Raw genomic sequence first — 226010 nt, forward strand, 5'->3', positions numbered from 1 at the left:
CCCTCGGTGCGGACCATTGACGGTGAAGCGCGCCGGTACAAGACGTTGCGGCTCGCTCACGGAAGCGGACATCCGCTCGACGCACAGCGCCTTCGTGATCTCTTGGATCCTCCACGGCCGTCCGCGAACCCACGCGATGCAGCCACAGATATGGCGCCCGCTGATCTCACGCGATTGGCGAGTTGGGTATCCCGCCTCCAAGAGGGCGAGCGGAACCACGGCGTCTTCTGGGCAGCCTGCAAAATGGCGGAGAAAGACATCCCCACAGGAGCGGCGCTCGACGCTCTCACGGCCGCGGGTGCGACAGCTGGGCTCAGCGAGCGCGAAGTGACGACGACCGTCCGCTCGGCCTATCGAGCCGTGCAGGGCCGGTCAACTCAACGATTACCAACGGGCGCCCCCATGACGCTGCCTTACCGACCGCGACCCGTCACAGATTCTCGGGCCCTGGCATGAGAACCATTCGGGCGCGCCGATCCGCGATCATCACCGCCGTCGTGGGCACAGTCTTCATCGCTGCAGGCGCGTTCTGGCTGTCGTTTACCTCCCTGGCGGATCTCGCTGCCCGCTCGGGCATCGGCGCGGGTCAAGCCTGGGCATGGCCGCTCATCGTCGACGGCGTCATCGTCGTTTCGACCGTTGCTGTCGTTGCCCTCGCCGGATCACGCTCCGCCTGGTATCCATGGACGCTGCTTGCGGGAGCCGCAGCCGTCTCGGTGACCGCAAACTCGATCCACGCCGTGGTCGCCGCCGATGCCGACGTTCCAAGCCTGCTCGCCGCGGCTGTCGCTGCCGTTCCGCCAGTCGTATTACTGGCAATCACGCACTTGACCGTGCTGCTCATGCGCACGCCGGAGGCCGCCGAAGAGCACACCGATTACGCGCTCCTCTCGCCCCAGGAACAGGCGACCGCCTTGCGTGACGAGGGCTGGTCGAACAAGCGCATTGCCCGCGAGTTGGACGTGCATCCTTCGACCGTCGGGCGCTGGTTCGCGAGCGCACCTACCGAACATGAACGGGCTCGTTCCGCACCCGACGACACAGAGGACACAACATGAACGAGAACACGGCCGACGTCGGTAAACGCCCCATCGATGCGGAAGCTATAGACGTCACGACGAGGCACGAAGCGGTCGAGTTGGCGAGGCTCCGCGATCAGCGCAGGGGCTCGATGCGCGATCCTGCGACATACCGTGGACGCGGTGTCGAATGGGTACGCCCGACCGACCTGGTGGCTCGCAGCAGCGCACGCGTGGCCGGTGCGGGGATCAACTTCCAGTCCGAGCTGCATCGGCGCACGCGCTCAGCGGCACAGGACGGCACCCGGCGCATCGCCGAACGTGCACGTCACCTTCCTCCCCTATCAGCGTTTGGGCGTGGCGCCACGCGACCGGACGCGGGGCGCAGCCCGATCGGCGCCGCCTGATCGTAAAGAGTGGACATCGTCATGGGCACCTCATCAGCATCCAACCTCCCCAGTGGGGAGCGGGTGCGCACCTGCGTAGCAGGAGGTGCTCTTGTCATGACCACTCACTATTCGCCCTCGCACCCTCGCGAGGACTTCACCACAAGCGAAGGATTGCGCGCCCTGCTGCACCGTCTACACCAGTCGGGAGCCCGCGCCTGGAAACACGACCGCGTAGCCGCTGAACTCGCCACGTTCGCTGCCGAGAAATACGCCGCGCTCGCTCGCAAACACGGCCTCGACCCGTGGGAGGCCGCGTCCGCAGCCTTCGACGTGATGCGAACTCGTTCGGCGCGCGAGGCTGACGACCCCTGGGCCGTCGTCACTCGCGGCGTGCAGATCACGTGCATCGCCGAAGAGCGCGGGCAGGGGCTGCTGTGCGCGACGCACCAAGCTCGCCGCCCGCACGTCTCCGCCTTCCATGACCCTGAACGATTCGCCGACCGCGAGAATCCACTGGCCGACTACCATCCCGCGTTCCATGTGGTCGACAAGTACCTCGAAACTGAGGCTGACGCCGTCGACAAGAATGACGAGGTAGGCACCGCGGAACAGGCGATCGAGGTCTCAATCGCGTTGTTCGCGACGTTGGGTTGGCCGGAGAGCACAACCCGCGCAGCGGTCGAGCACGTGTGTGGCGCGATCGCACGGGCAGGGTCTCGGCAGAGCGCCTACGAAGTGTTGCGCCGCGACAAGCATGCTCGCGCTCTGCTCGATCTGCCCGGCGATGCGTGGTCGGCCCTGCTGCACGCACTTCTCGGACACCCAAACCCCGCGTATCGCGCAACGAGCACCGGCCGCGGCATCCTCCTTCGCATCCTTGTCGGCGAGACTCTTCCTGACCTGCTGCTCGATGACGACCTCGTGTCGATCATCGTGACGTCTGCGCCCAAACACGGGAGCGGACGATGAGTACGCACGACGGGCACATTGAGCTGGAGCGAGCTGTCGACTCAATCCACGTTGGCCATCGTCACCGCAGAGATCTCGGGGAACTCGCTCTCCTCGCCGCGTCGATCGAACGGGATGGATTGCTGCAACCGATCACTGTGACGCCGGAGGGCAATCTCGTGTGCGGTGCCCGTCGTCTGGCCGCGATCAAGCGACTGGGGTGGATGCACGTCAAAGTCTGGGTGCGCTCGGGGATCTCGGGAGAACTCGCACACCTGCTTGCTGAGCAAGACGACAATGCGCTGCACAAGTCGCTCACCCAACTGGAGAACGCCGCGCTGTACCGGGAGATCAAGACGTTGATGGCTGAGGACGCCGCCCGCCGCCAAGAAGCATCACGCTTCAGCACCGAGAATCAGCCGGGAAGAGACGGTGCCGCAAAATTTGCGGCACCGTCAGACTCTGTCGGAGACGCGCGCGAGCAGGCTGCCGCCATGATCCCAGAGGGCGCCTCTCACACGACGCTGGAGAAGATCAACTACCTGCAGCAGATGGCGGAAGACGAAAGTCAGCCCGACTCCGTGCGAGAAGGCGTCGCGGCGGAGCTGGAACTCATCGGCTCAGGCGCTCCCGTGCACCCGGGCTTCCAGCGTGCTCGGCAGCTCGTGGCCTCAGCCCAGTCCGATGGTGACGTTGTGGATGTGGCGAAGCTGGCTGAGGAAGCACTTGCGCGCATCAAGAACGCTCCGAAGCCCAAACGGCGACCTTCACCGACCGCGCTGACCTCGCGCGTCGACGGCGACGAGCCGTGGCCGATTCGCGCATTCGTTGTCACGTGGACGGAACTGGACGGCTGGTGGCGGCACTTCGACGTCGATGAACTGGCTCGCCAACTGAGTGACGCCGAGATCGAGATGTTCCTGCACGTTGTTGAAGCCACCGTTCAGGTTGCGGAGCGACTCCGTGCCGCGCGAGACATTGATCGGGCGGACGCCGAGTCCCCGACCCAGGTGGGGAACCTTCGCGCCCTCTGATCCGAGACTAATGCGGCGCACCTGTCCCGCATGAAGCTTCCTACCGCTCCCCGCGCACGCCGCACTCTGATCGTCCTCATCGCGGCTCTGTCGCTGGCGATCCTTGTCGCCGGAATCGGCGTCTACGGACTCGTCATCGGATCCGAGCAACCCACCGAGTCAACTGATCCTCCATTGTCGAGTGCTGCTCCGAGCGCAGAACCCTCTCGTGAGCCGACCTCACCACCTCGGATCCCGTCGATCCCACCGACCACCGACGCCGAGGCGTTCGCGCGCAGCGTCGCCGCGGCACTGTTCACCTGGGACACCGGCAGTGGGTTCCTGCCGCTCGACTACACCGCAGTCATGCTCGACGTCGCCGACCCGACCGGCTTCGAACAGTCGGGACTCGCAGCCGACATCGCCACTTACCTGCCCACGTCGAGCGCGTGGGCGCAGCTGCGACCGTACGCAACGACGCAGCGGTTGGAGATCACCTCAGTGTTCGTGCCGGATGCCTGGGCTGATGCGCTCGCGCAGGCTCGCCCGGGGCAGCTCCCCGACGGCGCCGCGGCATACACGATCGAGGGCATCCGCCAGCGATCCGGCGTGTGGAACGGCGACCCGGTCGCCGCAGAGCATCCGGTCGCGTTCACGATCTTCATCGCGTGCCCAGCCGAGGACCCTTGCTACGTCCTGCGGCTCTCGCAATTGAACAATCCGCTGCGTTAGGACGACTGGCTCATGATGAAGAAACTCGCCATCGCAGTGGTCGCCTTGATGTTGCTCGCACCGACCCTCGGACTCGTCACTGTCGGACTGGTGGTGAACCCCACCGCCGTCGCGTGCCTTGCCTCGTCGGGACTCACCGTCGGAAACGTGCCGGACTCTCTCGTGGTCACGACCGCAAACGGTGAGACATTCACCCTGAACAAGCAACAGCTCACGCACGCTGCGACGATCATCACCGTCGGATCGAGCATCGACGGTGTGACGAGGGACGCCATCCAGATTGCACTGATGGCAGCGCTGACCGAGTCAACGCTTCGACAGCTCGCGAACACCGGCACCTACCCCGAGTCCGGCAGCTATCCGAACGATGGGAACGGCTCCGATCACGACTCACTCGGCCTGTTCCAGATGCGACCACAATCGGGCTGGGGCTCGGTCGCCGAGCTGATGGATCCCGAATACCAAGCCAAAGCATTTTTCGGCGGCCCGACCGGCCCCAACTACCCCTCGCCCCGTGGTCTTCTGGACATCCCCGGCTGGCAGAGCATGGGCAAGGGCGAAGTCGCGCAAGCCGTCGAAGTGTCGGCGTATCCCGACCGATACAACAACTACGAGCCCGTCGCCGCGACGATCCTCGCGACGCTCACTCGCGGCACATCGGCCGCAACAGCACCGACGACGACCCCTGCATCGCCTGTCGTCGACGTTGCGGAGGCCTCGCGCGTCGTGTTCCCGTTGCCGGAGGGAACCTGGGTGCACACCAGTGACTTCGGCCCACGAACCGATCCCCTCACCGGCGAGAGCGCCTTCCACAGCGGCACAGACTTCGCAGCGCCGGATGGGACGCCGATCCTCGCCGCGGCTGACGGTGTCGTGACGGTTGCCGAGTTCTCTGGAGGCTACGGCGGCCTCATCGTAATCGAGCACCGCCTCGGTGGCGTGACGGTCGCGACCGGCTATGCGCACATGTGGCAGCACGGCATCCACGTCATCGTCGGCGAGCGCGTTGTCGCCGGGCAACACATCGGCGATGTGGGGTCATCCGGGCGCTCAACGGGCCCACATCTGCACTTCGAGGTTCGACCAGGTGGAACGAACGGCGAAGCAGTGGATGCTGCGAAATGGCTCAATGATCACAATGCAGCAGATCTCCCCGAAGCCACGGCAGCAGCCGGATGTTCCGCGCTTGGAGGCGGTCTCTGATGAACGTGTTTCCTGACTTCGGCAGCCTCAGCGGTATCGGTGACCTCAGAGTCGTGATCGGCGCGATGCTCACCATCATCCTAATCGTCGCGGTACTCATGATCATCATCAGCGCGATCACCTGGGCCATCGCCACGTCGACGGGCAACCCTGGTGTCGCCGCGAAGGCGCGCGCCGGGGTCTTCGTCGCACTCGGCGCCGCGATCCTCGCCGGTGGTGGCGTTACCTGGGTGAACTGGCTCATCGACGTCGGTGGGCAGCTGTAGCAGTGCTGCTGGCCTTGACCATGACATGGTGTTGTCGCGATCTTTTCGCTTTGGCCGTTTGCGTTTGAGTTGTTGATGCGAAGTCCATCAAGACGTTTTGGCAGCCGAGACCAGCGTCAAGTTACCGGGTACGCTGAAGTACATCAGATGATGTATAGTCATTGGATGCTGACTCTTACGGATCGAATCGACGTGATGAACCGGCTCGGTCGGGCGATGGCCGACCCGACCCGCTCTCGCATCCTCCTGACCCTCCTGGCTGGCCCGAGCTACCCGGCGGTGCTGTCTCGCGATTTGGGGCTTTCACGCTCGAACGTGTCAAACCACCTGACGTGTCTGCGCGGGTGCGGGATCGTGGTGGCCGAGCCCGAGGGTCGGCAGACCCGCTACGAGGTCGCAGACCCGCACCTCGCCCGTGCGCTGACAGCGCTGGTGGACGTGACGCTTGCGGTCGACGAGAGCGTGCCGTGCATGGACCCCGACTGCGGAGTCGAGGGCTGCGTGGCGGGGGAGGCTCGGGCGTGAGCGCCTTCACGGGTTCGCAGGTCGAGCACGTCGACCTCGACGACGATGATGACGATGATCGGCCGTGGTATCGGAGCCCCAGCGTTCTGATCCCGATCGCTTCGGGTGTCGCGTTCGCCGCCGGTCTGGTGTGCGAGTGGACCGGCGCCGAGACCGCGGGTCTGGTGCTGTTTTGGATTGGCTTGCTGCTGGGCGCGTCCACGTTTGTACCGGGTGCGCTGCGCAAGCTGTTCACGAAGGGCAAGCTCGGCATCGGGCTGCTGATGACGATCAGCGCCACCGGTGCGGTGATCCTCGGCTACGTCGAGGAGGCCGCCGCGCTGGCGTTCTTGTACTCCATCGCGGAGGCGCTGGAAGACAAGGCGATGGACCGTGCCCGCGCCGGGTTGCGGGCACTGTTGAAGCTCGTGCCCGACACCGCACTCGTCAAACGCGGCGACGCCACGGCCGAGGTCGAGGCGAAGGAGCTGCGCGTCGGGGATTTCCTCGTGGTCCGGCCGGGCGAACGGATCGCCACCGACGGCACCGTGCGCGCCGGGCGGAGCAGCCTGGACACGTCCGCGATCACGGGCGAGTCGATCCCGGTCGAGGTCGAACCGGGCACCGACGTGTCGGCCGGGTCGATCAACACCACCGGCGTTCTCGAGGTCGAGGCTACCGCCGCAGGCACCGACAACTCGCTCACCACCATCGTGGAGCTGGTCGAACAGGCGCAGGCTGAGAAGGGCGACCGTGCCCGCCTGGCCGACCGGATCGCCCGACCGCTGGTGCCCGGCGTGATGATCCTCGCCGTGCTAGTCGGCGTGCTCGGGTCGCTGCTGACCGGCGACTGGGAGCTGTGGATCACCCGCGCCCTGGTGGTGCTGGTCGCCGCGTCGCCGTGCGCGTTGGCGATCGCCGTCCCGGTTACGGTCGTCTCTGCGATCGGCGCTGCTTCGAAGTTCGGGGTGGTCGTGAAGTCCGGGGCTGCGTTCGAACGGTTCGGCGGCATACGTCACCTTGCCGTCGACAAGACTGGCACCCTGACCCGCAACGAGCCCACCGTGACTCGCGTCGTGACCGCCGCGGGCGTGACCGAAGAAGACGCGCTAGCTTGGGCGGCGAGCCTGGAAGGCAACAGTACGCATCCGCTGGCCGCCGCAATCACGAATGCCGTATTCGATGCCCCGATCGCTGAAGGCGTCACCGAGACCGCCGGACATGGCATCACCGGCACCCTCGACGGTGCCCGTCTCGCCGTGGGGAGCCCCCGCTGGCTCGACGCGGGCACGCTGACCGACCAGGCGCAAGCGATGGAATCCGAGGGGATGACCGTCGTCATCGTCCACCGCAACGATCAGCCAGCCGGGGCGATCGGGGTGCGGGACGAGCTACGCCCCGAGGTTCCCGAGGTCATCGCCACGCTGAACCGCCGCGGGATCGGGGTGACGATGCTCACCGGCGATAACGCGCGGACCGCCGCTGCCTTGGCCGACCAGTCCGGCATCAAGGACGTGCGCGCCGAGCTGCGCCCCGAGGACAAGGCCACGGCCGTGGCGGAGTTGTCGAAGTCTCAGCCCACGGCCATGATCGGCGACGGCATCAACGATGCTCCCGCTCTCGCGGCCGCGGATGTTGGGATCGCGATGGGGGCCAAGGGCGCGGATGCCGCGATCGAGTCGGCCGACGTCGCATTTACCGGCCACGACCTGCGCCTCATCCCGCAGGCCCTTGCCCACGCCCGCCGCGGCCGCAACATCATCAACCAGAACGTCGTGCTGTCGATCGCGATCATCGTCGTCCTTCTGCCGTTGGCAATCACTGGAGTCCTCGGACTTGCCGCGGTGGTGCTCGTGCACGAGGTCGCGGAAGTCGTCGTCATCCTCAACGGGCTCCGTGCTGCGCGGCGCACGAAGGCATGACCGATCCCCTTGACGGCTCCGCTCCCTCCCCGGGATCAGCGGACGCCGTGGAAGCGAGTTCTGCCCGCACGGTGGCGCGCGTCCGGTTCCGCTGGTTCCTGCTCGCGTGCGCCGTCGCCGCCGGCGCAGTGCTGATCGACCAAGGCAGCAAGGCACTCGCCCTCGCACAGCTCAGTGAGGATGACCGCATCCCGCTGTTGGGAGACTGGCTCGGCTTGCAGCTCGCCTTCAACCCCGGCACCGTCATGTCCTTAGGGTCCGATTCAACGTGGCTGCTCACCGTCATCGCGACCGCGGCATCCATCGCCCTACTCATCGCGGCCGCGCGCACTCGATCGGCCGGGTGGGCGGTCGCGATCGGCCTAGTGTGGGGCGGCGCAGTCGGCAACCTCCTGGACCGGCTGTTCGCCCCACCCGGGTTCGGCCGCGGTCACGTCACCGACTTCCTCGCTTACGGCAACCTGTTCATCGGAAACCTTGCCGACGTCATCCTCGGCGTCGGCGTCGCCCTCGGCCTCCTGCTCTACCTCCGAGGCCCACACCACACCAGGAACGAACAATGATGGTCGCAGAGCATCAACGGCACGCGGCTGCCGGAAGCGCTGGGTCGCCAGGCTACTGGAACGCGGCGGTGGGCGCATGATCCTGTCCTCCGTCCTGCAGGCGATCGGCCTATTCATCGCCACGAACATCGATGACATCATCGTGCTCTCACTGTTCTTCGCCCGAGGCGCGGGCCAGCGCGGGACCACCGCCCGAATCCTGGTCGGACAGTACCTCGGGTTCATCGGCATCCTGGGCGCCTCCGTGCTGGTGACGCTCGGGGCAGGGGCGTTCCTGCCGCCAGAGGTCATCCCCTACTTCGGACTCATTCCGCTGGGGCTGGGACTTTGGGCTGCGTGGCAAGCCTGGCGCAACCGCGGTGCGGACGATGACGATGAGGCAAAGGTCGAGGGTAAAAAGGTTGGGGTGTGGACGGTGGCCGGGGTGACCTTCGCCAACGGCGGGGACAACATCGGCGTTTACGTCCCGGTCTTCCTCAGCGTGGGCCCAGCGGCCGTGGTGGCGTACTGCATCGTGTTCCTCGCCCTGGTCGCCGCCCTCGTCGGCCTGGGTAAGTTCGTCGCCACCCGCCGACCGATCGCCGAACTCCTGGAACGCTGGGAACACATCCTGTTCCCGATCGTGCTCATCGGCCTGGGCATCTTCATCCTCGTGAGCGGCGGTGCCTTCGGCCTCTGACCTCGTAGCCGACTACGTACATGGCAGCGTGCTGTGATTGCTACCTGGCGGCTGAGTGTCCTGGTGTGCTCCGCGTGTCAGCGGCCCAGACGACGCGCTCGGCGCCGCTGCCTCAACTGAGCCCACGCTGACCGCGTAGGCATCGATCACGCGGTCGGTGCCGGTGCTGAAGGCGTCGCGGATACCACTTGGACCACCACATCGCTGAGCCCGGCTCTTGTGTCAGGCGCAGCAGGAGGTGGGGAGTTCGTTGCGGAAGAGGTTCGCTGTGAGGCGAATGCCTTCTGCCATGGTGAGGTACGGAGCCCACGTGTCGGCGAGTTGCGTGACGGTGAATCCGGCTTTGATCGCGTAGGTCGCGGCGAGCATCATCTCCCCAGCGGTGTCGGCGAGGGCGTGGACGCCGAGAACTTTGCCGGTGTCAGCATCGGCGACAATCTTGATGCCACCGCGGGTGTCATGGTTGGCGATCGCTCGGGGCACATCGGACAGTCGCAGGTAGCGGCAAGCGCACCGGTATCCGGCGGCGATGGCGTCTGCTTCGGTGATCCCGGCGGAAGCAAGCTGAGGCGAGGTGAACAGCACGGAGGGGAGCCCGGTGTAGTCAACATGCTCAGCGCTACCGAGTGCGTTCCGCGCAGCGATCTTTCCTGCCATCGCGGCGACGTACACGTACTGGGGTGCATCGGTGACGTCACCGGCGGCGAACACGGCCGGGTTGGTTGTCCGCTGCAGTTCGTCGACGATGACGAAACCGCGCGCGTCGGTCGCAATGCCCGCCGCGGCAAGGTCGAGTCTCTCGGTGCGCGGCGTGCGGCCGGTGGCTACGAGTACCCGTTCACCCACAGCCACAGTCCCCGGGCCGTCGTCACGTGCGCCAAACCGTCGATACGTGCGATGCTCGCGGCACGGTCACCAATGACAGTAATTCCGTCATCCAGGAAGGCCTTGCGGAGTTCCGAGGAAAGTTCGGGTTCGGTGTGCGAGGCGAGCCGTCCGATGACGGTGACGTCGACCCCGAGCCGGGCGAAGAGTTGCGCTTGTTCCAGACCAACGAAACCCCCGCCGATCACGACCAGCGAATCGGGCAGCTCAGTCAGTTCCATCGCTGTGGTCGACGTCAGGTACTCGATTTGTTCGATACCGGGGATAGCCGGGATGAGTGGTTCTGCACCGGTAGCAATGAGATACGACTTGGCACGCACCGGTTGGCCATCTACGAGCAGCGTGGATGGACTGGCGAACGTGGCTGTGCCGGGAAGGATCTCGAATCCGTACGCGGTGGCGATGTCTGCGTACTTGGTTTGGCGGAGCATGCCGACCAGCTCGTCTTTTTGTTGCATGAGCGCGGCGAGGTCAACGTTGCCAGCAATCGTGGAGACGCTCGGGAACGGATTCGAGATCGCGGCGTGGCGTATGTGAGCGGCCGCGAGGAGCGTCTTCGAAGGCACACAGCCCACGTTCACGCAGGTACCGCCGAGGGTGCCGGACTCGATGGCGACGACGCTCGCACCCTCCAATCGGGCGTGGATTGCTGCGGACATTGCCGCGCCGCCAGTGCCGATCACCGCAAGGTCGAACTCGCTGTGTTGCGTCATGGTACTTCCCCCTATCGAACCGGGCCGTACGTTCGACCACTCGTAATAGGATGAACCTTCAAGTACGGTTGAAGGTCAAGCTGACTCCGGAGGTGTCACGATGCGGATCGGGGAACTCGCCGAAAAGGCAAGGACTACTACGTCGACCCTCCGGTACTACGAAGAGCGCGGGCTACTGCCGCAGCCAGAACGAACCCCGACTGGGTACCGCAGCTATGGGGACGAGTCAATTCAGAGGCTTGAATTCATTGACCGGGCACGTGCCGCCGGGCTCACCCTGGCACAAACCGCAGAGATTCTGGATGTTCGTGACTCGGGCCATTCGCCCTGCGATCACGTGCGAGGCCTCCTTGACCGTCAGCTCGTAGACATCGACGCGCAGATCGATAAGTTGCAGGCCTTGCGCTCCAACATCGTCGAGCTTCGCGCAAACGCCACGGCAACCGCATCCGAACCCTGCGCTCCAGAGTCCATCTGCCGCTACCTCTGAAGGACGTTCGCGACACATCGTCGCTGACGGCATGAGGTTCAGGTAGTACGACCGAGTGCCCGCGTTCGTGGCTCGGAGAGTGGACTTGGCGGATCGGGCTATGCCCCGCGGGAGATGACCTGCGCACCTGGCTCTCGACCCTGTTCCGTCACCGCCGCGGGCGGTGTTCACGCCAAGGAGCCACCGTGTTCGAACTCATCACGACCCTCACCGCAGTCCTGCCGATGAATATCGACGTGACTCCCAACGACTCGGGGTTGCCCGGAATCGGTCAGTTGCGCGTCATCGTTGGCGCCGTCATGACGATCGGGCTAATCCTGTCCGTGCTCGCACTGATCGTGTCGGCGATCGTGTGGGGATTCGGGGCCAACTCATCCAATCCCCACCTCGCCTCCCGCGGCAAGCTCGGCGTACTCGTCTCCTGTGGCGCCGCCATCATCTGCGGTGCTTCCGTGACGCTGATCAACTTCTTCTGGAACGTCGGGCAGCAGGTGTGAGCTTCGCGAATCCACCGACTTCGAGAGCAACGCCATGAGTGTCTGCGATATCCCCGTCATCTCCAGTGTGTGCGATGCGGTCGGTGAGGGCGCCGCAACGCTGGTGTCTGCCCCATTCGACTGGCTGGCTGCGACGATGGGGCAAGCCGCCGGATGGCTCATCGAAGCCATGTGGACCGTCTTCGACAGCACCACCCTCGTCGACGTCCAGTCGCAGGGCTACCTCGACGTCTACAACCTGCTCTTCGGTATCGGTGTCTTCATCGTGCTGCTCTTCTTCTGCTTCCAACTCATTCTGGGACTGATCCGGCGCGAACCTGCTGCGCTCTCGCGCGCAGCGCTCGGTGCGGCCAAGGCTGTGCTCGGTTCGTTTGTGGTCATCACGCTGACGGCAACGGCGTTGGAGATCGTCGACCAGCTCTCCATCGGCATCGTCCAGGCTGCGGGAGAGACCACCGAGACGATGGGCGACAAGATCGCGCTGCTTACCGCTGGCCTCACCACGATCAATATTGCTGCGCCCGGCGTCGGAGCGATCATCACGATCTTCCTCGCCGGGCTCATGATCTGCGCGGTCGCGATTGTCTGGTTCTCACTCCTCATTCGCAAAGCTCTGCTGCTCGTGGCGATTGGGCTTGCGCCGATCGCCTTCGCCGGTGCTGCCTGGGACGTCACTCGCGGATGGATCGGCAAATGGGTGGCGTTCGTCGTCGCACTGATCGTGTCCAAACTCGTGCTCGTCGTCGTGTTCCTGATCGCCATCACCCAGGTCTCAACGCCGATCGAAGCTGACCTCGCCTCCGTCACTGAACCGATCTCGGGCATTGTGCTGCTATTCATCGCCGCGTTCGCGCCTTACATGGTCTACCGATTCATCTCGTTCCTCGGCTTCGACCTCTACCAGGCGATGGGAAGCGAGCAGGAAGCGAAGAACGCCGTCAACCGCCCCGTTCCTGTTCCGTCGAAGCCGCAAGGAGACGGCGTGAAGAAAGTCCTCGATGGCGGCTCCGGCGGTTGTTCCGGCGCAACTCCCACATCGAGCGGTGCGCGAGGCACATCGACCCCAGCGGGGGCGAGTACCAGCGGAGCAGCAGCCGGAGCCAAAGCGGGACCTGGCGCGAGCGGAGGCGCTGGAGCCAGTGCTGGTGCCGGAGCGGGCGCTGGTGCTGGAGCTGCCGCGGCGGCCGGGCCTGCAGCAGCCGTGATCATCGGAGCCGAAGTCGTCAAGGGCGCAGCGACAGCGGGACCGAAGCTCGGGCAGGCGATCGGCGGCACCGCCGAAACAGCGATGACCGGCGCAGGTGAAATCGGGGCTGCCCCGTCTGCGACGCCTCCTGCCACCGCGACTCCCTCTGTGCCACAGCCGCCAGCACCAAGATCAGATCCCGCACCGCCGAGCACCCCGCGGCCCCGGCCAAACGGAAAGGAGTGACCAATCATGCCGAAGAATCACGACGTGCAACGAGCCGGTGACCTCGTCCCGGTGAAGTTCTCCCGGCTTACCCGCCGAGGTATCCTGCTCGGGCTGTCGCTGTCGCAACTGGTTGCTCTCGGTCTCGGGGTCGGCACGCTCGTGTGGGCGTTCTACGCTGGCGGCGGCATTCTCATCGCGTTCTCCGCACCCGTGTGGCTTGCTGCGGCGGCCGTGGTGTGGATCCGGATCGCTGGACGCGCGATCGTCGAATGGCTCCCCGTGGTCGTGTGGTGGGTGTGGAAGACCACCGGCGCGCAACTTCTCTACCGTCGACGAGTTGTGAAACCTCGGCCCGCCGGGACTCTTGCGCTCCCTGGCGATATGGCGCGGCTCCGCGAGTACGACGACCCCACCACGGGCGCAGGGATGGTGCATGATCCGACCGCGGAAACACTCACGGCGATCGTTGCCGTCTCGCATCCCGCTTTCGTGCTCCTCGACCCCGGCGAACAGGAACGCCGCGTCAGCTCTTGGGGCCGCGTGCTCGCAACCGCCTGCCGATCAGGACGCATCTCGATGCTCCAGGTGTTGGAACGGACGCTGCCCGACTCTGGGACAGGGCTTGCCGAATGGTGGGCGTCGCACGGCAACGCCGACGCATCCTGGGCCTCGACCACGTACGCCGAGCTGATCGAACGCGCCGGGCCCGCCGGAGAACGTCACGCGACCACGCTGTCCCTCTCCCTCGACATGCGTGCGGCATCGCGACAGATTCGCACGGCTGGCGGAGGCATTCGTGGCGCGGCGGCTGTGCTCCGTCAAGAGATGTCTACACTCGTGGCTGCATTGCGGTCAGCCGATCTCTCACCGTCGTCCTGGTTGACGTGTGGCGAGATCGCGGTGATTCTGAGGTCAGCTTATGATCCTGCGGTGGCTGCGACCCTTGAACGCCACGGTGAGCTGGGTCAGTCGCTCGCGACGGCCGGGCCGGTGGCCGTCAATGAATCGTGGTCGAGGCTGCGCACCGACTCGGCCTTCCACGCAGTGCTGTGGATCTCGGAGTGGCCGCGGTCGATGGTCTACCCCGGGTTCCTCGCGCCGCTGCTGCTCTCGACAGGGATTCAGCGGTCGTTCTCGCTTCTGTGCACCCCGATGCGCTCTGATCAGGCGGCGCGCGACATCCGCAAGAAGAAGACCGAGTACATCTCGGATGCTGCCCAGCGTCAGCGGATCGGTCAGATCGAGGATGCATCGCAGACGGCGGAATTTCACGACGTGTTGCAGCAAGAGGCCGACCTCACTGCCGGGCACGGAGTACTCCGCTACACGGGTCTCGTCTCAGTCTCAGCACGTACCGCAGACGACCTCGACGCCGCAGTCGCCGCCATCGAGCAAGCGGCGATCCAGGCCTCCTGCGAGACACGTCTCCTCGTCGGCCAGCAGGCGCAGGCGTTCACCGCGGCTGCGCTGCCGCTGTGCCGCCAAGTCTGAGTACGAGTTACCGCACCGCAGTCCCGCCTCATCAAGGCATGAGCAACGCAGTCGGTAGTATCTAGATGGATGACAAGTATTCAGGAGGGCCATGGGATTCATCGAGCTTGCTCTGAAAGGTGCCCCTAAGATCCTCAAAGCAGGCCCGAAGGTCCTGGTACCTCTCGGTATCGGTGCGGCCACAGCAATTGCCGCCGCTGGCAAGGGAGTCGTCGACCTGTCTCAAGGTCGGACGATGCGAAAGGAAGCCGCCGCACGGCTTGAAATCGCACTTTCTGACTGTGAAGTGGTTCGTTTGGACACTGAGATTGCTGCCCGCAGTTACGGCGAGTTCCAGATCACGGTCCACCGCGAGAACATTGGCCGTTTCGCTGACTGGTTGGAACGGAATGAGGCGCTTGTCAAGCGGCTCAATTTCAAGAAGGTCGATGGCGTACGTATCCGCGTTCCCAATATTCCCAAGTATGTGGCTGGGACGCAGAACATAACCGCAGGCGTGTCCGGCGTAGTGAGCGCAGTTGGCGCTGGCGCGGCCGCTCCAGCGGCTGCGATCTGGGGCGTTTCTACATTCGCCTCCGCGGGCACTGGTACGGCAATTGCGTCTCTTAGTGGCGTTGCCGCCCAGAACGCAACTTTGGCTGCCATCGGCGGTGGCACAATAGCGGCTGGTGGTGGAGGGATGGCCGCCGGGGCAGCAGTTCTCAGCCTCACCGCTGCGGTCCCAGCGCTCCTGGTCGGTGGATTCACCATGGGCATTGTTGGCGCTAAGTCGAAGACTAAGTCTAAGAACTACGTGGCATCAGTGTCACTAGAGATTGAACGCATTGCGCTTGCACAAGAAATGCTTGGAGCAGTTGAACGACGCATTCAGGAGCTTCGCAATCTGCTCGCACGATTAGCAGAACGCGCTAGCTCGGCGATCGATGCACTGGAACGGGTGGAGTTTGACCCTGAACAGCATGCCAGCGAATTCTTACGTGCTCTCCAACTAGTTACAGCTGTGAAGGAAATCCTGAACACACCTGTCCTCGACCCCAAATCAGGGGAACTAACTGAGGCGTCAATCGAAATACTGAGGAAGTACGCATGAGCGCATCTAGCTCCGTGGCAGCAATGTTGCCCAAGCCTGGCCCCGCAATGGTTGTTGACACATTCAACCTCGTCATTGCTTCAGCAAACAAGTGGGTCCAGGTTGTCGCCGAAGAGAAGACTCGCCGGGAGGAGATTCGCGTTTGGGAACGGAGCCAGATCGAGATCATCCATGTGCAACGTGACTTCCTCCTCACCGCCCTCGATCGGACATTCGATGAGCGGCGCGAGAACTTCCGACGATTGTTCGACAACCTTGACTCTGCTCTGGTCTCGGATCAGGAAGATGCAGGCGCGCGAGTCTCCGAGCTACTTTCCGCTATCACGGAACTGGCCCAGACAAGCCCCTTCAAGGACCTAAAGAGCCCGGCGCTCGTTGTTCAAGAGTTTCTCCAGAGCGGAAAGGTCATAGAACTCTAAACCGAGCCATGCGGTGGCGATTCCTGAACGGAAAAGCGCTCATTCGCCGCTTCCATTCCTGCTGGGCTCGTCCCGGCAGTGTTCGACGCGCTGGCGACAGATCTCCAATGTTGAGGACGGTTCCGAGCACCTCCTGTGTGTCAGGTACTGACTCAGGAGGTCGCAATGCCCACGTTCTACGATCCCGGCGCTGATGCCGGTGAAGCATCCGAGGCGCTGCGCGGGCTCGCGCATGCGTCGCGCAACTTTGAGAACCCCCAGGAACTCTATGGCGTGCTCGGCGACCTGCTGTCGGGAGTCCGTTCGCTGAGGCAGGTGCTCGATCAGCTCGCTACTGCCCACATCAGCAATCGTGCCCGTGCGTTCGACGATCACGGCGACCATGCCATTGGGTCGACGGATGCGCTCGCTGCCGCCGATGAGCTGCACCAGGCGGCGACATTCATCGACCAGGCCGAAGAGCGACTGAACGCCGCAGCATCCGCAGCGAGTCGTGTCGCCTGGCACGAGGCTCCCGCGACAGACATCACCCCGGCAGATCGGTGGGTCAACGTCGTCTTCATGCAAGGTGAAGAAGCCGACGAAGTGCTCGACATGATCGACGCTGACGGCCCTGCTGCCGGGCTCGACCACCTGAAGAGCTGGGATTACGGGGACGAGACCACGAGCGCGGCGATGGAGAACGGGTACGTCTACGATGAGCCGCCAAGCGGGCCATTGGAGCACGAGCTGCGCGAGGGTGATTACCATCTCGCCTATAGCCACAGTTTCGACCACGTTGCCCTTTATCGACTCCACGCCGTCGAAGCCCAGGACGGACTTCCGAACGAGTCGCGCGGCCTCGATGCGCGCCCAGTGGCGCCGCGCCACCAGCGGGCATCCTGGTTCGAGCCTGCGAACATCACGGCACTCAAGCACCAGCGAGGGCTGGGGTTATGAACCGGGATGACGCCGAGCGGCTCCATACGGCGGTGCTCGTTGCTCCAGCATCCGAGAAGCGTCGAGTGCGCAAGCAGCGTCAAAAAGCGGCCGCAAAGCTACAGATCGAGCAGCAGCACTCTGAACGCGAAGAAACCCGCGCGAAGTATTCGGCAGAGTTGGCTGCGCGTCGGGGCACATCGTATCTTCCCTCCGCTGGGGAGCCTGGCCCGGCTCAGCTGCGTTCAACAGGCAGGTTCCGTCTACCCCGGCATCAAGACACCTCGGCCACCCTCGCAGGGGCGTACCCGTTCCTCGCGGAGGGCGGGCTCGGTTCCGATGGCGTCTTCGTCGGCCAGGATCTGTACTCCGGTGGTTCCTTCGTCTACGACCCGTGGGTGCTGTACGCCCGTGGCATCATCACTGCTCCGAACCTCGTGCTCGCGGGCATCGTAGGCTCTGGGAAGTCCAGCTTGGCGAAGAGCCTCTACACACGGTCCCTCCCATTCGGGCGCCGCGTTTACGTGCCAGGAGATCCGAAGGGCGAGCACACGGCCGTCGCCGAAGCTGTGGGCGGACGAGCGATCGTACTCGGGCACGGGCTCACCACGCGACTCAATCCGCTCGACGAGGGCTACCGCCCCTCAGGTATGAGTGATGAGAGCTGGGCGTCCACCGTTGCCTCGCGGCGCCGCGACCTGATCGGTGCACTCGCTGAGACGGTGCTCAATCGTCCCCTGACACCGCTGGAGCACACGGCGATCGATACCGCACTGACCGAAGTCGTGCGCAGCAATGACGTACCGATCCTTCCGATGGTCGTTGAGCACATCCTTGCGCCAACCGCTCGCGCAGACCCCGACGGCAGACTTGCCGAAGACGGGCGACTCGTCGGGCACGCGCTCCGACGGCTCGTTGCCGGGGACCTCGCCGGGCTCTTCGACGGCCCGTCAACGGTGGCCTTCGATCCCACGTTGCCGATGATTTCTTTGGACCTGTCACGGGTGACGGAGAACTCGACACTGATCTCGGTGCTCATGACCTGCTCTTCAGCGTGGATGGAGTCCGCGCTGCTCGATCCAAACGGCGGTCAGCGCTGGTGCATCTACGACGAGGCGTGGCGGCTGATGTCCCACCCGGCACTGTTGCGTCGGATGGACGCTCACTGGCGACTCGCGCGCCACTATGGAATCGCGAACATGCTGATTTTCCACAAGCTCACTGACCTGGAGAACGTCGGTGATCAAGGGTCCGCAATGCGCGCTCTGGCGAACAGTCTGCTGGCCAACGCTGAAACGAGAATTATCTATCGGCAAGAGTCCGACCAGCTCGGCGTCACCGCGGGAGCACTCGGGCTCACTGGCACCGAGCAGAAGCTGTTGCCTGGGCTCGGCGTTGGCCAGGGCCTCTGGTGCATCAAGGACCGTTCATTCGTCTGCCAGCACCAGCTGCACCCAGGCGAGTTGGAACTCTTCGACACGACCGGCCGCATGATGAATAGCGGCAACGCCTAGAAGCTTCGCGACGGAATCGCAGATAGTGATCGCTCTCGCTAATCGGCCCCAGGCCGCCCAAGAACCGCGATCGAACAGTCATCCTTAGTTGCGTTGCGCACCCTGATGTCCACGAACTTCCGCCACTGCTTCTTGTGTCTTGAGTTCTGACTCAGTCTTGTGGGCGCAGCCCCGACGGCCATAATCATCTTTGCACAGGCCGTTGCCAGCTGACCTGTGCGCGCGTCGAAGAGACTATCCCCAGCACCATCGCTCATGAGGATAAAGCCCGTCACTCCTTGCAACGACCCCCGAAAGAGCCGCATCGACCCAACGGCACCCTGAGAAGTCACGAATGTCGTCTGATTAGCGAACTCGCTGTTCTCTGGAGCGGATATGACGTGCATCTCCCCATCCTTGAGGTATCCGATCACGCCGTCACCGACATGCGCGCCAAGGAACTTGTCGCCGGACACGGCAACGCCGAGAAAGGTTGAAGCAAAATCGTGAACGTCACGATCGTGTCGCTCGGCGAGCATGTCGACTTTGGCGAGAAGTCTCTTCAGGAGGTCGATCTTGATCTGGCCCCCGTCAACACTTGCGATCAGACTCTCAAACTGCTCAACCAGCGCGGCACACCCTTCGTCTACCACCATCTGCGCGCCAAGCTCGGAATGCGAAGCTGACCCCGCGCCGTCAGCTAAACAGATCGCCTGGACACCTCCGCGCGAAAGGTATTGTGTCCGGTCCTGCCCTCGGGTTCCGTCGAGTTCATGTCCTCGGCCACGCACCTGATGATGGAACTCATTGAACACTTACAACTCCGCCCAACCAGCCAAGCCCTCAAGATCAAGCTTGACAGTGTCCCCAGGTGTGGACCGGGACACGCGGGAAACAGACTTCGACAGCCACTCAAAGAACTCCTTGAAACTCAGTCCTTGGAGCCGAAGCGGAGGACGGTTCGGGCTGAATCGTGCAAGCACGTTCATGTCAGCGTCGGCGCCAATCCCGATCGGGAAGACGGTGAGTTTCTTCTTCGCCACCAGTTCCGTCACACGGAGAACTGCACGTTCGAGTTCCTCGGGACGCCCATTCGGCTGTCCGTCGGTCATCAGAACGAGCCACGGCTGGTAGTAGAGAACACCTGCGTTCGAGTAGGTGGACTTGCGCTTTTCGAGCGTATCGAGCGCGAGATTCACTCCCTCGCCGAGGGCGGTGCCACCTGTCGCATCGATCGCATCGATTCGATGCAGTCGCTCAACACTCGCAAAATCCTGGATCAGGCTTTCAGACGAATTGAACTCAACGATGCTCACCTCGGCGGCGTCATGAGCGTCGTCATCTTCGTCGATCGCGTCGTAGAAGAGGTTGACACCTCTGACAAGCTCTCGGATCTTCTCCCCCATCATTGATCCGCTCGTGTCGAGGCAGAGGGCAACAGGGACGCGCGGGGTTGGGTTCTCGACGAGGTCGTCGACTCCGATGTTAAGTGCCATGGGATTACCTTTCAGTTGTTGTGGTCAATTAGTGCTGAGTCAGGAGGTCAGCCAGGAGGCGAGTCTCTGCCAGAAGCTCTTCTTAGACGGAGCTGCTGGCTTAGCCGAGGAGTTCGCTCGACTCGGGACCGGGCGCGGTGGGCGCGAAGCAGTCGACCGCGGTGGACATGGCTTCTTTGTCGCGGCCTGATGGGACTTCGGGATATCGAGCCCCTTGGCTAGGAACCACCGCTCATGATCGAAGGTAATGAAGGGCTGGCGGCACTCAATGCAGAGTCTTGCTGGATTGAGCTCGGCTGCCTTCTTGACGCATGCCTCGCAGCGCCCGTAGGTCAGTTCGGTCTTCACCGTGGGCGTCTTACAGTCCTTGCACGGAACCGGTTGACAGTTCGAGCACCGGCCACCGACCAAGTAGGTCTTGGCGACTTCTCTGTTGCAGCTCTCGCACGTCGCGTAGTTGCGTTTCCGGTTGCAGTCCCAGCAACGACCGTCCTTCAATGCATCAACAGGTCGCGGCTTGCCGCAGTCGGCGCACCTCGACTTGTTCTGATTGCAGTCGTAGCAAAGGCCGGGCTCGTAGTAAGTCTGGCTCTCCTCATCCCATCTGCCGACGATAGCGTTCGGCCGCTTGCACTGCGGACAGTCGCGGATAGGCGTATCCGGACGGAAAGCACGGAATCGAAATGGGTAGACGTCGTTCGACATTGGGTCGAAGTCGTCGTCACCACCGAAGAAGTCTCGGTACGCACGGAACACCGAGAGCCATTCGTTCGCTGTCGGGCGCCGATCGTAACGTGAACCACCTTGACGCTGAAACGTATGCCAGAAGAGACGCTTGACCTGAAAAGGGAGGTGGCTCCACATGAACTTCCAGTTGCCCTCGGGCTGGTCCTGGTCTGACGCTCCCTGGAACTGAAATGCGAACTTTCCTTCCTTGATCAGGGCCGCAAAGTCGCCACCATCTGCACCGGCACGCGCGTAGGGGAACTGACCAGTGATGAGAATCATGAAGAGCATCGTTGCGATAGCGAAGCGTTCTTCTTCGACAGTGCGCAGCGCATCAGCGTAATCGCCGGTGATCGTGGACGCGGTGAACATCGCCGTTCCCACAGGGCAGGGGTACCCCTCCACTTGCCACGAGTCAGCGTCGATGATCCAAACGTTCTTATGCTCGTCGACCATGAGGTTCTTCGGATTGATGTCTCCGAGGAGGATGTTCAGCGAATGAAGGTAGGCGACCTTCTCGAGGAACGAAATACAAACATCGACGAGGTCCGCTTTCGTCCAGGTCGGATACGTCCGTTTGAAGCGAGCAGGACGCATAATCGTCGCTTGGAGTTCCTTCCCAGTAGCCCGCGGCATGGCGTAGCCGACAAACTCATCGTCACCATTCGTGATGATGTGTGTGGGAAAGCCGATTCCTTGCGCTTCAAGCTCATGCGACAGAAGGAGTTCGAGCTTTGCCTTGCGATGCTCGGTTCGATGGTCCTTATCGAAGATTTTGACAACCTGGCTGGGGACACCCTGCACGGCATAAACCGACCCCTCGCCGCCCTCGCCGACCAAGTCACCCAAGACGATTGCACGCCGCGAGTGTGATGACGCAGCGATCACGTTGTCACCAGACTTCGGGATGACGGTGGCTGCGAGCAACTGATCTGTTGGCTTGAGCGTCGTCACACGTTTGAACGCACCGTCCGTCTGTTTCGGAGCAGGCTTCATTGCAGCCCTGGGCTCGCGTCTGCCTCCGGGCCTCGCGTCGACGTCTGCGACGTCGAACGAGCGCTTGAAGTCGTCCAGCAGAGGGACCAGCATCTCCACCTCTGCGTGGTCTTTGGCCTTGGCAAGCCCATCTTCGACATGCCTCATGATCCGCGCGAGCTTTCTCGCGCCGCGTTCGAACAATTCCTGATCGCTGTCGACCGCAATCCGGCCATCCGCCTGTACTGTGCCTGCCACTAGTCGATGCTTCACCTCGACCGAGAGCAGTCTGATTCGTAGCCGCAACGTAATGTCGTTGGTCAAGAGGCACATGTCGTACTGGTCGCCGAAGTGCGTGAAGAGATCGACGAACAGGTCGTCCGCATAGGGGTTTGACCCGTCACCGAGGTCCTTGCGGACGAGTCCGTGAGCTGCCGCAGAGCCCAACACCGTCAGCCACTGGCCAGCACGTCGGACAGCGGCCGCCCGCTCCTCAGTGAACAGTGAGACATCCAGGCTGCTTTGCTTGGCGAGTTCATCGATGACCTTTGACGGGACGACGATGCCGTTGCCGTTTCGGATAGCGAGATCCTTGCAGCGCTCGAACAGCATCTTCAGACCGGCTGAGCGAAGGGTGTCGGTATCCATAAAGACGTTGGTATCGAGGAAGAGTCGACGACCAGTCTTGACGAAGTCCTCAGGCGAAATGACGGCTGCGGCACGGGTCTCTGCAGTATGTCCAGCCGAACCTTCATCGATCGGGGGTCGCGATGTTGGCATTGGACCTGTCTGCGGCGCCGGTGGCCGTGGAATCGCCATCTCACTCCTCCCCTTCAGCGCTTGCACGGAATGTGACATTGCTTTGGAAACGTGCGGCCGAACGGGACGAGAATTCGGTGAGCAGTTCTGCCGCCCTTTCCTGGCTTACCTGGCGCGCACGCTGAAACGCCACTAGTTCGTCGGCAGGGATGCGATGATGCGTCCCAACTTTGACGGCCTCGATACTGCCCGAATCGATGAGCTTCATTAGCGTTGGACGCGAGACGCCAAGCAAGGACGAAGCCTCTGTGGTCGTGTACAACTCCTTAACAGGGACGACCACGGCCCCCGTTCCGTTTTCTGATTCAAGAAGCCGCAGCACGTTCTCTGCGGTCGCGCGCGACAACGTGAGCGTTACCTGCAACGAGTCGCTGGCACCTTGGAGTGCTCGGCGTAGCGCGTTGATCGAGTCTTCGTCTTGCTCGGCCACACTTACCTCCAGTGCTCAACTGTCGCGATCTGTCTCTAACTGCCGCAACTGTAACACAAATGTACTATCTGTAGATAGAGAAAAGTGCGAACGCTGCGAAGCACCGCGCACCTTTCCGGCATGAGCAACCGCAGCAGCAGAGACACCCACTCCGAACAGCCGGTCAATCTTCCGATCGCCAGAGTCCACGTCGATGAACGCGGCGCGATGCAGGTCACACTAGATAGCCAAGAATTCCCACCTCCTGGCTTGGCGTCGAAATGGAATAGGAGTCGGTTCGGCGAACTGCTCGATGCACTCTCCGAGCACCGCACCCGTACTGTGCGTGTCGAGGTGCACGAGCACGACGGCGCGGTGTTCACCGACATTGTTCACGCCACTCGTAGCGAACACGTTGCAAATGGGGCGCCCCCGCCCAGTTCCTCGCGGCGAGCGCGCCTCCGAACAGCGCCTCAACTGATCGAGTTGCGTGGCTCCGGGTTCATCCCTGGCGAGGATGTGGCAGCTGCTCTCACGTTGTCGAACGCGGAAGGTTCTGCCGACGGCACAGCTCGTGCGGTTATCGATCTCAGTCAGATCTCGGACCAGAACGCAGAGATTCTTCTCATCGGCCGCGTCTCGGGAGTCATTGTCGTCGAGCAGTTGCCGTCATGACCAGCCCCCAAGCTCACAGCCGAGGTCTTGGGGATGAGCTGACCAACGTGCTCATGATCGGCCTCTTCGCTTTGTTCGGTATCGCAGCCGTGCTTCGCGGTGCCGGATCAATCGCGGCGTTTCTGACCGGTGTGGAGCAACCAACGGTCGGCTTCGCAGGTGGTGTCAGCGTACTCTTTGACCCTGTTCATCCTGCAGCGGCCCTTGGGGTGCCACGCCTCCACACAGTGCTCTACTGGGTCGTCGCGGCGTTCCTGCTCGGCTTGCTCGCCACCGTGGTTGTTGGGATCTGGATCTGGCTTCGGCGCCACTCGCGCGCAGTCTCTGCCGACCCCCGCAAGCTCGAAGGGACCGCGAGCGGGCACGATGTCGCATCCCGCGCTTCTTCGAAGGCACTCCTTCGTCGTGCAGCCACACTCCGGCCATCGCTTGCGCGTCCACAGGCTGCCGACGTGGGCTACTTGCTTGGACGCTCGCACGGCAAACAAGTCTGGGCCAGTGTCGAAGACTCGATTCTGCTGATCGGTCCGCCGCGCTCAGGCAAGGGTCTGCATGTCGTGATTCCGGCCATCCTCGATGCGCCAGGGGCAGTCGTCACGACCTCGACGAGGCCCGACAATCTCACTGTCACGCTGAAGGCGCGAGAGCGCCTCGGCCCGGTCGCTGTCTTTGACCCACAGCACCTGGCCGAAGGGATTCCTGCCGGGCTGCGTTGGTCACCCATCAGAGGCTGCGAAGATCCGCTTACCGCCATGATCCGTGCGACCGGCCTCGCAGCAGCCACCGAGCTTTCCTCTGGCGGTGTCGAAGGTGGTGGCTTCTGGGAAGGCAAGACTCGGGTTGCGTTACAGGCACTCCTCCATGCTGCAGCCCTGGATCACAGGACCCCTGCGCAACTCTTCCGGTGGACACTGGACCCTGCAGCCGCGGCCGAGGCCGTCGCGATCCTGACCGGCTCACCTCTCGCGGCAACAGGGTGGGCGGAATCCTTGGAAGCGATGCTCGACTCCGACCCGCGCACTCGCGACAGCATCTGGCAAGGAGTCTCGCTCGCTCTGGCAGCACTCGCCGACCCGCGAGTATTGGATTCCGTGAGCCCGTCGGAGGGCGAGCACTTCGATCCGGAGCAGTTCATCCGCGACCGCGGCACACTGTACCTACTCGCGACGGGGGCCGGTGCCGGTAACAGCGCGGCGTTGGTCGCTGCCTTCGTCGAAGACCTCGTTGAGACTGCGCGCCGCATGGCCGCACGCTCCCCCGGCGCACGACTTGATCCGCCGTTGCTGCTCGCACTCGATGAGATCGGAAACCTCGCGCCACTCCCGTCGCTTCCCACGCTCATGGCCGAAGGCGGCGGCACCGGCATCACGACGATGCCCGTGCTGCAGTCCCTCGCGCAAGCGCGAGACAAGTGGTCAGAGAACCAGGCAGCAGCGATCTGGGATGCGAGCATCGCAAAGATCGTTCTCGGTGGGGCATCCAACTCCCGTGACCTTCAAGATCTTTCGACACTCATAGGAGAACGTGATGAGTTCACGAACTCGGTCACGCTCGGCGACTATGGCTCGCGTTCCAATCAACGCTCCATCCGGAGAGTGCCGATTCTGCCTCCCGATCGAATTCGGACACTCCCGTTCGGAACTGGCGTGATCCTCTTGCGCTCCGCACCACCCATCATCACGGATCTGCATCCTTGGCCCCGCCGATCGGACGGGGCCGCGCTCCACCGTAATCGCACTGTCGTCGAGGCACTCCTACGGAGACCTTCACAGTAACGATTCTGGGGACACAAGTGCACCTGCCTACCACAGCGACCGAACGAGGTTGTTCGTCCCATCAATCAGGAAGAACATCATGTCAATCCACACACAAGAATCCGTTTCAGGTTTCATCACGTCAGATCCGCAACTGACAGTCGCAGCCAATGGGAATCCGCGGCTCTACCTCCGCTTTGGGCAAGAGCACTTCCGCCGCGAGGAAGACGGCACCTTCACCCAGCTGGAGTCGAGCTATCACCATCTGGTGATGTTCGGGCGCTCGGCTGAACGCGCTGCAGAGCGCTTCTCGAAAGGCGACAACTTCATCGCTGAGGGCTACCAGCGCCCGGTGAGTTACGAACGCGACGGTCAAAACGTGGAAAGCGAAGAGTTCGTAGCAAAGCGCATCGGCCACGACGCGGCCCGCACAAGGTACGAAGTCGACCGTTCACCTCGACAACCAGCCCGTCGCATGAGCGTGAACCCGGAGCGGGGTCAGGCATTCGCTCCCCAAAGGACAAGTGCCGCGGCCGATGCGCCCACGCTCGGCCGCTGAACCGGATGAGTGAGCTTATGAACGAGTACGATCCCACCGCCGGCACTCCTCGGAACGGAGAGGCTGGTCAGTTCGAACCTGACCTCATCGCAGAGCCACCGCACCCGATCAATTGGAACCTCCTCACTTCCCATGACCTGGAGCAGGAACTTCTCGAACTCAACCTTTGGGTCAATTGGCTTCGCACCGAGTACGGTCTGCCTGCGTCGGTCGTCCCTCCGCTTTGGCATCGCCACCCTGAACTGCTCTGGGAACTCTCTGCACTGCACCTGCACTGGCTCTGCGCATACGACTCAAACCAGGACGGATCGGCCCCCTTGGGTTGGCACCGAGATTTTCAGGATGCGCGCCAACGTCTCCGTGACTGGGTCGCAACAAGCGGAACGCGCCTCGACCGAGATCGCCCGACTCGACATACCGTTTGGCCCGGAGAGGAACCCGCTGCCGACAGCGTGGAACAATCGATCACAGATCGAGACGCCGACTTCGTGCAGTTCGTGCTCGAGCAGGTCGAAGCACGTCGAGCGGCCGAGGATGCGTTCTACGCGAGTCTCGACGAGCACACGGGTGAGATACCAACCTGACCAAGGTCAACGCCAGGTACAGTTTGCCCGGTTGAGTCACTCGTCGGCCACGTCTAATGGATGCTTCTCCTCCATGTAACGCATGCGCCCTACCAGCAATGCGATCAACGCGAGAGCTAGCGGGATGACTCCCGCAATCACAAAGATGACAGGGATGGGAATCAGCAGCGAAAGCGGACCTGCGATGGCGATCGAGACTGGCATGAACGCGATCGAAACGAAGAAGTCGAGACTGGCGACTCGGCCGATCATGTCGAGCGGCACCAACCGCTGCAACAATGTGCCCCACACGACAACGCCCGCCCCGGTTAGTGCGCCGACGGCAAAAAGCGCGGAGAGCATGAGGATCAAATTGTCGGCAACGCCAATGACCACAAGCGGAAGAGTTCCTCCGCCCCAGCACAGGATCATAAACGTCAAGTATCGACGCGGAAGCTTCAACGACGACACGATCAGCGAACCGACAGCCCCTCCTATCCCATACGCGGCAAGTAGGAACCCGAACGCAGCTTCGGCATCCTCGAATCGGTCGCGTGTGAGGAACGGGAGGAGAACTTCGATCGGCCCCTGAACAATGAGCGCAAGCGACGACCCGAAGATCAGCGTCCAAAGCAACCAGCGTGTGCGAGCCACGTAGGCCACGCCCGCACGTAGGTCACTCCAGACGCTCGTGCGTTCTTCGGCAGGAGTGGGCTCAGCGTTCTCGTCACGACGGCTGAGGAACAAGGTGATGACAAAAGCAATTGCGTACGAGGCCGCGACGATAACCGCTCCGATTGCGGGGAAGAACATACCGACGATGACTCCACCGAGGGCTGGGCCGAGCCCTTGCCCCATCGATGGACGGAGCGCCCCTTCGAGCCCATTCGCGGCCAGGAGCTGTTCGGCAGGAAGGACCACGGGCAGGTAGGCGCTGTATGCCGGGTAGAAGAACGCGCTCCCGGCTCCCATCGCGAACGAGGCTGCTGCGACGTGCCATAGTTCGATGTTCTCGGTGAGCGACAGGACCGCCACGGCGGTCATGATCGCGGCCGTTGAGCCCTGCACGGTGATCAGGATCCGGCGTTTGGAGAACCGGTCTGCGACGACCCCGCCGAGAACGGAGAAGGCGAACAGGCCAAGACTCATTCCGGTTGCGACCGCGGAGAGCGCAAGTGGACTGTCGTCGAGTGCGAGCACTTGGAAGACCATGACGATCGTCCACATACCGGTCCCGAATACCTCGATGCCGACGGCGGCAAACAGGAGACGGTAATCACGTGATGCCAATGGGCGGAGTGCGCGCAGCTTGATGGTGTTGCTCATACCAGTGCCTCGCCTTCAGCCATCGCCATCAGATGAATATGAGGCCATTGGGCGACATCCCGCAGAAGTTGCCGGTCGTGGGTCGACAGTACGACGGCCGCTTGGGTAGCCCCGAGTGCCTCGGTGAGTTCGTCAACGAGCGCGATGGAGAGGTGGTTCGTAGGTTCGTCTAGCAGTAGCACGTGCGGGCGTGCCGCGAGGACGAGCGCCAGGTCGAGGCGTCGTTGTTGACCCATCGACAGTTCACCCACTCGTTTGCCTGCCTCGCGCGATCGCAGCAGTCCAAGTTGACCGAGGCCGACCGCCTCAGATGATTGCAGCGTTCCTTGACCGACGAGTTCGTCGAGGCGCCGGGCGTATACCTCGTTCGCCCGGCGATCAGGCGGCAGCATCGTCTCCTGACGAAGAAAACCCAAACGCGTGCCACGGGATGTCCGCACTGTTCCGGTGTCTGGCAGTAGTTCGCCCGCCGCGATACTCAGGAGCGTCGACTTTCCGGCCCCGTTCGAGCCGGTGACCACGAGCCTGCCGCGGTGCGAGAGTTCGAACGACACCTGCTGCACCAACCGCCCGGCAAGGCCCACGTTGTCGACGTTCAGCAGCACCGCCCCTTTTCGTGTGGGCAGGTCAGGGAACTGGAACAGCTGCGGTGGTTCTGGCACCGTCACCGCGTGTGCTTCGAGCGCTTCCTGGCGTCGGTGCACGCTCTGCACAAGCCCGCCCGCGCGCGTCGCGCGGCCGTGCTTCGGTGACCCCTTCTCCGGTCGCCACCCCGACACCAGTCGATTCTGCGCAGCGCTGAGACTGTCCTGCAGCCGCGCTTGCTCCTGCTGCTGGCGCTCGTACTCCTGCTCCCAGCGTCCCCGCTCGGCCAGGCGCCCTTCTCGGTATCCCTCATACCCGTTGCCGTAGATGCGGGGGCGATCATCAGGTGTCGGATCGAGGTCAACAACCGTCTCCGCAATGTCAGAGAGCAGCGCGCGATCGTGGCTAACGATGACGACACCACCCTTGCGCGCGCGGAGTTGCGCGGTCAAGAAATCAAGCCCGCTGCGGTCGAGGTGATTGGTGGGCTCGTCCAGCAATAGGAAATCATCCTCTGCCCCCAGCAGGCAGGCCAAGCGCACTCGATACCGTTGCCCCACAGACAGATCAGCGAGCAATCGTGTCATGTCGGTTTCTGCGTCGAGTGCTTCGAGCGCGACATGTACGCGGCGCTCGGCATCCCACGCGTCGAGCGCTTCAGCACCTTCCAATGCCGCGGCATACTGCTCTGCGGCCTCGCTGCTCCCATCCGCGAGAGCGGCAGCAGCGGCGTCGAGCGTGGCCAGCGCTGCGAGCGGTTCAGCGATTGCCTCCGCGACGGCCTGCCCAACGGTGCGGTTGTCGGTGGAGTTCATCTCTTGTTCAGCGAGCCCGAGCGTGCCGATGCGCTGGATCATTCCACTATCAGGAACCAGCGTGCCCGCGAGCGCGTGCAGAAGTGTGGTCTTTCCGCGACCGTTCTCTCCGACAATCGCCACACGAGACGCGGGAGTGACGACGAGATCGACATGGTTGAGCACCGGGGTTACGCCTCGCATTACGGAGACGTCGGAAGCGGTGAGTTGCGCGCGATGGCGCGCCGGATGACGGTGAGTAGGGGTAAGCATTCAAATCCTTCAGCAAGGCGCACCACGACAAGCCGAACAGCAAGCGGGTACGCGAATGACGGCAGACCCTCCATGGGGCCAGAACAAGCGGCCGCCGCAAGCTCGGAGTTACTCAACGAGCACGGTAGGCCTACTCAACCATCACAGGAAATACAAATGCATACCGTCAATTCTACCCCACACTCACACGGCACCAACGAATCGGGTGCCGACAGCGGCTCCGGAGGCTTGATCGGTCTGATTCGGCCGCACTATCGGCGCCGCTGTCGCGGTCGGTCGGAATCAGTTCAGTGCCAGCTCGGACACTTTCTCGCCGTCACGCCGTTCATCGAGTTCCTTTGCACGCACGCGACACAAGATGATCAGGCTAATGGGTCCAAATGCGATGAATTTCATCGCGTTCCACAGGCTGAGGAGGACGAGGAGATTCAGCCATGCTGGTCCGCCGCCAGCGGCCGAAGATGAGCACCAAAGCGCAAGGCCAAGGTATGGCAGGGCGAGGAGCATGGCAGGAACTCCCCACTTCAACCCACGCCGACTCCGGACCCACCGGAGCACGATGTTGCTCGGTGCGTAGCGCTGCAGGAGCGAATAGATGAAGCTCGTAATCGCCAAGACTGGACGAATCATGATGGGCCTCTCGTCACACGTCGTTCTCCGTCGAGGAAGCAGTGTGTGATCGAACGCCCAGAAGGGCCGCCCCGGAGGGCCCGCAGAGTTGAGAACCTGCTTCAACCTCCAGGGTACGCCGACATTCCGATCGATGAAAGGGCAGCTCGCGCGTACCTCCTGAGCGATGCACAGCGAAGGAGGCTTTCCATGCCAACGCTCACTGCCCTCGCCAAGGACGAAAGAACAGCTCGCCGGCTATTGGCCGTGATCAGTTCACCGGGTGACATCTCAACCGGTGCGCTTCTCTCCCGAGTTGGCGCGGTTGAGGCAATCGCTCTGATCGAGCGCGACATCGCCGTCCCAGGAATGGATGCGGTCGAATCGGCCGTCTGGCGCGATCGTATGCGTCCCCGAGCGGGTGTGGATCATCTTGCCGCACAGACGCTCAGCAGCGACGACTACCGGGTACTGATCCCGAGCGATCCAGATTGGCCGACTGGCATAGGCGACCTCGGCGATCGTGCCCCGTATGCGCTGTGGGCGCGCGGGCGTACGGATCTGCTCGGCAACACACTCTCACGATTCGTCACCGTCACCGGTGCGAGAGCAGCCACAGCGTATGGCACGCACATCACCGAGGGCCTCGCCGGTGAGCTGGCCCGAAACGGCAAGACGCTGGTCGCTGGCGCGGCGTACGGAATCGAAGGATCAGTACACCGTGCCGCGCTCGCCGAAGGGGGCAACACCATCGCAGTGCTCGCTTCCGGGATCGACCGCCCCTACCCCGCGGGGCACAGTGAACTGGTGGCCTCGGTCGCACGCGCTGGTCTGCTGCTTTCTGAGGCTCCGCCCAGCGTCGCACCAACCCGGCAGCGATTTCTGGATCGTTCTCGCATCCTCGCAGCAATATCCGGGGCCACGGTCGTTGTTGAGGCAGGGTTTCGGTCGGGTGCGCTTCACACTGCTCATGAGGCCAACGCACTCGGCCGAATCGTTGGTGCAGTGCCCGGCCCCATCACGAGCGCTGCCAGCTCCGGCACGAATCATCTGTTGCAAGACGGCGGAGCGGAAGTCATTGTCTGCGCGTCGGACGTGGTGCGCGCCCTGGACACTGAAGACGCTCCCGGTCGGAACTCGGTCCATCCGGGAGCGTCTCGATCAGTATCTCCAGCGAGCCGCGCGTTGTAGCGGTTACCTCACTGTGGGAATCTCCACGACCAGAGCCTTTCGCACTTCATCGAGGTCGACACGGATGAGCCGACCGACACGGTACCCGTGCACGGTTCCATCAGAGATTCGGCGTCGAAGAGTCTTGACCGAGACCCCCAGGTTCTCTGCTGCTACTGCCAGTGATACCAGCACAGAGTCCTGGGTTGCTTGCGGTTGTCGAGCGGTCATCATGCGGCCCTCCTGTGAGCTGACTACCTTTGCTTCACAGGTGTCCAGCACTGTCCGGCTACGTCGTCTGGCCCGCGCCAGGTGCCGCGGAGATCGTCACGCCAACACGTGCACTCATGCGATCCGCCAACTCCCGATCTCTACTCATCGTGGCGTGCTGGTATCGGAGCACGATATGGATGTCAGCGTGGCCGCCGCGTCGCATCAGTTCCGCGAGAGTTGCTCCTTCCTGTGCGAAGAGCGTCAAGCCGGTGTGCCGGAGGTCATGGAACCGGAAGCGATGCGGCAGGTTTGGAACGCGCTCACGTGCGTCAGCCCAGATGTACCCCCAGCGCGTGTTCGACAGCGGCATGCTGCCGCCGGGGCTCGCTGGGATCACGGGGGCTTTGGCCTCCGCAGCAACATAGTCGTTGAGGTGTTCCTTCAGGCGCTGGATCATGATTTTCGGAACACTCAACGAACGCTTACCCGCCTCGCTTTTCAGCTCCGTGTAGTCGCCGGTGTTGGCATTGAGCTGGCGACGCACGTGCAGTGTTGCGCTGCCATCATCATGCCATTCAATATCTCGGCGCTGCACGCCCAGGCACTCGCCCCGTCGGAGTTGGCACCACGCGGCAAGCTGCACCATGATCGCCCACTGGGTCGGCACTGCCTCATACAGTGCTTCGACCTGTACCGGCGTGATGACGTCTTCGCTTTCGTCGTGGTCGGCATCGTAACGGACGGACTCCTGACGCGGAATCGATACGTTCGGTGCCGCGGGGATGATGCCATCGCGAGCGGCTTGGCGCAGGATCATCATGAGCACGATCAGCACCGGTCTTGTGATTCCGTTGAACTTCGATCTCGGGTTCAGCGGAGCCGGGATTCTGTCGAGTCGGTCTGTCATCACGCGGATGCGGTCGATATCGATGTCCCTCATTGGAGTGTCTCCGAACTCAGGAACGAGATAGCCCAAGACCTTGCCCTGATAGGAGCGGACAGTGCCGACGGCACGTATCTTGCCGCTTCGGTTCGGCTCGGTCTTGATCATCTGCAACCAGCGCTTCGAGTACTCCTCGAAACCCATGGATCGCGACTGCTCAGCGGCAGTCTCGGCGCGGCGTCGCTCCGCAATGACTTCTGGCGGCTCCCACAGGCCGAGAGAGATCTTCGAGTGCATCGACGCGAGCCACTTTCGCGCATCGGTCTTCGTGACGAACGTCAGCGCCTTGTCGTCCTCGGTTCGCGCCGGGTACATCTCGCCATCTGGCGCGGGATAGCGGGCCTGCCAGCGACCCGACGGGAGCTTGCGCAAGCTGCCCCATGCCTCGCGTTTCGTCCCGCTCATGATGCACTCCCGTGTACTCGGATGGACGCGGTTGGACCCTCGTGCCACTCCGTGCCACTAGATCCGCGTGAACACCGAAACCCGCGTGTTTCCGCGGATCGTGGGGCATCACCCGAGCTTCCTATGGCACGAAGTGGCACGGCCTCGGCGGTGTGCCAACCCCAAATTTCGGGTGGCTGGCCTCCTCGCTTCCATGGGGAAGGTGTGCGCGTGCCATCCACGTGCCACTCCGAACGGACATTCCTGGTCATCTCTGTTCTCCTCTGTCGTCGAACAGAGGGCATAAAAACGGCCCGAACCCGCGAGATTTCGCGGATCCGGGCCGTTGACCAGGCTTTTCAGCCGAGGCTTCTCAGAAAACTTCTAGAAGTCCCAGTCGTCGTCTTCCGTGGCCTCGGCCTTGCCGATGACGTAGGAGGAGCCCGAGCCGGAGAAGAAGTCGTGGTTCTCGTCCGCGTTCGGGGAGAGCGCCGACAGGATCGCCGGGTTCACGTTGGTGACACTGGAGGGGAACATCGCCTCGTAGCCCAGGTTCATCAGGGCCTTGTTGGCGTTGTAGTGCAGGAACTTCTTGACGTCCTCGGTCAGCCCGACGCCGTCGTAGAGGTCCTGCGTGTACTGCACCTCGTTGTCGTAGAGCTCGTAGAGCAGCGAGAACGTGTAGTCCTTGAGCTCGTCCTTGCGCGCCTGGTCGGCCGTCTCGAGTCCGCGCTGGAACTTGTAGCCGATGTAGTACCCGTGCACGGCCTCGTCGCGGATGATGAGGCGGATGAGGTCGGCCGTGTTCGTCAGCTTCGCCTTCGAGGACCAGTAGATCGGCAGGTAGAAGCCCGAGTAGAACAGGAACGACTCCAGCAGCGTCGAGGCGACCTTGCGCTTGAGCGGGTCGTCTCCCTGGTAGTAGTCCATGATGATCTGCGCCTTCTTCTGAAGGTTCACATTCTCCGTGGACCAGCGGAACGCCTCGTCGATCTCCTTCGTCGACGCGAGCGTCGAGAAGATCGAGGAGTAGCTCTTCGCGTGCACCGACTCCATGAACGCGATGTTCGTGTAGACGGCCTCCTCGTGAGGCGTGATCGCGTCGGGGATCAGCGACACCGCGCCGACGGTGCCCTGGATCGTGTCGAGGAGCGTGAGCCCGGTGAACACCCGCATGGTGAGCAGCTGCTCGTCGGGGGTGAGCGTGTTCCACGACTGCACGTCGTTCGACAGCGGCACCTTCTCCGGCAGCCAGAAGTTGTTCACCAGACGGTTCCAGACCTCGAGGTCCTTGTCGTCCTGGATGCGGTTCCAGTTGATCGCCTGCACGCTGGAGACCAGCTTGAGCGGGGAGTGAGGAGTCATTCTTGTCCTAGTTCCTGGGTCACTGAGCCTGTCGAAGTGTCAGAGCATGCACGAGACGCACTCGGTCATGTCGGTGCCCTCGAGCGCCAGCTGACGCAGACGGATGTAGTAGATCGTCTTGATGCCCTTGCGCCATGCGTAGATCTGGGCCTTGTTGATGTCACGCGTGGTGGCGGTGTCCTTGAAGAACAGCGTCAGCGACAGGCCCTGGTCGACGTGCTGCGTGGCCGCGGCGTACGTGTCGATGACCTTCTCGTAGCCGATCTCGTACGCGTCCTGGTAGTACTCCAGGTTGTCGTTCGTCATGAACGCCGCCGGGTAGTAGACGCGACCGAGCTTGCCTTCCTTGCGGATCTCGATCTTCGAGGCGATCGGGTGGATCGAGGAGGTCGAGTTGTTGATGTAGGAGATCGAGCCCGTCGGCGGCACGGCCTGCAGGTTCTGGTTGTAGATGCCGTGCTCCTGGATCGACGCCTTGAGCTGGACCCAGTCCTCCTGCGTCGGGATGTGCTTGCCCGCGAAGAGCTCCTTGACCTTCTCGGTCTCCGGGACCCAGGCGCGGTCGATGTACTTGTCGAAGAACTCGCCGGACGCGTAGGTCGAGTCGGCGAATCCGTCGAACGCCGTGCCGCGCTCGATCGCGAGCTGGTTCGAGGCGCGCAGCGCGTGGAACAGCACGGTGTAGAAGTAGATGTTCGTGAAGTCGACACCCTCCTCCGAGCCGTAGAAGACGTGCTCGCGGGCGAGGTAGCCGTGCAGGTTCATCTGACCCAGGCCGATCGCGTGCGACCGGTCGTTGCCGTCCTCGATCGAGCGGACCGAGCGGATGTGGCTCTGGTCGCTGACCGCGGTGAGCGCGCGGATCGCGGTCTCGACCGTCTGGCCGAGGTCGTCGGCGTCCATCGACAGCGCGATGTTCATCGAGCCGAGGTTGCAGGAGATGTCCTTGCCGATCTCCTTGTACGACAGGTCGTCGTTGTAGGTGGTCGGCGTGTTCACCTGCAGGATCTCGCTGCAGAGGTTCGACATGTTGATGCGCCCCTTGATGGGGTTGGCCTTGTTGACCGTGTCCTCGAACATGACGTACGGGTAGCCGGACTCGAACTGGATTTCGGCGACGGTCTGGAAGAACTCGCGGGCGTTGATCTTCGTCTTCTTGATGCGCGGGTCGTCGACCATCTCGCGGTACTTCTCGGTGACCGAGATGTCGCCGAACGGGACGCCGTAGACCTTCTCCACGTCGTACGGCGAGAACAGGTACATGTCCTCGTCGTTCTTGGCGAGCTCGAACGTGATGTCCGGCACCACGACACCGAGCGACAGCGTCTTGATGCGGATCTTCTCGTCCGCGTTCTCGCGCTTCGTGTCGAGGAAGCGCATGATGTCGGGGTGGTGGGCGTTGAGGTACACCGCACCCGCACCCTGACGCGCGCCGAGCTGGTTGGCGTAGCTGAAGCTGTCTTCGAGGAGCTTCATGACCGGGATGATGCCCGAGGACTGGTTCTCGATCTGCTTGATCGGGGCGCCCGCCTCGCGGATGTTCGACAGCAGCAGGGCCACGCCGCCGCCGCGCTTCGAGAGCTGCAGGGCGGAGTTGATGCCGCGGGCGATCGACTCCATGTTGTCCTCGATGCGCAGCAGGAAGCAGCTGACGAGTTCGCCGCGCTGGGCCTTGCCCGCGTTGAGGAAGGTCGGGGTGGCCGGCTGGAAGCGACCGGAGATGATCTCCTCGACGAGGTTCACGGCGAGCTTCTCGTCGCCGTCGGCCAGGGCGAGCGCGGTCATCACGACGCGGTCCTCGAAGCGCTCGAGGTAGCGCTTGCCGTCGAACGTCTTCAGCGTGTAGCTCGTGTAGTACTTGAAGGCGCCCAGGAACGTCTCGAAGCGGAACTTCTTCGAGTAGGCGAGGTCGTTGAGCTTCTGCACGAAGTCGAACGAGTACTTCTCGATGACGGCGCCCTCGTAGTACTCCTTCTCCACGAGGTAGTCCAAGCGCTCCTTGAGCGAGTGGAAGAACACCGTGTTCTGGTTCACGTGCTGCAGGAAGTACTCCCGCGCGGCGCGCTTGTCGGCGTCGAACTGGATCTTCCCGTTCGCGTCGTACAGGTTCAGCATCGCGTTGAGCGCGTGGTAGTCCAGGCCCTCGTACGCGGGGTTCACCTTGAATGCCACTGTCTCGGTCACTGAAGATTCCACCGTCGTTCCAATCCGTCGCTCACGCGATCCACGTCGTCCTGTGTGCCGAAGATCTCGAGCCGATACAAGTGAGGCACGTGGCACTTGCGGCTGATGATGTCGCCGGCGAGGCAGAACGCGTCGCCGAAGTTGGTGTTGCCCGCGGAGATGACCCCGCGGATGTGGCGCCGGTTGCGCTCGTCGTTGAGGAACCGGATCACCTGCTTGGGCACGGCCCCCTTCTCGACCCCGCGCCCGACGCCCCCGCCGTAGGTGGGGGTGACCAGCACGAAGGGCTCGTCGGCGACGAGGTCCTCTTCGTTCCGGTGGAGGGGGATGCGTCGGGCGGGGAGCCCGAGCTTCTCGATGAAGCGCGCGGTGTTACCCGACACGCTCGAGAAGTAGACCAGGAGCGGCGCTGCGGTCGCGACGGCGCTCATAGCTCTCTCCTTGGGTTCCTGAGCCTGTCGAAGGGCCGGGTGGCGAGCCTGTCGGACTACGCCAGGCGGGACGCGAGCTCGTCGATCTTGTCGGGACGGAAGCCCGACCAGTGGTCCTCGTCCGTGACGACGACCGGCGCCTGCATGTAGCCGAGCGCCTTGACCTGCTCCAGGGCCGTCGGGTCCTCCGACAGGTCGTGGATCTCGTACTCGATGCCCTTGGCATCCAGGGCACGGTAGGTCGCGTTGCACTGGACGCAGGAAGGCTTGGTGTACACCGTGATCGACATCTGAACCCCTCAAATCTCTGGTTTCTCCGGCAGACCTCCGCCGGGATCTCAATACTACATATAGGGACGGACATTCGGTGCGACCACAAGGGGTAGTAGTTACATCCGTGTAGTTTTTCCACCGCTCTCTACAGATACAACACAGGTTGTCCACCGTTTCTTCCACAGGCGGACCCCCTCTCCCGGGGTCGTCGACCCGCGGGAAATCGCGGCTGGGAGGAGCCTGTGAGAGATCCATCCACAGGGGCACCCTACGAGGGGCTTCCGACATCCCCAGGCCTGTGGAATTCGCCCGTCGGCGTGTCCACGGCGTGTCGCGGCGTGTCGGTCGTCGGCCCGTCCCTCCGACGTCGCCGCCGCCCGGTACCGTTGTCGAGTGGCGGGCTATCGGGATCTTCTTCGCACGCCGGGAGTGGGCCGCATGATCGCCGCCCAGCTCACCGCGCGCTTCCCCAACGGGATGATGTCCTTGGCGATCCTGCTGCACGTCGAGCAGCAGACCGGATCGTACGGATCGGCGGGCCTCGTGCTCGCCGCGACCAGCGTCGGCCAGGCGGTCGCCGGCCCCATCACCAGCCGGTGGATGGGCGCCTGGGGCATGCGGCGGGTGCTGACCCTCACCCTGTCCGTCTGCGTGATCGCCGTGCTCGGTCTCGGGCTGCTGCCGCTCTCCGTCCCCGGCTACATGGCTCTCGGCATGATCGCCGGCCTGTCGACCCCGCCCGTGCAGGCGGCCGTCCGCACGATCTACCCCAAGCTCGTGAACGCCGGCCAGCTCACGCCGCTGTTCTCCCTCGACGCGTCCCTGCAGGAGATCATCTGGGTGCTGGCCCCGGTGGTCATCACCCTCGTCTCCACCCAGGTCGGCACCATGGAGGGTCTGCTCCTGGTGGCGATCGTCCTCGTCGCCGGCGGCGCGTGGTTCATCCTCTCCCCCGAGGTCGGCCGCGTGCGCATCCCCCGCAGCCGCAATGCGCTGGGCAAGGTCGTCCTCAAGCCGCCCGTGCTCCTCGCGACGGTCATCGGTTTCCTCCTCATCGGCGCCTGCTCGGCGGTCGAGGTCGGCGTGGTCGCGACGTTCGAGCACGGCAGCCTCGCGGCGGGCCTCATCCTCGCCGTCTTCTCCGCCGGCAGCCTGGCCGGCGGTCTCGCCTTCGGCCACATCCCGATCGTCCCGTGGGCCATGGCGCGCCGCCTGCTCATCGTCACCGTGGGCCTGGCCCTCACGATGGTGATGCTCAACGTCTTCTGGCTGGGCGGCACGCTCATCCTCGCCGGCATCGGCATCGCTCCCGCCCTCGCGGTGCTGTTCGCCATCACCACGGCCAGCGTGAAGTTCAGCGAGACCGCCGAGGCCTTCGGCTGGGCGGGCACCGGCCAGCTCATCGGCGCCGCAGCCGGATCGGCGGTCGCCGGCTTCCTCGTCGACGTCGGCGACTGGCGCGGCGCCTACCTGGCCGCCACCATCTTCGCGGGCGTCGGACTGCTCGTCTCGATCGTGTTCGTGCGCTCCTTCCCCGATCTGCGTCACCGCGACGCGAGCCCCCATCCCGATACCGAGCCCCTGGCGGTCACCCCCTCATGAGCCCCTCCGTCCCGTCCTCCTCCCCCGCGATCGTGTGCGTCGGCGAGTCGATGGCGCTGATCACTCCCACCGGCGCCGACCTCGCGTCCGCCGACACGGCGTCGATCACGCACGCGGGCGCGGAGGCGAACGTCGCGGTCGGCGTGGCGGCCGCGGGCCACCGCGCCGCCTGGGCCTCCCGCCTCGGCGACGATCCCCTCGGCCGACGTCTCACCGCCGAGCTGGAACGGCGTCGCGTCGAGTTGTGGACCGAACTCGACGCCGAGGCACCGACCGGTGTGATGTTCAAGGATCCCGGCGTGGAGTCGTCGGCCGTCTACTACTACCGCCGCGGCTCGGCCGCCTCGCGCATGGCACCGGGGTTCCTGTCCCCCGCGCAGCTCGCCGGCGTGCGCATCGTGCACACCACGGGCATCACCCCGGCGCTGTCCGCGACGTGCCTGGCGATGGTCGACCAGCTCTTCGCCGACGCGCGCACCGCCGGAGCCGTCGTCTCGTTCGACGTCAACGACCGCCGGGCGCTGTGGAGCCCGGAAGAGGCGGCCGCCACCCTGGCTCGTCTGGCCGACGCCGCCGACATCGCCTTCGTCGGCCGCGACGAGGCCGAGCGCATCTGGGGCACCGCCACAGCAGCGGAGATCCGCGCCCACCTCCCGCACTGCGGTCTCCTCGTCGTCAAGGACGGCGACGTCGGCGCGACGGCGTTCGCGGGCGACGCGGATCCGGTGTTCGTTCCCGCGCCGGTGGTCGACGTCGTCGAGCCCGTCGGTGCCGGCGACGCCTTCGCGTCCGGGTTCCTCGCCGCGACGCTCGACGGCGCCGACCTCGAGACCCGCCTGGCCGCCGGACACGAGGCCGCCGCGCGGGTGCTCCGCATCGCGGCCGACCTGCCGCCCCTGGAGCCCGCGCGCTGACGCCGCCCGCCACGCCCCGGCGCGGTCGTAGGCTGGTGCCATGCCCGCTCCCGTCACCCTCCCCCGCCTGAGCTGGGGCGATGTCGCTGCGCCGCGACGCGCCCTCCTCGTGCACGGTCTGGGATCGTCCGGCGCGCTCATGTGGCGGCTCGGCGACGCCCTCGCAGCGGCCGGCTGGCACGCGACGGCGGTGGACCTGCGCGGCCACGGAGACGCCCCGCGCACGCTCGACTACTCCGTCGCAGCGTACGCCGCGGACCTCGCCGCCACGCGCCCTCCCGGTGCGGGCGCCTGGGATGCCGTCGTCGGACACTCGCTCGGCGGCGCCGCCGGGACGGTGGCCGCCGCGGACGACGCGGACTGGACACGACGCCTCGTCCTCATCGATCCCGCGATCCATGTCGTCCAGCAGGACGCGGCCGACGTCCGCCGCAGCCAGGAACGCGCCTTCGCCGACAACCGCCTCGACGCGGTGCGGCAGGAGCACCCGCACTGGCACCCGCAGGACCAGGAGCTCAAGGTCGACGCCGTCCGGCGGGCGAGCGCGTGGGCGGTCGAACAGACCAGCGCACAGAACCAGCCGTGGGACGTCCGTGCGCACGCGGCCCGCCTGACCGTGCCCACGCACGTGATCGGGGCCGATCCCGCTGTCTCCAGCATCTTCACCGGGGCCCTCGCCGACGAGGTGCTCGCGAGCAACCCCCGCATCTCCCTGTCGGTCGTGGCCGGCGCCGGCCACTCGGTGCATCGCGACCGCCCGGAGGAATCCATCCGACAGCTCCTGGAGGCTCTGGCATGACCGACTTCGACCCGTCGGCGTATCTCCCCGACGACCTGCTCGACCGCATCCGCGAGCGCGCCCCCCTCCACGACAGGGAGAACACCTTCCCCCAGGCCGACCTCGACGAGCTCCGCGCGGCCGGCTACCTGTCGATCCTCGTGCCGCGGGAGCGCGGCGGCGCGGGACTCGGCCTCGAGCAGGCCGCCCTCCTCCAGCAGCGGCTCGCGGGCGCCGCGCCCGCAACCGCCCTGGCGATCAACATGCACCTCGTCTGGACCGGCGTCGCCAAGGTCTTCTCGGACCGCGGGGTCCCCGGTCTCGAGTTCGTGCAGGACGGCGCCGTGGCCGGCGAGGTCTTCGCGTTCGGCATCAGCGAGGGCGGCAACGACCTCGTGCTGTTCGGGAGCGACACGGCCGCGGTGCCGGACGGCGCCGGGGGTTACGCCTTCACCGGCACCAAGATCTTCACCTCGCTCGCCCCGGTGTGGACGAAGCTCGGCCTGCACGGGCTCGACACCACGAGCCCGGACGCGCCGAAGCTCGTGTTCGCCTTCGTCGACCGCACGTCCGCGGTCACCACCGCCGACGACTGGGACACCCTCGGCATGCGCGGCACCCAGAGCCGGACCACGCGCCTCGACGGGGCCGTCGCGGAGGCGGCGCACGTCGTGCGGCGGATCGACCCCGGCCCGAGCCCCGACCCGATCGTCTTCGGCATCTTCGCGGTCTTCGAGATCCTCCTCGCCTCCGTCTACACCGGAATCGCCCGGCGGGCCCTCGAGCTGGCCGTGGCGACGGCCCATCGGCGTCGCTCCAAGAAGAGCGGCGCCGCGTACAGCCAGGATCCGGACATCCGCTGGCGGATCGCCGACATGGCCCTCGCCTACGACGCCCTCCCTCCGCAGATCGCCGTACTCGCCCGCGATGTCGACGAGCGCGCGGACCGCGGCGCGGGCTGGTTCCCCGCGCTCTCGGGCGTCAAGCATCGCGCGGTGACGATGGCCAAGCACGTCGTCGACGAGGCCATGCTGGTGGCCGGCGGCGGCTCGTACTTCAGCGCCAACGAGCTCTCCCGGCTGTATCGCGACGTCCTCGCCGGCGCGTTCCATCCCTCCGACCCGGAGTCGGCGCACGCCACCGCGGCGAGCGCCTGGCTGGGCCCGATCGAGGCCTGAGCGGGCGCACGCACACCCCGTTGTCCACGACCGTCCGCGGTGCCAAGATCACACCATGGCACCGTCGAAGAAGGACCATACCCTCGACGCGATCTCCAAGACCATCGTCGAGATGCTGCAGGAGGACGGGCGGCGCTCGTACTCCGAGATCGGCCGGATCGTCGGCCTGAGCGAGGCCGCCGTCCGGCAGCGCGTGCAGCGGCTCACCGAGTCCGGAGTGATGCAGATCGTCGCGGTGACCGATCCCATGCAGCTCGGCTTCCACCGGCAGGCGATGGTCGGGGTCAAGGTCGCCGGGGACGCCCGAGGCGTGGCCGAGGCGATCGCCGACATCGACGAGGTCGACTACGTCGTGATCACGGTCGGATCGTTCGACGTGCTCGTCGAGGCGGTGTGCGAGGACGACGACCATCTGCTGGCCCTCGTCAACGATCGCATCCGGCCGATCCCGGGCGTGGTGTCGACCGAGACCTTCATCTACGCGAAGCTCCAGAAGCAGCAGTTCGCCTGGGGCACGCGCTGACGGTCGGTCTCAGCGCGGCCGCGTCTCCTCGCGACGGCGGGCGAGGAGGGCGAGGTGCAGGGCGGCGAGGGTCTCCCCGTCGTCCAGATCCGCGCCGAGCAGGTCGCCGATGAGCGCGAGGCGCTGATAGAACACCGAGCGCGAGAGATGGCTCGCGGCCGCCGCCGCGGAGCGGTTGCCGGGGTGCGCGACGAGGGCGGCGAGGACCGCGAGCAGGTCTCCGCGGCGATCCCGGTCGTGACGGACGAGCGGCTCCAGCATCTGCTCGCTGTGCGCCTGGAGCCGCCGGTCGTCGCGCAGAGCGGATACGAGGCGTTCGAGGGGCCGGTCGGCGACGCGGCGGACCGCCGGCACGTCGCCCCCGGACGGCCGTGCGGCGAGGTCGAGCGCGGCGCGGATCGAGGCCAGGAGGCCGCGGACGCCTTCGGCGCTCGGTCCGACGGTCACGGGCGCGCCGTCCGAGAGGTGCGCGAGGACGGCATCGGTCAGCGCGTCGGATCCGGCGGCCAGGAGCAGGACCAGGTCCGCTCCCCGCCGGGCCCCCACCGCGGACAGCCCCGCCGCACGCGCGCGGGCGACGAGCGTCCCCGCGTCCTCGTCCGTGCGGAAGACGAGGCCGGAGACGGTCCCGCCCGAGAGGTCGAGCCCGAGTCTCCGGAGCCGGACCTCGACGTCTTCCTCGCGGGCGAACCGCGCACCGAGAAGATCCTCGACGAGGCTGCGATGGGCGAGCACGGTCCACGCCCCCTCCCCATCGGCGAGGCAGCCGAAGGCGAGGGCCGTCGCTCCCAGCTCCAGGACCGTGGACCGACCGGCGGGGTGCGGCGGACCCTCCGCCGCGATGAGCCAGCCCCAGCGCACACCGCGCGCCTGCACGGGCACCCGATCGCCGCCCCGCTCCGCCTGGCGGAGGGCCTCGCCGACCGCGGCGCGGAGCGCTTCGACCGCCACGACCTCCCCCGCCGGATTCTCGAGGTGGACCGGGGCGTCGAGCGCGCGGGCGACCTCGGACACGATGAGGTCGGCCGGCGCGCCGCGGAGGCTGAGGGTGGTGAAGAGGTCGTGCAGGCGCTGACGCTCGCGGAGCGCCACGGTCTGGGCCTCGATCAGCGCGCGGTGCACGGCCTCGGTCACCGCGACGAACTTGACCTCCACCCCGAGCGCGATCAGGGCGAGGCCCGAGGCGGCACAGGCCTCGACGACCGCGACCGGGACGCGGGGCATCCGCGGGCCGAGTTCGACGACGATGCCGCACACCCCCACCGCCGCCAGCTCCGCCACGAGCACGCGCAGCGCTGCGGGGTTCGTCGGCCAGGCCGCGCCGGTCGTGAGCAGCAGCTCGCCGCCGTCGAGCAGGCGGGCGACGGCGGCGCTGTCCGAGGCGTGGACCCACCGCACCCCGGCGTCGAGCGCCGGGCCCCCGACGAGGACGGTCGGCGCCCCCGCCTGCACCGCGGGAAGCGCGAGCACGTCCCCGACACGCAGCACCGAAGGCGATCGATCCGGACGATCTGTCCGATCCACCGAGAAGTCCTGACGCTCTGCCACTCCGCACGCGCTCCGTTTCCTGTCAGCATGGGCCGAACCCCAGCGTAGCGACCCTCGGTCAGAGTGTGCGAGACGCGATCCCCTCTGCGAAGGAGCACCCGTGGACATCGTCCGTCACGTCATCAACGGCACCGAGACCGCCGAGGCGGCGCGCCGCGGCCCCGTCTTCGACCCGGCGACAGGTGCCGTCACGAAAGAGGTCGCACTGGCCTCGGCCACCGAGGTCGACGCCGCGGTGGCCGCCGCTGCTGCCGCCCTGCCGGCGTGGCGGGAGACGAGCCTCATCAAACGCGCCGACGTCTTCTTCCGGCTCCGTCAGCTCCTCAAGGAACGGACGGACGAGCTCGCCGCCATCGTCACGTCCGAGCACGGGAAGGTCCTGTCCGACGCGGCCGGCGAGGTGTCCCGGGGCATCGAGAACGTCGAGTTCGCCGCGGGGCTCGTGCACCTGCTCAAGGGCGAGCGCAGCGAGCAGGTCGCCCGCGGGGTCGACGTGCACTCCGTGAAGCAGCCGGTCGGCGTGGTCGCGGCCATCACCCCGTTCAACTTCCCGGTCATGGTGCCGCTGTGGATGGTCGCCTCCGCCATCGCGTGCGGCAACACCGTCGTCCTCAAGCCCAGCGAGAAGGATCCGTCCGCGGCGGTCTGGCTCGCACGGCTGTTCCGCGAGGCCGGTCTCCCGGACGGCGTCCTCAACGTCGTGCACGGCGACCGGGAGGCCGTCGACGCGCTCCTCGGCTCCCCGCAGGTGCAGGCGGTGAGCTTCGTCGGGTCGACCCCGATCGCCCGCTCGATCTACGGACGGGCGTCCGCCGCCGGGAAGCGGGTGCAGGCGCTCGGCGGCGCGAAGAACCACATGGTCGTAATGCCCGACGCCGACATCGACGCGGCCGCCGACGCCGCCGTCTCCGCGGCCTACGGCTCCGCGGGCGAACGCTGCATGGCGGTGTCCGTGCTCGTGGCGGTGGGCGACATCGCCGACGACCTCGTCGCCGCGGTCGCCCGCCGCATCGACGGCCTCTCGATCGGCCCCGGCACGGACCCGGCGAGCGAGATGGGGCCCCTCATCACTGCGGAGCACCGTGACCGGGTCGCCTCCTACGTCACGGAAGCTCCCGGCGAGGGCGCCACGGTCGTCGTCGACGGCACCACCAAGCCGTTCGACGGCGACGGCTTCTTCCTCGGGGTGAGCCTGATCGACGACGTCACACCCGGCATGCGCGTCTACGACGACGAGATCTTCGGCCCGGTCCTGTCCGTCGTGCGCGTGGGCTCCTACGCGGAGGCGGTCGCGCTCGTCAACGCGAACGCCTACGGCAACGGGACCGCGATCTTCACGCGCGACGGCGGGACGGCGCGGCAGTACGAGTTCGACATCGAGGTCGGCATGGTCGGCGTCAACGTCCCGATCCCGGTGCCCATCGGCGCATACTCGTTCGGCGGGTGGAAGGACTCGCTCTTCGGCGACGCGCACATCTACGGCCCGGAGTCGGTGCACTTCTACACGCGGTCAAAGGTCGTGACGACGCGGTGGCCCGACCACACCCCGTCGCAGATCGACCTCGGCTTCCCGAGCAACCACTGACGAGGAGCGATCACGATGACGACCTTCACCGACCGCCACGGACTCACCTTCCCGCTCCCCGCCTCGGACGCCGAGGCGCAGGTGCGCGCCGACGACCGCGCCCATGTCTTCCACTCCTGGAGCGCGCAGGCGCTGATCGACCCGCTGCCGGTCGCCACCGGTCGGGGCTCGACGTTCTGGGACTACGAGGGCACCGCCTACCTCGACTTCTCCAGCCAGCTGGTGAACCTCAACCTCGGCCACCAGCACCCGGACCTCGTCGCCGCGATCCAGCAGCAGGCCGGGCGGCTCGCGACCATCCAGCCGTCGATGGCCAACGATGTGCGCGGGGAGCTCGCCCGTCTCATCGCCGAGGTCGCTCCCGACGGGTTCGAGAAGGTGTTCTTCACGAATGGCGGCGCGGAGGCGAACGAGTACGCGGTGCGCATGGCCCGGCAGGCCACGGGCCGCCGGAAGGTGCTGTCGATGTACCGCAGCTACCACGGCTCGACCGCGACCGCGATCTCCCTCACCGGCGACCCGCGCCGCTGGGCGAACGACGTCACGGACACCGGGGCCGTGCGGTTCTTCGGACCGTACCTCTACCGCTCCCCGTTCCACAGCGAGACGACCGAGCAGGAGACGGAGCGCGCCCTCGCGCATCTGGAGCAGACCATCCAGCTCGAGGGACCGCAGACCATCGCCGCGATCATCGTCGAGACGGTCGTCGGCACCAACGGCGTGCTGCTTCCGCCGCCCGGCTATCTGCCCGGGGTACGCGCGCTCTGCGATCGCTACGGGATCGTCTTCATCGCGGACGAGGTGATGGTGGGATTCGGCCGGCTCGGCGAGTGGTTCGGGATCGATGCCTTCGAGGGCCGCCCCGACCTGATCACCTTCGCGAAGGGCGTGAACTCGGGCTACGTGCCCCTCGGCGGCGTCGTGATCTCCGACCGCATCGCGGCGGCCTTCGACACCGTCCCGTTCGCGGGCGGACTGACGTACTCCGGGCACCCTCTCGCCTGCGCGGCCGGTGTGGCCACGTTCGAGGTGTTCCGCCGCGACGGCATCCTGGAACGGGTGCGCGACCTCGGCGAGCGGGTCGTCGGTCCGACCCTGCGCTCGTGGGCGCAGTCGCATCCGAGCGTGGGCGAGGTGCGCGGTCGCGGGCTGTTCTGGGCGGTGGAGCTCGTGCGGGATCAGCAGACCAGGGAGCCGCTGGTGCCGTTCAACGCGAGCGGTGCCGACGCCGCCCCGATGACGGCGTTCGCCGCCGCCGCGAAGCGGGCAGGGGTCTGGCCTTTCACGCACTTCCACCGCGTGCACATCGCTCCGCCGCTGGTGATCGAGGAGGCGGAGCTGGTGCGGGGGTTGGCAGCGATCGAGGAGGCGCTGGCGGTCGCCGACGGGTACGCGGTCGGCTGAGAGGCGTCCCCCGCCGGCCGCTACTTGCGGTCGAAGTCGAACGCCTTGAGGAGCTCGCCGACGGCCTTGTCGCGCTCCTCGCCACCGTCCTCGAACATGTGGGTGACGTGCGTGCGCAGGTGGTTCTCCAGCAGCAGACGGTTGAGCGACTCGAGGGAGCGCTGGATCGCGCGGGACTGCGTGATGATGTCCATGCAGTACTCCTCGTTCTCGATCATCCGCGCGACGCCGCGCATCTGACCCTCGAGGATGCTGGTGCGGTGCAGGGCGCGCTTCTTGATGTCTTCGATCACGTATCGAGGCTACTCGCCCCGTGAAAGGATGACGTCATGCCGCGAACACCCACGACGCTGCTCTCCGTCGCCGACCAGGAGCGCCGGCGCGCGCTGCGGCGGATGAAGGCCGTCGCGCTCGGGGCGCTGATCTTCATGGCCCTCGCCTTCGTCGTCGCCTTCGCGTTCCAGGAGCGGGTCGGCGGGCTCGCGTACGTCCGCGCCGCGGCGGAGGGCGGCATGGTCGGCGCGCTGGCGGACTGGTTCGCGGTGACCGCGCTGTTCCGCCGTCCGCTCGGCCTGCCCATCCCGCACACCGCGATCATCCCGAACCGCAAGGACGAGATCGGCCGCACGCTGGGCGAGTTCGTGGAGACGAACTTCCTCGCCGCCGACGTCGTGCGCACCAAGCTGACCAGCACCGCGATCGCTCTCCGCGCCGGGGAGTGGCTCCGGGAGACCCCGCATGCCGAGCGCGTGGCGGCCGAGGGGGCGACGGTCGCGACGGCCGTGCTGAACGCCCTGAGCGACGACGACGTGCGCGATCTCCTCGCCGACCTCGCGCGCGAGCATCTCGTCGCGCCGGAGTGGGGGCCGCCCGCCGGAGCGTGGCTGGAGAAGATCGTGGAGGCGGAGGCGCACCACGGTGCCGTCGACCTCGCGGTGGACAGCATCGGGCGATGGCTCGACGCCAACGCGGCCTCCTTCACCGGACTCGTCTCCCGGCGCCTCCCCGGATGGATGCCGAAGATCGCGCACCGCCTCATCGACGACACGGTGTACAACGAGGCGGTCAAGTTCGTCCGCGCCGTGCAGGCCGACCCGCGGCATCCGGCCCGCCTCGCGATCGACGGGTACCTGTCCCGCCTCGCGGACGCCCTGCAGAACGATCCCGCGACGCGCGAGAAGCTGGAGAACGCCAAGGCCGCGCTCTTCGACAGCCCGCGCGTCGGCGCCCTCGCCGCAGAGGCGTGGAACACCGCCAAGAACGGACTCCTCACCTCCCTCGCCGACCCGGAGAGCGGGCTGCGCCGTCGCGCCGTGCAGGCGCTGCAGGAGGTCGGCGAGCGGCTCACGACCGACGCCGCCCTGCAGAGCCGCGTCGACACGTGGGTCTCCGATGCGGCTGTCTTCCTCGTCGACCGGTACCGGCACGACATCGCCTCGATCATCACCGACACCGTGGAGCGCTGGGATCCCGCCGAGACCACCGAGAAGATCGAGCTCATGGTCGGCCGCGACCTGCAGTACATCCGCCTCAACGGCACCGTCGTCGGCGCCCTCGCCGGCCTCGCGATCTTCACCGTCGCCCACGCCCTGATCCCGGGAGTCTGACATGGCGCTGTCCCACGATCCGCTCTGGCCGCGTGCCGGCGCCTGGCCCGCGTTCGAGGGCACAGCCGATGCGGTGCTCCTCGGCGTCCCGACCTGGCGCACCTCTCTGTCCCCGACCGGGGCGCACGCGACTCCGGCCGCGATCCGCGAGGCGCTCCCCCGCTACGGCACGACGGTCCTCGGCCCACCGACGATCGATCTGGACGAGGTGCTCCGCATCGCGGACGCCGGGGACGTGCCGGAGCCGGACGGCGACGCGGGAGAGGCGCGGACGATCGAGCGGGTCCGGGAGCTGGCGGACGCCTCAGACCTCGTCATCGCCCTCGGCGGCGACAACTCCCTCACCTACCCGGTCGCGCTCGGCGCCCGGGCGACGGGCCTGATCACGTTCGACGCCCACTTCGACCTGCGCGACGGCGTCTCCAACGGCACCCCGGTGCGGCGACTCGTCGAGGACGTCCCCGCCGCGGCAGGCGTCCCGACGGCCCGCGTCGACCCCACCCGCATCGTGCAGATCGGCCTCGCCGACTTCGCGAACTCCGCCGCCTACGCCCGGCGCGCGGCGGACTGGGGCATCCGGGTCATCACCCTCGACGACGTGCGCCGTCGCGGCATCGCCGATGTCGTGGCCGAGGCGGTCGAGGTCGCGGGCGCGGGCGACGGCGCCCGGGTACACCTCGACATCGACGTGGACGTCTGCGACCGCGCGGTCGCACCCGGCTGCCCGGCCAGCGTCCCCGGAGGCCTGGCGGCGTGGGAGCTGCGCGCCCTCACCCGGGCGGTCGCCGCTGATCCGCGGGTCGTGAGCGCCGACATCGCCGAGGTCGACGCGACCGCGGACGCGGAGGACGCCCGCACCGTGCGACTCGCTGCCCTCTGCGTGCTCGAGCTGCTCGCCGGCCTCGCGGCTCGCTAGCCCGAGCGGCCTCACACGACCGCGAGGCCATCCTTCCAGACGCGCTGCACCAGCGGCACACCCGGGCGATACGCCAGATGCACGCGGGAGGGGGCGTCGAGCAGCACGAGGTCGGCGCGCGCGCCGGGGGCGATCCGGCCGATGTCGTCGCGCCGGAGTGCCCGCGCCCCACCGGCGGTGGCGGCCCAGACCGCCTCCGCCGTGGTCATACCCATGTCCCGCACGGCGATGGCGATGCAGAAGGCCATGGACGATGTGAAGCTGGACCCCGGGTTCGTGTCGCACGCCAGCGCGACCGTCACGCCCGCGTCGAGGAGTCTGCGCGCATCCGGATAGGGCTGGCGCGTGGAGAACTCCACGCCGGGCAGCAGCGTGAGCACCGTGTCCGATGCGGCGAGCGCGGCGATGTCCGCGTCGGTGAGGTAGGTGCCGTGATCCACCGATGCCGCCCCCAGTTCGACCGCCATCCGCACACCGTCGCCCGGACCGAGCTGGCTCGCATGCACCCGAGGAGCGAGACCCCGGGTGATGCCCGCCTCCAGGATCCGCCGTGACTGCGCCACCGTGAAGGCGCCGGTCTCGCAGAAGACGTCGATCCACCGGGAGTGCGGGGCGCAGGCGTCGAGCATCGGCCCCACCACGAGGTCGACATAGGCATCGGGATCGTCGGCATACTCGACCGGGACCACGTGCGCACCGAGGAACGTGACCTCCGGCGTCACCTCGGCGGCGAGGCGCACGAGGCGCTCCTCCTCCGCGACGGCGAGACCGTAGCCGCTCTTGATCTCGACCGTGGTGGTGCCCTGCGTCCGCAGCTCCTCGACGAACCCGTGCAGTCGGGCGCGGAGCTCGTCGTCGGTCGCCGCCCGCGTCGCCTGCACCGTCGAGCGGATGCCGCCGGCGGCGTACGGCTGCCCCGCCATGCGCGCCTCGAACTCCGCCGCCCGATCGCCGCCGCAGACGAGGTGGCTGTGGCTGTCGACGAATCCGGGGATCACGGCCCGACCCCCGGCGTCGACGACCTCATCGGCCGCGGGAGCCGTGGCGGACGAGCCCACCCACGCGATCCGCGCGCCGTCGATCAGCACGGCCGCCTCGCGGAGCGTGCCGGTCGGGTCGCCCCCGGCGGCGACGTTGGTCGTCAGCTCCCCGATCCCGGAGATGAGCGTCGTCGTCACAGCATCGGCACCTTCAGTCCGCGGTCGCGGGCGACCTCCTTGGCGTGGTCGTACCCGGCGTCCACGTGTCGCATGACACCGGTGCCGGGGTCGTTCGTCAGCACCCGGGCGAGCTTCTCCGCCGCGAGGGCCGAACCGTCCGCCACCGTGACCTGCCCGGCGTGGATCGAGCGTCCGATCCCCACCCCGCCGCCGTGGTGCAGCGACACCCACGACGCCCCGGAGGCGGTGTTGAGGAGGGCGTTGAGCAGCGGCCAGTCGGCGATCGCGTCGGAACCGTCCTTCATCGCCTCGGTCTCGCGGTACGGCGACGCGACGGAACCGGAGTCGAGGTGGTCGCGGCCGATGACGATCGGCGCGGACAGTTCTCCCGAGGCGACCATCTCGTTGAACTTGAGTCCGGCGAGGTGCCGCTCCTGGTAGCCGAGCCAGCAGATACGCGCCGGCAGGCCCTCGAAGTGGACGGCCGACCCCGCCTTGTCGAGCCAGCGGTGCAGGGCGGTGTCCTCGGGGAAGAGCTCAGCGATCGCGCGGTCCGTCTTGAAGATGTCCTCCGGGTCTCCGGACAGCGCCACCCAGCGGAACGGTCCTCGCCCTTCCTCGAACTGCGGGCGGATGTAGGCGGGGACGAATCCGGGGAACGCGAACGCCCGGTCGAAGCCGCCGAGCTGCGCCTCCGCGCGGATCGAGTTGCCGTAGTCGAAGACCGCCGCCCCCGCGTCCTGGAAGCCGACCATCGCGGCGACGTGGGCGGCCATGGACTCCCTCGACCGCCGGGTGAACTCCTCGGGATCGCGCGCCGCCTCCTCCTTCCACCGGGCCACGTCGACACCGATCGGCAGGTACGCGAGGGGGTCGTGGGCGCTGGTCTGGTCGGTGACCACGTCGATCGGCACGCCCCGGCGCAGGAGCTCGGGGAAGATCTCCGCGGCATTGCCCACGACGCCGACCGAGAGGGCGTGACCGGCCTCCTTCGCCGCGACGACCCGGGCCACCGCCGCATCGAGGTCGGTGGTGTACTCGTCGAGGTACCGATGCTCCACACGGCGGGCCAGCCGCGTCTCGTCGACGTCCACGATCAGGACCGCGCCCTCGTTGAGGGTCACGGCGAGGGGCTGCGCCCCGCCCATCCCGCCCGCACCGGCCGTCAGTGTCAGCGTCCCCCGCAGAGAATCGCGCCCGAGCGAACGGGCGACCGCGGCGAACGTCTCGTACGTCCCCTGCAGGATGCCCTGCGTGCCGATGTAGATCCAGGAGCCCGCGGTCATCTGGCCGTACATGGTCAGTCCCAGCTCCTCCAGACGGCGGAACTCCGGCCAGGTCGCCCAGTCGCCGACGAGGTTCGAGTTGGCGATGAGCACGCGCGGCGCCCACTCGTGGGTGCGGAACACGCCCACCGGCTTGCCGGACTGGACGAGCAGCGTCTCATCCGGCTCCAGCTCGTCGAGCGTGCGGACGATCGCCTCGTACGCCGCCCAGCTGCGTGCCGCCTTGCCCGTCCCCCCGTAGACCACCAGGTCTTCGGGGTGCTCGGCGACCTCGGGATCGAGGTTGTTCATGAGCATGCGCTTGGCCGCCTCGGCGCCCCAGCTCTTGGCGGTGCGCTCGGCACCGCGGGCTGCGCGTACCGTGCGCGCTGCGTTCTCCTCAGTCATGCATGTGCTCCTTTGCGACACGGGCGATGGCACCCGACTGGACGAGGGCGGTCACGGCTTCCATCTCGGGCGAGAGGTGGCGGTCAGGGCCGGGGCCGGCGGCGACCGTGCGGATGAGATCGCGCACGGCGCCGGTCGCCGGGCCCGCCTCGAGCGGCGCGCGGAGATCCAGCGCGCGGGCGGCGGTGAGGATCTCGATCGCGAGGACGCGGGAGAGGCCGTCGATCGCCCGACGCAGCTTCCGCGCTGCGGCCCAGCCCATCGAGACGTGGTCCTCCTGCATCGCCGAGGAGGGGATGGAGTCGACCGAGGCGGGAACCGCGAGACGCTTGAGCTCCGAGACGATGCCGGCCGCCGCGTACTGCGCGATCATCAGCCCGGAATCGACCCCGACCTCCGCCGCGAGGAACGGCGGGAGCCCGTGACTGCGGGCCGGATCCAGCGCGCGGTCGGTGCGCCGCTCGGACACGGAGGCGACGTCGGCGATCGAGATCGCCAGGAAGTCGAGGACCGCCGCGACGGGCGCCCCGTGGAAGTTGCCGTTCGACTCGATGCGGCCGTCGAGGGTGATGATCGGGTTGTCGATGACGCTGGAGAGCTCGCGCTCCGCGATCATTTCGGCATACCCGAGCGTGTCGCGCGCGGCGCCGTGCACCTGCGGCGAGCAGCGCAGGGAGTACGCGTCCTGGACACGGCCGTCTTCCGGGCCCTTGTGGCTCGCGACCATCGGCGACCCGGCGAGCAGCGCCCGGAGGTGACCGGCGGATACCGCCTGCCCCGCCTGCGGACGCAGCGCCATGAGATCGGCGGCGAACACCGCATCGGTGCCGAGCTGCGACTCCACCGACATCGCCGCCGCCACATCCGCCGTCAGGAGCAGCGTCTCCAGGTCGTGGAGCGCGAGCACCAGCGTGCCGAGCATCCCGTCCGTGCCGTTGATGAGGGCGAGGCCCTCCTTCTCCACGAGCGTGAGCGGTGCGATGCCGGCGTCCGCGAGGGCGTCGGCCGCCGGGATGAGCCGGCCCGCGCTGTCACGCACATCGCCCTCGCCCATGGCCGCGAGGGCGATGTGGGCAAGGGGCGCGAGATCCCCGGAACACCCCAGCGAGCCGTACTCGCGGACCACCGGCACGATGCCCGCGTTGAGCAGCGCGGCGTACGTCTCGACCACGACGGGGCGAACCCCGGTGCGGCCGGACGCGAGCGTCTGCAGGCGCAGCAGCTGGAGCCCGCGTACGACCTCCCGCTCGACCTCGGCGCCGGTTCCCGCGGCGTGGGAGCGGATGAGACTCGCCTGCAACTGCAGTCGCCGTTCCGGAGCGATGAACGTCGTCGCCAACGCGCCGAAGCCCGTGGACACCCCGTAGTGCGGGTGCGGGTCCGCGGCGAGGCCGTCGATCACTCGCCGGGTCTCGGCGACCCTGGCCAGCGCCGTAGGGTCGACGACGACGGGCGCATCGTGACGGACGACGCGGACGACCTCCGCCGGGGAGAGAGGGGCGGCGCCGACGAGGACAGGGGCTGGATCGCTCATGTCTCGATTCCACACCCGCGGGGTCGACGTGCACACGGCTTCGTGGCAACCTGTGTCTGTGATCCCAGACATCTCCGAGACCGCTGACGCCAAGGTGCCTGCCGCGGCGCAGACCCTGCGCATCCTGAGCTACTTGGCGGGCCGGCCGGCGCCGGTGGCCGCGTCCGCGATCGCCCGCGAGCTGGCTCTTCCGCGATCGACGGTCTATCACCTGCTGCGCACGCTCGCTGCCCACGGCTTCGTGCTCCACCTCCGGGAGGAGCGCCGGTGGGGGCTCGGGACATCGGCGTTCGAGCTGGCGGGGGGCTATGCACGGCAGCAGCCGTTGGCGCGACTCGGCCGGCCGCTCATCGCCGCTCTCTCCGACCAGCTCGGGGAGAGCGCGCACCTGGCGGTCATGAGCGGCGGGGATGTGCTCTACATCGTCGAAGAGCGCGCGCCGCGGCGGCCCGCCCTGGTGACCGACGTCGGCGTGCGCCTCCCCGCGCACCTGACGGCGACCGGGCGGGCGATGCTCGCCGCTCTCCCCCGCGAACAGGTACGCGCGCTGTACCCGGCGGCGTCGGCATTCTCCGACCGCACCGGACGAGGTCCCCGCCACCCCGGGGAGCTGCGCGAACTCCTCCGGGACGTACGCTCTCGGGGGTATGCGACGGAGGACGGGGAGGTCGCGGAAGGTCTGCGTTCGGTGGGCGCCGTCGTGCGCGACGTCGCCGGCTGGCCGGTCGCCGCGGTCGCGGTCACCTGGGCCGACGCCGACGGTGCGGAGGTCGTATTGGCGAACGCGGTGCGCGAGACAGCGGCGACGCTCGAGGCGCGTCTGGCCCGCTGACGCGGCACCTGCGCGTTAACGCAAGAAGGCCACCCAGCATTGGGTGGCCTTCTTGACTAAAAGGAGTCCGGCGGTGTCCTACTCTCCCACAGGGTCCCCCCTGCAGTACCATCGGCGCTGTGAGGCTTAGCTTCCGGGTTCGGAATGTGACCGGGCGTTTCCCTCACGCTATGGCCGCCGAAACACTATTGATGTTTCAATCAAACCTAAAGCAATGATGAATCATTGTTGAAGGTAGTTCTCGACCGTACATCGAGAACCACTCAGTGGACGCAAGCACCAACAAACGGTGTGTTATCAAGTCATCGGCTTATTAGTACCAGTCAGCTGCACACGTTACCGTGCTTCCACATCTGGCCTATCAACCCAGTAGTCTGGCTGGGAGCCTCTCACCCGAAGGTATGGAAGTCTCATCTTGAGGCCGGCTTCCCGCTTAGATGCTTTCAGCGGTTATCCATCCCGAACGTAGCTAATCAGCGGTGCTCCTGGCGGAACAACTGACACACCAGAGGTTCGTCCAACCCGGTCCTCTCGTACTAGGGTCAGATCCTCTCAAACTTCCTACGCGCGCAGCGGATAGGGACCGAACTGTCTCACGACGTTCTAAACCCAGCTCGCGTACCGCTTTAATGGGCGAACAGCCCAACCCTTGGGACCTACTCCAGCCCCAGGATGCGACGAGCCGACATCGAGGTGCCAAACCATGCCGTCGATATGGACTCTTGGGCAAGATCAGCCTGTTATCCCCGAGGTACCTTTTATCCGTTGAGCGACAGCGCTTCCACAAGCCACTGCCGGATCACTAGTCCCGACTTTCGTCCCTGCTCGACCTGTCAGTCTCACAGTCAAGCTCCCTTGTGCACTTACACTCGCCACCTGATTGCCAACCAGGTTGAGGGAACCTTTGGGCGCCTCCGTTACTTTTTGGGAGGCAACCGCCCCAGTTAAACTACCCACCAGGCACTGTCCCTGAACCGGATTACGGTTCGAAGTTAGATATCCAGAGTGACCAGAGTGGTATTTCAACAATGACTCCACGGTAACTGGCGTCACCGCTTCAAAGTCTCCCACCTATCCTACACAAGCCACACCGAACACCAATACCAAGCTGTAGTAAAGGTCACGGGGTCTTTCCGTCCTGCTGCGCGTAACGAGCATCTTTACTCGTAATGCAATTTCGCCGAGTTCGCGGTTGAGACAGTTGGGAAGTCGTTACGCCATTCGTGCAGGTCGGAACTTACCCGACAAGGAATTTCGCTACCTTAGGATGGTTATAGTTACCACCGCCGTTTACTGGGGCTTAAATTCTCAGCTTCGCCTTGCGGCTAACCGGTCCTCTTAACCTTCCAGCACCGGGCAGGCGTCAGTCCGTATACATCGTCTTGCGACTTGGCACGGACCTGTGTTTTTAGTAAACAGTCGCTACCCACTAGTCTCTGCGGCCTCCAAACGCTTTCGGAGCAAGTCCTAATACGTCGAAGGCCCCCCTTCTCCCGAAGTTACGGGGGCATTTTGCCGAGTTCCTTAACCACGATTCTCTCGATCTCCTTGGTATTCTCTACCTGACCACCTGAGTCGGTTTGGGGTACGGGCGGCTAGAACCTCGCGTCGATGCTTTTCTCGGCAGCATAGGATCATCCACTTTTTATCCGCATCGTGTCTCAGCCTGTATGAGTCGCGGATTTGCCTACGACTCGGCCTACGCACTTGCACCAGGACAACCATCGCCTGGCTTGGACTACCTTCCTGCGTCACACCTGTTAATACGCTAACCGCACCAGCATGGGGTCACGTGCTCCCCTCCACGGTGTCACCCGAAGGCGACGATGTGAAGGCTCGGACGTTTAGCACCACTGGATTAGCTTGGGCGGTTCTTCGCCGGTACGGGAATATCAACCCGTTGTCCATCGACTACGCCTGTCGGCCTCGCCTTAGGTCCCGACTTACCCAGGGAAGATTAGCTTGACCCTGGAACCCTTGGTCTTTCGGAGGACGTGTTTCTCACACGTCATTCGCTACTCATGCCTGCATTCTCACTCGTGTAGCCTCCACGGCTGGTTTCCACCGCCGCTTCGCTGGCCACACGACGCTCTCCTACCCATCAACACGGCTGGACCACGAAGGCCTACCAATAATGTCAATGCCACAACTTCGGTGGCGTGCTTGAGCCCCGTTACATTGTCGGCGCGGAATCACTTGACCAGTGAGCTATTACGCACTCTTTCAAGGGTGGCTGCTTCTAAGCCAACCTCCTGGTTGTCAGAGCAACTCCACATCCTTTCCCACTTAGCACGCGCTTTGGGACCTTAGTTGGTGGTCTGGGTTGTTTCCCTCTCGACTATGAAGCTTATCCCCCACAGTCTCACTGCTGCGCTCTCACTTACCGGCATTCGGAGTTTGGCTGACGTCAGTAACCTTGTAGGGCCCATCGGCCATCCAGTAGCTCTACCTCCGGCAAGAAACACGCAACGCTGCACCTAAATGCATTTCGGAGAGAACCAGCTATCACGAAGTTTGATTGGCCTTTCACCCCTATCCACAGCTCATCCCCTCAGTTTTCAACCTAAGTGGGTTCGGTCCTCCACGACGTCTTACCGTCGCTTCAACCTGGCCATGGATAGATCACTTCGCTTCGGGTCTAGGACATGCGACTGAATCGCCCTATTCAGACTCGCTTTCGCTACGGCTACCCCACACGGGTTAACCTCGCCACATATCGCTAACTCGCAGGCTCATTCTTCAAAAGGCACGCTGTCACACCTACCAGGGGTGCTCCAACGGTTTGTAAGCAAACGGTTTCAGGTACTATTTCACTCCCCTCCCGGGGTACTTTTCACCTTTCCCTCACGGTACTTGTCCGCTATCGGTCATCTGGGAGTATTTAGGCTTATCAGGTGGTCCTGACAGATTCACACGGGATTTCACGGGCCCCGTGCTACTTGGGATACTCTCCACGCCAGAACACGCATTTCGACTACGGGGTTGGCACCCTCTATGACCGGCCTTTCAAGACCGTTCGTCTATACGCTTCTGTAACGTCGCCAGCTCGGCAGAACTGACTGGTGAGTCCCACAACCCCGAATATGCAACTCCTGCCGGATATCACACACACTCGGTTTAGCCTGATCCGGTTTCGCTCGCCACTACTAACGGAATCGCGGTTGCTTTCTCTTCCTGTGGGTACTGAGATGTTTCACTTCCCCACGTTCCCTCTACCCGCCCTATATATTCAGGCGGGAGTCACTAGGTCGGCACGCCGCCCAGCGGGGTTTCCCCATTCGGACACCCTCGGATCAAAACTTGCTTATCAGTTCCCCGAGGCTTATCGCAGATTGCTACGTCCTTCTTCGGCTCCAGATGCCAAGGCATCCACCGTTTGCTCTTAAAGACTTGAAATCACATGAGTTTGAATCAAAAACCCGACCAGTCCGAAGACTGAATCAGAAATTGACTAATGATCTTTAAGATCATCTTGCGCAACTGATCAAAGACCAGTTGCAAGATGCTCGCGTCCACTGTGTAGTTCTCAAAGTACGGGCGGTACCCCTCACCACCTCCCCAACCGGAGAGACAACAAGAGGCCCAGAGGTACAGACCAGATCCCGAAAGACCCGCATCCGGTCCCTCAGGACCCAACAGCGTGCAGGCACCGAAACCCATCCCCCCAACGTTCCTGCAGCAAGCTGCGTACTAATCAGAGAAACAATCTCGATGCCATGTCAAATGTTCCACCCATGAGCTCCCAGCGAAGAACGTGTGCCTTCGATCTGGGTTCTGGACGCCGAAGCGTCAGATGCTCCTTAGAAAGGAGGTGATCCAGCCGCACCTTCCGGTACGGCTACCTTGTTACGACTTAGTCCTAATTACCGATCCCACCTTCGACGGCTCCCTCCACAAGGGTTAGGCCACCGGCTTCAGGTGTTACCGACTTTCATGACTTGACGGGCGGTGTGTACAAGACCCGGGAACGTATTCACCGCAGCGTTGCTGATCTGCGATTACTAGCGACTCCGACTTCATGAGGTCGAGTTGCAGACCTCAATCCGAACTGGGACCGGCTTTTTGGGATTCGCTCCACCTCACGGTATTGCAGCCCTTTGTACCGGCCATTGTAGCATGCGTGAAGCCCAAGACATAAGGGGCATGATGATTTGACGTCATCCCCACCTTCCTCCGAGTTGACCCCGGCAGTATCCCATGAGTTCCCACCATTACGTGCTGGCAACATAGAACGAGGGTTGCGCTCGTTGCGGGACTTAACCCAACATCTCACGACACGAGCTGACGACAACCATGCACCACCTGTTTACGAGTGTCCAAAGAGTTGACCATTTCTGGCCCGTTCTCGTATATGTCAAGCCTTGGTAAGGTTCTTCGCGTTGCATCGAATTAATCCGCATGCTCCGCCGCTTGTGCGGGTCCCCGTCAATTCCTTTGAGTTTTAGCCTTGCGGCCGTACTCCCCAGGCGGGGAACTTAATGCGTTAGCTGCGTCACGGAATCCGTGGAATGGACCCCACAACTAGTTCCCAACGTTTACGGGGTGGACTACCAGGGTATCTAAGCCTGTTTGCTCCCCACCCTTTCGCTCCTCAGCGTCAGTTACGGCCCAGAGATCTGCCTTCGCCATCGGTGTTCCTCCTGATATCTGCGCATTCCACCGCTACACCAGGAATTCCAATCTCCCCTACCGCACTCTAGTCTGCCCGTACCCACTGCAGGCCCGAGGTTGAGCCTCGGGATTTCACAGCAGACGCGACAAACCGCCTACGAGCTCTTTACGCCCAATAATTCCGGATAACGCTTGCGCCCTACGTATTACCGCGGCTGCTGGCACGTAGTTAGCCGGCGCTTTTTCTGCAGGTACCGTCACTTTCGCTTCTTCCCTGCTAAAAGAGGTTTACAACCCGAAGGCCGTCATCCCTCACGCGGCGTTGCTGCATCAGGCTTTCGCCCATTGTGCAATATTCCCCACTGCTGCCTCCCGTAGGAGTCTGGGCCGTGTCTCAGTCCCAGTGTGGCCGGTCACCCTCTCAGGCCGGCTACCCGTCGACGCCTTGGTGAGCCATTACCTCACCAACAAGCTGATAGGCCGCGAGCCCATCCCCAACCGAAAAATCTTTCCAAACGCAGACCATGCGGTCACGTCACATATCCAGTATTAGACGCCGTTTCCAGCGCTTATCCCAGAGTCAGGGGCAGGTTGCTCACGTGTTACTCACCCGTTCGCCACTGATCCACAAGAGCAAGCTCCTGCTTCACCGTTCGACTTGCATGTGTTAAGCACGCCGCCAGCGTTCATCCTGAGCCAGGATCAAACTCTCCGTAAAAAAGAAATGCATACGAACCGGGGAAAAACCGGAACGCAGCGAGTTTGATGCTGACCAAAGAGACGAATTCATTGCTGACTTCATCCGTTGCCAACCCCACAAAGGAGGTTGGTCTTTGATCCAAAGGAATTCTCACCCAGCCGAAGCTAGACGAGGATAATTTGGCATTTGACAAGTGCACGCTGTTGAGTTCTCAAGGATCGGATGCTCCCACGACCCAGCCGTCACAGCCAGGCCCGCAGGGCAACTTCTCTATCTTACCGATCTCGTTTCCGTTGTCAAGTCCGAGTTTCTTCGGCCTGACCGTGGGAGCGGATCAGCATCCTTCATCCTGTTCACTCTGTGAGTGTGTGGGATTCGGGAGGTGTTCGATGCTTGACGGGAGCCGGTCCGAGGACCTCCGCTCAACCGTTTGGGGCGAACAGGTAATAACTTACGTGGGTTCCGGACATCGGGCAAATCACCGCTGATTCCCGGGCGTGTCGCCCGCCCCCTCAGTCCACGGCCCTTCCCGCCGGCGCGAACCGGGAGGAGTCGGAGTGGTCCTCGGGCTGCAGATCCCCGACGCGCTTCGGCGTCGCGACGACGGCCAGCAGCGACACCAGGCAGGCGCCGATGACGAACAGCACCACGAACCAGAGGCCTCCCCCGGCGGCCGCGACGAGCGCCGTGGCGATGAGCGGGGTGGGTCCGGCGACCAGGGCGCCGTTCAGCTCCCTGGCCGTCGCGACGCCGGTGAAGCGGTACCGCGTCGGGAAGAGGTTCGTGAGGAACGTCCCGGTGGAGGCCGCGGTCGCCCCCACCGCGATGACGCCGAGCGCCGTCATCCCGAGAGCCGCCCACACCGGGTCGCCCGACTGCAGCGAGAGGAAGACCGGGTAGGTGAGGACGATCCCGGCGACAGAGCCGAAGATCACAACGCGCTTGGCGCCGAAGCGATCCACCGCGATCCCGCCCAGGACGGGTGCGAAGGCGGTGAGGAGCGAGGCGACGAGCACGGCGACCAGTGCCTGGACCCGGGGCATCCCGACCGTCAGTGTGAGGTAGCTGAGGGCGAAGGCGCTCAGCACGTAGTTCGTCACGTTGTGGCCGCACACGCTGAAGAAGCCGACGACGAGCTCGCGGGGGCTGCGGCGGAACAGCTCCGCCAGAGGCACCTTCGTCGCGGCCTGCTCGGCGTTCGTCACCGCGGCCCGGTACTCGGGCGTCTCCTCGAGGCGACGACGGATCCACAGCGCGAGGACGAAGAGCACGGCGGAGACCAGGAACGGGATGCGCCAGGCCCCGCCCAGCAACACGTCGCCGGGCAGCATCGAGGCGAAGGTGAAGGCCAGCGTCGCGAGGAAGGCGCCCCCGGGAGCGCCCGAGGTGACCAGTCCGATGACCCGGCCGCGGCGGCGCTCGGGGGCGTACTCGGCGACGAGGGTGAGCGCGCCCGCGAGTTCCGCACCGGCACCGAAGCCCTGGACGAAGCGGAACAGGATCAGCAGGATCGGCGCCGCCACCCCGATCGCCTCGGCGGTCGGGAGGAGCCCGATCCCCACGGTCGCGATGCCCATGAGCACGATGGTCAGGATCATCGCCGGCTTCCGGCCGACCCGATCCCCGAGGTGGGAGATGATGAGGCCGCCGAGCGGCCGCACCACGAAGCCGACGGCGAAGGTCGCGAAGGCCAGCATCGAGGCGGATGCCGGGATGACGTCCGGGAAGAAGAGCGGGCCGATCACCAGGCCGGCGGCGGCGCCGTAGAGCGCGTAGTCATACCACTCGATGAGGGTGCCGAAGTAGGCGGCGGCGATCGCCCGCCTCGCCTGCGGGGTCATGGTGCGCTGCTGTTCGTGGGCCATGGGGTGTCCTTTCGTCATTGAAAAGTGCTGGCGTGGTCGTGGCTATCCGGTCGGCGCGAGGACGGCGGTCCCCCGGCCGCGCAGCTCGGCGGTCGTGCGCACGCCGAGAAGCTGCATCGTCGACAGGGTCTCGTGCGCCACCAGGTCGAGCGCCCTCTCGACCCCCACCCGGCCGCCCGCCATCAGGCCGTACATGTAGCCCCGGCCGAGGAAGACGAAGTCGGCTCCGCACGCGATCGCGGCCACCACGTCGAGGCCGCTGCGGATGCCGGAGTCGAGCAGGATCGGCACGTCGTCGCCGACGGCGGCGCGCACGGCGCCCACGATCTCGATGGGCGCGATCGCGCGGTCGAGCTGACGACCGCCGTGGTTGGAGACCCAGATGGCATCCGCGCCGGCGTCGATGAAGCGTTCGGCGTCGACGGCGGAGAGCACGCCCTTGACGACGATCGGCCCGCTCCAGTGTGTCCGTAGCCAGCGCACGTCGTCCAAGGACAGCGCGGGATCGAACATGCTGCCCACCACGTCGGTGACGCGTCCGGAACGCGGGCCGAAGTTCGCCATGGCCGGCGCGTCGTGGGCCAGCAGATCGATGGTCCAGGAGGGACGCAGTGCCGACTGCACGGCGGTGCGCAGCGTCAGACGCGGCGGCATCGAAAGTCGGTTGCGGTCGTCGCGATAGCGCTGCCCCGGGACCCGGGTGTCGACCGTCAGCACGAGCGTGTCGAACCCTGCCGCGGCGGCCCGCTCGACGAGCGCGAGGGACGCATCGCGATCGCGCCGCAGGTAGAGCTGGAACCAGCGCCGCGCGGCGGGTGCGGCGGCGGCGACGTGCTCGATGCTCCGCGTTCCCATCGTGGAGAGCACGAACGGCACGTCGCGGTTGGCGGCCGCACGGACCCCGTCGGTCTCGCCGGCCGCACGCATGAGGGCGGTGAGGCCGATCGGGGCGATGCCGATGGGCATCGCGTGCTCGCGTCCCAGCAGCCGGGTGGTGAGCGTCGCCCCCGCGGCACTCTCGGTGACCGTGGGCACGAACCTCCGGCGGGCGAAGGCCGCCTCGTTGTCTCGAGCGGCCTGCTCGGTCACCGCGGCACCCTCGACGTAGTCGAAGACGAATCCGGGCACCCGTCGCTTCGCGAGCCGTCGCAGATCGTCGAGACAGCGCGCCTCGGCGACGCGCTTCGCCTCGGTGGGAAGGGCGGGCGGAGCGAAGCTCAACAGCTCGGTGAAGGTGCGGATGCGACGTCGCAACAACCTGGATCCTCTCGGCAACTCCCATCGAGGCCGAAGAGCCGACCGCGGTGTCGGCACCACCATAGCCGTCGAATATCTTGGGCACAATAAGCATATTCCGGAGATATATCTGAAGTGCTCATGACGCCGCGAGGACGAGGCGCGGGTGGTTCAGGCCTCGAGGAAAGCTTGGAGGACGAACTCCCGCAGCTCGACGAGGTGCCGGCGCATGGCCTCCTCGGCCGCCCGCGGATCGCCGGTGCGGATCGCCTCGAGCACCTGCTGGTGACCGTTGTTCTCGACGTCCGAGTGGATGCGCGCATCGATCGCCGGGATCAGATGATGACTCCGCGTCGTCTCGTCGAACAGGCCGCTCATGAGCGTCTTCGCCCGAGCGTTGCGCGCCGCACCGAGGATGCACTCGTGGAACGCCCGGGCCGCATCGGTCAGCTCCGCCGTGCCGGAGCCGCTGCGCTGCGCGTCCAGGATCGAGCTGAGCTCCTCGATGAAGGCCTCGCTGCCGTAGCGCGTCGCACTCGCGGCCATCGGCGGTTCGATGATCAACCGCAGGTCGAGCACCTCGCGCACCTCGTTGATACCCAGCGGGCGGACGACGTATCCCCGTCGGGGAAGGGCGACGACGAGCCCCTCGACGACGAGGATCTGCAGAGCCTCCCGCACCGGCGTCTTCGACACCCCGAACCGCGCGGCCAGTTCGGGTTCGATGACGACCTCACCCGGGGCGAGCCGGGTGCGGACGATGTCGTCCCGGAGCGCCACGTACACCTTCTGCGTACGCGACAGCACCCGATTCCCCTCGCCGAGGGCCGCGGCACGGCGCTGGCTGTCGACGGCATGCGTGTGCATGGTCGAGCCGGATTCGCTGGGCGTCGCGTCCATGCCCTCAGCCTAGGGGCACCGAATCGGACCCCTGCCGCCGAGCGGTCCCGTCGCGGCGATCGGATCAGCCCCGTGCGCCAACGAAAGAACCTCGCCCGCGAGATGCGGGGCGAGGTTCTTTCGTTCTGTTCCTGTGGACCTAAGGGGATTCGAACCCCTGACCTCCTCGATGCGAACGAGGCGCGCTACCAACTGCGCCATAGGCCCGTGAACGACATCTACGTTATCACGCTCGGGATCCCGGACATGACGAAGGCCCCGCATCTCCGTGTTTCCAGGGAGTCGGGGCCTTCGTGGTGGCGGTGACGGTGGGATTTGAACCCACGGTAGGGGGTTACCCTACACAACTTTTCGAGAGTTGCACCTTCGGCCGCTCGGACACGTCACCGCGGATCAGTTTACGACACCGGGGCCGAGCGCGCGAATCGGCGGGTCACCAGGCGGTGGCGACCTCGGCGTGGGCGCGGAGGATGCCCTCCGTGGAGCCGGCGGGGGCGCGCCCGATGCCGCACTCCGTGGCGACGCCGAACTCCGGCGCGAACCGGACGGCGGCAGCGATCCGGCGACGCGCACCGTCCGCGCCGTCCTCCCGGTGCACGAGGCCGAGGTAGAGCTCCTCGACCGGGGTGAGCGCGGCAAGCGGGGCGAAGTAGGCCTCGTCATCGTGGCCGATCGGCACGGGAAGGTGCAGCCACGTGAGCGGACGGTGGGCCGCGGCGATGACGGCGTTGGCGTAGCGGACGAGGGAGCCGGCGTCGGTCGGCTCGAAGAAGTGCTTCTCCCCCGCGTCGCCGTAGCAGAGGTGCACGCCCACCTCGACGTCGTCCGGGACGGCGTCGACGAGGGCGGCCAGACGCGATACGAGTCCGTCGAACGGGTCGCCGGGCCACCACCCCTCCATGACGGCGCCGTAGCCGGAGGCGCCCTCGAGGATCCCCATCTCGCTCGCGACGTCCCACTGCACCGCGAGGTCCTCGTGGGGGATCGCGGCGAGGATCCCGTCGAGCTCGCGGAGCATCGCGGCGGTGTACACGGGCTCGATCGCGGCCCGGTCGTCGCCGTGGAAGAACGAGGAGATGACGGCGAGCGGGGTGGGCAGCGACACCTGGAACCGGGTGCCCGCCGCGACCACTCCCTCCTCCCGCAGCCGGGTGAAGAGCCCGTACGACTCGATCGCCGCGGAGGCGTACCCCAGCGGAGGCAGCGCGATGGTCGCCGGGTCCACGCCCTCGGCGATTCGGAGGCCCCGGGCGTCGATTCCGGCGGGGAACGGGATGGGCTCGTCGCCGATCCGCTCGATGCCGTCCGCCTGGCCGATGACGTCGGGCTGGAACATGATCCAGTGGAACCGTTTGCCCACCTCGCCGTCCGGGATGCGACGCAACCGGTCGCCGAGCAGCTCCGCAGCGGTGCGCATCGTCGTCTCGGCGTCGTCGAAGTTCACACTGCCCACGAGAAGGGCACCCTGGGGCTGCGTCATGGCCTCAGGATATCCCTCGCCGACCCACCCCTTTCCGGCCGAGCCACCCCTCTGCGTGCGGCCGGAAGGGGGTGGGACACACGCAAGGGGGTGGGTCGCCGAGGGGAGGTCGGGATTAGGATCGCCTAAGAACCCGCCGCCTCCGGGGGCAGAACGACGGGAAGGATGCAAGCAGCATGGGATTCATCACGTCTGCGGCGCTCGCCGAGACCGGATACGTGGTCCTCGACGACGAGACCACCCCGGTGGACCCGTCCGAGTGGCAGGACCTCGAGTACGTCGGCTGGCGCTCCTCCGGCATCACCCGCTTCGCACCCCTGACGAGCTACGCGGGCGAGATCGACTGCAACGGCTTCTGGAACCACACGCCGCCGCGCACCGACAAGGACGGCGTCTGGATTCCCTCACAGGTCGCGATCGCCCCGACCCTGCAGCGCCGTGCCCTGGCCCCTGGCGCCGGCGTCGGCCGCTGCCGGGTCATCGAGCTCCAGCCGAACGACTACGCCGACGCGATCTACAACCTGCACCAGGACGACAACAACCGCCTCAACGAGCCGGGCACGGGCTGGGTGGTCCGCGGGTACTACAACCTCACCGACGACACCGACTCGATGCTCATCCTCCGCTCCGACCGGTTCGACCCGGCCACCGAGGTCCGGCTGCCGCTGCGCGCCGGCTCCCGGATCATCGTCGACACGCAGCGCTTCTGGCATGCCGTGTGGCATCGCGGGACAGGGCCCCGGTATGCGCTCATCACCTCCTGGACCAGCGGCCCTGAGCTCGACGCATACATCGCCGCGCACCACGGCGACCCGCATCCGCCGACGGTCGACCTCGACCCGCGTGTGGTGGACGAGGCCCAGGTCGAGATGCACCGTCGGATCGAGGAGCGCCGTCGCGCGTTCGAGGCGCAGGGCATCGTGATGGAGCCGCCCGCCGACATGAACCTCGTCGGCTGAGGCTCAGACCGTCCGGCCGCCCTCGATCCGCACGACCCGGTCGACCGTCCCCGCGGGCGGCGCCACGTGCGAGATGAGCAGCACCGACTGCTCCCCCGTCGCCTGCAGCAGGTCGCGCAGGAGAGCGTCCGAGGCCTCGGGGTCGACGCCCGCCGTCGGCTCGTCCAGCACGAGCACCGGGAAGCCACGGAGCAGCGCGCGAGCCAGAGCGATCCGCTGCGCCTGGCCGCCGGACACCAGCGCACCGCGGTCGCCCACCCGCGCATCGAGCCCTCCGCGCTCGCGCACCCACGCCGCGAGTCCCACACGGTCGAGCACGGCGAGGAGTTCTTCGTCGGTGGCCGTGTCCCTGGCGAAGAGGAGGTTCTGCCGCACGTCCTCGTCGAAGAGCTGCGGCTGCTGCTCGCACAGACCGACGACGCGGCGCAGCGAGGGCCCGGACAGCGCCGCCGCGTCGAGATCGCCGATCCGGTATTCGCCGTCCACGCGGAGGAAGCCCACGAGCGCAGCCGCCAGCGAGCTCTTGCCCGCCCCGCTCGCCCCGGAGACGAGCACCCGCTCACCCGGCGCGAGGTCGAGGTCCACCCCGGTCAGCGCCGCCGCCCCTCCGGGCCAGTGCGCCGTGGCTCCCCGCAGCGTGAGCGCGGGGACGCCGTCGACCGCGACGTCCTCCCCCGCGTCGGTCCGCAGCTCCGGCGGCATCTGTTCGGGCAGCACGTCCACGATGCGCTCCGCGCTCGCGCGGACGCTCCGCCACGAGGCCGCCGCGATCGGCACGGCGCCGAACACCTCGAACACGACCATCGGCACGAGCACCGCGACCGCGAGCCACGGGGCGTCGATGGCTCCCGTGGCGAGGCCCGGGGCTGCCACCGCCAGCGCCCACACCGAGGCGGCGCCGGCCATCAGCGAGACCACTCCGGCCGCGACGGCCTGCGCCAGCGACGCCCGACCGACGACCCGACGCAGGGCGGCATCCGCGACACGGATCCGCTCTCGGGCCTGCGCCTCCGCGCCGAACGCGAGCAGCACGTCGAGGCTGCCGAAGTAGTCGACGAGGGCGGCGGACACCTCGGCCCGACGCGCCGACACCGCGGCCTCCGCACGGGAGCCGAAGATCCAGCCGAGCCCGACGGCGGCGAGCGCGGCGACGAGGAGGCAGACGGCGAGCGTGAGCGCGGCCGGCGGCGAGACGAAGGCGAGGAAGCCGACGGCGCCGAGGGCGACCACGCCCGAGACGGCGAGCGGCTGCACGACCCGGAGCGGGAGGTTCTGCAGGTTCTCCACGTCGTCGACGAGAGCCGCGAGCACCTGGCCCCGGTCCGTCGCGCCGAGCCCCGCCGGCGAGAGCGGGATGAGGCGGCGCACCATGTCGGACCGGGTCGTGGCGAGCTGTCGGAGGGCGGCGTCGTGACCGCTGAGCCGCTCGAGGTACCGCGTGACGGCTCGGGTCACGGCGAAGAACCGCACCCCGACGACCGCGATGGACAGCGGCACGAGGGAGTCGACGATCGACGCGCTCACGATCAGCCAGCCGCTCACCGCGAGGAGGCTCACGGCGGCGGCCGCCGACAGCACGCCCCAGATCAGCCCGGGGAGGAAGCGGCGGAACGGCGGCTGCGCGAGCCGGAGCACCTCCCGGACCCGGTCGCTGCGGGTCGTCTCGTTCATGCGCTCACCCCCAGCGCCACGATCCGGTCGGCGATGTCCCTGGCCGAGCGGCGGTGCGAGACGAGCAGGACGGTGGCGCCGGCATCCGCTCGCGCGCGCAGCGACCGCCACAGCCGCTCCTCGGTGTCGGCGTCGAGGGCGCTGGAGGGCTCATCGAGCGCGAGCATCCGCTCCGGCATTCCGTCGTGGCGGTACAGCGCCCTGGCCACCGCGACGCGCTGCGCCTGTCCTCCCGACAGCCCTGCGCCCTGCACACCCAGCACACGGTCGGCCTCGATGCCCTCGGCGCACGCGGCGTCAAGCGCCCGGCGTACACGGGCGAGGTCGGGACCGGCATCCCCGAGGGCGACGTTCTCCGCGACCGTGCCGCGCATCAGCCCCGGCGTCTGCCCGGCCCAGGCGAGCCAGTCGGACGGTGCGAGCTCGGCGACGTCCCGTCCGCCCCAGGTCGCCGTGCCCGTGGAGTCCACCGCCCCGCGGAGGGCGGCGAGCAGACTCGACTTCCCGGAGCCGCTCGGCCCCTCGATCAGGGTCACCGACCCGGGCTCCGCGACGAAGGACACCGGCGGGAGGTCCCGCACGCGGAGTCCGTCCACCACGAGTTCCCGCCCCGCCGGCACGACGTCGACCCGGCTGCCGGACGAGTCCACGGGGTTCGGTCGTGCATCCGTGCCGGGGTCGTGCGGGCGCATGCCGCCCCGGTCCCGGTCACGCGCCGCATCCAGCACGTCGAACACGTCTTCCGTGGCCGCGACGCCCTCGGCCGCCGCGTGGAACTGCACGCCCACCTGACGGATCGGGAGGAAGGCCTCCGGGGCGAGCAGCAGCACGAAGAGACCGACCTCCAGGCTCAGGTCGCCCGACAGCAGCCGGAACCCGACCGCGACCGCGATGAGCGCGACCGCGAGCGACGACAGCAGCTCCATCGCGAATCCGGAGAGGAAAGAGAACCGCAGCACCTTCATGGTCTCGCGGCGGTACTCGTCGGCGGTCACCTCGATGCGGTCGGCCGCCCGACGGTCCCGGCCGAACAGCCGCAGCGTCGACAGCCCCTGCACCGTGTCGGCGAAGCGGGCGGCGAGGTGCTGCAGCGTCTGCCACTGCTTCTTCTGCACCGTGCGCGTCGCGATGCCGATGAGGATGAGGAACAGCGGGATGAGCGGCAGGGTGATGACGGCGGTGAGCCCGCTCGGCCAGTCCTGCCACCACATGACCGCGACCAGCACCGGCGTCGCGATGACGGTGAGCACGAGCTGCGGGATGTACCGCGCGAAGTACGCGTCCAGGGCTTCCAGGCCGTGACCGGCGGTGACGGCGATCTGCGTCTGATTCCGCTGTGCGAGCCACCCGGGCCGAGGCGTCCGACGGCCGCGACGAGCGCCGCGCGCAGCTGCATCCCGGTCCGGGCGGCGGCCTGCGTGCCCGCGGCGTCGGAGGCGGCGATGAGCAGACCCCGCAGGAGGGCGGTCCCGAGCAGCCAGACCAGGGTCACGGTGACATCGCGCCCGGCGATGGCCCCGACGACCGCCTCGGTGAGGAGCCACGCGAAGGCGATCGTCACCGCGGTCTGCAGGACGCCGATCGCGGCCGACGCCAGGAGGAACCCCCGGGCGGCGGCCGCGTATCGGAGCAGCCTCGGATCGACGGGTTTCACGCGTGCGCCGGAGCCCCCTCGATCGACCGGCGGGTGACGCGCTTGCGGAACACCCAGTAGGTCCAGGTCTGGTACGCGATGACCAGCGGGAGGGCGATCAGCGCGGTCCAGCTCATGATCTGCAGCGTATACGGAGTGCTGGACGCGTTGGCGATCGTGAGACTGTACGCCGGATCGATGGTGGACGGCATCACGAACGGGAACAGGGCGGAGAACAGCATGACGACGGCGAACATGACCGTGAGCATGCCGGCGAAGAACGCCCACCCGTCGCGGCGGACGAGCGAGAAGCCGACCGCCGCGATCAGGCTGACCGCCGCGAGCGCACCGGCTCCGATGACGAGCCAGAGCAGCGGAGCCTCGCGGCCCATCGCGATCGCGACCGTCCAGATCACCGTCGCGGCCGCGACGAGGATCGTCGGGATGGCGGCCTTCTTCGCGAGCTTCTGCGCGTCCTCGTGCACCTGGCCGTCCGTCTTCAGCGCGACGAACAGCACGCCGTGCAGGAAGAAGAGCAGCAGGGTCGTCACGCCGACCAGCAGCGCGTACGGGTTGAGCAGCGAGAAGAAGCCGCCGACGTAGATGTGGTTCTCATCGATCGCCACCCCCTGCACGATGTTGCCGAAGGCGACGCCCCAGAGCAGTGCCGGGACGACCGAGCCGATGACGATCATCCGGTCGAAGCCCTGCTTCCACTTCCGGCTCTCCCGCTGATGGCGGTACTCGAACGAGACGCCGCGGAGGATGAGCGCGAGCAGGATGAGCAGCAGCGGCAGGTAGAACCCGCTGAACAGCGTGGCGTACCACTCGGGGAACGAGGCGAAGAGCGAGGCCCCGGCCACGATGACCCACGTCTCGTTGAGGTCCCACACGGGACCGATCGTGTTGATGACCTGTCGGCGCGACACGTCGTTCTTGCCGAGGAACGGCAGCGACATGCCGACACCGAAGTCGAACCCGTCGAGGACGAAGTAGCCGACGAACAGGAAGGCGACCACCCAGAACCAGATCGTTGCGAGATCCATGATGCTCGTTCCTCTCAGTACACGACCGACGGCAGCTGAGCCGTCTCCTCATGGGGCTGTTCGTCGGTGTCCGGCCCCTTCTGGGCGGCCTTGACGATCAGCCGGACCTCGACCACGGCCAGCGCGGCGTAGATCGCGGTGAAGGCGATCAGCGATATCAGGACCTCGAGTCCGCTCACGCCGGGCGAGACGCCGTCGCGGGTGGACATCAGACCGAACACGATCCAGGGCTGTCGACCCATCTCGGTGAACACCCAGCCCATGATGTTGGCGGCGAGCGCGAGCGGGAACGACCAGATCGCGACCTTCCACATCCACGGCGCGACCGGCTTGGTGGCCTTCTTGCGGGTGACCCAGAGGCCGGCGACGGCGACGAGGGCGGCGGCCATGCCGAGGCCGATCATCCAGCGGAACGACCAGTAGGTGATCCACAGAACAGGGGCGAAGTCGGTGAGACCGGTGCTCGCATAGGTCTGGGCGTACTCGGCGTTCAGGTCGTTGATGCCGTGCACACAGGCGTCGAGCGTGTGGGTCGACAGCAGCGACAGCAGGTACGGCACCCGGATCGAGAACAGCTCCGAGCTGCCGTCCGGCGTGCCCAGCGTGAAGATGCTGAAGGAGGCATCGGCGCCGCAGACTGTGTTGAACGTCGCCTCGGCGGCGGCCATCTTCATCGGCTGCGCGGCGTACATCGCCAGACCGAGCTGGTCGCCGGTGAGCACGACGCCCGCGGTGGAGAAGATCATCGCCCAGAGGCCGAACTTCAGCGAGACGCGCATGGTGTCGAAGTGCTGCCCGCGGGCCAGGTGCCAGGCGGACACCGAGATGACGACACCCGCGGCGAACATGAGCGCGCCGAAGATGGTGTGCGGGAACGCGGCGAGGGCGACGGGGTTCGTCAGCAGCGCCCAGAAGTCGGTGAGCTCGGCGCGGTTGGTCACCTCGTTGTACGTGTAGCCGACCGGGTTCTGCATGAACGCATTGGCGGCGATGATGAAGTACGCCGACAGGATGCTGCCGATCGAGACGCACCAGATGGTGGCCAGGTGGATCTTCTGCGGGAGCTTGTCCCAGCCGAAGATCCAGAGGCCGATGAAGGTCGCCTCGAAGAAGAACGCCAGCAGGCCCTCGAAGGCGAGCGGGGCGCCGAAGACGTCGCCGACGAAGCGGGAGTAGTCCGACCAGTTCATACCGAACTGGAACTCCTGCACGATGCCGGTGACGACCCCCATCGCGAAGTTGATGAGGAAGATCTTGCCGAAGAAGCGGGTGAGGTGCAGGTACTGCACCTTGCCGGTACGTACCCACGCCGTCTGGAAGATGGCGGCGACGAGCGCCATGCCGATCGTCAGCGGGACGAAGAGGTAGTGGTAGACGGTCGTCAGGCCGAACTGCCATCGGGCCAGGGCGAGCGGATCAAGCCATTCCATGAGCGACTCCCGTTCTGTTCGACGCCTGCGCGGCGGTGTCGCGCAGCTGCACGGTGCATTCGGAGGGCAGCGCGGCCTCGCGCACGCACTCGGCTTCGAGCGGACCCCCCGCTTCTGCAAGGATGCCCTGCATCAGCCCGAGATGCACCTGGCACAGCATCGGGCGGTCCTCCGGCCGGCCGGCCGCGTGCGGGCACGGACTCAGATCGACGGTCAGACCGCGGTCGTCCACGACCGGCTCGAAGCCGCTCTCCTCCAGGTGCTCGACGAGCGCGTCGAGCTGGTAGGTGGCGTCCTTCCCGAGGGCGGTCCCGGTGCCGGGGAGGACGCTCCGGAGCAGGTCGCCGCGACGGGCGGCGGCCTTGGCCTTGTTCCGTGCGACCGGGCTGGAGGCGTCCGGGGCCCCGGTGGCCGCGCGGTACAGCGTGCGCGGGCGCCCCCGGGTGGTGCGGTGCTCCACGGTCGGGATGACGTAGCCGCCCTCGATGAGCCGCTGCAGGTGCTCGCGCACCGTGTTCGGGTGCAGGCCGGTGGCCTCGCACAGGTCGCCGATCGCGAGTTCTCCGGAGGCACCGGAGTGCCCGGCCTCGAAGAGGAGGTGCAGGATGCGCACCCGGGAGTAGCTGGAGATCGGCCCGCAGACGGACCCGCCGTTGGACATGTCTCAATTATCGGCCGGGGCCGGCGGCCGGCGGGGGAACCGGGCCGTGAATAATCGCCTGGTCGATAGGGATGTCTGATCCCGCCGATAGCCTGGGGGCATGGCCACCCGGAAACCCGCTCCCCCCGCGTACGTCTGCACCGAGTGCGGGTGGACGACGGCCAAGTGGGTCGGTCGCTGCGGGGAGTGCCAGCAGTGGGGCACGGTCCAGGAGCAGGCCGCGCAGACCGGCATCCTCCGCCGTGTGAACGCGCTCGCACCGACCGCCGATCGCGCGGCGCGGCCGATCACGCAGATCACGACGCAGGACGCGCCGCGTCGCACGAGCGGGGTCGGCGAGTTCGACCGGGTGCTCGGCGGCGGCATCGTGCCGGGGGCCGCGATCCTCCTCAGCGGCGAGCCCGGCGTCGGCAAGTCCACCCTGCTGCTCGAGGTCGCCGCGCAGGCGGCGCGGAGCGGGCGCCGGGTGCTCTACGCCAGCGCCGAGGAGTCGCCGGCCCAGGTGCGCCTGCGGGCGGAGCGGACGGGCGCTCTGCACGACGAGCTCTACCTCGCGAGCGAGACCGACCTCGCCACCATCCTCGGCCACATCGACGAGGTGCAGCCGCAGCTCGTCATCGTCGACTCCGTGCAGACCGTATCGTCGTCGCTGACCGACGGCGCGGCCGGTCAGCCCAGCCAGGTGCGGGAGGTCGCCGCGACCCTGATCCGGGTGGCGAAGGAGCGCGATCTGCCGATCATCATCGTCGGCCATGTGACCAAGGACGGTCAGGTGGCGGGGCCCCGGGTGCTGGAGCACCTCGTCGACGTCGTGTGCAACTTCGAGGGCGACCGGCAGACCTCGCTGCGCTTCATCCGTGCCCTCAAGAACCGCTTCGGTCCCACCGACGAGGTCGGCTGCTTCGAGATGACCGGAGACGGCATCGCCGAGGTGCCCGATCCCTCCGGTCTGTTCCTGTCGCAGGGCGCCTCCGAGCCGGGGACCTGCGTGGCCATCTCCCTCGAGGGCCGTCGCGCCCTCCCCGTCGAGGTGCAGGCGCTCACCGTGCCGAGCAACGCCCCGAACCCCCGGCGCATCGTGCACGGCCTCGACTCCTCGCGGGTGGCCATGGTGCTGGCGATCCTCGAACGCCGGGCGGGCGTGCCCACCGGCAGCCTCGACGTCTACGTGTCCACGGTGGGCGGGGTGCGCTTCACGGAGCCCGCCGCCGATCTCGCCATCGCGATCGCCGTCGCCGGGTCCATCCAGATGATCTCGGTGCCGCGCACGGTCGCCGCCGTCGGCGAGCTCAGCCTCGCGGGCGAGGTGCGGCCGGTGACGCAGGCGGCGCAGCGGCGCTCCGAGGCCGCCCGGCTCGGCTACGAGCAGGTGGTGGACGACCGCTCGAAGACCCTGCGCGCGGCGCTGGGCGACGTCAGGGCGCGGAACAGCGCCCGTCGCCCCGACCGCGACATCCCGCCGTTCTGAGTCGGAGGGGCGCCCGGGTCAGGCGTCGAGCGCCTTGAGCAGCTCCACCGGGTCGGCCTGCATCGGGTGCGGTCCCGCGATGTCGAGGAACACGGTCGTGATCGGGTGGGCGGAGAGGAACGCGCGCAGCCAGGCGGCGTCGTAGATGCCGACCCCGGGCGGCAGGTTGGCGGGCTTGTTCTTCGCGTCGCTGAAGAGCAGCAGGGCGAGGTCACCCGAGTTCGGGTCCCGATAGGTCCACACCTCTCCGCTGTCGAGCGGATTGTCGCGCGCTCCCGGCTTGATGAGCGGGACGACGGTGGTGCCGTGCCGCAGCGCGAGGGCCACCGCGGCGACGTCCTGCTTCTCGAGGGCGAGCGCCAGAGCCTCGGACCGGAAGTCCTCGGGCGCCGGCTTCTTCTTCGCGCTCTTCCCGGACTTCGCCTTCTTCGCTGCCATGCCTCCAGCTTAGGCATCGGGGCGGCGGGGCGGCGCCGGGGAAAGATTGGGGCCCTCTCGAGTCCTCCATTGGGGACTGGGGTACTCGAGAGGGCCCTCGGACTCTCGAGCGGCGGTGTCGAAGCGCTGGGGACGCTGTAGTTCGACGCCACTGGGGATGGCATGTTGCCGCATAGCGGGAGAGTCACCTCTATGGTATCCCAAAGACCGGGCCCTGTCAGCACAAGTGCCCGTCGGGCGCTCAGAACAGGAGGATCTGGGTGGTCGTGGCGCTGGGGAACCCGCCGATCGAGACGCCCACGTGGTACGAGGCGCCACCGCCGGGAGCACGCTGACGGTTCTCCTGTGCGCAGGTCTCGACACTGGACCGGGTGCGGTCCCAGACGACCGGCTCCTTGCTCACCACGGTGGACCCAGCGGTGAGCGTGGCGATCATGCTGCTGGGGTTCTCCTGGCAGTCCGTCGAGCGCCACCACTCGTCCGAGCCGCTGGAGATCGTGAACACCTGCGTCGTGGAACCCACGTCGATCGTGCAGTCCTTCGTGCCCTTGTTGGTCAGGGAGATGGAGAGCTTCGGCAGAGCGCCGTCGGGATAGGACTCCGCATCCGTGACGGCTTTGACCTCGATGTCCTTCGCCTCGCAGGGGACGACGGCCGGAGTGGCATCCGCCGACGGCGAGGGGGCGGGCGAGGCCGATCCGGACGGCGTGGGCCCCGAGGAGGCGGAGGAGGTCGGTGCGGGTGCCGGCTCCTGCGCCCCCGTGGACGCCCACGGCCGGGCGATGAGGAGCCAGACGGACGCGCCGACGATCGCGAGGACGAGGATCAGCCCGAGCAGTACCGCCAGACGCCGACGACGGTACACGGCGGCGGAGTGACGGGGCATGCCTCCAGGTTAAGCGATCCCCGTCCGCGCCCCTGGGAGGCGCGAGGCGGTGGTCCGGGGCTCAGAGCACCTTGAGCATGCGCGTGTTGCCGAGCGTGTTCGGCTTCACATGCGCGAGGTCGAGGAACTCCTCGACGCCGGCGTCGCCGCTGCGCAGGAGCTGCGAGTACACGTCCGGATCGACGACCTGCTCCCCGATCGGGGTGAAGCCGCGACGCCCGAAGAAGTCGACCTCGAACGTGAGGCAGAACAGGCGGGTGAGCCCGAGCGACCGCGCGTTCTCCTCGAGCCGCTCGACGATCGCCCGACCGACGCCGTGGTGGAGCCAGTCGTCGCGGACGAGCAGGGTGCGCACCTCGCCGAGGTCTTCCCAGATCACGTGCAGAGCCCCGCAGCCGATCAGCTCCCCGTCCGCCTCGGCGACGACGAACTCCTGCACGGCGCCGTAGAGCACGGCGAGATCCTTGCCGAGCAGGATGCGCTGCTCCACCATCGGCTGGAGCAGGTTCCGGATGCTGACGATGTCGGCGCTGCGGGCCGGCCGGACGATGTACGCGCTCACCCGACCAGCCTAGGACCCGCCCCTCCCGTCGGCTCTCAGACGCGACACAGCTTCGGAGATCCCGGGCGACACCCCGGCGCCCCGGGGCGTCGCCCCGTGTGTCGCCTGTCGTCTCCGAAGTCGTGCCCGGGGCGAGGGCGAAGTGGGGACGACGAAGGGGCGGACGCTGTCGCATCCGCCCCTTCGGGTGATCGTGTCGAGGATCAGTCGTTGCCGGTGATCGCCAGGTCGGGCGTGCCGGAGATCGCGCCGCCGCCGGTGTTGACGCCGACCGCGACCTTCTCCCCGCGCGGGCCGTGCTCGAACAGGAACTCCCCGTCCTTCGCATCGACCTTCACGTGGTCGCCCGAGTCGAGCTCGCCGTGCAGGATCTTCTCCGACAGACGGTCCTCGATCTCGTGCTGCATCGCGCGACGCAGCGGACGGGCGCCCAGGGCCGGGTCGAAGCCGATCTCGATCAGGCGCTCCTTGGCGGACTGCGACAGCTCGATCGTCATGTCGCGGTCGAGCAGACGCTCGCCGAGGCGCTTCGTGAACAGGTCCACGATCTGCACCAGCTCGTCCTTGCTCAGCTGCGGGAAGACGATGATGTCGTCGACGCGGTTGAGGAACTCGGGCTTGAAGTGCCGCTTGAGCTCCTCGTTGACCTTGCCCTTCATCCGCTCGTAGCTCGTGGCGTTGTTGCCCTCGATCTGGAAGCCGACGGGGCCGCCGGCGATGTCGCGCGCACCGAGGTTCGTGGTCATGATGATGACCGTGTTCTTGAAGTCCACGATCCGACCCTGACCGTCGGTGAGGCGACCCTCTTCCAGGATCTGCAGCAGCGAGTTGAAGATGTCCGGGTGCGCCTTCTCGATCTCGTCGAAGAGGACCACGCTGAACGGCTTGCGCCGCACCTTCTCGGTGAGCTGGCCACCCTCTTCGAAGCCGACGAACCCGGGAGGGGCACCGAACAGCCGCGAGACGGTGTGCTTCTCGCCGAACTCGCTCATGTCGAGCGAGATGAGCGCGGCCTCGTCGTCGAAGAGGAACTCCGCGAGCGCCTTGGCGAGCTCGGTCTTTCCGACGCCCGTGGGGCCGGCGAAGATGAACGAGCCCGAGGGACGCTTCGGGTCCTTGAGGCCGGCACGCTGACGACGGATGGTCTTGGAGAGCGCCGCGATGGCCTCCTCCTGACCGATGACGCGCTGGTGCAGCGCCTTCTCCATGAAGACGAGTCGGCTGGACTCCTCCTCCGTCAGCTTGAACACGGGGATGCCGGTCGCCTGAGCGAGCACCTCGGCGATCAGGCCCTCGTCGACGACAGCCTGGGTCGCGACGTCACCCGCACGCCACTGCTTCTCGAGACGCAGCCGCTCGGCGAGGAGGCTCTTCTCCTCATCGCGCAGGGAGGCGGCCTTCTCGAAGTCCTGCTCCTCGGAGGCGATCTCCTTCTGCTCGCGCACGGCGGCGATCTTCTCGTCGAACTCGCGCAGCTCGGGCGGGCTGGACAGGATCGACAGACGCAGACGTGCGCCCGCCTCGTCGATCAAGTCGATGGCCTTGTCCGGGAGGAAGCGGTCGGAGACGTAGCGGTCGGCGAGGTTCGCCGCGGCCACGATCGCGCCGTCGGTGATCTGCACCTTGTGGTGCGCCTCGTAGCGGTCGCGCAGCCCCTTGAGGATGTTGATCGCGTGCGGCAGCGTCGGCTCGTTCACCTGCACCGGCTGGAAGCGGCGCTCGAGCGCGGCGTCCTTCTCGAAGTGCTTGCGGTACTCGTCGAGCGTGGTGGCACCGATGGTCTGGAGCTCACCGCGGGCGAGCAGCGGCTTGAGGATGCTGGCCGCGTCGATCGCGCCCTCGGCGGCACCCGCACCCACGAGGGTGTGGATCTCGTCGATGAAGACGATGATGTCGCCGCGCGTGCGGATCTCCTTGGTGACCTTCTTCAGACGCTCCTCGAAGTCGCCGCGGTAGCGGGAACCGGCGATGAGCGAGCCGAGGTCGAGCGAGTAGAGCTGCTTGTCCTTCAGCGTCTCGGGCACATCGCCCTTGACGATCGCCTGGGCGAGACCCTCGACGACGGCGGTCTTGCCGACGCCGGGCTCGCCGATCAGGACGGGGTTGTTCTTGGAACGGCGGGAGAGGATCTGCATGACCCGCTCCGCCTCCTTCTCGCGCCCGATCACCGGGTCGAGCTTGTTGTCGCGCGCGGCCTGCGTGAGGTTGCGACCGAACTGGTCGAGCACCTGCGAGCCGCCCTGCGCACCCGACGGGGTGTCGTTGGACTGCGCGCCGACGGACGCGGGCTCACGGCCCGGAGCGCCGGAGAGCAGCTGGATGACCTGCTGCCGCACCTTGTTGAGGTCGGCGCCCAGCTTGACGAGCACCTGAGCGGCCACGCCCTCACCCTCGCGGATGAGGCCGAGGAGGATGTGCTCGGTGCCGATGTAGTTGTGACCGAGCTGCAGGGCCTCGCGGAGGCTCAGCTCGAGCACCTTCTTGGCGCGCGGCGTGAACGGGATGTGGCCGGTCGGCTGCTGCTGACCCTGGCCGATGATGTCCTGCACCTGCTCGCGCACGGCGTCGAGGGAGATGCCGAGCGACTCCAGCGCCTTGGCTGCGACGCCCTCGCCCTCGTGGATGAGGCCGAGCAGGATGTGCTCGGTGCCGATGTAGTTGTGGTTGAGCATCTTCGCCTCTTCTTGGGCGAGGACGACCACTCGACGGGCTCGGTCCGTGAATCTCTCGAACATGTTGACTCCTTATTCGCACGGGGCGAAGACGCATGAAGCGCTTGTACATCGAGAGTAACGACCAGAAATGGCGGGTATGCCCGTGTTCGCCGTGGGCATAGCGAGGCCTTGACGGGTTTATCGACAGTCGTTATGTTAACGAAAGTCGATAAACCCTGACTCTCAGGAGGAGCTCATGCTCGCCACGGAAAGACGCCCTTCGCTCGCCGACGGCATCGCGCTCGGGCTCATCGCCACCGGTGCGGTCAGCGTCGGGATCGGCGCCATCGTCGCCGTCGCCCAGGCCGCCGGTGCCCTGTTCTCCCCCTCGCCCACGGTCGCGATGCCGGTGCACGACGTCGACCTCTCCGCCCTCGACGGCGTGGCCGGGATCGAGGGCGCCACCGTCGACTCCGCCCTCGTCACGCTCACCGCGCCGCCCACGAGCGCCCGCTGGCTGCTGCTGCTCGAGACGGCGCTCCCCGCGCTCGCCACCGTGGCGCTGTGCGCGGTGGTCTGGTGGCTCGGCGTCTCCCTCATCCGCTCCCGCCCGTTCCGCGCCTCCCTCGGGTGGATGTTCGCCGTCGCCGCCTGCCTGCTGATGGCGGGCACCCTGTTCGGGCAGCTCGCCGGCGGCATCGGGCGGGCCGAGATCGTGAGGGATCTCGCCGCGACCGACCCCGCGGTCGAGGACGTGCTGTGGACGCTGCTCATGGAGTTCGATCTCGCGCCCGTGGGGTGGGCGTTCGCCCTGGCTCTCGTGGCAGGCGTCTTCACCATCGGCCGCCGTCTGCAGCGCGACACGGAGGGACTGGTCTGATGGCCGCCGTCACCGCCACCCGCTCCGAGCGGGCCGATGCGATCACCGTCATCCTCTATGCGGCGGCGGCCCTCGTTACCGTCGGCCTCGCGACGACGCTCCGCGTGGGCAGCACCTTCCGGGACGCCGGGATCGCGTGGACGATCCCCATCGACGAACAGCCGATCTCGGCGACCATAGACTCCGGGCAGATCTCGATCGAGGGCATCGCGCAGAGGGCGATGATCTTCGCGACGGGAGTGAACGGCGTGTCGATCGCCGCCATCGTCGCCGCCATCGCGCTGTGGGCTCTCGCCGCCGTCGCCGTCATCGGCGCGGTCACGCTCGTCGCCTGGAACTTCCTCCGCGGCCGGTTCTTCGTGGCGGGCAATGCACGCGCCTTCGACGTGATCGGCTGGACACTGGTGCTCGCGCCGATGGCGATCGTGATGCTCGAGACGATGGGACGCAACGGCGTGACCGCGGCGCTCGGCATCGGCGACGGAGAACCCGTGCACCCGATCGAATTCTGGACGATCGCGCCGATCTTCGCCACCGGAGTCACCGTCGGCCTCATCGCCGTCGCCTTCCGTCGCGGCATCCGGTTGCAACAGGAGAAGGTCGTGCTGGAGAAGGAGACGGAGGGACTGGTCTGATGATCTCGTTCGGCTCGGAGGCCGTCTGGCCGTCTCTGCTCAACATCGGGATCGCGCTCGCGGTCTGTGCGGCCGTCGTCGCCCTCGTCGTCTGGAACAGCCGCCGCCGTGGCAGCCGCACGGTCGCCCTCGACGCGGCGCTCACGCTGTCCGGATGGTGGATCACGCTCTCCGCACTCGGCGCGGTGGTCATCGTCGTCAAGGCGTTCGCCGCCGACTGGGCGGAGCTGCACGGTGCGACGACGGTCTTCCTCGACTGGCCCTCGAGCCTCCCGTGCTCGGAGTACGGCGACAGCACGACGACGATGCTCAGCTGCGGCGGCACGGAGCTGTCGGACTTCACGGTGGGCCACGCGTCGCTCGGGCTGCGCCTCCTCGCCGCGGCCGCACAGCTCAGCACGCTCGCCCTCACGACGATCCCCGCGGTGGTCCTCGCGCTCATCTGCTTCCACACCCTTCGCGGCCGCGCGTTCTCCCGCACCGTGACCCGCGCCCTCGTCGGGGGTGCGATCGCGTTCGGGGTGCTGGGCGTGCTCTCTGATCTCCTGAGCGGCATCGCCGCCACCACCGGACTGCGGGAGGCCCTGCCCGCGGACAGCACCTGGTATCCGCAGACCTACTGGCTCACCGTCACCCCGCTGCCGTTCGCCGCGGCGCTCGGCCTCCTCGCCCTCGCCGCGGTGTTCCGTCAGGGCATGCGCGTCGAGCAGGAGCGGGCCGCCCTGGAGCGCGAGACGGAGGGCCTGGTGTGAGCCCGGCGGAGAGCGACGACGAGTTCACGGGCATCCACTGCCGTCTCGATGAGCTGCTGGCGGCCCGCGGGATGACGCTGACGGAGCTGAGCGCCGCCGTCGGCGTCAGCATCGTGAACCTGTCGGTGCTGAAGAACGACCGCGCCCGCGCGATCCGCTACTCCACGCTGCGGGCCATCTGTGACGCGCTCGACTGCGAGGTCGGCGACCTCCTCGTCCTCGCCGATCGCTGACCCCTGCCGACCCACCCCCTTCCGCGCACCCCGGCCCCTTGCGGACGCACGCAGGGGGCCGGGACGCACGAAGAGGGGTGGGTCGGCGGGAGGGCGAGCACGGTCACGCGCTGGATTGCAAGCCCCTTCTATGAGTCGGCTGTGAGTGGATAGCGTCGTCGCATGATCAGCACCCGCATCCCCTCGCGTCGCGGCCTCCGCCTCCTGGCGATCGTCCCGGCCGCTGCCCTCGCCTTCTCCCTCGCCGCCTGCGCGGGAGAGAGCCGCCCCTCGGTCGACGAGGTCGCCGACGGCATCCAGAAGGTCTTCGAGGGCACCCCGCAGGAGGAGGCCATGACCGACGACGCCGCCACCTGCCTGGCCGAAGCCCTGGTCGACTCCGACCTCAGCGACGAGACGCTCGGCTACATCGCCGACGGCGAGGACAAGCAGCGGGACGAGGCCGACAAGGCCCTCACGACCCAGATCATCCAGGACAACCTCCAGGACTGCGTCACGCCCTGAGGGCGGCACGCAGCGAAGGATGACGGCCTGGGAGGGCGGCCGTCATCCTTCGTCATATCCGCCCAGGGAATTCTCAGGCTCTCCTAGCGTTGAGCCTCATGGCGTGCACCCGGCGCGCCGCGATTCTGGAGTCCCCACCTCAATGAGCACCACCGCACGCGCCCAGAAGGCGCCAGACACCCGCGGGCCGGTCCGGAAGCTGCTGACCTCGTTCGGCTTCCAGATCATCGCCGCCCTCGTCCTCGGCATCGCCGCCGGTCTGATCGGCCGTCAGCTCGGCGCCACGCCCGAGAACCCGACCGCCCTGTCGGCGACCCTCGACACGATCGGCAGCTCGTACGTCACGCTGCTCCGCGCGGCTGTCGTCCCGCTGATCTTCACCGCGATCGTCGCGAGCATCTCGAACCTCCGTCGCGTGCAGAACGCCGCCCGCCTCGCCGGGCAGACGATCCTCTGGTTCGCGATCACCGCCTTCATCGCGGTCATCATCGGCATCGTCCTCGGCCTCGTGATCCAGCCGGGCAGCCGCGCCGGCGAGGGCCTGGAGCCGGGCGAGCCGTACACGGTCGGCACCTGGTGGAACTTCCTCCTCGGCCTCATCCCGCAGAACTTCCTCGGCCTGACCGTCAGCACCTCCCCCGGAGCCACCGAGGGCGCGTTCACCTCGAGCGTCGGCTTCAACATCCTCCAGGTGATCGTGGTCGCGGCCGTCGTCGGCATCGCGGCGCTCAAGGCCGGCAAGAAGGCGGAGCCGTTCCTCGTCTTCACCGAGTCCCTGCTCAAGGTCATCCAGCGCGTGCTGTGGTGGATCATCCGCATCGCTCCGCTCGGCACGTTCGGCCTCATCGGCTCCGCCGTCATCAAGTACGGCTGGGAGAAGCTCGCGTCGCTCGGCTGGTTCGCGGCCGCGGTCTACATCGGCCTCGCGCTCGTGCTGTTCGTCGTGTACCCCATCCTGGTGCGCACGCACGGCCTCTCCATCAAGCAGTACTTCTCGGGTGTGTGGCCGGCGGTGCAGCTCGCCTTCGTGAGCCGCTCCTCCATCGGCACGCTGCCCCTCACGGAGCGCGTGACCGAGCGCAACCTCGGTGTGCCCCGCTCCTACGCCTCGTTCGCCGTGCCGCTGGGCGCGACGACGAAGATGGACGGCTGCGCCGCGATCTACCCGGCCATCGCCGCGATCTTCGTCGCGCAGTTCTTCGGCATCGAGCTGAACTTCGTGCAGTACCTGCTGATCGTGATCGTCTCGGTCGTCGGTTCCGCCGCCACCGCCGGCACCACGGGCGCGGTCGTCATGCTCACGCTGACGCTGTCCACCCTGGGTCTGCCGCTCGAGGGCGTCGGCCTGCTGCTCGCGATCGACCCGATCCTCGACATGGGCCGCACGGCCGTGAACGTCGCCGGTCAGGCGCTCGTCCCCGCGATCGTCGCGAAGCGCGAGGGCATCCTCGACGAGGAGCTCTACAACGCGCCGCGCGAGGGCCTGCCCTTCGCCGACGACTCCGGCGACGACGCTCCCGAGGCCGACGCCGCCTCCACCCCGGAGCCCGCCGGCGCCCGCTGACCCGGTCTCCTCACGAGCGCCCCACCTTCCTCTCGAAGGTGGGGCGCTCTTTTTATCTCCCTTCCCCGCCGACCCACCCCTTTGCGTGCGCCCCGGCCCTTTACGCGCGGGCGGAAAGGGGTGGGTCGACCGGAAGGGGTGGGTCGGCGGAAAGGAGGGGTCAGTTGCGGCTCAGGGGGCGGGTCGCGCCGCGGGTGTCGAGCGCGAGCTCCTCGGCGTCCATCGCGGCCAGCAGCTCCCGCATGACCTCCTCGTCCAGCTCGCCGGCGTCCCGCTCCGCGACGAGGATCTCCCGCCGCACCTGCAGCCATCCCTTGGTCAGCGCGACGAGGTCGTCATAGGAGGGGCGGGCGACGGTGTCCTCGACCTGCTGTGCGTCGTCGGTGTCCTTCTCCACCCGGGTCATGCGCTTGGTGAAGGCATCGAACATGCCGAGGTCGACCTCGCCGTGCTTCTGCTCCCACTCCCGGCGCTTCTCAGCGAGGTACGCCTTGCCGGCCTCGCGGCTCTTGGCCTTGACCATCTCCAGCGCCGCGACGTCTTCCTCGTGCTCCTCGTCCCCCGCGATCTCGAGCCGCCGGATGAGCAGCGGCAGCGTGAGCCCCTGCAGCAGGAGCGTGCCGACGGTGACGATGAAGGCGACGACGACGATGGCGTGCGAGGCCTCGGTGTCGAGCCCGGCCAGATCGGCGGCGGCCACCGCGATCGCCAGGGTCACCACGCCGCGCATACCCGCCCACGAGATGACCGCATTGTCCTTCCAGGTGAGCCGCAGCCCGGCCATGCGCTCCCGGACGATCTGCGTCCGCAGCTCATCCGTGCTCTGATCGCGCCACCGCCGGGACCGCCGTCGCCGTTCGTCGAACTCCCCGGATGCGATGCCGCGATCCATGCGGGCGAGCCGGCGGCGGTCCTGGAAGTTCGACCACGCGCTGATCGGGTAGATGTAGAGCGGCCGCACGACGAGCACCACAAGCAGCACGGCGCCGGAGAGCAGGAGGATGTGCCCCACCGACTCGCTGCCGAGATCGCTGAGCACCCGCGGGAACTGGAGGCCGATGTAGGCGAACACGAAGCTCTCCAGCAGCAGGTCGGCCGAGAGCCACAACGGCGCCTCCTGCTGCCGGGTCGTGTAGTCGGTGCGCGGGGCGTTGAAGCCGACGAACAGTCCCATGGCCACGACCGCGAGGACGCCGGAGCCGAGCAGATGCTCCGCGATGTTGTACGCGCCGAACGGGGCGAGCAGACCGAAGGTGCCGATCACCACCGGGTCGCCGATGCGCATGCGGAGCTGATGCAGGACGATCCCGAAGATCAGCCCGATGCCCACCCCCACGCCGACCGCGAGGAGGAACTGCCAGATCCCATCCCAGACGGTCAGCGTCGCCCCGGCGAGGATGGCCGCGAACACCCGGTAGAGCGTGAGCGAGGTCGCGTCGTTGATGAGGCTCTCCCCGGACAGCACCGTCATGATGCGGCGAGGTAGACCGAGACGACGGCCGATCGCCGCCGCCGACACCGCGTCCGGCGGGGCGACGATGGCGCCCAGCAGCAGCGCGCCGGGCAGCGTGAGCGACGGCAGGATCCACCAGGCCACGAGTCCGACGGCGAACGCGGTGAGCAGCACGAGCCAGATCCCGAGGCGGCGGATCTGCGGCAGGCTGCGCTTGAACCCGACGAACGACACGTCGAGGGCGGCGGAATACAGCAGCGGCGGCAGGACGAGCCCGAGCAGCAGGTGCCCGTCGATCTCCAGCTCCGGCACGAACGGCAGGAACGAGGCGGCGAGCGCCACGACGGTCACGAGCAGCGGGGCCGGCCACCCCCGCGATCGCGCGACGGCCGCCACGGCGACAGCTCCGACGAGGACGTAGAAGATCCCGGCTTCCATGCGGAAAGCGTAGCGGCGTCGTCGGCACCCCCTGCCCGCCGGGCGTCAGTCGCGGGCGGAGCGCTCGCGTTCCGGCGCCTCCGCATCGAGAGCCTCCCGGAGGCCCGCGTTCTCATCCTGCAGGTCGAGGACCCGCGCGATCCCGGCGATGTTGATGCCGTCGCCGCGGAGCTCGGCCGCGCGACGCAGGCGGGTGATGTCATCGTCGCTGTACCGGCGCGTGCCGCCGTCGCTCCGGGCGGGCGCGAGGAGGCCCTTGCTCTCGAAGAGCCGGATCGTCGCCTCGGGCAGGTCGACGAGTTGCGCGGCCACGGCGATGCCGTAGAGCGGGGTGCGCGAGTCGCGTGCGGTCATGAATGTCCTCGTCTCCGGATCGGGGTTGCGAAGATTCCTGCGTGTGTTCTATAACAAATCTATACCTCAGGTGCAGATAATCTGCACGCCACCTCAGCCCTTGCAGGGCCGCACGAAAGGAGACACCTCATGGCACTGACCTTCGATCCCTTCAGCCAGCTCGACCGCTTCGCCGCGAGCGTCCTGGACTCCGTGCGCGCGCCCCGGTCGATGCCGGTGGACCTGTACCGCGACGGGGACCGCTACATCCTGCACGCCGACCTCCCCGGCGCCGACCCCGGCTCCATCGACGTCGACCTCGACGGCGGGCAGCTCACGATCCGCGCACAGCGCACGGCCGACACCCGCGAAGGCGTGCGCTGGCTCGCCCGCGAGCGCGGCGCCGGATCGTTCCTGCGCCAGTTCTCGCTCGGCGACGGAGTGGACCTCGACAACATCAGCGCCTCGTACGAGAGCGGTGTCCTGTCGGTCGTGATCCCCGTCAGCGAACGGGCGAAGCCACGCAAGATCGTCGTCGAATCCGGCGAACAGCGCCAGGCGATCGACGCCTGAGCACCCGGGGGCGGTGCTGCGGCACCGCCCCCCTCTCATCCTCTTCTCACGGAAAGGACGAAACATGGCACTCTCCCCGACCCTCGACCGCTTCCTCGCCGAGATGGAGTACCCCGCGACCCGCGACGACCTCCTGCGCGAAGCCGCGCGGGAGGGACTGCCGAACCACGACCGTGCGGCGCTGCACGACCTGCCGGAACAGAGCTTCAGCGCCGCCTGGCTCATCCGCTATCGCCTCGCCAGGAACGCGCTCGCCGACGCGCTCACCCCCGCCTCGCGCCTCGCCGCGTAGGGAATGCCGGAGCGGCCGCCGAGGTTGCATCCGGAGATGAACGACGTCGCCCTCTCCGTCCTCGACCTCGTGCCGGTCCGCTCCGGCCAGACCAGTGCCGAGGCCATCACCGCCTCCCTCTCCCTCGCCGCGACCGCCGACCGGCTCGGCTATCGCCGGTACTGGTTCGCGGAGCACCACAACATGCCCGCGGTCGCATCGACCACGCCGCCGGTCCTCATCGCGGCCGCGGCCACGCGCACCTCGCGCATCCGCCTCGGCTCCGGCGGCGTGATGCTGCCGAACCACGCGCCCCTGATCGTCGCCGAGCAGTTCGCCGCCCTCGAGGCCATCGCCCCCGGCCGCATCGACCTGGGCCTCGGCCGCGCGCCGGGCAGCGACCCCGTGATCACTCAGCTCCTCCGCGGGTCAGGGACCACCAGCGACGTGGAGCAGTTCCCCCGCCACGTGCAGGACATCGCGGCGCTCTTCACCGCCGACGGCGCCACGGTGCGCTTCACCTCCGGCGGGGAGTACACCGTGCGGGCGACTCCCGCCGCGACCGGGGTGCCCGAGGTGTGGCTGCTGGGGTCGAGCGACTACTCCGCGCAGCTCGCCGCCTCCCTCGGCCTGCCGTACGTGTTCGCGAACCACTTCTCCGGACAGGGCCTGGAACGCGCCCTCGACCTCTACCGCACGAACTACCGCCCGAGCGAGGAGCACCCGGAGCCGCGGACCTTCCTCACCGTGAACGCCGTCGCCGCCCCGACCGCAGAGGAGGCGGAGGCCCGTGCCCTGCCGCAGCTGCGGATGATGGCGCGACTCCGACTCAACCAGCCGCTCGTCGCGCTCGAGACCGTCGAGCAGGCCCTCGCCGCGGAGCACGACGCCGCGACCGATCAGGTGGTCGAGGCCGCGCGGTCGCGGTGGTTCGTCGGCACCGGGGAGTCCGTCGCCGCCGAGGTGCGCTCCTTCGCGTCGACCTACGGGGTGGACGAGGTCATGCTCTCCCCCGTCGCCGGCGCCTATGACGCGGAGCCGAAGGACTCGGCCGCGGGGCGCGCGCAGACGCTGGAGCTCGTCGCGGGGGCGTGAGTCGCGTCGCGGGGGTGTTCCGTCGCGGGATCACGAACGCTCCCCCACGCGGCCCGGGCGGCGCGTTTCTGATCCCGCGTCCGGTTGCTCCCGCGTCCGGTTGCTTCCGCCCCGCGGGATCGATATCGCTCCCCTGCGCACTTCCCGCAGCACCTTTCTGATCCCACGTCCGATCGGTCACTTGGTGCGGGATCGATAACGCTCCCTTGAGCGCTTCCCGCGGCACCTTTCTGATCCCGCGCGCCGGCCGTCGTCGCGCCACCCCGTGCGAGCGGGAATCGGGGCCCCGGCAGGTCCCGCAACGCGCTCTTTCGCTCCGTCCGGGAGCCTCTCGCTGTCTCGGCATGCGGGACGGGAAACGTGCCTTCAGCGGTCGCTGGAGGGACACTTCTGATCCGGCGCGAGGAAGAGACCTCCGCCACAATCGCAGGTTGATTCGAATTGTCCACAGGAGCCGGGCGGAGGATGATCGACCGTCCGGACGCCGACCCTGCACGGACAGCATGGACGCATGCGACACCGGATCCCTCTCCCGCCTGACCTCGGCCCTCATTTCGCCGTCCGTGACGCAGCGGCCATCGGGGTCGGGCGGAAGAGATACTCCAGCCGAGACCTCGCGCGGCCGTTCGCCGGAGTGCGGTCGGCGAACGAACCCGCCACGTTCGACGATCGAGTCGCCGCGTACCTTCCACGCCTCCGTGAAGGCCAGGCATTCGCCGGACGCACGGCCCTCCGGCTGTGGGGGCTTCCCGCGCCCGTCCGATGGTCGCCCGATGAGCCCCTCGACGTCGCCGTGCACACCGGGACCTCACCGCCAAGGACGGTCGGTGTCCGAGGGCGCCGCATCGCCCCGGGACGGGCGGACACATGGCACATCCACGGAGTTCCGACGGTCGATCCGGTCAGCGCACTGTTCCTCTGCGCGCGGGAGTTCGTGTTCACGCCGGTCGTCGTGGCGCTCGATGCGCTGGTCACATCGTCCGACGTCTATCCGGGGCTGCGGATGGGCCGGCCGGTCGCGACCATCGAGAGCATCGATCGACAGCTGACGCGATGGGGGCGGTTTCCCGGGTGCGGTCGCATACGCGATGGGCTGGCATTCGCACGACCGGGCGTCGAGTCGCCGAAGGAGACCGAGACCCGGCTGCTCCTCACGAGCTTCGCCCTCCCGGAGCCCGCGATCCAGCACATCGTCTCCGTGGACGGACGCTTCCTCGCCCGGGTCGACCTCGCCTACCCCGAATGCCGCATCGCCATCGAGTACGAAGGCGACGGCCATCGGACGGACCGTGATCAATGGCGGATCGACATCCGGCGTCAGCGCGACCTCGAGGACCACGGATGGCTCGTGATCCGCGTGACCGAGCTCGATCTGCGCGACGGTGGCGCTGCCCTCGCCGCCCGTGTGCGTCGCGCACTCACGGTTCGCCACGGCATCCCTGGATGAGACGTGCTCATGGCTGGGCTTTCGGTCCTCTCCGCGATGAGGGGGCTGGCTCCGGATGTCAGGGAGGCGTAGCCTCGGCGGCAGAGAGAGGGGTTCGACGATGAGCACCAAGACACTCGCACTCTGGGTCGCGTACGGGACGAACGGGGTGGTGGGGAGCATCCGCCACGATGAGAACGGCTATGTGGTGACCATGGCGGGAGCGGACGCGGCGGCCGGGACCTATCCCAGCCTCGCCTCCGCGAAGGGCGCGCTGCACGCCCGTATGCTGCCGGGCAGCGCCTGGCCGCGGTTCCAGGAACACTGACCCGCTCCTCGTCGTGCGGGATCGAAACAGCACCTCCCGAGCCGGTACGAGGTGCGATTCTGATCCCGCGATACCTGCGGCTGTGGGGGATCTCGGCGGCGGGGTGCGCCGGTTGGAAAACGGGCGCAGATCGTTCGGCGAACGTGTGTTATCGATCCCGCCAACCGGGGGCGCGGCATGCCGGATCGAAATCGGGCGCGGGCCGGTACGGGAACGTGCGTTATCGATCCCGAACGCAGGATGCACGCGCGGGCGGGCCGGGTCAGGACTCGGGTTCGCCGGAGAGGATGCCGCGGAGCCAGTCGCGGGCCTCGATGAAGATCTCGTCGGAGTAGCGGTCGGGATACTGCACGATCTGCCGGTCAGCACGCGGGTACGACCCGAGGAACACCACACGGGGGCTGAAGCGGCGGATCCCGAGCAGGGCGTCGGCCATCCGCTCGTGCTCGATGTGACCGTCCGCGTCGATCACGAACCGGTACCGGCCGAGCTCGTCGCCGATGGGCCGGGACTCGATGAGGGAGAGGTTGATGCCGCGCGTCGAGAACTGCTCCAGCATCTCGAGGAGAGAACCAGGGTGGTCATGCGGGAGCTCGACGATCAGCGAGGTCTTGTCGGCACCGGTCGGCGCGGGCGAACGCGTGGTGCGGGTGACGAGGACGAACCGGGTCACGGCCGCCGCGTTGTCGCCGATGCCCTCGGCGAGCACATCCACGTCATAGTGCTGCACGATGCCGGGAGCGGCGATCGCGGCCTGCGCGGGCGAGGTGCCGTCGAGGACGCCGATGGCCGAGGCCACGTTGCTCGCCGCCGGCACATGCGAGTGGGTCGGGAGGTGTTCGCCGAGCCAGCCGTGACACTGCGCGTAGGCGACGGGGTGCGCGGCGATGACCTCGACCTGGTCGAGAGTGGTGCCGCGCGGCGCGACGAGGACGAAGTTCACCCGCACGAGGTACTCGCCGATGATCCGGAGCCCCGGCAGAGTCGCCAGCGCGTCCTGCGTGGTCGAGACCCCGCCCTCGATGGAGTTCTCGATCGCGATCATGGCCGCGTCGCTCCGCCCTTCGAGGACGTCCGCGAGCGCCTCGCCCACGTTGTGCACCGGTCGCCAGTCCTGTCCCCTGGCCTCGGCCACCTGGTCGAGCGCTGCCTCCGTGAAGGTTCCGGCTGGTCCGAGATAGCTGTAGGTGCGGCGTGCAGTCACGGCGTTCAGCCTATCCCTCGGTGACTCATGGGGTTCCCGCGTGTCAAGGCGGATGCGCGTATCGGCTGCACGGGGCAGACTGAGAGCATGAGCAGCCGTGCCGGCCTCCCCGCGGAGGAAAGTGACCTGATCGACGTCGACGAGCTGATCGCCGCCTACTACGACCGCGTGCCGAATCCGGATGTCGCGAGCGAGCGGGTCGTGTTCGGCACCAGCGGGCACCGCGGCTCGTCGCTCACGAAGAGCTTCAACGAGAACCACATCCTCGCGACGACGCAGGCCATCGTCGACTATCGCGCCGCGCAGGGCATCACCGGTCCGCTCTTCCTGGGGCGCGACACCCACGCGCTGTCCCTCCCGGCGGAGCGCAGCGCCATCGAGGTCCTGCTCGCGAACGGCGTGGACGTGCGCGTCGACGCCCGGGACTCGTGGGTGCCGACCCCCGCGCTGAGCCACGCGATCCTCACGTACAACCGCGACCGCGCCGCCGATGACCCGGGCCGCGCGGACGGCATCGTCGTGACCCCCTCGCACAACCCGCCGCGCGACGGCGGCTTCAAGTACAACCCGCCCCACGGCGGTCCCGCCGACACCGATGCGACCGGCTGGATCGCCGACCGCGCCAATCAGCTCATCGCCGGCGGCCTGACCGAGGTCCGTCGCGAGCGCTTCGCCGACGTGGACTGGGACGCGATCACCGGGTACGACTTCCGCGACGCCTATGTGCGCGACCTCCCGTCGATCATCGACATCGAGGCGATCCGCCGCGCCGGCGTGCGCATCGGGGCGGACCCGCTGGGCGGCGCGTCGGTGGAGTACTGGTCGCTGATCGCCGAGATGCACGACATCGACCTCACGGTCGTCAATCCCGAGGTCGACCCCACGTGGCGCTTCATGACCCTCGACTGGGACGAGAAGATCCGGATGGACCCGTCGTCTCCGTCGGCCATGGCGTCGCTCGTGGCGAAGAAGGGCGACTACGACATCCTCACCGGGAACGACGCCGACGCGGACCGGCACGGCATCGTCACCCCTGACGCCGGGCTCATGAACCCGAACCACTTCCTCGCCGTCGCCATCGACTACCTCTTCTCCCACCGGGAGCACTGGCCGCGCGAGGCCGCCGTCGGAAAGACGCTCGTGTCGTCGATGATCATCGATCGCGTGGCCGAGTCGCTCGGGCGGCGTCTGCTGGAGGTTCCGGTGGGCTTCAAGTGGTTCGTGCCCGGACTGCTCGACGGCTCGGTGGCGTTCGGCGGCGAGGAGTCGGCAGGCGCCTCGTTCCTGCGCCACGACGGCTCCGTGTGGTCGACCGACAAGGACGGCATCCTCCTCTGCCTGCTCGCGGCCGAGATCCTTGCGGTGACCGGCAAGACTCCGTCCCAGCGCTACGCGGAGCTGGAGGACGCCTTCGGCGCTTCCGCCTACCAGCGCGTCGACGCCCCCGCGACCCCTGAGCAGAAGGCGACGCTCGGCAAGCTCGCCCCGGAGTCGGTGACCGCGACCACCCTCGCCGGCGAGGACATCATCGCGAAGCTCTCCCACGCCCCCGGCAACGGTGCGGCGATCGGCGGCCTCAAGGTGCAGACTCCGCACGCATGGTTCGCCGCGCGCCCGTCCGGAACCGAAGACGTCTACAAGCTCTACGCCGAGAGCCTGCGCGGTCCCGAGCACCTCGCGGAGGTGCAGGCCGAGGCCCGCGCCGTGGTTTCCGCCGCCCTCGGCGACTGATCCTCCCTCCCCCGGCGCCGCGTCCGCGCGTGCTCCGGGATCGAAACCGCTCCCCTCGGCCACCGCCGGGGGGAGTTTTCGATCCCGCCCGGCTTGGCGCCGGCGAGGGACCCTGGTGATCAAGTCCACCCGAGGCCGGGCGGACGAGCCCGCGGCGGGATCGGAAACGGGCCCGCCACGCCTCGGGGAGGGACGTTGTTGATCCCGTCACCCCCGGGCCGGGCGGGAGCCGAGGCGCAAAGCCGGTGGCGGGATCGGAAACGGGCCTGGCACGGACTGGAGAGGGACTTTCCTGATCCCGCTAGCCGGGGCGCGGCGGGAGCCGACGCGCAGAGCCCGGGCGGGATCGAAAGCGGGCGCGGCAGGCCTCGGGGAGGGACGTGATCGATCCAGCCGCACCCGGGCGACGGTTCCGCTCCCGGGACCTCCTGACAATGGGACGGTCGTACGGTGCACCACCCGGTGCGGGGTCAAGAACGATCCTCATCAGCGTTTCGCAGGAGCATTCTTCATCCCACGCCGGACCGTCGGCTTCCGTGCACGCTCGGGCGATGAGGCCCTCCTGTTGTAGCGGGGTCGGTCCGTCGGCGCCGATCCGTCCGCCCCTCCTCTTGCGGGATCGATAACGGACTCGTCGGGGGTCCCGGACGGGCCTTTTCGATCCCGCTCCGCCGACCGCCCCTGCTGCGGGATCGAAAACGGGCCCGGGGGACGCTGGGGAGGGGCCGTTTTGATCCCGCATGCGGGCGGGGGCGGGGGCGGAGGACGGGGGCGGGACGGGGGCGGACCGGGGGGTCAGTCGGCGTCGGTGGAGGAGCCGAGGAGCTCGCGGACGCGGCTGGAGACGCGGTGGAACTCCTCCCTCTCCAGAACATCGGCGTAGCCGCGGCGGGCCGGGAGGTCGACGCGGTGCTCCTCCAGGATCCGCCCGGGGCGCGGCCCCATCACGATGACGCGACTGGCGAGGTAGACGGCCTCCGCGACCGAGTGGGTCACGAGCAGCACGGTCGTGCCGGTGGCGCTCCAGATCCGGTTGAGCTCGACGTTCATACGCTCGCGCGTGAGGGCGTCGAGGGCGCCGAACGGCTCGTCCATGAGCAGCACCCGCGGCTCGTGCAGCAGGGCGCGGCACAGCGACACCCGCTGCTGCATGCCACCGGAGAGCTCGTGCGGCAGTGACTTCTCGAAGCCGGTGAGACCGGTCATCTCGATGAGCTCGTCGGCACGGGCCTGGGCCTTGCGCATGTCCATCCCGCGCATCTCGGCCTGCAGGAGGATGTTGCCGCGGACGCTGCGCCATTCCAGAAGCGCCGCCCGCTGGAACACGTAGCCGATATCCTGCCGCGGACCGCGGACCTCGTCGCCGCGCAGGCGGATGCTGCCGCGGCTCGGAGCGGTGAGTCCCGCCACGGCCTTCAGGAGCGTCGACTTGCCGCAGCCCGAAGGTCCGGCGATGGAGAGGAACTCCCCCTCCTCGACGCGCAGGTCGACGCCCTCGAGGGCCGTGACCTGGCGCCGCTTGGAGGCGAAGGTGATCGCGAGATCCGAGACCTCGAGCGCCGGAGCGGTGCTCGTGGCCGCGGGTCCGCGTTCCTGCTGAACGTGGGTATCCATGACGATCGGTCTCACTTCCCGGGGGTGAAGGCGTCGTCGAAGTAGGTCTCCACGTCGCCGTCGCCCGAGATGAGCCCGGCCTCGGACAGCACCTCCAGCGTGGACTCCCAGTCCTCGGTGGCGTTCGCGCCGGGAGCCTGGCCCTCGGTGGCGTCCGTGTGGAGCAGCTCGATGGTCTCCTCCCACTGGTGCAGCAGCACCTCCTGCGACGGCATCTGCGGGTCCTTGCCCTCCATCGCGGCCACCGCCGCCTCGGGGTCCTCCTGCGCGGCCTCGAAGGCCTCGGAGGTCGCCGCGACCAGCGCCTCGACGAGCTCCGGGTCGTTCTCGATGGTGTCGGTGGGCGCGATGAGGCCGTTGCTGAAGAAGTTCAGGCCGGCGTCGGAGTAGCGCAGGTACTCGACGTCCTTGCCGCTCTTGTCGGCGATGGTCGGGCCCTGGTCGTGCGCGAAGCCGATGAGGCCGTCGACCTTGCCCGAGAGCATGGCGGCGATCTTGCCCGCGGCGTCGAGGTTCTGCTGCGTCACATCGCCCTCCTCCAGGCCCACGGCCTCGAGGTACATCGGGAAGGTCGTGGTCGGGGCGTCGCCCGCGGAGACCGCGATGGTCTTGCCCTTGAGGTCTTCCGGGCTGGAGATGCCGGAGTCGGCGAAGACCTGCACGGCCGACGGCGTGGTCTGCAGGAAGACGCCGACGCTCTTGATGCCGACGCCCTTGTCGATGTTCGCGAGGACGGCCGGGGTGTCCGCCCAGCCGAAGTCGACCTGCCCCTGCCCGACGGCCTGCGCGGTCTTCGTCGAGCCCTGGCCGGCCTTGATCGTGAGGTCGATGCCGTGCTCCTCGAAGATGCCCTGGTCGACGCCGTAGTAGAACGCGGCGTGCTCGCCGTACGGGTACCAGTTGAGCATGAGGGTGACCGGCGTGAGCTCGCCGCCGTCACCGTCGCCGGAGCTCGCCGGGGCCGTCGACCCTCCGCAGCCGGAGAGGGCGAGCACCGCGGCGGACGCGAGGGCGATCGAGCTGAGGATGGTGCCTGACTTCTTCATCAGTGCCTTCTTTCGTGGGGGCGAGGGGGGTCAGAGTCGGACGGTGGCCGCGGCGACGTCGCGCTTGGAGGCGTGCCACGGGATGAGGAAGCGCTCGGCGATCTGGATGATGCCGAAGAGGATGACGCCGAGCAGCGACATGATGATGAGCGCGGCGAAGAGCATGGCGGTGTCGAGGTTGCCGTTGGCCTGGAGGATCACGTAGCCGAGGCCCTCGTTCGCGCCGACGAACTCGCCGACGACGGCACCGGTGACCGCGAGCGTCGCGGCGACCTTGAGGCCGGAGAGGAGCTCGGGCAGCGCCGCGGGGAGCCGCACCTTGAGGAAGGTCTTGAAGCGGCTGGCTCCCATGGTCGACGCGAGCTGGAGGATCTCCGGGTCGACGGTGCGCAGACCCGCGAGGCCCGAGATGACGACAGGGAAGAACGCCATGAGCACGGCCACGAGGATCTTCGGCTCCGCTCCGAACCCGAGCCAGACGACGAACAGCGGGGCGATGGCGATCTTCGGGATGACCTGAGCGAAGAGGATGACGGGATAGAGCGTCTGCTCCAGGCCTCGCGAGTAGACCATGAGCACCGCGACGAGGACGCCGACGACGACCGCGATGACGAACCCGATCACGGTCTCGTAGGTGGTGACCCAGGTGTTCTGCGCGAGGTAGGCGGCGTTGTCGGTGAAGGCGGCCCAGGTGTCGGCAGGCGACGGGATGATGAAGGCCGGCACCCACCCGAGGCTCGTGGAGACCCACCAGAGCGCGAGCACCGCGAGCACGAAGACGAGCGGGTGCCAGTGGCGGCTCCACCAGCGGACGATGCCCGGAGGCTCGGGACGATCGGCGGCCAGCGCCAGGGTCATGGTCGCGGAGGGGGCAGACGACATGGGGTCCTCGACATCTTCGTGAAGGATTCGGGAAAGCGCATTCCCGTTCGGTGTTGCGAGTCTATGCCGACGGTTCTGCCGTGTCAACGCATGGCCGTGTCCCCGCCGTCGTCGCCCCCACGGGCGGGGCGTCCGGGCCGGTCACCGCGTCCGCGCGAGAGCCGCGCCCGCGACCCGGAGCCAGCGTGCGGGATCGGTCAGGGCGGCGGTCGTCGACCCCGCCAGCGCGGTCAACGACACCGCCTCCGCGAACAGGCTCGTGTCCGCATCCTCCGAGATCCGTCCTGCGGCGAGCAGCGGTCGCGCCCCCGCCTCCGCCGCGAGCGCGGCGAGGAACGACGGCACCTTCCCGTCGCCCGACTGTCCGTCGTAGGATCCCTCGCCGGTGATCACGACGTCGGCACCACGGACGGCTCCGGCCAGATCGATGAGCGCGGCCACCTCGGCCGCCCCCGGAGTGAGGACCCCGCCCCAGCGCACGAGAGCGGCGCCCGTCCCGCCGGCGGCCCCCGTGCCCGGCAGCTCCGGATCGACGGACAGGAGGACGGCGAGATGGGCGAGCGCGTCGTCGACACGGGCGATGTCCTCCGGCGCCGTGAGGCCCTTCTGCGGGCCGAACACCGCTGCCGCGCCACGCGGGCCGGTGAGCGGATTCGTGACATCGGTCAGCACGCGGACATCCGGCGCCCCACGCAGGGCCCCGAGCTCCGCCGTGACGATGTCCGCCAGTCCGCGCGCGCCCCGCGCCACCGGTTCGCCGTCCGCGTCGAGGAAGCGTGCCCCGAGGGCGGTGAGCAGGCCCGTGCCCCCGTCGGTGGAGGCGCTGGAGCCGATGCCGAGGATCAGGCGCGAGACGCCGTGATCGAGGGCCGCGGCGATCGCCTGGCCGAAGCCGGTCGTGTCGGCGTCCCCGGGGCGCAGACCGTCGAGGAGCTCGATGCCCGAGGTCGAGGCGATGTCGACGACGCCGGTGCCGCCCGGGGCGTCGGTCGTGCTCGGCAGGAGCAGCCACGACGTCTCGACGGGAGCGCCCGCCGGACCGTCGACCGTGATGGGCATCCGTCGCGCGTCGGGCACCGCCGTGGCGAAGGCGGCGACGGTCCCCTCCCCGCCGTCGGCCATCGGACGGAGCACGATGTCCGCAGCCGGCTCGACCTCCCGCCAGCCGTCGGCGAGCGCCGCAGCGGCCTCCGCCGCCGTGATCGTGCCCTTGAAGCTGTCCGGCGCGATGACGACCCGGGTCATGCCCGGAGCCCCGGGGTGCTCGCGCGTACGACCACCTCGAGGGGGAGCGTCGGCTGCTGCCAGTCCTCGTCGACGATTGCGCGGAAGGCCTGGTACCCGGCATCGCTCAGCGGCACGCAGACCGTGGTGAGGGCCGGGGTGACGTCGCGACTCGAGGGCACGTCGTCGAAGCCGCAGACCGCGATGTCCGTGCCGACCTCACGGCCTGCTGCGCGGATGGCCGCCATCGCGCCGATCGCGACGACGTCGCTGATGCCGAACACGACGGTGCCCGCGGGGACACCGGTGGCGAGGGCCTCGGTCATCGCCGCCGCCCCGGACTCCCGACGGAAGTCACCGCGGACGGTCTGCGCGACCTCTCCGCCGCCCTCCGCGAATCCGGCCCGGAATCCCGCCAGCCGGTCGTCCGAGGTGCGCACGCCCTCCGCCGCCCCGACGAGTACCGCCGAGCGGTATCCGAGTTCTGCCATGCGACGGCCGAGCGCGGCGGCCCCGGCCCGGTTGTCGATCTCCACCCGGCGGTCGCCGTCGCCGTCCGCGCCGAACGCGACGACGCGGCCGCCGAGCCGGGTGAACTCGGCGAGCTCGCGAGCGGTCTCGGCCTGCCCCTCCTCCTGCGTCCGCGAGGCGGCGAGGATGAGGCCCTGCGGACGCTGTCCGCGCAGCGCCCGGACGATGCGCGCCTCCCGCGCCGGGTCGCGCTCGGTGATCGCCACGGTCACGACGAGCCCCTGCTCGTCGGCACCCCGGGCGACGCCCGAGGCGATGAGGCCGAAGTAGGGGTCGGCGATGTCCGCGACGAGGAGCGCGATCACCGGTGAGCGTCCGCGGGCGGTCGCCTGCGCGGAGACGTTGGCCGTGTAGCCGAGGGCTTCGGCGGCGGCCTCCACCCGCTCCCGGAAGGGCGCCGCGACCTTGCGTTCGGAACCGTTGAGCACGCGGGAGGCGGTCGCCAGGGACACTCCGGCCTCGAGTGCGACGTCGTGCAGCGTGGGTGCCGGTCCCCGGGCGTGACGGGGGCGACGCGCGGCCGGCGGCTCTGCCGGTGTGGCGGACGGGGTCATGCTCCGAGCCTACCGACGGGAACGGAACCGCTTCGAGGGGCGCTCACGGCTGCCGCCCGAGAAACCCGAGGAGGGCGGCGGCTTCCCCGGCGAGCAGCTCAGGGGCGTCGTCGGGCACGAACTCCAGCAGCGCGTCGCGCGGCGGGTGCGCGGAGGCGGCGGCGTCCGCGAAGAACCGGGTCCACAGTGCGGACCGCGAGCGGAGCGGGTGGCGCTCGGTGCGCGGCCACCAGGAGAAGACATGAGCGGCGGAGACACGGGGGACGAGCCGGCGGAACTCCTCGAGCGCCACGGGGACGGGGGCGCCGACCGTGGGCTGCCAGTAGGTCGACAGCATCGGGTGGTCGACCTCGTGCAGCAGCTCGAGGGTGGCCGGCGCGGTGTCGGCGAGCGTGCCGCCGTGGAACTCCAGGGCGAGCCCGATGCCCCGGGAGGCCGCCTCGACCGCCGCCGCGCGGAGCCGGGTCACGACGCGGGCACGCTCGGGCGCGGAGACCTCCGCCGAGCCGTGTTCACCGGCCCACACCCGTACCCGATCAGCACCCAGGGCCGCAGCACTGTCGAGGACCGCGGTGAGCGACTCCTCCGGACCGGCGCGGAAGTACGACCCGTAGGACGCGACGGCGAGCCCGGCATCCGTGGTCATCCGCGCGACCTCCGCCGCGCGGTCGACATCCCCCGGCGGCACATGCACGTCTCCGCCCCACTCGATCACGTCGAGACCCGCGGCGGCCGCGAGCGCGACGATCCTCTCCGGTGGCAGGGCACGGAACGTCACCGAGCACAGCCCCGCACGGATCCCCGTCATTCCGTCATCCTCTCAGTCCTCCCGTTCTCCTGGGTCGGACGTCCCGGCCCCTTCCGTCCCCCGTGTCGAGTCCCACGTGCACGACCTCGCCCCGCCTGCACGACGGAAACCCGTGTCTGACCCTGCAGACGGACCCGAGTCGTGCCAGTGTCCCCCGGTCGATCCGACATACGACGACCGAGACCGGGATCGGGACCGGGACCGGGACAGGGACGGGGACGGGGACGGACTCCCTCGTCGAGTCCCACCTGCACGACCTCGTCCCGTCTGCACGACCGGAACCCAGGTCTGACCCTGCAGACGGACCCGAGTCGTGCAGATGTCCCCGGTCGATCCGACGCACGACGACCGAGACCGGGACGGATGCGACCTGAGCACGACGGGACGATCGACACCCCGGAACGGGTCGTGCATCCGTGGCGGGGTCGTGCATCCGGAACCACGACCGGACCGGACCGGACCGGGACCGTGTCCGGAACCGATCCGGGACCGGGGGACGGGGACGGGGCCGGGACTCACAGGTGGGGGGCGACCGCCGTCGCGAAGGCCTCGGCCGTGCGGCGGACCACACGAGCCGGGTCGTCGGCCCAGACGTCGGCGTGGAAGATCTCCACCTCGATGTCGCGGTCGTAACCGGTGTCCTGCACGGCCCGGGTGAGGGGTGCGAAGTCGATCACACCGTCCCCCGGATAGTGCCGAGAGAGGAGGGGGTCTGCGGCGAGGGGGGTCTTCCAGTCGCACACCTGATACGTGGCGATGCGGCCCTCGCGTCCGGCCCTGGCGATCTGGTCGAGCACCTGAGGATCCCACCAGATGTGGAACGTGTCGACGGCGGCTCCGACCACGGCAGGGTCGAAGTCCGCGGCGATGTCGAGCGCCTGCCCGAGGGTGGAGACCACCGCGCGGTCCGAGGCGTACATCGGATGCAGCGGCTCGATCGCGAGGGTGACCCCGGCGGCTCGAGCGTCGTCCGCGAGGGCGCCGATGGCGTCGCGGACACGCTCGCGCGCCCCGATGAGGTCGCGCGACCCCTCGGGCAGACCCCCGGCGACGAGGACGAGCACCGCGGTCGAGCCCTCCGCACCGGCCGCCGCGAGGGTGGCCGCCTCCTCGATCGCCCGGCGGTTGTCGTCGAGCGCGGCTTCGCGCTCCGGACCGGCGGGCAGCGTGAAGAAGCCCCCGCGGCAGTGCGTCGTGAAGCGCAGGCCGGAGTCGGTCAGCATGCGGGCGGCGACATGGAGTCCCACCGCCTGCACGGGCTCCCGCCACAGGCCGATGGCCTCGACCCCCGCCGCCGCCGTGACACGCAGGGCCGTCGCGAGATCCGCGTGCTTCACGGTGGCCTGGTTGATCGAGAGCCGCGGGTGCGGCACGGTCCCGACGCCAGCCGCCCGGGATTCGCGCTCCGCCGCCAGGCTCCGCGAGGCGGTCATGCGTCCACCCCGTTCAGCCGGAGCAGGCCGTGCCAGCGCTCCCGCGCGAGCTCCGGCCGCTCCAGGGCGAGCGCCCCGTTGGCCAGCTCGACGATGCGGCTGAGGTGCGGCAGGCTCCGCGCGGAGTGGAGCCCCCCGACCATCTGGAACGCCGGCTGATGACCGTTGAGCCAGGACAGGAAGGCGACCCCGGTCTTGTAATAGAAGGTCGGCGCCGCGAACACCTGTCGACTCAGCTCCTCGGTCGGTCCGAGGAGGGCGAGGTACCGCTCGGGGTCGTCCGCGTCGAGCGCCTGGATCGCGGCGGAGGCCACCGGGGCGAGAGCGGCGAACGCGCCGAGCAGCGCATCCGAGTGGCCGCGTGACGCGGACCCCTCGGGCGCGGCAGCCCCGGTCAGGCTGTCCCCGCCGATGAGGCCGACGTAGTGGAAGTCGTCGCCGGTGAACATGCGCACGCCCTCCGGCAGCCGCTCGCGGACCCAGACCTCGGACTCCGCGTCGAGCAGACTCATCTTCACGCCGGCGACCGCGGCGCGGTTCTCGACGATGATGTCGAGCAGCACCTCGGCGGCCTCCTGCCACGCGGGACCGCCGCTCCCCCCGGAGGACGAGGGCGCGAAGTACCCCGCCAGCTCCGGATCGAACGCGGTGCCGAGCCAGTGCAGCACGACGGGGACCGATGCGCGGGAGAGCACCTCCCGGTACACGCGGCGGTAGTCGTCCGCGCTCTCCGCGACCCTGGCCAGGTGCCGCGAGGCCATGAGCACCGGCCCCGCCCCCTGCTCCTCGGCGAAGTGCAGCTGCTCGAGATAGGCGGCGATCACCTGATCGAGCGGGACACGCGCCTCCTCGATGTGGTCGGTGTTGACCCCGACCACGACTGAGCCGCCCTCCTCGCGGGCGACCTCCGCACTGCGGGCGATGAGCTCGCGCACCGCCGTCGCATCCAGCCCCATGTTCCGCTGCGCGGTGTCCATCGCGTCGGCCACGCCGAGTCCCCACGAGTACACGTTGCGGCGGAACGCGAGCGTCGCGTCCCAGTCGATGTCGGCCGGCTGCCCCGGGGTGTTGTCCGCGTACGCCTTCGGAACGACGTGCGCGGCGGCGTAGGCCACCCGGCTGCGGAGCGGGCCCTGCGGCCGCGTGACGGCGTCGGCCTCCCGGAGCTCCGTGTCGGCGGTGCGGCCGTCGGCGGCGAGCAGGCGGAGCGTGGTCATGCCCGGTCCAGGGTCAGCGGCTCGAGCATGATCTTGCGCCCCTCGGCACTGGACGCGAGTCCGGCCTCGGCGAACTGGACCCCGCGCGCGCCGGCGAGCAGGTCGAACGGATAGTCCGTGCCGAGGACGAAAGAGGTGAGGTACTCCTCCCACTGCTGCCGGAAGCCGTTCTGGAACACGTCGTTCGTCGGCACCTGCTGCCAGTCGGCGTCGTAGTCGTGGCTGTCCTCCAGGTCGGGGTTCCACACGGGCTTGGGCGTGGCGTTGCGCGGCTGGATCTTGGCGCCGAACAGCCCCACGACGGCGGAGCCGTGCGTGCCGTCGACCTGGAACTCCACGAGCTCGTCACGGTTCACCCGCACGGTCCACGAGGAGTTGATCTCGGCGATCGCCCCGCCGTCGAGTTCGAAGATGCCGTAGGCGGCATCCTCGGCCGTGGCCGTGTAGTGCTCGCCCTTCTCGTCCCAGCGGTCGGCGATGTGCACGGCGGCCTGGGCGTAGACGCTCTTGACCTCGCCGAAGAGGTTCTCCAGCACGTAGTTCCAGTGCGGGAACATGTCGGTGATGATGCCGCCGCCGTCCTCGGTGCGGTAGTTCCAACTCGGACGCTGCGCGGGCTGCCAGTCGCCCTCGAACACCCAGTAGCCGAACTCACCGCGGACGGAGAGGATGCGGCCGAAGAAGCCGGAGTCGATGAGGCGCTTGAGCTTCTGCAGCCCCGGGAGGTAGAGCTTGTCGTGGACGACGCCGGTCTTCACGCCCGCGTCGCGGGCAAGGCGGGCGAGCTCCAGGGCCTCGTCCAGCGACTCGGCGGTGGGCTTCTCGGTGTAGATCGCCTTGCCGGCGGCGATGGCCTTGCGGATCGCGGACGCCCGGGCCTTCGTGACGAGGAAGTCGGCGTAGATCTCCCACCGCGGGTCGGCGAGGGCGGCGTCGAGGTCGGTCGTCCAGTCCTCGATGCCGTGCTTCGCTGCCAGTTCGGCGAGTTTGGCCTCGCTGCGTCCGACGAGGATCGGCCGCACGGTCACGCGCGTGCCGTCCGGGCGCTCGATCCCGCCCTCGTCGCGGATCGCGAGGATCGACCGCACCAGGTGCTGCCGGTATCCCATGCGCCCGGAGACGCCGTTCATGATGATCCCGATCTCGCGGGTGGGGGCCTGTGCCATCTCGGTCCGTTCCTCTCGGTGGAAGCTGTCGGCGCTGACAGGAGAATCTTGGTAAGCGCTTTCCGAGATCATGGCATGAGACGCACGACCTCGCAACCGCCCCTAGCGCGGAGGGGCCGTGCTGGCGCGCACGTGCAGCGCCGGAGCCACCTCCACGCGCTCCGCGGGCCGGTTCGGGCCCTCGCGCAGGCGGTCGCGGATGAGCTCGACCGCACGGCGCCCGACATGCTGCTTGGGCGGCCGCAGCGCGGTGAGCGGCGGAGACCCGTGCTCGGCGACCTCATCGTCGTAGGCGATGAGCGAGAGGTCGTCGGGCAGCCGCCAGCCCGCGTCCTGCAGATGCTGCTGGAGCAGGAGCGCCTGCGGGTCGGAGTGCACGAGCAGCGCCGTCGCCCCCGTCTCACGGATCTCGGCGAGCAGCGCCGAGACCACCTCCGCCTGCGCCGATCCCTCCATCCGGTCCAGGGCCGTGTCGCGGTCCACCGACACCGTGAGCCCGAGCTCGGCGACGGCCCGCGACCAGCCCTGCCGCAGCCCGGCGGAGGTCGGTGACTGCGGAGAGGTGAGGATCCCGACCCGCCGGTGTCCGAGTGCGGCGAGGTGCCCGGCGGCGAGCGCGCCCCCGAACGCGTGGTCGGTCGCCACGGTCTGCATACGGGTGAGGGCGAGAGCGGGCGGGGTCCGGCGCTCCACGAGCACGACCGGCACCGGGAGCGTGTCCAGCCAGGAGAGCAGCGCGTGTCCGTCGGCACCCTGCGTTTCGGGGGCCACGATCAGCCCGTGCACCGTCCCGGACTCCAGGAGCGCCGCGATCTGGCGGCGTTGGTCCTGCGCGGCGTAGCTGGCCCCGCGGAGCACGAGCTGCACCCCCGCCTCCGCCCCGGCACTCCGGGCGCCGACGACGACCTGCGGCCAGTAGTAGCTCAGCGACGGCACCACCATCCCGATGCGGAACTGCGGCCCGGGGAGGGCGGCCCGCGCGACGGTCGTGTCCAGCGCGCTCCGCAGCACCGCTCCGCCGTGCACCCTGGTCAGCAGCCCGCGGTCCGCCAGCATCGTGATGTCGCGGCGGATGGTGAGCTCCGCCACCCCGAAGTCGCGGGCGAGATCGGCCACGCGCACCGCCCCCGTGCGGCGCAGCTCGTCCAGGATCCGTTCCCGGCGGGAGAGGCCGAAACGCGGGGTCGGGCGCTCCTCGCTCATGCCGCCCTCCCCTGCAGCTCCCAGCGCTCTGGACGGTCGAGCGGTGCGAAGAGGACGCGCGTGACCACCGGCCCCCACGAACGCTCGAGGAGCGCATCGTCCACGGCCCTGCTCTCGACGACGACGTCCGCCGGATCGTGGGCGATGCGCAGTCCCCGCTTCCCATCCGGACCCGGGAGGAGGACGCCGGCACCGTGCACCTCGGGCGTCCCCGCGCACACGAGCACGAGGCGGGTGGCCGGGTCGGCGAGGGCCGGACTCTCGTCACGCACGGTCACCGCGCCGCCGCGCAGCAGCACCGTCCGCAGCCACGGGTCGCCGCCGGAGAACGCCGCACCGAGGTCGAGGGTCCAGCCGTCGCTCCGCGCCTGCACCGCGGCCCGCCAGGCGCCGCCGGGCTGTTGCTCGCGCCCGCGGACTAGCGGCGTGGAGTGCCAGCCGCTGGTGACGTGCCACAGGCGGTAACGGGCATCCGAGAAGGTCGCCGCGGTGTACGTCGCCCGACCGACGTCGATCACGACCGGGACGCCGTCGACCGCGATCGCGATCGCGCCGAGGTCGTTGTGGTTGTGGTTCTCGTCGTTGCGACCGCCCTTGACGACGACCGCGAGCCCCCGCGGATCGCCGCTCCGCTCGCGGCGCAGACCCACGCCGAGGGAGGTGAACTCGACGCGTCCGGGCAGGGGCGCAGGCCCCGGACACGCCGCATGCCAGTCGGCGTCGAACAGCTCGGCCAGCGTCCGACCGAGGCCGGCGACGACATCGGCCTCGTCTCCGATGACGCGCCCCGGACGGCGGTGCCGCGCGGCGAACGCGGCCGTCGCCTCCAGACCGCACAGGACGGCGGCCCGGTGGAGCACGGACCACGGGAGGGCCTCCCCCGTGCGCGCCTCTGCATCCGAGAAGCTCGCCACCCACCCCTCCCCGAGCTGCACGCGCTCCGGGAAGAGGGCGAGCTCGCGCAGCCCGGCGAGGCGTCCGTGCTGGATCGCGGCGGCCACCGCACCGGCGGTGAGCGCGTCGAGGAGGCCGAGCGCATCGAACGCCCGCCCCGCTCCCTGCCACCAGTAGGCGAAGCCCTCGTCGATGCCGCCGTCGGCGGGAAGCTGGGCGAGATAGCGATCGAGGCCGTCGATGCTGAGGGCGAGCACCCGCGCACGCAGCCGCTCGTCCGCGAAGGCGAGCGCTGCCGGCAGCAGGTTGCCATGGATCCACGGCGCCCAGTTGTGCACGCGTTCCTCCGACCCCTCCCATGCCCACTCGCGGCGGTCGACGAACGGGCGCAGCACCCGCCGGACCGTCTCGTCCCGTACCCGTGCGACCAGACCGGGCGCGTGCGCGTCGAGAGCCTCGCCGAGCACCAGCACCGCCCACCCCGCCAGCGCCGCCGCCTCCCCCGCGCCGAGGTCGACGACGGGGCGCTCGATGTCGGGCACACGGCGCCCGCGGGCGAACGCGTCGTCGTGAGCAGGCCAGCACCAGGTCGACTGCTCGGCCAGGAGCCACAGGCCGTCCGCGACCTCGTCCAGCCGCTCGGCCACCGGGTCGACGGCAGCGGCCAGGACGGCGCGGCGGAGCCGGAGGTCGCGGCGGAAGACCGCCCCCTCCCAGCCGGCGCGGTCACCGGTGCGGGCGTAAGCGGCCCACTGCGAGAGGAGCGGCTGCGCCCACGCGGTGCCGCGCTCGCCGTCCGCCGCCGCCAGGATGGTCGCGCGGAGCTCGGGTGCCACGGACGTCCATGCCTCCCGGTCGGTGCTCGGCGGCACGACGGGCCGATCGACGGCGCCGTGCTCGCGCCACAGATCGCTCAGGGTGCCGCGGGGGATCAGCATCCGGTTCTCGCCTTCGTTGTTCGAGTGTGTTCGATCAGCAGGGTTTCGGTTCGATCGCGTTGCCTGCGCTCGAACGCACAGTCTTCACTGGAACCGCGCGCTTCGGCAAGCGCATACCCGAGATACCCGGAGACCCATGACCCCTCGACCAGTCGTCCTCGCCGCCCTCTCGACGGAGGCGTCGGACCTCGTGTTCGACGACGCGCGGCGCGCCCGCCTGCAGACCCTCGCCGCGCCCGGCGGTCCGCTGCACGCCCCCGCTCTCGACGCCCCGTCGCTGGACGACCGCCTCGCCGCCGTGGAGGTGCTGGTGACGGGCTGGGGCGCTCCGGTCCTGGACGCGCCCCTGCTCGATCGGCTCCCCCGGCTGCGCGCGGTGTTCCATGCGGCAGGGAGCGTGCGCGGCCTCGTGTCCGACGCGTTCTGGGAGCGCGACATCCTGCTCACCTCGGCCGCCGAGGCCAACGCGGCCCCCGTCGCGGAGTACACGCTCGCGATGATCCTGCTCTCCGGCAAGCGCGCCCTCCTCCCGCTCCGTACCGCCGACGCACAGCACGACCTGCGCGTCGGCCCCCGCGCCGGGGGCCGCATCGGCAACCTCGACCGCACGGTCGGCATCGTCGGGTTCTCCCGCATCGGGCGCCGCGTCGTCGACCTGCTGCGACCCTTCCCCGGGCTGCAGGTGCTCGTGGCCGACCCGTACGCGGACCCCGAGGAGGTGGCCGCGGCCGGCGCCCGGCTCGTCCCGCTCGACGCCCTGCTCCCCGCCGTCGATCTGCTCTCCCTGCACGCACCGGCCCTGCCCGCGACGCGGGGGATGATCGGCCGCGCGCAGCTCGCCGCCCTGCGTGACGGCGCCACCGTGCTCAACACCGCCCGCGGAGCCCTCCTCGACCACGACGCCCTGCGCGTGGAGTGCGCCTCCGGTCGCCTCGATGCGATCCTCGACGTCACCGACCCGGAGCCGCTTCCGCCCGACCACCCGCTGCTGCACCTGCCGAACGTCGCGGTCACCCCGCACCTCGCCGGCTCCCTCGGCACCGAAGCACACCGTCTGGCCGACGCCGCCCTCGACGAGCTGGAAGCGTGGGTGGCCGGCCGTCCGCCTCGACACCCCGTGCACCGCGCCGACCTCGCGCACAGCGCATGACACTCCTCGCGCTGCCTCCGGAGGACCGCGCGCTCTCCCCGCACACGGGATGGACGCGCGCACACCTGACGACGGTCGCCGATGCCATCCTCGACGGGGCGGCCCGTCACGCGAGCCCGGCGGGCGCGGGCATCCGCTACCCCGGCGCTCCTGGCGGCTTCGGCGCCGCGGTCGATGCGCTCGAGGGATTCAGCCGCACGTTCCTGTTGGCCGCGTTCCGCATCGCCGGCGACCCGCTCGGCACGGAGGCGCTGGCCGACCGCTACGCCCGAGGCCTCGCTGCGGGCGTCGACCCCGATGGTGCCGAACGGTGGCCGCGCCCCGATGAGGTCGACCAGGCGAAGGTCGAGGCCGCGGCGCTCGCGCTGGGCCTGCACTTCACGCGTGACACGGTGTGGGCGCGCCTCGACGACACGGCGCGGACCCACACCGTGGACTACCTCGCGACGTTCGTCGGCGGCAGCTACCCGCCGAACAACTGGGCGTGGTTCCGGGCGCTCGTCGAGCAGTTCCTGGAGAGCGTCGGTGGGCCGTACTCCGCCGCGGATCGCGCGACCGACCTCGCGCTCCTCGACGGCTTCGAACGCGAGGACGGTTGGAGCGCCGACGGCGCCGCCCGGTCGTTCGACCACTACGCCGGCTGGGCGCTGTCCTTCTATCCGCTGCTCTGGGCGGACATGGTCGGCGCGGAGCCGCGGCACACGGACCGAGTCGCCCGGTACCGCCGCCGGCTCGACGCGTTCCTCGACGACGCGCTGCACCTCGTCGGCGCCGACGGCGGACCGCTCATCCAGGGACGCAGCCTCACCTACCGCTTCGCGACGGCCGCCGCGGCCGGGGTCGCGGCGTTCTCCGGCACCTCGCGGCACGACCCCGGCCTCCTGCGCCGGGCGGTGAGCGGTCAGGTCCGGCACTTCACCGCCCGCGGTGCGCCGGATGCGACCGGAGTGCTGCCCCTCGGCTGGTACGGCGCCTGGCGCCCGCTCACCCAGGACTACTCCGGCCCCGGCTCCCCGTACTGGGCGGCGAAGGGTCTCCTGCCGCTCGCCCTCCCCGCCGCGCATCCGTTCTGGACCGCCGTCGAACAGCCCCTGCCGATCGATCGGGGCCCATTCACCCGCGTCCTCCTCGCCCCGGGGTGGCTGGCGACGGGCACCGCGGACGGCATCGTGCGCGTGGTCAACCACGGCACCGACCACCGCACCCCCGGTGCGTTCCAGCCCGATGCTCCCCTGTACGCGAAGCTCGGGTACAGCACCGCGACCGCCCCCGTTCTCGCCGGCCCGGCGGCACGCGACCCGCTCGACGGCACGGTCGCCGTGGTGCGCGGGGGCCGAGCGAGCCACCGCTCGGGCTTCCTGACGGGAATGCTGAGGGAGACGGACGGCACGGCGCTCGGCGGCTCCTGCGGCCCCGTGCACTGGCACGACGGCGTCCGCATGGAATTCGACGTCGGCGGAGGCGGCATGGCCGTCGAGACCACGGTCGGCCCGGTGGTCGATGTGGTGTCGGTGGTGCGCGGACCGTGGGAGGTGCGGCTCGTGCGGGTCCGGGCGGGCGCAGGGCCGGACGGAGCGATCCACGACGGCGACGTCCTCCGCATCGGCGGATGGGCCCTGTCCGCCGCCACCGTGGTCGGGACCGGCCCCGCCGCCGTCACCGCCGCCCTCACCCCCGGCGGGGAGACGCAGAGTCGGGTGGTCGGCCTCCACGGCCTCGACGACGCGACCGCGGGGGTCCGGCGGGAGCGGGACGTGACCCCGCTCGGCCCGGAGACCGTCACCCCGTGGCTCTCCGCGCCGGTGCGACCCGACACCTGGATCGCGGTGGGCGTGCTGCTCGGGGGCTCCGCCGTTCCACCGGAACTCGATCTGCAGGGAGGGGAGGCGACGGTGTCGTGGCCGGACGGCGCCGCGACGACCTTTCGTCCGGACGAGCAGCTGCCCCGCGGATGAGCGTCAGCGGTGTGCCGTGCTCGCCCGCTCCACGAGCCGGGTCGGCACCACCACGGGCGCGGCGCGGTCTGTCGCCGTCGCGTCGCCCTCGACGGCCGCGATCAGCGCCGTGACCGCTTGCTGCGCGAGCGCCGGGAAGTCCTGCCGGACGGTCGTGAGCGGCGGGAGGAAGTTCGCCGCCTCGGGGATGTCGTCGAAGCCGACCACGCTGACGTCCGACGGAACCGCCCGCCCGGACTCCGCCACCGCCCGCAGCAGCCCGAGCGCCATCTGGTCGTTGGCGCAGAACACCGCGGTCGCCGTGCCCAGAGCCGCGCCCGCGGCGAAGCCCGACTCCGCGCTCCAGTCGCCGCGCACGACCGGCGGTGGCACGACGCCGGCATCCGCCAGGGCCTCGCGCCAGCCCCGCTCGCGCTCGGCGGCGGCGAACGAGCCCGCCGGTCCCGCGAGGTGGTGGACGGTCTCGTGCCCGAGATCGAGCAGGTGGCGGGTGGCGGCCTGCGATCCCGCGGCATGATCGCTGTGCACCACGGCCGCTCCGGCGCCGGCGGGGGCATCCACGACGACGAGGTGCAGCTCCGGCGGCAGGGTCGCGGCGGGGACGAGCGCGGAGGCCTCGTTCAGCACGAGAGCCCCGTCCACGCCCTGATCGGCGAGCCGGGCGAACGCGGCCTCCACGCCGTCGGCAGCGGTGACGACGGTAAGCGCGTATCCGCGGACCGCCGCCGCTTCGGCCGTGGCCTGCAGCATCCGGGAGTTGCCGACCGTGGCCAGGGTCGTGACGACGAGGCCGAGGGTATGGCTGCGCCCGGTGCGCAGGGCCCGCGCCGCCCGATGCGGTCGGTAGCCGAGCTCGGCCATGGCGGCTTCGACCCGCGCCCGGGTCTGCGGGTCGACCCGGGGGCTGCCGTTGACGACGCGGGAGACCGTCTGTCCGGAGACGCCGGCGCGCGCCGCGACGGTGGCCATGGACACGCGCGCGGCGGTCGTGGGCTTCTCGGCCACGGGAACCTCCGTTCACAACTCCGTCGTGTTGACGTTAGCACGCGGCCGTGCCTACCATGTTGACGTGAACACGCCCGCATCCCCGGAGGTCCCCACGGAGCGTCTCGGCGCCGGTGTCGTCAAGCGCCCGACCACCCTCGCCGACGGCCGCGACCTCATCTACTACGACGACCCGGACACCACTCTCGGTGCCGAGCGGTCGGTCGACGCCCGCACCCTGGCCCCGCGGCCGGACACCGCGACCATGCGGCTCGACGTGCTCACGGGCGACTGGATCACCGTCGCCGCCAACCGCCAGAACCGCGTCATGATGCCGGGAGCCGACGCCGACCCGCTCGCGCCGCAGACGCCGGGGAATCCGTCCGAGGTGCCGTCCCGGTACGACGTGGCCGTGTTCGAGAACCGCTCCCCCGCGTTCGGCCCCGCCCTCGCCGAGCCGGTCGGCACCGCCCCCGGGGCGACGAACCCCCCGCGCGGCCTGGACGACCTCGCGGCCCTCGGACTCGGGCGCACCCGTACCGCCGTCGGCCGCTGCGAGGTCGTGTGCTTCAGCCCCGAGCACTCCGGCTCCTTCGGGACGCAGACCGTGACCCGCGCCCGCACCGTCATCGAGGCCTGGGCCGACCGCACCGCCGCCCTGTCCGCCCTCCCCGGCATCCAGCAGGTCTTCCCGTTCGAGAACCGCGGCGAGGCGATCGGCGTCACGCTCCCCCACCCGCACGGCCAGATCTACGCGTACCCCTACGTGACCCCGCGCACCGCCCGGGTGCTGGACGCGGTCGACCGCACCGCGCCCGACCTCTTCGCCCGCATCCTCGCCGAGGAGCAGGCGTCCGAGCGGGTGGTGTTCCGCGGCGAGCACTGGACGGCGTTCGTGCCCTTCGCGGCGCGGTGGCCGCTCGAGGTGCACCTCATGCCGCATCGGCACGTGCCGGACCTCGCCGAGACCACGGCGGAGGAGCGCGACGAGCTCGCCCCGCTCTACCTCCGCCTCCTCCGCGGTGTCGACGCGCTCTATGACAGCCCGACGCCGTACATCGCCGCCTGGCACCAGGCTCCGGTCCACGTCGGCCGCGACACCGTGCGCCTGCACCTGCAGCTCACGAGCCCGCGCCGCGCCGCCGACAAGCTCAAGTTCCTCGCAGGTTCCGAGGCCGCGATGTGGGCGTGGGCCGCCGAGGTCGCGCCCGAGCAGGGCGCCGCCCGACTCCGCGAAGCGATCGCCCGCACCGATCAGGAAGCCTCCGCATGACCTCCGCACACGACGCCGCCGCCGAGCTCTTCGCCGCCCTCGCCGGGCGCACCCCGGACGGCGTCTGGTCGGCGCCGGGACGCGTGAACCTCATCGGCGAGCACACCGACTACAACGACGGCTTCGTGCTCCCGTTCGCCATCCCGCAGCGGACGGTCGCCGCGGTCGGTCGTCGCGCCGACGGTCGGCTCCGCGTCGCCTCGACCTTCGCGGACGAGCCGGTGGAAGTGGCCCTCGACGAGCTGGACCGCCTCTTCCCCACCCCACCCGGGACGGAGCCCGCGGTGCCGGAGTGGGCCGCCTACCCGCTGGGCGTCGCCTGGGCGCTCCGTGCAGCGGCCGGCATGACCGCGGTCTCCGGCCTGGACATCGCGATCGCCTCCGACGTCCCGGTCGGTGCCGGTCTCTCGTCGTCCGCCGCGATCGAGGGCGCGACGGCCGCGGCACTGAACGAGCTCTGGGGCACCGATCTCGACGCCGTGGCCCTCGCCCGTGTCGGGCGGACGGCGGAGAACGAGGCCGTGGGCGCGCCCACCGGGATCATGGACCAGATGGCCTCGATGCTCGGCGAGCCCGACGCCGCGATCTTCCTCGACTGCCGCTCCCTCGCCGCCGAGGTCGTGCCGCTGGGCATGGCCGATGCCGGACTCGCGGTGCTCGTGATGGACACCCGTGTCACGCACGCGCACTCCACCGGCGGCTACCGGGAGCGCCGCGCTGCGTGCGAGCGCGGGGCCGCGATCCTCGGCGTGCCGGCGCTGCGCGACGTCGCGGTGGCCGACCTCACCCGTGCCGAGAGCCTGATGGACGACGTGACCTTCCGCCGCGTGCGGCACATCGTCACGGAGAATCAGCGCGTGCAGGACACCGTCGCGACCCTGCGCACCGCCGGCGCGCGCGGCATCGGCGACCTCCTCGTCGCCTCCCACGCGTCCATGCGCGACGACTTCGAGATCTCGACGCCCGAGCTCGACGCCGCCGTGGAGACCGCCCTCACGTCGGGCGCGGTGGGTGCACGCATGACCGGCGGCGGGTTCGGGGGCGCCGCGATCGCCCTCGTCGACCGCGACGCCGTGCCCCACCTCGCCGACGCGGTGCGGGGGCGGTTCGCCGCCGAGGGCTTCGTCGCCCCGCACCTGTTCGAGGTCAGCCCGTCCGCAGGTCCGCGCCGCGACGCCTGACACAATGAAGGGTCGAGCCGCCACCGCCGCGGCAGGAGAGGAACGCATGTCCTGGATCGTCACCGGCGGCGCCGGCTACATCGGTGCCCACGTCGTCCGCGCCGTCGCGGAGGCCGGCCTCTCCCCCGTCGTGCTGGACGACCTCTCCAGCGGTGTGGCCTCGTTCGTGCCGGAGGGCGTGCCGTTCGTGCAGGGCAGCATCCTCGACCGCGCCCTCGTCGAGGAGACGCTGCGCACGCACGAGGCGGAGGGCGTGATCCACGTGGCGGGCTACAAGTACGCCGGCGTCTCGGTCCAGCGCCCGTTGCACACCTACGCCCAGAACGTCGAGGGCACGCGGATCATCCTGGAGGCGATGGCGGCGGCGGGCGTCGCGAACATCGTCTTCTCCTCGTCGGCCGCCGTGTTCGGCACCCCGGACGTGTCGCTCGTCGTCGAGGACACCGCCAAGAAGCCCGCGAGCCCGTACGGCGAGTCCAAGCTCATCGGCGAATGGCTGCTCCGTGACCAGGCGATCGCCACCGCCGACTCCGACCGCCCGCTGCGCCACACCTCGCTGCGGTACTTCAACGTCGTGGGCTCGGCCGACCCGACGGTCTACGACGTCAGCCCGCACAACCTCTTCCCCATCGTCTTCGAGGCGCTGATCGAGGGCCGCACCCCCAAGATCTTCGGCGACGACTACGACACCCCTGACGGCACGAACGTCCGCGACTACGTGCATGTCGGCGACATCGCCGCCGCCCACGTCGCCGCAGCGCAGCGCCTGGCCTCGGGCGCTCCGATCGAGCCCGCGTACAACCTCGGCTCCGGCGACGGCCTCAGCGTGAAGCAGATCATGGATGCGGTCGCCCGCGTCACCGGCATCGACTTCACCCCGGAGATCGGCCCGCGCCGCCCCGGCGACCCGGATCGGATCGTGGCGACCGGCGAACTCGCGGCCCGCGACCTCGACTGGACAATGCGCTACACGGTCGACGAGATGGTGCGTACGGGCTGGGAGGCCCGCCGCGCCGCCGGCTGACCTCAGACGTCGCGCGTGCGCAGTGGGTAGAGCCAGAAGCACAGCCACCCGACGGCGGTGAACGCCAGCGGGATGACCGCCAGCATGAGCCGGATGCCGCCGTCGACGGCCTCCGGCTGCGCGTCGCCGAGCTCGGCGTCGAAGCCGGTCGCGGTCAACACGGCCGCGGCGACGATCGCCTGGAGGACGACGGAGCCGCGGACGACGAAGCCGTTCACGCCGAAGTAGGCGCCCTCGCGGCGGTGGCCCGTGCGATGCGCATCGTCGTCGATGATCTGGGCGAGCACGACCTCGAGGAGCTGCAGCAGCCCGCCGACGCCGACGCCGACCGCGATGCCGACGAGAGCCGCCGCCCCCACGGACGTCGGGATGAGGTAGCCGAGCACCGCGACCCCGAACACCCCGACGCTCCACAGCAGGGCCGTGCGCGGGGAGGTGCGCCGGACCACCGCGCTCCACAGCACGATCGACGGGATGGCCGTGACGAAGATGGCGCCGAGCAGGAGGCTCCCCTCGCCTTCGGCCGCCCCCAGCGAGTAGCGGACGTAGAACGGCACGGCGGCGAGGATCACGGCGATCGAGGTCTGCACGCAGAGCGAGCCCAGCACGTACGGCACGAAGGCGCGGTTGCGGAACGTGTAGATGAGCTGGTCCCGCCAGCGCATCGCCTCGGAGGCGGCCTCCGGTACCCGGCGCTCGATCATCCCGCCGAGGAACGACCAGGCGAGCAGCACGAGACAGACGCCGGACAGCACGAGCGCCATCCCCGGCCAGCCGATCGCGTCGTAGAGCGCTGGAGCGCCGGCCGTGCCGAGCACCATGCCGAGGATCGCGAAGATCTGCCGCGGCACGTTCCCGCGGGCGCGCTCCTCCGTGGTCCGGAAGATCTCCGGGAACAGCGCGGAGATGTTCAGCACCACCACGACGAAGGCGATGTCGTAGACCGCGACGACCACGAGGAACCAGACGATGAGCCCAGCCGCCGGGAGCGCGGGCGGCATCCAGACGAGGGCGAAGGCCACGACGAGCGGCACGATGCCGAGCCCGATCCACGGGATGCGGCGGCCCCACGGCGTGCGGATCCGGTCGGAGAGCGCCCCGACGACCGGGTTGAGCGCCGCGTTGAGGATGCCGTGCGCGATCATCGCCGCCGCCACCCACCCCGCGGGGACGGCGAGGTGCGAGACGTAGAAGTACACGACGAATGCCGAGAACGTCTGCGTCATCAGCTGCGTCGGGAACCCTGAGGCCCCGAAGGCGATGGTCTGGGCGCGGGACGGAGCGGCGTCGAGACGGCGGTCGCGCAGCCGTTCGCCGAGCGCCGTCACCGGGCGTCTCCCCGCTGCAGGTCCCGCAGCGCGCGCCAGCCGACGCGGACCAGGCCCTCCTCGGCGATCGTCTGCTGCACGAGCGGATCGTCGAGCAGCCGCAGCTCGTAGCCGCGCTTGGCCGCCGCGAAGTCCACCGCGGCGCGCAGCTCCTCGCCGTCGGCCATCGGATGCAGGTAGATCTCGGTGACCCCGGGCGGGACGGCGCGCAGCACCGCGAGGAAGCCGTCTCGGACCTGCTCGTACGACTCCTCGTCGGCGGTGCCCTCGCCGCGCAGCTCGAACGGGTGCGTCCACAGCCGGTCGACGATCTCGACGCCGAACGCATCGGCCACCGCCGCGGCCTCGGTGAGCTTCGCCTGCAGCATCGGATCGGCGTCCGCCCCCTCCATCTCGCGGGGCAGGCGGAAGGGGAGGCCGTGCCGGGCGGCGAGCTCGAAGACGGCGCGCAGGAAGTCACGGCCGGTCAGAAGCCCGTAGACGGATCCCATGTGGTTGTCGAGGTGGGTCACGTCGACGCCGGCGTCGAGCGCGGTCTGCAGCTGGGCGGCGATCTCGGCCGCGACATCCGCTTCGGAGGCGTGCTGCTCCACGGTCGCGACGTCGGCGGGGAAGAAGCCGGCGGCATCGACCAGGGTCGAGGCGCCGGTGAGCGGGCGCCATCGGTACCGGCGCCACTCGCTCGTGAGCACGAGGTGCACGCCCACGTCGAGGTCCGGGTGCGCGGCGGCGAAGGCGAGCGCTTCCGGGGACCACGCGCAGGGCACCATCACCGTCGCCGAGTCGATCCGGCCGCGCACGAGGAGACCGGAGATCGCGGCGTTGGCGGCATGGCACATCCCGAAGTCGTCGGCGTTGAGGATGACCGCCCTGGCACCGGACGGCAGTCCGAGTCGGTCGGCGAGGGCGGAGGAGGCGGTCATGGCGTGTCCTGTCGGGCGGGCGGTCAGCGGCCGGTGGCGGCTGCGCGGGCGGGGGTGAGGATCCGGGTGAAGACGTCGGCACGGAGCGCGGAGGCCGCCTCGCCCACGGCTCCGACGAGCGGCGCCTCCGGCCCGAACGCCGAGGCGAGGAAGCGGAGCGGCAGCTGCGCGGAGAACTCGTCCGCGACCCGCTCGATCGCGTCCAGGAGCGCCGGGTGCACCGCCTCCCCGCCGAGGATGAAGGCCTCGGGATCGAGCACGAGGGCGACGCTGCCCGCCGCGAGGAAGAGCCGCCGTCCGATCTCTGCGACGAGGGCCTGCGCCGCCTCGTCGCCGTGCCGCGCCGCCTCCAGGTGGGCGAGGAACGGCGCGTCGACATCCAGTCCGAGGCCGAGGGCGAGGTCGCGCACCACCGTGGCGCCCGCGACCGGGGCGCCGATGGGCACCGGCGTCTGCGGGAGGTACATGACCTCGCCCGCCACGCCGGAGAACCCGCGGTGCAGCGCCCCGTCGATCACGATGCCGGCGCCGAGGTCGTCGTCGAGCAGCAGGAGCGCGAAGCTCGCGAGGTCGATGCCGACGCCGGTGGTCGACTCGGCGAGGGCGGCGAGGTTGACGTCGTTCTCGACGCGGACCGGGCAGTCGAGGGCGGCCGCGAGAGCCGCGCGGAAGGCGCCGCCGTCCGGCCCCTGGTCGTCGCGGATCGCGCCGTCGGCGGCCACGATCCCGGGCACTCCGACGACGGCGAGGTGGAGCGCGCCCTTCACGGACCGGCGGCAGGCCGCGACGAGGGCGGCGATGTGCGCGACGCGGTCTTCGCCCGCGGGGAAGGCTCCGTGCCGCTCGGCTCTGACGGTGCCAGTCGCGTCGACGAGGACGACGTGGGCCGCGTGATGGTCCACGTGCACGGCGGCCGCGAAGCCGAGGGCGGGGTGCAGCGCGACGCGGCCGGCCGCCGGTCCGCGGGTGTCGCGGTCGACCCCGGCCGCGGTGACGGCTCCCGCGGTGTCGAGCATCCGCAGCACCTGGGTCACGGCCGTGCGGGAGAGGCCGGTCGCCGCCATGAGCTCGGCCCGAGTCTGCGGTCCGCTCCGGGCGAGGCGCTCCAGGATCGCGCGGCCGTTGAGTGTACGGAGCAGGGTCTGCGGTCCTGCGAGGGGTCGTGACATGCGGCGGAACCTCTGGGGGGTCGATTCTCGTGCGGAGTCGGTGCCCGCCAGCCTGCCACATCGCGTCGCACCCGTCGACCCGTCTCCTCCGGCGGCGTCGCCTGCACGACCCGGGCGCGGTTGCACGACGGAACCCGGGATTCGTCCCCACAGACGTACCCGGGTCGTGCAGGTGTGCCCGGGTGTCGGAGGAGGAAGGCACGGGAGGGGACCGAGTGACGTCGGGGGGTCCGCATAGGGTGGAGGGATGACGCCCCTGGTGATCCGAGACGCCGTCGCCGACGATGCCGAGGCCGTGGCCGGAGTGCACGTGCGCTCGTGGCAGGCGGCCTACGAGGGCCTCATCGACCAGGAGGTGCTGGACGGGTTGTCCGTCTCGGAGCGCGCCGACGGGTGGCGCCGCATCTTCGCCGACCCCCTCCCCACGAGCCTCGGGACCCTGGTGGCCGAGCGCGACGGCACGGTCGTCGGCTGGGCGTCGTTCGGCTCCGGCCGCGACCCCGACGGCCTGGACGATGCGGAGCTGTACGGCATCTACGCCGATCCCACCGCGTGGTCGACGGGGGCGGGGCATGCCCTCCTCGACGCGGCCGAGCAGCGCATGATCGACGCCGGCCACACCCGCGCCTACCTCTGGGTGCTCGACGGCAACGACCGCGCCGACGGCTTCTACGCCCGGCACGGGTGGGAGCTCGACGGGGCCACGAAGATCGATCAGCGTCCGCAGTTCACGCTCCGCGAGCACCGCCGCGTCAAGCACCTCGCCCCGCGCTGAGCCGTCCCGCCGTCAGTCCAGCGCGCTCATCACGTGCTTGATCCGGGTGTAGTCGTCGAAGCCGTACTGCGACAGGTCCTTCCCGTATCCGGAGTGCTTGAAACCACCGTGCGGCATGTCCGACACGAACGGGATGTGGGTGTTGATCCACACGCACCCGAAGTCGAGGTCGCGGGAGAGGCGCAGGGCGCGGGCATGATCCCGCGTCCACCCCGACGCGGCGAGCGCGTACGGCACGTCGTTCGCCATCGCGAGCGCCTCCTCCTCGGTGTCGAAGGGCTGCACGGTCAGCACCGGTCCGAAGATCTCCCCCTGCACGACCTCGTCGTCCTGCTGCACGCCGGTCACGACGGTCGCCTCCCAGAAGTAGCCACGGTCACCCTGCCGCGCCCCGCCGGTCGCGACCGTCGCATGCGCGGGAAGCCGGTCGACGAAGCCCTGCACCTGCGCGAGCTGGGCCGCGCTGCTCAGCGGCCCGTACAGCACGCCCTCTTCGTCCGGGGCCCCGGTCCGCGCGTGCGTGCGGGTCCGCTCCACCAGTGCGGCGACGAGCTCGTCGTGCACCGACGCGTGCACGAGCACCCGGGTCGCCGCGGTGCAGTCCTGCCCCGCGTTGAAGAAGGCCCCGGTGACGATGCCCTCGACCGCCTTCTCGATCGACGCGTCAGGGAAGACGATCGCGGGCGCCTTGCCGCCGAGCTCCAGGTGCACGCGCTTGACGTCGTCGGCCGCGGAGCGGGCCACGGCCATGCCCGCGCGCACCGAGCCGGTGATGGCCACCATCTGCGGCGCCGGATGCTCGACGAGGGCCGCTCCGGTCTCGCGGTCGCCGAGCACGACGTTGAGGGTGCCGGCGGGGGTGTGTCGCGCGACGATCTCCGCGAGCAGCAGCGTGGTGAGCGGCGTGGACTCCGCCGGCTTCAGCACGACGGTGTTCCCGGCGGCGAGGGCGGGAGCGCTCTTCCACACCGCCATGTTCAGGGGGTAGTTCCACGGCGTCACCTGCCCGATCACGCCGATCGGCTCCCGCCGCACGAAGGAGGTGTGCCCGGGGAGGTACTCCGCGGCAGCGCGACCCTCGAGGCTCCGCGCGGCGCCGGCGAAGAACCGCAGCTGGTCCACCGACTGCAGGATCTCGTCGGCGACGAGCGTCGCCCGCGGCTTGCCGGTGTCCTTCGACTCGAGGTCGGCGAACTCCTCGGCCCGCGCGGCCATCTCCTCGGCGATGCGGAACAGGGCGAGCTGGCGCGCGGACGGCGGCGTGTCCCGCCAGGTCGGGAACGCCTCCGCGGCCGCGGCGTACGCGGCATCCACGTCGGCACGGTCGGAGATCGGGATCTCGCCGTAGGCTTCCTCCGTCACCGGATCGATGAGCGGCAGGCGCCCGCTCCCCGCTGCGGTGACGGCGCGGCCGCCGATGAAGTTCTGCAGGGGCACGGTCATCGTCGACGGTGAGGACATAGCGCCATGGTAGCCATCCGAACGCGGAATCTGTAGCTTTTCGTCCACAGATCGACGGATTCAGTTGCGCAGCACCTATCGGAATGTCACGATCGGTACATGAGTCCGAAGACGCCTCCCCCCGCCCTCGACGACATCTCGAAGCGCATCGTCGAGCTGCTGCAGGAGGACGGTCGGCGCCCCTACGCGGAGATCGCCCGGGAGGTCGGGCTCAGCGAGGCCGCCGCCCGCCAGCGGGTGCAGCGACTGACCGAATCGGGCCTGATCCAGATCGTCGCCGTGACCGACCCGCTGCAGCTCGGCTTCCACCGCATGTCGATGATCGGGATCCGGGTGTCCGGCGACCCCCGCGCGATCGCGGAGGAGCTCACGGCGATCCCGGAGCTCGCGTACGTCGTGGTCACACTCGGGACTTTCGACATCCTCGTCGAGGCGGTGTGCGAGGACGACGACCATCTGCTCGACCTCATCGCCACCCGCATCCGCACCATTCCCGGCATCATCCAGACGGAGAGCCTGCTCTACGCCGGCCTCTACAAAGACCTCTACAACTGGGGAACGCGCTGAGGCGCTCCCCTCGCATCGGAGTGAACATGGGCACCACGGTCTTCGAACGCCGGCGTCCTCCGCAGTCCGTCATCGACGACGCCCTGCGCGACACGGCCCTGTCGGTCTTCTGGCTCGACGACGTCGAGCGTCCCGCGCACCCGCCGCTCCGCGGCACCGTGCACACGGACCTCGTGGTCGTCGGCGGCGGCTACACCGGACTCTGGACGGCCGTGCGCGCGAAGGAGCGGGATCCGGAGCGGAGGGTGGTCCTCCTCGAGGCGTCCCGCGTGGCCTGGGCGGCGTCCGGGCGCAACGGCGGCTTCTGCGAGTCCAGCCTCACGCACGGCCACGAGAACGGCGTGAACCGCTGGCCCGAGGAGATCGACCGCCTGGAGGAGCTGGGCCACGAGAACCTCGACGGCATCGCCGAGACCGTGCAGCGGTACGACATGGATGCCGAGTTCGAGCGGACGGGCCAGCTCGCGCTGGCCGTCGAGCCGCATCAGGTCGAGTGGCTGCGCGAGGAGGAGGGGTTCCTCGACCAGGAAGCGGTGCAGGCGGAGGTACACTCCCCCACGTTCCTCGCCGGCGCGTGGGACCGGGAGGGCAGTGCTCTCGTGCACCCGGCGAAGCTGGGTCTGGAGCTCGCGCGGGTGGCCGTCGAGCTCGGCGTGGAGATCCACGAGCACAGCCTCGTCCGGCGGATCGAGGGCGCGGACTCGGGTCCGGTCACCCTCGTCACGGAGCACGGCCGAGTGACCGCCGACGCGGTGGCGCTCGCGACGAACGTGTTCCCCTCGCTCCTCAAGCGCAACCGCCTCATGACGGTGCCCGTGTACGACTACGTGCTGATGACGGAGCCGCTGTCGGCCGAGCAGCTCGCCTCCATCGGCTGGCGGAACCGCCAGGGGCTCGCCGACAGCGCCAACCAGTTCCACTACTACCGGCTCACCGCGGACGACCGGATCCTGTTCGGCGGCTACGACGCGGTCTATCACTTCGGCGGCAAGGTGCGCCCCGCCTACGAGGATCGGATGGAGAGCCACCGGCGCCTGGCCTCGCACTTCTTCACCACCTTCCCGCAACTCGCCGGCCTCCGCTTCACGCACCGCTGGGCCGGGGCGATCGACTCGTCGAGCCGGTTCTGCGCATTCTTCGGCACCGCCCGCGGCGGCCGGGTCGCCTACGCCACGGGGTTCACCGGCCTCGGGGTCGGCGCCGCCCGGTTCGCCGCCGATGTCATGCTCGACAAACTCGCCGGCGAGGAGACCGAGCGCACGCAGCTCCGGATGGTGCGCGAGAAGCCGATCCCGTTCCCGCCGGAGCCGGCCGCGTCCGTCGGCATCAACCTCGTCCGCGCCGCGATGGACAGGGCGGATCACAACGAGGGGCGCCGGAACCTGTTCCTGAAGACGCTCGACGCCCTCGGCATGGGCTTCGACTCGTGACCGCGCTCCCCCCGGGGGCCGTCGTCGACGCCGGACGCCTCGCGCTGACGCACACCCTGCTGCCCGACGAGGACGTCCGCGACGGCGCGCCGACCACGGCATACACGGTGCTCGACGACGCAGGCGGGATCGAGATCGGCGTCTGGGAGATGACGCCGGGCACCGCGGTGGACGTCGAGGAGGACGAGGTGTTCGTCGTGCTCTCCGGTCGCGCGACCGTGACGTTCACCGCGCCCGGGCTCCCTCCGGTGGAGCTCGGCCCCGGATCCGTGATGCGGCTCACCACCGGCATGCGGACGGTCTGGACGGTGAGTGAGACCCTGCGGAAGGTCTCGATCGGGATCTGACGGCCGCTGCCGACCAGGCCCGCTCAGGCCCGGCGGACCTCCGCGTGCGGGATGCGCGCGGCCATGACCCGCACCGCCTCCGGGTTGTCGTCGACGAGCACCGCGTCCCGGCCGAGTGCGGAGGCCACGGCTCCGGTCGTGCCGCTGCCCGCGAAGAGGTCGAGCACCCGGTCGCCCGGCCGGCTCGACGCGGTCACGATGCGCCGGAGGACGCCCTCCGGCTTCTGCGTCGGATACCCCGTCTTCTCGCGCCCCGTGGTCGGGACGATCGTGTGCCACCACACGTCCGTCGGGAGCTTGCCGCGCGCGGCCTTCTCCGCGGTCACCAGTCCCGGCGCCATGTACGGCTCCCGGTCGACGTCGTCGGAGTTGAACACGTACGTCCGCGGGTTCTTCACGTACACGAGGATCGTGTCGTGCTTGGTGGGCCACCGCCGTCGGGACTTCGCGCCGTAGTCGTACGCCCAGATGAGCTCGTTGAGGAAGCAGTCCCGGCCGAACACCGCGTCGAGCATGACCTTCGCGTAGTGCGCCTCGCGGTAGTCCAGGTGCAGGTACAGGGTGCCGTCGTCGGCGAGCAGCCGCCAGGCCTCCTCCAGCCGCGGCATGAGGAAGGCGCCGTAGTCATCGAAGCTGTCGTCGTAGGCGCGCAGCATGCCGCGCACCCGCTCATACCGGTGCCCGTGGAAGCCGTGTCGCACCTCGGGCTCGCCGGGCGCCCGTTCAGGACTCCGGCCCTCCGCCGCAGGCTCCGCCGGCTCGACGCTGGCGCCGTCCGCATCCGTCGGCTCTTCCTGGGGTGGGAACGTGCGGCGGGCGGTGACCACCTGCCGCTCCCGCACCCGCCCGGTGTTGAACGGCGGGTCGAGGTAGACGAGCGTGAAGGATCCGGACGGCAGGGTCGCCGCGACCGCGAGGTTGTCCCCCTCGATCACCGACACCCGCCCCGGATCCTGGACCCCTGAGCCGCCCCCTTGGGCCCCTGAGCCTGTCGAAGGGCCCTGGGTCCCTGAGCCTGCCGAAGGGCCTGAGCCTGTCGCAGGGCCTGAGCCTGCCGAAGGGCTCACGGAACCCGGTGCAGCCACGCGTCGGTCGAGAACTTCGACTCCACCAGCGCCTGGGCATCGGCGTACTCGTCCGGCGTGATGCCGCCGTCCTCGGCGGAGGTGAGCGAGCGGAACGTGTCCTTGAAGCGCTCGATGATCTCGGCACGCTCCAGTCCGGTCTGGCTCCGCAGCGGGTCGACGCGCTTGGCTGCCGAGGTCGTCCCCTTGTCGCTGAGCTTCTCGCGGCCGATCCGCAGCACCTCGGTCATCATCTGGCCGTCGATGTCGTAGGAGAGGGTGGCGTGGTGCAGCACACCTCCGTTCGCGAGGCGCTTCTGCGCGGCGCCGCCGATCTTGCCGGTCGGGCTCGCGATGTCGTTGAGCGGCTGGTAGACGGCGTCGATGCCGAGCGACCGGAGCGCCTGCAGCACCCAGTCGTCGAGGAACGCGTAGGAGTCGGCGAAGGTCATGCCCGCCACGAGCGAGGCCGGCACGTACAGCGAGTAGGTGATGATCTGTCCCGCCGCCATGAGCATCGCCCCGCCGCCGGAGATGCGCCGGACGACGTCGAATCCGTGCTTCGCGGCGCCCTCAGGGTCGACCTCGTTGCGGTACGACTGGAAGGAGCCGATGACGACGGCCGACTCGTCCCATTCCCAGATGCGCAGGGTCGGGCGACGGCGCCCCTCGCCCACCCGGGAGGTGAGCACCTCGTCGAGCGCGAGGTTCATGCGCGGCGAGACCGCCTTCTCGTGGACGATCTCCCAGTCGAAGTCGCGCCACCCCGGTGCGGTGACCAGCGCGCGACGCACGGCGGTGCCCACGGCCTCGGGGCTGAAGCCGAGCAGCTGCGCCCCCTCGGGGAGGGCACCGCGGACGGCCGCGGCGATGGCCGTGGCGTCGGACTCAGCGGGGAGGCCCTCGACGGCGGCGTTGATGTCGTCGAGCGCGGAGTCCGGTTCGAGGAAGAAGTCCCCGGCGAGCCGGAACCGCGCGATCCGGTCGTTCTCGACCTCGAGGTCGACGACGACGAGCTTGCCCCCAGGAACCTTGTATTCACCGTGCACGGATCCAGCTTAAGGCGCACGCTGCCGCCGTGGTCAGCCGCCGAGCACGACCACGCGTTCCCCGGCCCTGATCGGCGTGGAGTAGCGGTTGCCTGGTGTGGGCAGGGGGCAGATGAACTGGTCGGAGAAGGCGCACGGCGGGAGGTACGCCCGGTTGAAGTCGATCACGGCGGACCCGTCAGCGGCGGGCTCGTCAACGGGGAGGAACCGGAACCGGTACGTCTCCAGCCCGTTCGTCCCATCGGCGAAGACCGCACTCAGCGCTCCGCTCCCGCTGCGGGTGACCGTGAGCTCGTGCGGGGCCCCGGCAAGCTCGAACCGCAGGCGTCCGGCGATCGGGGTCTCGCGCTCCTCGCCGTCGACCGCGGTGACGACGATCCGCTCGTCCGGCGCGGGCTCGAACGTGGCCGGGATCCGCCATCGCTCGTCGGGGGCGTAGGCGTCGATCGCGGTGAACCACTCCCGCTGCGGACGGGCGGGGTTCCAGACGCGGAGCGCCAGCAGTCCGTTGCGGTCGAACACACGCAGCTCGCGCCGCCCGAGGCGCAGGGTCTGGGTGCCGCGGAGGGTGACGACCGACCCCGACGGTCCCAGCTCACTGCCGCGGATGCCGCCGTCCCCGGTGAGGGCCCAGAGTCCGGGTACGCCGTCGACCGCGGCGGGTTCGGTGATGAGCCAGTTCGTGGACTCCAGCGCGGACGGCCCGTATTCCGACCCCGCGTAGCGCTCGCGCGCCGCATGCCACTCGTGCCAGTCCGTCAGGAAGCTCATCGCCGCGGGCCCTCCCCTCGCTCGTGCGGATGTGCCCCGAATCTAGGGCTGCCCCCGTCGCCCGTGATCCCCGTCCGTCACACGCCTTCACCCCGCGTCATCCCGCGTCACACTCCCCCTCCGTCCGTCCCTCCCTCCGGTGCGGGGTCACACCCGTCCCTCCCCACCCCCTCCCCCGCCCGTTCCTGATCCCGCCCCCGGCCGCCCCCACCGCCGGTCTCCCGCGCGGGATCAAAACAGTCCCCCGCCACCCCATCCCGCGCCCGTTTCTGACCCCGCCACCCGCCCGCCGCGACCGCCCCCTCCCGCGCAGGATCAAAACCGCCCCCTGGCACCGCGCTCCGCGCCCGTTCCTGATCCCGCACCCGGACACGCCCGCCACACACCTCCCTCGGGATCGAAACCGCACCCGCCATCCCGTCCTCCAGCTCATTTCTGATCCCGCCACCGCGCGGCCCTCGGCCACGCGTACGCTCCGAACTCACCACCACCGCCCCGATCAGCGGCGCGGCCACCGGCGTACGCGCTCACCGCGTGTGTTCGAAAACGCTCTCCCGCCGCCCACCCCAGGCCCGAAAGTGATCCCGCACAGGGCCAGAGGGAGGCACGAACGTTGTCCCGGAGTGGGGTGAGGCGCCCGTGATCCCGACGATGAGCCCGGGCGCCAACGCACCCACTCACCGCGTGTGTTCGAAAACGCCCTCCCGCAGCCCGTCGCAGGCCCGAAAGTGATCCCGCGGGATGGCCGGAGGCGTGAAAGTGATCCCGACACGTCGCCACGGACGCTGCCTCGTCGACGCGCGCCGAGGCCCCACACTCGTCGTGAGCGCAAGAGCGCGCCTCTGGGACGTGTTCCGGGCACCAAAGTGATCCGGCGTGGCGGACGGAAGGGGCGAAAGTGATCCCGGACGGAACGGGCCGGCCGGGGCGGCGGGGGGTCAGCGGGCGGGGATGTGGGCGTCGAGCCAGGCGAGGACGTCGGCGCGCACCTCGTCCTGCTGGAGCTCCTGGAAGATCTCGTGCCGGGCGTCGGGGTAGACGAGGGTCGTGACGTCGGTGAGCCCGGAGCGCCGGCGGTACGCGTCGGCGAGCTTGTGCACGCTGCGGGGACCGCCGACCGGATCGTCACGGCCGACCAGGAGCAGCACCGGAATGTCGCGCGCGAGGTGCTTCGCGGGACGCCCGTACAGCCGCGCCGCGTCGAGCAGGCCGAAGAGCTTGAGCAGCGGCACTCCCGTCGTGAGCGGATCCTCCTCGAAGGCCTTCCACACCGCGGGGTCCCGGCTCAGCCACTCGTATCCGGTCGCGTCGTCGGCGGCCCACGCGGCGTTCAGCGGCGCCGGGTTCAGGGAGCGGGGCGTGCGCAGCGCCGAGCCAGACAGGATGACCGCATCGAAGGCCTCCGCGTGCTCGTTCACCAGCATCTGCGCGAGGAACGACCCCCAGGAGTGTCCGAGGAGCACGAGCGGGAGGTCGGGGTTCTCGTCGCGGATGATGCCGGTCAGCTGCCAGACCGCGTCCTTGGCCGCCCGGAGACCCCCGGGACCGAGCCGTCCGAGCTGGGCGGGGTCGCCGTGCTGACGCATGCCGGTGCGCCCGTGCCCGCGGTGGTCGTCGGCGTAGACGGTGAACCCGGCTCCGGTGAGCGCGGCGGTCAGGGCCGGATACCGTCCCGCGTGCTCGCCCACCCCGTGCAGGAGCTGGACGACGCCGCGGGGCGTCCCCTCCGCCGGGTGGACGTCGTAGACGATGGCGATGCCGTGGCTGTCGGTGTACTCGCGGGTCTCGGTCATGATCCTGCCTTACCGGTCGGTCTCCGCGAGCGCGTCGCGGATGGCGTCCCGGATCGCGAAGGCGATGTCGCGATCCGTCACCTCGTAGCCGCCGACCCCGTCGAAGGCGGAGCCCATGCGCACGCCGCCGTCCTCGGTCACGGCCCGCTTCGCGGAGAAGTGGAGGGCGTCCACCCCGGCCCGGGCGAGCACCGGAGCGCTCGCGACGTCGACGCCGCTGCCGGCCATCACCTCGATCTGCCCCTCGGCGGCGGCGACGAGCGCGCGCAGGGTGTCGATGCCGTCGATCGCCGCGGACGCCCCTCCGGAGGTGAGCACGCGCCGGAGCCCGAGCTCCCTCGCGGCCCGCAGGGTCGCCACCGGGTCGGCGGTCACGTCGATCGCGCGGTGCAGGGTCGCCGGAGCTCCCCCGGCCGCATCCCGCAGCCGGGCCATGGCGTCGCGATCCAGTCGGCCTTCGCCGTCGAGCGCGCCGATCACCACTCCCGCGGCCCCCGCCGCGACCGCGTGCCGCACGTCGCGTTCGGCGACGGCCAGCTCGTCGGCGCTGTAGTGGAAGCCGCCGGCACGCGGACGGATGAGGACGTGCACCTCGGGGCCGTTCGCCCCCGCGGCTTCGAGCGCGAGCTCCAGGGTGGCCGGCGACGGGGTGAGCCCACCCAGCGCGAGGGCTGTGGCGAGCTCGACGCGAGCGGCGCCGACCTCGGCGGCGATGCGCACTCCGGCGGGATCCTGGACGGCGATTTCGAGAGCGATCGTTCGGGTCACCCCTCCATTGTGCCCGCTGACCTCGGCTCCCCCGGCCCCCGGGTCAGAAATATTAGATAGACTAACTAAGTATGTCTGCGTCCGATGATTCCCTGCACCTCACCGCCACAGACCTCCGCATGGCCACGTTCCGGCTCGCCCGCCGGCTCCGCTGCGCCCGTGCCGCCGACATGATGAGCGACACCCAGCTCGCCGTCCTCGCCGACCTCCGCATGAACGGTCGGCGCACGATCTCCACCCTCGCCGAGCGCGAGCGCGTGACCGCCCCCTCGATGACGAGCATCGTGAACGGCCTGGAGGAGCAGGGCTATGTCGCCCGCACCCCTGACGAGGACGACCGCCGCCGCGTGCAGGTGGACATCACCCCCGCCGGCGTCGAGATCGTCGTCGAGACCATCCGCCGCCGTGACGTGCTGCTGGCCGACATGCTCCGCGAGGTCGACTACACCGAGGAGGAGCTGGCGACGCTGCGAGAAGCGAGCGCCCTGATGCGGAGGGCGGTGGAGCGATGAACGCCATGTTCCGTTCCTTCGCGAACATCAACTACCGGATCTGGTTCGCCGGAGCCCTCGTGTCGAACGTCGGCGGGTGGATGCAGGCCACCGCGCAGGACTGGGTCGTGCTGACCGAGCTCACCGACAACGACGCGACCGCGATGGGCGTCACCATGGCGCTGCAGTTCGGCCCTCCCCTGGTGCTCGTGAGCCTGACCGGCTGGGTCGCGGATCGCTTCGACCGGCGGAAGATCCTCCTGACCACGCAGACCGCGCTCCTCGCCCTTGCGATCGCCGTGGGCTCGCTTCTGCTCGCCGGGGTGATGACCCTGCCGATGATGCTCACCTTCGCCCTCGGATTCGGCATCGTCAACGCCTTCGACGCCCCCGCGCGGCAGGCCTTCGTGTCGGACATGGTGTCTGCGACGGAGACCTCCAACGCCGTGGCGCTCAACTCCGCCTCCTTCAACCTCGCCCGCATGATCGGCCCCGCGGTCGGCGGTCTGCTCATCGTCGCGATCGGCTCCGGCTGGGTGTTCATCGTCAACGCCGCGACCTTCCTCGCCATGATCGTCGCGCTGCTGCTCATGCGCACGCACCTGCTCGCACCGCGGCCCAAGAACCGCAACCGCGGCGGCCTCGCCGAGGGATTCCGGTACGTCTGGGCGCGCAGCGACCTCAAGGTCGTGTTCGTGACGGTGTTCCTCATCGGCGCGTTCGGCATGAACTTCCCGATCTTCGCCTCGACCATGGCGCTGGAGTTCGGAGCCGGCGCCGACGGGTACGGGGTGCTGAGCTCGGTGCTCGCGATCGGGTCCCTGATCGGCGCCCTCCTCGCCGCGCGTCGGGACCGGGCGAGGGTGCGCGTGGTGATCCTCGCGGCGGGCGGCTTCGGGATCGCGGCCTTCGTCTCGGCCGCGATGCCCACCTACCTCTCCTATGCGGTCACGCTCACGTTCACCGGCTTCATGATCGTGACGCTGCTGACGACGGCCAACGGCTACGTGCAGATCACGACGGATCCGGCACTGCGCGGCCGCGTGCTCGCCCTCTACATGGCCGTCATCATGGGATCGACTCCGGTCGGGGCGCCGATCGCCGGCTGGGTCGCCGACGCGTTCGGCCCTCGTGCCGCCATCATGCTCGGCGGGACCGCCGGTTTCATCGCGTGCGCGATCGGGGTGACCTGGGTGCTCACGTCCGGGCGTCTGCGCCGTGAGGAGAGCAGCCGCTTCCGGCTGACGCTCGACGAGACCCGGCCGCTGCGGGTCGTGCAGGCGGTCGAGCCGGTCGACTACACGGAGAAGGCGGCGGCGACCACGCCCATCCGGCTGCCGCGCCGCGACGGCGAGTGAGCTGCGAAGGCGTTTGTCAACGCCTTCCTCATCTCGGGCCGACGGTCGTAGCGTCGGGTCATGGACGAGAACATGAGCACCCCGCACCCGCAGGATCCGGCCGAAGGCGCTCCCGGCGTCGACGTCCCTGACGAGAACTCCGGCCAGGGCGACGGCACCGGCGGCGCCATCCAGGGCGACAGCTCTCGCGGCGAGTCGACCGGCGGCGCCATCCAGGGCAGTTCCGGCCCGGGCCACGACGCTCCGCTGGGCGGAGACGAGAACACCGAGGACGAGCTCGCGGCCGACAACGCCGCCGAGGAGGACACCCTCCGCACGCTCGACCCCGACTCCCCGCCGGCCTGAGCCGTCGACCCACCCCTTTCGAGACGAGCCACCCCCTTGCGAACGTTCGCAAGGGGTGGCTCGTGCAGAAGGGGGTGGGTCGGCCGGGGTCAGGCGTCGAGTACCACCGTGAGCTGCTCGACGGCCCAGTCGAGCTCGGTGGCCCGGATGACGAGCGGCGGGGCGATGCGGATGGTCTGCCCGTGCGTGTCCTTCACGAGCACACCGCGGTCGAGCAGCTTCTCCGCGATCTCGCGGCCGGTGCCGATGGCGGGATCGATGTCGACGCCCGCCCACAGCCCGGCGATGCGCACACCCGTGACCCCGTGGCCGATCAGCGGCTGCAGCGCCTGCTCGAGGTGGGCACCGAGCGCCCGCGCACGCTCCTGGAACTCGCCCGTCTGCAGCATCTCCACCACGCGGAGGCCGACGGCCGTGGCGAGCGGGTTGCCGCCGAACGTGGAGCCGTGCTCACCAGGACGGATGACCCCCAGCACGTCCGTGTTCCCCACCACGGCCGAGACCGGCAGGATGCCGCCGCCGAGCGCCTTGCCCAGCAGGTACAGGTCCGGAACGACGCCTTCACGGTCGCACGCGAACGTCTCGCCGACCCGACCGAGCCCAGCCTGGATCTCGTCGGCGATGAACAGCACGTTCTTCTCGTCGCAGATCTCGCGGATGCGGCGGAGGTACCCCTCCGGCGGGATCACGACCCCGGCCTCGCCCTGGATCGGCTCCACGAGCACGCCCGCCGTGTCCTCCGTGATGGCCGCGGCGATCGCCTCCGCGTCGCCGAACGGCACACGGTCGAAGCCCGGCGTGTAGGGACCGAAGTCGTCATGCGCGGTCTCGTCGTCGCTGAAGCTCACGATCGTCGTCGTGCGGCCGTGGAAGTTGCCCTTCGCCACGACGATCCGCGCCTTCCCCTCGGGGATGCCCTTCACGCGGTAGCCCCAGGCCCTGGCGACCTTGATGCCGGTCTCCACGGCCTCGGCGCCCGTGTTCATCGGCAGGACGAGCTCCTTGCCGCAGAGCTCGGCGAGCGCCGCGGCGAAGGGCTCCAGGGTGTCGCTCTGGAACGCCCGGCTGACGAGCGTGACCCGACCGAGCTGCTCGGTCAGGGCCGCGACGAGAGCGGGGTGCCGGTGCCCGAAGTTGACCGCGGAGTACGCCGCGAGCAGGTCGAGGTACCGCTTGCCCTCGACATCGGTGACCCACGCCCCCTCGCCGCGCGCGATCATCACCGGCAGCGGGTGGTAGTTGTGCGCGACGTGCGGCTCCGCGTGGACGGAGCCCGCCCCCTGGGTCGCTGAGTCCGTCGAAGCGTCCGCCGTCTGCTCGATCGTCACTTCGCACCCCGCAGCTCGAGCGTGCAGCACTTGATGCCGCCGCCGCCGAGGAGGAGCTCGGAGAGGTCGACGGTGATCGGGTTGTAGCCGCGCTCGCGGAGCTGCTGCTCGAAGCCCTTCGCCCGCGGCGAGATGATGACGTTGTAGCCGTCGCTCGAGGAGTTCAGGCCGAACACCGCGCCGTCCTCGTCCGACACGAGGATCGCGTCCGGGAAGCGCCTCTCCAGCTCGGCACGGCTGGCGTCGTCGAAGGCCCCGGGGAGGTAGGCGATGTTCGCCCGCTCGGGGCCGCCGTTCTCCACGCCCTGCACGGGGTCGAGCACCGCGATCGCGGTGTCCAGGTGGTAGAAGCGCGGGTCGGTGAGGTTGAGCGACACGACCTCGCGACCGAAGACCTCGCCGACCTCGCGGTGGCTGTCACCGGTGGAGCGGAAGCCCGTGCCGGCGAGGATCACATCGCCGACGAGCAGGAAGTCGCCCTCGCCCTCGTTGACCTCCTTCGGCATCACCGTGTCATAGCCGGCGGCACGGAACCAGTCGGCGAAGGCCGGGGCCTCCCCCTGCCGCTCGACGAACCGGAACTCCGGCACATAGGCGCGCCCGTCGATGAGGAAGCCGCCGTTGGCCGTGTAGACCATGTCCGGGTAGCCGGGGAGCGGCTCGATGAGCTCGACCTCGTGGCCGAGCTCGACGTACAGGTCATAGAGCTTCTGCCACTGGGCGACCGCGTTGGCGGTGTCGGTCGGCCGCGACGGCTCCATCCACGGATTGATGGAGTAGTTCACCGTGAAGTGCTCGGGACGGCACATCAGGTAGTGGCGGCGGTGCGCGGTGCGCGTGGGGGCGGTGGTGACGGCGGTCTCCGGCGTCGACATGGATGCTCCTCGTGTGAACGGGCGCGGCGGACGCTGTCCAGGGGCCCGGCGGTCCTTCGACCCCCTGCTCGGACGAGGCGGAGGGGAAGATGCGACTCGGGCACGCCGGTGACCATTGTGCCACCGGACCCTGGGCGCCACCAGCATCCGTCCCGTGTCGCCCTCAGCCCTCGCGCTGCGTCACCACGACCTTGCCGACCGTGTGCCCGGCCTCGACGTGCGCGAGCGCGGACACCGCCTCGTCGAACGGATACGTGCGCTCGATCACCGGAACCAGATGCCCCTCCTCCACGAGCTCGAGCAGCTTCGTGAGGACCTCGGGGCGCGAGGTCGCCGTGAGCGACACCACCCGGGGTCCGCGGAGCGAGAGCACGGCGGCGCGGATCATCCGCGGCACCGGGCCGAACACGCGTCCGCCGTCGCCGGTCACGAGCACCACGCGGCCACCCGGGCGGACGAGGCGCTGCAGCTCGCGGATCGGCACACCTCCCGCGATGTCGATGACGGCGTCGAACCGGGAGGAGGGCAGATGCGTGAGCGGAGACGTGCGGTGGTCGAGCGTGCGCACGGCTCCGAGGCGTTCCAGCAGGAGGGCGTTGCGCGCGCCGCACGTCGCCCAGACCTCGGCCCCGCGGAGCGCCGCGAGCTGCACGGCGAAGGTCCCCACGCCGCCGGACGCTCCGATCACGAGGACCCGCTGCGCACGGTGGCGCAACCCCACCCCGGCGGCGTCGAGCGCCTGCCACGCGGTGCCTCCGGCGATCGGCAGGCACGCAGCCGCCTCGGGTGTCACGTCGGGCGGGACGGGCACGACGCGGTCAGCCGCGATGCGGGCGTGGGAGGCGAGGCCGCCGCCGCCCTGCAGCTCCCCGACGACGAGTTCGCCGAGCTCGGCGTTCACCACGTCCGCGCCGACCGCCACGACGGTGCCGGCGACGTCGAGCCCGCGCACCGGGTTCTTGGGGCGGGTGAGCCCGAAGAACGGCCGGACCAGCAGCGGGTCGCCGAGGAGCAGCCGCACGTCGCCGGCGTTGAGGGCGGTGGCCTGCACGCGCAGCACGACCTCGCCCCGATGCGGCTGGGGGACGGGCTGCCGGGTCCGTGCTGTCCCGGCGGCCGGGCCGTACGTCTCGCGAGTCCAGGCGGGCATCGTCTCGGTCATGCGGCACCTCCGGGGTCGGTCGGATACGCGAACAGGTCGTCGATCCCGGCGCCGAAGGCCCGCGCGATCTGGAACGCGAGCTCCAGCGTCGGCGAGTACTTCTGCTGTTCGATCGCGATGAGGGTCTGCCTGGTGACCCCGATCGTGCGGGCGAGCTCGGCCTGCGTGAGTCCGGCGCGCTCGCGATGGGCGCGGATGGTGTTGGAGACGAGGGTGGGCTTGACCATCAGCGGAGCCCTCGGCGGTAGGCGATGGCCCGGGCGACACCGCCGACGACGGCCGCCACGAGGAACCCGGCGAACATGGTGTTCGCGATCCAGAACACGTCGGCGCCGAGACCGCAGAGGACGATGACCCCGAGGCCGGCGATGGTGACGAAGGCCTGCTCCACGCGGGCTCCCATCCGGCCGATGTCCCGGTCGCGGATGTCGGAGCGGCCGACGCCGTCCGGATCGGACATCCCGGCGACGATGCCCCAGAAGACGCTCAGCACGATCGTCCCGACGATGCCCCCGCCGATCGTCCACAGCATCAGCGGGAACCAGTCCGTGGTGGTGAGCGGTCCGCCGCCGGCTTGCTGCAGCAGCAGCACGACGTAGACGACCGCGACGATCGGGCTGACGATGAGCCCGGCCCAGACGTTGCGCTCCTCGTAGACCATGCGAATCTCCTCGTGTCAAAAATTCTTGACACGAGACTACGTCCGCCCGTCCCCCATGTCAAGAATCTTTTACACCGCAACCCGTCCCCGCACCCCCGTCCCGTCTCCGCAGTCTCTCCCGGGATCACAATCGCACCCCCGCACCGCCTCTCCCGCCCGTTCCCGATCCCGCACGCCACCCACTCCCCCACACCCCGCGCCGCGGGATCAACAACGCACCTCCCCAGGCCCCCGACGGCACCTTTTCGATCCCGCCTCCCCGGAACCTCCCGTCCCCTCCCCGCAGCACCCCACACCGATCCCGCACACCCACCGCAGGCGGGATCGAGAACGCACCCCCGTCGCTCCGGAGCGGCGCCTTTTTGCACCCGCGGCTTGGAGACACGTACGCCCCGGAGGTGGGATCAGAATCGCACCCCGGATGGCGCGGAGCGGCACGTTTTCGCCTCCGCACCGAAACGAGCGGGGGTCAGATGACGGAGGCGCTCCAGGGGTCGGGGTTTCCGTAACGGTGGGCGGTGATCGAGACGGACTGCTCGTGCACGAACGGGAGGAGCTCGATGCGGGCCGCCGCCGTCACCTCCGCGTCGTACACCGCGAGGTCCGGGTCACCGCCGGTGGCCACCGCCAGCGCGGAGCGCAGCGCCGCCACCGACTCCCGTCCACCCACGAGCCGCACACGCCCATGCCGCGGAAGCACCGGAACACCCGCATCTCCCGCGGCCCCCGACTCCTCGGCCACCTGCATCCGCTGGAGCCACTCGTCCTCCGTCTCCAGGAACACCACGGCGTCGAGGTCACCCAGAGCATGCCGCACGCCCGCCGGAAGCCCGACCGGAGTGGACACGACGAAGCCCGCCCCCGCGCGCACTCCCGCGATCACGACCCGCAGCAGGTCGTGCAGGGCGGCGTCCTCGGTGGCGCGGATCTCCACGGGTACGGGCCGATACCGGAAGAGGTTGCGCTCGATCTCCAGCCGCGAGACGTCCCGCACCCGGCCGAACTCCCGGTCCCAGGCCAACGCGTCCGACAGAGCGGATCGCCGAAGCCACTCGAACGACTCGAACGGGAGGGAGGGCTGCGCCGCCTCGATGAGCCCCGTGATGCGGGAGTCGAGCCCCCGCAGATGGAGGGTGCTCGACGCCGGGGCCCCGTGCTGGGCGCGCCACGACCCGAGTCCGATGAGGTGGTTCGGCCCGCCCGGCTTGGCACCGGCGCCGACGGAGGATCGCTTCCACCCGCCGAACGGCTGCCGCTGCACGATCGCCCCCGTGGTGCCGCGGTTGACGTAGAGGTTCCCGGCCTGCACGCGGTCGAGCCAGAAGGAGAGGTCGTCCGGGTCCTGTGTGTGCAGACCCGCGGTGAGACCGTAGGCGACGGCGTTCTGCAGGTCGACGGCCTTGGCGAGGGTCGGCGCGTGCATGACCCCGAGGACCGGTCCGAAGAACTCCTCGGTGTGGAAGCGGGAGCCGGACTGCACGCCGACCCGCACGCCCGGGCGCCAGAGCCGGCCGCTGCCGTCGTCGGCGGAGTCGAGGGCGGGTTCGATGAGCCACCGCTCGTCGCCCTCCAGCTCGGAGAGGGCCCAGGCGAGCTTCCCTTCGGGCTTCTCGATGACCGGGCCCACCTCGGCGAGCGGATCCGAGGGCCACCCGACACGCAGCGAGCGGACAGCGTCGGCGAGCTGACGGGCGAAACGCTGCGAGCGCCCCACCGGCCCGACGAGGATCGCGAGCGACGCCGCGGAGCACTTCTGCCCCGCATGCCCGAACGCGCTCTTCACGAGGTCGGCCACGGCGAGGTCGAGGTCGGCCGAGGGCGTGATGATCATGGCGTTCTTGCCGCTGGTCTCGGCGAGCAGGGGCAGGTCGGGACGCCAGGAGCGGAACAGCGCCGCGGTCTCCCACGACCCGGTGAGGATCACCCGGTCCACCGCCTCGTCCGTGATGAGGGCACGGCCGAGGTCGCCTTCCTCGATGTCGACGAGAGCGAGGGCCTCACGGGGCACGCCACCGTCCCACAGCGCCTCCACGAGCACCGCCGCACACCGCCGCGCCTGCGGGGCGGGCTTCAGGACCACGCCGGAGCCCGCGGCGAGCGCCGCCAGCACGCCACCCGCGGGGATCGCGAGGGGGAAGTTCCACGGCGGCGCGACGACGGTCACGCGGGCGGGGACGAACACGGCGCCGGAGATCGCGTCGAGCTCACGGCAGGTCGCGGCGTAGTACCGGGCGAAGTCGACGGCCTCGCTCACCTCGACATCGGCTTCGGCGAAGACCTTGCCCGTCTCCGCCGCCGCGACCTCGATCAGCTCCGCACGCCGGGACTCGAGGGCCGCCGCCGCGCGCAGCAGCACCTCGGCCCGTTCGGCTGCAGGACGCGCACCCCAGGCCGCCGCCGCACCCTGCACACCCCGCACGATGCGGCCGAGGTCGTCGGCGTCGTCGACGCGGGCCGCGTCCAGGATCTCCGTCCCGACCGTCGAGTCCGCGAGCCGCGCGCGGATCCCCGCCGCCCACTCGCGGTTGGCGGGGAGGGCGAGATCCGTATCGGCCGTGTTCGCGAAGCCCGGGGCGCCCCCGGTGTCCTCCCCGCGCTCGCGCGCCGCGTACACGGCGGTCTCGAGGAAGGCGCCGGTGTCGGCCTCGTCCGAGCCGCGCACGATGCCGAGCACGGCCTTCGTGAGATCGGCCTCCGCGACCGGGCTGACCGGCGCCGGCCGCACGGACTCGTGCACCGGCGCGAGGCGGTCCTGCGTGCGCCGCGGCCCGAGGGCGAGCGCCGGGTCGGCCGCCCGGTCGAGCGCGTCGAGGAAGCGGTCGGCTTCCCGGGCGAAGAGCGTCTCGTCGTCGTGCAGATGGAACGCCGCGGAGAGGAAGTTCTCGGACGACGCGTTCTCTTCCAGCCGCCGCACGAGGTAGCTGATGGCCACGTCGAACTCGGCGGGCGCCACGACCGGCACGTACAGCAGCACCGGACCGACTTCGCGGGACACCGCCTGCACCTGCCCCTGAGCCATGCCGAGCAGCATCTCGAACTCGACCGCGTCGCGGACGCCCCGCTCCCCGGCCCGCAGCCACGCGTGGGCGATGCCGAAGAGGTTGTGGCCGGCCACGCCGATCCGCACGGCCGACGTGTGCTCGGGCCGCAGCGCCCAGTCGAGGCAGCGCAGGTAGTTGGCGTCGGTGTCGAGCTTCGTGTCGTAGGGCGCGGGCGTCCACCCGTGCAGCGTCGCCTCGACGTGCTCCATCGCGAGGTTCGCGCCCTTCACGAGGCGCAGCTTGATGCGGGCTCCCCCGTGGATCACGCGGTCCTGCGCCCAGGCGGTGAGCTCCTGGAGGGCCGGGAGCGCGTCGGGCAGATAGGCCTGCAGCACGATCCCGGCCTCGAGACCGGTGAGCCGCGGATCCTCCAGGAGCCGCGTGAAGACGGCGATCGTGAGGTCGAGGTCGCGGTACTCCTCCATGTCGAGGTTGATGAAGGTGCCGTCCGCCGCCGCCGTCACGTACAGCGGGAGCAGCCGCTCCACGACCCGGTCGACGACCTCGTCGAAGCCCCACATCGAGATGCGGCTGACGATGGCGGAGACCTTGACCGACACGTAGTCGACGTCCGGACGCCGGATGAGCTCATGGATGCCGTCGAGCCGCCGCTGCGCCTCCGCCTCGCCCAGCACCGCCTCCCCGAGGAGGTTGAGGTTCAGGCGCGAGCCCGACTCCCGCAGCTTCTCGATGGCGGGTCCGAGCTTCGCGGGCCGCGCGTCCACCACGAGGTGCCCCACCATCTCGCGCAGCGCCCGCCGCGCGAGGGGGACGACCGGGGTCGGCAGCACCGGGGCGACGCCGCCGCCGAGCCGCACGGCGGAGCGCAGGTACCACGGCAGGAACTCCGGCACGATGGGCGCGATCCGGCGCAGTCGGGCGGCCGCGGCGGTCAGGCTCTCCGGCCGCATCACACCGTCGACGAAACCGAGGGTGAACGGCAGACCGTTGGCGTCGCGCAGGACCCCGGCGAGGCGTTCCGCTGCGGGGTCGACGTCGGCCGCGGCCGCCTCGATCACCCAGCGGCGCGCGAGCTCGACCGCCTGATCGGCGAGGGATGCGGATGCCCCCGCCTCCGCGGAGGATGACGACGACTCTGCCATGTGACCACCCTAGGTCGCCGGTCGCGGAATCCCGGGGTGCCCGACCGGGCGGGCCGCAGTCGAGTCAGTTCCAGATGCTGGGGGCCGGCGTCCGCACGGGAGGCAGGGCGGACGCGGCCGCCCAGTCGTGCACCCAGGCGTCGATCTCCGGCACCCCGTCGGGCTTGCCCACCGCGGCGAAGAGCTCCTCGTTGCTGACCGTGCCGCCGGAGCGCCGCAGCACGCGGGCCCGCACGATGGCCCTGGCGTAGACCTCGCCGCCGACCACGGCGCGATGCTCCAGGAACAGGGCCTTCTCGTCGTGTCCGATGAACCGGGACTGCACCTCGAACCGCTGCCAGAGCTGGAGCGACTTGCGGAAGGTGATCGTCTCGCTCGACACGACCGCGTACCAGCCCTGCTCCTTCATCACGTCGAACAACCCTGTGCGGATCAGGTGGTCCCAGCGACCGAGGTCGAACAGCGACAGGTACCGGCCGTTGTTCATGTGGCGGAGGATGTCGAGGTCGGTGGGCAGGGTGGTCACCGTCACGGTGCCGACGGCGGTGGGGTCGAGGGTCTTCCCCTGCCGCACGCGGCGACGCGCACCGAGGATCACGAGGAGGGTCCGCCAGATCACGTTCACGAGGACTGATCGTAGCCATCCGCGCACGACGGTCGAACTTCGTTGTCCGATTCCTCCATGCCCCCGGTGGGCCTCTCGGGGGCCGTCGTCCCGATTTCCGATTTCCACGGACCCGCCGTAGAGTCACCGCATGAGCGCCGAAGCCCAGCCCGAAGTCATCGTCCGTCCGGTCCGTGATGTGGATGCGGAAGCCCTCGGTCGCGTGCATGCGCAGTGCTGGCACGAGACCTACGATCACCTCATCAGCAAGGCGGCTCTGGAGAAGGTCTCCCCCCGCCGGATGGCCGAGCTCTGGACGCACTGGGCGGCGCAGGGCCCCGACTTCAAGATGAACGCGGCGCTCGTCGACGGCGAGATCGTCGGCTTCGTCGGCTCGGGTCCGGCCCGCGACAAGGACGCCCCGGCGTTCCGCGAGCTGTACTTCATCTACCTGCTCGACGCGTACCACTCGACCGGCATCGGGCAGAAGCTGTTCGATGCGGCCGTCGAGAAGGACGAGCCGCTCTACCTCTGGGTAGCCGAGGACAACCCCCGCGCGCACCGCTTCTACACGCGCAACGGATTCCACCTCGACGGCGCCGCGCACACCGAGCCGTTCCTCGGCGAGACGCTCACCGAGGTCCGCTTCGTGCGCCCCTGACCCTCGTCTTCACCGAAAGGGCCGCCCCGCGGGGCGGCCCTTTCGTCTGCGCTCAGAGGCGTTCGATGATCGTGACGTTCGCGACGCCGCCGCCCTCGCACATCGTCTGCAGGCCGTACCGGCCGCCGGTGCGCTCCAGCTCGTTGAGCAGGGTCGCGAGGATGCGGGTGCCGGTCGCGCCGATCGGGTGGCCCAGCGCGATGCCGCCGCCGTTGACGTTGACCTTCTCGTGCGGCGCACCGGTCTCGCGCATCCAGGCGAGCACGACCGAGGCGAACGCCTCGTTGACCTCGAACAGGTCGATGTCCTCGATCCGGAGCCGGGTGCGCTCCAGCGCGTGCCGGGTCGCCGGGATCGGCGCGGTGAGCATGAGCACGGGGTCGTCGCCGCGGACGGAGACGTGGTGGATGCGGGCCCGCGGGGTGAGGCCGTGCTCCTGCACCGCCCGCGCACTGGCGATGAGCACGGCACTCGATGCATCGCTGATCTGCGACGCGACCGCGGCGGTGATCCGTCCCCCGGGCGCGAGCGGCGGCAGTCCGGCCATGCGTTCCAGAGTGGTGTCCCGGCGCACGCCCTCGTCGTGATCGAGCCCGGCGAGCGGCGCGATCTCCGCCGCGAACCGCCCCTCGTCCTGGGCCACGGCCGCCCGGCGGTGACTCTCCAGCGCGTACCGCTCCATCTCCTCCCGCGAGATGTCCCACCGCTCGGCGATGAGCTCCGCGCCCCGGAACTGCGAGATCTCCTGGTCGCCGTAGCGCTCCTGCCATCCGGGCGACTCGGCGTACGGCGTCGTGAAGCCGTACTCCCGGCCGACGGTCGCGGCGGCCGTGAGCGGGATCCGCGACATGTTCTGCAGCCCGCCGGCGATCACGAGGTCACTGGTGCCGCTGAGCACCGCCTGCGCGGCGAAGTGCACGGCCTGTTGACTGGATCCGCACTGGCGGTCGATCGTCACGCCGGGCACGTGCTCCGGGAAGCCGGCGACGAGCAGCGCGGTGCGCGCGACGTTCCCGGCCTGCCCCCCGATCGCATCGATGGCTCCGAGGATCACGTCGTCCACGGCGCCGGGGTCGATGCCGGTCCGGTCGACGAGGGCCCGCAGACTGTGCGCGCCGAGGTCGGCGGGGTGGATCTCCGCGAGAGCGCCGCCACGGCGTCCGACCGGCGAACGGACCGCGTCGACGATGTAGGCCTCTGCCATGATCTCCCTCTTCTCAGTCCTCCGTGCCGGCCGGCAGGAGCAGCCGGAAGCGTTCGCACAGCACCGGCATGTCGGGTTCATAGCCGCGCGGGTTCTCGGAGTGGGTGCGCCAGTAGCGCTCGTGCACCTCGCGCCAGTGCGCGAGCGTGCGATCCCCCTCCCCCTCGGCGAACGCGTGCGCCTCGTCGACCTCGTCGAACGGCACGATGTCGATCGCCGTGGTCTCGATCACGGCGCGCGGGGCGCCGGTTCCGTCGAGGATGATGCTGAGCTCGCCGACGGTCGGCAGCGGATCCCCCGTCTCCTCGTAGTCCCAGACGGAGGACGCGGTGCCCACCTTGATGCCGCGGAGCACGAGCTCCAGGAGCTCGTCGGCGTGCTCCGGCGTCGCGCCGAAACCCCACGCCTCGGGAAGCGCCTCGGGCAGGTGCGGCAGCGCGATGCGGGCCTCGCGCCAGTACTCCTCGATGGCGGTGCGGTCGCTCATGGATCAGCGCCCCGAGACCTTGCCGAACGCCTTCGCGATCGGCGCGAGCACGAGCGGCCGCGCCGCGACCCACGCGATCGCGATCACGACGAGCGAGGCGATGAACACCCAGAACCCCGTCCACGTCGCGGCATCCTGCGCGGCGAACATGTGGTTGAGGTTGCGCAGGAAGCCGGTCAGCATCACGAGCGCGACGTGCGCGATGATGAACGCCACGAAGTAGAGCATCACCGGGAAGTGCAGGGTGCGCGCCCATTCCACCGGATACGCCTTCGACAGGCGCTCCGCCTTCTTGGGCCAGAGCCCCGACATGCGGAGCCCGGTGACGGCGGCGAGCGGTGCCGCGAGGAAGACGGTGACGAAGTAGGCGAGCTGCTGCAGGCTGTTGTAGTTGTTCCAGCCGTTCTCGTGCGGCCAGTCGAACGAGATGTACTGCAGCGCCGCCGACAGCGCGTTCGGGAAGACCTCCCAGCTCGTCGGCACGATCCGCACCCAGTGCCCCGTGGCGAACAGCAGCACCACGAAGATCACGCCGTTCAGCAGCCACAGGATGTCGAGCGCCTGATGGAACCAGAGGTTCAGGCTGATCTTGCCCTTCGGGTTGTTCCGCGGCGTCCAGAACACGCTCGGACGCTTCTCGGTGCGCACCTGCAGCCCCGAGCGGATGATCAGCACGATCAGGAACATGTTGAAGAAGTGCGCCCAGTTGACCCACGGCGCGAAGCCGGGCTCGACCGGGATCGGCGGCTCGTACTCGCCCGGGAAGGCGGCCAGGAAGTCCTGCATGAAGGGGAGGCTCAGCAGCGTGCGGACGAGGGCCACGGCCGCGGCCGCGAGCACACCGAGGGCGGCGGCGCCGAACAGCGCCGCGATCGCCTGGGTCCAGGTCGGGCGCCGGCGAGCGGTCGGGGTGGTCGAGGCGGCGGCCGGGAGGTGTCGGGGGGCACGACCGTTCCAGACCGTGCGGGTCCAGGGCAGCGGCGTGCTGATGTCGGCGGCCGGGGCGAGCGCGGTGCCGGGGACCGCGGGTTCCGCCGTCGCGGGTGCCGCGGCCGGAGCCGGAGTCTCCGCGATCGCGGGGGCGTCCGCTGCTACGGCCGAGGAGGTGTCGGCGGTCGCCCGCGCAGGCACGGTCCCCGCAGGCGGCCAGGGCTCGCCGCCCGGGACACGGGGCAGTCCACGACGAACGCTCTCGCCTCCGGCGGGCGTCGCGGCGGCGGACGTCGCGGCGGCAACGGGCGCGGCGGCAGCCAGCTCGGCAACGGGCGCGGCAGCAGCCGGCTCGGCAGCGGGAGCGTCGGGCGCCGTGACCGCGGCACGTGACGTCTCGGCCGGCACCGCGGCGACGGCCGACACCGCCGGCGCGGCCTCGGCCGGCGGCCACGGCTCGCCGCCCGGGACGCGCGGGAGGCCGCGACGGAGAGTCGGGCGCGGGGCGGCGTCCTCCGGCAGAGAGGGGGTCGCGACAGCGGCCTCGACCTCGGCGGCCCCGCGCTCGACGCGCTCCGCCGGCGCCGACACCGGAGCCTCGACGGCGGCCACCTCGGCCACCTCGACCGCATCGACGGTCTCGACCGTCACCTCGGCGGGCGGCCACGGCTCGCCGCCCGGTACCCGCGGAAGCCCGCGGCGCAGCACCCGCGTCGCCATGGCTACTTCTTCCGCGCCTCGAGCGCGGCGATCACCTGCGGCACGATCGTGAACACATCGCCGACGATGCCGAAGTCGGCGACGTCGAAAATCGGCGCCTCCGGGTCCTTGTTGATCGCCACGATGTTCTTCGACGTCTGCATGCCGGCGCGGTGCTGGATCGCGCCGGAGATCCCGAGCGCGACGTAGAGCTGCGGCGACACCGAGACCCCGGTCTGCCCAACCTGGTGGGACTGCGGGATGTAGCCCGCGTCGACGGCGGCGCGCGAGGCGCCGACCGCGGCCCCGAGGGCATCGGCGAGCTCCTCGACGAGCACGAACTTCTCCTTCGAGGCGAGACCCCGGCCGCCCGACACGACGCGGGTCGCTCCGCGCAACTCGGGCCGGGACGAGGTGGCCTCGACCGTCTCGACGGGGCCCGCCGTCGCGGCGACCGCTCCGGACGGAGTGACCGCGAGCTGCTCGACCTGCGGGGAGGCGACCGCCTCGGCCCTGGCCTCCACCGCACCCTGGCGCAGCGTGACGATGAGCGTGCCGTACGTCGCGGCGGCGTCGACGAGATACGCCCCGCCATAGACCGAGTGGTGGGCGACGATGCCCTCGTCGTCGCGGGAGACCCCGACCGCGTCCACGGCGAGCGCGCTCTTCGTCCGCACCGCGAACCGGCCGGCGACATCGCGTCCGGAGATCGAGTTCGAGATGAGGACGGCCGCGGGATGCACCTGCGCGGCGGCGGCCTGCAGCGCGTCGACGATCGGGACCGTCAGCGCGGACGGGTCGCCGTCGGCCGTGAGCACGACCGCGGCTCCGGCCTCCGCGGCCGTGGCGACCGCCGCCTCGGAACCGCCGACGATCACCGCGACCGGTGTGCCGATGCCTGCCGCCGCGCCGAGGAGTCCGGCGGTGCTGCTGGTGAGTGCACCGGACGGGTCGACGTCGAGGAGCACGAGGATCGGGTTCTCGGGGTACGCCATGTCACACCAGCCTGTTCTGCACGAGGAACTCGACGAGCTTCTCGGCGGCATCGCCCTCGTCGGTGATCTTGACGCCGGCGGCCCGCGGGGGCTTCTCCGAGACCGCGGTCATGATGGTGCGCGGCGCCGCCGCCGGGTCGGCCGACAGGTCGAGGTCGGCGAGGGACAGCACCTCCAGCGGCTTCTTCTTCGCCGCCATGATGCCCTTGAAGTTCGGGAACCGGGCGTCCGGGAGCGCCTCGGTGATGGAGATCACGGCGGGCAGCGGCGCGGTCACCTGCTGGTTGCCCGCATCGGCACCCCGGGTACCGGAGACGCCCTCGGCGGTGATCTCGACCGCGGTGAGGGCGGTGGCCTGCGCCCAGCCGAGGTGTTCGGCGAGCATGGCGGGGAGGACGCCGCCGGCGCCGTCGGTGGACAGGTTGCCGGTGATGACGAGGTCGGGGGCGCCGCGGCGGATCGCGGCGGCGAGCACCTCGGCAGTGAGACCCAGGTCGGCGCCGACGAGCTGCTCGTCGACGATGTGGATCGCGGAGGCGGCACCGATCGCGAGGGCCCGGCGCACGGATGCCGTCGCACTCTCGGGCGCCATCGTGAGGGCCACGACCTCGGTGCCCTCGTTCTTGTCGGCGTGGGCCAGGGCGACCTCGAGGGCCCGCTCCGTGATCTCGTCGAGGACCACATCCCCGGCCCCGCGTTCGGCGAGTCCGGTCTCGAGATTCAACGTGCGATCGCCATAGGTGTCCGGTACCTCTTTGACCAGGACGAAGATCTTCATCGAATGCTCCTCACGACACGCTGAGTCTATCCGCACGCTCTTCTATGTAGCCAAAGGCGGAGGGACCCGCAGGTGGTACCCCCGATTTCGGCCGCCAATGTATACATAGTCGACAGTCGGGCCCCGCGGCTCGCCGCTGACAGCCGGGGGCGGACTCCCCCGGTACCGTAGAGACGTGGTCCGACCCCGCCCGCTTCCCGTCGACCCGCTCGCCGAGGCGAAGCGGCAGTGGATCGCGCACGGCTGGACCGAGGCCGCGGACGGCATGACGGTGGTCACCTCGGTGATGCGCGCCCAGCAGCTCCTCCTCGCCCGTGTCGACGCGGCCCTCAAGCCCTTCGCGCTGAGCTTCGCCCGCTACGAGGTCCTGCGGCTGCTCGCCTTCAGCCGGGCCGGACGCCTGCCGTTGTCGAGCGTGGTCGCACGGCTGCAGGTCCACGCCACCACCATCACCAGCACGGCCGAGCGCCTCGTGCGCGACGGCCTCGTCGTCCGCGAACCGCACCCGCACGACGGACGCGCGGCGATGCTCGCCCTCACCGACGACGGCCGCGATCTCGTCGAGCGCGCCACGACCGCCCTCAACGCCGACGTCTTCGCCGACCCCGGCATGAGCGAGGCCGACGCCGCCGAGCTCGTCGCCATCGTCGCCCGTCTGCGTCGTGACGCCGGCGACTTCATCGACCCGCGCCCCCTCCCCGAACCGCTCTGATGCCCCGGTTCGTGCTCGAGACCGTGATCGCGGCACCGCGCCCTGTCGTGTTCGCCGCAGCACTGGACCCGGAGCTGCATCTGCAGTCGATGGCGCGCTACGACGAGACGATGATCGAGGAGCCCGCAGGCGGCGCGTTCAGCGAGGGGTCCACGGTCACCTGGCGCGCGCGGCACTTCGGCATCCCGTTCCGCCTGCGCTCCGTGGTGTTCGACATCGACGCGCCGCATCGGTTCACCGACCGTCAGATCGACGGACCGTTCCGCGACCTCCGGCACGAGCACGTGTTCGAGGAGCATCCGCGCGGCACCCTCATGCGCGACACGATCGTGTTCCGGTCGCCCTTCGGGCTCCTCGGCCGCGTCGTCGACGCCTTCGTGCTCGGCCGCTACATGGAGCGCCTGATCGCCGAACGCAACACCGCTCTGGTCGCCGCGATCGAGGATGGCGGGCGTACTCTTCCTGCATGAGCGAACTGCGCGTGCACACCGTCCTCACCGGTCGCGGCCCCGCCGCGGCGATCCTCCTCACCGACGAGCAGGTGGCGTCCTTCGGCGCCGGCAAGGCCTTCCCGGTCGCGGTCACGATCGGCGGGCGCACCGCGCGCCTGCGCCTGGCCCGCATGGGCGGCGAGAACATGATCGGGCTCAGCAAGGCCGCCCGCGCGGACCTCGGTGTCGAGATCGATCAGGAGGTCGACGCCGTCATCCGGCTCGACACCGCGGAGCGGGTGGTCGAGGTGCCGCCAGCACTGGCCGCCGCCCTCGACGCCGATCCGGCCGTGCGCGCGGCGTTCGACGCCCTCTCCCCGTCGGCGCGCAAGGAGCACGCCAGGGCGGTCGCCGAGGCCAAGCAGGAGGCGACGCGCGAGCGCCGGATCGCGAAGATCGTGGAGTCCCTGCGCGGCTGACCCGTGCCCCGCGGTCAGCGGTTCTGGAAGTCCGGCGTGCGCTTCTCGCGGAAGGCCGCCATCCCCTCCTTCTGATCGTGCGTGTCGAACAGCGCCGCGAACGCCTGCTTCTCGTGGGCGAGGCCCTCGGACAGCGTCGTCTCCATGGCGGCATCGAGCGCGGCCTTGGCGGCGTAGACCGACGGCAGCGACTTCGACGCGATCGTCTCGGCCAGCGTCGTCGCCTCGGTGAGGAGATCCGCCGCGGGGACGACACGGGACACGAGTCCGGAGCGCTCGGCCTCCTCTGCCGCCATGAAGCGGCCGGACAGCACGAGCTCCGCCGCCTTGTAGTACCCCACCGCGCGGATGAGCCGCTGGGTGCCGCCCATGCCGGGGATCACTCCGAGGTTGATCTCGGGCTGTCCGAACTTCGCGGTGTCCGCGGCGAGGATGATGTCGCACATCATCGCCAACTCGCAGCCGCCGCCGAGCGCGAACCCGGAGACCGCCGCGATGACCGGGGTGCGCACGGCCGCGAAGTCGTGCCAGACGCCGAAGTGGTCGGTCTCGAGCATCTCCGCCGCGGACATGCCCTCCATCTCCTTGATGTCGGCGCCGGCCGCGAAGGCCTTCTCGGAGCCGGTCACGACGATGGCCCCGACGCCGTCATCCGCATCGAAGGCCTGCGCGGCCGCGGTGACCTCCTCGGCGAGCCGGCTGTTCAGCGCGTTGAGCGCCTCCGGTCGGTGGAGGGTGATCCAGCCCACCCGTCCGCGCTGCTCCACCAGGATCGTCTCGTACTCGGTCATCGCTCCCGCCTTCCTGTCGTCATCCACCCTCCCCTTCGAATCGCCCGATTTGCTGCATTTCGGCCGGATTCGCGACCATTCGGGCGATTCGAAAGCGGGAAGTCAGCCGCGGATCTCCGTGATGATGCCGGAGAAGTCACGGGCGGCGCCGTCGCCGGCGGCGTAGGCGGCATACAGCTCCTGCGCCAGACGACCCATCCGCGCGTCCGTCGAGGTCTGCTCGATGGCCTGCAGCGCGAGACCGAGGTCCTTCGCCATGAGGGCGCCCGCGAACCCCGGCTGGTAGTCCCGGTTCGCGGGGCTGGTGGGCACCGGACCGGGCACGGGGCAGTTCGTGGTGAGCGCCCAGCACTGCCCCGACGCCTGGGACACCACGTCGAACAGGGCCTGATGCTCGAGCCCCAACCGCTCGCCCAGCACGAACGCCTCGGCGACGGCGATCTGCGACACCGCGAGCACCATGTTGTTGCAGACCTTCGCCGCCTGTCCGAGTCCCGGTCCGCCGCAGTGCACGATGCGCTTCCCCATGATCTCCAGCAGCGGCAGCGCCGCCGCGAAGTCGTCGTCGGAGCCCCCGACCATGAACGCCAGGGTCCCGGCCTCCGCCCCGACCACACCTCCGGATACCGGAGCATCGATGTGCCGGTGGCCGGCGGCGAGCGCGAGCGCATGGGCGGCCCGCGCCTCGTCCACCGCGATGGTCGACGACTCGATGAACAGCGTCCCGGGGCGCGCGGCCGCCAGCAGCTCCGTGCGGTAGGCCTCGATGACGTGCTTCCCCGCCGGGAACATCGTCACCACGACCTCCGCGTCCGCCACCGCCTCCGCGCCGCTCGCCGCCACGGGGATCCCGGCCGCTCGCGCCGCCTCGATGGCCGCGGGCACGAGGTCGAAGCCGTGCACCTCGTGTCCGGCGGCGACGAGGTTCTTCGCCATCGGCAGCCCCATGTGCCCGAGCCCGAGGAAGGCGACGCGGGTCATGATGCGCTCCGCATCGACGTCGACCCCGCGGGTCGCAGCATCTCCCGGCCGACGATCAGGCGCATGATCTCGTTTGTCCCCTCGAGGATCTGGTGCACGCGGAGGTCGCGGACGATCTTCTCGATGCCGTAGTCCTGCAGGTAGCCGTAGCCGCCGTGCAGCTGGAGGGCGCGGTTGGCCACCTCGAAGCCGGCGTCGGTCGCGAAGCGCTTGGCCATCGCGCAGCGCATCGTCGCGTCCGGCGCCTTCTCGTCCACCGCCTGCGCGCCGTCGCGCACCATGAGCCGCGCGGCCTGCAGGTCGGTGCGCATGTCGGCGATCGCGAAGAGGATCGACTGCTTCTCCGCCAGCGGCTCCCCGAACGCGACGCGCTCGTGCACGTACTGCACGGCCTTGTCGAGCGCGGCCTGCGCGCCACCGAGAGAGCACGCCGCGATGTTGAGGCGGCCACCGTTGAGCGCCGACATCGCGATCGCGAAACCGCGTCCTTCGTCGCCGAGCATCGCGGACGCCGGCACCCGCACGCCGTCCATGATCACGGGCCGGGTGGGCTGCGCGTGCCACCCCATCTTCTTCTCCGGAGCACCGAAGCTCAGGTTCTCCGCGTCGCCGGGGACCAGGAAGGCGCTGATCCCGCGGGCTCCCGGCTCGCCGGTCCGCGCCATGACGACGTACACCGCGGCCTCACCGGCTCCGGAGATGAACTGCTTCACCCCGGTCAGCACGTACTCATCGCCCTCGCGGACGGCGCTGGTCGCGATGTTCGCCGCGTCGGATCCGGCCCCCGGCTCGGTGAGGCAGTAGCCGCCGAACTCCTGCATGGCGGTCAGCGACGGCAGCCAGCGCGACCGCTGCTCGTCGTCGCCGTAGGTGTCGATCATCCACACCACCATGTTGTGGATGGAGATGTAGGCGGCCACCGCGGGGTCGGCCTTGGCGAGCTCCTCGAAGATGGCGACGGTGTCGACGCGGGTGAGGCCCGTGCCGCCGAACTCCTCGCTCACGTAGATCCCGCCGAGGCCGAGCTCGCCGCCGCGCTGCAGCGACTCCCGCGGGAACAGGTGCTTCTCGTCGCGTTCCGCGGCGAACGGGGCGAGCTCCGCATCGGCGAACTCTCGCACGGCGTCGAGGATCGCCTCGCGCTCGTCATCGGTGGTGGTGACGGTGGTCATGGTCATCGCGTGTCCTTAGTGCATCGTGGGGATGACGAAGCTGGCGCCCTCGCGGATCCCCGACGGCCAGCGGCTCGTCACGGTCTTGGTCTTCGTGTAGAAGCGGAAGGCGTCGGCGCCGTGCTGGTTGAGGTCGCCGAAGCCGCTGCGCTTCCAGCCGCCGAACGTGTAATAGGCGATCGGCACCGGGATGGGCACGTTCACGCCCACCATCCCGACCTCCACGCGTGCGGCGAAGTCGCGGGCGGCGTCACCGTCGCGCGTGAAGATGGCGACGCCGTTGCCGTACTCGTGCTCGGAGGCCATGCGCAGCGCCTCTTCGTAGTCGGCGGCGCGGGCGATCACGAGCACCGGGCCGAAGATCTCCTCGCGGTAGATCGCCATGTCGGTCGTCACGTGATCGAACAGGGTCGGTCCGAGGTAGAAGCCCTCCTCGTGCCCGTCGACCGTGAAGCCGCGGCCGTCGGCGAGCAGCGTCGCGCCCTCGTCGATCCCCTGCTGGATGTAGCCCTCCACCCGCTCGACCGCTGCCCGCGTGACCAGGGGTCCGTAGTCGACGTCCGCCGCGAGGGAAGGGCCGACCCGCAGCTGAGCGACGCGTTCGGCGAGCTTGGCGGCGAGGGCGTCCGCGGTCTCCTCGCCGACCGGCACGGCGACCGAGATGGCCATGCACCGCTCCCCCGCGGAGCCGTAGCCGGCGCCGATGAGGGCGTCGACGGCCTGGTCGAGATCCGCGTCCGGCATCACGATCATGTGGTTCTTCGCGCCGCCGAAGCACTGCGCGCGCTTGCCGTGGGCGGCCGCGGTGGCGTAGATGTACTCGGCGATGGGCGTGGAGCCGACGAAACCGACCGCGCGGATCCGGTCGTCGGTGAGCAGCGTGTCGACCGCCTCCTTGTCGCCGTGCACCACGTTGAGGACGCCGGCCGGCAGCCCCGCTTCGAGGAAGAGCTCGGCGAGGCGCACCGGCACCGAGGGGTCGCGCTCGCTGGGCTTGAGCACCACGGCGTTGCCGGCGGCGAGCGCGGGCCCGGCCTTCCACAGGGGGATCATGGCGGGGAAGTTGAAGGGCGTGATCGCCGCGACGACCCCGAGCGGCTGCCGCATCGAGTACACGTCGATGCCCGCCCCGGCACCGGTGGAGTACTCGCCCTTGAGCAGGTGCGGGGCTCCGGCGGAGAACTCGATCACCTCGAGGCCTCGCTGGATGTCACCCTTGGCGTCGTCGACGGTCTTGCCGTGCTCGCTCGCGAGGAGTTCGGCGAGCGAGGTCATCTCCTGCTGCACGAGGTCGAGGAACCGCAGGAGGACGCGGGCGCGCTTCTGCGGGTTGGTCGCCGCCCACGCGGCCTGAGCCTGCTCCGCGTTCCCGATGACGCGGCGCACCTCCTCCGCGGACGCGAGCGGCACCCGGGCCTGCACGGCTCCGGTGCTCGGGTCGAAGACGTCGGCGAAGCGTCCGTCTTCCGGGGTGACATGCGTTCCGCCCACGAAGTGCGGGATAGTACGGGTCATTGTGCGACATCCCTCCGTGCCCTCTTTGGCACATCGGCGAGTTTACTCCGACTACCGTGAAAATACGAGGACGTCCTTGTATCTTGCGGCGCCCCGCGTTCGGATGCCGCCGTCGCCCGTTCTCCGGCCGTTCACCCGCCGGACATCCAGGCCGATTACAACTGCAGATGCACGGCACAGACTCAGACCGGATCGGGTAGTCGCGTCTCCCGTGCACACGGTGAGCACTCTCGCTCCCGAGACCCCCGCCGAATCGGGTCGGCGGGGGTCTTCTCTTCCTTCGAATCGCTTGCTTTGCTCCATTTCGGCCGGGGATCGAGCACAGTGCGCGATTCGAACCGGGGCTGTGGAAACCGACCCCGCCCCGACCGCCGGGGTGGGAGCGTGGGGGCATGGGACGACGACAGCAGCTTCCGGCCCGCTTCGAGGCGGACTTCGCGGTCCGGACGGCGCGACTGCACGGCCTGAGTCGCGGACGGCTGCGCGGATCCGACCTCGAGGCTCCGTTCCACGGGGTCCGCGTGTACCCCCGCCCGGCTCCCGGGCCCGATATCGCAGACCCGTACGAGCGGCAGCGGCACGCGCGGGTGGCACGAGCGCAGTCCTATGCCCCGATCCTGCACACGGGACACTTCTTCAGTCACGAGACCGCCGTGTCGATCTGGGGAGGCCCCCTGCCGCTCGCCTTCGACGATCACGGAGGCATCACGACGGAGGACGACCTCGCCCTCCACGTCAGCGCGTCCGGCGGGATCCCGTTCCCCCGCGCCCGCGGCGTGACCGGGCACCGCACGCTGTCCAGCCTCACCTCGATCCGCTATCGGGACGGCCTCCGGGTGACCTCCCCCGCCGCGACCTGGGTCTCCCTCGGCACGCTGCCGCTGGTGGACCTCGTGGCCCTCGGCGACTACTTCTGCCGGCGCTGGAGACCGGGTGTCGGGCGGCCGGACCTCGGGAGGCAGCCGTGGGCGACAATCGACGAACTGCGGGAGATGCTGGCGGCAGGGCGGAGGCGCGGGGCGGCACGGTTGCGGGAGGCGGTCGAGCTCGTGCGGGAAGACTCGTGGTCGCCGCGGGAGAGCCGGCTGCGGTGCCTCCTGGTCGCGGCCGGGATCCCGGAGCCTCAACTCAACGTGGACGTGTTCGACGACCGAGGTCGCTTCCTGGCCTGCGTCGACATGGTCTGGGAGGCCGAACGCGTCGCGGCGGAGTACCACGGCATGGTGCACGGCGCGCAGTGGGCACGGGATGTCGAGCGGGTCGCGGCGCTGCGGGCTGCCGGGTGGACGGTGATCGAGGTCACCGCACCCCTCCTCCACAGACCCGAGGAACTGATCCGCCGTATGGCGTCGGCGCTGGGGCGGTGACCCCGCGTTCGAATCGCGCGAATGGCGGCATCCGGCCCGGATTTACAGCCAATCGCGCGACTCGAACGGGAACTAGAATCGACCAGGCGCCGCGACCCTGGCGCCGCCACCCCGCGTCCGCACCCCGACGCCGCTCACCCCCGAGGACCGCACCATGTCCGCATCCGCGCCCGTCTCCGAACCCGTCACCGTCTCCATCCGCCGCGAGGTCGACCCGGAGCGCATCGCCGAGGCCACCGCGTGGGTGCAGACCGGGGTGAACCTCGCGACGAAGTACCCGGGATTCCTCGGCTCCGGCTGGGTCCGCGCCGGCGAGGACTCCCAGGTCTGGCACATGCTCTACCGCTTCGCGAGCGAGGACGCGCTCACCGCGTGGGAGCAGTCCGGGGAACGCGCGTGGTGGCTGTCGATGGGCCAGGGCTTCGTCCGCAGCGAGCGGTCCAAGCGCCGCTCCGGCATCGAGGGCTGGTTCGACGAGCCGTCCACGGGATCCATCCCCGTCGTCGACCCGGACGGCACGACCAGCACCGTGACCGTCGCCCCCGCGCCGCCGCGGTGGAAGCAGGCCGTCTCGATCTGGCTCGGCTTCTTCCCCGTGAACCTCGCGTTCACTTACGCCATGAGCCCGGTGCCGGGATGGGACGCCGTGCCGCTGTGGCTCCGCGTGCTCATCACCACCCTCGTGCTCACGCCGATCATGACGTACTGGGTGCTGCCGTTCGTCACGCGCTCCCTGCGGAACTGGCTCGCCCGCTAGCGCCGCCACTCAGGAGCCGGACTCCGCGCCCGGGGTGACACCCTTCTTCGCCGGTTCCACGAGCGAGAGCGGATCGGCGATGTCCTCCAGCGACTTCCCGGCGGCACTGACGCCGAAGACGCCGCACACGACACCGCCGAACATCATGATGGCCGCACCGAGCACGTAGCCCCAGAACAGCGGACCGCGGTCGCCGGACTCCGCGCTCGCACCGATCAGCGCGCCGTAGAGCACCGGGGCGACCGCGCCGACGAGCTGCCCGATCGAGAAGACGTAGGAGATCACCTGGCTGCGCAGTTCGAGCGGGAAGATCTCGCTCACCGTCAGATACGCGGCGGAGGCCCCGGCCGAGGCGAAGAAGAACGATGCACACCAGAACGCCGTGTGCGTGCCCGCATTCAGCACGCCCGCGTTGAAGAGGAAGGCGCTGACGAGCAGGATCAGTCCCGCGAGCACGTAGGTGCCGAACAGCATCCGCCGACGACCCCACGTGTCGAAGAAGTGGCCGAGGATGAGGGCGCCGGCGAGGTTGCCCACCGCGAAGACGATGAAGTACTGCGACGCGGATGCCGGCGGGGTGTCGTAGAAGTTCTCCAGCACGAGCGCGTACGTGAAGAAGATCGCGTTGTAGAGGAAGGACTGCGTGACCATCATCGTGATGCCGACGAGCGTGCGCCGCGGGTACTTCTTGAACAGCACCTTCGCGATCACGAGGAACGGGACGCTGCCGTACTCCTTGACCGTGATGGCCTTGCTCTCGTCGACGGGCTCGATCGTCTTGCCCTCCTTGCGGATGCGCTCCTCGATCCCGTCGACGTTGCGCTCCGCCTCCTCCTCCCGGCCGTGCGTCATCTGCCAGCGCGGGCTCTCCGGGATGTGCCGCCGCAGCCAGATGATGAGGAGGCCGAGGATCGGGCCGACGAAGAAGCTCAGCCGCCAGCCGATGTCGGCGGGGAGGATGTCGGTGTTGAGGAAGAACATGTTGGCGACGGCGCCGAGGGCCGCACCACCCCAGTAGGTGCCGTTGATGGCGATGTCGACCCGGCCGCGGTACTTCGCGGGGATGATCTCGTCGATGGCCGAGTTGATGGCCGCGTACTCGCCGCCGATGCCCGCCCCGGCGACGAAGCGCCAGATGTAGAAGAACCAGGGGGCGAACGCGAGGCCCGCGACGGCCGACCCGACGAGGTACACCCCGAGCGAGAGCAGGAAGAGGTTCTTGCGGCCGAGGCGATCGGCGAGACGGCCGAACACGAGGGCGCCGAACACCTGGCCCAGCAGGTAGCAGGTGCCGGCGAGGCCGACCTCGGCCGGGCCCATCCCCAGCGTCTGCGCGTAGCCGTTGGCCGCGACGATCTGCACCTCGAGGCCGTCGAGGATCCAGGAGAACCCGAGTCCGACGACGATCATCCAGTGGAAGCGCGACCAGGGGAGCCGGTCCATGCGCGCGGGGACGAGCGACCGCACCTCCTTGACGGTGACGTCGGACGCGGACATGGGGGCCTCCTTCTCGCGGGACACGCTGTCGTCCCGGATCCGGTTTACTCCTCCCGGAAATCCGCCGCATCCGCTTGACCCGGGGCCGTCCGCACGCTACCGCTTCGAATCGCGCGAATGGCTCCATCCCGGGCGAGAATGGAGCCAATCAGGCGATTCGAACGGAACGGGGTCAGCGGGCGACGTGCCGCTCGTCGGGGCCGTCGTAGTGCGACAGCGGGCGGATCAGGGCGTTCGCGCCGGCCTGCTCGATGACGTGGGCGGTCCACCCCGTCACCCGTGCCGCGACGAAGAGCGGCGTGAAGGTGAGGGTGTCGAAGCCGATGAGGCTGTATGCGGGACCGGACGGGTAGTCGAGGTTCGGGTGGATCCCCTTGCGCTCGACGAACTGCGACTCCAGCGCGTCGTACAGCGCGGCGACGTCCTCCCGACCGTAGTGCGCGACCAGGGTGTCCAGCGCGGCCTTCATCGTCGGCACGCGGGAGTCGCCGTTCTTGTAGACGCGGTGCCCGAAGCCCATGATCTTGCGCTTCTCCGCGAGGGCCTTGTCGAGCCAGGCCTCGACGGCGTCCGCCGAGCCGATCTCCTTGAAGATGTGCAGCACCGCCTCGTTCGCCCCGCCGTGCAGCGGGCCCTTGAGCGCGCCGATGGCGCCGACGACCGCCGAGTAGATGTCGCTGAGGGTCGAGGTGATGACCCGGGCGGTGAAGGTCGAGGCGTTGAAGGAGTGCTCGGCGTAGAGGATCATCGACCGGTTGAACGCGTCGACCACGACATCGTCGGCCTCCTCCCGAAGGTCATCCAGAGGAAGTTCGCCGAGTAGTCGAGGTCGTCGCGCGGAGCGATAAGCTCCTGGCCGCGACGGCGACGCTGGCCGTAGGCGACGATGGCCGGCAGCGCGGCGAACAGGCGGATGCTGCGCGCCAGGTTCTGCTCGGGGCTGCCACCGGCGTCGAGCACGGAACCGCCAGCCTCGGGGTCGGATGCGCCGATCAGGCTCACGGCGGTGCGCACCTCGTCCATCGGGTGCGCCTCGAGCGGCACGAGGTCGATGGCGGCCTTCACGTTGTCGGCCAGGGCGCGGTGCTTCCGCTCCTCCAGCCGGAACGCGGCGAGCTCGTCGCCCGTCGGCAGCTCGCCGTTCCACAGCAGGTACGCCACGGCCTCGAAGGACTGCGTGTCCGCGAGCTCCTGCACGGGATAGCCGCGGTAGAGCAGGCTGTTCGTCTCGGGGTTGACCTTCGAGATCGCCGTCGTGTCGACGACGACCCCCGCGAGGCCCTTCTTGATGTCCGGCTCGGTCATGGTCACTCCTTCGTGTACTTCGACTCGTCGCTGCGCTCCTCGCTCAGCAACCGCGTCGTGTGTCCGCTTCGCTGCGCTCAGCGACCGGTGTTGTCGAGTGTGAAGTTGAAGACGCCCGAGTCGAAGTGGTTGTACGACTCGTAGTCGATCAGCTCGTAGAGGTCGGCGCGGTGCTGCATCTCCCCGAGCTTCGAGGTCAGGTGCCCCTCGTCGTTCAGCGTATCGAGCGCGCGGCCCGCCGCCCCCATCGCGATCCGCAGCAGCGACACCGGCCAGATGACCATGCGCACCCCGGCATCGCGGAGAGCGTCGACGGAGAACAGCTCGCTCTTGCCGAACTCGGTCATGTTCGCGAGGATCGGCACGTCCAGCGCCGCGGCCATGGCCTCGAACTCGCCGATCGTGCGCATGGCCTCGGGGAAGATCGCGTCCGCCCCCGCATCGACGAGCGCCTTGGCCCGGTCGATCGCCGCCTCCAGCCCCTCGATCGCACGGATGTCGGTACGCGCCATGATCAGGAAGTTCTCGTCGCGGCGGGCGTCGGCGGCCGCGCGGATCCGCTTGATCGCGGTGTCCTCGTCCACCACGGCCTTGCCGTCGAGGTGTCCGCAGCGCTTCGGGTTGATCTGGTCCTCGATGTGGGTGCCGGCGAGGCCCGCGTCTTCGAGCTCCTGGATCGTGCGGGCGACGTTCATCGGCTCGCCGAAGCCGGTGTCGGCGTCGACGATCGCGGGCAGCTCGGTCATGCGGGCGATCTGCTTCGCGCGCCCGGCGACCTCGGTGAGCGTGGTGAGGCCGATGTCCGGCAGCCCGAGGTCCGCGGAGAGCACGGCGCCCGAGATGTAGACGCCCTCGAACCCCTTCTCCTCGATGAGCCGGGCGCTCAGCGGGTTGAACGCGCCGGGGAACCGCAGCAGCTCCCCCGAGGCGAGCCGCTCCCGGAACAGGCGCCGCTTCTCGGCGGGCGTCGTGGTGGAGTACAGCATCAGAACAGACCCGCCGGGGCGTCGGCGTCGTCGAGCAGACCCGGCTTCGCGACGATCGAGAGCTCGGCGACCTCGGCGGCCGTGAGCTCGGGCAGGCGCTGCACGAGCTCGAGGAACCGCTCGATCTCGGCGGGCTCGAGCACGGGCTCCGCGAGCAGGCGGAACTTGGCGATGTAGTTCTCCCGCGCGAACGGGCGCGCGCCGAGGGGGTGGGCGTCGGCGACGGCGATCTCGTCGACCACGGTCGAGCCGTCGGTGAGGCGGATCTCGACGCGACCGCCGAAGGCCTTCTCATCCGGGTCCTCCGAGTGGTAGCGGCGGGTCCATTCCGCGTCCTCGGCCGTGGTGATCTTGTGCCACAGCGCGACGGTGTCGGCCCGGCCGGCGCGCTCCGGCGTGTAGGAGTCGACGTGGTGCCAGCCGCCGTCCTGCAGCGCCACCGCGAAGATGTACGGGATGGAGTGGTCGAGCGTCTCGCGGGAGGCCGTCGGGTCGTACTTCTGCGGGTCGTTCGCGCCCGAGCCGATCACGTAGTGGGTGTGGTGGCTGGTGTGCAGCACGATCGACGCGATGTTCGCGGGGTCGCGGAGGGCCGGGTTCGCGGTGCCGAGCTTGCGGGCGAGGTCGATCCACGCCTGCGCCTGGTACTCCGCGGAGTGCTCCTTCGTGTACGAGTCGAGGATCGCGCGCTTGGCCTCGCCGGCGGCGGGCAGCGGCACTTCGTAGGCCGCGTCCTTCCCGTCGAGCATCCAGGCGATCACGCCGTCCTCGCCTTCGTAGATCGGCGCGGGGCTCGTCTGTCCGCGCATCGCCCGGTCGACCGCCTCGACGGCCATCTTCCCGGCGAAGGCCGGGGCGTGCGCCTTCCAGGTGGAGATCTCGCCCTTGCGGCTCTGACGCGTGGCGGTCGTGGTGTGCAGCGCCTGTCCGACCGCCTGGTAGATCGTCTCGACGTCGAGGCCGAGGAGCGTGCCGATACCGGCGGCGGCGGACGGGCCGAGGTGCGCGACGTGATCGATCTTGTGCTTGTGCAGGCAGATCGCGCGCACGAGGTCCATCTGGATCTCGTACCCGGTGGCGATGCCGCGCACGAGCGCGCGCCCGTCCTTGCCGGTGTGCTGCGCGACCGCGAGGATCGGCGGGATGTTGTCGCCCGGGTGCGAGTACTCGGCGGCGAGGAACGTGTCGTGGTAGTCGAGCTCGCGCACGGCCACGCCGTTCGCCCAGGCCGCCCACTCCGGGCTGGTGCGGCGGTCGAGCGGCGTTCCGAACAGGTTGGCGCCGGCCCCGCCCGTCGAGACGGGGTGGCTGAACGCCTGCGCGCGGGCGGCGATGATCGGCGCGCGGGTGAGAGAGGCGGCGGCGACGGCGGCGTTGTCGATGATGCGGTTGATGATCATGTCGACGACGGGCTGCTCGACCTCGACCTGGTCGACCGCGACCTCGGCGATCTTCCACGCGAGCTGATCCTCGCGGACGAGGTTCTCGGAGCTGGCGTGCACGCGGACGTGGTGGGTGACGGTCATGAGTGTCCTTCGCTGTCGGGGAGGGAGTCGAGGATGCCGGTGAGCGCGTTGTGCAGGTGCACGTGCGTGGCATGGGCGGCGAGGTCGCCGTCGCGGGCGGCGAGCGCCTCGGCGATCGTGCGGTGCTCGGCGGCGGAGGCGGCGAGCCGGGCGGGCTTGTCCCGCGCCATGCGCCGCACGCGGACGAGGTGGGTGCGGACCGTGCGCAGCGCCGCAGCGATGTAGTCGTTGGCGACGGCATCGTCGAGGGCCGCATCGAATCGCGCGATCAGGGCGTAGTAGGCATCGCGGCCCTCCGCCCTGGTGAGGTCCACGTGCGCGAACTCCGCGGCGAGCGCGGCGAACCGGTCGGCGTCACCCCGGACGGCGGCGAGCCGGGCGGAGGTCTCCTCCAGCGCGCGGCGGATCTCGAACAGGGACCGGATGTCGTCGGCGTCGAGGTCGGCGACGACGGTGACGCGGGGCGACTGCTGCACGACCAGACCGTCGGCGGCCAGGCGACGCAGAGCCTCCCGCAGCGGCGTCCGGCTCACACCCAGGCGCTCGGCCTGCTCCACCTCGCCGAGCACGTATCCGGCCGGCAGCTCCCCGGACTGGATGCCGTCGAGGAGCGCCGCATAGGCGCGATCGCCCATGGACGTGCGCTCGACAGGGAGGACCATTCCGCCAGTGTATACATAAACCGCCCGACGTGGTGCACTTCTTCGGCACGAGGGGTCCATTCGTATACATAGTCTCCGTCCGCCCGCCCCCATCCGGGCACAGCTTCGGAGATCGCCGGGGACACGCCGTACGGCGGGGCCCGGGGCCGGCGTGTCGGCTCCGATCTCCGAAGTTGTGCGCGCGAGTGGGCTCAGGGGGCGGGGCGGGGCTCGCCGAGCTTGACCACGACCACGCCGGCGAGCACGAGCACGCCCCCGAGGGCCTGCAGCGGGCCGGGGAGCTGCCCGAGCAGGAGCCAGCCGAAGAGCAGGGCCGCCACGACCTCGGCGAGCGCGACGAACGAGGCCAGCCGGGAGCCGAGCATCCGTGTCGAGACGATGCCGAGCACGTACGCGAGGGCCGTGGCGATCACGCCGATCGCGAGGACCGGCACGAACCACGGCACCGCGCCGAACCGGTAGTCGACGTCGGCCGTCGTCCACGCGAACGGCAGCACGCCGATGAGCGCGGCGAGGCTCAGACCCACGGCGCCGAGCAGCAGCCCACTGCCCGCGAGGGCGATCGGCGGGATCCCGGTGTCCGCCCGGGCGGACAGCACGAAGTAGCTCGCGGCCCCCACCATCGCCCCGAGCGCCCAGAGGACACCGATCACGTCCACCTGCGCCCCGGTGACGATGTCGAGCATGAGGACGAGCCCGACGAAGGCGATGCCCGCACCGAGGATGCTGCGCCGCGTGGGACGCTCGCCCCGGCGCAGCCACAGCCAGAGGAGCACCGCGACCGGGGCGGTGTACTCGATGAGCAGCGCGATCCCGACGTCCATCACCGCGACGGCCTGGAAGTAGCAGAGCTGGGTGGCCGCGACCGCGAGGAGGCCGTAGGCGGCGACCATCCCCGCGTTCTGCCGGAGAGCACGCCACCGCCCACGGAGCGCGAGGACCGTGGGGACGAGCAGCACGAGCGCCGCGACCCAGACCCGCACAGTGACGGCGGCCCCCGGTGTCCACCCCGCATCGATGAGTCCGCGCGCCCACGCCCCGGAGGAGCCGAACGCGAAGGCGGCGGCGACAGCGAGCGGCAGGCCGAGGCGCACCCCGGTCCGGGTGCGCGGAGTGTCATCAGCCACCGTGCTCATGAGGGATGACGCTACGCCGGCGGGAGTAAGCTGTCAACATGGTCTTCACCGATGACACAGAGGATGCGCTGCGCGCGGCGGTCTGGCTCGCGAACTCGGCGGAGGACCCGGACACCCTGGTCGACATCGACGACGAGAAGGCCTTCCTTCGGGTGTTCCCGTACACGGGACGGGTCGACGGGGACACGGTGGAGCTCGACGACCTCCGCGCTCTGCGGTCGCGCCTCCGCGCCATGCTGCTCGCTCCGCGCGACGAGATGGCCGCACACGTCAACGCCGCTCTCGCCGAGGTGCGCCTGACCCCGCGGCTCGTGCGCCACGACGAGCTGGACTGGCACCTGCACGGGCTCGCCGACGATCGCCCGCTCGCCGAACGGGTGCTCGTGGAGACCGCGATGGCCCTGATCGACGTCATCCGCACGGACGAGGGCTCTCGCCTCACCGTCTGCGAAGACGGGACATGCCAGGCGATCGCCCTCGACCTCTCCCGCAACCGCTCCAAGCGCTACTGCTCGACGAGCTGCGCCAATCGCAACGCCGTGGCGGCGTACCGCGCCCGCCGCGCCGCCGGCTGACCGCGCCGCGCGCCCCGCTCGGAGACCGCAGACCGGAATGCGGTCCGACCGGGTTCGATGCTGCCCGCTCTTCACAAACGATTATCGATTAGTGTAATGTCGCGAGCGGCCCTCCCTCATGCATCAGGAAAGGATCAACGATGATCAAGGCCCGAGTCCTCCCCCTCGCCGGCATCGCGGCGGTGTCCGCCCTCGCCATCGCCGGCTGCTCGACCACCGCCGGCGACGACGGCGGTGACGCCGGCGGCGACGTCACCGTGCGCATGCTCGTGAACGTCACCCCGAACCTGACCGAGGAGTTCTGGAACGACCTCGTCGCGCCGTTCGAGGACGCCAACCCGAACATCGACGTCGTCATCCAGAACCCGGGTGCGGAGGGCGTCGAAGCCGCCGTGCCGCGCCTGCTGGCCGCCGGTGACGCTCCCGACGTCGTGCAGTCCATCGCCCCCACCACCAAGCTCGCCCCCGAGCTCGTCGACCTCTCGCAGTACGAGTGGGCGTCGTCCGGTCCGCTCGCCGACCAGTACTCGATCGACGGCAAGAACTACATGGCCGGCATCGGCGTGCAGCTGCAGAGCCTCTTCTTCTACAACAAGACCGCGTTCGAGGAGGCGGGGATCACGGAGGTGCCGACCACGGTCGACGAGCTCACCGAGGCCCTCGGCAAGCTCAAGGACGCCGGGTGGACGCCCGTCCAGACCGGCGGCGACTGGATGACGAGCCACACCCTGCAGGCGCTCGGACTGCCGACCATCATCGCCGAGGACCCGGAGTGGTTCCAGGACATCTCGGCAGGCGACGTCACCTTCAGCGAGACCTACGGCGATGCGGTCGAGACCTACGCGGACTGGGTGTCCGAGGGCTACATCCCCGGCGACGCCCTGGGCATCAAGTACCCGGACGCCGAGCAGGCCTTCCTCTCGGGCAAGACGGCGGTGTACTCGATGGGCAGCTGGTTCGCCGGCACGCAGGCGAAGGCCGCCGACTCCGCGGACATCGGCGTCTTCCGCGCCCCCGCCATGAGCGCCGACGAGCAGCCCGCGATGGGCGCCAACATCGCCAGCCCGTACTCGATCCTCAAGGCGAGCAAGAACCAGGACGCGGCGGCGAAGCTCATCGAGTTCCTCACCACCGACCAGACCGCGGTGAGCGACCAGCTCGCGGTCGACGGCAACTTCCGCGACGGCTACGAGTACGACATGACGCCGCTCGGCGAGGAGCTGCTGCAGATCGTGGCCGACACCCCGGCCGAGGCCTACACGCCCACCGGCGGCGGCTACGGCGAGCGCACGCTCCCGGACGGCTACTCCGGCGAGATCAACACCCAGACCCAGGCCCTGCTCGGCGGCGCACCCGCCGACCAGGTGCTGCAGGCCATGGACGACTGGTTCGCCGCCAACGCCGGTTGACCCTCGCGGCGCCCGGGACGCGACATCCGTCCCGGGCGCCGTCCCGGCGCTGCCCCAGCGCCTCCCCCTGAACGCGCCACCGAGAACGAGAGTGCCGCCATGACTCCGCCCACCACGACCGCGCCGCCTCCGGCCGCCGCCGCCACCCCGACAGGACCATCGACGCCGATGAGCTCGCCCCCCGCCCCGCGCCGCCGCACGGCGCTGCAGCAGTGGCGGAACCGGATCCCCGGCATCCTCATGGGCGGCCCGGCCGTCGCGGTCTTCCTCGCGATGTTCGTCATCCCGATGATCCTCGCGGCGGTGCTCAGCTTCACCGACTGGAACGGGTACAGCCTCAACTTCAACTTCATCGGGTGGGACAACTACATCAAGGCGTTCCGCAGCCCGCGCTCGACGCAGGCCGCGATCTTCACGGGCATCATCGCGGTGGTGGGCACGATCCTCTGCAACGCCATCGGCCTCGCGATCGCCGCCCTCATCTCCGGGCCCGGCCGCTCGAACACGATCCTGCGCACGATCTTCTTCTACCCGTACGTGATCAGCGCCCTCATCATCGGCTTCCTCTGGTCGGCGATGCTCTCCCCCACCGGCGCCGTCAACGGTCTGCTCAGCACGCTCGGCCTCCCGGCGATGCCGTTCCTCACGGACCCGACCTTCGCCAAGGCGAGCGTGATCTTCACGATCGTGTGGTCGCACTTCGGCTTCAACATGATCCTGTTCCTCGCCGGCATCAAGTCCGTCCCCGCGGAGTACTACGAGGCGGCGACCGTGGACGGCGCCTCGCGGTGGCAGCAGTTCCGGTCCATCACGCTGCCTCTCATCGCGCCGGTCTTCACCGTGAACCTCGTGCTCACCCTCGTCGGGCTCCTCAAGGCGTACGACGTGGTGCTGTCGCTCACCGACGGCGGGCCTGCCGGCTCGACGCAGACCATCGTGTACCAGATCCTCAAGGACTCCTTCGCGAACTCGGCCCTCGGCTTCGGCGCCGCGCAGTCCATGATCCTCCTCATCGTCACCGCGGTCGTCGGCCTCGCCGTCACGCTGGTGCGACGCCGCGCCGAGCAGAAGGCGACCGACTGATGAAGCAGACCCGCAACCGCCCGGCCCTCGCCGTCAGCACGATCCGGTGGATCGTCCTCGGCGTCGTCGCGATCACGATGCTGATCCCGATGTACACGATGCTGATCAACGCGTTCAAACCGCAGGCCGACATCATCGAGAACCCGCTGCTGATCACGCCGCAGATGTTCACGTTCGACTACCTGTGGGCCGCGATCACGAGCAGCAAGTTCAACGTGATCGCCGCGTACGGCATCACGCTGCTGTTCGTCGTGCTCGTGAACCTGTGCTGCATCGCCCTCGCCGCGCCCGTCGCCTACGTCATCGCCCGCGGGCGGTCGAAGTGGCACCTGGGACTGCTGCTCCTCTTCGTCTCCGGGCTCTTCATCCCCGGTCAGGTGACGCTGATCCCCGTCGTCTTCGTGCTGCGGGTGCTCGGGCTCATCAACACGATCCCCGGGTTCATCCTCTTCGAGACGGCGGCGACCCTGCCGGTGACGATCTTCCTGTTCACGGCCTACCTCCGCAGCGTGCCGCGTGACATCGACGAGGCGGCGTCACTGGACGGCGCCGGGCCCATCCGCGCGTTCTGGGCGTGCATCTTCCCGATCATGAAGCCCGTCGTCGCGACTGTCGTGGTGCTCAACTCGATCGGCGTGTGGAACGACTTCGTGAGTCCGCAGATCATCCTCGGGCCGAGCTCGGGGATCTACACGGTCACCACCGGCGTCTACGCGGCGGTCGGACAGTTCTCGACCGACTACACGCAGGTGTTCCCGACCCTCCTGCTTGCCGTGCTGCCCGCGATGGTGTTCTTCATCGTGATGCAGCGCCACATCATCGGCGGCCTGGTCGCCGGAGCGACGAAGGGATGACCGTGCCGGAGACCCCGCTCACCCGTCCGCTGCGTGCGATCCCGGCCTGGGCCGTGCTGCAGCGCCGGCTCTTCGCCGAGGTCGAGGAGGCCCGCCGCCTCTTCCGCGACCGCTACACGCTGCCGGACGGCCGCCTCCGCGGCGTCGCGGAGTTCATCGACCGCGACGGCGTGGACGACCTGTACGAGCCCTTCTTCAACTGGCCCGCGTTCTACCTGCTCGGCGGCTCCGACGAGGTGCTCGCCGACGCCAAGCGGCACTGGGAGGGCGTGACCGTGCAGCTCGCCGAGGCGGGCATGCTCACCGAGGAGTACGACAACGGCTACGACTGGTTCCATCAGGGCGAGTCGCTGCTGTTCCTCGCCGGCATCTGCGCCGCCGACCCGGCCGACCCCGCGTTCGCCGCGCGCGCCGCCCGGTTCGCGGCCCTCTTCACCGACCCCGCACAGGGCAACTACGACGCCGAGCGCAACATGATCCGCTCGCCGCACAACGGCGCTCTGGGTGCGCGCGAGGGTCTCGACGAGAAGATCGTGCCGTACACCGCCGACCGGGACGAGATGCGCCCTTACGGTCTGCCGCTGCACGGCCTGGACGGCATCGCCTCCTGGGACGACCTCGCCGACCCCGCCCACGCCCAGCGGATGGCGGAGGAGATGCAGCGCCGCGCGGCGGGCGACATCGCCGTGAACCTCGCCGCGACCTCCCTCGCCGCGAACCGCTGGCTCTACGACGGTGACGAGGAGGCGGCCGCGTGGATTCGCCGGTACGTCGACGGCTGGCGTGCGCGCGCGGGCGGCGGGCTGCTCCCCGACAACGTCGGTCCTGACGGCACCGTCGGCTCCCTCCACGACGGCCGCTGGTGGGGCGGCCACTACGGCTGGGCCTGGCCGCACGGACTGCACTCCGTCGGCATGAGCGCCCTGATCGGTGCCCTCAACCACGCGCTCGTCACGGGCGACGACGGCGCCCTCGACCTCGTGCGCACCATGCTCGACACCGTGCTCGCCGAGGCGCGCACGGGCAGCGTCGCGGAGTCCACGTACAGCCTGCGCGGCGGGTGGATGGCCCGGCTCGGAGCGGCCGCCACCGAGCCCGCTCTGCTGGTCCCCTACCGCCACGGCGCGGACGGCTGGTTCGACTACGGTCCGCTGCAGCTCGACCTCCCCCTGTGGCTGTGGTGGTGGTCGCGGATGCCGTCCGACCGGGAGCGGCTGGAGACGGCGATCGCCGGCCTCCCCTCCTCCGCCGACCTCGTCGCGCCGTTCCGCGACAAGGAGGAGGCGGGTCACGAGGCCGGCTGGTTCGCGTATCTCTCGGGCGAACTGCCCGATTATCCGGTGCGGGCGCTGGAGATGGCGCTCGGCCAGGTGGCACGTCGTGCCGCGATGATGCTCGCCGACGACCGCGACCCCGACGCCGCGCACCTGCACTTCTGGCAGCGCGTGAACCCGGTGGTGACGGAGGTGCTGACCCAGCTCGTCGGCGGGGCGCCGCAGGTGCTCTACAACGGCGGGCTCGGTTTCACGGCGCTCCGCTACGAGGACGTCGACCGCGCGCGGCCCGGACTCCCGGAGGACGTCGCCGCGCTCGTGCACCGTCTCGACGACGACGGCATCGGCGTGCAGCTCGTGAACACCTCCGCCGTGCACACCCGCACCGTGCGGCTGCGCGGGGGGCGCTTCGGCCTGGACCGGATCGTGCGGGTCACGGCCTCCGGCGAGGAGCCCGGCCTCTGGCCCGGCGCCTCGGGCACGTACACCGCCCCGGACGCCCCGACCGTCACCACGACCTTCGACGTGGACGACGACCTCGTGGTGACCCTGCCCCCGGCGCACACCGCCGACCTCGACCTGACCATCGCGCGTGCGACCGGATCGCCGCGCCACCTGTTCCCTGAAGGAGACGCATGAGCGCCGATCTGATCCGACCCGACTTCGCCCTGCCCGTGCGGGGTGGGGCCTACCAGCGGCCCTCGCGCGAGGTGGTCGAGTCCTTCGACGCGATCTCCTCCGCCACCGCGTGCGCCAAGCTGCACGGACTCGGGATCCGCCGCAGCTACATCGACGGACCGGAGCCGCTGAGCCTCGGCCAGCGCGTCGTCGGTTCGGCGCTGACCCTGCAGTTCATGCCGCAGCGCGAGGACATGGCCTCGGGCGACGGCCAGGAGTACGCCGAGCGGCACACCGCCCTGTGGCACGTGCTCGAAGCCGTGCAGCCGGGCGACGTGCTGGTGATCCAGGCCTACGGCAGCCGGTTCTCCGGGTGCATCGGCGACATCCTGGCGCGCTACTTCGCACGCAAGGGGGGCGCGGGGATCGTCGTGGACGGCCGCATCCGCGACGCCGGCCGCATCCGCGAGCTCGGGATCCCGGTGTGGTCGACGGGCACGACCCCGCACTACGCCTCGCAGTCGGAGCTCGTGCCGTGGGCCTACGACGTGCCGGTCGCGGTGGGCGGTGCGCTGTGCATGCCCGGCGACCTCGTGGTGGCAGACGACGACGGCCCGGTCGTGGTGCCGCAGGCCATGGCGCCGCGGGTCGTGGACGACGCGCGCGATCATGAGGAGTGGGAGGTGTTCAGCCGCCGCCGTCTCGACGAGGGCGCGCGCCTGAGCGACTACTACCCGTTGACCCCCGACAGCCGCGAGGAGTACGAGGCATGGCGTTCCGTCCAGAGCTCCGTCCGCTGAATCCCGAGGTCGCCGCCCGCGACGACGTCGGACTCGGGTGCGCGCCGATCGGCAACCTCTTCGCCCCTGTGCCCGACGGCGACGCGGTGGCGACGGTGCAGGCGGCGCTCGCCCGCGACGTCCGTTTCTTCGACACCGCACCGCTGTACGGCTCGGGCGAGAGCGAGCGGAAGCTCGGCCTCGCCCTGCGCGGCGTGCCGCGGGACGACTACGTGATCGCGACGAAGGTCGGCCGGGTGCTGGTCGATGCGGACGGCCGCCCCGTCGCGGGCGCCGCGAGCGGACACGACTCCGTCGTCGACCTCAGCAGGGACGGCGTGCGGAGGAGCCTCGACGGCAGCCTCGCCCGGATGGGTGTCGATCGCGTGGACGTGCTGCACCTGCACGACCCCCTGGACGTGGAGGCGGCGTTCGCGACGGCGCTTCCGGCCCTCGTCGAACTGCGTGACGAAGGGGTCGTGCGCGCGATCAGCGTGGGCCTGGGACGGCTCGACCCCCTGGAGCGCTACGTCGCCGAGGCGCCGCTCGACGTGGTGATGGAGGCCGGTCGGCTCACGCTGCTCGACCGCACCGCCCTGGACCGGTTGCTGCCGACCGCGGCAGCCCGCGGCATCGGGGTGCTCGCGGCCGCGGTGTTCAACTCCGGCATCCTCGTCGACCCGGTCGGCTCCCCCTTCTTCGAGTACAAGCCGGCACCCCCGGAGCTCCGGGAGCGGGCACAGCGCCTGCAGGCGGTGTGCGCCGCGTACGGCGTGCGCCTCGCGGATGCCGCGGTGCAGTTCCCGCTACGGCAGGGTGCGGATGCGGTGGTCGTCGGGGCGCGCACCCCCGCCGAGGTGGACGCGTTCGTGGACGGCCTCGACGCCGTGCTGCCCGCCGCGCTGTGGGACGCCCTCGACGCGGAGGCTGCATGACCGCGCGGCACGGGAGCTGACGTGCGGATCGTCGACGCCCATGTGCACGTCTGGGATGCGGACGCCGTGCCGATCCCGTGGTTCCGCGACGACCTCGGGCTCCCCCGGCAGGCCGCGGCCGCTCGTCTCGGACGGGAGCTGACCGACGCCGGCGTCTCCTCCGCCATCGCCGTGCAGGCGGCGGACTCGGTGGCGGAGGCGGAGTGGCTGACCGCGACCGCCGCCCGCGACCCGTTCCTGCGGCGCGTGGTGCTGCAGTACACCCCCGCGCCGGGACGAGCCGCCGGCGCCACCGCAGTCGCGTTCTCTCCCGCCGTGGTCGGCGTGCGCGCCGCGGTGCCGCAGTTCGCCGCGGATCTCTCGGATGTGGACGGCCTCGACGCCCTCGCCGCCCACCTCGGCGCGACCGCCCGCACCCTCGAACTCCTCATCCGTCCGGACCAGCTGCCCGCCGCGGCCACCCTCTCCCGACGGCACCCCGACACCGCGATCGTCGTCTGCCACCTCGGCCTCGGCGCCCGGACGCCCGATGAGGCATGGCTCTCCGCCCTCGCCGAGGCCGCGTCGGCACCAGGGGTGTCGGCGAAGGTCTCCGGACTCGACTTCGCGGCGCGCGGGGCGGAGGAGTCGCGAGAGCTGCTGCGCTCCGCGTTCGCCCTCTTCGGCGCGGAACGGCTGATGTACGGCAGTGACTGGCCGATGTCCACGCGGACCACGACCTACGCGGAGGTGCTCGCCGCGACCCGGCAGGCTCTCCCTCCCCTCTCCCCGGCCGAGGCTCGAGCATTCTGGTCCGGCACCGCCGACCGCCTCTCGCCCTTCACCGCGTAACCCCGTCGCAGTTTCGCCCCCGCGTCGCAGGGATTCCGGGGATGGATGCGACCGCGTTCCGAATCTGCGACCTCGCGCCGGGACACCCCATCCCGGAAGCAGAGTCGCGTCCCGTCGCGGATTCGCACCGCGTCGCAGGGACTCCGAGGATGGATGCGACACCGGTGCGAAACTGCGACCTCGCGCCGGGACTCCCACCCCGGGGACACTCCCGCACCCCCGTCGCAGATCCTCACCGTGCCGCAGGGACTCCGGTCAGCCGTGCGACCTCGGTGCGAAACTCCGACCTCGCGCGGGGGTCAGTCGAGGAGGGTGCCGGCGGCGTGGGCGCGGAAGAGGGCGGACGCGGCCTCTTCGTCACCGGCGTCCAGGGTGTCGAGCAGGCCCTTGTGCCAGTCCGCGACCTCGTGCCAGTCCCCCGTGAAGGTCGGGTCGCCGAGCACGTGCATGACGCGCAGGCTCGGCTCCAGGAGGTCCCACATGCGCGGGAGGTACACGTTGCCGCTGGCCTCGATCACCGCTCGGTGGAAGGTGAAGTCGAGCTCGCGGAACCGGGCGAGGTCTTCCGCCTCAGCCGCCTCATGCATCTTCGCGATGAGGCCGACGAGCTCGGCGCGGCGAGCAGGGTCGAGCGCCCCGCAGGCCAGCCGTCCCGCCAGCCCCTCCAGCTCGACGCGGGCGACCTTGGCCTGCGCCGCCTCCTCCGCGGAGTAGCTCGCGACGAAGTTGCCCTGATGCCGCACATGCGACACGAGACCCTCGTGGGCGAGCCGCTTGAGGGCGTCGCGCACGGGCGCCTGGCTCACCTGCATCTGCCGGGCGAGCTGCGACTCCACGAGCTGCTCGCCGGGGGCCAGCGTCGAGTCCTTGATCATCGCCTTGATGAGCGCGTAGATCTGATCCGACAGCAGTCCGCGCTGCAGTCCGGCCGTGCCGAGAGCATCCGTCATGACCATCAGTCTACGTCCATTATCGACTATCGCTAATGGACGCGGCCGTGCGCCAGCTATCCGCGATGAGGGCGGATCCGCGGGGTGTCGGGTGCACCCCGTCCGGCGCGAGCTCGACGACCGGATACTGCTCCGCCGCCGCCGTGAACACCTCGTGCAGGGGCACGAACGCCGCCCCGTGCTCCACGGCGAGAGCCCGCACCGCCGCCCGCTTCCCGTCGAGGTCGTCAAGCCACGTGCGCTGCTCCTCCGTCACCGGGAGGAAGTACGGCTCCATCAGGATCAGCCGCGGGGCGTGCGCGGCCACCGCGCGGCCGAGGAGGTCGCCGAGCGTGGCGGCGAAGTCCTCGGCCGAGGTCGGGTCGTCGCTGTCGAACCGCCGCCACATGTCGTTCACGCCGACGTACACGGTCAGCAGCTCCGGCGCCGTGGGCAGCAGCTCCGCGTCCCACCGCGCGGCCAGGTCGCGGGCGCGGTCCCCCGCGATCCCGAGGTTGCGGACCGTGGCCCCCGCGGCCTGCAGCTCGGGGGCGAGGAGCGACACGTAGCCGTCCCCGAAGGACTCCGGGTCGAAGCGATCGCGCCCCGCGTCGGTGATCGAGTCTCCGATGAAGGTCACCCGCATCGTGGCACGTCCTGTTCGTCGTTCTTGAGCTTCGGTCGCACCGAGATCGGGAGCTCGACGCTCGCGCCAGCGTACGTCACGGTGAGCGTGTGGTGCGGGCGGACCTTGCTGCTGTCGAAGCCGCTGACCATGTCCGCCGTCACCTGCTGGGTGGTGCGGGATCCGTCGCTCCAGTCCACGCCCAGCAGCATGCCGGTCACGTCGAGCTCCTCGCCGCGCACGTAGCGGGTCTTCGGGTCGGCTTCAGGCGCCCAGCAGATGCCGGTCACGGTCGCGGGCGGCGGTGTCGGCCGCACGGCCAGGGTGTTCGTCTTGCCGTAGTGGTAGACGTTGAAGAAGCCGTCCGCACCGATGCGGAGGTTCTCCCTGGCGTCGACCATGTTCCACACCGTCACGTCGTCGACCCGGAGCACGATGCGGGTTCCGCCGTCCTCGGCAACGGCCCCGAACTCGATGCGGTGCGTGGAGCCCGGCTCGATGACCGTGTTGGGGATGCTGTCGAGCATGGTCTGGCCCGGGGTCCAGCTCTGGAACTCGATCACGTCCTCCTTGATCACCGCGAGGTATCCAGTGTTGGAGTTCTGCCAGGCCGGGAGGCCGGTCTGGTCGGAGCGCGCCTGGAAGCCATACCAGCCTCCGTCGAAGGCGCCGAACTCCGCCTCGAACTGCAGCAGGGTGTCGCCGAAGCGCTCGGCCTCGTAGCCGTGGACGCCCTGACCGCTGATCACGACACCCGTGTCGTCCACCGCGATGAGGTCGGACTCACTCCAGTTCGCCCCGTCCTTCAGCTGACCGTCCAGGCGGGTGGTCGGGTACTCGGCGTCGTCCACGGTCACGGTGACCGTGTCGCTGAGGCTCGGATCGGCGACCGAGGTCGCGGTGATCGTCGCCGTGCCCGCCGTCACTCCCGCGATCCGTCCCCCGGAGACCGTGGCGACCTCCGGAGCGTCGGTCGTCCAGGTGACCCGGGCGTCGCTGGCGTCCTCCGGGGCGACCGTGGCCGCGACGGACCGCCGCTCCCCCACGGTCAGCCCCACGGCGTCGGCGTCCAGGCTCACGCCCGTGACCGGCACGCCGGAGAGCGAGAACCCGATGTCGTCGAAGTCGAGCGAGGCGTAGTTCTCCACGTAGAACCCGACCCGACCGGCCTTGCCGGGGCCGGGGTCGGCGCCTTCCAGCGCGATCGCCCCGTTGACGGAGATCCGGATCTGCCCGTCCTGCACCGCGATACGGACGTGCGAGGTCTCGCCGGGGGTCAGGCCCTGTGCCGCCGGCACGACCTTCTCGGCGACGACCTTCCAGGCGTCGTCGAAGATCGTCCAGGTCGGCCCGGCCGCGGCCTGGCGGAAGCGGATGTAGCCGCCGCCCTTGCCGTTGCGGTCGTAGACGATGAGTCCCGCGTTGGCGGGGGTCGTGGCCGGCGCCGTGACGTCGAAGTCGAGCACGAACTCCGTGAAGTCCCGCGGCAGGATGCTGTTGGCGCCCTCGAGGATGCGGTACACCTTGTCGCCCGACGCATCCACCTGGATGCTGCGGTTGGGGTCGGTCGGCCAGCCGTTCGCCCCCGACTCGAAGTCGGTGAAGTGCAGCACGCCGTCGCCCTCCTCGACGATCACCTCGATGGTCGCGGTCTTGCTGGCATCGGCTTTCGCCGTCGCCGTCACCGTGGTCGTACCGGGGCCCATGCCGAGCACTACGCCCTTGTCGTTGACGGAGGCGACGGCGGGGTCGGCCGAGGCATAGGTCACCGCGGCGTCGTCGGCGTTCCAGGGCAGCGGCACGGCGCGCACGCGCACCTCGTCGCCCGCGTCGATCGTGAGCGTGTCGCTGTCGAACGCGATGTCCTCGAGCGGGATGGTCTGCGGCTGCTGCGTCTGCCCGATCGCGCCGTCGACGCCGATCTCGCCGAAGGCGATGGCCTCGAAGCCCGGGATCTGGTCGAACACGGCCGCATCGGCCTTCAGCGTGTAGTCGCCGTTCGCGGCGTCCACGAAGCCGGGGTCGGCGTCGGCCACCCAGTTGTCCTCGTAGTTCAGGAGGTTCTTCCCGTCCTTCGCGCCGTGCTCGTTGACGCCGGCCATCCGGGCGCGGTTCGGGTTCCACACGACGTTCTCCGCGAACGTGCTGTGGTTCGGGAAGTAGTGGTCGTCCTCGAAGAAGTGCGCGAGCTCGGGGTACTTCGTCAGATACGGCGTGCCGACGAAGTCGTTGTTGTCGGCGAACACCTTCTCCCAGGCCGGCATGTAGTCGCGGTCGACGACGTTGCCCTCCTGATTGCCCATCCACTGCTCGTAGTTGTCGTACGGGGCGTAGGCGTCGACGAAGACGTTGTTGCGCGCCTCGATGTAGTCGGCCGAGCCGCTCTTGATCGCACCGTTGCCCATGTTCACGAACACGTTCTTCTCGATCGTGAGGTCCCACGTGAAGTTGTCGGCGTAGATGCCCTCGACGCCCGCCATGCCGACGCCGATGTCGTGGAAGTAGTTCTCCCGGAACACGTGACCGCGCTGCTGCGGGGTCTTGCCGGAGTTCATGTAGATCGCACCGAGGTCGTGGAACTGCTTGCAGACGTCGTACACCTCGTTGCGTTCGAACAGGTGGTCGTTGCCGTGCACGATGATCCCGGGGTGCGGAGCGTCGTGGATCTCGTTGTCCCTGGCGATGTTGCCGACGCCGTCAAACATCACGCCGGGGTTGTAGGCCTTGTGGTAGTACGCGAAGTCGGCGATCTCGGAGTTCTCGACCCGGTTGCGGCCGGGTTCGAGCGTCGTCTTGTCACCGCCCTGGAGCACCACGCCGACGCCGCCAACGTGCGTGAGCCGGCTGTCGGTGACGGCGTGGTCACGGCCGCCGCGGTTCACCGGGATGCCGTCGTACGTGTAGCGCCCTGGCGAGTTGATGAGCACGCCGCCGTCGGTGAAGTTGCGGATGTCGCTGTGCGAGATCGTCACGTGCGAGCCGCCGAGGATGACCGCGGCCGTCGCGCGTCCGTACTCCATCACGAGGTCGTCGAAGTTCACGTACGAGGCCCCGTCGGCGCGCAGCATCGGCTCGTCGAGCGTCGTGACCGTCACGGCGCCTCGGCCGGACGTGAAGGCCGCGTTCGGGATGAGGTACAGCTTCCCGGCGTCGCGGTCGATGTAGTACTCGCCGGGGGCGTCGAGCTCCTCCAGCAGGTTCTGCGCGAAGTGGAAGTCGGGGAACCAGCTCTTCATGATCCCGGACATCTCGCCGTAGCGGAGGGTGATGGTCTTCGCCTCGGTGTCGATGCTCTCGATCTTGTTGTACGACCACTCCCAGCTGTAGCCGAAGATGCCGTCCAGCCACACGTCCTCGGCCTGGGTCCAGTGCTTCGGACGGTCGTAGCCGTAGCTGAACGTGCCGCCGCGCTCCTGCAGGTCGGCGTCGTTGCGGTCCGGCCCGGCGTCGATGATGTCACCCATCTGCACGGTCGGGGTGGCCGCGTCGGCGTTGGGCCAGCGCGCGAGGGTCATGCCCTGGCCGTCGATGAACAGCTCCATGGGCGGGGTGGTGCTGACGTCGTTGGCCTTCCAGTAGCCGTGGCGGCTGAGCTGGCCGTAGTCGGTGATGCCGAGGTCGGCGAGGTCGATCCCGACGACACGGTCGCGGGCAGCTGGGTCGATGATGCGGTCGGTCACCGCCGCGTCGTCGACCGCGGCGAACTGGTCGCGCGGCAGCTCGCGACCGCCGGTGAGGGTGGCGGTCTCCCCCGGGTACGAGCGGTAGGTGATGGGGGCGTCGGCAGTGCCCGAGTCCTGCGCGCCGATCTCGAACGACGCCGAGCGGGGGTACGTGCCCTCCCGGAGGTACACCGTGAGGCCGTCGTCCGGGAGCGCGGAATCCGCCTTCAGCGCGCGGATCCGGTCGCGGGCGCCTTCCAGCGTCGCGAGGGGGTCGTCGATCGTGCCGGCTGCCGCGTCGTCACCTCCCGGCGCGAGGTAGAGGGCGTCGTCGTCCGCGGCCGCAGCCGCCGACGGGACCGCCGCAGCGAGGGCGGATCCGAACACCGCCGCCAGGGTCAGGCTTGCCAGTACACGCTTCATCGCGTCTCCGAACTGTCGCTTCCCGCACGGCCGATGCGCGCGGCGCCGCGGGAGCGGCTGATCCGACCGTAGCCAATCGATAATCGACTAGCAAGGATCGATACTGATCGCTTTGGTTCTTCGAGGCGCCAGGGCGTCGCGGCTGATCGGGCTCGGCGCTGGTCGACGCCGCCTTCGGCATCCCGATCCCGATGGCCCTCGCGTACCGAGGCTCGCATCCGAGAAACCAGTTAACAAAACAACCACTTTCCACCACTTTCTGACTATTGCGCTCTCCAGTTGACGTCGCTGTAATCTGCCGGAAATACTGAGGAAGCCCGAGACCGCACCACGAGAGTGCGGACACATCACCCCAGGCCAAGGATGACCTAGATGACAGAACAGACCATTTCCTCACAGATAGGAACAGGTCGCCGGCCCCGTCGCCTCTCGGACGGGATGTTCGCGCTCCTCCTCACGGCTCCCGGCCTCGCGCTCCTCGCCGCCGTCGTCGTGTACCCGCTGATCACGGCCCTCATCACCGCGTTCTACAAGCAGAGCCTCGTCGAGCCCGGCCGCGAGTTCGTCGGCTTCCAGAACATCGTCGACGTGCTGACGGGCGAGTTCTTCCCGCTCCTCACGCAGACGCTCGTCTTCACCCTCGGCACGACCATCGCGCCGTTCGTGATCGGCTTCGGCCTCGCCCTCGCCCTGAACACGCGCATCCGCGGCGCCAAGGTACTCCGCGGCCTCATGCTCATCCCGTGGCTGATCCCCGGCGTGGTCGTGTCGTTCCTCTGGATGTGGATCTTCAACGCCAACTACGGCGTGCTCAACGCGGCCCTGGAGACCGTGGGCCTCATCGACTCCCCGCAGGCGTGGCTCGCGAACCCCACCACCGCCATGATCGCCGTGATCGTCGCGAAGACGTGGCAGTCGTTCCCCTGGATGATGGTCATGCTCCTCGCGGGCCTGCAGACCGTGCCGATCGAGCTGCACGAGGCCGCCGAGATCGACGGCGCCGGCACCATCCGCCGCTTCTTCTCCATCACGGTCCCGCAGATGAGCGGCATCATCGGCCTCGTAATCCTGCTGGAGTTCATCTGGAACTTCCAGCACTTCGACATCATCTACGTCCTCACCGGCGGCGGTCCCGCCGGCTCCACCCAGACGTTCGCGACCGCGGTGTACGAGACCGCGTTCGACGGCTTCGACCTCGGCCACGCCGGGGCGATCGGCCTGCTCTGGATGATCCTGCTGATGGCGCTCGTCGTCGTCTACGTCCGCCTGTCCGAGAAGGGAGAGAAGCGATGACCGCCGTGCTGACCGAAGAGACGGTGGCCGCCGTCTCCGCCCCACCCGCCGCGCCCCGCCGTCGGCGCCACCGCGCCGACCGCCGCGCCTCCACCGTGAGCGCCTGGATCGCCGTCGTCGTCTTCGGCGGGTTCGCCCTGTTGCCCGTGTACTGGCTGCTCGCGACGTCGCTCACCCCGCGCACCGAGGTGTTCAGCTACCCGCCGAAGCTGTTCCCCACCGAGATCACGTTCGAGGCCTACGCCGCGCTCGCGAACAACCCGGCCCTGTTCGGCTACCTCCGCAACAGCATCGTGGTCTCCGTCATCACCGCGATCCTCTCGGTGCTGGTGTCGGCGTACATGGGCTACGCGTTCTCGAAGTTCCGCTACCGCGGCCGCCGCAGCCTCATGTACTTCGTGCTGGCGTCGCAGATGTTCCCGCAGGCGCTGCTGCTCATCACCCTGTACGCGGTGTTCTCGGCCTACGGCCTGCTCAACACCTACACGGCGCTCGTGCTGTCGTTCACGACGTTCACGCTGCCGCTGTGCGTGTGGATGCTGAAGGGCTTCTTCGACACGATCCCGGACGAGCTCATCGAGGCCGCCCGCGTCGACGGCGCCTCCCGCCTGCGGATCATCCACTCGATCGTGCTGCCGCTGGCCGCGCCCGGCCTCATCGCCGCGGGACTGTTCGCGTTCGTCCGGGGCTGGAACGACTTCATCTTCGCCCTCACCCTCGCCGGTCCCGACAAGCAGACCCTGCCGCCCGGCCTCGTCAACACGTTCATCGGCGAGGCGTCCACCGCCTGGCCGGAGCTCATGGCGGCTTCGCTCGTGGTCTCGCTCCCCGTGGCCATCGCGTTCATCGCCCTGCAGCGCTTCCTCGTCGGCGGACTCACCGCCGGCGCGGTCAAGGGCTGACCCGCACCACCCCCTCATCCGCAGTCCCTCGAAGAAGAGAGAGCACCCTCATGTCCGAGAACACCACCGTCTCCCGTCGCCAGCTGCTGCAGTTCGCCGGGCTCGGCGCCGCCGGCCTCCTCCTCGCCGGTTGCATGCCGAGCGGCGGCGGCAGCGGCAGTCCGTCCTCCTCCCCCGGCGCCGGGCTCGGCGCGGGCGACTTCACCGCCACCGACTTCTCCTTCTCCAGCTGGTCCCTCACCGAGGAGGCCGCCGCCCCGGCCACCCGCGCGCTGCTCGACGGCTACAAGAAGACCAACGACGTCGGCATCACCGAGGTCTCCTTCCCCTACAACGAGTACTTCAAGCAGCTCATGCTGCAGGTACGCGGCGGGCAGTTCACCGGCGCCGCGCACGTCGACGTCGCCTGGCTCGCCTCGCTGGCCGCGCTCGGCAAGCTGGAGGACGTCTCGGCGCTCACGAAGGGGCGCGGCTACACGGCCTCGAGCCTGGAGGCCACGCAGCTCGACGGGAAGCAGTACGCCTTCCCGTGGACCATCGGCGCGATCGGCCTCATCACGAACTCCGAGCTGCTGACGAAGGCGGGGATCTCCACGTTCCCGACGACCGTCGACGACTTCGAGGCGGCGCTGAAGAAGCTCAAGGCCCTCGGCGGCGGCCTCATCCCCTACGCCGCCTCGACCAAGGCCGCCCAGCTCAAGGACGTTCTCATCTGGATGCAGACGTTCGGCAGCGACCTCGTCAAGGACGGGAAGGTCACGATCGGCGACGACGCCAGCATCGAGGCGGTCACCTGGTACAAGTCGCTGTACGACCAGGGGCTCATCGCCGCCGACGTCGACCGCTTCGATGCCCGCTCCCTTTTCTCCCAGGGCCGCGCCGCCATCTACGACGACGCCCCCGTGGGCCGCGCGTCCGTCACGCAGGACTCGCCGGATCCCGACCTCGCCTCCAAGCTCGTGCCCGAGTCCCGCCCGGTGCTGAAGAAGGGCGACACCCCGCGCGCTCTCGTCTGGGGCGGCGCCATCGCCATCGTCGGCGGCGGCTCCGGCGACAGCACCCGCACGGCCGCGGACTTCGGCCAGTGGGCCACGAGCGACCTGAAGGCTGTGCTCGGCGACTACGAGCTGCGCGGCCTGCCGCCCGTGACCGAGGAGGCGCAGGCCTCGAAGGAGGTGGCGTCCGACGCGTTCGGCTCGCGCTTCGCCGAGAAGATCACGGCGACCGCCACCACCAACCCGTTCTGGCAGTACCCGCAGTACGCCCAGATCGAGACGGTGATCGCCGACCGCGTGCAGGCCGTCCTCGTCGGTCAGCAGAGCGCCAAGGACGCGATGGCGCAGGCCGGCGACCAGGCGCAGAAGCTGCTGGGCTGAGGAGCATCGCCATGACCCTCCGCTCGAAGGTCGGCGCCACCGCTGCCGCCGCCCTCGCCGCACTCGTCCTCGCCGTGCCCGCTCCGGCCGCTGCCGCGACCCCCGACGTCGAGACCGTGCCCGTCACGGTCGACAGCTCCAACCAGTCCGGCTGGTGGAACCCGCTCGTCGTCGACGGCGACGAGACGTACTTCGCGTACAACGTGCCCGGCTCGGTGGCCGCGAAGCACCAGGTGAACCTCGCCGTCCGCGCCGCCGACGGCACGTGGACCTCGGGCTGCCTGCGGCTGGCGACCGGGGCCTGCGCGGAGTACCTCGACGACAACGGCCACAACCAGCCGTCGATCGCGATCGACGGCGACGGATACATCCACGCGTTCGTCTCGATGCATCACGAGCCGTGGAAGTACTTCCGCTCCACCGCGCCCTACGACGCGACCTCGCTCGTCGACGTGAGCGCCGAGATGCCCGACGCCGGGGCCGCGGTCTCCTACCCGGTCACGGCGCAGGGAGCCGACGGCGACATCTGGCTCATGGTGCGCATCGGCGCCGACCCGCAGGCTCGCCGCGACGGGGTGCTGTACCACTACGACCCCGTGGCCGGGACGTGGAGCCGCGAGACGACGATCGCCGCCGCCGTGAACCACTCCTTCTACCCGGACGACCTCGAGGTCGATGCCAGCGGCAAGGTGCACGTGCTGTGGGAGTGGGGCCCGTGGCCCGCTGATCCCTATCGCCACCTCGGCTCCTACGCGGTGTACGACCCTGCCGCAGGCGGCTTCCGCGACGTCGCCGGGCAGGCGCTGCCGACCCCGATCCGCCCGGACACCCCCGGCGCCGTCGTGTGGCGCGGCTACGAGCCCGGCGAGACCATCGGCGACGCCGTGCCCGCGGTGCAGACCGCGAAGATGGCCCTCGCCGACGGTGAGCTCGTGGGCGTGACCTACCGGTACGCGGACGAGACCGAGAACGCCTTCGACGTGCGGTGGACGACCTGGACCGGCTCCGCCTGGACGAGCGAGACCCTCGTGGACACGGACGCCCTCGGTGGCGGCGTGCAGACCATCGCGGCGCTCGACACCACCACCGCCGGCGGCGAGACCCGCGTCTACGCCGTGGTGTCGGTGCAGGACTGCGGCATCACCCGCAGTCAGACGGTGCTGCTGACCGCCGGGGCCTCCGGATGGACCGCCGACGCCGTGGGCGATCCGGTCGTGGGCCAGCAGCGCCTCCGCGCGGCGACCCGCACGGACGGCACCGACATCGTCTACCTCAGCGCCCCCGCCGTTCCCAGCGGCGGCACGCTGCGGCACGCCGAGATCCCGCGCGACGGGCAGCCGGGGGCGACCACCCTCCCCGCCATCGTCGCCTCCCTCCGGGGCGACGCCGGCGGCGAGAACCTGGCGCTCGGCAGCACTGCGACCGCCTCGTCCCAGCTCCGCGCCGACACCGGCCCGGAGAAGGCGATCGACGGCGGCTGCACGGATGCGAGCCGGTGGATCTCGGCGGCCTCCGACACCCAGCCGACCATCACGGTCGAGTGGGACGAGGCCGCGCCGCTCGACGTCGTCCGGGTCCGCAGCGGATACACGGTCGGCCCGCCGCAGACCTCCGTGCTGCGCGACTTCACCGTCGAGCTGCGCACCGCGAGCGGCTGGGTCACGGTCGGCACCGTCACCGGCAACACCCAGACGACGGTCGTGGTCGACGCCCAGGGGCGGACGGCCGATGCCGTGCGCCTGGTCATCACCGACCCGTCCGACTCCGCCACCGACGTCGCCCGCGTCTACGAGATCGAAGCGATCGCCGCGCGCTGAGCGGCATCATCCCCCTCCCGAAAGGAACCCATCCCCATGCGCACCCAGACCGTCGAAGCCGACATCATCGTCGTCGGCGGCGGCCTCGCCGGAGTGAGCGCCGCCGTCGCGGCCGCCCGCCTCGGCCGACGTACCGTGCTGATCAACAACCGGCCGGTGCTCGGCGGCAACTCCTCCTCGGAGGTGAGGGTCTGGGTGTGCGGAGCGACCGCCCACGGCAACCAGCGGTGGGCGCGGGAGACCGGGATCATCGGCGAGATGTACCGGGAGAACCAGTTCCGCAACCCCGAGGGCAACCCCGTGTACTGGGATGACGTGGTGCTCGACATCGTGCGCCGCGAGCCCAACCTCACGCTGTTCCTCAACACGGAGGTGCTCGAGGCCGAGGCCACCGGACCCGACGACGCCCGTCGGGTCCGGTCGGTCACCGGCTGGACGATGGGCTCGGAGATCCGCACCGTCTTCCGCGGGCCGCTCTTCCTCGACTGCACCGGAGACGGCCTGGTCGGACGGCTCGTCGGCGCCCGCCACCGACTGGGCAAGGAGAGCCGCAGCGAGTTCGGCGAGGACTGGGCGCCCGAGCAGCCCGTGCGCGAGTTCCTCGGCTCGACGCTCCTCTTCTATACGAAGGATCTCGGGCACCCGGTGAAGTACGTCGCGCCGGAGAGCGCGAAGGACATCTCGACCACCCCGATCCCCTCGTCGCGCATCATCCGCAGCGGCGACAGCGGCGCGCACTACTGGTGGATCGAGTGGGGCGGCACGCTCGACATCGTCGACGACAACGAGGCGATCCGCGACGAGCTGCGGTCGGTGATCCTCGGCATCTGGGACCACATCAAGAACTCCGGCGAGTTCGACGCCGACAACCTGACCCTGGAGTGGATCGGCAACATCCCCGGCAAGCGTGAGTACCGTCGCTTCATCGGCGACTACACGCTGCGCCAGCAGGACATCCTGGAGCAGACGTCGTTCGACGACGGCGTCGCGTTCGGTGGCTGGTCCATCGACCTCCATCCCGCCGAGGGGATGTACGCGACGGGGGCGGGCGCGGTGCAGCGCTTCTCGGACGGCGTCTTCGAGATCCCGTTCCGCACGCTCTACTCCGTCAACGTCGACAACCTGCTCATGGCGGGCCGCGACATCTCGGCCACGCACATCGCCTTCGGTGCCGCCAGAGTGATGGCCACGTGCGCCGCGATGGGCGAGGCCGCGGGCACCGCCGCCGCCCTCTGCTACGCGCACGACGCCACGCCCCGCGAGCTGTACGAGCACCATCGTGCGGAACTCCGGCAGACGCTGCTCCGCGCCGACGCCTCCCTCATCGGAGTCGCGAACGAGGATCCCTCCGACCTCGCCCGCACCGCCGCCGTCACCGCGTCCAGCACCCTGCGCACGATCGGCACCCCGGAGACCGCCGCGGCCGCGGCGGCCCCGCACACCCTGACGGACGACCTCGGCATCGTCGTCCCCGTGCACCCGCGCCTCGACACGACCGAGCTGCTGCTCGGCGCCGAGGCCGACACGCAGGTCACGGTGGAGGTCTGGTCCACGGGCCGCCCGCAGAACATCGTGCCCGCGGTTCTCGAGCACCGCACCGTGATCGACGTCCCCGCCGGTGGGCCGTCCTGGGTGCGGGCGGAGACGCCTTTCGCCCCGGAGGACCCGCAGAACGCGATCATCGTGCTCCGCGCGAACCCGCAGGTGCAGGTGCAGCTCGCCGACGAGCTCCCGCCCGGGGTGCTCACCCTCGTGCACCGGGTCGACAACGACGACCGGAACGTGCAGGTCGACCGCGACGGTCTCCTCGTGCAGTGGCCGACCAAGCCGCTGCGCGGGCGGGTGCCGGCGTTCCGCACGAGCCCGCACTCCGAGGCGGTCGCGCCGGAGCGCGCCGTCTCCGGGTACAACCGCCCGTTCGGCGGTCCGCACCTGTGGGCGTCCGCCCCGGAGGCCGAGGGCCCGCAGTGGCTGCGCCTGGACTGGGAGCAGCCCGTCACGGCCTCCGAGATCCGCCTCGTGTTCGACGACGACGTGGACCTCGAGCTCAACACCTTGCACCACCACCGCAGCCCCGACGAGGTGCTGCCCCAGCTCGTGCGCGACTACCGGGTCGAGGTGCAGCAGGCGGGTTCCGAGGAGTGGCGCACCGTGGCGGAGGAGCGCGACAACCGCCATCGTCTGCGGGTGCATCCCCTGCCGGACGACCTCGGCGCCCTCACGGCCGCCCGCCTCGTGGTGGAGCGGACGAACGGCGTCGCGGAGGCACGCGTGATCGCGTTCCGAGTGCAATCGTGACGGAGAGCGCTAACGTGAAGGGCATCCGTCGTCCCGGCGGAGACCGTCGTCCCTCCAGGAGGCCGCAGGTGACCACCTCGCCCGGCGGCCGCGTGCTCCCTGTCGCGCGGGCCACCCGCACGGGACTCATCGCGCTCGCGGTGCCGCATCTGGAGGAGCCGTACTTCGCGGAGCTCGGCTCGCGCATCGTCCGCGGCGCCGACGACCGGGGCCTGGCGGTGCTCATCGTGCAGACCGAGGGCGACCACAGCCGCGAGATCGATGTCGCCAACGGCGTCGGCCTGCCGCCCATCGACGGGCTCATCCACATCCCGCGCTCGCTCACGGTCGCCGACCTCACGCGCCGCACCTCCCCCGGGCCGCTCGTGCTGCTGGGCGAGCACATCCAGGTGAGCCCGTTCACGCACGTCACGATCGACAACCGCGCCGCCGCCTACACCGCCACCGAGCACCTGCTCGCGGTCGGCTGCCGCCGCATCGGCTTCGTCGGACGCCGCGACGCCCGCCCCTCGGACGCCGCCGACCGTCGGCACGCCGGGTACCTGGAGGCCCTGGCGGCCGCCGGGATCCCCGCCGACCCCGCCCTCACCGCGCAGGTCGACGCCTTCACGGCCGAGGAGGGCGAGCGCGTGGCGGGCGCCATGGCCGCCGCGATCCCCGATCTCGACGGCATCGTCTGCTCGAACGACTCGGTCGCCCTCGGTGCGCTGGCCGCTCTCCAGGCCCAGGGGCGGAGCGTGCCGGGAGACGTCGCCGTCGTCGGCATCGACGACATCCGGGCCGCACGCTTCGCCGTGCCCGCCCTCAGCACCATCGCCCCCGACCACGCCCGCCTGGTGGACGCGGCGTTCACGGAGCTCGAACGGCAGATCGCCGCGCCGCCGGGAGCCGATCTCCCGGTGCGGCACGTGACGGTCGGCGCCCGGCTGATCCCGCGGGCGAGCACGGCCCGATGACGGCGGCGGACTCAGTCCGCGAGGGCCGTCGCGAGCGCACGCTCGTCGCCGCCGTCGCGCGGCGCGACGTGCAGGGTGCCGACGTGGGCCGCGAGCAGCTCCCGTGCGCCGTCGTCGAGGCCGTCGTCGGTGACGAGGCGGTCGATGTCGCTGAGGTCGGCGACGGTCGTGAGTCCGACCACACCCCAGCGGGTGTGCTCGGCGAGGACGACGACCTCCCGGCCCGCAGCCATGAGCGCCCGGTTGGTCTCGGCCTCCAGCAGGTTCATGGTCGTGATGCCGGCCTGCTCGTCGAGGCCGTGGGCGTCGAGGAACACGAGATCGCAGTGCAGGTGCTCCAGGGCGCGGACCGCGACCGGCCCGACGAGGGCCTGCGAGGGCGTGCGCACGCCCCCGGTGAGCACGACCGTCTGCGTGTACGGAGCGTCGGCGCGATCCGGTGGCGAGAACAGGTCGGAGACCGGCAGGGCGTTCGTGACGATCGTGAGCTCGGGGACGCGCACGAGCTCCCGCGCGAGCGCCAGGGCCGTGGGTCCGCCGGAGATGCCGACCGCCATTCCGGGCTCCACGAGATCCGCGGCCGCCGCGACGATCGCGCGCCTTTCGGCCGAGGCTGCCGGAGCCGGAACCAGACGCTGGAGGCCCCGCGCCCGGACGCCGCCACGGATGCGCTCGACCGCGCCCTCCTCGGCCAGCTGATCGATGTCGCGCCGCACGGTCATCTCGCTGACCTGCAGCGTGGCCGCGAGCTCGCCGATGGAGGCGGTACCGCGATCGCGGGTCAGGGCGAGGATGCGCTCGCGTCGTTCCGTGACCAGCACGCGGTCTCCTTCCGATGGAGCCTCCAGTCTGCCACGCACCCCCGCCCGCCCCACTCCCGGAACAGGATCCCTCAGCCCGCATGACCTTCCCCGAGCCCTACGCCACCTGGTTCCCCGATGCCACGTTCGACGGCAGCTACGGCCGCACCGAAGCCGACCTCCGTGCCGTGCGCCCCGTGCCCGCGCCGCACGGGTTCGCCGACCGCTGGCGACGCTGGCGGCGGGAGGCCGCCGCGGTGGACGCCGCCCCCGTGGTCCTCTCCACCTCCGAGGAGCAGGGCCGTCGGGTGTCCGTCGTCGAGCATGCCGGCGTCGACGGTGTGCGGCTGCGGGCCTGGGTGGTCGAGCCCCTCGACGGCCCTCCCCGCGCGGGCGTCGTGCACGGCCACGGCTACGGGGGTCGCGACGCCGTCGATCTCGCCCGGGTGCCGGACGACGTCGCGGCGATCTATCCCGTGGCCCGCGGGCTCGGCGTGCTGAACGCGGGGATCGGAGCGCCCGAGCCGACCCCGGAGCACGTGCTCGCGGGCATCGACGATCCGGAGCGCTACGTGCTCGGCCTCTGCGCCCGTGACCTGTGGCTGGCGGCCGACGTCCTCGTCTCGGTCGTCGGCGCGCTTCCTCTCTACTACGTCGGGGAGAGCTTCGGCGGCGGCATCGGCGCGCTCGCCCTGCCGTGGGACGACCGGTTCGTGGGGGCCACCCTCATCGTGCCGAGCTTCGGCCAGTACGACGAACGGCTGGCGGTGCCATGCCTGGGGAGCGGGGAGACCGTGCGTCAGCACGTCCTGCGGCACCCCGAGGCCCGCGAGGTGCTGCGCTGGTTCGACTCCTCCACCGCGATCGGGTTCACGGAGGTGCCGGTCCGGGTGGAGGCGGCCCTGTGGGACCAGTACGTGCCGCCGCAAGGGCAGTTCGCGGTCGCCGCCGGGGCCCGCGACCTCGACCTGGCCGTCCTCCCCGCCGGTCACGCCGAGTACCCGGGGTCGGCGGAGGTGACGGCGGCCGCCATCCGCGGCGGGCGCGAGCACCTCGAGCGCGTACTCGCCGGCTGACGGCCGTCGGGCGCGCGTCCTCCTCCGCGCAGGAGAGCACTGGACGCAACCTGTCATAACAGGTACAGTGAGCTTGTCATTACAGGTTGCGCGACGACGCAGCACCCGTTTCGAGGAGCATGGATGCCCGAGTACCAGACCCCGCCGATCTCCCCGATGGCGATCGCCTTCGACGCCGAGAAGCTCACCCTCTCCCCTGAAGGCCCCACCCTGACCCGGCGGATGTCCGACCTCGAGGGCCTGTTCCGCGACCACGACGCCTGGGCGGCCGCCGCCGCGGGCGAGGACCCGATCGTCTACACGGTCGTCAGCTCGCCGGTCCCCGAGATCGAGCGGGAGCTGCCGCAGTCGATCACCACGATCATGCCCGGGGACACGGGCGGCGAGCTCTGGATGACGAAGGGCCACCAGCACCCCGACCACCAGGGCGAGATCTACCTCGCGCTGCACGGCCGCGGCGGACTGCTCATGTTCGACGGCGAGCGCACCGAGTGGCTCGACATGCTCCCCGGCACCATCGGCTACATCCCGCCGGGCTGGGCGCACCGCTCCGTGAACACCGGGGACGAGCCCTACTCCTTCCTCGCCGTGTACCCGGGAGGCGCCGGCCACGACTACGGCTGGGTGCTGGAGCACGGCATGGGCTCGCGGGCGTTCCGCGCGGAGTCCGGCGTCGACCTGCGCCCCTACGCGGAATAGGCTCCGGCCATGATCATCGCCCACGACCTCGGCACCACCGGGAACAAGGCGTCCCTGCACCACGACGACGGCCGTCTGATCGCCGCGGTCACCGTGCCGTACCCGGCCCACTTCGCGGCCGGCGGCGTCGCTGAGCAGGACCCGGCCGACTGGTGGCACGCGGTCGTCACGGCGACCCGCGACCTCCTCTCGCGCACCGGCACCGCCGCCGCCGAGGTCGCGGGCCTCGTGGTCAGCGGACAGATGATGGGCGCCGTGCTGCTCGACGCCGATGGCGAGCCCGCACGAGCCGCGATCATCTGGGCCGACACCCGCGCCGGCGCCCAGCAGCGCGAGCTCGAGGCGGCGGTCGGTGCCGAGCGCGCCTACGGGATCCTCGGCCACCGCCTGAACCCCACCTACTCCCTCGAGAAGATCATGTGGGTGCGCGACAACGAGCCCGAGGTGTGGCAGCGCGTGCGCCGGGTGTGCGTCGCCAAGGACTTCATCGTGCTGCGGCTGACCGGGCGGCTCGCCACGGACCGGTCGGACGCCTCGGGCACCAATGCGTACGACCAGGTCGCGGGCACGTGGTCGCCGGAGATCCTCGCGGCCGCGCGGCTCGACCCCGCCCTGTTCCCCGAGATCCTGGAGTCGACGCAGATCGCGGGCCCGCTCACGCCCGCCGCGGCCGAGGCGCTCGGGCTGCACATCGGCGTCCAGGTCGTGATGGGCGGGGGCGACGGACCGCTCGCCGCGGTCGGCTCCGGCGTCGTGGCCCCGGAGGACGGCGCCTACGTGTGCCTCGGCACCTCCTCGTGGATCTCCTTCGCGGCCGACGCCCCGCTGCACGACCCCGCGATGCGCACCTTCACGTTCGACAACGTCGTGCCCGCGTCGTTCGTGCCGACCGCGACCATGCAGGCCGGCGGCGCCTCGGTGCAGTGGATCGCCGAAGCCCTCTCCGTCGACCCCGCACACCCCGAGACGGGGCGCCTCGTCGCCGAAGCCGCGAGTGACATCGACACCGACGACCTCTACTTCCTCCCGTACCTGCTCGGCGAGCGCTCCCCGCTGTGGGACCCGGATGCGCGCGGGGCCTTCGTCGGTCTCGCCCGCCACCACGGGCGCGCCCACCTCGTGCGCGCGGTCCTCGAGGGGACGGCGTTCAACCTCCTCACCTGCATCCAGGCGTTCCGCGAGGCCGGCGCGACGATCGACCGCATCGACGCCGTCGGCGGCGGGGCGCAGAGCGACGTCTACCTCGCCGTCCTCGCCGACGTGTGGGGCGTGCCGGTGCGGCGCCGCACGATCGTGGAGGAGGCGAACAGCCTCGGTGCCGCGGTCACGGGAGCCGTCGGCCTCGGCCTCACCGACTTCTCCGCCGCCCGGGCGCTCAGCGAGGTCACCGCCGAGTTCACGCCCGACCCGTCCCGGCATGCGGTCTACGCCGAGCGCCACGCCCGCTTCACCGACGCGTACACGGCCCTCGCACCGTGGTTCGCGGGAAGGCCGCGCTGATGGGCGTCATCCTCGTCACGAGCCGCTCCTTCTCGGACGGCGACCTCGACCTGGTCGGGCGCGCCGCGCAGGCCGGACACCGCATCCTCCGCGGGCCGGCCCATCACGACCTCGACGAGCTGCGCGTGCTGCTGCACGGTGCCGACGCCTGGATCGCCGGCACCGGACCGGTCACCGACGCGCACCTCGCTGCCGGCCCGAAGCTCAAGGTCGTGGCGCGCTACGGGGTCGGCACCGAGGCGGTGGACCTCGCGGCGGCGCGCGACCGCGGCATCCCGGTCACGAACACCCCTGGGGCGAACGCGGATGCGGTCGCCGACCACGCGGTCGGCCTCATGCTCGCCGCCCTGCGCACCATCCCGGACGGCGACCGCCGCGTGCGGACCGGCGACTGGAGCGTGCGCCGCGGACGGGAGCTCGGCGCCGCGACCGTCGGCATCGTCGGCTTCGGGCGGATCGGCCAAGGGGTCGCGCGGCGACTGAGCGGGTTCGGCCCGCGGCTGCTCGCCTCCGACCCGTTCCTCCCCGCCGACCTCGTGCGGGACCACGGCGCCGACCCCCTCGGCCTCGACGACCTGTTCCGCACCGCCGACGTGATCACCCTGCACGCCCCCGGCGGTCAGCGCCTCGTCGACGCCGAGCGCCTCGCCGTGATGCGACCCGGCACCGTACTCGTCAACACGGCCCGCGGCGACCTCGTGGATGAGCAGGCCGTGGCGGACGCGCTGCGTGACGGCACCCTCGCCGGGTACGCCGCCGACACTCTCGACGGCGACACCGCCGCGCACGACAGTCCCCTGCTCGACCCTGCTCTCGCCGACCGCGTCATCGTCACCCCGCACCTCGGTGCCCAGACCACCCAGGCCGTCGACAACATGGGAGAGCTGTCGCTCGCGGATGTGCTCGCCGTCCTCCGCGGCGCCGACCCCGCCCACCCCGTGCCCCTGCCCGCGTCCGCTCCCGAGGAGAACCGATGACCACCGCCGCGACGTCCGCCGCACCGTCAGCCCCCGCCACCGCCGACTACATGGGCTTCGTCGGCGTCACCACCGCCTCGTCGTCGATCATGAAGGTGTTCCCGCTGTGGGCCGACATCCTCGGCCTCCCCACCCGGACCCTCGTCGGCCACGACCTGCCGATGGATGCCGACCCCGCGCAGTACCGCGCCATGGTCGAGCAGATCCGCGACGACCCGCACCACCGCGGCGCGCTGGTCACCACGCACAAGATGAACGTGTACGCGGCGGCGTCCGACCTGTTCGACGAGCTCGATCCGTTCGCCGTGTCCTGCGCCGAGATCTCCAGCATCGCCAAGCGCGGGTCCACGCTGTCCGGCCGCGCGAAGGACCCGATCACGGTCGACCTGGCGCTGCGCGACTTCCTCCCCGCCGACCACTTCGCGCGCACCGGGGCCGAGGTCGTCATCCTGGGTGCGGGCGGATCGGGCACCGCGCTGAGCTGGGCCCTCGCCGAGCGGGAGGATGCCCCGGCCCTCATCACCGTCACCGCGCGCACGCAGGACAAGCTCGACCACCTCCGCGAGGTGCACCGCCAGCACGGCACCCCCGAGGGACTGCTCCGCTACGTCGTCACCGAGACGCCGGAGGAGGCTGATGCCCTGGTCGCCGCCGCGCCCGCGGGATCGGTCATCGCGAACGCCACCGGGCTCGGCAAGGACCGCCCGGGCTCCCCGCTGACCGACGCCGTCGTGTTCCCCGAGGGCGCGTACGCGTGGGAGTTCAACTACCGTGGCTCCCTGGAGTTCCTGCACCAGGCCGAGGCACAGGAGGACGACCGCGGCCTGCACGTGGTCGACGGCTGGCGGTACTTCATCCACGGCTGGTCGCAGGTCGTGGCGGACGTGTTCGACCTCGACCTCACGCCGGAGACCGTCGAGCGCCTCGCGGAGGCCGCGGAGTCGGTGCGCTGATGCCCGCCGTGCGGACCGTCCTCGGCGACCTCGACCCGTCGCGGCTCGGGCGCGTGGACTACCACGAGCACCTCTTCCAGGTGTCGCCGCTGCTGGTCGGGGACGAGCTCGACGACGAGGCCGCGTCCGGCGAGGAGGCCGGTCTGCTGCGGGCGAGCGGCTTCGAGGCCATGGTCGACGCCACCCCGTTCGGCCTCGGTCGCGACCCGGCCGCCGTCGCCCGCATCAGCGCCGCGACCGGACTGCACGTGGTCGCCACGACGGGCCGGCACCGCGAGGCCCACTACGGCCCCGATCATCCGATGCAGGTGTGGGGCGCGGACGGCCTCGCCGCCCTGTTCGTGTCCGACCTCACGCGGGGGATGCCGGCGGACGACACCGCGGTGTTCGAGACGCCCGACGTGCCTCTCGCGGCGGGCCCCGACGGGCAGCCCGTCCGCGCCGGCATGCTCAAGGGCGGGGCCGACTACTGGCGCCTCAGTCCGTTCGAGCGCACGACCCTCGTCGCCGTGGCTCAGGCGCACCGGGAGACCGGAGCCCCCGTCATGGTGCATCTGGAGTTCGGCACCGCGGCCCACGAGGTCCTCGACCTGCTGGCGGCCGAGGGGGTGCCGGCGGATCGCGTCGTGCTGGCCCACGCCGACCGCGACCCCGATCCCGGTCTGCACGTCGCGTTGGCCGAGCGCGGCGCCCACCTCGGGTACGACGGCTTCGCACGCCCGCGCACCCGCTCCGACGCCGAGCTGCTGGCCCTCACGGTCGCCGTGGTGGAGCGGGGTGCCGGTGACCGGATCCTGCTCGGGGGCGACGTCGCCCGGCGCACCCGGTACATCGCGTACGGCGGCATGCCCGGTCTCGCCTACCTCGGCGACCGCTACCTTCCCCGGCTCCGCGAGGCCGTGGGTGACGACGCCGTGCACCGGATGCTCGTGACGACCCCCGCGCGCTTCCTGGCCCTCCACTCCTGACCACCCGAACCCGAGGAATCGTCATGCCCGAACCCACCGTCCTCCACGCCGTCTTCACCGCGCAGCCCGGAGCCGCCGACCGGGTCGCCGCGCTGCTGCGGGACTTCGCCGAGGTCGTCCGCGCCGAGGAGGGCAACATCGTCTTCGACGCCCACCGCCTCGTCGACGACCCCGACCGCTTCTTCGTCTACGAGGTCTACCGCGACGAGGACGCCTTCCAGGCCCACCTGCACGCACCCGCCGGTGTCCCCTTCAACGCCGCCCTGCAGGAGCTCATCGTCGAGCCCACCTCGATCCTCACGTTCCTCCGCCCCCTCTGACCCCCTCCTCCCCTCCGTCTCCCCGTTTCACCTGCACGACCTCGCGACGCCCGCACGCCCGTTCCGGCCTCCCCGTCGTGCCCTCGTCCCCCCGTCGTGCATCCGTCCCTCGCGTCGTGCCCCGTCCCCCGGGGACGGTCCCCTCGGGCTGACCGTCCCCGGCCCGAAAGACTCCACTCGGCCCTCCGGTTTCACCTGCACACCCCTGTCACGACTGCACGACCGAACCGCCCATCCGGCCACGCATCGGTCCCCGCGTCGTGCATTCGTCCCTCGTCGTGCCCCGTCCCAGACCCAAACCCAGACCCCAGACCCATCCCGGGCGCAGACCTGGACCCCAGACCCACCCGACTCCGGACCCGGTTCGTCTGCACGATCCCGATACGGGTGCACGAGGAAACCGGGGATCCGGTCGTGCAGTCGCCCCGGGATCGTGCAGCCGGACCACGGACCCACGGACCAACGGACCACGGACCAACGGATCACGGACCACGGACCCACGGTCCCGGGACCGAAGTTCCCCCGGACACGACGAAGCCCCCCGCCCGAAGGCGAGGGGCTCCGTCGTGCGGGTCACTCGTAGAGGACCGCGGCGATCTTGTCGTCCTCGATGTTGTTCTTGTCGTACCAGTAGGAACCGGTGTCGTAGAACTCCTCGACGTCGTCGCCGTTGGCCGCGTCGTAGGCCGCCTGCACGACCTGGGCGCCGATGCCGATCGGGTCCTGCGTGATGGCGCCGGCCATGGTGCCGTCCTTGATGGCATTGATCTGGGCCGCACCGGAGTCGAAGCCGACGATGGTGATCTTGCCCTTCTCGAGGCCGAGCTCGTTCACGGCGTTCACGACGCCGATGGCCGAGCCCTCGTTAGTCCCGTAGATGCCCTTGAGGTCGGGGTGGGCCGCGATGAGCGTCTTGGCGATGTCGGCCGACTTCAGGTGGTCGCCGTCACCGTACTGGATGTCGACGATCTCGATGTCGGGGTAGTCCGCCTCGATCTTCTCGACGAAGCCGTCGCGACGCTCGACACCGGTCGAGTTGATCTGCGAGTGGCCGACGATGGCGACCTCGCCCTCGCCGCCGATCAGCTCGGCCATGTGCTCGGCCGCCAGCGCGCCGGCGACCTTGCTGTCCGTCGCGGAGAGGCTGAGTCCGACGTCGCCGTTGCACGGGGCGTCGAAGTAGACGACGGGGATGTCCTTCGACTTCGCCTGCTCGAGCGGGGCGACGCACGCCTCGGGGTCGAGGGCGGCGTAGGCGATGGCGTCCGGGTTCTTGTCGATCGCAGCGGTCAGCATCTCGAGCTGCTGCGCGATCTCCGTCTCGGCGGCCGGGCCCTCGAAGGTGATCTTGACGCCCAGCTCCTGGGCCTTCTCCTCCGCGCCCTTCTTGACGGCCTGCCAGAACTGGTGCTGGAAGCCCTTCGAGACCATGGCGATGTACATCTCGCCGTCGCCGCTGCCGGTGTCGCCGCCCGAGCCCTCTTCGATCACGTCGCCGCCGCCGGCACAGCCGGCGAACACGAGCGCGGATGCGGCCACGAGTGCCGCGAATGCGGTCTTCTTGCCGAATTTCATGGAAACTCCGTTGTTCTGTGTGGGTGCCGGCCAGGACCGGCGGGTGGACATTCGTGGTGCCTGTGCGGAGGGTTCCGCGGGGTCCGGCCGGAGCCGGGGACGGCGGCGGGCACGGGTTTCGCCGCCGCCGTGTCTCAGGTCCGCTGGCGGTTGCGCAGCGAGTCGAGGAAGACGGCCAGCAGGACGACGACGCCGACGACGATGTTCTGCCACTCGGGCTGGATCGACATGATCCGGAGGCCGTTGACGAGGACGCTCATGATGAGCGCACCGATCACGGTGCCGAGGATCGAGCCGCGGCCGCCGAGCAGCGAGGTGCCGCCGATGATCACGGCCGCGATGGCCTGCAGCTCGTAGCCGGTGCCGATCTGCGGCTGGGCCGAGTCGAGGCGGGCGGCGATCACGATGCCCGCGATGCCGGTGAAGGCGCCGGCGAACATGTAGATGAGGATCGTCCAGCGGCGGGTGTTGACGCCGGAGAGGCGCGTGGCCTCCTCGTTCGATCCGATCGCGAAGGTGTACCGGCCGAGCAGCGTCTTCGACAGCACGAGCCAGGCGACGATCGCGAGGGCCGCGGTGATGAGCACCGCGTTCGGGATGCCGGGGATGAGCACGCCGAGCGCGATCTTCTTGAAGTCGGGAGCCGAGGTCGAGAAGTAGATCGGCGCGACGTTCGAGATCACGAGGGCGAGGCCGCCCGCGATCATCATCATGGCCAGGGTCGCGATGAACGGAGGCAGTCGCAGGAACGTGATGTTGACGCCGTTCACCAGCCCCATGAGCACACCGGTCGCGATGCCGCCGAGCACGCCCACCCACACCGGCAGGCCGAGGTTGGTGATGAGGACACCCGTCATCACCGCGCAGAGCGCCATGCCGGTGCCGATCGACAGGTCGATGCCGCCCGTGATGATGACGAACGTCGTGCCGAGGGCGAGGATGCCGATGACCGCGGTCGACAGCAGCACCGTGGCGATGTTGCTGAAGGTGAAGAAGTTCGGGCTGGCGATCGAGAAGAAGATGACCAGGACGATCAGGGTGCCGAACGCGAGCGACTGCTGGAACTGCCGCTTGAGGAACCCGGCGACGTCGCGCTTGTCGGTGTCCTCGTTGACGGCCGTCTGGATGATCGTCGTCGTCGACGATCCGGACTGCTGTGGGGTGCTCATCAGTCTTCCTCCCCGTGGGCTGCGAGTTGCATGATCTTCTCCTGGCTGGCTTCCTCGTTGCGGAGCGTCCCGGTGATGCGACCGTTCGCGAACACGGCGATGCGGTTCGCGACCCGGAGGATCTCGGGGAGCTCCGACGAGATGACGATGATGGACTTGCCCGCGTCGGCGAGCTGCTGCATGAGGCGGTAGATCTCCTCCTTCGCGCCGACGTCGATGCCTCGCGTCGGCTCGTCGAAGATGAGGATGTCGCAGTCGCGCATCAGCCACCGGGCGATGACGACCTTCTGCTGGTTCCCTCCGGAGAGGAGCTTGACGACCTGGTTGACCGAGGGGGTCTTCACCCGCAGCTGCTGGACGTACTCCTTGGTGCGGTTCTTGGCCTTGCTGTCGCCCATCCACCCGATGCCGTTGGCGTAGGAGCCGAGCGACGCGAGCACGGTGTTGAAGGTGACGTCCTGCTCCAGCATGAGGCCGAGCAGCTTGCGGTCCTCGGAGAGGTAGCCGACGCCGTGCTTGACCGCGTCCGCGGGCTGCGCGATGCGGACGGTGCGCCCGCCGATCGTGATCGTGCCGCCGTCGCGGTGGTCCGCGCCGATGACGGCACGGGCGGTCTCGGTGCGGCCGGCGCCCATGAGGCCGGCGAATCCGAGGATCTCGCCCTTGTGCAGCTGGAACGACACGTCCTTGAGGAGCTTCCGCGTGGAGAGCCCCTGCACGTCGAGCACGATCGGGTCGTTGAGGTGCTCCCGCGCCTGCGGGCGGGTGCCCTCGTCGATCACGCGGCCGACCATCATCTCGATGATCGTCGGAATCGTGATCTCGGACTTGTCGAGTGATCCGATGTATGTGCCGTCGCGGAGCACGGTCACCCGGTCCGCCAGGCGGCGCAGCTCGTCCATGCGGTGCGAGATGTACACGATGCCGGTACCGCGGGCCTTGAGCTGCTCGATGAGGACGAAGAGGGTCTCGACCTCGCTGTCGGTGAGGGCCGACGTCGGCTCGTCCATGATGAGGACCTTGGCGTTGAAGGACAGCGCCTTGGCGATCTCGACCATCTGCTGCTCGGCCACCGTCAGCTCGCCCACGCGCTGGCGGGGGTCGAGGTGGATGTCGAGGCGCTGCAGCAGCTCGGCCGTCTGCCGGTTGAGCTTCCGCTCCGACAGGAACGGACCCGTCGTGGGTTCGCGGCCGACGTAGATGTTCTGCGCGACCGTGAGGTCGGGCATCAGGTTGAGCTCCTGGTGGATGATCGTGATCCCCAGCTCCTGCGCCTGCAGCGGGCTGGTGAGCTCGACCTCCTGCCCCTCGAACGTGATCGTGCCCTCGTCCTTGGTGTAGATCCCGGAGAGGATCTTCATCAGGGTGGACTTGCCGGCACCGTTCTCACCCACGAGCACGAGCACCTCGCCGGCGCGCACCTCGAGATGCACGTCCTTCAGCGCCTGGACACCGGGGAATCCCTTGCTGATCCCCTCGACCCTCAGGATGGGTCCACTCATGCGCTCACCTGCTTCCTTGAAGGTTCTGTCGCGATTGCGGCGGACCGTTCCGCCGTAAACATCGGATCAATTCTGCGACCTGCACCCGGGTCAGTGCAAGTTGTATCTAAATGTATCTAACGATCGGCGGCGAGGGAAGACCTGTAATAACATCTTGATCTCGAACCGCCGCCCGGAGGTCAGTGGAGGCGGATCGAGTCCACCGCGACGAGCTTGTCGCGGATGTAGGCGTTCGCGTGCGCACCCAGCTCGTGGTTGTCGGTCCAGAGGTTGCGCCAGATGCCGAGCATGCGGCTGAGGTCGGGCGCCACCACCGCCGAGGAGAACGACTCGAACACGATGGGGCCGTCGTAGCCGATGCGCCCGAGCGCCTTGAAGAACGTGTCGAAGTCGACCGTCCCGGTGCCGAGATAGCCGCGGTGGCTCTCGCCGATGTGCACGTACCGCAGGGCGGGAGCCGCATCGAGCACCGGCGCGAACATATCCGACTCCTCGATGTTCATGTGGTACGTGTCCAGGTGGATCCCGAGGTTCGGGCGGTCGACCTCGCCGAGGTACGCCAGCGCCTGCCGTGCGGTGTTCAGCACGTTGGTCTCGTAGCGGTTGACGACCTCGAGCGAGACCGAGACCCCCCGCTCGGCGGCATGGTCGGCCACCCGGGCGATCGTGCGACGGCTCGATGCGAGACCCTCGGGCGTGACCGGATCCATGTACTTCTTCATCGCGCTGTAGATCACCCCGCAGAAGTGCGTACCGCCGAGCTCGGCGAGCACGTCGATCGCGCGGAGCAGGAGCGCCTCGCCCGCGGCGACCACGACAGGGTCACTGCTCGTGATGTCGGTCTCGTTGGAGAGCCCGAGCGAGGCGCTGACCGCGAGTCCGTGCTCCGCGAGGGCGGCCCGGGCGGCGGCGACGTCGAACGAGAACGGGTCCATCAGCGGGAACTCGATGAGGTCGAAGCCCGCCTGCTTAGTCTTCTCGACCGCGAGCCGGATGCCGTCCGCGTCGAAGGTCCCCGTCCAGACGAGTCCGTGGCAGCCGATGTTCATGAGCGCTCCTCCGGCGGGTGTCCGGCACCGTCGCCGCGCGGACTTGGCACGTTACAAGCCCCGTGTGCGAGTCACGCTACGTCGCCATCCGTCGGGGTGTCAAGAACTTTCTTGGCACGTTACAACTGGTCCGCTAGCCTGGGCCTCATCCGGCCGCGCCTGCGGTCCATCGCCGAAGGAGGCCCATGTCCGCGAGCGTGAAGGATGTCGCGGCTCTCGCGGGGGTCTCGGCATCGACCGTGTCGAACTACCTCAACCACCCGCACGTCCTCGGGGCCGCCAGCCGGGAGCGGGTGCGGGCGGCGATCGCCGAGCTCGGCTTCGTGCCGAACGAGTCGGCCCGCCAACTCCGCGCAGGATCGAGCAAGGCCCTCGCCCTCATCCTCCTCGACGCCTGGCTGCCCTACTTCAACGACCTGTCCCGCGGCGTCGACGACGTGGCCCGTGAGGGCGGCTGGTCGCTCTTCTTCAGCGACAGCGCCCGCGATGCCGCTCGCGAAGAGCAGAACATCGACATGTTCGAGGCCCACCGGGTGCAGGGCATCGTGATCTACCCACGCGGCGATGTCGTGCCACGGCTGGAACAGCTCGCTACCCGCGGGATCCGCTCGGTGGTCGTCGGCCCCATCCGGGATTCGCCTTCCGTCGCCGCGGTCACCTTCGACGACCGCGGCGGCGGACGCCTGGCCGGGGAGCACCTGCTCTCCCTCGGCCGTCGCCGCATCCTGTTCCTCGGAGCCCCGACGGTGAGCCAGTCGAACGATCGTCTCGCCGGGCTGCGCGACGCGGTGGCGGGGACCGACGCCCGCGTCTCCGTCCTCGACGTCGAGCATCTCACGACCGAAGACGGCCTCCGGGCCGGGGCGCACCTGGCGGAGCTTCCCGCGGAGGAGCGCCCGGACGCGGTCTTCGCCGCGAACGACGGGGTGGCCCTCGGTGTGCTGACGCAGCTGCTCCGCCACGGCATCCGGGTGCCGGAGGAGATCGCCCTCGTCGGGTTCGACGACGTGGCCGCCGCACACCAGGGCGTGGTGCCGCTGACGAGCGTCCGGCAGCCCGGCTACGAGATCGGTCGCGCCGCCGGGGCCGCGCTGCTGCAGCTCCTCGCCGATCCGACCGCCGCGCCTCCGGCGCCCACGCCGTTCCCCGCCGAGCTCATCGTGCGGGAGTCGACCGTCGGGCGCTGAACCCCGGGTCAGGCCGAGGGGTGGCCGACCACGCCCTTTCGGAGGAGCGCGTTGCCGTACTTCCGCGTCTCTCCCGTGCGCACCATCAGATACGCCTCCTTCGCCACCTCGTAGTACGCGAAGCGCTCGACGAAGCGCGTGGTGTCGAGTTCCGTGCCGGCGGCGGCCATGAGTTCGCGCTGCACGTCCAGCACCTCGCCGTCGGCAGAGGTCATCAGATCGATGCCCGGCGCGTCGTCGAGCGGCAGCACGCTGCGGATGGCCGCGACGACCTCGGGCGTGGTGGTGCCGGGAAGATCGACCACGCGCGCCCCGAGACCCCAGGCCGGGAAGTGCGCGTCGGCGACGACCACGGCGTCAGAGTGCCCCATCCGGTCGAGATGCAGCAGCAGCTCCCCGGTCAGCAGCGGGTGGATTCCTTCGAGCACGGCGGCTCCTCTCGGTGGATGGAGGTCAGACGGCGGGGATCAGGCCCTCGGCCGCGAGGTTCTCCCACAGGGCCGACGGGATCTCCCGGGCAGCGTACTCCGCGTTCTCCCGGAGCTGCGCCGGGCGACTGCCGCCGACCACCACGGAGCGCACCACGTCGGACTGGAGCGGGAACCGGATCGCCGCGGCCGGCAGGGGCACGTCGTGATCGGCGCACACCGCAGCGATGCGCACGAGGCGGTCCCACAGCTCGTCGGGGAGCTGTCCGTACTCGTACCGGCCGTCCCTCCGCGGCTCGTTCGCCGCGAGGAGTCCGGAGTTGAACACCGACGCCGCGACGATCCCCGTCCCGGTCTCGCGGCACGCGGGCAGCACGTCGACCGCGGCGGGCTGCTCCAGCAGCGTGTACCGACCGGCCACCATCACGAGGTCGAGGTCGGCGGAGCGCACGGATGCCGCGAGGGCGTCCGACACCATCGACCCGATGCCGATCGCGGTCACCTCGCCGTCCGCGCGCAGCTGCTCCAGGGCAGGAAGAGCCTCGGCGAGCGCGAGGTCGAGGTCGTGCCGCTCCGGGTCGTGCAGATAGAGAAGGTCGATGCGCTCGATGCCGAGCCGCTCGCGGGACTCGTCCAGGCTCGTCCGGATGCCGTCCGCCGAGAAATCCCACACGCGCTGGAGGTCGTCCGGCACGTGGAAGTCGTTCGCGGTGTCGAGGCCGCCGGCGTGGTCGGGGTTCGGGCGCAGCAGCCGGCCGACCTTGGTCGAGAGCACGTACTCGTCCCGCGGCTTGGTCTGCAGGAAGGCACCCAGACGACGCTCGGAGAGCCCGAGGCCGTAGTGCGGAGCGGTGTCGTAGAAGCGGATGCCGCTCTCCCACGCCGCGTCCAGCACCGCCCACGCGTCGTCGTCGGACAGCTCACGGAAGAGGTTGCCGACGTTCGCGGCACCGTAGCCGAGGGTCGGGACGGTCAGGCGGTCAGGCGTGGACATGCGCACCCGTCCAGGTGTACTCCGCGATGCTGTCGGCCCTCATCTCCATGCCCGTGCCCGGTGCGGTGGGAGCCATGTAGGAGCCGCCCTGGATGTCGGTCGGCACGACGAAGTGCTCGTGCAGGTGGTCGACGAACTCGATCAGGCGGCCCTCGCGGGTGCCGGAGACGGCGACGAAATCGAACATCGACAGGTGCTGCACGGCCTCGCACAGCCCGACGCCGCCGGCATGCGGGCACACCGGCACGTCAAACTTCGCCGCGAGCAGCAGGTTGGCGATGTTCTCGTTGACTCCCGCGACGCGGACGGCGTCGATCTGCATGACCGAGATCGCGTCGGCCTGCAGGAGCTGCTTGAAGATCATCCGGTTCTGCGCGTGCTCACCGGTGGCAACCCGGATGGGCGCGACGCCGCGGGCGATCTCGGCGTGGCCGAGGATGTCGTCGGGGCTCGTGGGCTCCTCGATCCAGGCGGGGTCGAACTCGGCGAGCGCGTTCACCCATTCGATCGCCTCGGACACCTCCCAGCGCTGGTTCGCGTCGATCGCGATGGGGAAGTCCGGGCCGCACACCTCGCGCGCCTTGCGGAAGCGGCGGATGTCGTCGTCGAGGTCGGCACCGACCTTGAGCTTGATCTGCGTGAAGCCGTCGGCCATGGCCTCGCGGGCGAGGCGCTCGAGCTTCTCGTCGGAGTAGCCGAGCCAGCCGGGGCTGGTCGTGTAGCCGGGGTAGCCGGTGGCGAGGAGCTGCTGCTCGCGCTCGGCCCGGCCGGGCTCCGCCGCGCGCAGGATCTCCAGCGCCTCCTCGCGGGTGAGGGCGTTGGTGAGGTAGCGGAAGTCGACGAGATCGACGAGCTCCTCCGGGGTCATCCGGGCGAGCAGCTGCCAGAGCGGCAGGCCCGCGCGCTTGGCCTTGATGTCCCACAGCGCGTTGACGACCGCGCCGATGGCCATGTGCATGACGCCCTTCTCCGGGCCCAGCCAGCGGAGCTGCGAGTCGCCGATGATCTCGCGGAACGTGCCGCCCATGTCGTCGAGCAGCGGCTCGATCTCACGCCCGACGAGGTGCCCGGCGAGCGCGTCGATGGCGGCGACCTGCACGTCGTTGCCGCGGCCGATCGTGAAGACGAAGGCGTGCCCCTCGATGCCGTCGCCGGCGTCCGTGCGGACGATGACGTACGCGGCGGAGTAGTCGGGGTCCGGGTTCATCGCGTCGGAGCCGTCCAGGCTCAGCGACGTGGGGAAGCGGATGTCGGTGGTGTCGAGGGCGACGATACGGCTCACGGGGTTCCTCTCCATGCGCGGGTCATTCTTCCGCGCGGATCTCTTGGAGTGTAAACATCCGATGTCTATACTGTCAACGAGACCGGCCGCTGAGCAGCGGCCTCCCGAACGATCAGGAGAATCATGAAGTTCGCGCGGCTCGGCACCCCGGGGGCGGAGATCCCCGTCCTCCTGGAGGGTGACCGCTACCTCGACCTCCGCCCGGTGACATCCGATGTCAACGGCGACTTCCTTGCGGGAGACTTCGTCGCCCGCGTCGCCGCCGCCCGCGACGCCGGGGAGCTCTCCGAGCTGCCGGACGCCGCGACGATGCGCATCGGCGCCCCGATCGCCCGCCCGAGCGCGGTGATCTGCATCGGGATGAACTACGCCGCCCACGCCGCGGAGTCGGGGTCGGAGCCGCCGACCATCCCCATCATCTTCCTCAAGACCCCCAACACCGTCGTCGGCCCGAACGACACCGTGACGATCCCGCGCGGGAGCGAGAAGACCGACTGGGAGGTCGAGCTCGGCATCGTCATCGGCACACGCACGGCCTACCTCGACTCCCCGGAGGAGTCGATGGCGCACGTCGCCGGCTTCGTCGCCGCGAACGACGTGTCGGAGCGCGACTTCCAGATGGCGGTCTCCGGCGGGCAGTGGTCGAAGGGCAAGATCGCCTTCGGCTTCAACCCCACAGGTCCGTGGCTGGTCACGCCGGACGAGGTCGACCACCAGGCGCTCGGCCTCCGCAGCTTCGTGAACGGCGAGCCGCGACAGGACTCGAACACGAGCGACATGATCTTCACGGTCGAGCAGATCGTGCACCACCTGTCGCAGTACGTGACGCTCGAGCCCGGTGATCTGATCCTCACCGGCACCCCGCAGGGCGTGGCCCTGTCCGGCAAGTACCCCTACCTGGCGGCGGGCGACGTGGTCGAGATCGAGATCGACGGCCTCGGCCGCCAGCGCCAGGACTTCATCGCATGGGAGGCAGAGAAGTGACCCTTCGACAGGCTCAGGGACCCGACGGCGGCACGGAAGGACTCGTGGCCATCGTCACCGGTGGCGCCTCCGGCATCGGCGCGGCGATCGCCGACCGTCTGCACGCGGACGGCGTCACCGTCGCGGTCCTCGACCGCGACACCACCCACGCCGACGAGCGCTTCGCCGCGTTCACCGCCGACGTCTCCGACCGCGCGAGCGTGGACGCCGCCGTCGCCGCCGTCGCCGAGCGCTTCGGCCGCATCGACATCGTCGTCAACAACGCCGGCATCGGCGCACAGGGCGACATCGCCGCGAACGACGACGACGAGTGGGCCCGCGTCCTCTCCATCAACGTCACCGGCATCGCACGGGTGACGTCGGCGGCACTGCCCTGGCTGCGGAAGTCCCCGGCCGCCGCGGTGTGCAACACGGCCTCGATCGCCTCGACCACCGGGCTCCCGCAGCGGGCCCTTTACTCCGCGTCGAAGGGCGCCGTGTCGGCTCTGACCCGCGCGATGGCCGCCGACCACCTGCGCGAGGGCATCCGCGTCAATGCGGTCAACCCCGGCACGGCGGACACGCCCTGGGTCGGACGACTGCTCGACTCCGCGGCCGACCCCGCCGCCGAGCGGGCCGCGTTGGAGACACGACAGCCCCACGGACGCCTGGTGAGCCCCGACGAGGTCGCCGCCGCGGTGGCCTACCTCGTGAGTCCCGCCGCGGGCTCCACCACGGGCACCTTCATCGAGGTCGACGGGGGGATGGCGCAGCTCCGCCTCCGCCCCGAGTGACCCGATCTCCCCGACGGCCCGGTGTCACCCCGCGAGACCCCGGGCCGTCCCCGTCCCGTCCCGCCGTTCCGCCCCCAGCCGGGATCAATTCCGCTCCCCCATCCCGTCCCGCACGCCCCTTTCTCATCCCGCACGCCGCCTCGCCGCGCCGGCGGGATCAGAATCGCTCCTCGATGCGGCTGCCGCGGGCCGCTTCCCATCCCGCACGCCCCGAGGCGCCCTGGAGGGACGACCGTGAGCGGCACGGCACCCATCCGGCCGGGATCAGAAACGGGCCCGGACGGGGCTCCGGAGGTGGCATATCGCACTCCCCCGCGTAAGGGGGCGGGGGGTTAGAGGGAGTAGACGGAGGTGGCGGTGGCGTGGAAGAGGGCGTCGTGATCGATGCCGCGGGAGGAGGCCCACGTCGCCACGGCGTCGGCCCAGCGGCTGCGGGCGGACGGCTGATACACCGGCGCACCGTCGGCGGGAGCGTGCGGGCCGTCATGCTCGACGGGGCCGACCGCCGACACGGGCCAGTCGCTCCCCCACATCAGGCGCTCGGGACCGAAGACGTCGGCCGCGGTGTCGAGGAAGGGTTCGAGCTGCGCGAGGCTCCAGTCCCCTCCGGCCTCCGCGGGCAGTCCGGACACCTTGCAGAACACCCCGGGGTGTCGCGCGAGCTCGGCGAGGTCCCGCTCCCACTCCACCGAGGGCGTGCGCGGAGCAGAAGCCGTCCCGACCTCCGGCTTGCCCAGGTGGTCGAGCACGATCCGCAGCTCGGGGATCGCGCCCGACAGTCGTGCGAGGTCCGGGAGCTGCGCGGCACGCACGCACGCGTCGAAGGTCCACCCGTGCGCCGCGACCTCCCGGGCTCCGGTGATGAAGGCCGACGAGAGCATCACGCCGTCCGGCTCCCCCTGCAGGAGGTGACGCACCCCGACCACCAGGGGCTCCGCGGTGAGACTCTCCAGGTGCACCGTGGTGTCGGTACCGCGATCGAGCCGAGCGCCGGCGACGATGCCGACCACCCCGAGCCGCTCCGCCTGCCCGGCCACCCACCGCACCTCCGCGAGGAAGTCATCCTCGATGGTCTCGGCCTGCACGAACACGGCCCGCTCGTCCGTGGCCCGCTCCACCCGCGCACGCTCGAGCTCGTCGGCGCCGAAGCGCCCCGCGAGCGGTCCTTCGAGCCACGTGTACCCGAGGGCTTCCGGGTCCCACAGGTGCAGGTGCGAGTCGAGGATGCGCATGTCCCCATCCTGCCGCAGACATCGGATGTTGTGCGAGGATGAGCGCCATGGCAGTCACGGACGAGGCGATCGAGAAGATCAAGGCGATGATCGTGTCGGGCGAACTGGCCCCCGGCGATCGCCTGCCCCCGGAGAAGGAGCTGTCCGAGCGCCTCGGCCTCTCCCGCAACTCCATGCGCGAGGCGGTCAAGGCACTGGAGGTCATCCGCGTGCTCGACGTACGCCGCGGCGACGGCACCTACGTCACGAGCCTGGAGCCGCACCTGCTGCTGGAGGCGATCGCCTTCGTCGTGGACATGCACGACGACGACTCGATGCTGGAGATGTTCGCCGTCCGCCGGATGCTCGAATCGCAGGCCACCGGTCTCGCGGCGACCCTCGGCACGGACGAGGCGATCGCGGCCCTGCAGGAGGAGGTAGAGGCCGTCGACGCGTCCGTCGGGATCGAGGAGCTCGTCGACCACGACATCCGCTTCCACCGCGAGATCGTGGGCATGGCGGGCAACGCCTACCTCGCGAGCCTCATCGAGCACCTGAGCAGCCAGACGGTCCGGGCGCGCGTGTGGCGGGGTCTCACGGAGGGCGGCGCCGTGGAGCGCACCCTGTCGGAGCACCGCGCCATCGCCGATGCCATCGCCCAGCGCGACTCGGCGCTGGCGACCTCCCTCGCCACGGCCCACATCGCGGGTGTCGAACGGTGGCTGCGGCAGGCCGCGTCGGCTTGAGCCGTCAGGCCCCGAGGCGCTGCATCGCGGCGTCGAACTCCGCTGCCGAGCTGTCGCTCACCTCGTGGAACAGCAGCTGGTCGAGCACGTCGGGCGCGGCGGTGAAGTAGGGCACCCCGGCTGCGCGCAGCCCCGTGATGTCGTCGGCGGAGCGCAGGGAGGCGGCGAGGACGTTGGAGCCGCTGCCCGCGCACATCTCCTGCATCCGGGCGATGAGCGCGTCGCCGTCCATGCCCGCGTCGCGCATGCGTCCGAGGTAGGGCGCGATGTACTGGGCGCCGATCGAGGCGCACGCGAGCGCCTGCGCGACGGAGTAGACCGCCGTGACGAGGACCGTGGCCCCGTCGCGGACGAGGGCCGAGGCCGCCGCGAAACCCGCTGCGGTCGCGGGCACCTTGACCGCCACCCGGTCGCCGAGCGCGCGGATGCCCTCCGCGTTCCGGAGGAAGGAGTCCGTGTCGCCGCCCCACGTCTGGAAGAAGACCTCCCGTGCTCCCTCGTCCACCCAGCGGGCATAGAGGTCGGGGATCTCCGCGGCCGTCCGCCCGCCGCGCTCGAGGATCGTGGGGTTCGTCGTGACGCCGTGCACCACCCCGGCGGAGAGCAGCCGCGAGACGCGGTCGGTGTCGGCGCTGTCGACGTACAGGCGGGGGGCGATCGCGGTCATCGGGGTCTCCTCGCGGGCAACCTGTCATTACAGGTGGGGCTTCGGCTAATGTAATGACAGCTCCCGAACCTTGTCAAAGACCGGGAGCCCCGCGCTGTCGAGGAGGATCAGGAGCGAGATGACACCCGCACACCCCGGCGACCGCTCCGGCGTCGTCATCGTCGGCAGCGTGACGGCCGACGTCACGACCTTCTCCCAGCGGCTCCCCGCCCGCGGCGAGACCATCCTCGGCGACGAGTTCACGCTGATGCTCGGCGGCAAGGGCGCGAACCAGGCCGTCGCGGCCGGGCGCTCCGGCGCCCGCACGAGCTTCGTCGGCTGCGTCGGCGACGACCTGTTCCACGACCTCGTGGTGGACGGGCTCACCGCGGCCGGCGTCGACCTCGCGCACCTGCGTACCGTGCCGGGCCCCACCGGCATCGCGCACATCCGCGTCGACGCCTCCGCGCAGAACGACATCGTCATGGTGCCGCTCGCCAACGCCGCCCTCAGCACGGCGCAGATCGACGAGGCCCTCGCGGCTCTCGCCCCGACGACCTCCGTCCTGCTCACCCAGCTCGAAACCCCGTCCGCGCTGACCGCGCACATCACCGCGCGCGGTCGCGAGCACGGGATGACCGTGATCCTCGATCCGGCACCGGCGGCGGATCTGGCACCGGAGATCTGGCGCAGCATCGACATCGTCACCCCGAACGAGACCGAGGCGTCGCTCATCAGCGGCATCGAGGTGACCGACGCCGCCTCCGCCGAGCGCGCCGGGCACTGGTTCCTGGAGCAGGGCGTGGGCGCCGCGGTCATCACCCTGGCCGGGCAGGGGTCGTGCGTCGTCACCACCGAAGGCGCCACCGTCGTCCCGCCGTTCCCCGTGGAGGCGGTCGACACCACCGCCGCGGGCGACGCCTACGCCGGCTACCTCGGTGCCGCGCTCGCGAGCGGAGCGGCCCTCACCGATGCGGTGCGGCTGGCGACCGCCGCGGGCGCCCTCACCGTCACGAAGCAGGGGGCGTCGCCGAGCCTCCCCCACCGCGCCGACGTCGAGGCCTTCCTCGCCGCGCGCACCGCGGCCCCCGTCGCGAACTGAACCAGGAGCACACGATGCGCAAGACCTCGACCACGATCAACCCCGCGCTCTCCCGCGTCATCAGCGAGACCGGGCACACCGATCTGATCGTCGTGACGGACGCCGGGCTGCCGATCCCGCCGGGCTCCGAGCGCATCGACCTCGCCTACCGTCCCGGCGCTCCCGCGTTCCTCGACGTGCTCGACACGGTGCTCGCGGAGCTCGTGGTCGAGGGGGCGACGGTGTCGGCCGAGGTCGCCGAGAAGAGCCCGGAGGTGCTCGACGCCCTGCGCGAGCGCTTCGCCGACGCAGGCTTCGAGATCGAGCTCGTCCCGCACGTCGAGTTCAAGGAGCGCACCCACGCCGCCCGCGCCTTCGTGCGCTCGGGGGAGTTCACCCCGTATGCGAACGTGATCCTGCACGCGGGGGTGGCGTACTGATGTCTCTCATCGAGGATGCGATCGACCGCCACAGCGCGGCGCCGATGTACGACCAGCTCCGGCAGCTCATCATCGACGGCATCGCCCGCGACGGTCTGCAGCCGGGCGATCCCCTCCCCGGCGAGCACCGGCTGTGCGAGCGCTACGGCATCTCCCGCACGGTCGTGCGCCAGGCGCTCGCCCAGCTCGAGCACGAGGGACTCGTCGAGCGCGTGAAGGGCAAGGGTACGTTCGTCTCCCGCCCGCGCACGAGCGAGAGTCTCGTGCACACGCTCGTCGGGCTGTACGACGACGTCGAGCGGCGCGGCGGCCACGTGCACAGCGACGTCCTCCGGCACGAGCAGACCGTCGCGGACGAGGAGGTCGCCCTCGCCCTCGAGGTGCCGGTCGGATCGCCGGTGATCGTGCTGGAGCGGCTGCGGCACGTCGACGGCGAGCCCTGGTCGCTCTCGACCACGTGGATGCCGGAGGCGGTGGGGGCGGTGACGCTCGGCGCCGACCTCACCGAGGCGTCGCTGTACCGGCTGCTCGCCGACCACGGCATCATCGCCACGCACGGCGTCCGCTCCGCGGAGGCGACGGTCGCCACGCACGAGCAGGCTCAGCATCTCGGTGTGAGCGCCGGCTCCGCCCTCCTCCGCCTGCGCAGCATCAGCCGCAGCGAGGACGGGCTGCCGATCGAGTACTTCATCGCGTACCACCGCGGCGACCGCTCGCGCTTCGAGTTCCAGCTCCAGCAGGAGCAGTCCCAGGCCTCGCTGATGCACGTGGACGGATCGGGCGGTGCCTCCCCCGCGGGCACGGTGGGCTGAGTCGTCTCGCCCGGGGCGGGCTGTTCTCCCATACCGAGATGACGGTGCCTGCCCCGGTACGCTCGAGGGCATGAGCGACTGGACCAGCACCGCGATCGCCCTGCTGGAAGCCGATGCCAACCGCAGCGCCGACACGCACCTGCACCTGTTCCCGCTGCCGCCGGAGTGGGGCATCGACCTCTACCTCAAGGACGAGTCGGTGCACCCGACCGGCTCGCTCAAGCACCGCCTCGCGCGCTCCCTCCTCCTGTACGGACTCGTCAACGGGCGCATCCGCGAGGACACGACCCTCGTGGAGTCGTCGAGCGGGTCGACGGCGGTGTCGGAGGCCTACTTCGCCCGGATGCTGGGGCTGAAGTTCATCACGGTCGTGCCCCGCTCGACGGTGCAGGAGAAGATCGACCTCATCGAGTTCTACGGCGGCACCTGCCATTTCGTGGATCGCGCGGAGGACATGTCCCCGAGGCGCAGCGCCTGGCGGCGGACTGCACCGGGCACTACCTCGACCAGTTCACCTACGCGGAGCGTGCGACCGACTGGCGCGGCAACAACAACATCGCCGACAGCGTGTTCGGCCAGCTCGCCCAGGAGCGGCATCCGATCCCCCGCTGGATCGTCACGGGTGCCGGCACCGGGGGCACCAGCGCCACGTTCGGCCGCTACGTGAAGTACCGCCGCCATGACACCGGGATCGCCGTCGTCGACCCCGAGGGTTCGGCCTTCTACGACGGCTGGGCGGGCACGGTCGACCCGCCGGCCGGACGGCCGAGCCGCATCGAGGGCATCGGGCGGCCACGGGTGGAGGCCTCCTTCGTACCGTCCGTGATCGACGAGATGATCCAGGTGCCGGACGCGGGCTCCATCGCCGCGATCCGCCTCCTCCGCGAGCGCACCCTGCACTGGGCGGGCGGCTCCACCGGCACGAACCTCTACGGCGCGTTCCAGCTCATCGCCCGGATGCGTGCCGCGGGCGAGACCGGCAGCGTCGTGACCCTGATCTGCGACAGCGGTGTGCGGTACGCCGGCACGTACTACTCGGACGAGTGGGTCGCGCAGCAGGGGTGGGACCTCGCCCCGCACCGTGCGCGGCTGGAGCGATTCCTGGAGACCGGGGTCTGGGCGGAGTGATCCTCGGGTTACGCTGACCCCATGACCACACTCATCCTCACTGTCGCGGGTGCCGATCGTCCGGGCCTCGTGGCCGCCGTCGCCGATGTCGTCGATGCCCATGGCGGCAACTGGGAGAACAGCTCCCTCGCCGAGCTCGCCGGCACGTTCGCGGGTGTCATCGAGGTGTCCGTGCCGACGGAGCGCACGGGGGAGCTCGAGACCGCGCTCCGAGGCATCCAGGGCCAGGGTCTGCTCACGCTCTCGGTGCTCACCGGCACGCCAGGGCCGTCCGAGGACGAGGAGCAGCTGCTCGTGATGCAGGTGCTCGGCAACGACCGCCCCGGCATCGTGCGCGAGGTGTCGGCGGTGCTGAACGCGCATGCCCTGAGCATCGAGGAGCTCACGACCGAGACCCGGGAGGCCGCGATGGCCGGCGGGCGGCTGTTCGAGGCGTCGGTGATCGCGAAGGTCCCGCCGACGGTCGACCTCGACGCCCTGCGTGCCGACCTCGAGCGCCTCGCGTCCGAGATCCAGGTCGACATCACGCTCGGTTGACCCCGTTCGCCGACCCACCCCCTTCGGTGCCGCCCACCCCCTTCCGGACGTCCGAATAGGGCCGGGGCGCACGAAAGAGGGTGGCTCGGCCGGGAAACCAGGAGTCAGAGGCCGGAGTACCGCCGCACCCAGTACTCGGTGTAGGCGACGTGGGCGGACGCGGCGGCCGAGGCGGCCACCGGATCCGCGGCGGCGAGGCCGCGCAGGATCGCGCGGTGGCCGGCGTCGGAGTGGATCTTGAGCTCCGCGGCATCCTCCGGGTCGGAGATCCGGTAGGCACGGGAGCGGGAGCGCAGCACGTCGATCAGGCTCGTCAGGGCCTCGTTGCCCGCGACCGACGAGATCGCCATGTGGAACTCGTGGTCGAGGCGGGACTGCGCCTCGAAGTCCGTCGTCGACTCGATCTCCGTGAGCACCGCGTCGAGCGCAGCCACCGTGTCGTCGTCGATGCGGGCCGCGGCGAGCGCCGCCGCGTGCGGCTCGAGCACCCGTCGGAGCTCCGTCAGCTCCAGCACCCCGGCCATCGGCAGCAGTCCGACCGTGAGGGAGAGACTGCCGATGAGGTCGGCGGCGCGGAGCTCGCTGACGTAGCTGCCGGAACCGTGCCGCGTCTCCAGCACGCCCAGTGCGGCGAGCGTGCGGATGGCTTCGCGCAGCGACCCGCGCGAGACACCGAGCCGTTCGCACAGCTCCCCCTCGCTCGGCAGCCGGTCGCCGGGGCGCAGGGCGCCGTCGGCGATGAGAGCCCGCAGCCCGTGCAGCGCCGTGTCGAGTGCGCTCATCGTCATCCTCTCTGCCACTCCCCCACCCCTCGTGAAGTCTGTCGGACGCCCCCGGCGTCGCAAACTCGTATGACAACTATGTTTCATCTTCGCGGTTTCGTAGCCAAAACCGAAGGCGTGTGGCAAAGTTGTGCAACAACTCGCCCCCACTCACCGATGAGGTCCGATGCCCGCTCCGCAGTTCCCCGCTCCGCTCACGCTGAACTCCGGCCTGCGAGCGCGCGATGCCTGGCCCCTCGACCCGACGGTGATCCACCTCAACCACGGGTCGTTCGGGGCGGTGCCGTCGGTGGTGGTCGCCCATCAGGACGCCCTGCGCCGCCGTGCCGATCTGAGCCCCGTGGAGTGGTTCCCGCGGATCGCGGAGCGGGTGCAGGAGGCGAGGCAGCGGACGGCTCCGTTCGTCGGCGCCCGCGCGGAGGACAGCGTGTTCGTGCCCAACGCCTCCGCCGCGGCCACGGTCGTCTACAACGCCCTCCAGCTCGACAGCGGCGACGAGATCCTCGTGACCGACCAGGGCTACGGGGCCATCACCATGGGCGCCGAGCGTCTCGCCCGCCGGTTCGGCGCCGCCGTCCGCACGGTCGCCCTGCCCCTGCTCGCGGATGACGACGAGATCGTGCAGCTCTTCGCCGACGCCCTCACCCCGCGCACGCGGCTGCTCGTGGTGGACCAGATCACCTCGCCCACCGCCCGCCTGCTGCCCACCCGCCGCATCGCCGACCTCGCGGCCGAGCGCGGCGTGCGCACCCTCGTCGACGGCGCCCACGCCCCCGGCCTCATCCCGGACGCGGCAGCCGTCGCCGGCGGCGACTGGTGGTTCGGGAATCTGCACAAGTGGCCCTGCGCCCCGCGCGGCTCCGCTCTCCTCGTCACCACCGCCCCCGACCGCGATGAGCTCTGGCCGCTGATCGACTCCTGGGCCGCGCGCGAGCCGTATCCCGAGCGCTTCGACACGCAGGGCACGATCGACGCGACGACCTACCTCGCCACCCCCACCGCGATCGAGTTCATCGAGGCGGAGTTCGGATGGGCGGCCGCCCGCGACGCCATGGCCGCGCGTGCCGACGCCGGTGCCGAGCTCATCGCGGAAGCCCTGCGCCCCTTCAGCGACGAGGACCCGCTGACCCCCCTCCCCTCCCCAGTGCCGTCCATGCGACTCATCCGGCTGCCGCTCGGCCTCGGCGCCACCCGCGAGGAGGCCGACGCGCTGCGCATGGACCTCCTCGACGAGGTCGGCGTGGAGACCGCGTTCACGAGCTTCCGGGGCGTCGGCTATTTCCGCCTGTCCGCGCACCTGTACACGGAGGCGTCCGACATCGAGGCGTTCGTCGAGCGCTGCGTCCCCGCGATCCTGCGCCGCGCCGGCATCCGCCCCGCCGACGCCCTCATCCTCCCCTGACCCGCACCACCTCCCGCACGACCCACCCGAACACCACCCACCCCCACCGAGAGGCACATCGTGAAGAACAAGATCTTGACGACCGCAGCCGGAGTCGGCACCGTCGCCGTCCTCGCACTCACCGGCTGCTCCGGAGGCTCCGGCTCATCCGGCGGCGACGGCAGCGTCACCCTCCAGATGGTCGAGAGCCTGACGAACCCGGCGCGTACCGAGCTGCTCCGCGGACTGCTCGACGAGTTCGAGAAGGACAACCCCGACATCACCGTCACCCTGGTCTCCCCGCCCACCGAGCAGGCCGACCAGAAGATCCAGCAGATGCTGCAGTCCGGCAAGGGCGTCGATGTGCTCGAGGTGCGCGACATCACCGTCGGGCCGTTCGCGAACAACGGCTGGCTCTACGACCTCGGTCCCGATCTGAAGAAGTGGGACGGCTGGGACGCCCTGACCGAGAACGCGCAGTCGGCCTCGGTCGCGGAGGACGGCAAGAGCTACTTCGTCCCCTACGGCTTCTACGGCCTGTCGCTGTTCTACCGCACCGACCTCGTCGAGCAGGCCGGCTTCGACGGCCCGCCGCACAGCTGGAAGGATCTGCTGGAGCAGGCGTCGGCGATCCAGGACCCGTCGAACAACATCTACGGGTACGCGTTCCGCGGCGGTCAGAACGCGAACAGCAACGTCGTCGCCGCGATCGAGGCCTACACGATCGATGGCCTCGACACGGAGGACGCGTTCCTCATGGAGGACGGCTCGACGATCTTCGCCGCCCCCGAGGCGCAGGAGGCGGTCGACGACTACTTCGATCTGTTCAAGGAGGCCTCGCCGCCCTCGGCCGTCTCGTGGGGCTACCCCGAGATGGTCGCCGGATTCACGAACGGCACCACGGCCTTCCTCCTGCAGGACCCGGAGGTCATCGCGACGGTGCAGGACTCCTCGCTGACAGAGGACCAGTGGGACACCGCGCCGCTGCTCGTCGGCCCGTCCGGCAAGGCCGCACAGCCCCTCGCCGTCGCCGGCTGGGGTGTCGCGGAGAACAGCGAGCACAAGGAGGCGGCGGTGAAGCTCGTCGAGTTCCTGTCGTCCGCCGAGCCCGCCACCGAGTTCGCGCAGGCGAACAGCCTCGTCCCGATCATCGCGGCCGCCGCGGACGACGAGTTCTACTCCACCGGCCCCTGGACCAGCTACGTCACCATGACCGAGGACCCGGAGACCTACGTCAACGTGCGTCAGCCGCGCGGGGTGAGCTGGTGGACCGAGTGGATCCAGAAGTCCGACCAGGACGTGCAGAGCGTGCTGCTGGGCAACATGTCCACGAAGGACCTCCTCGCCTCGTGGGACGCGTTCTGGACCGAGAAGTACGCCGCGGAGAAGGGTTGATCCGTGGCCCGCACCATCCGTGAAGGGGGCTCCGTCGGCACCGCCGGCGGGGCCTCCCCGGCATCGCGTCGACGCCCGTTCCGGGGGCGCACCGCGCTCACGCTGCTGGCCTTCCTCGCGCCGGCGATCGTCTTCGTCTGCTGGTTCACCTACTGGCCGATGCTGCAGGGCGCCCGCATGGCCTTCCACGACTGGAACCTGTGGGATCTCACGTCGACGCCGTTCGTGGGCTTCGACAACTTCCTCGCCGTCTTCCGCGACCCGGCGTTTCCGACCGTGGCCTGGAACTCCGTGCTCTGGGTGGTCGGCTCGCTCGTGCCGCAGCTTGTGATCGGGTTCCTCATCGCGCTCGCCCTGCGCAAGCGGTTCCGCTTCCGCGGCCTCTACCAGGCGCTGGTGTTCTTCCCGTGGGCGGTGTCCGGCTTCCTCATCGGCATGCTGTTCCGCTGGATGTTCAACGCCGAATTCGGCGTCGTCAACGACCTGCTCATGAAGGCCGGTCTGATCGACGCCCCGCTGCCGTGGCTGGCCGACCCGAAGCTCGCGATGTTCGCCGTGATCGTCGCGAACATCTGGTACGGCGTGACCTTCTTCGCGATCATGATCCTTGCCGCTCTCCAGTCGGTGCCGGACGAGATGCTGGAGGCGGCGAGCCTCGACGGCGCCGGCAAAGTGCGGCAGCTGTTCTCCATCATCATCCCGTACATCTCGATGACGCTGCTGCTGACGATCCTGCTGCGCGTGATCTGGATCTTCAACTTCCCCGACATCATCTACGCGATGACGAACGGCGGCCCGGCCAACCAGACCCACATCATCACGACGTGGATGATCAACTACACGCAGCAGGGCAACTACGGCATCGCGAGCGCCATCGGGCTCATCGTCGTGGCGTTCCTCATGGTGTTCTGCGCGTTCTACCTGATGGCGATGCGGAGAGTGCAGCGATGACCATCACCTCATCCGTCCGGACCGGCTCCTCGGTCACCGAGACCCGTCGCATCACGGTGCCCGACCCGAAGGCCGCCCCGCGCCCCAAGCCCCGCGTCACGGTGGGCGGCGTGGTGCGTCTCGTCGGCCTGGGCCTGTGGCTGCTCATCACGCTGTTCCCGCTGTACTGGATCACGCTCACCGCGTTCAAGTCGCCGGGGACCATCAACCGCTTCCCGATCGAGTACTGGCCGAGCGAGCCCTCGCTGGACAACTTCACGAGCCTGTTCGAGAAGAGCTCCTTCGGGACGTTCCTGGCGAACTCGGCCATCGTGGCGGTGTCGGCCGGCGCGGTGGCGACGCTCATCGCCCTGCTCAGCGCCTACGTGCTGGCGCGGTTCGAGTTCCGCGGCAAGGGCACGGTGCTCATCGCGTTCCTGCTGACGCAGATGATCCCGGCGTTCATCGCCCTCGGACCGCTGTACTCGATGATGACCGACCTGGGACTCGTCGACACCAAGCCCGGCCTCATCCTCGTCTACATCGCGATCTGCATCCCGTTCTCCACGGTCATGCTGCGGGGCTTCTTCGAGAACGTCCCCGATGCGCTCGAAGAGGCGGCGATGATCGACGGCTGCTCCCGCCTGGGCGCGCTGTTCCGGGTGCTCGTGCCGGTGATGACCCCCGGCATCATCGCGGCGTTCATCTTCAACTTCGTGAACTGCTGGAACGAGCTGTTCCTGTCGGTCGTGCTGATGAACACCGATGCGAACCGCACAGTCCCATCGGCGCTGAACGGCTTCATCTCCACGTTCAACATCGACTGGGGCTCCATGAGCGCCGCGGCCGTGCTGACGATCCTCCCGACGATGGTGATGTTCGCCCTCGCCAGCCGCTGGATCGTCCAGGGCCTCACGGCCGGGGCCGTCAAGGAGTAACCCGCCCGAATCGCGCAAATGGTCCCATTCCCGGACGGAATGGGACCATTTGCGCGATTCGAAGGCCTAGACGAGCCGGGACTTCGGCGACACCGAGTACGTGTGCTCGGCGTCGCGGTTGACCGTGTCGCCGAGGGCCTCGTCGATCGCGGTCATCGTGTCGGCGTCGAGCGTCACGCCGGAGGCCTTGACCGTGTCGGCGAGCTGCTCCGGACGGGAGGCGCCGACGAGGGCCGCCGCGACGTTCGGGTTCTGCAGCACCCACGCGATCGCGAGCTGCGGCATCGACAGCCCCGCCTGCTCCGCGATCGGCTTGAGGCGCTGCACCGCGGTGAGGATCTCGTCCTGCAGGAAGCTCTTGATGAAGCCCGCGCCCGAGTTCTGATCCGTGGCCCGCGACCCCTCCGGCACCGGCTGGCCAGGGAGGTACTTCCCGCTCAGCACGCCCTGCGCCATCGGCGACCAGACGATCTGCGAGATGCCGAGCTCCTCCGACGCGGGGACCACCTTGCCCTCGATGACCCGCCACAGCATGGAGTACTGGGGCTGGTTGGAGATGAGCTGGATGCCGAGCTGCTTCGCCAGCGCGTGTCCTTCGCGGAGCTGCTCCGCGGTCCACTCCGAGACGCCGATGTAGAGCGCCTTGCCCTGACGGACCACGTCGGCGAAGGCCTGGAACGTCTCCTCCAGCGGGGTCTCGTAGTCGAAGCGGTGTGCCTGGTAGAGATCGACGTAGTCGGTGCCGAGGCGCTGCAGCGAGCCGTTGATCGACTCCATGATGTGCTTCCGGCTCAGGCCGGTGTCGTTCGGACCCTTGGGGCCGGTCGGGAAGTAGACCTTCGTGAAGATCTCGAGGCTCTCGCGACGCTGGCCCTCCAGAGCCTTGCCGAGCACGACCTCGGCGGCCGTGTTGGCGTAGGTGTCCGCGGTGTCGAACGTGGTGATGCCGGCGTCCAGGGCGGCGTGCACGGTCTTGACCGCGGCGTCGTCCTCGACCTGCGAGGCGTGCGTGACCCAGTTGCCGTACGTGATCTCCGAGACCTTGAGACCGCTGTTACCGAGATAGCGATAGTTGACCATGGACCAACGCTAGTCCCGCCAGCGGACCGGCGGGCCGGATCGACGGTGATCGTCAGGCGGTGGCGGGCGCCGGTCCGCGGCGGCGGGACGTGAGCGCGGCCCCGACCAGCACCCCGACCGCGGCGAGCGCACTGACGGCGTACAGGGGCAGGGCCCACGGGGAGGCATCGGCGCCGCTGATGCCGAAGGTGTCGGCGAGCCCCATGCCCGGGCCGAACGACGCGACGAAGTAGGCCGGAGCCCCGCCCATGAGCAGCGCGAGGAAGGTCATGCCGGCCACCACCGCCGGAGCCCGTGTGAGGAGGCAGACGACGGCCGTCCCGATGGCCAGGCACACCCCCGCACCGAGGATGCCGAGCACGGTCGGCGGCATGAGGCTCTCCCCGGCGTTGGACATCGCGGCCCGGACCTCGTCGAGCGAGAGGTCGCCCGGAGCCGCGGCGAGCGGGTTCAGCACGAGGATCTGCACCGCGGCGAGGGCGGCGTACGCGGTGACGGCGAGCACGCCCGCGACGCAGATCCAGAGGGTGGGACGCGGCACCGGTGTCATGCGGTCACCCTAGGCAGGGCTGCTGAGAGTCTCCCGGTATTCGCGCCAGGCGTCGCCCAGGCGGCGCACCCCTTCGGTGAGCACGTCGTCCGGCGCGGTGAACGGCAGGCGCACGTGGTCGTCCGGAGCGGCGGCCGAGACCGCGAACGCGCCGGTGCCCGCGATCGAGACCCCGTGCGCCGCGGCGACGCGCGCGAGAGCCGATGCGGAGCCCCGAGGCAGCGCCGCCCACAGCGCGAGTCCGCCCCGAGGGGCATCGGAGGTCCAGTCGGGGAGGTGCGCGGCCATCAGCTCCTGCAGCAGGAGGAGCCGCTGCTGGTGCACGCGGCTGTTGGCGCGGCGGAGCTCCGTCGCGTGCGCGATGAGGTCGAGTGCGAGGAGCTGGCCGGGCACGCTCGTGGACTGGTCGGCGAGCTGCCGGGCGCCGCGGAGCCGCCGGACCAGCACCGGGTCGGCCCGCAGCCACCCGATCCGCAGCCCGGCCCAGGCCCACTTCGACACGGATTCGACGACGAGCACCGGGGCGTCCGGCCGCTCCGAGGCGAGCGTGGGCGGGACGACCCCGTCGAACGAGATGCCGGCGACGACGCGATCCTCGATCACGGGAACCCCGTACTGCGCGGCGAGCTCGGCCACGCGGTGGCGCGCCGCCGCGGGCAGCCGCGTCCCCGTCGGGTTCTGGTGGTGCGGGTTGAGCGCGACGAGCACGGGACGCAGCCGGGCCATCGCCTGCTCCAGCGCGTCGACGTCGAGGCCGTCCGCGCCCATCGGCACGCCGTGCACGGTGCCGCCGCGCAGCCCCACGGAGTCGGTCACGCCCGGCCAGGTGATCTCCTCCGCGAGCACGACGTCGCCGGGCTCCACGAGCGCGTTGACGACGAGGCTGATGGCCTGCTGCGCGCCGTGGGTCACGAGGATCTGCTCGGGCGTGGTCGGCGTCCCCTCGGCGCGGTACATGTCGGCGATGAGTTCGCGGAGGGCGGGGAGCCCCGCGGGGTCGGTCTCCGGGAGCAGGGCGAGGTCGAGCCGCGGCTGGTGGTCGCGGATGAGCTGCACACCGAGGTCCGGGATCTGCGGCACCGTGCGGAGCAGGTCGATCGCGTTGGGGAGAGCCGAGAACAGGGCCTCGCCGCGGCCGGGACGGCGGTCCGCCGCGGGGGTCGTCCTCGCCCCCGCGACCGTGGTCCCGCTCCCCTGCCGGCGCTCGACGAGGCCCTGCTCGGCGAGGGACGCATAGGCCGACACGACCGTGCCCCGCGAGACCGCGACCGCCGCGGAGAGGGCGCGTTCGGCAGGCAGGCGGTCGGCGGGACGCAGCTCACCCCCGCCGATCAGGGCGGCGATCGCCGCGGCGAGGCGGGTGGAGAGGGTGCCGTCGCCGTGGGCCCAGCGGCCGAGGCGTGCGGCGAGAGCGCCCGCAGCGACCTCACCGCCCTGCACGAGGGGACCGGGGGCCGATCCGTGGGCCACCGGCGTCGCATTGGCCCTGTCGAGGGTGTCCATGAGAGCCGATTCTGGACCAATGACAGCTTCCACGACCAGCTTCGGGCTCGATCTCGGTCCAATTCAGCAGGATTGGACCATCGGCGAGCTCCTCGCATGGCTCCAGGACGACGCCCGCACGCACGACCCGGCCCTCCGCGAACCGCTCGCCCGCATCGAGGCCGCCGTGACCGGCACCCCGTGGCCGAGCTCCCCGTCCACGGTGGCCTTGATCCGTTCTCTCGCGGCGGCGTCGCGGTCCGGAGGCCTCGCCCGTGTTCGAATCGCCCACTTTGCTCCGAATCCGGCCGGGATGGAGCACAGTGAGCGACTCGAAACGAGTCAGGTGGCCTGAGCCCCGGGAGTGGTGACGATGTCGGCGCGGTCACGGAAGCCCTCGGCCGTGACCCTGTCCAGCGCGACCTGCTTGCGGATGGCCAGCGCCTTCTCATAGAGGCTCGGGTCGCCGTAGCTCGTGAGCACCTTCACCAGCACCGGCAGCAGCTCGATCATGAAGAACAGCGCCGCGATGAGGATGTGCGCCCAGAGGATCGCGGGCTCCTTCTCACTCAGGCGGTTGAGGCCGCTGATCTGACTCAGCAACCCCACCGCCCCGGCGTTGCCCTGCGCCACGGAGTCCGCCCGGGCGTTGTAGGCCGCGAGCGCCTGCTCGTACGTGTCACGCGCGGCGGGGAGTTCATCCTTCGCCTGCTGACGGTTCTGCGACTCCGAGGCCGTGGTGTTCTCCTTGGCTGCGCTTCCGGCAGCGGCGAGTTCCTCGTTCGCGGTGCGGAGCTGGGCCGCGAGCGCGTCGTAGGTCTGCTGGGCCTCGGCGAGCTGGGCCTGGGCGGCCTGAGAGCTCGCGCCCTCGCCGTTCACGCCGGTGCAGCCGGGGACGGTGCCCGCACCCTCGCCCGTGAGCTCGCACTGGTACAGCGTCCGCGCCTGGTCGATCACGGCCTGCTGCTCCGTGAGCTTGGCCGTCAGGTCGTCGACCGTGGACTGGGCGGCGGATTCGGTCGCCGACGACGATTCGGTCCCCGCGACGATGCCCGTCGCCGCCTGGTTCTCGAGCGCCGCGACACGCTCGGACGCCGCATCCAGCGCCTTCTTCTCCGGACCGGTCTCGAGCGCCTCCTGGTCGGCCTGCGCCTGGACGATGTTGGTCGCGGCGACCTCCCGCGAGATGTCGTTGTGGAAGATCTGCAGAACGAGTGGCTCCGCGACGACGAAACCGATGATCGCGGCCATGATGACGCGGGGGATCGCGAGACCGATGAGCTTCCAGACGTTGCGGGTCGACGTCATGGTCGAGGTCAGGAAGCGGTCGAGGTTGAAGATGATGAGCGCCCACACGATCGCGAGCGGGATGGCGAGCCAGACCGCCGCGCGCACGCCCGTGGTGAGGGCGAAGAGCATGGAGATCGCGCTGACGAGGGCGGTCCCGGCGAGCACGAAGAACATCTGCACGAAGCGCGGGGTCTCGCCGGGGACGCGGTCGAGGATCTCGCCCTCGGCCCCGCCGAGGATCGCGAGAGCACGGAGGCGCTCGGCGGCGGTGCGACGACGACGCGGCTTCCGGACGCGCGGCGGACGCGCCTTCCGGTCGGCGACGGGCTCCGCGTCGACCGGGGCGTCGGGCGCCGTCACCGGCTCGGGCGTCGGGTCGTCGGACGCGACGTCGGACTGCGCGGGCGTGTCGCCGGTCGGCTCGTACTCGCGCAGGAAGTCGAGGTCATCCGTCTCGGCGTTCGGGTCGCCGTCGAGGATGATCCGACCCTGCGAGTCGAAGCGACCCGGGCGGTGGGCGGAATAGGGCATCCCGATAATCTACGAAACTCCGCCTGTGCATACCGTGGAAGATCCCTTGGACGGGCCTTCGAGTCGCGCGAATGGCTGCATCCAGGCCGGATGTGGAGCCAGGTAAGCGATTCGAACCGGGGTCAGGCCATCGCCGCGGCGGCAGCCTCGTCCTCGGTCGTCGCGACGAGCTGTCCGCAGGCGCCGTCGATCTCCTTGCCGCGGGTGTCGCGGAGGGTCGTCGGGATGCCGGCGTCGTTCAGCCGTCGCACGAACTCGTCCGTGACGTCCTTCTCCGACGAGGTCCAGATCGAGCCCGGCGTCGGGTTCAGCGGGATCGGGTTCACGTGCACCCACCCGCGACCGCGCTGGTTGAGCTTGTCCGCCAGCAGGTCGGCCCGCCAGGCGTGGTCGTTCATGTCCTTGATGAGGGCGTACTCGATGGACACGCGGCGCCCGGTCTTGGCGTAGTAGTCGTAGGCCGCGTCGAGCGCCTCGTCGACCTTCCACCGCGAGTTCACGGGGATGAGCTCGTCGCGCAGGTGGTCGTCGGGGGCGTGCAGCGATAGGGCGAACGTGACGGGGATGTTCTCGTCGGCCAGCTTCCTGATCGCGGGCACGAGCCCCACCGTCGACACCGTGATGCCGCGGGCGCTCATGCCGAGACCGTCGGGCTGCGGGGCGACCATGGTGCGCACCGCGTCCATGACGCGCTTGTAGTTGGCGAGCGGCTCCCCCATGCCCATGAAGACGATGTTCGAGACGCGCTCAATGCTGTGGTCGTCGCGCTTCTTGCCGCCCAGCTCGCCGTTCGCGATGGCCCGGTTGGCCCGGACGATCTGCTCGATGATCTCGGCCGTGGACATGTTGCGCGTCAGCCCCGCCTGGCCCGTGGCACAGAACGGGCAGTTCATGCCGCAGCCGGCCTGGCTCGACACGCACAGCGTGATGCGGCCGGGGTAGCGCATGAGGACCGACTCGACGAGCGCGCCGTCGTGCAGACGCCAGAGGAACTTGATGGTGTCGCCGCGGTCGGTCTCCAGCCGCCGCACCTCGGTCATGAGGGGCGGGAGCATGCCGGCGACGAGCTCGTCGCGGATACCGGCGGGGAGGTCCGTCATCTCCGCGGGGTCGGACGTGTAGTGGCGGAAGTAGTGCGTGGCGAGCTGCTTGGCGCGGAACCCGGGGAGTCCGAGCTCCTTCACCTTCTCGATGCGCTCGGCCGGGGTGAGGTCGGCGAGGTGGACCGGCGGCTTGCCGCGCTTCGGGCTCGCGAACTGCAGCAGGGGGCGCCCCTCGGCGTCCTTCTTCTGGGTCCAGCCCTCGGTCGCGGGGCGCACCTGCGGGGCGCGGGTCTCGCGGATCGCCCCCGAACGGGACGACGCGGGCGCAGTCGCGGGGCGCGTCTCGGGTGTGCGGGGGTTCTCGGCCATCCCTCCAGGGTACCGGGATGCGGGTGGGAGGCGGCTGGGCACGATCCCTGTCGCGCGGGCGCTTCACGGCTACTTGTAATGACAAGTTGCGGTGCGGAAGAATGGGCGCATCCCCCTCGATCAAGGAGCAGCATGTCCGACCGTCTCGCCCGCGCCCGCACCACCGGCATCCTCGCCGTCCTCCGCGCCCCGTCGCCGGAGCTGGCTCTGGAGGCGTCCGAGGCGATCATCCGCGGCGGAGTCTCCGGTATCGAGGTGACCTTCTCGACCCCCGACGCGCCGGCCGTGATCCGCGAGCTCATCGCCCGCCATGGAGACGCCGCGTACATCGGCGCCGGCACCGTCACGACGGCGGAGCAGGCGACCCAGGCCGCCGACGCGGGTGCCGCCTTCCTCGTCAGCCCGGGCACCCTCCCCGACCTCACGCGCGCCATGCTCGACACCGGCCGCGTCGTGATGACCGGCGCGATGACCCCGACGGAGGTCATGGGAGCCCTCGAACTCGGGGTCGACGTCGTGAAGATCTTCCCCGCCTCCCTCGGCGGCCCCTCCTACCTCGGTGCGCTGCGCGGGCCCTTCCCCGACGCCCCGCTCATGCCCACGGGCGGCGTGAAGCCCGACAACCTCGCCGACTGGTTCGCCGCCGGCGCGGTCGCCGTCGGGGCCGGTGGAGACCTCGCGAACGGCACCGCGATCGCGAACGCGGACTGGGCGGACATCGAGGAGCGCGCCGCGCGCTTCGCGGCCGCGCTCGCTGCCACACGGGGCTGAGCCGCCGACCCCCGGATCATTTGGTATACCGGATGCATGCGGATGCGACGGGTGGCGACGACCGTCGTGCTCGCGGGGGCACTGCTTCTCGCCCCAGCCTGCACCGCTGCACCCTCGTCGCCCCACACGGCACCGATCCCGGAGGTTCCCATGACCGACGCCACGTCCGACCTGCTCGCCGCGGCCGCCGCGGGGGACGCTGACGCCGTCCGCCGCGCGCTCGACGCGGGCGCCGACATCGAGGCCCGTGGCGACGGCGGCATGACCCCCCTGATCACGGCCACCAAGGCGAACCACGTCGACGCGGCACGGCTCCTGATCGAGGCCGGCGCCGACGTGAACGCGAAGGACGACATCCAGGACTCCGCCTACCTCTACGCCGGCGCCCGCGGGCATGACGGGATCCTGCGGATGACCCTGGCGCACGGAGCGGACCTCCGCAGCACGAACCGCTTCGGCGGCACCGCACTGATCCCCGCGTCCGAGCGCGGCCTGCTGCCGACGGTGGAGATCCTGCTGGAGGCGGGGGTCGATCCGGATCACATCAACAACCTCGGCTGGACCGCCCTGCACGAGGCGATCGTGCTCGGCGACGGCTCCGCCCGCTACGTCGAGGTGGTGCGCGCTCTCCTCGACGGCGGGGCCGACGCGACCATCCGCGACGGCGACGGGGTGCTGCCGGTCGACCTCGCGACCGACCGCGGGTACGACGCCATCGCCGCCGAGCTCCGGCGGTGACAGCGCTCGATCCCTGGGCCTGGGCGGCGCTCGGCGTGGCCGCGGTCGTCATCGGGATCTCGAAGACCGCTCTTCCGGGCGGCAGCATCCTCGCGATCGCCCTGTTCGCCGCCGTCCTCCCCGCACGCACCTCCACGGCCGCGACGCTCCTGCTGCTGATGGTGGGCGACGTGTTCGCGCTCCTCGCCTATCGACGGCACGCGCACTGGCCCACGCTGCTGCGCCTCGCACCCGCGGTCGTGGCGGGACTCCTCCTGGGCTTCGCCTTCCTCGCCCTGACCGGAGACGGAGTCGTGCGCCGCGCCATCGGCGTGATCCTGCTGCTCATGATCGCCGTGACGCTGTGGCGGCGATGGCGGCAGGCGCGGGCGGAGCAGGAGGCGGCGGCGCGGGGCGGCGCGCTGCTGGCCGGCGTCTACGGCACGCTCGGCGGTTTCACGACCATGGTGGCCAACGCGGGCGGGCCGGTCATGTCGATGTACTTCCTCGCCACGCGCACGCCCGTCCAGGTGTTCCTCGGCACCTCCGCCTGGTTCTTCGCGATCATCAACGTGATCAAGGTGCCGTTCCTCGCCGGCATCGGGCTGTTCACCGGGCCCGTGCTGCTCACCGATGCGATCCTCGCGCCGCTCGTGGTGCTCGGCGCGAGGCTCGGGCTGCGGGTGGCGCGGCGCCTGGACCAGCGGCTCTTCGACCGCATCGTGATCGTGCTGACGATCCTCGGCGCCGTGTATCTGCTGCTCTAGCCCTTCGACAGGCTCAGCCCCTTCGACAGGCTCAGGGACCCACCGTGGGTCGCTGAGCCTGTCGAAGCGCGTCAGTCCAGGAAGATGTCCGGGAACAGCGCGCTGTCCGGAGTCCCCGGCACCGCGGCGTAGCCCGAGAAGTCGGTGACGCCGTTCGCCTCGAGCACGTCCTCCACGATCAGCGACTGTCCCGTGTACGTGCGCGCCGGCTGGGTGAGCACGGCGTAGGCGGCGTCGGCGTAGATGTCAGCCGTCCGGCTCGCGGCCATCACCTTGTCGCCGCCGAGGAGGTTCTGCACCGCGGCGGTCGCGATCGTCGTGCGCGGCCACAGCGTGTTGGCGGCGATGCCGTCGGCCGCGAACTCCGCCGCGAGCCCGAGCGTGACCATCGTCATCCCGTACTTCGCGAGCGTGTACCCGGTGTGCGCGCCCAGCCACTTCGGGGTGGGATTCAGGGGCGGCGAGAGCGAGAGGATGTGCGGGTTCTCGGCGTCCTTGAGGATGGGCACCGCGGCCCGGGAGAGCATGAAGGTGCCGCGGACGTTCACATCCTGCATCAGGTCGTACTTCTTCGCGGAGAGGTCGAGCGATCGGGAGAGGTCGATGACGCTGGCGTTGTTGAGGACGATGTCGATCCCGCCGAACTCGCCCTGGGTCTTCATGACGGCCTCGGTGATGTGGTCGTCGTCCCGCACGTCGCCCACGATCGGCAGCGCCTGGCCGCCGGCGGCGCGGATCTGCTCGGCCGCGCTGTGCACGGTGCCCTCGAGCTTCGGGTGCGGGGAGTCGGTCTTGGCGAGCATCGCGATGTTCGCGCCGTCCGCGGCCGCGCGCAGGGCGATCGCGAGGCCGATCCCGCGGCTGCCGCCCGACATGAGGATGGTCTTTCCGGCGAGTGTGCTCATGGTTCTCGTTTCGAATCGCTTGATTGGCTGGATTTCCGGGTCGAATCGGGTCATTCAGGCGATTCGAAGCCGGGAGGGGTCACCGCGGGGCCATGCGGATGGCGCCGTCGAGGCGGATGGTCTCGCCGTTGAGGTAGCCGTTCTCGACGATCTGCTGCACGAGGGCGGCGTACTCGTCGGGGCGTCCGAGGCGAGCGGGGAACGGCACCTGCTGTCCGAGCGAGTCCTGCGCCTCCTGCGGCAGGCCCATGAGCATCGGGGTCTCCATGATGCCCGGGGCGATCGTGCACACGCGGATGGCGTGACGGGCGAGCTCGCGGGCGATCGGCAGGGTCATGGCGTGCACGCCGCCCTTGGACGCCGAGTACGCCGGCTGCCCGATCTGTCCGTCGAACGCGGCGACGCTCGCGGTGTTGACGATGACCCCCCGCTCCTCGTCGTGCAGCTCGTTCGCGGCGATGACGGCGGCGGCCTGGGAGATCACGTTGAATGTGCCGACGAGGTTGATGCGGACGATCCGCTCGAAGTCGGCGAGGACGGCGGGCGTGCCGTCCCGGTCGAGCACCTTGGCGGGCGGGGCGATGCCGGCGCAGTTCACGACCACCCGCAGCGGCGCGGCGGCCTGTGCCGCGGCGACGGCGGCCTTGACCTCGTCGACGCTCGTCACATCCGCGGGCACGAAGAGACCGCCGAGCTTTGCGGCGATCTCCTCCCCCTTCGACGAGGCGAGGTCGATGATCGTGACGTGCGCGCCTGCGGCCGTGAGCCGACGGGCGGTGGCCAGCCCGAGTCCGGAGGCGCCGCCGGTGACGAGGGCACCCTGTCCGCTGATCTGCATCTGATGTTCTCCTTCGAACGTCGTCGTGCGACATGCATGGAACGCAGTCCCAGCCTATGCGGTTCTTGGTGTCACCGCAGGCCCGCCGCGTCGACCCGAGCCTACGACACCGAGGTTCCGGCAGGATGGAGAGGTGAGCATCCCCGCCGCCTCCGTCGAGGTCCCCGCCCGGGTCCGCGAACTCGCCGCCGGGGCCGCGCTGACCCCCGCGTGGCGCAACGCGATCGGCGGCCTGACCTTCCGCACCGACGACGGCCGCTACATCAAATGGGGTCCCCACGATCCCGAGGCGAACATGCGCGACGAGGCCGAGCGGATGCGCTGGGCCCGCACCTGGACCACGGTGCCCGAGGTGCTCTCCCAGGGCGAGGACGAGGCACACGAGTGGCTCGTGACGGCGGCCCTGTCCGGCAGCAGTGCCGTGGATCCGCGGTGGGCCGCCTCTCCCGAGGCCGCCGTGCGCGCGGTCGGGCTCGGCCTGCGTCGCCTGCACGATGCGCTCCCCGTCGCGGAGTGCCCGTGGACCTGGAGCCCCGAGGAGCGCATCGCGAACGCCGCCGCCCGTGGCACGCTGGTGCCGACGGACCTGCAGGAGCCCCCGTCGATCGACCGGCTCGTGGTCTGCCACGGCGACGCGTGCCTCCCCAACACCCTGCTCGACGACGACGGCCGTCCGGTGGCCCACGTCGACCTCGCCGCGCTCGGCGTCGCCGACCGGTGGGCCGACATCGCCGTGGCCGCCATGAGCACGCTGTGGAACTTCGGTCCCGGGTGGGAGGACACGCTCATCGCGGCCTACGGCGTCGACCCCGATCCCCCGCGGCTGGAGTACTACCGACGGCTCTGGAACGAGACCTGAGCCGCGCTCACGCCTCGGGATGCGCGTCGCTGAGGAGACTCCCGTCGGGCGGCCGCCGATCCCACGACGGTTTGCGCAGCGCATAGAACAGCAGCGGCGGCACGCCGAGCACGACGATCACCAGACCGACGATCCACGGGTACGCGGCGGCCGGGAAGGCGGTGAACCCCTGGGGCGGGATGAAGGCGAGCACGAACGCGGCGAGGCAGGCGACGAAACCGACCCCGGCGACGAACGGCAGGGCCTTCACGCGATAGGCCCGGTGGACGTCGGGCGCCTTCCGCCGCAGCACCATCGCCGAGGCGAACATGAGCATGTACATGATGAGGTACAGCGCGGCGGCCATGTCGATGAGGGCGACGAAGGCCGCGCTGACGTTCGGCACGATGATGAAGATCGCCGCGAGGATCGTGACGATCGTGCCCTGGAGCATCAGGATGCCCGACTGGACCCCCGCCTTGTTGCGCTTCTGCAGCAGCGGCGGGAGCAGCCCGGTCTCCGCCGCCGCCAGCACGCCCTTGGACGGACCGGCGACCCACGTCACGACCGAGGCGAGGGCACCGGCGGCGATGAGCGCGGACACGACGGCCGTCGCCCACCCCATGTCCCAGTGGTCGAAGTACTCCCCGAACGCGAGCATGATGCCGTTCGTCAGTCCGAGCTCCTTCTCCGGCACCGCGACCGCGATCGCGATGGTGGGCAGGATGAAGACGAGCAGGATGAGGCCGGCGGCGAGGAACACCGAGCGCGGATAGCCCTTGCCGGGATCCTTCATCTGGTTCACGTGGACGGCATTCACCTCCATACCGGCGTAGGCGAGCACGTTCGACACGATCAGCACGATGGAGGCCAGCCCCGTGAACGGCGGGATCATCGCCGAGGCATCCAGCGGCACCTGGCTCTTCTCTCCGCTGAACACCCACACCGCACCGAACACGATGAGCAGCACCGCCGGGAACAGCGTGCCGATGATGCCACCCCAGGAGCCGAGCTTCGCGAAGAGGTCGCCGCCACGGAGGGTGACCAGGGTGGAGCCCCAGTAGAAGACGATGATGACGACCGCGGTGAAGAACCCGGAGCTGGACAGCGAGGGGTCGAGGAAGACGAAGGCGAGGGCGCCGGCCACGAACGCGAGCTGCGTCGGGAACCAGACCACGTTCTGGATCCACTGCAGCCACACCGCGGTGAACCCCCAGCGGTTGCCGAGGGCCTCGCGCACCCAGACGTACACGCCGCCCTTCCACCCCGTCGCGAGTTCGGCCGCAACGAGGGCCGTGGGGATGAGGAAGAGGATCGCCGGGATGATGTAGAGCGTGACGCTGCCCAGGCCGTAGATCGCCATCGCCGGCAGCGAGCGCAGGCTCGCCACGACCACGAGGGTGAGCAGGGCGAGCTGTCCGACACCGAGGACGGCGACGGCGGGACGGGAGACGCGTGGCGTGGAGGCGGCGCCGGCAGCACCGGACTGGGAGGCGGACATGTCGGCCCCTAGTGGTGGAACGCCGAGTCGGGGTGGTCGGACGGCATGGGAGCCGTGAGCGCGTCGAGGTGGGCCACCTCGGCGGTGATGGCGTCGAGCAGTTCGGCGGCCAGGTCCATGCTGAGCCCGTTGCGCACGACGATCCGCTGCACCGTGAGGTCTTCGAGGTCCGCGGGCATCGGATAGGCGGGCACGAGCCAGCCGCGCATCCGGAGGCGGTCCTGGAGGTGGTAGAGCGTCCACTTGTCGGTGTGCCCGTCCTTCAGGCGCCAGGCGAAGACGGGGATGTCGCTGCCGTCGTTCCACAGCTCGAACGCATCGAGCTTCGCGATGCCCGCGGAGAGGAACTTCGCCACGTCCTGCGAGGCCTGCTGCACGGCCCGGTAGCCCTCGAACCCGAGGCGGAGGAACAGGTAGTACTGCAGCAGCACCTGAGCGCCAGGGCGGGAGAAGTTCAGGGCGAAGGTCGGCATCTCCCCGCCGAGATAGCTCACCTTGAACACCAGGTCCTCCGGCAGCCAGTGCGCGTCGCGCCAGACCACCCACCCGAGACCCGGGTAGACGAGACCGTACTTGTGTCCCGAGGTGCTGATGGAATGCACGCGCTCCAGCCGGAAGTCCCAGACCAGGTCGGGCTGGAGGAACGGGGCGATCATCGCGCCCGAGGCGCCGTCCACGTGGATCGGGATGTCGAGACCCGTCTTCTCCTGGATCGCGTCGAGCGCCGCAGCGATCTCGGCCACCGGCTCGTACATGCCGGTGTAGGTGACGCCCATGATGGCGACCACCCCGATCGTGTTCTCGTCCACGTACTTCTCGAGGTCATGGCCGTCGAGCGTCTTGTGCTCCTCGCTGATGGGCACGTAGCGCGGTTCCACATCGAAGTAGTTGCAGAACTTCTCCCAGCACACCTGCACCGCGCTCGACATCACGAGGTTCGGCGTGGAGGCGTCCTTGCCGGCGGCACGGCGGGCCTGCTGCCAGCGACGCTTGAACGCGAGACCGCCGAGCATGCACGCCTCGGAGGAGCCGATGGTCGACGTGCCGATGCTGCGGGAGGCGTCCGGCGCCTTCCACAGGTTCGCGAGCATGTGCCAGCAGTTGTCCTCGATGGCGGCGGTCTGCGGATACTCGTCCTTGTCGATCATGTTCTTGTCGAAGGAGGCCATGTAGACCTGCTTCGCCTCGTCATCCATCCAGGTGCTGACGAAGGTGGCGAGGTTGAGGCGCGCGTTGCCGTCGAGGATGGTCTCGTCCTCGACGATCTGCTTCGCCGTCGCGGGAAGCGACTCGGAATCCGGGATGACGTGTCGCGGTGCGACGGTGGCCTCACCCGGCCGCGTGAAGAGCGGCTGGTCGTCGGCGGAGGAGATGCTCATGGGACGTCCCTTTCGGTCGGTGTCGATTGGCACTGTCTCCAGCGGACGCTAGACCGGCCGTCGAGTCACCTCCAGGGGCCCTCGTCCGAAAGGGGTGAGGGTCAGGACGGACCGAGGATGAAGTTCCACGCGCCGGTGGCGACCGCCGCGGCGATCGCGATCCCGGAGATCGCGGCCCCGACGGCCAGGAGGGCCCACTCGGGGGCGCCGAAGCGGGACTCGCGCGCCCAGGTGCGACGGCCGGGGGCACCGAAGCCCCGTGCCTCCATCGCGGTGGCGAGCTTCGCGCCGCGGCGGATCGACAGGACGAGCAGGGCGAAGGCCATCCCGAGGAAGCGCCGGATGCGGCCGCGGTCGGCCACGCCGCGGGCTCGACGCGCCAGTTCCAGAGCCCGCCAGTCGTCGAGGAACAGCCCCACCATGCGCAGTCCGGCGAGC

General features: G+C 69.6%; 206 protein-coding genes, 2 tRNA genes, 3 rRNA genes and 3 pseudogenes (2 of these 214 only partly in view). 106 read left to right on the forward strand and 108 right to left on the reverse strand.

The annotated features are described in order from the left end of the window. The 12 genes and pseudogenes from IZR02_RS14050 to IZR02_RS14105 all read left to right on the forward strand — a co-directional run. A protein-coding gene (locus IZR02_RS14050) for a bifunctional DNA primase/polymerase (RefSeq protein ID WP_240183545.1) crosses the window boundary here: on the forward strand, nucleotides 1-456 show its final stretch. The gene continues 462 nt to the left of window position 1, outside the view; 456 of the gene's 918 nt are visible here — the last part of the coding sequence; the start codon falls outside the window, past its left edge; it ends in the stop codon at nucleotides 454-456. Next, entirely contained in the window at nucleotides 453-1058 is a 606-nt protein-coding gene (locus tag IZR02_RS14055) for a DUF2637 domain-containing protein (protein ID WP_025102583.1), read from the forward strand. The genes IZR02_RS14050 and IZR02_RS14055 overlap by 4 nt, the downstream gene beginning before the upstream one ends. Next, nucleotides 1055-1426, forward strand: a complete 372-nt coding sequence (locus IZR02_RS14060) for a hypothetical protein (RefSeq protein WP_162817524.1) — start codon at nucleotides 1055-1057, stop codon at nucleotides 1424-1426. Before IZR02_RS14055 ends, IZR02_RS14060 begins: the two co-directional genes overlap by 4 nt. A 96-nt stretch (nucleotides 1427-1522) precedes the next feature. Then, nucleotides 1523-2377 (forward strand): hypothetical protein, encoded by an 855-nt coding sequence (locus IZR02_RS14065; RefSeq protein ID WP_025102584.1) that lies wholly within the window; start codon nucleotides 1523-1525, stop codon nucleotides 2375-2377. Next, nucleotides 2374-3390 carry a ParB N-terminal domain-containing protein gene (locus IZR02_RS14070; RefSeq protein WP_025102585.1) on the forward strand — a complete coding sequence of 339 codons (1017 nt, stop codon included), beginning with the start codon at nucleotides 2374-2376 and terminating at the stop codon, nucleotides 3388-3390. The genes IZR02_RS14065 and IZR02_RS14070 overlap by 4 nt, the downstream gene beginning before the upstream one ends. A gap of 30 nt (nucleotides 3391-3420) precedes the next feature. Then, nucleotides 3421-4101, forward strand: a complete 681-nt coding sequence (locus IZR02_RS14075; protein WP_025102586.1) for a hypothetical protein — start codon at nucleotides 3421-3423, stop codon at nucleotides 4099-4101. A gap of 12 nt (nucleotides 4102-4113) precedes the next feature. Next, nucleotides 4114-5280 (forward strand): annotated as a pseudogene (locus IZR02_RS14080) (M23 family metallopeptidase); the annotation flags it as partial. Nucleotides 5281-5303: 23 nt separating this feature from the next. Further along, on the forward strand, nucleotides 5304-5570 hold the full coding sequence (locus tag IZR02_RS14085; RefSeq protein WP_025102588.1) for a DUF6112 family protein: 267 nt from the start codon (nucleotides 5304-5306) through the stop codon (nucleotides 5568-5570). Nucleotides 5571-5735: 165 nt separating this feature from the next. Continuing rightward, nucleotides 5736-6095 (forward strand): Cd(II)/Pb(II)-sensing metalloregulatory transcriptional regulator CmtR, encoded by a 360-nt coding sequence (cmtR, locus tag IZR02_RS14090; protein ID WP_025102589.1) that lies wholly within the window; start codon nucleotides 5736-5738, stop codon nucleotides 6093-6095. Next, complete coding sequence (locus tag IZR02_RS14095) at nucleotides 6092-7996, forward strand: heavy metal translocating P-type ATPase (RefSeq protein ID WP_025102590.1); 1905 nt, start codon at nucleotides 6092-6094, stop codon at nucleotides 7994-7996. The genes cmtR and IZR02_RS14095 overlap by 4 nt, the downstream gene beginning before the upstream one ends. Continuing rightward, complete coding sequence (locus tag IZR02_RS14100) at nucleotides 7993-8559, forward strand: signal peptidase II (protein ID WP_051582160.1); 567 nt, start codon at nucleotides 7993-7995, stop codon at nucleotides 8557-8559. The genes IZR02_RS14095 and IZR02_RS14100 overlap by 4 nt, the downstream gene beginning before the upstream one ends. 76 nt (nucleotides 8560-8635) lie before the next feature. Continuing rightward, a complete protein-coding gene (locus IZR02_RS14105; RefSeq protein WP_025102592.1) occupies nucleotides 8636-9238 on the forward strand; it encodes a cadmium resistance transporter in 603 nt (200 codons plus the stop codon). A 222-nt stretch (nucleotides 9239-9460) separates the two neighbouring features. Here the strand turns inward: IZR02_RS14105 and IZR02_RS18130 are convergent, their stop codons facing one another. Both IZR02_RS18130 and IZR02_RS18135 read right to left on the reverse strand, forming a co-directional pair. Beyond that, on the reverse strand, nucleotides 9461-10084 hold the full coding sequence (locus tag IZR02_RS18130) for an FAD-dependent oxidoreductase (RefSeq protein WP_438803946.1): 624 nt from the start codon (nucleotides 10082-10084) through the stop codon (nucleotides 9461-9463). Beyond that, nucleotides 10063-10836: an FAD-dependent oxidoreductase gene (locus IZR02_RS18135; RefSeq protein WP_438803947.1), complete on the reverse strand. Its 774-nt coding sequence runs from the start codon at nucleotides 10834-10836 to the stop codon at nucleotides 10063-10065. The genes IZR02_RS18130 and IZR02_RS18135 overlap by 22 nt, the downstream gene beginning before the upstream one ends. Before the next feature lie 100 nt (nucleotides 10837-10936). On the opposite strand from IZR02_RS18135, the gene IZR02_RS14115 reads away from it, so the two are divergent. The 8 genes from IZR02_RS14115 (at nucleotide 10937) to IZR02_RS14150 (ending at nucleotide 18669) form a co-directional block, all read left to right on the forward strand. Beyond that, nucleotides 10937-11326: a heavy metal-responsive transcriptional regulator gene (locus IZR02_RS14115; protein ID WP_025102594.1), complete on the forward strand. Its 390-nt coding sequence runs from the start codon at nucleotides 10937-10939 to the stop codon at nucleotides 11324-11326. A 224-nt stretch (nucleotides 11327-11550) separates the two neighbouring features. Next, on the forward strand, nucleotides 11551-11823 hold the full coding sequence (locus tag IZR02_RS14120) for a DUF6112 family protein (RefSeq protein ID WP_223160667.1): 273 nt from the start codon (nucleotides 11551-11553) through the stop codon (nucleotides 11821-11823). 34 nt (nucleotides 11824-11857) lie between these two features. Next, complete coding sequence (locus IZR02_RS14125) at nucleotides 11858-13255, forward strand: conjugal transfer protein TrbL (RefSeq protein WP_025102596.1); 1398 nt, start codon at nucleotides 11858-11860, stop codon at nucleotides 13253-13255. Nucleotides 13256-13261: 6 nt separating this feature from the next. Further along, complete coding sequence (locus tag IZR02_RS14130; protein ID WP_025102597.1) at nucleotides 13262-14728, forward strand: SCO6880 family protein; 1467 nt, start codon at nucleotides 13262-13264, stop codon at nucleotides 14726-14728. Nucleotides 14729-14819: 91 nt separating this feature from the next. Continuing rightward, nucleotides 14820-15818: a hypothetical protein gene (locus IZR02_RS14135; RefSeq protein WP_162817525.1), complete on the forward strand. Its 999-nt coding sequence runs from the start codon at nucleotides 14820-14822 to the stop codon at nucleotides 15816-15818. Next, on the forward strand, nucleotides 15815-16237 hold the full coding sequence (locus IZR02_RS14140) for a hypothetical protein (protein ID WP_162817526.1): 423 nt from the start codon (nucleotides 15815-15817) through the stop codon (nucleotides 16235-16237). Before IZR02_RS14135 ends, IZR02_RS14140 begins: the two co-directional genes overlap by 4 nt. 165 nt (nucleotides 16238-16402) lie before the next feature. Next, nucleotides 16403-17176, forward strand: coding sequence for a hypothetical protein (locus IZR02_RS14145; RefSeq protein ID WP_025102599.1), 774 nt, complete (start codon nucleotides 16403-16405; stop codon nucleotides 17174-17176). Beyond that, a complete protein-coding gene (locus tag IZR02_RS14150; protein ID WP_025102600.1) occupies nucleotides 17173-18669 on the forward strand; it encodes an ATP-binding protein in 1497 nt (498 codons plus the stop codon). The genes IZR02_RS14145 and IZR02_RS14150 overlap by 4 nt, the downstream gene beginning before the upstream one ends. A 38-nt stretch (nucleotides 18670-18707) precedes the next feature. Here IZR02_RS14150 and IZR02_RS14155 read toward each other — a convergent pair whose 3' ends face one another. Genes IZR02_RS14155 through IZR02_RS14170 form a run of 4 tightly spaced genes read right to left on the reverse strand, consistent with a single transcriptional unit; the run spans nucleotide 18708 to nucleotide 23094 of the window. Then, nucleotides 18708-19463: a PP2C family serine/threonine-protein phosphatase gene (locus IZR02_RS14155; RefSeq protein WP_025102601.1), complete on the reverse strand. Its 756-nt coding sequence runs from the start codon at nucleotides 19461-19463 to the stop codon at nucleotides 18708-18710. After that, nucleotides 19464-20144, reverse strand: coding sequence for a vWA domain-containing protein (locus tag IZR02_RS14160; RefSeq protein WP_029989121.1), 681 nt, complete (start codon nucleotides 20142-20144; stop codon nucleotides 19464-19466). It abuts the gene before it with no gap. Nucleotides 20145-20183: 39 nt separating this feature from the next. Further along, the gene (locus IZR02_RS14165) at nucleotides 20184-22703 is read right to left on the reverse strand and encodes a protein kinase domain-containing protein (RefSeq protein WP_081811513.1); all 2520 of its coding nucleotides are present in this window, start codon (nucleotides 22701-22703) and stop codon (nucleotides 20184-20186) included. Next, on the reverse strand, nucleotides 22666-23094 hold the full coding sequence (locus tag IZR02_RS14170; protein ID WP_081811514.1) for a helix-turn-helix domain-containing protein: 429 nt from the start codon (nucleotides 23092-23094) through the stop codon (nucleotides 22666-22668). The genes IZR02_RS14165 and IZR02_RS14170 overlap by 38 nt, the downstream gene beginning before the upstream one ends. Before the next feature lie 120 nt (nucleotides 23095-23214). Between IZR02_RS14170 and IZR02_RS14175 the strand changes: the two genes are divergently transcribed. The 4 genes from IZR02_RS14175 (at nucleotide 23215) to IZR02_RS14190 (ending at nucleotide 26645) form a co-directional block, all read left to right on the forward strand. Beyond that, nucleotides 23215-23748 (forward strand): hypothetical protein, encoded by a 534-nt coding sequence (locus IZR02_RS14175; protein ID WP_217316526.1) that lies wholly within the window; start codon nucleotides 23215-23217, stop codon nucleotides 23746-23748. Further along, nucleotides 23745-25523 (forward strand): type IV secretory system conjugative DNA transfer family protein, encoded by a 1779-nt coding sequence (locus IZR02_RS14180; RefSeq protein WP_081811515.1) that lies wholly within the window; start codon nucleotides 23745-23747, stop codon nucleotides 25521-25523. The genes IZR02_RS14175 and IZR02_RS14180 overlap by 4 nt, the downstream gene beginning before the upstream one ends. A gap of 79 nt (nucleotides 25524-25602) precedes the next feature. Continuing rightward, entirely contained in the window at nucleotides 25603-26061 is a 459-nt protein-coding gene (locus tag IZR02_RS14185) for a single-stranded DNA-binding protein (protein WP_081811516.1), read from the forward strand. Nucleotides 26062-26078: 17 nt separating this feature from the next. Further along, nucleotides 26079-26645 (forward strand): hypothetical protein, encoded by a 567-nt coding sequence (locus IZR02_RS14190; RefSeq protein ID WP_115642535.1) that lies wholly within the window; start codon nucleotides 26079-26081, stop codon nucleotides 26643-26645. A gap of 36 nt (nucleotides 26646-26681) precedes the next feature. Here IZR02_RS14190 and IZR02_RS14195 read toward each other — a convergent pair whose 3' ends face one another. From IZR02_RS14195 to IZR02_RS17950, 3 genes are all read right to left on the reverse strand, one after another. Continuing rightward, nucleotides 26682-27950 carry an MFS transporter gene (locus IZR02_RS14195; RefSeq protein WP_029989123.1) on the reverse strand — a complete coding sequence of 423 codons (1269 nt, stop codon included), beginning with the start codon at nucleotides 27948-27950 and terminating at the stop codon, nucleotides 26682-26684. Continuing rightward, nucleotides 27947-29602, reverse strand: a complete 1656-nt coding sequence (locus IZR02_RS14200) for an ABC-F family ATP-binding cassette domain-containing protein (RefSeq protein WP_025102607.1) — start codon at nucleotides 29600-29602, stop codon at nucleotides 27947-27949. The genes IZR02_RS14195 and IZR02_RS14200 overlap by 4 nt, the downstream gene beginning before the upstream one ends. A 282-nt stretch (nucleotides 29603-29884) precedes the next feature. After that, a complete protein-coding gene (locus IZR02_RS17950; protein ID WP_240183546.1) occupies nucleotides 29885-30109 on the reverse strand; it encodes a hypothetical protein in 225 nt (74 codons plus the stop codon). A 312-nt stretch (nucleotides 30110-30421) separates the two neighbouring features. Between IZR02_RS17950 and IZR02_RS14210 the strand changes: the two genes are divergently transcribed. Continuing rightward, nucleotides 30422-31402, forward strand: coding sequence for a DNA-processing protein DprA (locus IZR02_RS14210; RefSeq protein ID WP_081811518.1), 981 nt, complete (start codon nucleotides 30422-30424; stop codon nucleotides 31400-31402). Nucleotides 31403-31405: 3 nt separating this feature from the next. Here IZR02_RS14210 and IZR02_RS18050 read toward each other — a convergent pair whose 3' ends face one another. From IZR02_RS18050 to nrdH, 6 genes are all read right to left on the reverse strand, one after another. Further along, entirely contained in the window at nucleotides 31406-31615 is a 210-nt protein-coding gene (locus IZR02_RS18050) for an excisionase family DNA-binding protein (RefSeq protein ID WP_345817870.1), read from the reverse strand. Between the two features lie 55 nt (nucleotides 31616-31670). Continuing rightward, on the reverse strand, nucleotides 31671-32942 hold the full coding sequence (locus IZR02_RS14220; protein WP_025102608.1) for a tyrosine-type recombinase/integrase: 1272 nt from the start codon (nucleotides 32940-32942) through the stop codon (nucleotides 31671-31673). A 363-nt stretch (nucleotides 32943-33305) separates the two neighbouring features. Beyond that, nucleotides 33306-34286 (reverse strand): class 1b ribonucleoside-diphosphate reductase subunit beta, encoded by a 981-nt coding sequence (gene nrdF / locus IZR02_RS14225; RefSeq protein WP_025102609.1) that lies wholly within the window; start codon nucleotides 34284-34286, stop codon nucleotides 33306-33308. 39 nt (nucleotides 34287-34325) lie between these two features. Next, entirely contained in the window at nucleotides 34326-36470 is a 2145-nt protein-coding gene (gene nrdE / locus IZR02_RS14230; RefSeq protein WP_029989124.1) for a class 1b ribonucleoside-diphosphate reductase subunit alpha, read from the reverse strand. After that, on the reverse strand, nucleotides 36467-36901 hold the full coding sequence (nrdI, locus tag IZR02_RS14235; protein ID WP_025102611.1) for a class Ib ribonucleoside-diphosphate reductase assembly flavoprotein NrdI: 435 nt from the start codon (nucleotides 36899-36901) through the stop codon (nucleotides 36467-36469). Before nrdI ends, nrdE begins: the two co-directional genes overlap by 4 nt. Before the next feature lie 56 nt (nucleotides 36902-36957). Continuing rightward, entirely contained in the window at nucleotides 36958-37191 is a 234-nt protein-coding gene (gene nrdH, locus IZR02_RS14240; protein WP_017202656.1) for a glutaredoxin-like protein NrdH, read from the reverse strand. 421 nt (nucleotides 37192-37612) lie between these two features. Here nrdH and IZR02_RS14245 point away from each other — a divergent pair, with 421 nt between their 5' ends. From IZR02_RS14245 to IZR02_RS14265, 5 genes are read left to right on the forward strand one after another with little or no spacing between them, the layout of a single operon-like run. Next, nucleotides 37613-38776, forward strand: a complete 1164-nt coding sequence (locus tag IZR02_RS14245; protein ID WP_062765510.1) for an MFS transporter — start codon at nucleotides 37613-37615, stop codon at nucleotides 38774-38776. Further along, complete coding sequence (locus tag IZR02_RS14250; RefSeq protein WP_025102613.1) at nucleotides 38773-39690, forward strand: sugar kinase; 918 nt, start codon at nucleotides 38773-38775, stop codon at nucleotides 39688-39690. The genes IZR02_RS14245 and IZR02_RS14250 overlap by 4 nt, the downstream gene beginning before the upstream one ends. A gap of 40 nt (nucleotides 39691-39730) precedes the next feature. Continuing rightward, a complete protein-coding gene (locus IZR02_RS14255) occupies nucleotides 39731-40489 on the forward strand; it encodes an alpha/beta fold hydrolase (RefSeq protein WP_062765513.1) in 759 nt (252 codons plus the stop codon). Beyond that, nucleotides 40486-41646, forward strand: a complete 1161-nt coding sequence (locus IZR02_RS14260) for an acyl-CoA dehydrogenase family protein (RefSeq protein WP_025102614.1) — start codon at nucleotides 40486-40488, stop codon at nucleotides 41644-41646. Before IZR02_RS14255 ends, IZR02_RS14260 begins: the two co-directional genes overlap by 4 nt. Before the next feature lie 55 nt (nucleotides 41647-41701). Further along, complete coding sequence (locus IZR02_RS14265; protein WP_025102615.1) at nucleotides 41702-42169, forward strand: Lrp/AsnC family transcriptional regulator; 468 nt, start codon at nucleotides 41702-41704, stop codon at nucleotides 42167-42169. A 9-nt stretch (nucleotides 42170-42178) separates the two neighbouring features. On the opposite strand, the gene IZR02_RS14270 is transcribed toward IZR02_RS14265, so the two are convergent. Then, nucleotides 42179-43657: a PucR family transcriptional regulator gene (locus IZR02_RS14270; protein WP_025102616.1), complete on the reverse strand. Its 1479-nt coding sequence runs from the start codon at nucleotides 43655-43657 to the stop codon at nucleotides 42179-42181. Between the two features lie 160 nt (nucleotides 43658-43817). On the opposite strand from IZR02_RS14270, the gene IZR02_RS14275 reads away from it, so the two are divergent. Together IZR02_RS14275 and IZR02_RS14280 are read left to right on the forward strand one after the other, a co-directional pair. Beyond that, nucleotides 43818-45302 carry a CoA-acylating methylmalonate-semialdehyde dehydrogenase gene (locus tag IZR02_RS14275; protein ID WP_025102617.1) on the forward strand — a complete coding sequence of 495 codons (1485 nt, stop codon included), beginning with the start codon at nucleotides 43818-43820 and terminating at the stop codon, nucleotides 45300-45302. Nucleotides 45303-45317: 15 nt separating this feature from the next. Further along, on the forward strand, nucleotides 45318-46706 hold the full coding sequence (locus IZR02_RS14280; RefSeq protein ID WP_025102618.1) for an aspartate aminotransferase family protein: 1389 nt from the start codon (nucleotides 45318-45320) through the stop codon (nucleotides 46704-46706). A 20-nt stretch (nucleotides 46707-46726) separates the two neighbouring features. On the opposite strand, the gene IZR02_RS14285 is transcribed toward IZR02_RS14280, so the two are convergent. After that, nucleotides 46727-46999 carry a metal-sensitive transcriptional regulator gene (locus IZR02_RS14285; RefSeq protein WP_025102619.1) on the reverse strand — a complete coding sequence of 91 codons (273 nt, stop codon included), beginning with the start codon at nucleotides 46997-46999 and terminating at the stop codon, nucleotides 46727-46729. A gap of 36 nt (nucleotides 47000-47035) precedes the next feature. Between IZR02_RS14285 and IZR02_RS14290 the strand changes: the two genes are divergently transcribed. Then, nucleotides 47036-48313: a DUF445 domain-containing protein gene (locus IZR02_RS14290; protein ID WP_025102620.1), complete on the forward strand. Its 1278-nt coding sequence runs from the start codon at nucleotides 47036-47038 to the stop codon at nucleotides 48311-48313. A 1-nt stretch (nucleotide 48314) separates the two neighbouring features. Next, nucleotides 48315-49229 carry an agmatinase family protein gene (locus IZR02_RS14295; RefSeq protein ID WP_025102621.1) on the forward strand — a complete coding sequence of 305 codons (915 nt, stop codon included), beginning with the start codon at nucleotides 48315-48317 and terminating at the stop codon, nucleotides 49227-49229. Between the two features lie 11 nt (nucleotides 49230-49240). Here IZR02_RS14295 and hutI read toward each other — a convergent pair whose 3' ends face one another. Genes hutI through hutH form a run of 3 tightly spaced genes read right to left on the reverse strand, consistent with a single transcriptional unit; the run spans nucleotide 49241 to nucleotide 53596 of the window. After that, the gene (gene hutI / locus IZR02_RS14300) at nucleotides 49241-50407 is read right to left on the reverse strand and encodes an imidazolonepropionase (protein ID WP_025102622.1); all 1167 of its coding nucleotides are present in this window, start codon (nucleotides 50405-50407) and stop codon (nucleotides 49241-49243) included. Beyond that, nucleotides 50404-52062, reverse strand: a complete 1659-nt coding sequence (gene hutU, locus IZR02_RS14305; RefSeq protein WP_025102623.1) for a urocanate hydratase — start codon at nucleotides 52060-52062, stop codon at nucleotides 50404-50406. Before hutU ends, hutI begins: the two co-directional genes overlap by 4 nt. Then, nucleotides 52055-53596, reverse strand: coding sequence for a histidine ammonia-lyase (gene hutH, locus IZR02_RS14310; protein ID WP_062765516.1), 1542 nt, complete (start codon nucleotides 53594-53596; stop codon nucleotides 52055-52057). The genes hutU and hutH overlap by 8 nt, the downstream gene beginning before the upstream one ends. Nucleotides 53597-53690: 94 nt before the next feature. On the opposite strand from hutH, the gene IZR02_RS14315 reads away from it, so the two are divergent. Further along, nucleotides 53691-54428 (forward strand): IclR family transcriptional regulator, encoded by a 738-nt coding sequence (locus tag IZR02_RS14315; RefSeq protein WP_025102625.1) that lies wholly within the window; start codon nucleotides 53691-53693, stop codon nucleotides 54426-54428. Between the two features lie 65 nt (nucleotides 54429-54493). Here the strand turns inward: IZR02_RS14315 and rrf are convergent. The 9 genes from rrf to IZR02_RS14360 form a co-directional block, all read right to left on the reverse strand. Further along, nucleotides 54494-54610 (reverse strand): 5S ribosomal RNA (rrf, locus tag IZR02_RS14320). 111 nt (nucleotides 54611-54721) lie between these two features. Continuing rightward, a 23S ribosomal RNA gene (locus tag IZR02_RS14325) occupies nucleotides 54722-57824 on the reverse strand. Nucleotides 57825-58232: 408 nt separating this feature from the next. Next, nucleotides 58233-59757 (reverse strand): 16S ribosomal RNA (locus IZR02_RS14330). Together the 16S, 23S and 5S rRNA genes form the textbook arrangement of a ribosomal RNA operon. 494 nt (nucleotides 59758-60251) lie before the next feature. Beyond that, on the reverse strand, nucleotides 60252-61604 hold the full coding sequence (locus tag IZR02_RS14335; protein WP_231729509.1) for an MFS transporter: 1353 nt from the start codon (nucleotides 61602-61604) through the stop codon (nucleotides 60252-60254). Nucleotides 61605-61646: 42 nt separating this feature from the next. Continuing rightward, complete coding sequence (locus IZR02_RS14340; protein WP_062765519.1) at nucleotides 61647-62858, reverse strand: alpha-hydroxy acid oxidase; 1212 nt, start codon at nucleotides 62856-62858, stop codon at nucleotides 61647-61649. Between the two features lie 153 nt (nucleotides 62859-63011). Then, nucleotides 63012-63740, reverse strand: a complete 729-nt coding sequence (locus IZR02_RS14345; RefSeq protein ID WP_025105510.1) for a GntR family transcriptional regulator — start codon at nucleotides 63738-63740, stop codon at nucleotides 63012-63014. Between the two features lie 134 nt (nucleotides 63741-63874). Further along, nucleotides 63875-63947: transfer RNA gene (locus IZR02_RS14350), tRNA-Ala, on the reverse strand. A 90-nt stretch (nucleotides 63948-64037) separates the two neighbouring features. Next, a tRNA-Ser gene (locus IZR02_RS14355) sits at nucleotides 64038-64128 on the reverse strand. 45 nt (nucleotides 64129-64173) lie between these two features. After that, nucleotides 64174-65220, reverse strand: a complete 1047-nt coding sequence (locus tag IZR02_RS14360) for a hypothetical protein (RefSeq protein WP_062765522.1) — start codon at nucleotides 65218-65220, stop codon at nucleotides 64174-64176. Between the two features lie 176 nt (nucleotides 65221-65396). Between IZR02_RS14360 and IZR02_RS14365 the strand changes: the two genes are divergently transcribed. After that, nucleotides 65397-66179, forward strand: coding sequence for a hypothetical protein (locus tag IZR02_RS14365; RefSeq protein ID WP_025105489.1), 783 nt, complete (start codon nucleotides 65397-65399; stop codon nucleotides 66177-66179). A gap of 3 nt (nucleotides 66180-66182) precedes the next feature. Here the strand turns inward: IZR02_RS14365 and cydC are convergent, their stop codons facing one another. The 5 genes from cydC to IZR02_RS14390 all read right to left on the reverse strand — a co-directional run bounded on the left by cydC (nucleotide 66183) and on the right by IZR02_RS14390 (nucleotide 72620). Beyond that, nucleotides 66183-67850 carry a thiol reductant ABC exporter subunit CydC gene (gene cydC, locus IZR02_RS14370; RefSeq protein ID WP_025105488.1) on the reverse strand — a complete coding sequence of 556 codons (1668 nt, stop codon included), beginning with the start codon at nucleotides 67848-67850 and terminating at the stop codon, nucleotides 66183-66185. Further along, nucleotides 67847-69394, reverse strand: a complete 1548-nt coding sequence (gene cydD / locus IZR02_RS14375; RefSeq protein WP_254385396.1) for a thiol reductant ABC exporter subunit CydD — start codon at nucleotides 69392-69394, stop codon at nucleotides 67847-67849. The genes cydC and cydD overlap by 4 nt, the downstream gene beginning before the upstream one ends. Before the next feature lie 106 nt (nucleotides 69395-69500). Next, on the reverse strand, nucleotides 69501-70529 hold the full coding sequence (gene cydB / locus IZR02_RS14380) for a cytochrome d ubiquinol oxidase subunit II (RefSeq protein WP_025105486.1): 1029 nt from the start codon (nucleotides 70527-70529) through the stop codon (nucleotides 69501-69503). 14 nt (nucleotides 70530-70543) lie between these two features. Beyond that, entirely contained in the window at nucleotides 70544-71959 is a 1416-nt protein-coding gene (locus IZR02_RS14385) for a cytochrome ubiquinol oxidase subunit I (RefSeq protein WP_025105485.1), read from the reverse strand. Beyond that, complete coding sequence (locus IZR02_RS14390; protein ID WP_025105484.1) at nucleotides 71946-72620, reverse strand: helix-turn-helix transcriptional regulator; 675 nt, start codon at nucleotides 72618-72620, stop codon at nucleotides 71946-71948. The genes IZR02_RS14385 and IZR02_RS14390 overlap by 14 nt, the downstream gene beginning before the upstream one ends. A gap of 100 nt (nucleotides 72621-72720) precedes the next feature. Here IZR02_RS14390 and radA point away from each other — a divergent pair, with 100 nt between their 5' ends. Next, nucleotides 72721-74088 carry a DNA repair protein RadA gene (radA, locus tag IZR02_RS14395; RefSeq protein ID WP_025105483.1) on the forward strand — a complete coding sequence of 456 codons (1368 nt, stop codon included), beginning with the start codon at nucleotides 72721-72723 and terminating at the stop codon, nucleotides 74086-74088. An 18-nt stretch (nucleotides 74089-74106) separates the two neighbouring features. Here the strand turns inward: radA and IZR02_RS14400 are convergent, their stop codons facing one another. The 4 genes from IZR02_RS14400 to IZR02_RS14415 all read right to left on the reverse strand — a co-directional run bounded on the left by IZR02_RS14400 (nucleotide 74107) and on the right by IZR02_RS14415 (nucleotide 78709). Further along, complete coding sequence (locus tag IZR02_RS14400; RefSeq protein ID WP_025105482.1) at nucleotides 74107-74526, reverse strand: hypothetical protein; 420 nt, start codon at nucleotides 74524-74526, stop codon at nucleotides 74107-74109. Nucleotides 74527-74767: 241 nt separating this feature from the next. After that, a complete protein-coding gene (locus tag IZR02_RS14405; RefSeq protein ID WP_025105481.1) occupies nucleotides 74768-75412 on the reverse strand; it encodes a hypothetical protein in 645 nt (214 codons plus the stop codon). 61 nt (nucleotides 75413-75473) lie between these two features. Beyond that, nucleotides 75474-75974, reverse strand: a complete 501-nt coding sequence (locus IZR02_RS14410; RefSeq protein WP_025105480.1) for an amino-acid N-acetyltransferase — start codon at nucleotides 75972-75974, stop codon at nucleotides 75474-75476. 203 nt (nucleotides 75975-76177) lie between these two features. After that, entirely contained in the window at nucleotides 76178-78709 is a 2532-nt protein-coding gene (locus IZR02_RS14415) for an ATP-dependent Clp protease ATP-binding subunit (protein WP_025105479.1), read from the reverse strand. A 175-nt stretch (nucleotides 78710-78884) separates the two neighbouring features. On the opposite strand from IZR02_RS14415, the gene IZR02_RS14420 reads away from it, so the two are divergent. The 6 genes from IZR02_RS14420 to IZR02_RS14445 all read left to right on the forward strand — a co-directional run bounded on the left by IZR02_RS14420 (nucleotide 78885) and on the right by IZR02_RS14445 (nucleotide 83196). Then, complete coding sequence (locus IZR02_RS14420; protein WP_062765525.1) at nucleotides 78885-79508, forward strand: hypothetical protein; 624 nt, start codon at nucleotides 78885-78887, stop codon at nucleotides 79506-79508. Beyond that, nucleotides 79508-80143 (forward strand): hypothetical protein, encoded by a 636-nt coding sequence (locus IZR02_RS14425; protein ID WP_025105477.1) that lies wholly within the window; start codon nucleotides 79508-79510, stop codon nucleotides 80141-80143. Before IZR02_RS14420 ends, IZR02_RS14425 begins: the two co-directional genes overlap by 1 nt. After that, nucleotides 80143-80895 (forward strand): hypothetical protein, encoded by a 753-nt coding sequence (locus tag IZR02_RS14430; RefSeq protein WP_025105476.1) that lies wholly within the window; start codon nucleotides 80143-80145, stop codon nucleotides 80893-80895. The genes IZR02_RS14425 and IZR02_RS14430 overlap by 1 nt, the downstream gene beginning before the upstream one ends. Continuing rightward, the gene (locus IZR02_RS14435; RefSeq protein WP_025105475.1) at nucleotides 80892-81128 is read left to right on the forward strand and encodes a helix-turn-helix domain-containing protein; all 237 of its coding nucleotides are present in this window, start codon (nucleotides 80892-80894) and stop codon (nucleotides 81126-81128) included. Before IZR02_RS14430 ends, IZR02_RS14435 begins: the two co-directional genes overlap by 4 nt. Nucleotides 81129-81290: 162 nt before the next feature. Then, the gene (locus tag IZR02_RS14440) at nucleotides 81291-81632 is read left to right on the forward strand and encodes a hypothetical protein (RefSeq protein WP_025105474.1); all 342 of its coding nucleotides are present in this window, start codon (nucleotides 81291-81293) and stop codon (nucleotides 81630-81632) included. 142 nt (nucleotides 81633-81774) lie between these two features. Continuing rightward, nucleotides 81775-83196, forward strand: a complete 1422-nt coding sequence (locus IZR02_RS14445) for a dicarboxylate/amino acid:cation symporter (protein ID WP_025105473.1) — start codon at nucleotides 81775-81777, stop codon at nucleotides 83194-83196. A 160-nt stretch (nucleotides 83197-83356) separates the two neighbouring features. Here IZR02_RS14445 and IZR02_RS14450 read toward each other — a convergent pair whose 3' ends face one another. Both IZR02_RS14450 and IZR02_RS14455 read right to left on the reverse strand, forming a co-directional pair. Further along, nucleotides 83357-85087 carry a cation:proton antiporter gene (locus tag IZR02_RS14450; protein WP_062765528.1) on the reverse strand — a complete coding sequence of 577 codons (1731 nt, stop codon included), beginning with the start codon at nucleotides 85085-85087 and terminating at the stop codon, nucleotides 83357-83359. A gap of 45 nt (nucleotides 85088-85132) precedes the next feature. Further along, nucleotides 85133-85441 (reverse strand): MerR family transcriptional regulator, encoded by a 309-nt coding sequence (locus IZR02_RS14455; RefSeq protein ID WP_025105471.1) that lies wholly within the window; start codon nucleotides 85439-85441, stop codon nucleotides 85133-85135. Nucleotides 85442-85570: 129 nt separating this feature from the next. On the opposite strand from IZR02_RS14455, the gene IZR02_RS14460 reads away from it, so the two are divergent. From IZR02_RS14460 to IZR02_RS14480, 5 genes are all read left to right on the forward strand, one after another. Next, complete coding sequence (locus IZR02_RS14460; RefSeq protein ID WP_025105470.1) at nucleotides 85571-85993, forward strand: Hsp20/alpha crystallin family protein; 423 nt, start codon at nucleotides 85571-85573, stop codon at nucleotides 85991-85993. A 64-nt stretch (nucleotides 85994-86057) separates the two neighbouring features. Further along, nucleotides 86058-86285, forward strand: coding sequence for a DUF2795 domain-containing protein (locus IZR02_RS14465; RefSeq protein WP_025105469.1), 228 nt, complete (start codon nucleotides 86058-86060; stop codon nucleotides 86283-86285). A gap of 36 nt (nucleotides 86286-86321) precedes the next feature. Next, a complete protein-coding gene (locus IZR02_RS14470) occupies nucleotides 86322-87359 on the forward strand; it encodes an LLM class flavin-dependent oxidoreductase (RefSeq protein ID WP_025105468.1) in 1038 nt (345 codons plus the stop codon). A gap of 511 nt (nucleotides 87360-87870) precedes the next feature. Further along, on the forward strand, nucleotides 87871-88806 hold the full coding sequence (locus IZR02_RS14475) for a hypothetical protein (RefSeq protein ID WP_157544387.1): 936 nt from the start codon (nucleotides 87871-87873) through the stop codon (nucleotides 88804-88806). 100 nt (nucleotides 88807-88906) lie between these two features. Then, on the forward strand, nucleotides 88907-89113 hold the full coding sequence (locus IZR02_RS14480) for a hypothetical protein (RefSeq protein WP_025105466.1): 207 nt from the start codon (nucleotides 88907-88909) through the stop codon (nucleotides 89111-89113). A gap of 262 nt (nucleotides 89114-89375) precedes the next feature. On the opposite strand, the gene pheA is transcribed toward IZR02_RS14480, so the two are convergent. Further along, nucleotides 89376-90326 carry a prephenate dehydratase gene (gene pheA, locus IZR02_RS14485; protein ID WP_029990079.1) on the reverse strand — a complete coding sequence of 317 codons (951 nt, stop codon included), beginning with the start codon at nucleotides 90324-90326 and terminating at the stop codon, nucleotides 89376-89378. A gap of 78 nt (nucleotides 90327-90404) precedes the next feature. Here pheA and pgm point away from each other — a divergent pair, with 78 nt between their 5' ends. Beyond that, nucleotides 90405-92048 carry a phosphoglucomutase (alpha-D-glucose-1,6-bisphosphate-dependent) gene (gene pgm / locus IZR02_RS14490; RefSeq protein ID WP_025105464.1) on the forward strand — a complete coding sequence of 548 codons (1644 nt, stop codon included), beginning with the start codon at nucleotides 90405-90407 and terminating at the stop codon, nucleotides 92046-92048. Nucleotides 92049-92843: 795 nt separating this feature from the next. Here the strand turns inward: pgm and IZR02_RS14495 are convergent. The 11 genes from IZR02_RS14495 to IZR02_RS14545 all read right to left on the reverse strand — a co-directional run bounded on the left by IZR02_RS14495 (nucleotide 92844) and on the right by IZR02_RS14545 (nucleotide 105558). Continuing rightward, the gene (locus IZR02_RS14495; protein ID WP_025105463.1) at nucleotides 92844-93662 is read right to left on the reverse strand and encodes an ABC transporter ATP-binding protein; all 819 of its coding nucleotides are present in this window, start codon (nucleotides 93660-93662) and stop codon (nucleotides 92844-92846) included. Nucleotides 93663-93673: 11 nt separating this feature from the next. Then, entirely contained in the window at nucleotides 93674-94708 is a 1035-nt protein-coding gene (locus IZR02_RS14500) for an ABC transporter substrate-binding protein (protein WP_025105462.1), read from the reverse strand. Nucleotides 94709-94738: 30 nt separating this feature from the next. Beyond that, nucleotides 94739-95590: an ABC transporter permease gene (locus IZR02_RS14505; RefSeq protein WP_025105461.1), complete on the reverse strand. Its 852-nt coding sequence runs from the start codon at nucleotides 95588-95590 to the stop codon at nucleotides 94739-94741. 141 nt (nucleotides 95591-95731) lie between these two features. Continuing rightward, the gene (locus IZR02_RS14510) at nucleotides 95732-96835 is read right to left on the reverse strand and encodes a glycerate kinase (RefSeq protein WP_025105460.1); all 1104 of its coding nucleotides are present in this window, start codon (nucleotides 96833-96835) and stop codon (nucleotides 95732-95734) included. Further along, complete coding sequence (locus tag IZR02_RS14515) at nucleotides 96832-97899, reverse strand: LacI family DNA-binding transcriptional regulator (RefSeq protein ID WP_081811653.1); 1068 nt, start codon at nucleotides 97897-97899, stop codon at nucleotides 96832-96834. Before IZR02_RS14515 ends, IZR02_RS14510 begins: the two co-directional genes overlap by 4 nt. 43 nt (nucleotides 97900-97942) lie before the next feature. After that, nucleotides 97943-98707 carry a sugar phosphate isomerase/epimerase family protein gene (locus tag IZR02_RS14520; RefSeq protein ID WP_029990046.1) on the reverse strand — a complete coding sequence of 255 codons (765 nt, stop codon included), beginning with the start codon at nucleotides 98705-98707 and terminating at the stop codon, nucleotides 97943-97945. A gap of 515 nt (nucleotides 98708-99222) precedes the next feature. After that, on the reverse strand, nucleotides 99223-100140 hold the full coding sequence (locus IZR02_RS14525) for a sugar phosphate isomerase/epimerase family protein (RefSeq protein ID WP_025105457.1): 918 nt from the start codon (nucleotides 100138-100140) through the stop codon (nucleotides 99223-99225). Next, the gene (locus IZR02_RS14530) at nucleotides 100137-101357 is read right to left on the reverse strand and encodes a DUF993 family protein (RefSeq protein ID WP_025105456.1); all 1221 of its coding nucleotides are present in this window, start codon (nucleotides 101355-101357) and stop codon (nucleotides 100137-100139) included. Before IZR02_RS14530 ends, IZR02_RS14525 begins: the two co-directional genes overlap by 4 nt. Beyond that, complete coding sequence (locus IZR02_RS14535; protein WP_025105455.1) at nucleotides 101354-102523, reverse strand: Gfo/Idh/MocA family protein; 1170 nt, start codon at nucleotides 102521-102523, stop codon at nucleotides 101354-101356. The genes IZR02_RS14530 and IZR02_RS14535 overlap by 4 nt, the downstream gene beginning before the upstream one ends. 102 nt (nucleotides 102524-102625) lie before the next feature. Then, nucleotides 102626-103726 (reverse strand): substrate-binding domain-containing protein, encoded by a 1101-nt coding sequence (locus tag IZR02_RS14540; protein WP_025105454.1) that lies wholly within the window; start codon nucleotides 103724-103726, stop codon nucleotides 102626-102628. Further along, complete coding sequence (locus tag IZR02_RS14545; protein WP_025105453.1) at nucleotides 103723-105558, reverse strand: heparinase II/III family protein; 1836 nt, start codon at nucleotides 105556-105558, stop codon at nucleotides 103723-103725. Before IZR02_RS14545 ends, IZR02_RS14540 begins: the two co-directional genes overlap by 4 nt. Before the next feature lie 136 nt (nucleotides 105559-105694). Here IZR02_RS14545 and IZR02_RS14550 point away from each other — a divergent pair, with 136 nt between their 5' ends. Then, nucleotides 105695-106708, forward strand: coding sequence for a hydroxyacid dehydrogenase (locus tag IZR02_RS14550; RefSeq protein ID WP_025105452.1), 1014 nt, complete (start codon nucleotides 105695-105697; stop codon nucleotides 106706-106708). Next, on the forward strand, nucleotides 106705-108663 hold the full coding sequence (locus IZR02_RS14555; RefSeq protein WP_029990041.1) for a DUF2264 domain-containing protein: 1959 nt from the start codon (nucleotides 106705-106707) through the stop codon (nucleotides 108661-108663). Before IZR02_RS14550 ends, IZR02_RS14555 begins: the two co-directional genes overlap by 4 nt. Before the next feature lie 3 nt (nucleotides 108664-108666). On the opposite strand, the gene IZR02_RS14560 is transcribed toward IZR02_RS14555, so the two are convergent. Beyond that, nucleotides 108667-109632, reverse strand: a complete 966-nt coding sequence (locus IZR02_RS14560; protein ID WP_025105450.1) for a LacI family DNA-binding transcriptional regulator — start codon at nucleotides 109630-109632, stop codon at nucleotides 108667-108669. A gap of 100 nt (nucleotides 109633-109732) precedes the next feature. Here IZR02_RS14560 and galT point away from each other — a divergent pair, with 100 nt between their 5' ends. Genes galT through galE form a run of 3 tightly spaced genes read left to right on the forward strand, consistent with a single transcriptional unit; the run spans nucleotide 109733 to nucleotide 113125 of the window. Further along, nucleotides 109733-110920 carry a galactose-1-phosphate uridylyltransferase gene (gene galT, locus IZR02_RS14565; RefSeq protein ID WP_025105449.1) on the forward strand — a complete coding sequence of 396 codons (1188 nt, stop codon included), beginning with the start codon at nucleotides 109733-109735 and terminating at the stop codon, nucleotides 110918-110920. Next, on the forward strand, nucleotides 110917-112101 hold the full coding sequence (gene galK / locus IZR02_RS14570) for a galactokinase (RefSeq protein ID WP_025105448.1): 1185 nt from the start codon (nucleotides 110917-110919) through the stop codon (nucleotides 112099-112101). Before galT ends, galK begins: the two co-directional genes overlap by 4 nt. Nucleotides 112102-112147: 46 nt before the next feature. Further along, complete coding sequence (gene galE, locus IZR02_RS14575; RefSeq protein ID WP_217316527.1) at nucleotides 112148-113125, forward strand: UDP-glucose 4-epimerase GalE; 978 nt, start codon at nucleotides 112148-112150, stop codon at nucleotides 113123-113125. A gap of 2 nt (nucleotides 113126-113127) precedes the next feature. On the opposite strand, the gene IZR02_RS14580 is transcribed toward galE, so the two are convergent. The 3 genes from IZR02_RS14580 to IZR02_RS14590 are packed head-to-tail and all read right to left on the reverse strand — an operon-like array spanning nucleotide 113128 to nucleotide 116545. After that, nucleotides 113128-114453 (reverse strand): MFS transporter, encoded by a 1326-nt coding sequence (locus tag IZR02_RS14580; protein ID WP_025105446.1) that lies wholly within the window; start codon nucleotides 114451-114453, stop codon nucleotides 113128-113130. Further along, nucleotides 114450-115376: a polysaccharide deacetylase family protein gene (locus IZR02_RS14585; protein WP_025105445.1), complete on the reverse strand. Its 927-nt coding sequence runs from the start codon at nucleotides 115374-115376 to the stop codon at nucleotides 114450-114452. Before IZR02_RS14585 ends, IZR02_RS14580 begins: the two co-directional genes overlap by 4 nt. A 23-nt stretch (nucleotides 115377-115399) precedes the next feature. Beyond that, nucleotides 115400-116545, reverse strand: a complete 1146-nt coding sequence (locus IZR02_RS14590) for an ROK family transcriptional regulator (RefSeq protein WP_025105444.1) — start codon at nucleotides 116543-116545, stop codon at nucleotides 115400-115402. Between the two features lie 247 nt (nucleotides 116546-116792). On the opposite strand from IZR02_RS14590, the gene IZR02_RS14595 reads away from it, so the two are divergent. Then, entirely contained in the window at nucleotides 116793-117320 is a 528-nt protein-coding gene (locus IZR02_RS14595) for a GNAT family N-acetyltransferase (RefSeq protein ID WP_025105443.1), read from the forward strand. Nucleotides 117321-117332: 12 nt separating this feature from the next. On the opposite strand, the gene IZR02_RS14600 is transcribed toward IZR02_RS14595, so the two are convergent. Beyond that, entirely contained in the window at nucleotides 117333-118781 is a 1449-nt protein-coding gene (locus IZR02_RS14600) for a gamma-aminobutyraldehyde dehydrogenase (RefSeq protein ID WP_029990039.1), read from the reverse strand. Between the two features lie 99 nt (nucleotides 118782-118880). Here IZR02_RS14600 and IZR02_RS14605 point away from each other — a divergent pair, with 99 nt between their 5' ends. From IZR02_RS14605 to IZR02_RS14615, 3 genes are read left to right on the forward strand one after another with little or no spacing between them, the layout of a single operon-like run. Further along, nucleotides 118881-119348, forward strand: coding sequence for an Lrp/AsnC family transcriptional regulator (locus tag IZR02_RS14605; RefSeq protein WP_025105441.1), 468 nt, complete (start codon nucleotides 118881-118883; stop codon nucleotides 119346-119348). A gap of 26 nt (nucleotides 119349-119374) precedes the next feature. Further along, entirely contained in the window at nucleotides 119375-120778 is a 1404-nt protein-coding gene (locus IZR02_RS14610; protein ID WP_025105440.1) for an NAD(P)/FAD-dependent oxidoreductase, read from the forward strand. Continuing rightward, nucleotides 120775-121125, forward strand: a complete 351-nt coding sequence (locus IZR02_RS14615) for a cupin domain-containing protein (protein ID WP_025105439.1) — start codon at nucleotides 120775-120777, stop codon at nucleotides 121123-121125. The genes IZR02_RS14610 and IZR02_RS14615 overlap by 4 nt, the downstream gene beginning before the upstream one ends. A gap of 23 nt (nucleotides 121126-121148) precedes the next feature. Here the strand turns inward: IZR02_RS14615 and IZR02_RS14620 are convergent, their stop codons facing one another. The 5 genes from IZR02_RS14620 to IZR02_RS14640 all read right to left on the reverse strand — a co-directional run bounded on the left by IZR02_RS14620 (nucleotide 121149) and on the right by IZR02_RS14640 (nucleotide 126570). After that, nucleotides 121149-122066 (reverse strand): DNA-methyltransferase, encoded by a 918-nt coding sequence (locus tag IZR02_RS14620; protein ID WP_036293392.1) that lies wholly within the window; start codon nucleotides 122064-122066, stop codon nucleotides 121149-121151. Nucleotides 122067-122188: 122 nt separating this feature from the next. Beyond that, nucleotides 122189-123238, reverse strand: coding sequence for a lipoate--protein ligase family protein (locus IZR02_RS14625; RefSeq protein ID WP_025105437.1), 1050 nt, complete (start codon nucleotides 123236-123238; stop codon nucleotides 122189-122191). Nucleotides 123239-123271: 33 nt separating this feature from the next. After that, nucleotides 123272-124009: a DUF1684 domain-containing protein gene (locus IZR02_RS14630; RefSeq protein WP_062765531.1), complete on the reverse strand. Its 738-nt coding sequence runs from the start codon at nucleotides 124007-124009 to the stop codon at nucleotides 123272-123274. Nucleotides 124010-124947: 938 nt separating this feature from the next. Further along, the gene (locus IZR02_RS14635) at nucleotides 124948-125802 is read right to left on the reverse strand and encodes an alpha/beta fold hydrolase (RefSeq protein WP_025105435.1); all 855 of its coding nucleotides are present in this window, start codon (nucleotides 125800-125802) and stop codon (nucleotides 124948-124950) included. A 9-nt stretch (nucleotides 125803-125811) separates the two neighbouring features. Continuing rightward, the gene (locus tag IZR02_RS14640) at nucleotides 125812-126570 is read right to left on the reverse strand and encodes a copper homeostasis protein CutC (protein ID WP_025105434.1); all 759 of its coding nucleotides are present in this window, start codon (nucleotides 126568-126570) and stop codon (nucleotides 125812-125814) included. A 71-nt stretch (nucleotides 126571-126641) separates the two neighbouring features. Between IZR02_RS14640 and IZR02_RS14645 the strand changes: the two genes are divergently transcribed. Genes IZR02_RS14645 through IZR02_RS14655 form a run of 3 tightly spaced genes read left to right on the forward strand, consistent with a single transcriptional unit; the run spans nucleotide 126642 to nucleotide 128764 of the window. Next, on the forward strand, nucleotides 126642-127082 hold the full coding sequence (locus IZR02_RS14645; protein ID WP_025105433.1) for a MarR family winged helix-turn-helix transcriptional regulator: 441 nt from the start codon (nucleotides 126642-126644) through the stop codon (nucleotides 127080-127082). A 5-nt stretch (nucleotides 127083-127087) separates the two neighbouring features. Continuing rightward, a complete protein-coding gene (locus tag IZR02_RS14650; RefSeq protein ID WP_025105432.1) occupies nucleotides 127088-128419 on the forward strand; it encodes an MFS transporter in 1332 nt (443 codons plus the stop codon). 60 nt (nucleotides 128420-128479) lie between these two features. After that, on the forward strand, nucleotides 128480-128764 hold the full coding sequence (locus IZR02_RS14655; RefSeq protein WP_025105431.1) for a hypothetical protein: 285 nt from the start codon (nucleotides 128480-128482) through the stop codon (nucleotides 128762-128764). An 89-nt stretch (nucleotides 128765-128853) separates the two neighbouring features. On the opposite strand, the gene rocD is transcribed toward IZR02_RS14655, so the two are convergent. The 7 genes from rocD to IZR02_RS14690 form a co-directional block, all read right to left on the reverse strand. After that, entirely contained in the window at nucleotides 128854-130086 is a 1233-nt protein-coding gene (gene rocD / locus IZR02_RS14660; RefSeq protein ID WP_029990032.1) for an ornithine--oxo-acid transaminase, read from the reverse strand. 2 nt (nucleotides 130087-130088) lie between these two features. Continuing rightward, entirely contained in the window at nucleotides 130089-130967 is an 879-nt protein-coding gene (gene ddaH / locus IZR02_RS14665; protein WP_025105429.1) for a dimethylargininase, read from the reverse strand. A 163-nt stretch (nucleotides 130968-131130) separates the two neighbouring features. Next, nucleotides 131131-132129, reverse strand: coding sequence for an NAD(P)-dependent alcohol dehydrogenase (locus tag IZR02_RS14670; RefSeq protein WP_029990030.1), 999 nt, complete (start codon nucleotides 132127-132129; stop codon nucleotides 131131-131133). Beyond that, nucleotides 132126-132356, reverse strand: a complete 231-nt coding sequence (locus tag IZR02_RS14675; RefSeq protein WP_025105427.1) for a helix-turn-helix transcriptional regulator — start codon at nucleotides 132354-132356, stop codon at nucleotides 132126-132128. Before IZR02_RS14675 ends, IZR02_RS14670 begins: the two co-directional genes overlap by 4 nt. Continuing rightward, nucleotides 132356-132790, reverse strand: coding sequence for a hypothetical protein (locus IZR02_RS14680; protein ID WP_025105426.1), 435 nt, complete (start codon nucleotides 132788-132790; stop codon nucleotides 132356-132358). The genes IZR02_RS14675 and IZR02_RS14680 overlap by 1 nt, the downstream gene beginning before the upstream one ends. A 469-nt stretch (nucleotides 132791-133259) precedes the next feature. After that, nucleotides 133260-136934, reverse strand: a complete 3675-nt coding sequence (locus IZR02_RS14685; protein WP_025105425.1) for a proline dehydrogenase family protein — start codon at nucleotides 136932-136934, stop codon at nucleotides 133260-133262. Between the two features lie 64 nt (nucleotides 136935-136998). Then, nucleotides 136999-137559: an acyl-CoA thioesterase gene (locus IZR02_RS14690; protein WP_025105424.1), complete on the reverse strand. Its 561-nt coding sequence runs from the start codon at nucleotides 137557-137559 to the stop codon at nucleotides 136999-137001. A 130-nt stretch (nucleotides 137560-137689) separates the two neighbouring features. Here IZR02_RS14690 and IZR02_RS14695 point away from each other — a divergent pair, with 130 nt between their 5' ends. Then, a complete protein-coding gene (locus IZR02_RS14695; protein ID WP_025105423.1) occupies nucleotides 137690-138199 on the forward strand; it encodes a GNAT family N-acetyltransferase in 510 nt (169 codons plus the stop codon). Nucleotides 138200-138251: 52 nt separating this feature from the next. Here IZR02_RS14695 and IZR02_RS14700 read toward each other — a convergent pair whose 3' ends face one another. From IZR02_RS14700 to IZR02_RS14720, 5 genes are read right to left on the reverse strand one after another with little or no spacing between them, the layout of a single operon-like run. Further along, the gene (locus IZR02_RS14700) at nucleotides 138252-139403 is read right to left on the reverse strand and encodes an acetyl-CoA C-acetyltransferase (protein ID WP_062765534.1); all 1152 of its coding nucleotides are present in this window, start codon (nucleotides 139401-139403) and stop codon (nucleotides 138252-138254) included. Nucleotides 139404-139416: 13 nt separating this feature from the next. After that, nucleotides 139417-139890, reverse strand: coding sequence for an ASCH domain-containing protein (locus IZR02_RS14705; RefSeq protein WP_025105422.1), 474 nt, complete (start codon nucleotides 139888-139890; stop codon nucleotides 139417-139419). Nucleotides 139891-139893: 3 nt separating this feature from the next. Further along, nucleotides 139894-141540 (reverse strand): cytochrome b/b6 domain-containing protein, encoded by a 1647-nt coding sequence (locus IZR02_RS14710; protein WP_025105421.1) that lies wholly within the window; start codon nucleotides 141538-141540, stop codon nucleotides 139894-139896. A gap of 2 nt (nucleotides 141541-141542) precedes the next feature. Beyond that, entirely contained in the window at nucleotides 141543-142514 is a 972-nt protein-coding gene (locus IZR02_RS14715; protein ID WP_025105420.1) for an electron transfer flavoprotein subunit alpha/FixB family protein, read from the reverse strand. 1 nt (nucleotide 142515) lies between these two features. Next, entirely contained in the window at nucleotides 142516-143292 is a 777-nt protein-coding gene (locus IZR02_RS14720; RefSeq protein ID WP_025105419.1) for an electron transfer flavoprotein subunit beta/FixA family protein, read from the reverse strand. Between the two features lie 175 nt (nucleotides 143293-143467). Here IZR02_RS14720 and IZR02_RS14725 point away from each other — a divergent pair, with 175 nt between their 5' ends. The 3 genes from IZR02_RS14725 to IZR02_RS14735 are packed head-to-tail and all read left to right on the forward strand — an operon-like array spanning nucleotide 143468 to nucleotide 144914. Beyond that, complete coding sequence (locus tag IZR02_RS14725; RefSeq protein ID WP_025105418.1) at nucleotides 143468-144004, forward strand: MarR family winged helix-turn-helix transcriptional regulator; 537 nt, start codon at nucleotides 143468-143470, stop codon at nucleotides 144002-144004. Beyond that, nucleotides 144004-144474 (forward strand): SRPBCC family protein, encoded by a 471-nt coding sequence (locus IZR02_RS14730; RefSeq protein ID WP_025105417.1) that lies wholly within the window; start codon nucleotides 144004-144006, stop codon nucleotides 144472-144474. The genes IZR02_RS14725 and IZR02_RS14730 overlap by 1 nt, the downstream gene beginning before the upstream one ends. Next, on the forward strand, nucleotides 144471-144914 hold the full coding sequence (locus IZR02_RS14735; RefSeq protein WP_025105416.1) for a YdeI/OmpD-associated family protein: 444 nt from the start codon (nucleotides 144471-144473) through the stop codon (nucleotides 144912-144914). Before IZR02_RS14730 ends, IZR02_RS14735 begins: the two co-directional genes overlap by 4 nt. 14 nt (nucleotides 144915-144928) lie before the next feature. Here the strand turns inward: IZR02_RS14735 and IZR02_RS14740 are convergent, their stop codons facing one another. The 4 genes from IZR02_RS14740 to IZR02_RS14755 form a co-directional block, all read right to left on the reverse strand. Then, nucleotides 144929-145705, reverse strand: coding sequence for an enoyl-CoA hydratase (locus IZR02_RS14740; protein ID WP_025105415.1), 777 nt, complete (start codon nucleotides 145703-145705; stop codon nucleotides 144929-144931). 102 nt (nucleotides 145706-145807) lie between these two features. Continuing rightward, the gene (gene mmsB, locus IZR02_RS14745) at nucleotides 145808-146686 is read right to left on the reverse strand and encodes a 3-hydroxyisobutyrate dehydrogenase (RefSeq protein ID WP_025105414.1); all 879 of its coding nucleotides are present in this window, start codon (nucleotides 146684-146686) and stop codon (nucleotides 145808-145810) included. After that, a complete protein-coding gene (locus IZR02_RS14750; RefSeq protein WP_025105413.1) occupies nucleotides 146683-147864 on the reverse strand; it encodes an acyl-CoA dehydrogenase family protein in 1182 nt (393 codons plus the stop codon). Before IZR02_RS14750 ends, mmsB begins: the two co-directional genes overlap by 4 nt. Nucleotides 147865-147873: 9 nt before the next feature. Next, nucleotides 147874-149373, reverse strand: a complete 1500-nt coding sequence (locus IZR02_RS14755; protein WP_025105412.1) for a CoA-acylating methylmalonate-semialdehyde dehydrogenase — start codon at nucleotides 149371-149373, stop codon at nucleotides 147874-147876. A 392-nt stretch (nucleotides 149374-149765) separates the two neighbouring features. On the opposite strand from IZR02_RS14755, the gene IZR02_RS14760 reads away from it, so the two are divergent. Beyond that, nucleotides 149766-150740 carry a hypothetical protein gene (locus tag IZR02_RS14760; protein ID WP_025105411.1) on the forward strand — a complete coding sequence of 325 codons (975 nt, stop codon included), beginning with the start codon at nucleotides 149766-149768 and terminating at the stop codon, nucleotides 150738-150740. A gap of 154 nt (nucleotides 150741-150894) precedes the next feature. Continuing rightward, nucleotides 150895-151497, forward strand: coding sequence for an antibiotic biosynthesis monooxygenase (locus IZR02_RS14765; protein WP_062765537.1), 603 nt, complete (start codon nucleotides 150895-150897; stop codon nucleotides 151495-151497). 9 nt (nucleotides 151498-151506) lie between these two features. Here IZR02_RS14765 and IZR02_RS14770 read toward each other — a convergent pair whose 3' ends face one another. The 6 genes and pseudogenes from IZR02_RS14770 to IZR02_RS14795 all read right to left on the reverse strand — a co-directional run bounded on the left by IZR02_RS14770 (nucleotide 151507) and on the right by IZR02_RS14795 (nucleotide 158609). Further along, the gene (locus IZR02_RS14770; protein ID WP_025105409.1) at nucleotides 151507-152994 is read right to left on the reverse strand and encodes an MFS transporter; all 1488 of its coding nucleotides are present in this window, start codon (nucleotides 152992-152994) and stop codon (nucleotides 151507-151509) included. Between the two features lie 172 nt (nucleotides 152995-153166). Further along, nucleotides 153167-154299, reverse strand: a pseudogene (locus IZR02_RS14775) (bifunctional 2-methylcitrate synthase/citrate synthase). Between the two features lie 77 nt (nucleotides 154300-154376). After that, nucleotides 154377-155285 carry a methylisocitrate lyase gene (prpB, locus tag IZR02_RS14780; RefSeq protein WP_025105407.1) on the reverse strand — a complete coding sequence of 303 codons (909 nt, stop codon included), beginning with the start codon at nucleotides 155283-155285 and terminating at the stop codon, nucleotides 154377-154379. Further along, the gene (locus IZR02_RS14785; protein WP_025105406.1) at nucleotides 155285-156811 is read right to left on the reverse strand and encodes an MmgE/PrpD family protein; all 1527 of its coding nucleotides are present in this window, start codon (nucleotides 156809-156811) and stop codon (nucleotides 155285-155287) included. The genes prpB and IZR02_RS14785 overlap by 1 nt, the downstream gene beginning before the upstream one ends. Then, nucleotides 156808-157473, reverse strand: coding sequence for a GntR family transcriptional regulator (locus tag IZR02_RS14790; RefSeq protein WP_025105405.1), 666 nt, complete (start codon nucleotides 157471-157473; stop codon nucleotides 156808-156810). The genes IZR02_RS14785 and IZR02_RS14790 overlap by 4 nt, the downstream gene beginning before the upstream one ends. 191 nt (nucleotides 157474-157664) lie before the next feature. Beyond that, nucleotides 157665-158609, reverse strand: a complete 945-nt coding sequence (locus IZR02_RS14795) for an EamA family transporter (RefSeq protein ID WP_025105404.1) — start codon at nucleotides 158607-158609, stop codon at nucleotides 157665-157667. Nucleotides 158610-158647: 38 nt separating this feature from the next. Between IZR02_RS14795 and IZR02_RS14800 the strand changes: the two genes are divergently transcribed. The 8 genes from IZR02_RS14800 (at nucleotide 158648) to IZR02_RS14835 (ending at nucleotide 166967) form a co-directional block, all read left to right on the forward strand. Further along, nucleotides 158648-159184, forward strand: a complete 537-nt coding sequence (locus IZR02_RS14800) for a CGNR zinc finger domain-containing protein (protein ID WP_025105403.1) — start codon at nucleotides 158648-158650, stop codon at nucleotides 159182-159184. A 140-nt stretch (nucleotides 159185-159324) separates the two neighbouring features. Further along, nucleotides 159325-160593: an ABC transporter substrate-binding protein gene (locus IZR02_RS14805; RefSeq protein ID WP_025105402.1), complete on the forward strand. Its 1269-nt coding sequence runs from the start codon at nucleotides 159325-159327 to the stop codon at nucleotides 160591-160593. A gap of 168 nt (nucleotides 160594-160761) precedes the next feature. Continuing rightward, nucleotides 160762-161676: a carbohydrate ABC transporter permease gene (locus tag IZR02_RS14810; RefSeq protein WP_025105401.1), complete on the forward strand. Its 915-nt coding sequence runs from the start codon at nucleotides 160762-160764 to the stop codon at nucleotides 161674-161676. Beyond that, nucleotides 161676-162530, forward strand: coding sequence for a carbohydrate ABC transporter permease (locus IZR02_RS14815; RefSeq protein WP_017204137.1), 855 nt, complete (start codon nucleotides 161676-161678; stop codon nucleotides 162528-162530). Before IZR02_RS14810 ends, IZR02_RS14815 begins: the two co-directional genes overlap by 1 nt. After that, nucleotides 162527-164443 carry a hypothetical protein gene (locus IZR02_RS14820; protein ID WP_025105400.1) on the forward strand — a complete coding sequence of 639 codons (1917 nt, stop codon included), beginning with the start codon at nucleotides 162527-162529 and terminating at the stop codon, nucleotides 164441-164443. Before IZR02_RS14815 ends, IZR02_RS14820 begins: the two co-directional genes overlap by 4 nt. Further along, nucleotides 164440-165222: a dimethylmenaquinone methyltransferase gene (locus IZR02_RS14825; RefSeq protein WP_025105399.1), complete on the forward strand. Its 783-nt coding sequence runs from the start codon at nucleotides 164440-164442 to the stop codon at nucleotides 165220-165222. The genes IZR02_RS14820 and IZR02_RS14825 overlap by 4 nt, the downstream gene beginning before the upstream one ends. Beyond that, entirely contained in the window at nucleotides 165192-166136 is a 945-nt protein-coding gene (locus IZR02_RS14830; protein ID WP_025105398.1) for an aldo/keto reductase, read from the forward strand. The genes IZR02_RS14825 and IZR02_RS14830 overlap by 31 nt, the downstream gene beginning before the upstream one ends. 21 nt (nucleotides 166137-166157) lie before the next feature. Next, complete coding sequence (locus IZR02_RS14835) at nucleotides 166158-166967, forward strand: amidohydrolase family protein (RefSeq protein ID WP_025105397.1); 810 nt, start codon at nucleotides 166158-166160, stop codon at nucleotides 166965-166967. Between the two features lie 299 nt (nucleotides 166968-167266). On the opposite strand, the gene IZR02_RS14840 is transcribed toward IZR02_RS14835, so the two are convergent. Genes IZR02_RS14840 through IZR02_RS14850 form a run of 3 tightly spaced genes read right to left on the reverse strand, consistent with a single transcriptional unit; the run spans nucleotide 167267 to nucleotide 172606 of the window. Beyond that, nucleotides 167267-167917 carry a GntR family transcriptional regulator gene (locus IZR02_RS14840; protein WP_025105396.1) on the reverse strand — a complete coding sequence of 217 codons (651 nt, stop codon included), beginning with the start codon at nucleotides 167915-167917 and terminating at the stop codon, nucleotides 167267-167269. A 19-nt stretch (nucleotides 167918-167936) separates the two neighbouring features. Beyond that, complete coding sequence (locus IZR02_RS14845) at nucleotides 167937-168542, reverse strand: SGNH/GDSL hydrolase family protein (protein ID WP_025105395.1); 606 nt, start codon at nucleotides 168540-168542, stop codon at nucleotides 167937-167939. After that, nucleotides 168533-172606 carry an Ig-like domain-containing protein gene (locus IZR02_RS14850; protein WP_025105394.1) on the reverse strand — a complete coding sequence of 1358 codons (4074 nt, stop codon included), beginning with the start codon at nucleotides 172604-172606 and terminating at the stop codon, nucleotides 168533-168535. Before IZR02_RS14850 ends, IZR02_RS14845 begins: the two co-directional genes overlap by 10 nt. A gap of 438 nt (nucleotides 172607-173044) precedes the next feature. Here IZR02_RS14850 and IZR02_RS14855 point away from each other — a divergent pair, with 438 nt between their 5' ends. The 6 genes from IZR02_RS14855 (at nucleotide 173045) to IZR02_RS14880 (ending at nucleotide 181248) form a co-directional block, all read left to right on the forward strand. Continuing rightward, a complete protein-coding gene (locus tag IZR02_RS14855; protein ID WP_174235390.1) occupies nucleotides 173045-173899 on the forward strand; it encodes a carbohydrate ABC transporter permease in 855 nt (284 codons plus the stop codon). Continuing rightward, on the forward strand, nucleotides 173896-174801 hold the full coding sequence (locus tag IZR02_RS14860) for a carbohydrate ABC transporter permease (protein ID WP_025105392.1): 906 nt from the start codon (nucleotides 173896-173898) through the stop codon (nucleotides 174799-174801). Before IZR02_RS14855 ends, IZR02_RS14860 begins: the two co-directional genes overlap by 4 nt. Nucleotides 174802-174851: 50 nt before the next feature. Continuing rightward, nucleotides 174852-176177: an extracellular solute-binding protein gene (locus IZR02_RS14865; RefSeq protein WP_025105391.1), complete on the forward strand. Its 1326-nt coding sequence runs from the start codon at nucleotides 174852-174854 to the stop codon at nucleotides 176175-176177. Between the two features lie 11 nt (nucleotides 176178-176188). Continuing rightward, the gene (locus tag IZR02_RS14870; RefSeq protein WP_025105390.1) at nucleotides 176189-177994 is read left to right on the forward strand and encodes a BNR-4 repeat-containing protein; all 1806 of its coding nucleotides are present in this window, start codon (nucleotides 176189-176191) and stop codon (nucleotides 177992-177994) included. 36 nt (nucleotides 177995-178030) lie between these two features. Beyond that, nucleotides 178031-180292 (forward strand): FAD-dependent oxidoreductase, encoded by a 2262-nt coding sequence (locus tag IZR02_RS14875; RefSeq protein ID WP_025105389.1) that lies wholly within the window; start codon nucleotides 178031-178033, stop codon nucleotides 180290-180292. A 68-nt stretch (nucleotides 180293-180360) separates the two neighbouring features. After that, nucleotides 180361-181248, forward strand: coding sequence for a LacI family DNA-binding transcriptional regulator (locus IZR02_RS14880; RefSeq protein ID WP_025105388.1), 888 nt, complete (start codon nucleotides 180361-180363; stop codon nucleotides 181246-181248). Between the two features lie 11 nt (nucleotides 181249-181259). On the opposite strand, the gene IZR02_RS14885 is transcribed toward IZR02_RS14880, so the two are convergent. Next, entirely contained in the window at nucleotides 181260-182069 is an 810-nt protein-coding gene (locus IZR02_RS14885) for a DeoR/GlpR family DNA-binding transcription regulator (protein WP_025105387.1), read from the reverse strand. Between the two features lie 80 nt (nucleotides 182070-182149). On the opposite strand from IZR02_RS14885, the gene IZR02_RS14890 reads away from it, so the two are divergent. From IZR02_RS14890 to IZR02_RS14920, 7 genes are all read left to right on the forward strand, one after another. Further along, entirely contained in the window at nucleotides 182150-183124 is a 975-nt protein-coding gene (locus IZR02_RS14890; RefSeq protein WP_025105386.1) for an acetylxylan esterase, read from the forward strand. Nucleotides 183125-183247: 123 nt separating this feature from the next. Continuing rightward, nucleotides 183248-183823, forward strand: a complete 576-nt coding sequence (locus IZR02_RS14895; RefSeq protein ID WP_025105385.1) for a glucose-6-phosphate isomerase family protein — start codon at nucleotides 183248-183250, stop codon at nucleotides 183821-183823. A 9-nt stretch (nucleotides 183824-183832) separates the two neighbouring features. Beyond that, the gene (gene xylB / locus IZR02_RS14900; protein WP_025105384.1) at nucleotides 183833-185323 is read left to right on the forward strand and encodes a xylulokinase; all 1491 of its coding nucleotides are present in this window, start codon (nucleotides 183833-183835) and stop codon (nucleotides 185321-185323) included. Next, complete coding sequence (locus IZR02_RS14905) at nucleotides 185323-186300, forward strand: phosphoglycerate dehydrogenase (protein ID WP_231729511.1); 978 nt, start codon at nucleotides 185323-185325, stop codon at nucleotides 186298-186300. The genes xylB and IZR02_RS14905 overlap by 1 nt, the downstream gene beginning before the upstream one ends. Further along, nucleotides 186297-187253, forward strand: a complete 957-nt coding sequence (locus tag IZR02_RS14910; RefSeq protein ID WP_025105382.1) for a shikimate dehydrogenase family protein — start codon at nucleotides 186297-186299, stop codon at nucleotides 187251-187253. The genes IZR02_RS14905 and IZR02_RS14910 overlap by 4 nt, the downstream gene beginning before the upstream one ends. After that, a complete protein-coding gene (locus tag IZR02_RS14915; RefSeq protein WP_025105381.1) occupies nucleotides 187253-188221 on the forward strand; it encodes a phosphotriesterase family protein in 969 nt (322 codons plus the stop codon). Before IZR02_RS14910 ends, IZR02_RS14915 begins: the two co-directional genes overlap by 1 nt. 23 nt (nucleotides 188222-188244) lie before the next feature. Continuing rightward, nucleotides 188245-188541, forward strand: a complete 297-nt coding sequence (locus tag IZR02_RS14920) for a putative quinol monooxygenase (protein ID WP_025105380.1) — start codon at nucleotides 188245-188247, stop codon at nucleotides 188539-188541. A 573-nt stretch (nucleotides 188542-189114) separates the two neighbouring features. Here IZR02_RS14920 and IZR02_RS14925 read toward each other — a convergent pair. From IZR02_RS14925 to IZR02_RS14940, 4 genes are all read right to left on the reverse strand, one after another. Continuing rightward, nucleotides 189115-190116, reverse strand: a complete 1002-nt coding sequence (locus IZR02_RS14925) for an ABC transporter substrate-binding protein (protein WP_025105379.1) — start codon at nucleotides 190114-190116, stop codon at nucleotides 189115-189117. 134 nt (nucleotides 190117-190250) lie between these two features. Then, complete coding sequence (locus IZR02_RS14930) at nucleotides 190251-191285, reverse strand: ABC transporter permease (RefSeq protein ID WP_025105378.1); 1035 nt, start codon at nucleotides 191283-191285, stop codon at nucleotides 190251-190253. Continuing rightward, entirely contained in the window at nucleotides 191285-192787 is a 1503-nt protein-coding gene (locus IZR02_RS14935) for a sugar ABC transporter ATP-binding protein (protein WP_025105377.1), read from the reverse strand. The genes IZR02_RS14930 and IZR02_RS14935 overlap by 1 nt, the downstream gene beginning before the upstream one ends. A gap of 179 nt (nucleotides 192788-192966) precedes the next feature. Next, nucleotides 192967-193836 (reverse strand): sugar phosphate isomerase/epimerase family protein, encoded by an 870-nt coding sequence (locus tag IZR02_RS14940; RefSeq protein WP_025105376.1) that lies wholly within the window; start codon nucleotides 193834-193836, stop codon nucleotides 192967-192969. A 185-nt stretch (nucleotides 193837-194021) separates the two neighbouring features. On the opposite strand from IZR02_RS14940, the gene IZR02_RS14945 reads away from it, so the two are divergent. Continuing rightward, entirely contained in the window at nucleotides 194022-195023 is a 1002-nt protein-coding gene (locus IZR02_RS14945) for a LacI family DNA-binding transcriptional regulator (protein WP_025105375.1), read from the forward strand. Between the two features lie 8 nt (nucleotides 195024-195031). Here IZR02_RS14945 and IZR02_RS14950 read toward each other — a convergent pair whose 3' ends face one another. From IZR02_RS14950 to IZR02_RS14960, 3 genes are read right to left on the reverse strand one after another with little or no spacing between them, the layout of a single operon-like run. Continuing rightward, nucleotides 195032-195451, reverse strand: a complete 420-nt coding sequence (locus IZR02_RS14950) for an RbsD/FucU family protein (RefSeq protein WP_025105374.1) — start codon at nucleotides 195449-195451, stop codon at nucleotides 195032-195034. 25 nt (nucleotides 195452-195476) lie between these two features. Beyond that, nucleotides 195477-196445, reverse strand: coding sequence for an aldo/keto reductase (locus tag IZR02_RS14955; protein WP_025105373.1), 969 nt, complete (start codon nucleotides 196443-196445; stop codon nucleotides 195477-195479). Continuing rightward, nucleotides 196432-197727 carry an L-fuconate dehydratase gene (locus IZR02_RS14960; RefSeq protein ID WP_025105372.1) on the reverse strand — a complete coding sequence of 432 codons (1296 nt, stop codon included), beginning with the start codon at nucleotides 197725-197727 and terminating at the stop codon, nucleotides 196432-196434. Before IZR02_RS14960 ends, IZR02_RS14955 begins: the two co-directional genes overlap by 14 nt. A 123-nt stretch (nucleotides 197728-197850) precedes the next feature. Here IZR02_RS14960 and IZR02_RS14965 point away from each other — a divergent pair, with 123 nt between their 5' ends. Further along, nucleotides 197851-198711: a fumarylacetoacetate hydrolase family protein gene (locus IZR02_RS14965; RefSeq protein ID WP_025105371.1), complete on the forward strand. Its 861-nt coding sequence runs from the start codon at nucleotides 197851-197853 to the stop codon at nucleotides 198709-198711. Next, a complete protein-coding gene (locus IZR02_RS14970) occupies nucleotides 198693-199484 on the forward strand; it encodes an SDR family NAD(P)-dependent oxidoreductase (protein ID WP_051582292.1) in 792 nt (263 codons plus the stop codon). The genes IZR02_RS14965 and IZR02_RS14970 overlap by 19 nt, the downstream gene beginning before the upstream one ends. Before the next feature lie 332 nt (nucleotides 199485-199816). On the opposite strand, the gene IZR02_RS14975 is transcribed toward IZR02_RS14970, so the two are convergent. Continuing rightward, nucleotides 199817-200716 carry an amidohydrolase family protein gene (locus tag IZR02_RS14975; protein ID WP_025105369.1) on the reverse strand — a complete coding sequence of 300 codons (900 nt, stop codon included), beginning with the start codon at nucleotides 200714-200716 and terminating at the stop codon, nucleotides 199817-199819. Between the two features lie 47 nt (nucleotides 200717-200763). Here IZR02_RS14975 and IZR02_RS14980 point away from each other — a divergent pair, with 47 nt between their 5' ends. Further along, nucleotides 200764-201441, forward strand: coding sequence for a FadR/GntR family transcriptional regulator (locus IZR02_RS14980; RefSeq protein ID WP_025105368.1), 678 nt, complete (start codon nucleotides 200764-200766; stop codon nucleotides 201439-201441). 4 nt (nucleotides 201442-201445) lie between these two features. Here the strand turns inward: IZR02_RS14980 and IZR02_RS14985 are convergent, their stop codons facing one another. After that, nucleotides 201446-202108: a transaldolase family protein gene (locus tag IZR02_RS14985; RefSeq protein ID WP_025105367.1), complete on the reverse strand. Its 663-nt coding sequence runs from the start codon at nucleotides 202106-202108 to the stop codon at nucleotides 201446-201448. 118 nt (nucleotides 202109-202226) lie between these two features. Here IZR02_RS14985 and IZR02_RS14990 point away from each other — a divergent pair, with 118 nt between their 5' ends. The 5 genes and pseudogenes from IZR02_RS14990 to IZR02_RS15010 all read left to right on the forward strand — a co-directional run bounded on the left by IZR02_RS14990 (nucleotide 202227) and on the right by IZR02_RS15010 (nucleotide 206085). Further along, nucleotides 202227-203189: a ribokinase gene (locus IZR02_RS14990; protein WP_025105366.1), complete on the forward strand. Its 963-nt coding sequence runs from the start codon at nucleotides 202227-202229 to the stop codon at nucleotides 203187-203189. Nucleotides 203190-203203: 14 nt separating this feature from the next. Beyond that, nucleotides 203204-203608, forward strand: coding sequence for a D-ribose pyranase (gene rbsD, locus IZR02_RS14995; protein ID WP_025105365.1), 405 nt, complete (start codon nucleotides 203204-203206; stop codon nucleotides 203606-203608). After that, complete coding sequence (locus IZR02_RS15000) at nucleotides 203608-204420, forward strand: GntR family transcriptional regulator (RefSeq protein WP_025105364.1); 813 nt, start codon at nucleotides 203608-203610, stop codon at nucleotides 204418-204420. Before rbsD ends, IZR02_RS15000 begins: the two co-directional genes overlap by 1 nt. 70 nt (nucleotides 204421-204490) lie before the next feature. After that, a pseudogene (locus tag IZR02_RS15005) lies at nucleotides 204491-205548 on the forward strand (PLP-dependent cysteine synthase family protein). 21 nt (nucleotides 205549-205569) lie between these two features. Continuing rightward, nucleotides 205570-206085, forward strand: coding sequence for a glycine cleavage system protein R (locus IZR02_RS15010; protein ID WP_025105362.1), 516 nt, complete (start codon nucleotides 205570-205572; stop codon nucleotides 206083-206085). A gap of 104 nt (nucleotides 206086-206189) precedes the next feature. On the opposite strand, the gene IZR02_RS15015 is transcribed toward IZR02_RS15010, so the two are convergent. Then, the gene (locus IZR02_RS15015) at nucleotides 206190-206867 is read right to left on the reverse strand and encodes a FadR/GntR family transcriptional regulator (protein WP_025105361.1); all 678 of its coding nucleotides are present in this window, start codon (nucleotides 206865-206867) and stop codon (nucleotides 206190-206192) included. A gap of 166 nt (nucleotides 206868-207033) precedes the next feature. On the opposite strand from IZR02_RS15015, the gene IZR02_RS15020 reads away from it, so the two are divergent. Genes IZR02_RS15020 through IZR02_RS15035 form a run of 4 tightly spaced genes read left to right on the forward strand, consistent with a single transcriptional unit; the run spans nucleotide 207034 to nucleotide 211511 of the window. Further along, the gene (locus IZR02_RS15020) at nucleotides 207034-208269 is read left to right on the forward strand and encodes an aminotransferase class V-fold PLP-dependent enzyme (RefSeq protein ID WP_025105360.1); all 1236 of its coding nucleotides are present in this window, start codon (nucleotides 207034-207036) and stop codon (nucleotides 208267-208269) included. A 60-nt stretch (nucleotides 208270-208329) separates the two neighbouring features. Next, entirely contained in the window at nucleotides 208330-209643 is a 1314-nt protein-coding gene (locus IZR02_RS15025) for an ABC transporter substrate-binding protein (protein ID WP_025105359.1), read from the forward strand. Nucleotides 209644-209646: 3 nt separating this feature from the next. Beyond that, the gene (locus IZR02_RS15030) at nucleotides 209647-210594 is read left to right on the forward strand and encodes a carbohydrate ABC transporter permease (RefSeq protein ID WP_025105358.1); all 948 of its coding nucleotides are present in this window, start codon (nucleotides 209647-209649) and stop codon (nucleotides 210592-210594) included. Beyond that, on the forward strand, nucleotides 210591-211511 hold the full coding sequence (locus IZR02_RS15035) for a carbohydrate ABC transporter permease (RefSeq protein WP_025105357.1): 921 nt from the start codon (nucleotides 210591-210593) through the stop codon (nucleotides 211509-211511). The genes IZR02_RS15030 and IZR02_RS15035 overlap by 4 nt, the downstream gene beginning before the upstream one ends. Nucleotides 211512-211577: 66 nt before the next feature. On the opposite strand, the gene IZR02_RS15040 is transcribed toward IZR02_RS15035, so the two are convergent. The 3 genes from IZR02_RS15040 to IZR02_RS15050 are packed head-to-tail and all read right to left on the reverse strand — an operon-like array spanning nucleotide 211578 to nucleotide 214644. After that, the gene (locus IZR02_RS15040) at nucleotides 211578-212591 is read right to left on the reverse strand and encodes an aldo/keto reductase family protein (protein WP_025104844.1); all 1014 of its coding nucleotides are present in this window, start codon (nucleotides 212589-212591) and stop codon (nucleotides 211578-211580) included. Between the two features lie 52 nt (nucleotides 212592-212643). Next, nucleotides 212644-213141: a hypothetical protein gene (locus tag IZR02_RS15045; RefSeq protein ID WP_025104845.1), complete on the reverse strand. Its 498-nt coding sequence runs from the start codon at nucleotides 213139-213141 to the stop codon at nucleotides 212644-212646. Nucleotides 213142-213150: 9 nt separating this feature from the next. Continuing rightward, complete coding sequence (locus IZR02_RS15050; protein ID WP_025104846.1) at nucleotides 213151-214644, reverse strand: PLP-dependent aminotransferase family protein; 1494 nt, start codon at nucleotides 214642-214644, stop codon at nucleotides 213151-213153. A 19-nt stretch (nucleotides 214645-214663) separates the two neighbouring features. On the opposite strand from IZR02_RS15050, the gene IZR02_RS15055 reads away from it, so the two are divergent. Next, nucleotides 214664-214978 (forward strand): hypothetical protein, encoded by a 315-nt coding sequence (locus IZR02_RS15055; protein ID WP_025104847.1) that lies wholly within the window; start codon nucleotides 214664-214666, stop codon nucleotides 214976-214978. Here IZR02_RS15055 and IZR02_RS15060 read toward each other — a convergent pair. Then, nucleotides 214966-216444 carry a DUF4407 domain-containing protein gene (locus tag IZR02_RS15060; RefSeq protein WP_025104848.1) on the reverse strand — a complete coding sequence of 493 codons (1479 nt, stop codon included), beginning with the start codon at nucleotides 216442-216444 and terminating at the stop codon, nucleotides 214966-214968. The genes IZR02_RS15055 and IZR02_RS15060 overlap by 13 nt on opposite strands. Nucleotides 216445-216566: 122 nt before the next feature. Then, on the reverse strand, nucleotides 216567-217856 hold the full coding sequence (gene rlmN / locus IZR02_RS15065) for a 23S rRNA (adenine(2503)-C(2))-methyltransferase RlmN (RefSeq protein ID WP_025104849.1): 1290 nt from the start codon (nucleotides 217854-217856) through the stop codon (nucleotides 216567-216569). 132 nt (nucleotides 217857-217988) lie between these two features. Between rlmN and IZR02_RS15070 the strand changes: the two genes are divergently transcribed. The 3 genes from IZR02_RS15070 to IZR02_RS15080 all read left to right on the forward strand — a co-directional run bounded on the left by IZR02_RS15070 (nucleotide 217989) and on the right by IZR02_RS15080 (nucleotide 220111). Continuing rightward, nucleotides 217989-218627 carry a bifunctional 4-hydroxy-2-oxoglutarate aldolase/2-dehydro-3-deoxy-phosphogluconate aldolase gene (locus tag IZR02_RS15070; RefSeq protein ID WP_025104850.1) on the forward strand — a complete coding sequence of 213 codons (639 nt, stop codon included), beginning with the start codon at nucleotides 217989-217991 and terminating at the stop codon, nucleotides 218625-218627. A gap of 150 nt (nucleotides 218628-218777) precedes the next feature. Beyond that, nucleotides 218778-219365, forward strand: coding sequence for an ankyrin repeat domain-containing protein (locus IZR02_RS15075; protein WP_139833281.1), 588 nt, complete (start codon nucleotides 218778-218780; stop codon nucleotides 219363-219365). Continuing rightward, nucleotides 219362-220111, forward strand: coding sequence for a sulfite exporter TauE/SafE family protein (locus tag IZR02_RS15080; protein ID WP_025104852.1), 750 nt, complete (start codon nucleotides 219362-219364; stop codon nucleotides 220109-220111). Before IZR02_RS15075 ends, IZR02_RS15080 begins: the two co-directional genes overlap by 4 nt. A 71-nt stretch (nucleotides 220112-220182) precedes the next feature. Here the strand turns inward: IZR02_RS15080 and IZR02_RS15085 are convergent, their stop codons facing one another. After that, nucleotides 220183-221016, reverse strand: coding sequence for an SDR family oxidoreductase (locus IZR02_RS15085; protein ID WP_025104853.1), 834 nt, complete (start codon nucleotides 221014-221016; stop codon nucleotides 220183-220185). 79 nt (nucleotides 221017-221095) lie between these two features. Then, nucleotides 221096-221854, reverse strand: a complete 759-nt coding sequence (locus IZR02_RS15090; RefSeq protein WP_025104854.1) for an SDR family NAD(P)-dependent oxidoreductase — start codon at nucleotides 221852-221854, stop codon at nucleotides 221096-221098. A gap of 133 nt (nucleotides 221855-221987) precedes the next feature. Here IZR02_RS15090 and IZR02_RS15095 point away from each other — a divergent pair, with 133 nt between their 5' ends. Further along, nucleotides 221988-222713 (forward strand): aminoglycoside 3'-phosphotransferase, encoded by a 726-nt coding sequence (locus IZR02_RS15095; protein ID WP_025104855.1) that lies wholly within the window; start codon nucleotides 221988-221990, stop codon nucleotides 222711-222713. A 7-nt stretch (nucleotides 222714-222720) separates the two neighbouring features. Here the strand turns inward: IZR02_RS15095 and IZR02_RS15100 are convergent, their stop codons facing one another. The 3 genes from IZR02_RS15100 to IZR02_RS15110 form a co-directional block, all read right to left on the reverse strand. Continuing rightward, nucleotides 222721-224193: an amino acid permease gene (locus tag IZR02_RS15100; protein ID WP_025104856.1), complete on the reverse strand. Its 1473-nt coding sequence runs from the start codon at nucleotides 224191-224193 to the stop codon at nucleotides 222721-222723. An 8-nt stretch (nucleotides 224194-224201) separates the two neighbouring features. Then, nucleotides 224202-225572: a glutamate decarboxylase gene (locus tag IZR02_RS15105; protein ID WP_025104857.1), complete on the reverse strand. Its 1371-nt coding sequence runs from the start codon at nucleotides 225570-225572 to the stop codon at nucleotides 224202-224204. A 101-nt stretch (nucleotides 225573-225673) separates the two neighbouring features. After that, a protein-coding gene (locus IZR02_RS15110; protein WP_025104858.1) for an energy-coupling factor transporter transmembrane component T family protein crosses the window boundary here: on the reverse strand, nucleotides 225674-226010 show its end. It continues 455 nt past the right edge of the window; only the last 337 of its 792 coding nucleotides appear in the window; the start codon falls outside the window, past its right edge — the gene reads right to left on this strand; it ends in the stop codon at nucleotides 225674-225676.

It is taken from the genome of Microbacterium paraoxydans, assembly GCF_019056515.1.
Lineage (GTDB): Bacteria > Actinomycetota > Actinomycetes > Actinomycetales > Microbacteriaceae > Microbacterium.

Coding starts and splice junctions, on each gene's coding strand:
- IZR02_RS14055 (WP_025102583.1), top strand. CDS start 453: ATGAGAACCATTCGGGCGCGCCGATCCGCGATCATCACCGCCGTCGTG.
- IZR02_RS14060 (WP_162817524.1), top strand. CDS start 1,055: ATGAACGAGAACACGGCCGACGTCGGTAAACGCCCCATCGATGCGGAA.
- IZR02_RS14065 (WP_025102584.1), top strand. CDS start 1,523: ATGACCACTCACTATTCGCCCTCGCACCCTCGCGAGGACTTCACCACA.
- IZR02_RS14070 (WP_025102585.1), top strand. CDS start 2,374: ATGAGTACGCACGACGGGCACATTGAGCTGGAGCGAGCTGTCGACTCA.
- IZR02_RS14075 (WP_025102586.1), top strand. CDS start 3,421: ATGAAGCTTCCTACCGCTCCCCGCGCACGCCGCACTCTGATCGTCCTC.
- IZR02_RS14085 (WP_025102588.1), top strand. CDS start 5,304: ATGAACGTGTTTCCTGACTTCGGCAGCCTCAGCGGTATCGGTGACCTC.
- cmtR (WP_025102589.1), top strand. CDS start 5,736: ATGCTGACTCTTACGGATCGAATCGACGTGATGAACCGGCTCGGTCGG.
- IZR02_RS14100 (WP_051582160.1), top strand. CDS start 7,993: ATGACCGATCCCCTTGACGGCTCCGCTCCCTCCCCGGGATCAGCGGAC.
- IZR02_RS14105 (WP_025102592.1), top strand. CDS start 8,636: ATGATCCTGTCCTCCGTCCTGCAGGCGATCGGCCTATTCATCGCCACG.
- IZR02_RS18135 (WP_438803947.1), bottom strand. CDS start 10,836: ATGACGCAACACAGCGAGTTCGACCTTGCGGTGATCGGCACTGGCGGC.
- IZR02_RS14115 (WP_025102594.1), top strand. CDS start 10,937: ATGCGGATCGGGGAACTCGCCGAAAAGGCAAGGACTACTACGTCGACC.
- IZR02_RS14120 (WP_223160667.1), top strand. CDS start 11,551: ATGAATATCGACGTGACTCCCAACGACTCGGGGTTGCCCGGAATCGGT.
- IZR02_RS14125 (WP_025102596.1), top strand. CDS start 11,858: ATGAGTGTCTGCGATATCCCCGTCATCTCCAGTGTGTGCGATGCGGTC.
- IZR02_RS14130 (WP_025102597.1), top strand. CDS start 13,262: ATGCCGAAGAATCACGACGTGCAACGAGCCGGTGACCTCGTCCCGGTG.
- IZR02_RS14135 (WP_162817525.1), top strand. CDS start 14,820: ATGGGATTCATCGAGCTTGCTCTGAAAGGTGCCCCTAAGATCCTCAAA.
- IZR02_RS14140 (WP_162817526.1), top strand. CDS start 15,815: ATGAGCGCATCTAGCTCCGTGGCAGCAATGTTGCCCAAGCCTGGCCCC.
- IZR02_RS14145 (WP_025102599.1), top strand. CDS start 16,403: ATGCCCACGTTCTACGATCCCGGCGCTGATGCCGGTGAAGCATCCGAG.
- IZR02_RS14150 (WP_025102600.1), top strand. CDS start 17,173: ATGAACCGGGATGACGCCGAGCGGCTCCATACGGCGGTGCTCGTTGCT.
- IZR02_RS14160 (WP_029989121.1), bottom strand. CDS start 20,144: ATGGCACTTAACATCGGAGTCGACGACCTCGTCGAGAACCCAACCCCG.
- IZR02_RS14165 (WP_081811513.1), bottom strand. CDS start 22,703: ATGTCACATTCCGTGCAAGCGCTGAAGGGGAGGAGTGAGATGGCGATT.
- IZR02_RS14175 (WP_217316526.1), top strand. CDS start 23,215: ATGAGCAACCGCAGCAGCAGAGACACCCACTCCGAACAGCCGGTCAAT.
- IZR02_RS14180 (WP_081811515.1), top strand. CDS start 23,745: ATGACCAGCCCCCAAGCTCACAGCCGAGGTCTTGGGGATGAGCTGACC.
- IZR02_RS14185 (WP_081811516.1), top strand. CDS start 25,603: ATGTCAATCCACACACAAGAATCCGTTTCAGGTTTCATCACGTCAGAT.
- IZR02_RS14190 (WP_115642535.1), top strand. CDS start 26,079: ATGAACGAGTACGATCCCACCGCCGGCACTCCTCGGAACGGAGAGGCT.
- IZR02_RS14195 (WP_029989123.1), bottom strand. CDS start 27,950: ATGAGCAACACCATCAAGCTGCGCGCACTCCGCCCATTGGCATCACGT.
- IZR02_RS14200 (WP_025102607.1), bottom strand. CDS start 29,602: ATGCTTACCCCTACTCACCGTCATCCGGCGCGCCATCGCGCGCAACTC.
- IZR02_RS17950 (WP_240183546.1), bottom strand. CDS start 30,109: ATGCTCCTCGCCCTGCCATACCTTGGCCTTGCGCTTTGGTGCTCATCT.
- IZR02_RS14210 (WP_081811518.1), top strand. CDS start 30,422: ATGCCAACGCTCACTGCCCTCGCCAAGGACGAAAGAACAGCTCGCCGG.
- IZR02_RS18050 (WP_345817870.1), bottom strand. CDS start 31,615: ATGATGACCGCTCGACAACCGCAAGCAACCCAGGACTCTGTGCTGGTA.
- IZR02_RS14220 (WP_025102608.1), bottom strand. CDS start 32,942: ATGAGCGGGACGAAACGCGAGGCATGGGGCAGCTTGCGCAAGCTCCCG.
- nrdF (WP_025102609.1), bottom strand. CDS start 34,286: ATGACTCCTCACTCCCCGCTCAAGCTGGTCTCCAGCGTGCAGGCGATC.
- nrdI (WP_025102611.1), bottom strand. CDS start 36,901: ATGAGCGCCGTCGCGACCGCAGCGCCGCTCCTGGTCTACTTCTCGAGC.
- nrdH (WP_017202656.1), bottom strand. CDS start 37,191: ATGTCGATCACGGTGTACACCAAGCCTTCCTGCGTCCAGTGCAACGCG.
- IZR02_RS14245 (WP_062765510.1), top strand. CDS start 37,613: ATGATCGCCGCCCAGCTCACCGCGCGCTTCCCCAACGGGATGATGTCC.
- IZR02_RS14250 (WP_025102613.1), top strand. CDS start 38,773: ATGAGCCCCTCCGTCCCGTCCTCCTCCCCCGCGATCGTGTGCGTCGGC.
- IZR02_RS14255 (WP_062765513.1), top strand. CDS start 39,731: ATGCCCGCTCCCGTCACCCTCCCCCGCCTGAGCTGGGGCGATGTCGCT.
- IZR02_RS14260 (WP_025102614.1), top strand. CDS start 40,486: ATGACCGACTTCGACCCGTCGGCGTATCTCCCCGACGACCTGCTCGAC.
- IZR02_RS14265 (WP_025102615.1), top strand. CDS start 41,702: ATGGCACCGTCGAAGAAGGACCATACCCTCGACGCGATCTCCAAGACC.
- IZR02_RS14280 (WP_025102618.1), top strand. CDS start 45,318: ATGACGACCTTCACCGACCGCCACGGACTCACCTTCCCGCTCCCCGCC.
- IZR02_RS14290 (WP_025102620.1), top strand. CDS start 47,036: ATGCCGCGAACACCCACGACGCTGCTCTCCGTCGCCGACCAGGAGCGC.
- IZR02_RS14295 (WP_025102621.1), top strand. CDS start 48,315: ATGGCGCTGTCCCACGATCCGCTCTGGCCGCGTGCCGGCGCCTGGCCC.
- hutU (WP_025102623.1), bottom strand. CDS start 52,062: ATGACTGAGGAGAACGCAGCGCGCACGGTACGCGCAGCCCGCGGTGCC.
- hutH (WP_062765516.1), bottom strand. CDS start 53,596: ATGAGCGATCCAGCCCCTGTCCTCGTCGGCGCCGCCCCTCTCTCCCCG.
- IZR02_RS14335 (WP_231729509.1), bottom strand. CDS start 61,604: ATGGCCCACGAACAGCAGCGCACCATGACCCCGCAGGCGAGGCGGGCG.
- IZR02_RS14345 (WP_025105510.1), bottom strand. CDS start 63,740: ATGGACGCGACGCCCAGCGAATCCGGCTCGACCATGCACACGCATGCC.
- IZR02_RS14360 (WP_062765522.1), bottom strand. CDS start 65,220: ATGACGCAGCCCCAGGGTGCCCTTCTCGTGGGCAGTGTGAACTTCGAC.
- IZR02_RS14365 (WP_025105489.1), top strand. CDS start 65,397: ATGGGATTCATCACGTCTGCGGCGCTCGCCGAGACCGGATACGTGGTC.
- cydC (WP_025105488.1), bottom strand. CDS start 67,850: ATGAACGAGACGACCCGCAGCGACCGGGTCCGGGAGGTGCTCCGGCTC.
- cydB (WP_025105486.1), bottom strand. CDS start 70,529: ATGGATCTCGCAACGATCTGGTTCTGGGTGGTCGCCTTCCTGTTCGTC.
- IZR02_RS14385 (WP_025105485.1), bottom strand. CDS start 71,959: ATGGAATGGCTTGATCCGCTCGCCCTGGCCCGATGGCAGTTCGGCCTG.
- IZR02_RS14390 (WP_025105484.1), bottom strand. CDS start 72,620: ATGTCCAACGGCGGGTCCGTCTGCGGGCCGATCTCCAGCTACTCCCGG.
- radA (WP_025105483.1), top strand. CDS start 72,721: ATGGCCACCCGGAAACCCGCTCCCCCCGCGTACGTCTGCACCGAGTGC.
- IZR02_RS14400 (WP_025105482.1), bottom strand. CDS start 74,526: ATGGCAGCGAAGAAGGCGAAGTCCGGGAAGAGCGCGAAGAAGAAGCCG.
- IZR02_RS14405 (WP_025105481.1), bottom strand. CDS start 75,412: ATGCCCCGTCACTCCGCCGCCGTGTACCGTCGTCGGCGTCTGGCGGTA.
- IZR02_RS14415 (WP_025105479.1), bottom strand. CDS start 78,709: ATGTTCGAGAGATTCACGGACCGAGCCCGTCGAGTGGTCGTCCTCGCC.
- IZR02_RS14420 (WP_062765525.1), top strand. CDS start 78,885: ATGCTCGCCACGGAAAGACGCCCTTCGCTCGCCGACGGCATCGCGCTC.
- IZR02_RS14425 (WP_025105477.1), top strand. CDS start 79,508: ATGGCCGCCGTCACCGCCACCCGCTCCGAGCGGGCCGATGCGATCACC.
- IZR02_RS14430 (WP_025105476.1), top strand. CDS start 80,143: ATGATCTCGTTCGGCTCGGAGGCCGTCTGGCCGTCTCTGCTCAACATC.
- IZR02_RS14440 (WP_025105474.1), top strand. CDS start 81,291: ATGATCAGCACCCGCATCCCCTCGCGTCGCGGCCTCCGCCTCCTGGCG.
- IZR02_RS14445 (WP_025105473.1), top strand. CDS start 81,775: ATGAGCACCACCGCACGCGCCCAGAAGGCGCCAGACACCCGCGGGCCG.
- IZR02_RS14450 (WP_062765528.1), bottom strand. CDS start 85,087: ATGGAAGCCGGGATCTTCTACGTCCTCGTCGGAGCTGTCGCCGTGGCG.
- IZR02_RS14455 (WP_025105471.1), bottom strand. CDS start 85,441: ATGACCGCACGCGACTCGCGCACCCCGCTCTACGGCATCGCCGTGGCC.
- IZR02_RS14460 (WP_025105470.1), top strand. CDS start 85,571: ATGGCACTGACCTTCGATCCCTTCAGCCAGCTCGACCGCTTCGCCGCG.
- IZR02_RS14465 (WP_025105469.1), top strand. CDS start 86,058: ATGGCACTCTCCCCGACCCTCGACCGCTTCCTCGCCGAGATGGAGTAC.
- IZR02_RS14470 (WP_025105468.1), top strand. CDS start 86,322: ATGAACGACGTCGCCCTCTCCGTCCTCGACCTCGTGCCGGTCCGCTCC.
- IZR02_RS14475 (WP_157544387.1), top strand. CDS start 87,871: ATGCGACACCGGATCCCTCTCCCGCCTGACCTCGGCCCTCATTTCGCC.
- IZR02_RS14480 (WP_025105466.1), top strand. CDS start 88,907: ATGAGCACCAAGACACTCGCACTCTGGGTCGCGTACGGGACGAACGGG.
- pgm (WP_025105464.1), top strand. CDS start 90,405: ATGAGCAGCCGTGCCGGCCTCCCCGCGGAGGAAAGTGACCTGATCGAC.
- IZR02_RS14495 (WP_025105463.1), bottom strand. CDS start 93,662: ATGGATACCCACGTTCAGCAGGAACGCGGACCCGCGGCCACGAGCACC.
- IZR02_RS14500 (WP_025105462.1), bottom strand. CDS start 94,708: ATGAAGAAGTCAGGCACCATCCTCAGCTCGATCGCCCTCGCGTCCGCC.
- IZR02_RS14505 (WP_025105461.1), bottom strand. CDS start 95,590: ATGTCGTCTGCCCCCTCCGCGACCATGACCCTGGCGCTGGCCGCCGAT.
- IZR02_RS14510 (WP_025105460.1), bottom strand. CDS start 96,835: ATGACCCGGGTCGTCATCGCGCCGGACAGCTTCAAGGGCACGATCACG.
- IZR02_RS14515 (WP_081811653.1), bottom strand. CDS start 97,899: ATGACCCCGTCCGCCACACCGGCAGAGCCGCCGGCCGCGCGTCGCCCC.
- IZR02_RS14520 (WP_029990046.1), bottom strand. CDS start 98,707: ATGACGGGGATCCGTGCGGGGCTGTGCTCGGTGACGTTCCGTGCCCTG.
- IZR02_RS14525 (WP_025105457.1), bottom strand. CDS start 100,140: ATGACCGCCTCGCGGAGCCTGGCGGCGGAGCGCGAATCCCGGGCGGCT.
- IZR02_RS14530 (WP_025105456.1), bottom strand. CDS start 101,357: ATGACCACGCTCCGCCTGCTCGCCGCCGACGGCCGCACCGCCGACACG.
- IZR02_RS14535 (WP_025105455.1), bottom strand. CDS start 102,523: ATGGCACAGGCCCCCACCCGCGAGATCGGGATCATCATGAACGGCGTC.
- IZR02_RS14540 (WP_025105454.1), bottom strand. CDS start 103,726: ATGAGCGAGGAGCGCCCGACCCCGCGTTTCGGCCTCTCCCGCCGGGAA.
- IZR02_RS14545 (WP_025105453.1), bottom strand. CDS start 105,558: ATGCTGATCCCCCGCGGCACCCTGAGCGATCTGTGGCGCGAGCACGGC.
- IZR02_RS14550 (WP_025105452.1), top strand. CDS start 105,695: ATGACCCCTCGACCAGTCGTCCTCGCCGCCCTCTCGACGGAGGCGTCG.
- IZR02_RS14555 (WP_029990041.1), top strand. CDS start 106,705: ATGACACTCCTCGCGCTGCCTCCGGAGGACCGCGCGCTCTCCCCGCAC.
- IZR02_RS14560 (WP_025105450.1), bottom strand. CDS start 109,632: ATGGCCACCGTCGCGGCGCGCGCCGGCGTCTCCGGACAGACGGTCTCC.
- galK (WP_025105448.1), top strand. CDS start 110,917: ATGACCTCCGCACACGACGCCGCCGCCGAGCTCTTCGCCGCCCTCGCC.
- galE (WP_217316527.1), top strand. CDS start 112,148: ATGTCCTGGATCGTCACCGGCGGCGCCGGCTACATCGGTGCCCACGTC.
- IZR02_RS14585 (WP_025105445.1), bottom strand. CDS start 115,376: ATGACCGCCTCCTCCGCCCTCGCCGACCGACTCGGACTGCCGTCCGGT.
- IZR02_RS14590 (WP_025105444.1), bottom strand. CDS start 116,545: ATGTCACGACCCCTCGCAGGACCGCAGACCCTGCTCCGTACACTCAAC.
- IZR02_RS14595 (WP_025105443.1), top strand. CDS start 116,793: ATGACGCCCCTGGTGATCCGAGACGCCGTCGCCGACGATGCCGAGGCC.
- IZR02_RS14600 (WP_029990039.1), bottom strand. CDS start 118,781: ATGTCCTCACCGTCGACGATGACCGTGCCCCTGCAGAACTTCATCGGC.
- IZR02_RS14605 (WP_025105441.1), top strand. CDS start 118,881: ATGAGTCCGAAGACGCCTCCCCCCGCCCTCGACGACATCTCGAAGCGC.
- IZR02_RS14610 (WP_025105440.1), top strand. CDS start 119,375: ATGGGCACCACGGTCTTCGAACGCCGGCGTCCTCCGCAGTCCGTCATC.
- IZR02_RS14630 (WP_062765531.1), bottom strand. CDS start 124,009: ATGAGCTTCCTGACGGACTGGCACGAGTGGCATGCGGCGCGCGAGCGC.
- IZR02_RS14635 (WP_025105435.1), bottom strand. CDS start 125,802: ATGACCGAGACCCGCGAGTACACCGACAGCCACGGCATCGCCATCGTC.
- IZR02_RS14645 (WP_025105433.1), top strand. CDS start 126,642: ATGTCTGCGTCCGATGATTCCCTGCACCTCACCGCCACAGACCTCCGC.
- IZR02_RS14650 (WP_025105432.1), top strand. CDS start 127,088: ATGTTCCGTTCCTTCGCGAACATCAACTACCGGATCTGGTTCGCCGGA.
- IZR02_RS14655 (WP_025105431.1), top strand. CDS start 128,480: ATGGACGAGAACATGAGCACCCCGCACCCGCAGGATCCGGCCGAAGGC.
- ddaH (WP_025105429.1), bottom strand. CDS start 130,967: ATGTCGACGCCGGAGACCGCCGTCACCACCGCCCCCACGCGCACCGCG.
- IZR02_RS14670 (WP_029990030.1), bottom strand. CDS start 132,129: ATGACCGAGACGATGCCCGCCTGGACTCGCGAGACGTACGGCCCGGCC.
- IZR02_RS14675 (WP_025105427.1), bottom strand. CDS start 132,356: ATGGTCAAGCCCACCCTCGTCTCCAACACCATCCGCGCCCATCGCGAG.
- IZR02_RS14680 (WP_025105426.1), bottom strand. CDS start 132,790: ATGGTCTACGAGGAGCGCAACGTCTGGGCCGGGCTCATCGTCAGCCCG.
- IZR02_RS14685 (WP_025105425.1), bottom strand. CDS start 136,934: ATGGCAGAGTCGTCGTCATCCTCCGCGGAGGCGGGGGCATCCGCATCC.
- IZR02_RS14695 (WP_025105423.1), top strand. CDS start 137,690: ATGAGCGCCGAAGCCCAGCCCGAAGTCATCGTCCGTCCGGTCCGTGAT.
- IZR02_RS14700 (WP_062765534.1), bottom strand. CDS start 139,403: ATGGCAGAGGCCTACATCGTCGACGCGGTCCGTTCGCCGGTCGGACGC.
- IZR02_RS14705 (WP_025105422.1), bottom strand. CDS start 139,890: ATGAGCGACCGCACCGCCATCGAGGAGTACTGGCGCGAGGCCCGCATC.
- IZR02_RS14710 (WP_025105421.1), bottom strand. CDS start 141,540: ATGGCGACGCGGGTGCTGCGCCGCGGGCTTCCGCGGGTACCGGGCGGC.
- IZR02_RS14715 (WP_025105420.1), bottom strand. CDS start 142,514: ATGGCGTACCCCGAGAACCCGATCCTCGTGCTCCTCGACGTCGACCCG.
- IZR02_RS14720 (WP_025105419.1), bottom strand. CDS start 143,292: ATGAAGATCTTCGTCCTGGTCAAAGAGGTACCGGACACCTATGGCGAT.
- IZR02_RS14730 (WP_025105417.1), top strand. CDS start 144,004: ATGCCCCGGTTCGTGCTCGAGACCGTGATCGCGGCACCGCGCCCTGTC.
- IZR02_RS14735 (WP_025105416.1), top strand. CDS start 144,471: ATGAGCGAACTGCGCGTGCACACCGTCCTCACCGGTCGCGGCCCCGCC.
- IZR02_RS14740 (WP_025105415.1), bottom strand. CDS start 145,705: ATGACCGAGTACGAGACGATCCTGGTGGAGCAGCGCGGACGGGTGGGC.
- mmsB (WP_025105414.1), bottom strand. CDS start 146,686: ATGACCCGCGTCGCCTTCCTCGGGCTCGGGCACATGGGGCTGCCGATG.
- IZR02_RS14750 (WP_025105413.1), bottom strand. CDS start 147,864: ATGACCATGACCACCGTCACCACCACCGATGACGAGCGCGAGGCGATC.
- IZR02_RS14755 (WP_025105412.1), bottom strand. CDS start 149,373: ATGACCCGTACTATCCCGCACTTCGTGGGCGGAACGCATGTCACCCCG.
- IZR02_RS14760 (WP_025105411.1), top strand. CDS start 149,766: ATGGGACGACGACAGCAGCTTCCGGCCCGCTTCGAGGCGGACTTCGCG.
- IZR02_RS14765 (WP_062765537.1), top strand. CDS start 150,895: ATGTCCGCATCCGCGCCCGTCTCCGAACCCGTCACCGTCTCCATCCGC.
- IZR02_RS14770 (WP_025105409.1), bottom strand. CDS start 152,994: ATGTCCGCGTCCGACGTCACCGTCAAGGAGGTGCGGTCGCTCGTCCCC.
- prpB (WP_025105407.1), bottom strand. CDS start 155,285: ATGCTGTACTCCACCACGACGCCCGCCGAGAAGCGGCGCCTGTTCCGG.
- IZR02_RS14785 (WP_025105406.1), bottom strand. CDS start 156,811: ATGACCGTCACCCACCACGTCCGCGTGCACGCCAGCTCCGAGAACCTC.
- IZR02_RS14790 (WP_025105405.1), bottom strand. CDS start 157,473: ATGGTCCTCCCTGTCGAGCGCACGTCCATGGGCGATCGCGCCTATGCG.
- IZR02_RS14795 (WP_025105404.1), bottom strand. CDS start 158,609: ATGAGCACGGTGGCTGATGACACTCCGCGCACCCGGACCGGGGTGCGC.
- IZR02_RS14800 (WP_025105403.1), top strand. CDS start 158,648: ATGGTCTTCACCGATGACACAGAGGATGCGCTGCGCGCGGCGGTCTGG.
- IZR02_RS14805 (WP_025105402.1), top strand. CDS start 159,325: ATGATCAAGGCCCGAGTCCTCCCCCTCGCCGGCATCGCGGCGGTGTCC.
- IZR02_RS14810 (WP_025105401.1), top strand. CDS start 160,762: ATGAGCTCGCCCCCCGCCCCGCGCCGCCGCACGGCGCTGCAGCAGTGG.
- IZR02_RS14815 (WP_017204137.1), top strand. CDS start 161,676: ATGAAGCAGACCCGCAACCGCCCGGCCCTCGCCGTCAGCACGATCCGG.
- IZR02_RS14820 (WP_025105400.1), top strand. CDS start 162,527: ATGACCGTGCCGGAGACCCCGCTCACCCGTCCGCTGCGTGCGATCCCG.
- IZR02_RS14825 (WP_025105399.1), top strand. CDS start 164,440: ATGAGCGCCGATCTGATCCGACCCGACTTCGCCCTGCCCGTGCGGGGT.
- IZR02_RS14830 (WP_025105398.1), top strand. CDS start 165,192: ATGGCGTTCCGTCCAGAGCTCCGTCCGCTGAATCCCGAGGTCGCCGCC.
- IZR02_RS14840 (WP_025105396.1), bottom strand. CDS start 167,917: ATGACGGATGCTCTCGGCACGGCCGGACTGCAGCGCGGACTGCTGTCG.
- IZR02_RS14845 (WP_025105395.1), bottom strand. CDS start 168,542: ATGCGGGTGACCTTCATCGGAGACTCGATCACCGACGCGGGGCGCGAT.
- IZR02_RS14850 (WP_025105394.1), bottom strand. CDS start 172,606: ATGAAGCGTGTACTGGCAAGCCTGACCCTGGCGGCGGTGTTCGGATCC.
- IZR02_RS14855 (WP_174235390.1), top strand. CDS start 173,045: ATGTTCGCGCTCCTCCTCACGGCTCCCGGCCTCGCGCTCCTCGCCGCC.
- IZR02_RS14860 (WP_025105392.1), top strand. CDS start 173,896: ATGACCGCCGTGCTGACCGAAGAGACGGTGGCCGCCGTCTCCGCCCCA.
- IZR02_RS14865 (WP_025105391.1), top strand. CDS start 174,852: ATGTCCGAGAACACCACCGTCTCCCGTCGCCAGCTGCTGCAGTTCGCC.
- IZR02_RS14870 (WP_025105390.1), top strand. CDS start 176,189: ATGACCCTCCGCTCGAAGGTCGGCGCCACCGCTGCCGCCGCCCTCGCC.
- IZR02_RS14875 (WP_025105389.1), top strand. CDS start 178,031: ATGCGCACCCAGACCGTCGAAGCCGACATCATCGTCGTCGGCGGCGGC.
- IZR02_RS14890 (WP_025105386.1), top strand. CDS start 182,150: ATGACCTTCCCCGAGCCCTACGCCACCTGGTTCCCCGATGCCACGTTC.
- IZR02_RS14895 (WP_025105385.1), top strand. CDS start 183,248: ATGCCCGAGTACCAGACCCCGCCGATCTCCCCGATGGCGATCGCCTTC.
- xylB (WP_025105384.1), top strand. CDS start 183,833: ATGATCATCGCCCACGACCTCGGCACCACCGGGAACAAGGCGTCCCTG.
- IZR02_RS14905 (WP_231729511.1), top strand. CDS start 185,323: ATGGGCGTCATCCTCGTCACGAGCCGCTCCTTCTCGGACGGCGACCTC.
- IZR02_RS14910 (WP_025105382.1), top strand. CDS start 186,297: ATGACCACCGCCGCGACGTCCGCCGCACCGTCAGCCCCCGCCACCGCC.
- IZR02_RS14915 (WP_025105381.1), top strand. CDS start 187,253: ATGCCCGCCGTGCGGACCGTCCTCGGCGACCTCGACCCGTCGCGGCTC.
- IZR02_RS14920 (WP_025105380.1), top strand. CDS start 188,245: ATGCCCGAACCCACCGTCCTCCACGCCGTCTTCACCGCGCAGCCCGGA.
- IZR02_RS14925 (WP_025105379.1), bottom strand. CDS start 190,116: ATGAAATTCGGCAAGAAGACCGCATTCGCGGCACTCGTGGCCGCATCC.
- IZR02_RS14930 (WP_025105378.1), bottom strand. CDS start 191,285: ATGAGCACCCCACAGCAGTCCGGATCGTCGACGACGACGATCATCCAG.
- IZR02_RS14935 (WP_025105377.1), bottom strand. CDS start 192,787: ATGAGTGGACCCATCCTGAGGGTCGAGGGGATCAGCAAGGGATTCCCC.
- IZR02_RS14940 (WP_025105376.1), bottom strand. CDS start 193,836: ATGAACATCGGCTGCCACGGACTCGTCTGGACGGGGACCTTCGACGCG.
- IZR02_RS14945 (WP_025105375.1), top strand. CDS start 194,022: ATGTCCGCGAGCGTGAAGGATGTCGCGGCTCTCGCGGGGGTCTCGGCA.
- IZR02_RS14955 (WP_025105373.1), bottom strand. CDS start 196,445: ATGTCCACGCCTGACCGCCTGACCGTCCCGACCCTCGGCTACGGTGCC.
- IZR02_RS14965 (WP_025105371.1), top strand. CDS start 197,851: ATGAAGTTCGCGCGGCTCGGCACCCCGGGGGCGGAGATCCCCGTCCTC.
- IZR02_RS14970 (WP_051582292.1), top strand. CDS start 198,693: ATGGGAGGCAGAGAAGTGACCCTTCGACAGGCTCAGGGACCCGACGGC.
- IZR02_RS14975 (WP_025105369.1), bottom strand. CDS start 200,716: ATGCGCATCCTCGACTCGCACCTGCACCTGTGGGACCCGGAAGCCCTC.
- IZR02_RS14980 (WP_025105368.1), top strand. CDS start 200,764: ATGGCAGTCACGGACGAGGCGATCGAGAAGATCAAGGCGATGATCGTG.
- IZR02_RS14985 (WP_025105367.1), bottom strand. CDS start 202,108: ATGACCGCGATCGCCCCCCGCCTGTACGTCGACAGCGCCGACACCGAC.
- IZR02_RS14990 (WP_025105366.1), top strand. CDS start 202,227: ATGACACCCGCACACCCCGGCGACCGCTCCGGCGTCGTCATCGTCGGC.
- rbsD (WP_025105365.1), top strand. CDS start 203,204: ATGCGCAAGACCTCGACCACGATCAACCCCGCGCTCTCCCGCGTCATC.
- IZR02_RS15000 (WP_025105364.1), top strand. CDS start 203,608: ATGTCTCTCATCGAGGATGCGATCGACCGCCACAGCGCGGCGCCGATG.
- IZR02_RS15010 (WP_025105362.1), top strand. CDS start 205,570: ATGACCACACTCATCCTCACTGTCGCGGGTGCCGATCGTCCGGGCCTC.
- IZR02_RS15015 (WP_025105361.1), bottom strand. CDS start 206,867: ATGAGCGCACTCGACACGGCGCTGCACGGGCTGCGGGCTCTCATCGCC.
- IZR02_RS15020 (WP_025105360.1), top strand. CDS start 207,034: ATGCCCGCTCCGCAGTTCCCCGCTCCGCTCACGCTGAACTCCGGCCTG.
- IZR02_RS15035 (WP_025105357.1), top strand. CDS start 210,591: ATGACCATCACCTCATCCGTCCGGACCGGCTCCTCGGTCACCGAGACC.
- IZR02_RS15040 (WP_025104844.1), bottom strand. CDS start 212,591: ATGGTCAACTATCGCTATCTCGGTAACAGCGGTCTCAAGGTCTCGGAG.
- IZR02_RS15045 (WP_025104845.1), bottom strand. CDS start 213,141: ATGACACCGGTGCCGCGTCCCACCCTCTGGATCTGCGTCGCGGGCGTG.
- IZR02_RS15050 (WP_025104846.1), bottom strand. CDS start 214,644: ATGGACACCCTCGACAGGGCCAATGCGACGCCGGTGGCCCACGGATCG.
- IZR02_RS15055 (WP_025104847.1), top strand. CDS start 214,664: ATGACAGCTTCCACGACCAGCTTCGGGCTCGATCTCGGTCCAATTCAG.
- IZR02_RS15060 (WP_025104848.1), bottom strand. CDS start 216,444: ATGCCCTATTCCGCCCACCGCCCGGGTCGCTTCGACTCGCAGGGTCGG.
- rlmN (WP_025104849.1), bottom strand. CDS start 217,856: ATGGCCGAGAACCCCCGCACACCCGAGACGCGCCCCGCGACTGCGCCC.
- IZR02_RS15070 (WP_025104850.1), top strand. CDS start 217,989: ATGTCCGACCGTCTCGCCCGCGCCCGCACCACCGGCATCCTCGCCGTC.
- IZR02_RS15075 (WP_139833281.1), top strand. CDS start 218,778: ATGACCGACGCCACGTCCGACCTGCTCGCCGCGGCCGCCGCGGGGGAC.
- IZR02_RS15085 (WP_025104853.1), bottom strand. CDS start 221,016: ATGAGCACACTCGCCGGAAAGACCATCCTCATGTCGGGCGGCAGCCGC.
- IZR02_RS15090 (WP_025104854.1), bottom strand. CDS start 221,854: ATGCAGATCAGCGGACAGGGTGCCCTCGTCACCGGCGGCGCCTCCGGA.
- IZR02_RS15100 (WP_025104856.1), bottom strand. CDS start 224,193: ATGTCCGCCTCCCAGTCCGGTGCTGCCGGCGCCGCCTCCACGCCACGC.
- IZR02_RS15105 (WP_025104857.1), bottom strand. CDS start 225,572: ATGAGCATCTCCTCCGCCGACGACCAGCCGCTCTTCACGCGGCCGGGT.